Source organism: Bradyrhizobium sp. USDA3010, from assembly GCF_056429065.1.
Genome location: NZ_JBWJZD010000003.1, coordinates 1 through 224,850 on the forward strand (window position 1 = coordinate 1; position 224,850 = coordinate 224,850).

The following is a 224,850-nucleotide window of genomic DNA, read 5'->3' on the forward strand; positions in this document are numbered from 1 at the left end:
GCAGCCGCCCTCAGGCGGCTCGCTCAGCGCCTCAACGATACCCCACGCAAATGCCTGGACTTCAAGACACCCGCCGAGGCATTCTCCAAGCTCAAATCAATCGTTGCACTTCAAACGTGACTCCATCCCCCTGCTTTCGAAGGGACGACACACAGTCCACCATTGCGAGCAGGGCGCGTGAAGGTGGGCACGTCGCTGCATTCCTTCGCCCATCCTGCGGCGCTGAACGACAAATAGCCGTCACCAACTCCGCTGTCGTCCCTGCGAAAGCAGGGACCCATACGCCGCGGCTTCTGATGTGAACGGGACTCGTCGTTCCAGCATGGCTTGACAATCTGCATCGGTGGTTATGGGTCCCTGCTCCCGTGCGCAATTGCGCACCAGGCAGGGACGACACCGAGTTTGTTGCACGTCCTTCACGCCATTGTGACGGCGAGAATGTGTGCTCAGCGCAGGCTGGCGTTGATCTTGTCCAGCACGGCTGAGCCGGGGCACAGCGCCTGTTCGTCCAGCGTGTTGAGCGGCGTCTCGACGGTGTCGAGATGAGTGTGCAGGTCCTCGGCATCCGGATCGACGTAAAGGAGCCCGGTGACGATCTGGCCCTTGGCCGCGTGCTTCTGCAGGAAGGTCTGTGCGCCGAGCCGATCGTGCGGATCGTAGTCGGCGTCGAGCTTGCGCAGCGCGAGCCGCGTGCCGTCATGCTGCTCGACCACCTGCACGGTGCCGGGCGCATAGTCGACGCTGATAGGATCGCGGCCGACCAGCACGTCGAGACGATTCACCGCATCATTGTGCTCACGGACATAGTCGAAGCTCTTGGTCGAGCCGGCGTGGTTGTTGAAGGCGATGCAGGGGCTGATCACGTCGATGAAGGACGCCCCCTTGTGCCGGATCGCGGCGGCGATCAGCGGCACCAGCTGGGCCTTGTCGCCGGAGAAGCTGCGCGCCACGAAGGTGGCGCCGAGTTGCAGCGCGATCGCGACCAGGTCAATCGCATTGTCGGTGTTGGTGACGCCCTTCTTGGACTTCGAGCCGCGGTCGGCGGTCGCCGAGAACTGGCCCTTGGTCAGGCCGTACACGCCGTTGTTCTCGACGATGTAGGTCATGTTGACGGCGCGCCGGATCGAATGCGCGAACTGGCCGAAGCCGATCGAGGCGGAATCGCCGTCGCCGGAGACGCCGAGATAGATCAGGTCGCGGTTGGCGAGGTTGGCGCCGGTCAGCACCGACGGCATGCGGCCGTGCACCGAGTTGAAGCCGTGCGAATTGCCGAGGAAATAGTCCGGGGTCTTCGAGGAGCAGCCGATGCCGGAAATCTTCGCCACCCGGTGCGGCTCGATCGAGAGCTCGTAGCAGGCCTCGATGATCGAGGCGGTGATCGAATCGTGGCCGCAGCCGGCGCACAGGGTCGAGATCTTCCCCTCGTAGTCGCGATGGGTATAGCCCAGCTCGTTCTTCTTCAGGCCGGGATGATGAAACTTCGGCTTTGCAATGTAGGTCATGTCACGGCCTTGCGGAGAGGGGTCACCTTGAGATGATCCTGGTGGTCGCCGATCGCGTTGGCGATGAAGCGCGCGGTGATCGGCGTGCCGTCATAGTGCAGGATCGGCACCAGCCGCACCGGGTCGATGCCGTTCTCGTTGACGATCAGCTGACGGAGTTGCGCGTCGCGGTTCTGCTCGACCACATAGACGAAGTCGTGATCGGCGATGAAGCTCGCGACGCTGGAGTGGAACGGGAAGGCGCGGATGCGCATGCGGTCGAGCTGATGGCCGCGGGCCTCCAGGATTCCGATCGCCTCGTCCATCGCGGGCGAGGTCGAGCCGAAATAGAGCACGCCGTACTTGGTCGGCTTCGCCGCATTGGCCTGCAGCGGCCGCGGCACCATGTCCTGCGCGGTCTCGAACTTGCGCACCAGGCGCTGCATGTTGTCGGCGTAAACAGCGCCTTCCTCGGAATAGCGCGCGTAGCGGTCGCGCGAGGTGCCGCGGGTGAAGTAGGAGCCCTTGGTCGGATGCGTGCCGGGATAGGTGCGATAGGGGATGCCGTCGCCGTCGACGTCGAGATAGCGGCCGAAGTCGCGGCCTTCCTCCAGCATCTCCGCCGTCATCACCTTGCCGCGGTCGTATTGCTTGGCGTCGTCCCACTTCAGCGGGCGGCACAGCCGGTGGTTCATGCCGATGTCGAGATCGAGCATCAGGAAGATCGTGGTCTGCAGCCGCTCGGCGAGATCGAAGGCGGCGGCGGCGAATTCGAACGCCTCCGCCGGATCTTCCGGGAACAGCAGCACGTGTTTGGTGTCGCCGTGCGAGGCATAGGCGCAGGCGATCACGTCGCATTGCTGGGTGCGGGTCGGCATGCCCGTCGAGGGGCCGGCGCGCTGGATGTTCATGATCACGGCCGGGATCTCGGCGAAGTAGGACAGGCCGATGAACTCGGTCATCAGCGAGATGCCCGGACCCGAGGTCGCGGTGAAGGCCCGCGCGCCGTTCCAGGACGCGCCGATCACGATGCCGATCGAGGCGAGCTCGTCCTCGCCCTGCACGATGGCGTATTTCGCCTTGCCGGTCTCGGGATCGTGGCGGTACTTCTTGCAGTGGCTGGTGAAGGCTTCCGCCACCGACGACGACGGCGTGATCGGATACCAGGCGCACACGGTGGCGCCGCCATAGACGGCGCCGAGAGCGGCGGCGCTGTTGCCTTCGACGAAGATGCGGTCGCCGACCTTGTCCGACTTCTTCACCCGGAGCCCGATCGGGCATTTCAGGTTCTGCAGCGCCCAGTCGCGGCCGAGATGCAGCGCATGGACGTTGGAGGAGAGCAGCTTCTCCTTGCCCTTGTACTGCTCGCCGATCAGCTGTTCGACCAGCTTGGGATCGAGGTCGAGCAGCGCGCAGAGTGCGCCGAGATAGATGATGTTCTTGAACAGCTGGCGCTGCCTGGGATCGGTGTAGGTCGAGTTGGTGATCGCGGTCAGCGGCACGCCGATCACCGTGATGTCCTCGCGGAACTTCGACGTCGGCATCGGCTTGGTCGAATCGTAGAACAGGTAGCCGCCGGGCTCGATCGAGGCGACGTCCTTGTCCCATGTCTGCGGGTTCATCGCCACCATCATGTCGACGCCGCCGCGGGCGCCGAGATGGCCGTCCTCGGTGACGCGCACTTCATACCAGGTGGGCAGGCCCTGGATGTTGGAGGGGAAGATGTTGCGCGGCGACACCGGCACGCCGTGGCGCAGAATCGAGCGCGCGAACAGTTCGTTGGCGGAGGCCGAGCCCGAACCGTTGACGTTGGCGAAGCGGACGACGAAGTCGTTTACGCTGCTGATCGGGCTTTGGACTGACATGTTGATCCCGCTTGAACCATATCGATGAGGTACTTCTGCATGTCCCAGGCGCCGGTCGGACAGCGCTCGGCACACAGCCCGCAATGCAGGCAGACGTCTTCGTCTTTCACCATGACGCGACCGGTCTTCAGGTCGCCGGAGACGTAGAGCGCCTGGTCGTGATGCGGCGAGGGCGCTTTCAGGCGCTGCCGCAAGTCAGTCTCCTCACCGTTCTCGGTGAAGGTGATGCAGTCCATCGGGCAGATGTCGACGCAGGCGTCGCATTCGATGCAGAGCGGCGTGGAGAATACCGTCTGCACGTCGCAATTCAGGCAGCGCTGCGCCTCGCCGAGCGCGAGCTTGAGGTCGTAACCGAGCTCGACTTCGGCGCGGATGTCCTTCAGCGCGATCACCTTGTCGCGGTGCGGCACCTTGAAGCGCTTGTCGGCGGAGATGTCGTTGTCGTAGCTCCACTCGTGGATGCCCATCTTCTGCGAGGAGATCTGCACCTCGGGCAGCGGACGCTCGTTGATGTCCTCGCCGGACAGCATCCGGTGAATCGACAGCGCGGCATCATGCCCGTGCGCCACCGCCCAGATGATGTTCTTCGGCCCGAACGCCGCATCGCCGCCGAAGAACACCTTCGGATTGGTCGAGACGAACGTCTTGGGATCGACCTTCGGCATGTGCCACTTGTCGAATTCGATGCCGCAATCGGCTTCGATCCAGGGGAACGCATTCTCCTGGCCGACCGCAACGAGCACATCGTCGCAGGACACGGTCTCGTCCGGCTCGCCCGAGGGCACCAGATTGCGCCGGCCCTTGTCGTCGTATTCCGCCTTCACCTTCTGGAAGGTGACGCCAATCAGCTTGCCGGCCACATGCTTGAATGCCACCGGCACCATGTAGTTGAGGATCGGGATGTCCTCGTGAAGCGCGTCCTCCTTCTCCCACGGCGAGGCCTTCATTTCCTCGAAGCCGGAGCGGACGATCACCTTGACGCTCTCGCCGCCGAGGCGGCGCGCGGTGCGGCAGCAATCCATCGCGGTGTTGCCGCCGCCGAGCACGATGACGCGGCGGCCGATCTTTTCGACGTGGCCGAACGACACGTTGGCCAGCCACTCGATGCCGATATGGATGTTGGCGGCGGCCTCCTTGCGGCCGGGAATGTCGAGCTCGCGGCCGCGCGGCGCGCCGCTTCCGACAAAGATCGCGTCGTAATTCTCGGAGAGCAGCTGCTTCAGGCTGTCGACGCGCTGGCCGCCCTTGAACTCGACGCCGAGGTTGAGGATGTAGTCGGTCTCCTCGTCGATCACGTTGTCGGGCAGCCGGAATTTTGGAATCTGGCTGCGCATCATGCCGCCGGCCTTGGGATCGCCGTCGAACACGGTGCAGTGATAGCCGAGTGGGACGAGATCGCGCGCCACGGTCAGCGAGGCGGGGCCGCCGCCGACCAGCGCGATGCGCTTGCCGTTCTTCGGCCCCGGCTTCGGCAGCCGGTGCTTGATGTCGTCCTTGAAGTCGGCGGCGACGCGCTTCAGGCGGCAGATCGCGACCGGAGTGTCTTCGACCCGCCCGCGGCGGCACGCCGGCTCGCATGGACGGTCACAGGTGCGCCCGAGAATTCCGGGAAACACGTTGGATTTCCAATTGATCATGTAGGCGTCGCTGTAACGCCCCTCAGCAATCAACCGGATGTACTCGGGAACGGGGGTGTGTGCGGGGCAAGCCCATTGGCAATCGACTACTTTATGAAAGTAATCCGGCGCCGAGATATCAGTCGGTTTCATTCCTACCTTTGACCCGCGCGAAAATGCCTGACCGCGCGGCCTTATCGTTGACGACGAACGCTCACATGGCGTTGTTCTGGTTTTTGAATTGGATCATAGGCTTATCTTATTAGAGCCGTTCCAGAGAAGGCAAAGGCTAAATTGTCCGATCATCAGCTTTCGCGCGGCTGATGCGCGCCCAGCGTTAATCTCGTTTGCGTTATGTGGCGGTGCAGCATGATCTACATCGCGATCCACGCTTGTTCGAGCATGATCTCCGCGCAAGCGCTGCGCGTTGGTCGCGAGGCAAAACCGCTTCGCACTTTTTCGGACCACGCTTCAGTCGCGCGGAAGATCGCTCTTCGCGACATCCCACAACAGCCGGTAGACGCCGCTGGTGACCACCAGCGGCTTCAAGGCTGCATTGCCGGTGATGCCTGCCGCGGCTGCGGGGACCGCGCCGACATCTGTGGCGTCGATCAGCACGAACCAGTCGCCGGCACCGGGATCGGCTTTGTCGGCGTCCGGCGTCAGCGGCTTCGACAGGTCAGGGTCGTTCTCCAACAGGTGCATCGAGATGATGCCGTCGCGCGCGGCCGGATCGAGTTGCTCCCGCAATGCAGCGCGGAGTCTGTCTGCCCCTTCGGCCGGCGGGCGCAGGCGGATGATGCCGAGGGCTGCGCCTCGGCCGACGCCGCGGCTGACCGTGATGCGCGCGACCCCGCGGATCATGTTCCGGAAGCGCGCGATGTTGGCCTTCGACCAGTCGGTCTGGTTGGCGAGCGCCTTGCGGTAGGCGGGGCTCTCGAGCACCTCGAAGGTCGCGGTCGAGTAGAGGCTGAGATATTTCGGCCTGCCGTCATGGGCGACGTAGCGGCGGGCCTCCAGGAATCCGTCGATCGCGACCCGTTCTTCGAGATGCTCGCGGTCGTACCAGCGGTTGAATTCAGCTTCGTGTAAGCTGTCGATATCCATCGAGGTCAGCAGCATGCCTTGTCCGGCGATTGGCATCGAGTGCTCCTTTTTTGCCTGTTTTATCCGCGTAATATCGCCTGATCGCGCGCCCCCGGGAAGCCGATTCCGGGGTGCCCGCGACCGTGCAGACCAAGGATTGCCACAATTGCCGCAATCCTGTTCAGCGCGCATTCACGGAAGTAGCCTTTCCATCCGTAACGCCAACTCTCGAGAAGAAAAGGGACGACCACTATGACGCGCATTCTGTGGGCATTGATCGTCGGTCTGGTGTCGCTCTCGTCGCTTCCCGTCCATGCGCAGGATCAGGAGAAACGTCTCGCGCTCGTGGTCGGCAACGGCGCCTATCAGGCCGGCGCGTTGCAGACTGCCGCAAACGACGCTGGCCTGATCGCGCAGACATTGCAGGCCGCCGGCTTCGACGTGGTCGGAGCGCGCGATCTCGACGGCGAGACGCTGCGCAAGTCGTTCCGCGATTTCATCCAGAAGGTGCAGGACGCGGGGCCCAATGCCGTGGCCTTCGTCTATCTCGCCGGCTACGGCGTGCAGCTCACCGGCGAGAACTACTTCGTGCCGGTCGACGCCAAGATCGCCCGCGACACCGACATCCCGGTCGAGGCGATTCGCATCTCCGATTACAGCCATCAACTCTCGGCATTGCCGATCAAGGCCGGCGTCATCGTGCTCGATGCGGCGCGCAGCAATCCCTTCGCCAAGGACGGCCAGCCGCTGGCCGGCGGCCTTGCGCTGGTCGACCCCGATCCGAAGCTCTTGATCGCGTTCAATTCGGCGCCCGGCACCGTCGCTCCAGACGGTGCGCCGCCTTACGGGCCCTACGCGCAGGCGTTGGCGGAAATGATCCGCGCCGGCGGCCTGACCTTGCCCGAGGTATTCGACCGCGTTCGCCTGCGCGTCAACGAGATGACCAAGGGCGCCGAGATCCCGTGGAATGCCCAGAAGGTCGACGCGCCGTTCATGTTCTTCGAGCGCAAGCCGGATGCACCGCCGCAGCAGGTCGATTCCGGACTGCGCACCAAGCCGATCCGCGATTTCCCGGCGCACGACGCCTATGCCGCCGCGCTGGAGCGCGACACGCTGCAGGGCTACGAGGATTATCTGCAGGCCTATCCGACCGATCCACTGGCCAGGCGGGTGCGCGCGATCGTGGCGGCGCGGCGCGAAGCCATCACCTGGCGGCGCACTTACAACGCCGACACGCCCGATGCGTATTGGTCGTATCTGCGGCGTTATCCGCGCGGCCCGCATGCATATGACGCCCGGCGCCGGCTCGCCTATCTGTCGGCCGCGCTGGAGCCGCCGCCGCAGTTCACGGCGCTCGACTACGACGTGCCGCCGCCGCCGCCCGACGAGATCGTCTATGTCGACCGTCCGGTGCTCTACTACAGCGATCCGGTATTCGACTTCGCGCCGCCCCCGCCGCCGCCGGTGTTCTTCCTGCCGCCGCCGCCGCCCGACTTCGTCGTGCTGCCGCCGCCGCCGCCGCCGATCGGACTGTTCGTGCTGCCGACGCCGTTCTTCGTGGCGATGCCGGCCTATGTCGCCGCACCGGCCTATGTCGTGCCGCCGCAGAACAACATCGTGTTCAACAACATCCACAACACGACAGTGATCAACACGGTGATCAACAATCCCAACCCGACGCCGGCGCAGCTCCATGCGGCCGGGGTGACGGCGGCAATGGGCGGCGCACCGGTCACGGCGGCGCCGCAACTGCCGGCCGCGGCGATGCAGCGCGCCAATCTGACGAGGCCCGCCGCTCCGCAAGGCGCGACGCCAGCGCAGGGTGCGGCGATGGGAGCGCCGGGCGCTGCGCCGAATGCGGCCGCCGCGCCGAACGCCATGGGTGCGCCGGGTGCGCACACTTTGCCGGGCGCCAAGAATGGACCGCCGCTGCCGCAGTCGGCGACCGCGCCGGCCAACCCGACGCAGCAGCATGGCGCCGTGCAGCCGGGCACCGTTCAGCCGGGCGGCACGCAGCCTGGTGCCGCGCAGCCCGGGGCAAAGCCGAACGCGGTGACACCAGGCAAGCCCGCGACAGCCATGGCGCCTGCCAATGCGCAGCCGGCTCCGCCGACCAAGCCTGGCGCTGCCCCGGTGGCCAACGCGCCGGCCTCGCCCGCGACCGCCGGCAAGCCCGGGAGGCAGGAACCGCTGACGCATGCGGCGACCGCACCGACCGCAAACGTGAAGCCCGCAACGGCGCCGTCGCCGGCGAACCGCACGCCGCCAGCACGGCAGACGCCGGCGGCGCGTTCGGCGCCGGCACATGCCGCGGTGTCGCCGGCACCGGTCTCCCGGCCTGCACCGGCCCGGGCCGCAGCGCCGGCCCGCGCGGCTCCTCCGCCGCCGCGCGCCGCAGCCGTTGCGCCGCATCCGGCACCGGCTCCGCGTGCCGCGCCGCCGCCACCACGGCCGGCTGTGCAGGCGCAACGCGCAGCACCGCCGCCGCCGCGGTCGGCACCGCCGCCAAGGCCCGCAGCAGCACCCCGCGCCGCGCCGGCATGCCCTCCCGGCAAATGCAAACACTGAGGGCACGACACCATGAGCCGGGCAGGTCATCAGCCTTCATGAGCATCACGGCCACACTCGGAGCGCGGACAGCCGCGAAACTGATGATCGGGACGATCGCCGGGCTGGTGATGTGCCACCAGCCGGCGCGGGCGGCCGAACTCGCGGCGCAGGACATCGCGCTGCTCGACCGCCTGACCTGGGGCGTCAGCGCCTCGAGCGCGGCGCATCTGCGCGAGATCGGCACCGAACGCTGGCTGCAGGAGCAACTGCATCCGGCCAACGCCGCATTGCCGGCCGCCGTCCAGAAGCAGATCGAGGCGATGCCGGACGTGCATCGCTTCCCGTTCGACATTGCGGCCTCGTTCGACCAGCAGGGCAAATCCGCCAACCAGGTCGCCGATCCGGAGCAGCGCAAGGCGGCGCAACAGGTCTATCAGCAGGCCATGAACGACCGCGCCAGGCAGGCCGCGGCCCGCACCATCCTGCACGCGCTCTATGCGCCGGATCAATTGCGCGAGCGCCTGACCTGGTTCTGGTTCAACCACTTCAATGTCCACCAGTACAAGGCCAACATCCGCGTGCTGGTCGGCGACTACGAGGATCGCGCGATCCGCGCCAATGCGCTCGGCAAGTTCCGCAACCTGCTCTCGGCAACGCTGCATCATCCCGTGATGCTGCGCTATCTCGACAATGCCGACAACGCGGCCGGCCACCTCAACGAGAACTACGCCCGTGAGATCATGGAGCTGCACACCATGGGCGTCGGCTCCGGCTACACCCAGGCCGATGTCGAGGCGCTGGCGCGGATCCTCACCGGCGTCGGCATCGACTTCAAGTCCGAGGATCCGAAGCTGAAGCCCGAGCAGCAATCCCAGCTGGTCCGCGAGGGCGCCTTCGAGTTCAATCCGGCGCGCCACGATTTCGGCGACAAGACCTTCCTCGGCCATCAGATCAAGGGCCGCGGTCTCGCCGAGGTCGATGAAGCCCTCGATATCCTGTGCCGTCATCCCGCGACCGCGACGCACATCGCAAAGCAGCTTGCGACCTATTTCGTGTCGGACAATCCGCCGCCCGCGCTGGTGCAGCAGATGGCGCAGACCTTCCAGAAGACCGACGGCGATATCGCGGCCGTGATGTCGACGCTGGTTCACGCGCCGGAATTCGCCGCGAGCCTGAAGGGCGGCGCCAAGTTCAAGGACCCGATGCTCTACGTGACGTCGTCGGTGCGGCTCGCCTACGATACCAAGGTCGTCCTCAATACGCTGCCGATCCAGAGTTGGCTCAACCGCCTGTCCGAGGGCCTGTTCAATCACGAGACGCCCGACGGCTATTCGATGCTGTCGGCGGCCTGGAACGGTCCTGGGCAGATGATGCTGCGTTTCGAGATCGCGCGCGCGATCGGCTCGGGATCGGCCGGGCTGTTCAAGCCGAACGAGCCCAACGCCGTCGACCAGCCGGCGTTTCCGCTGGTCATGAACGGGCTCTATTTCAGCAACATCAAGCAGACGCTGAGCCCGACCACGCTCGCCGCGCTCGACCAGGCCGTCTCGCCGCAGGACTGGAACACGCTGTTTCTGTCGTCACCCGAGTTCATGCACTGAAAGGGAGGTTCGGCAATGAACCGCCGCGAACTGATCAAGGCCTTCGCCGCTTCCACGTCGCTCACCCTTGCCGGCCGGGTCTGGGCCGCGCCCGCGACCGACGCGCGCATGCTTGTGGTGTTTCTGCGCGGTGCCTACGACGCCGCCAATGTGGTCGTGCCCGTCGGCAGCGAATTCTACTACGCCTCGCGCCCGACGCTTGCGGTCGCCCGGCCCGACGCCGGCAATCCGAATGCGGCGCTGGCACTCGACGCCGGATGGGGGCTGCATCCGGCACTGCGCGATTCGATCTATCCGCTGTGGGCCAGGCGCGAGATCGCCTTCGTTCCCTTTGCCGGCACCAGCGACGACCTCTCGCGCAGCCATTTCGAGACCCAGGACACGATCGAGCTCGGGCAGGCGGTCGGCGGCAGCCGCGACTACCGCTCCGGCTTCATGAGCCGGCTGGCGAGCGAGCTGACGCGGGTGAAGCCGATCTCCTTCACCGACCAATTACCGCTGATCTTCCGCGGCCAGAGCCAGATCCCGAACATCGGCATCGCCAGCGTCAGCAAACCCGGCGTCGACGACCGGCAGGCGCGGCTGATCCGGGAGATGTACGCGAAAGGCGACCTCGCCAATTCGGTGTCGGAAGGCTTTCGGGTCCGCGACGACGTCTACAAATCGGTGTCCGAGGAGATGATGGCGGCCAACCGCGGCGCCGTGTCGCCGCGCGGCTTCGAGCTGTCGGCGCGGCGGATCGGCCGGCTGATGCGCGAGCAGTTCAACCTCGGCTTTGTCGATGTCGGCGGCTGGGACACCCACGTCAACCAGGGCGCGGCGACCGGCTATCTCGCCGACCGTCTCGGCGAACTGGGCAGCTCGCCGGCTTCTCCGAGGAAATCGGCCCAGCGATGTGGCGCGACACCGTCGTGGTCGTGATCTCCGAATTCGGCCGCACCTTCCGTGAGAACGGCGACCGCGGCACCGATCACGGCCATGGCAGCGTCTACTGGGTGATGGGCGGCGGCATCAACGGCGGACGCATGGCCGGCGAGCAGGTCCAGGTCGCGCAGGCGACGCTGTTCCAGAACCGCGACTATCCGGTTCTGACCGACTACAAGGCGTTCTTCGCCGGCCTGATCCAGCACGTCTACGGCCTGCAGCAGGCCAGCCTCGAACGTATCTTCACCGGCATCAAGCCGAAGGACCTGAACCTGGTTTGAAGGGGCACTGCCAAAATATCGAAAACAACCCCATGCAAAGGAGCCGGTTGCCGGTGTTCGGCACGGCAACTTGACGGGTCGCGGCAGTACTCGGTCGAGATAGCGCAAAGTCGCCTGTGTCGCGCGCATAAAGGCTGCGCGGCGCGTCATGCCCCACCAATTCCGACATCTGACGGCTCTCCCGGCAGGGCCGTTATTGAGTCGGCCCCGCCTGTGGACCACACGGCGATGTGAACGGTCCCACGCCCGCTGTCGAAACAAGCGACTTGACTTAGGAGCATATGCACCTATTGTTCTCCATATAAGAGCATATGCTCTTACATGAACAAGGAGGGTCGTCATGAGCGAAGCAACCATTCTGGTCAGCGGTGCGACCGGGCGGACCGGGGGTGCGGCCGTCGACGAACTGCTCAAAATGGGCAAGAGGGTGCGCGCCTATGTGCGCTCGGATGGTGAGCGCGCGGCAGCGTTGCGGCAGCGCGGCGTCGACATCTCCGTCGGCGATTTCACGGACATCGACGCTATTCGCACGGCCATGGAGGGCATCCAATCCGCCTATTTCCTCCATCCGATCGCACCCGGAATCATCAGCGCGGCCGCCTATTTCGCCCAGGCAGCGCGAGAGGCCGGCGTCAGCGCGATCGTCAACATGTCGCAGATTTCGGCGCGCCGGGAATCGACGAGCCATGCGGCGCAGGATCACTGGGTTTCTGAACGCGTGTTCGACTGGTCAGGCGTTGCGACCACGCATCTTCGCCCGACGTTCTTTGCCGATTGGCTGGTGTACCCGCATTTCGGAAAAGAGATCTGGGCGAAAAAGAAGATCGAATTTCCGTTTGAGAACGGCCGCCACGCGCCGATCGCCAGCGACGATCAGGGGCGTGTCATTGCCCACCTCCTGGCCAAGCCGCAAGGCCATGAAGGCAAGATCTATCCGCTGCACGGACCGGTGGAGATGGACCACACCGAAATCGCCGCCGAGATGAGCGAAGTGCTCGGCGCCCGGATCGACTACGCGCCGACCTCGATCGCGGTGTTCAAGGAGAAAATGGAGAAGCTCTACAAGTTTCCTCCGTTCCTGGTGCAGCACCTGGTCGAAGTCGCCCAGAATTATCGCGACGGCATTTTCTCGGGCACCAACGATGCCGTCGAGAAGATCACGGGAACGCCACCGCTCTCGGTCCGGCAATTTATCGCGCAGAACCGCGCGGTGTTCGCCTGAACATGATCAAAGCCAGCGTGAGTTTGAGAAATGTCCCATCCCCAAACCGAGCGCCATCCGTTTCTGGACGATCTGACCGCTGACGCGCAGCTGGTCAGCTCCGTCCTGCGCGGTCCCGTCACGGGACGCGACGCCATCCGATGCGTCGTCGATGCCGTCGGCACCTTCTACGCGTCGCAAACGCCGACCTTCGTGCAGGATGTCGGCTCGCGGCTCGTTCTCGAATACGAAGCCACGCTGACCAGTGGAGAGAAACTGAGCGCAGCCGTGATCGTCGAGCACAATCCCGACGGATCGGTACCGCGCGTCAGTGTGCGGATGAGTCCGCTTGGCGCAGTGCTGTCCCTTGCCGCGGGCCTGCGCGAGCGGCTGTCGGAGCGGCTGCCGGAAACCCTCTTTATCTGAACTTAAAACGAGCCAGCAGCGCGAACGGCCTCTGGCAAAATCGGAAAGGTAGACCGTCATGGATATCAAGAACGCAACCGTCTTCATCACAGGAGCCAATCGCGGCCTGGGCCTGGCCTTTGCACGCGAGGCACGTCGCCGCGGTGCCGCGAAAGTCTATGCGGGCATGCGCAAGACGGACGGCTTCAACGAGCCCGGCATTATCCCCGTCAAGATCGACGTCACCGATCCGACCTCGGTCTCGGCTGCCGCCAAATTGGCGGCCGATACGACGGTACTGATCAACAACGCGGGAATCGCTGCTCTGATCGACGGGCCGCTGTCGACCGACGTCGCGGCGCAATCCGCCCGCATGTTCGATACCAACTATTATGGCGTCGTGCGCGTCACGCAGGCCTTCGAACCGATCCTGTCGACGAAGCCGAACGCCGCCATCGTCAACGTGCTCTCAGACATCGTGTGGCTGCCGCGGCCGATCTTGACGCCCTATGCCGCGTCAAAGGCGGCGGCCTGGAGCTACACCAACCAGCTTCGCTTTCACCTGCGCGAACGCGGCGTTCAGGTTCTCGGCCTGCATGTCGGGTTCGTGGACACCGACCTGACCAACGGCATTGACGTGCCGAAGGCGAGCCCCGAGGACGTGGTGCGCCAGACCTACGACGCCCTCGCCGCCGGCAAGAGCGAGGTGATGGCCGACCGGGGAACGACGGTGCTGAAGGGAACGCTTGCGGCTGAGGAGCCCGGCTACATCACCCCGCCGCAAGGGGCTTGAGAAGGGTTTTGAGGATATCGCTGCGGCCGCGCCGCTGCTGTATTCGCGGCGCCGGCTGCGATAGAAGCGAGAACGAAAGGAGTGTTGCCGGTGAACAAGCCTCTGGGAATCGATCAATGCAACTGCTTCGCCATGAGGAAGGCCAACCGGCAAATCTCGCGTTTCTATGACGCTCATCTCGAACCGGTTGGCCTGCGCATCACGCAGTTCCTCACCCTGGCGGCGCTGAACGAACTCGGTAGCGCAGCCGTCAACGCGCTCGCCGAGCAGCTCGATATCGAGCGGACCGCCATGGGCAAGATGGTCGGCTTCCTGGAACGTGACGGCTTCGTTCTGATCCGGTCCTCGCCCACCGATGGACGAAGCCGCCTCATTGAGCTGACTGATGCCGGCCGCCGCCTTCACGACAAGGCCGCTCCGCTTTGGCAGCGTGCCCAGCGAGAGTTCGAGCAACTGAACGGGGCGAAAGATATCGCCGTGCTGCGAAGGGCCCTGCGCGACATGGTCGTCGGTAACATCAAGCCGAGCTCATCGGAGGATTGAGCGCCGCCATTCGAGCGAGAGCACGCGGCCGCGATGCGTGGCCGGCACGAGGAAGGCCATGCCGATTATTCGGCGGGCATCTTCACATCTTAATCCTGATTGGACAGACGAAGCGGCAAACGACCTGGTACGACAAATCTAAAAGACCCTGGACGGACAGGTTGAACTCCTGTCGTCTTCACTGTCCGATTAGTTCGCCTTGCGGGCGCTCCAGTTATGAGTACGCGCCCGGGTCATTGTCTTGCCGCCAAATCCGCGATCGCCTTCATCACGGCGTTGCGGATGCCGGGGTCGTAGAGGATGTGGCCGGCGCCGTCGATGATGCGGACCTCGCTGCCCGGCCAGCGCGCGGCGAGCGCGTGCGATGTCGCGGGCGGGCACAGCAGGTCGTAGCGGCCCTGCACCAGGATGCCGGGAATGCCGGAGAGCTTGCCGGCCTCACTCATCAGCTGGTTCGGCCGCATGAAGCAGCCATTGGCAAAGTAGTGCGCCTCCATGAACGGCGTCGAGGGCAGGGCGCCTGCTGTCTTTGTCAGGTCGAGCCGCGTCTGCTTCGGCGTGTGCTCCGACAGCGTGCGTTCGGTGTCGTGCCAGGCGCGCGCGGCCGGCGCATGCACGGCCATCTCAGGATCGAGGATGCGACGGTAATAGGCCGCAAGCGGCGCCGCACGTTCGTGCTCGGGCAGGAAGTTGAGGAAGTCCTCGGCGAGATCGGGATAGAAGCGCGGCAGGGCGCGCAGGAAAACGTCCTCCAGCTCTTCGCGGGTGCCGAGAAACGTCGCGCGCAGCGCCAGCCCGCTGACCCGCTCGGGATGCGCCTGCGCATAGGCCAGCGCCAGCGTCGCGCCCCAGGAGCCGCCGACCACCATCCAGCGCGAAAAGCCGAAGCGTTCGCGGATCTTCTCCATGTCGGCGATCAAATGCTGCGTCGTGTTGGTGTCGCGGCTGCCCTTTGGCCGGCTGCGGCCGCAACCGCGCTGGTCGAACAGCACGGCGTGAAAGCGCTCGGGATCGAATAGGCGGCGATGATCCGGCTGGCAGCCGCTGCCGGGGCCGCCATGCAGGTAGACCGCGGGGATGCCGCCTTCACGTCCGACGCTCTCGACATGGAGATCGTGGCCGTCGCCGACATCGAGCCATTCCGACGTCAGCGGAGCGAAGGGATCGGCGCGCCTTGCGGCCTTGCCGGCATCGGCGTCAGGCGCCATTGGCGTCGTCCGGGCGTTTGCCTTCGTCCGTCTCCAGCGTGCCGCCGGCGAAGTTGCGGTAGACGAAGCGGTTCTGCGCACCCGCGGATTCCTGCTCGGCCTGCTTGAAGATCTCCTCATGCCGCGGCGACAGCGCGCAGGCCGGGTCGGTGTTGCCGGCATCGCCGGTCAGCGCAAACGCTTGGCAGCGGCAGCCGCCGTAGTCGACCTCGCGGAACTCGCAAGATTTGCACGGCTCCGGCATCCAGCCCGTGCCGCGATAGCGGTTGAAGGCCTCCGAGTTCTGCCAGATCCAGGCGATCGAATGGTTCGAGCGCACCGACTCGAATTCGAGCCCCGTGATGCTCTCGGCGGCATGGCACGGCAGCACCTTGCCGGCCGGCGAGATGTTGAAGAACTGGCGGCCCCAGCCCCCCATGCATTTCTTCGGCCGCAGCGCGTAGTAGTCCGGCACCACGTAGTCGATCGCGAGCGTACCCTTCAGGCGCACTTGAGCTTCCTCGACGATGCGGCTGGTTTCCTCGATCTGCTCGATCGTCGGCATCAGCGCGGCGCGGTTCTTCAGCGCCCAGCCGTAATACTGCACGTTGGCGACCTCGAGCCGGTCGGCGTCGAGGTCGACCGCCATCTGGATGATGTCGGGCAGCTGATGCAGGTTCTGCCGATGCATCACGGCGTTCACCGTGAGCGGCATCTCGAGCTCGCGCGTCCATTTCGCGACTTCGAGCTTCTTCTTGTGCGCGTCCTTCAGGCCGGCAACGCGATCGGCAACCATGGGTTCGTTGCCCTGGAAGCTGATCTGCACATGGCTGAGGCCGGCATCGGCCAGCGCCGACAGTTTGTCTCTGGTCAGCAACACCGCCGAAGTGATCAGGTTGGAATAGAGCCCGACATCGGTCGCGTGCTGCACCAGCTCGACGATGTCCTTGCGTGCGGTCGGCTCGCCGCCGGAGAAATGAACCTGCAGCACGCCGAGCTCGGCAAGTTCGCCCAGCACCTTCTTCCATTCCTCTGACGTGAGCTCGGTCGAGCCGCGGTCGAGCTCGACCGGGTTGGAGCAGTACGGGCATTGCAGCGGGCAGCGGTGGGTGATCTCGAGCAGCACCGCGAGCGGGATGCCGTAGGTCTCCGCCGCCGAGCGCGCTTGCTCGAGCACCGCGAGCCCGTCGGCCGGGCCTGCTGTCGTTGTCTTGCTACCGGCGAGCGTGTCAGTCATGCCGTGCTCTCGCGCGCTTCGGTGAGAAAGCCCTTGTCGGCCAGATCCTGCAACATCGCGATCACGTCGGTCGCGATCGCCTCGCGTGGCGCGGCGTATTTTTCGGCGAGCTGGTCCACCATCTCGGCGACGCTGCGCACGCCGTCGCAGAGCTGCAGCACCTCGACCGCGATTTCATCCGGCGCCAGCACGCGCTCCGGCGCCAGGATCACCCAGACCTGCCGCGTCTCGTCGAATTTCAGCCTGGCATGGCGCGGCAGTTTCGGCCGGCTGGTCTCGCTGACGCTGATATTGCGGCTGCTGGCCATGATGTTGTCTCTAGCTCGTCTTCGGCACGAAGGCGCCGGGCGGAATCTGGCCCTCGACATAGGCGTGATAGAGCGCGTCGAGCTGCACCCACAGCACGTTGGTCTTGAAGATCAGCGCGTTGCAGACCGCCTCGCGCTCGGCCGGCGTCCTGGCATGCTGCTTGACGTAGTCCAGCGCAAAGCCGGCGTCGCGGGGCGCCTGGGTCAGGCGGCGGCTGAAATAGCTCATGATGTCGGGATTGACGAAGTCGTAGTGCTTCAGCATCCCGGAGATACGCTCCTCGTGCAGGTTCGGCGCGAACAATTCGGTGAGCGAGGAGGCGATCGCCTCCAGCGGCGTGCGGTCGCGGCAGAAATGCACATAGGCTTCCACGGCAAAGCGCGTCGCCGGCAGGATGCCTTCGGTGGACTCGACATAGGCGGTGTCGAGGCCGAGGCCTTCGGTGAGCTTCAGCCAGCGCTCGATGCCGCCTTCATTGCCGAGATCGCCGTCGTGATCCTCGATGCGATGGCGCCATTCGATCCTGGTGTTGCGGTCGCGGAAGCGCGAGATCACCATCGCATCCTTCAGCGGGATCGTGCTCTGGTAGTAATAGCGGTTCAGCGCCCAGGCCTGGACCTGGCCCTTGTTGAGCTTGCCGCCGTGTAGCAGGCGGTGGAACGGATGCAGGCTGTGATAGCGCGTCGCGCCGATCGTGCGCAGCGTTGCCTCCATCTCCTCGGCACTGTCGAGCGTGATGCCCTTGCCGATCGAGAGCGCGGTCATTCCATTCGTAGGCACGACATTCACAGCACGATCTCCGTTCCGTCGGAGGGAATCTGCCAGCCCGCCTGTTCGGCCGCCTTGCGTTCGGCCGAGGTCCCAAGCAGCGCCGGGTTGGAGTTGTTGATATGCAAAAACACTTTTCGTCCGATGTCGAGCCCGGCGAGGCTTGCGATCGCGCCCTGATCGCCCGACATGGCGATATGTCCCATGCCCTGGCCGGTCTTGTTGCCAAGGCCCGCCGCGATCAGCTCGTCGTCGCGCCACACCGTGCCGTCGAAGAACACCAAGGGCGCGCCCTTGAGCCGTGATTTCAGGTCGTCGGTCACCCGGGCGCAGGCGGCCAGGAAGTAGAAGTATTGGCCGCTACGCCTGTCCGCAATACGCAGGCCGAGCGTATCGCCGACGCCGTCGGCGCCCGCCGGGTGCGCCTTGCCCTCGAGATACCACGCGCCCTTGCCGGGAACCTCGAACGGCAGCACCTCGAGCCCCGACGGCGATCCGTCGGGCAGGGCCGGCTCGAACGCCTGATCGACCGCGATCGGCCGGCGCGCGACGTTTTTCTCGCTCAGCACGTTGAAGATGCTGTTCGCGCGCAGGATCGCCAGCACCCGTTCATGGGCGTAGATCGCAAATGGCGAGCCCTCGCGCATCGACAATAGCCCGGCGACCGCATCGATCTCGCCATTGGTGAGGATGACGCCGGCGATCGGGCTGTGGCGCAAGGCGCCGTGCTTCGGATGCAGTTGCGGCGTCGCGATCAACTGTTGACGGAGATCCGGAGACGCGTTGACCAGGAACCAGTGCGCGCCATCGCCGCTGACGGCGATCGAGGCTTGCGTGCTCTGCAATTCGGGATGGTCGCTTCGCGCCGTCCTGCAGACGGCACATCCGCAGTTCCACTGCGGAACGCCGCCACCCGCCGCGGCACCCAGGACGACGACACGAAGCATGATCCGTCCCCTGGAGACGTTTAACTCGGACCCAAATAATTCGGACCCAGAAACGTTACGAGGTGGACCCCGGCTTTGGAACACACCCCCATGCTCGGGAGCGCGTTACGCCCGGATGTCCACCTGCGCTAAAACGCTAAACGTGTATAGGGCGCTGCCGCTTACTTGCGGGTGGCGCACATATACATGTTGATTTCCATGCCGACCGACACTTCGACGATCTTCGGTGCTTTCCAGGCCATTAGGCTCTCCTTGTTGCAACCGGACGAACTTTCCGCCCTAGAGGTTAAACTACTGCGGTTCGAAAAGTTCGCCACTTAAATTTTTCGCAAGCGGCCCTGCGGAAGCGCATGCTGCACTGCGAGACACAAATCCGACCCACTCACAAATTTGTGCGCGCATTTCCGGTCAAAACCCGGTGGGATCAGACCTTTTTCCTGTTGTTCGCCACACGGTGAATGTTGATCTTGGACTAAGAAACAGGGACCACGCGATCCTCCGAAGGTCCTGATGACGATTCCGTGCTTCCCGGTGACGGGAAGCGACTAACCGAGCCGAGTTCAGCCGATGCCACGCTATTTCTTCAATACCCGTATCGGCGACGAGCTGATCTCCGACCCCGATGGTGAAATCCTGCGGGACCCGGATCGCGCGTGGGAAATGGCACGGGCGATGATTCGCGAACTGCTCAAGACCGAGGGGGCCGACGGCGCGCTGCTCGGCGCGGTGATCGAGGTCACCGACGACGAGGGCGAGATCGTGCTGGAGTTTCCATTCACGGAGGCGATTCTCGATCGCCCGGACCACTCGATGACACGGCACTGAGAGACACCGGCAACGTCGCGTGGCCACAACCATGCGTTGGCTGGTGTCGGCATGTTTCCGATTGCAATTGTCCGGACAAATTCGCAAGACTATGAACGGAAAGCCGAACCGCGCCGGCTGACGTCAATGGCGCAATCAACAACGGCTTCCACCCAGGGGAGATCATCATGAAAAAACACTCGTTCGCACCGCGCAGCCTGCTGCTCGCGGGGGCCATGCTGGGAGCGTTCACGCTCTCTGCTGCGGCGCAACAGCCGGCGGCCGCGCCCGCCGCAGGTGCCGCGCCCGCCGCCCAGCCGCTGCCGCCGGGCTCGCCCTTGATCGGGCGTCCGGACAATGAGGCCGCCGCCAAGCTCGCGCCGGTGGCACCCCCGCCGCTGCCGACCGCGCCCGACAAGCTGCCGCTCGCCAAGCTCAAGGTCCCGGCCGGCTTCAATGTCGAGGTCTATGCCGCGGGCATGGCCAATGCGCGCTCGCTGGCGCTCGGCGACAAGGGCACCGTGTTCGTCGGCAGCCGGCTCGTCGACAAGGTCTATGCAATCGTCAACAAGGACGGCAAACGTTCGGTCAAGGTGATCGCCTCCGGCCTCTACCGCCCGAACGGCGTCGCCTTCAAGGACGGCACGCTCTACATCGCCGAGCTGTCGAAGGTCTCCAAGATCGACAAGATCGAGGACAATCTGGACAATCCGCCGAAGCCGACCGTCATCTACGACAAGCTGCCGAAGGACGAGGCGCATGGCTGGAAGTTCATCGCCATCGGCCCCGACAACAAGCTCTATGTCCCGGTCGGCCAGCCCGGCAACAACGTGCTGCACGACGCCGATCACGGTCAGATCCGCCGCATGAATCTCGACGGCTCCGGCGCCGAGGTCTACGCGCTCGGCGTGCGCAACTCGGTCGGCTTCGACTGGAATCCCGAGACCAAGCAGATGTACTTCACCGACAACGGCCGCGACTGGCTGTCGGAGACGGTGCCGGAAGACGAGCTCAATCGCGTCACCAAGGCCGGCGAGGATTTCGGCGCGCCTTACTGCTACCAGGGCAACATCATCGACCAGGAGCTCGGCTGGGGCAAGAACTGCAAGGACTACACCGCGCCGGTCGGCCTGATGGGTCCGCATACCGCCTCGCTCGGCATGCGCTTCTACACCGGAAGCCAGTTCCCGAAGGCCTACAAGAACGCGATCTTCGTCGCGCGTCACGGCTCCTGGAACAAGTCGCAGAAGCAGGGCGGTGACGTCGTCGTCGTCAAGCTGAACAAGGACGGCACCGTGAAGTCGGTCGAGCCGTTCATGACCGGCTTCCTCGAGGACAACAAGTATGTCGGCCGCCCGGTCGACGTGATGCTGCTGAAGGATGGCTCGCTGCTCGTCTCCGACGACTGGAACGGCGCGGTCTATCGCATCAGCTACGGCAAGCCGAAGGTCGCCAATCAGTAAGCTGAAACCAGAGATCGGGGGCAGCGTCTGCTGCCCCCGATTTTCTTTTGAACTGCACGTAAGGATGGACCGATGCGTAAGCTCGCAATCGCCGCGGCGCTGGCCGCTCTCAGCTTCTCCGCAAATGCCGAGACCATCCAGGAGCGCGCGGCGGCGTGCTTTGCCTGCCATGGCGAGCACGGCACGTCGGAAACCGAGAACACGCCCTCGCTCGGCGGCCAGCAGGCGCCCTATGCGCTGATCCAGCTCTTCATGTTTCGCGAGAAGCTCAGGGTATTCGACCCGATGAACGAGATGGCGAAACCGATGACCGACGACGATTTACGCAGCTTCTCGGACTTCATCGCCACCTTGCCGAAGCCAACGCCGCCCGCGGATGTCGGCGATCCGGCGCGGATGGCGCGTGGCCAGGCTCTGGCGCAGCAGAACCGCTGCAACAGCTGCCACAACACCGATTTTTCGGGCAAGGACAACGTCCCCCGCATCGCCAACCAGCGCGAGGATTACCTCGCCAAGACGCTGGCCGAATACAAGGACAACAGCCGCCACGGCTACGACGCCACCATGGCGGACGTGATGCAGACGGTCACCAAGGAGCAGATCGGCGACCTTGCCTATTACATCGCGCATGTCCGCTGAAACATCAGGCGGCCGGCCGCTGGCCTTGCTCTTCGTGTGGGGCTAAAACGCCTGCGTCATACGGAGTAGCACATGCAGGATATTTGGCGTCTGTCGGCGGCTGAACTCGCCTCCCTCATCAAATCCAAGAAGGTGTCAGCGAAGGAGGCGGCCGAGGCTGGGCTCGCCCGGCTCGACGCGGTGAACCCGAAGATCAATGCGGTCGTCGATCACCGGCCGGACGACGTGCTGGCACAGGCCGCCAAGATCGATGCGGCAATTGCGCGCGGTGAGGCCGTCGGGCCGCTGGCCGGCGTGCCTGTTACCATCAAGGTCAATGTCGACCAGGAGGGCTACGCCACCACCAACGGGTTGAAGGCGCAGCGCGACTTGATCGCCAAGGTCGACAATCCGGTGGTCGCCAATCTGCGCAAGGCCGGCGCCGTGCTGCTCGGCCGCACCAATTGTCCGGCGGTCTCCTATCGCTGGTTCACCACCAATCTCATTCACGGCGACACCAAGAACCCGCGCGATCCCGGCATCACGCCGGGCGGCTCGTCGGGCGGCGCGGGCTCCGCGGTCGCGGCCGGCATCGGCCATATCGCGCACGGCACCGATATCGCAGGCTCGGTCCGCTATCCGGCCTATGCCTGCGGCGTGCACGGCCTGCGGCCGAGCATGGGCCGCATCCCCGCCTTCAACGCGGCATTGCCGGAGCGTCCGATCGGGCCGCAGATCAGCGCGGTCTCGGGCCCGCTGGCGCGCACGGTCAACGATCTGCGCATCTCGCTCGCGGCGATGTCGGCGCCGGATTATCGCGATCCCTGGTATGCGCCGGTGCCGCTCGAGGGACCGCCGCGCGAGAAGCGCGTTGCGATGTGCCTCAATCCCGATGGCCTCAACCCGGTGCCGGAAGTCGTCGCCGCGGTGGCCGATGCCGGCAGGCGATTGCGAGAGGCCGGCTGGATCGTCGAGGAGATCGCCGACACGCCGTCCCTGCGCGAGGCGGCCGAGATCCAGACCCGGCTCTGGCTCGGCGACGGCTACGAGGCCCAGCTTGCGTTTGCCGAACGCGAGGGCGATCCCGGCGCGCTGGCCTGCCTGCGCGGCGTCCGCGCCAGGGTGCATCCGTTCGACCTGTCGCAGGCGCTGACCCGCCGCGCGACCTTGACCCGCGAATGGTTTGCCTTCTTCGACAAATATCCGGTGCTGCTGATGCCGGTCTCCGGCGAGCTGCCGTTCCCCGATCATCTCGACCGCAAGGACGAGGCGTCGTTCGCGCGGGTGTGGCACGCGCAGCTGCCGCAGATCGCGATCCCCTTCATGGGTCTTCCCGGGCTTGTCGTCTCCACCGGCCTCGTCGGGCGGATTCCGGTCGGCGTGCAGCTGGTCGCCGGCCGCTACCGCGAGGACCTCTGCCTTGCCGCGGGTGAGGCGGTGGAAGCCGGCGGCACGCCGTCGTCGCCGATCGATCCGGTGGTTTGAGATGACTACCGTCTACGATTTCACCGCCAAGTCGCTCACAGGCGACGAGGTGCCGCTGCAGCGGTTCGAGGGCCAGGTGCTGCTGATCGTGAACACGGCGAGCGCCTGCGGGTTCACGCCGCAATACAAGGGCCTGCAGGAGCTGCATGCCGGCCTCTCGCCGCGCGGCTTTGCCGTGCTCGGCTTTCCCTGCAACCAGTTCGGCGCGCAGGAGCCGGGCGATGCGAAACAGATCGCGGCGTTCTGCGAGACCAACTACGCCGTGACGTTTCCGATGTTCGCCAAGATCGACGTCAATGGCTCAGGTGCGCATCCATTGTACGAGCATCTGAAACGTGAGAAATCGGGCCTGCTCGGGCCGGCGATCAAGTGGAACTTCACCAAGTTCCTGGTGGATCGTGCCGGCAAGGTCGTGGCGCGGCATGCGCCGACCGCCCGACCCGAAGGATTGAAGAAGGAAATCGAGGCGCTGCTATGAGCGACGACACCAACGACCAATTTCCCGACCGCCTCTCGGTCGACCCGAACAGCCCGTACTACAACGCGGAGATTCTTTCGCGTGATGTCGGCATCCGGTTCAAGGGTGCCGAGAAGACCAATGTCGAGGAGTACTGCATCAGCGAAGGCTGGGTGCGGGTCACCGCCGGCAACGCCAAGGACCGCTACGGCAATCCGCTGACCATCAAGGTGCACGGGCCGGTCGAGCCGTATTTCCGGGACAAGGCGAAGTCCTGAGGCGCTTCCTCCACCGTCATTGCGAGCGAAGCGAAGCAATCCATGCCTCCGCTCGTTGAGAAATGGATTGCTTCGTCGCTTCGCTCCTCGCAATGACGATGAGGAGAGGCGGCAAGCCTAACTTGAAGAGCTCACCATGTCCGTCCGCATCGTCGATCTCCGCGAGGTGACAAAGCCGATCTCCTCGCCGATCCGCAACGCCTATATCGATTTCACCAAGATGACCACGAGCCTGGTCGCCGTGGTCACCGATGTCGTGCGCGACGGCAAGCGGGTGGTCGGCTATGGCTTCAATTCCAACGGCCGCTACGGGCAGGGCGGTCTGATCCGCGAGCGCTTTGCGCCGCGTCTGCTCGAGGCCGATCCGAAATCGTTGCTCGATGCCGCCGGTGACAATCTCGATCCGGACAAGGTCTGGTCGACGCTGATGTCGAACGAGAAGCCGGGCGGCCATGGCGAGCGTTCGGTCGCGGTCGGCACCATCGACATGGCGGTGTGGGATGCGGTGGCGAAGATCGCGGGCAAGCCGCTGTTCCGGCTGCTCGCCGAGCGCCACGGGCTATCAGCCAATCCGCGCGTCTTCGTCTACGCCGCCGGTGGTTATTACTATCCGGGCAAGGACCTCGGCGCGTTGCGCAAGGAGATGCGCGGCTATCTCGACCGCGGCTACAACGTCGTGAAGATGAAGATCGGCGGCGCGCCGCTCGCCGAGGATCGCGAGCGCATCGAGGCGGTGCTGAAGGAAATCGGCAGCGCGGCACAACTCGCGGTCGACGCCAATGGCCGCTTCGATCTGGAGACCGCGATCGCCTACGCCAAGATGCTGCGGGAGTACCCGCTGTTCTGGTACGAGGAGGCCGGCGATCCGCTCGACTACGCGTTGCAGGCCGCGCTGGCGGAGTTCTATCCGGGTCCGATGGCGACCGGCGAGAACCTGTTCAGCCATCAAGATGCGCGCAACCTGATCCGCTACGGCGGCATGCGGCCGGACCGGGACTGGCTGCAATTCGACTGCGCGCTGTCCTACGGGCTCTGCGAATATCAGCGGACGCTCGCGGTGCTGAAGACCCACGGCTGGTCGCCGAGCCGCTGCATCCCGCATGGCGGCCACCAGATGTCACTCAACATCGCGGCCGGCCTCGGCCTCGGCGGCAATGAAAGCTACCCCGATCTGTTCCAGCCCTATGGCGGGTTCCCGGACGGCGTGCGCGTCGAGAATGGCCACATCCTCATGCCCGACCTTCCCGGCATCGGCTTCGAGGGCAAGTCGGATCTCTACAAGGAAATGAAGGCGCTGGCAGAATAGCGAGTAGCCATCCGGCTAGCCGGGCAGGCTTGAGTCCGCTTCCAAAATATCTTGAGCGTCGCTCAACAAAATATTGAACGTTGCTCACGTTCCGATATACTCATGCAGGAGAGACGCCTCTTTCCTTGTCATTGGGGGAGGAGCGGAACCGGCCATGAGGATAGTCGCATGCCATATTCAGCGAAGAATCTCCGGGACGCCGCCGATGCCGGGGTGATCAGCGCGGCTGACCTGGACCGGCTGCTTGCCTTCCTGGCGAGCCATGACGGGCAGGGCGCGGCGGGCGACGCAAGCCCGGCGGCCAGGTTCGATGCCGCCCATGTGCTCTGGTACGTCGGCGCGCTGATCGTGATCGGCGCCATGGGCCTGTTCTCGACCCTGGCGTTCACCCAGATGGGCGGCCGGGCGCTGACGGCGTGTGCGATCGCCTACGCCACCGCATTCGCGGTGGCCGGTCACCACCTCTGGTACGGCAGGGATCTGCGGGTTCCCGGCGGCCTGTTGATCGCGATCGCGGTCTCGATGGCGCCGCTTGCGGTCTATGGCATCCAGGACGAGCTCGGCTGGTGGGGCAAGTTCGGCAAGCCCGGAACCGTGCAGGACTTCTACATCTGGGTGAAGGGCAGCTGGATATTCATGGAGATCGCGACCGTTGCCGCCGGCATCGTCGCGCTGCGCTACTTCCGCTTCGCCTTCATCGTCGCGATCATCGCGTTTGCGCTGTGGTTCATGTCGATGGATCTGGCGCCATGGTTCAGCGGCCCGAATTATGCCGACTTCGAGACGCGGCGCCGTGTGTCGGTGTGGTTCGGATTGGCCGTGCTCGCGGTGGCCTGGATCGTCGACTATCGCAGCCGCAATGGTGACTTTGCGTTCTGGCTGCATCTGTTCGGCCTGATGGCGTTCTGGGGCGGCATCACCGCGTCCGAAGGGTCAACCGAACTCTCGAAAGCGGTCTATTGCCTGCTCAATGTCGGTCTGGTCGCGGTTGCGGTGATCCTGATGCGGCGCGCCTATGCGGTGTTCGGCGCGTTCGGCATCTGCATCTATCTCGGACATCTCGCCGACGTCGTCTTCAAGGACTCGCTGTGGTTTCCGTTCTCGCTGTCGCTGATCGGAATTGCCGTGATCGCCGCAGGCCTGCTCTACCATCGCAACGAGCTTGCGATCGCCGCCTGGCTCGCGGCGCATCTGCCGGCGGGGCTGCGTCCGCGGTCTGCCACCGCGTGACGCGGCCGCGCATCGAGAGATCGTTTTAGAACCGGTACAATCTGGAATCCCTACAAGAAGCGCGGCACGCGAGCGCCGCACTTCTTTTCCCGGTGCAAATCCGGAAGCCGACAGAAACCATTTGCATCCTTGACTTTTCCAACGATGCGCGCGCTCCGCGCAGCGCTTGCGCGCTTTCGTCGCGATTTTATTCCGTCGTCACCCAAAAATTTTCTGAAACCCATCGTCTGGACGCACCGCGCCTCACCTCTCTAGAGGACGGCGCATCGCCTTCACGCAAGGCGACAGTTGCTTGGGGACGACGTCATGACATCAGGATCCAACCGTCGCGGTGTTTTGCTCGCGAAGCTGTCGCTGCTCACGGTGAGTTATCTCGCACTGAGCGTTTCGCTCACGCCTTCCGCCGCACAGGCACAATCCTCGCAAGCCGGCGCCTCGACGCTGCCGCCGGTGACCGTCACCTCGCCGGCCGCGCAAGGCCGCCGCAGCGCGCCATCGACATCGCGGAGCACGACGGCCGCGCGGGGCCGCCGCACCCAGACCGCGCGGCGGATCGAGCCTGCGGCTGCGCCGAAACCGTTCGCGGAATCGCAGGATGCCCGCACCGGCACATCGGGCTATTTCGCCAACAGCACCTCGGTTGCGACCAGGACCAACACTGCCATCGTCAACATCCCGCAATCGCTCAACGTCGTGACGCGGGAGCAGATCCGCGACCAGAACTACCAGGGCGTCACCGACGTCACCCGCTATGTTCCGGGCGTCGCGGTGCACCAGGGCGAGGGCAATCGCGACGAGCTCGTGATCCGCGGCGTCGATTCCAGCGCCAACTTCTTCGTCAACGGCTTCCGCGACGACGTGCAGTATTTCCGCGACATGTACAATGCCCAGAGCATCGAGGTGCTGAAGGGCCCGAGCGCGCTGACCTTCGGCCGCGGCGCCGGCGGCGGGCTGCTCAACCGCACGCTCAAGGAGGCCGACGGCAACCGCGTCTACGAGGCGACGGCGCAGACCGGCTCGTGGGGCGATCGCCGCGTCACCCTCGATGCCGGACAGGCGATCAACGAGAACGTCGCAGCCAGGCTCAACGTGTTCTACGAGGGCGCCGACGCCTTCCGCGACTTCAACCATCTCGAGCGTTACGGCATCAATCCGACGGTGACGCTGAAGCCCGACGACAACACCAAGATCAAGCTGAGCTACGAGTATTTCCACGACGAGCGCACCGCCGACCGCGGCAATCCCTCGCAGGGGGTGCCCGGCGGCGCGACCCGCTTCAATCCGACGGCGCCGTTCGCGCCGAATGGCGACTTCTCGACCTTCTTCGGCAGCCCGAGCCTGAACACCGCGCAGGCGACGGTGCAGACCGGCATGGCCATCATCGAGCATGATTTCGAGAACGGGCTGACGGTGCGCAACGGCACCATCGCCGCCGACTACCAGAAGTTCTATCAGAATGTCTATCCGACCGGCGGCGCGCTAGCGGGCGCGGTCAACCCGGCGGATACCGCGGTCAATCTCGGCGCCTATCAGCACACGACCAACCGCGACAATGTCTTCAACCAGACCGATTTCACCTACAAGACCTGGACCGGTCCGCTGTTCCACACCGTCGGCTTCGGCACTGAATTCGGCCGCCAGACCGGCGTCGACATCCGCAACACCGGCGTGTTCCCGAACGGCACCAACACCATCGTGCAGAACCCGTTCGCGCCGACCTATTTCGGCGCGGTGACGTTCCTTCACCACTTCACCGGCACCAATACCGATGGCGTCACCACGCCGGACTCGAACAGCCGCTACGCGCTGAACATCCAATCCGGCTATGTCAGGGACACCATCGAGATTTCCCGCGCGGTGCAGATCATCGCCGGCGCGCGGTTCGACCGCTTCGACATGTCGGCCACCGATATGAACACCAACATCAATCGCGGCCGCGTCGACAATCTGGTGTCGCCGCAGGCCGCCCTGATCATCAAGCCGATCGGGCAGATGTCGGTCTATACCGCCTACAGCATCTCCTATCTGCCGGCCTCGGGCGACCAGTTCAGCTCGCTGACCGACGGCACGCTGATCCTGCAGCCGCAGCGCTTCGAGAACGTCGAGCTCGGCATGAAGTGGAACATCAATCCGAAGCTGTTGTTCTCGACCGCGGTCTACAATCTGAACCGCACCAACCAGCCGATCCCCGATGGCAACAATCCCGGCTTCTTCTTCCCCTCGGGCAGCACATTGACCCGCGGCGTCGAGGCAAGCCTGACCGGCCATGTCACCGAGCAGTGGCAGTCGTCGCTGGCCTATGCCTATACCGACGCCAAGATCACCGGCGCCACCTCGGCGACCGTGGTGCCCGGCAACCGCGTCCAGCTCGTGCCGTACAATCAGTTTGCCTGGTGGAACAAGTATCAGTTCACGCCGATGTGGGCGGCTGCGCTCGGCGTGATCTATTTCGGCGATTCCTTTGCCTCGTCCGACGACACCGTGCTGCTGCCGAGCTTCGTCCGCTTCGACGCGGCGGTCTATGCCAAGATCGACGAGACCTGGAGCGCCCAGCTCAATGTCGAGAACATCTTCGACAAGGGCTATTGGGCCTCCGCCGACGGCAACAACAACATCTCGCCGGGGCAGGGCCGCACGGTGCGGCTGACGGCGCGGGCGAGGTTTTAGGGGTGGAGGGCGGCGACTATCGTGCCGTCATTGCGAGCGAAGCGAAGCAATCCATTGTCCCTCAGCGGCGCTATGGATTGCTTCGTCGCTTGCGCTCCTGGCAATGACGGGGAGGGAGCGGCGTCCTACCCCAGCCGCATGTCCAGCAGCCGCCGGCCTTCGCCCTTCAAGAGCTTCTTCACCGCGCTCGAGGCGATCACCTCGCCATTGTTGGCATAGGCCTCGTGGTTCTTCTCGATGTCGTCGAGGCGGTAGAGGTAGTTGACCATGACGCCGGCGGATTCGCGCAGGCCCTTGGGCGAGAGGTCGCCGAGCCAGTTGATCCGCTCCAGCCGGGCACCATTGCCGAGATGGAAGCGCGCGACCGAATCGATCAGCCGTCCCTTCGGCGTGCGTGCCTTCAGGAAGTAATAGGCGGCGAGCGGTTCCAGCACGGCGCGCAGTTGCGTGGCGAGCTCGGCGTTCTCGAACCAGCCGGGCTTGCCGAGGCTTTCCAGCAGCTGACGGTCTTCATCGGTAAGCGGCACGTCATCGGCCTGCTTCACCCACTGCATGAAGCCGGGCACCGGCGACAGCGTCACGAAATTGTCGAGCTTCGGCAGTTCGCGGCGCAACTCCTCGACCACCTGCTTGATCAGGAAGCTGCCGAAGGAGATGCCGCCCAAACCGCGCTGGGTGTTGGAGATCGAATAGAACACCGCGGTGCGGGCCCGCTCGACCGGCACCGGCTCGCGCTCTTCCGCCAGCAGCGGCGCGATGGCGCCCGGGATGGCTTCGGTGAGCGCGACCTCGACGAAGATCAGCGGCTCGTCGGCCAGCGCCGGGTGGAAGAACGCGTAGCAGCGGCGATCCACCGGATCAATGCGGCGGCGCAGATCGTCCCAGTCGCGAATCTCGTGTACGGCCTCATAGCGGATGATCTTCTCCAGAATATTGGCCGGCGACGACCAGTCTATCCTGCGCAGCACGAGAAATCCCCTGTTGAACCAGGACGAGAGCAGATGCACCACGTCGCGATCGAGCGCGGCGAGGTCCTTGTTGCCCTTCATCAATGAAAGCAGATCCGATCGGATCGACACCAGCTCGCCGGTGCCGCCCGGCGCGCGGTTGAGCCGGCGAATCAATTCCTGGCGGCGCGGTTCGGAGGCGAAATGCAGGTCGCTGGCGTCGCCGCCATTGGCCTTGTCATCCGCCTTGGCGCGCCAGCTCTCGATCGCCTGCGCCAGCCTGGCATGATCGGGGCCGAAATCGCGCGCCAGCGTCTGGAAGAACGACAGGCGGCCGGCGGCATCGAGGTGGTGGTAGCGGTCGAGCACCTCGCGCGCCATAGCGGTGCCGGAGGCTTCGCCGCGGCCGGACAGCAGCGCCTCGCACAATTCCAGAAGCTCGGACGCATCCTGCTTGTCGTCGGGCGGGCTGGCGCGGCCGAGCAGGACGCGGCCGCGTTCGGAAATCGTCGAGAGCAGGTCGGAGAAGAAGGCGTTGGCCATTTGCGGGTCGTATCCAGCGGGTCGTATTCAGTGAAGCCGGACCTTACACGGGATTTAAGGTCGGGAGGACTGCAATCAAGCGCATGGATCGTACGGAAATATGTCGCAGCGCGACAACGGTATAATTCTTCATCACTGCGCCCGATGACAAACCCCGCTCACGTCCGTTCCGCGAACGTGGTCGGTGTCTTGCCGGTGACCTGGCGGAACGCATGGGAAAATGCCGGCACGCTGGCATAGCCGAGGTCGGAGGCGACCTGCTTGACCGAAATATTCGCGTTGGTCGACAGGCGTTCGATCGCGGCCGCGATGCGGGCGCGCTGGCACCAGCTCTTGAAGGACAGCTGCGTCTCCGCCGAGAACAGGCGCGACAGCGTCCGCGCCGAGGTGCCGACCGTGCGCGCCAGCGCATCGATCTCGTGGTCCTTGGTCGGATCGGCCAGCACGATGTCGGCGGCGCGGCGGCAGCGCGGCTCCTGCGGCAGCGGGATGAAGGTCGCGGAATCCTCGGCCTGGTGCAGTTCCAGCATCACGAGCCTGATGAGGAGGTCGGTGCGCTGGCGTCCGCATGAAGCGTCGAACAGCGCAAGGATCGCCTGGTGCACCAGCGGCGACACCCGCACCACGAATTCATGGCCGAGGCTGTCGCTGCGCGCTTCGCGCGCGAGCCAGGCCCGGTCGAAATAAAGCGTGCGCATCTCGATATCGGCGAGCACGTCGATCGCATGGGGGAGCAGAGCAGGGACCCACACCGCGCGGTCCGGCGGCACCAGCCAGCGGCCTTTCGGCGTCGTCACCTGCATGGTGCCGCTCGCGGCATAGACCAGTTGCGCCTCGCGGTGCATGTGCGGGTCGAGGCGGACGCCCTTCCGGTAGCTGCGCGCGACCATGTGCACCCCGTCGCCGGTGACACGCCGGTCCTTGTGGAGGGCTCTTATTGGCGGCTCAGCGATAGTCATTGGCGACATCCCGTCAGGACAAGGACCTATAACCTATTTTCGAGCAATTGAAGAATCGCGTGAGAGACGTGCCAGTGAAAGACCTGCCCATGAGCAGCCCAACCAACAGTCCAAGGAACAATCCAAGCCGGGTGATTAGCTTCGTCAACGCCGGCCATTTCATCGACCACTATGCGATGCTGATTTTTGCGGCCGCCGTCATCATCATGGGCCCGGCGCTCGGCATGGCCTATTCGGAACTGCTGCCCTATGCGACGCCGGGCTTCATCGCCTTCGGAGCCGGCTCGCTGATCACGGGCTGGCTCGGCGATCGCTGGAGCCGCCGCCACATGATGGTGATCTTCTTCGTCGGCATCGGCCTGTCGATGATCTCGGTCGGCTTCGTGCAGACGCCGCTGCAACTCGGCGCAGCACTGCTCGCCATCGGCATCTTCGCCTCGATCTACCATCCGGTCGGCACCGCGATGATCGTGTCCTATGCCGAGAAGCTCGGCGCCCAGATGGGCATCAACGGCGTCTGGGGCAATCTCGGCGTCGCCTCCTCGGCGCTGGTCACTGGCGTGATCGGCCAGTATCTCGGCTGGCGCTGGGCTTTCATCGTGCCCGGCACGGTCACCGTGCTGGTCGGCATCGCCTTTGCGATGACGGTGGTGCATGAGGACCGCAAGGGCTCCAGGCAGGCCGCAGCGCAGGTGCGGGTCGCCAAGGAAGACATGTGGCGGGTGGTGCTGTCGCTGCTGATCGTGGTGATCGCGATCTCGACCACCTTCAACGCGGTGACGGTGGCGCTGCCGAAGCTGTTCGCCGAACGGCTCGCCGATCTGACCAGGAGCCCGGCGCTGCTCGGCGTGATCGCGGCCGGAGTCTATGTGTTCGGCGCGATGACCCAGTACACGATCGGCAAGCTGCTCGACAGATATTCGCTGAAGACGGTGGCGCTGCCGCTGTCGTTCGTGCTGGCGCCGTTCCTCTATCTGGCGGCGAGCCTGTCCAATTTGCCGCTGATCGTGGTCTCGATCGGCATCGTGATGGGCGCGTTCGGCCAGGTCACGGTGAACGATGCCATGGTCGGCAAGTACACCACCGAGGAATGGCGCTCGCGCGCCTATGCGGTGCGCTATTTCGTCGGCTTCACCGCGGCGGGCGCTTCCGTCGGCCTGGTGGCCTGGCTGTACGACCAGGGCGGCTTCTCCATGATGCTGCGCGCGTTCGCGGCGCTGTGCCTGCTGGCGATTGCGGCCGCGATCATCCTGCCGCGCGAGATCCGGACGCCAGCCACACAGGCGGGGTGACGTGCTGGCGGTTTGCCGCACCATTTCAAGCTGAAACAAGCCCGCAGCGCCATCCGCCACCAGCGGATGGCGCTTTTTCGCGCACCGCACCATTGCGTCCGCAAACTTTGTCCGGACCCGGCGGTGTGATACGCTCCACACGGGCCTCAGGGCCCAAGGCGCCGGTTGCGCCGATCATCGCCATTTGTGGTTTGTGGAGCAGCCGAGGCCATGGGCGAAATTCGCGACTTCAAATCCGGCAAGCCGGGCAAGCCACCGCCCGGCGAAGCAATGCCGCGGCGCCTTGCCGCGATCGTTGCGGGCGATATCGCCGGCTACAGCCGCCTGATGCAGCTCGATGAAGAGGGCACCCACAACCGCGTCAAGCGGATCGAGCGCGATCTGGTCGAGCCCACCATTGCCGAGCACCATGGCAAGCTGGTCAAGACCACCGGCGACGGGTTCATCGCGATGTTCGACAGCCCGGTCGAGGCCGTCCGTTGCAGCATCGTGATCCAGCAGAACATGATCGGCCGCAACGCGGCGATCGCGAGAGATCACTGGATCGAGTACCGGATCGGCGTCAATCTCGGCGACGTCATCATCGAGGCCGACGATATCTTTGGCGACGGCGTCAATGTGGCCTCGCGCCTGGAAGGGATTGCAGCGCCCGGTGAAGTCTTCATTTCCGGCGGCATCTACGAGCAGATCAAGCACAAGATGGTCTGCGGGTATGAATCGCTCGGCGACAAGAAGGTCAAGAACATCACCGATCCGGTCCGGGTCTATCGCGTGCTGCCGGACGCTGCCGCGTACCAGAGGACGCGCCGGCGCCGTGAGTCCATCCTGCTTACGCTGCTCGGACTGGCGGTCGCAGTCATCGCTGGCGGCGTGCTTTGGTACATGCTGGCGCAACCGCGCAGCAAGCCGATCGACGTGGCGCAGGTGCCTCCGTCACCGGCCGCATCGCCGGCCGTTCAGCAGCCGGCACCGAGCCCGGCTCCGGCTCCAGGCCAAGCTGCAAGTCCGGTCCCAGGTGCCGCACCGGCGCAGCAAGCCTCGCCTCAAGCCGCGCCCTCTGCAACTCCCGCCGCGTCGGTGCCGGAGCCTGAAATGGTCTCGCTCCAGGGCGGCAGCTTCTCGATGGGAAGCAATGACGATCCTTCGGAGCGGCCGATCCGCAAGGTGACGGTCAAGCCGTTCGCGATGGGCAAATATCCGGTCACCGTGCGGGAATGGAATGCCTGCGCGGCGGCCAAGGCGTGCGGCTTCACAGCCAGTGGCCAAGACGACGTTCCCGTCACCAATGTGAGCTGGAGCGATGCGAAACAGTATGTAGCCTGGCTCGCCGAGGGGACGAAGAAGGCCTACCGGCTTCCGAGCGAGGCCGAATGGGAATACGCGGCGCGGGGTGGAACACAATCGAGATACTGGTGGGGCGACCAGATGCAATCGGGCAACGCCGGTTGCAAGGATTGCGGCGGTGGCGCCGGTGCCGCCGAACAGCCGGTCAAGGTCGGCAGCTTCAAGCCGAATCCGTTTGGTCTTTACGACATGGGCGGCAGTGTCGATCAGTGGGTCGAGGATTGCTGGCACAGGAACTACCAGGGCGCCCCGGCCGACGGTGCGGTGTGGCCCGGCGGTGATTGCGGCTCCCATGTCATTCGTTCCGGCTCCTGGAAGAATGACGCACGCTATGTCCGTCCGGCCAATCGCGACAATTACGACACCAATGTTCGCTACCCGACCCACGGTTTCCGGGTCGCGCTGTCTCCCTGAGAGAGCGTCTGCAATCGTCAGGTTTGGAGGGGTTATGAAAAGTGCAGGCCTGATCATGCTCGCTGCGGCACTGACATTGCTCGCAAGTCCGGCCACCGCGCAAAACAAACCGGCGGGGAAAGACACCAAGCTGTATTTCATCTGGCCGCACGACGGAGCCAGGGTCAAAAGCCCGTTCTGGTGCCGCTTTGGGCTGCGCAACATGGGCGTCACCCATGCCGGCGACGAATACCCGAACAGTGGCCATCACCACCTTCTGATCGATGTGGATGAGCCGTTGAATCCGAATGAGCCGATCCCGTCGGACAAGTCTCACCAGCACTTCGGTGCGGGCCAGACCGAGACGCAACTCGATCTGGCGCCCGGCAAGCACACCTTGCAGCTGGTGCTGGGCGACGCCAAGCACTATCCATTCAACCCGCCGGTCGTCTCCGAAAAAATCACCATCCGGGTCAAATAGGCCGATACGGATAGCTCCCTTGCGCGACCGCCGCTTGCGCAAAGCGGCCTCGTGCGGTTTGTTGCGCGCCGCCGGGCGCTAGACCCGGCTGGAGGGCGTCCGATGTTGTCGCCGCGACTGCTGCGTCTGGCTGGCCTCGTTCTGGGAGTGATTGTCATGGCCGTATCAGCCAATGCCGACGCCTTGAAGGATCAGATCGCGCCGACCGGAAAGCTCCGGGTCGCGATCGCGATCAGCCCGGCGGGCGGCGCGTTCTGGTCGACCCGGACCGAGAACGGCTATGCCGGCGTTCCCGTCGATCTCGGCAGCGAGATGGCGGCGCAGCTTGGCGTTCCCGTCGAGTATGTCGTGCACCAGAATTCCGGCCAGATCACCGATGCGGCGTCGAGCAACAGCTGGGACATCACCTTCCTGCCCAAGGATCCCGAGCGTGAGACCAGGATGACGTTCGGGCCGATCTACGAGGTTGCCGACGCCACCTATATCGTCAAGCCGGGCTCAACGATCACGAATTTCGCGTCATTGGACCAGGACGGCGTCAAGGTCGCTGCCGTCAACGCCACCACCACGATGCGCGGCGCGATCGCGCATCTCAAGCGCGCCAAGGTCACGGGCTATCAGACCTATGACGAGATCTTCAATCTGCTGAAGAGCGGCGAGATCGACGCATTCGCGTTGTCGCGCGATCAGCTCAATGCGATGGCCAAAAAGATTCCGGGCAGCCGCGTGCTGGACGAGACCTTCAAGCAGACCGTTACCGCGGTCGCGGTGCCGCTCAACCATCCGCTGGCTGCGGCGTTCGCCACCAGGTTCATGACGCAAGCGATCGCCAACGGCACGCTGCGCAAGGCCTATGACAATAACGGGCTGAAGGGCTCCCCGGTCCGTACCGAGGTGAAGTAGACCGGCGCGTACGACTCTATCCCGGTCATTCTCAACTATCCCCGTCACCCCCGCGCAAAAGCGAAGCCTTTGCGCGGGGGTGACGGGGATGGAGAGGCGCGCCCCCCTGGGTGACATCTGGGCATGCTGCATAATTCCGCGCCATCGCGCTGGGCAGTTCCTGCGTTACCGCTCTAACCTATTGGATTGACAAGGATTTAATGCCGTCCGCGAGCGTCTCCGGTTGGCATGTCCATTGCTTTTAGATGCATCAGTCAATGACGACTGCCGTCCTCCGGATTGCCGAAGCCAATGCAGGCCGAGGTGAGGGGATCAAGGCGCCCCGCCCGGGCGTCGCGAGCAATCGTTGCACCCCCCAAACTCACTCCCCGGACGGACGAGCAATTCAACCAACCCGCGTCGCTTCCGGCAGGCAACCGGCGCGGCCGAATTGCGCAAGGGGAATTTTACGAATGGCCTATCTCGCACCGTCCGAATTCGTCACCAAGATGGTGGACGCCGGCGAATCCAAGATCTTCATGTCGACGCGCGACACCGTGATCCGCGCCTACATGGCCGGTGCGATCCTCGCGCTGGCAGCCTGGTTTGCCGTGACGATCAACGTCAACACGGGTCAGCCGCTCGTCGGCGCATTGCTGTTTCCTGTCGGCTTCGTGATGCTCTATCTGCTGGGCTTCGACCTGCTGACGGGCGTGTTCGTTCTCTCGCCGCTCGCGCTGCTCGACAAGCGCCCCGGCGTCACGCTCAGCGGCGTGCTACGCAACTGGGGCCTCGTCTTCGTCGGCAACTTTGCCGGCGCGCTCACGGTGGCGTTCATGATGGCGTTCGTGACGACGTTCGGCTTCACGCAGGAGCCCGACAAGGTCGGCATGACCATCGGAAACGTCGGCGAGGCGCGAACGCTGGGCTACGCGGCGCATGGCGCGGCGGGCATGGCCACTCTCTTCATCCGCGGCATGCTCTGCAACTGGATGGTTTCCACCGGCGTCGTCGGCGCCATGATCTCGACGACGGTGCCCGGCAAGGTCATCGCGATGTGGATGCCGATCCTGGTGTTCTTCTACATGGTGTTCGAGCATTCGGTCGTGAACATGTTCCTGTTCCCGTCGGGATTGATGCTCCATGCCAAGTTCTCGATCATGGACTATTTGATCTGGAACGAAATCCCGACCGTGCTGGGCAACCTCGCCGGCGGCCTCGCCTTCACCGGGCTCACGCTTTACACGACGCATGTGAAGACGGCGCCGAAGCGCCAGCGCCTCGCGGCTTGATCCTGGCCGGCTTATGGGGCTCTCCTGTCACGGAGGGCCCCATTCGCATTGGGACGGTCGATGCCGCGCGCGCTGACAATATCGGTCGGGCAATTCTCTGATCAGGGCCGCAAGGACACCAATCAGGATTTCCACGGCGTACTGATTCCCGACGAGCCGCTGCTCGGCCTGAAGGGCATCGCCGTGGTGCTTGCCGACGGCATCTCCTCGAGCAGCGTCGGCCGCATCGCCGCCGAGTCCGCGGTCAAGAGCTTCCTGACCGATTACTACTGCACCTCGGAATCCTGGTCGGTGAAGACCTCGGCGCAGCGGGTGCTGGAGGCGACCAATTCCTGGCTGCACGCGCAGACCAGGCGCAGCCAGAACCCCTACGACAAGGACAAGGGTTACGTCTGCACGCTGAGCGCGCTGGTCATCCGGTCGACCACGGCGCATCTGTTCCATGTCGGCGACTCGAGGATCTACCGCGTCGCGGGCAACAGCCTCGAGCAATTGACCAACGACCACCGCGTCGTGCTGTCGTCGCAGCAGAGCTATCTCGGCCGCGCGCTCGGCGTGAACCCGCAGCTCGAGATCGACTACCAGAATCTCCGGCTGGAGCGCGGCGACACCTTTCTGCTGGTGACCGACGGCATCTACGAGCACGTTCCCGCGCGGCGGCTGGCGAAGACGATCAGGGATGGCGCGGCCGATCTCGATGCTGCCGCGAAGTCGATCGTCGAGCAGGCCTATGAGAACGGCAGCCCGGACAATCTCACCGCGCAGATCATCCGGATCGACGAATTGCCCGACGGCGATGCCAGCGAGGTGTTCGGCCAGCCCACCGAGCTGCCGCCGCCGCCGCTGCTCGATGCAAGGATGCTGTTCGACGGCTACCGCATCGTCCGCGATCTGCATGCATCGCACCGCAGCCACATCTATCTCGCGGTCGACGAGGAGAGCGGCACCACGGTCACGATCAAGATCCCCTCGATCGACCTGCGCGACGATGATGCCTATCTGAAGCGCTTCATGCTGGAGGAATGGGTCGCCCGGCGGATCGACAGCCCGCACGTGCTGAAGCCGTTTCTGCCGCAGCGCAAGCGCAACTTCTTCTATGTCGCGATGGAATATATCGACGGCCAGACCCTGACGCAGTGGATGATCGACAATCCTGCACCGGCGCTGGAGACGGTGCGCGACATCACCGAGCAAATTGCAAAAGGGCTGCGCGCCTTCCACCGCAAGGAGATGCTGCACCAGGACGTCAGGCCCGACAACATCATGATCGACAGGACCGGAACGGTGAAGATCATCGATTTCGGCTCGACGCGGATCTCGGGCGTTGCCGATGCGGCGCCGGCGGGGGGCGAGGACATTCTGGGCACCCAGCAATACACCGCGCCGGAGTATTTCCTGGGCGAGGGCGGCACCGCGCGCTCCGACCTGTTCTCGCTCGGTGTCGTCACCTATCAGATGCTGACCGGCCGCTTGCCCTATGGCGCGCAGATCGCGCGCGCCCGCACGCGGTCTGACTTCAACCGGCTGGTCTACCGTCCGGCTGCGCATGGCGGCCGCGACATCCCGGCCTGGGTCGACGGCACGCTGGAGCGCGCGGTGCACGCCAATCCGCTGAAACGCTACGACACCTTCTCGGAGTTCCTGTTCGACCTGCGCAATCCCAACGCAAGATATCTGACGACGTCATCGACCCCGCTGATCGAGCGCAACCCGGTGCTGTTCTGGAAGTCGACCACGCTGGTGCTGGCGCTTGTCGTGGTCGTGCTGCTCGCCTACGCCGCGCATCATTTGCGGTAGGGAAGGTTCAGTTGAATAGCGTGCCGGGAGGTCCATCCCCGTCACCCTGAGGAGCGCGCACTTGCGCGCGTCTCGAAGGGTCGACGGCCCCGGCCGGGCCGTGCATCCTTCGAGACGCGCTACGCGCTCCTCAGGATGACGGTGCAGGGTCAGCAGCGCCTCGCTAATGCGTCGCGCCGGCGGCAATCGGATCCAGCCCGCTCTTGACCAGCGCGTCGCGCGCATCTGATGAGGCGAGGAAGCTGATCAGCGCCTTGCCGGCGTCGGGCTCCTTCGCGGCGGTCGCGATCCCGGCGGAGAACACCGTGATCTTCTGCAACGGCTCCGGCAGGGGACCTATGATGTCGATGCCGGCAACCGGCTTCAGCTCGGAGATCTGCTGCAAGCCGATCTCGGCCTCGCCCTTCGCGACGATCTCGCCGACCGGGGTTGCCGGGATCATCCGCGCCTTGTCCTTCATCTGATCGGCGATGCCGAGCTTGCCGAACATCTCGGTCGAGACATAGACGCCGCTGGCGCTGTCGGAATAGGCGACCGATTTCGCCGCCAGCAGCGCCTGCTTGACGGTGTCGGCCGAGCCGATGTCCGGCCTCGGTGCGCCCGATTTGACCGCGATGCCGATCGGCGACTTCACGAGGTCGACCCGGCTGTCGGCCACCACCTTGCCCTGCTTGATGAGGTCACCCAGCGCATAGCCGACCATGATCAGCACGTCGGCCGGCTCGCCGCGCTCCAGCCGCACCGGAATGGCGTTGGTGGTGGTGCCCATCGACGGCCCGAAGGCGGTCACCACCTTGTGCCCGGTCTTGTGCTCGAATTCCGGCACCAGCGCCTTGTAGGCCGCCGTCAGTCCGCCCGAGATCATGACATGGACTTCGGCGGCGGATGCGGCCGACGTGAGGGCGAGGGCGCCGATGATGGCGAGCGTGAGGCTGCGGAAGGCGGCGCGCATGGAGTTTCTCCCTGGACGATTCTTGGGAAACAGGTCGTCGTGGCCGGGGAGACTACTGCTGGAGGGGATGCGTGACTAGCCGCCGCTCGTCATTGCGAGGAGCGCAGCGACGCGGATGGAGCAGTGTCGAGAGGCGAGATTTCGTAGCCCGGATGAAGCGCAGCGTAATCCGGGCTACGGGGAATCCCTCACGAATTCACATGAACGAAATCACGCAGCAGCGGGTAGATCTCGTTGTTCCAGCGCTTGCCGGAAAACACGCCGTAATGGCCGACCCCGGCCTGCATGTGGTGCACCTTGCGATAGGTGCGCACGCCGGTGCAGAGGTCCTGGGCGGCGAGCGTCTGCCCGATCGAGCAGATGTCGTCCTTCTCGCCTTCCACGGTCATCAGGCCCATGCGCCGGATCGCCGCCGGGTTCACCGGGCGGCCGCGATGCATCAGCATGCCCTGCGGCAGCAGATGCTCCTGAAACACGTCGCGCACCGTCTCGATATAGAATTCCGCCGGCAGATCCATCACGGCGAAGTACTCGTCGTAGAAGGTCTTGATCACTTCGGCCTTGGCGGTCTCGCCCTTGGCGAGATGGTCGGCGAGGTCGATGTGCTGCTTGATGTGACGTTCCAGGTTCATCGAGACGAATGCTGTCAGCTGCACGAAGCCGGGATAGACCTGACGCAGCGCGCCCTTGCACTGCATCGGCACGTAGTTGATCAGATTGTCCTCGAACCATTTGATCGGCTTGCTCTTGGCGAATTCGTTCACCTTGGTCGGCAGGATCCTTGTGTCGATCGGCCCGGCCATCAGGGTCAGCGATGCCGGCCGCGCCGGATGATTGTCTTCGGACATCACCGCGGCAGCCGCCAGCGCCGACACCGAGGGCTGGCAGATCGCCACCATATGCGCGCGCGGGCCGAGCTGGCCGAGGAAGTCGATCAGATGGTCGGTGTAGTCCTCGAGCCCGAAGCGGCCCTCTTGGCGCGGGATGTCGCGCGGATTGTGCCAATCGGTGATGTAGACGTCGTGGTCCTGCAGCAGCGTCTTCACGGTGCCGCGCAGCAGCGTGGCGAAATGGCCGGACATCGGCGCCACCAGCAAGAGCCGCGGCTGCTCCGGGCCATCCACCTTCCTGAAATGCAGCAGCGAGCCGAACGGCGTCGCATAGGCGACCTCCTCAGTCACCTGGTATTCCCGGTTGCCGGCGGACACACTGCCGATGGCGTAGTCGGGGCGGGCGTAGGTCAGGGTGGAGCGCGAGATCAGCTCAAGCGCCGCCGCGAGCCGGCCGTACACCCGGTCGGCGGCGCCCTGCGGCACCAGATTGAGGTATTTCAGCGCCGCTGCAGCCCCCGTTCGCCATGGCGCCGTGAGGTCCATGTGGTTCTGATAGGCCTGGTACATCATTGACATCATACGCATCCGCCCCTGGCCCGGCTGGCTATGCAATATCGACGCCAGAGAGGGGGCGGGCTGCCCGGCAAATTGGCACGTGGCTTGCTGCAAAAATGAACGGCTCCGGGGCGCGGCGGTCGGACCGGCGCGCGGTCACCGGGGAGCTAAGGACGCGTTCAGGCGTGAGGATCCGATATGGCGAAAGCAACACTCACCATCAGCAGCAAGAATTATTCGTCCTGGTCGCTGCGCGGCTGGCTGCTGGTGAAATTCGCCGGGCTGGAATTCGAGGAGGTGGTCACCGCGCCCGATGACGCCTCGGCGCGGGCCGAACTGCTGCTGCTGTCGTCATCGATCCTGGTGCCCTGCCTGCGCCACGAGGGCGCGACCGTCTGGGATACGCTGGCGATCGGCGAGTATCTCAACGAGGTCATGCCGCATGCCGGGCTGCTGCCGGAGGACCGGATCCAGCGCGCGCATTGCCGCTCGATCTCCGGCGAAATCCATTCCGGCTTCACCACGCTGCGCTCCTCGCTGCCGGTCAATCTCAAGGGGCATTTTCCCGGCTTCAAGATCTGGTCGCGGGCGCAGGCCGATATCGACCGCGTCTGCACCATCTGGCGCGATTGCCTCGGCAAGTCCGGCGGGCCGTTCCTGTTCGGCGAACGCCGCACCATGGCGGACGCGATGTATGCGCCGGTCGTGACCCGCTTCATGACCTATGACGTCAAGCTCGAACCGGCCCTTGCCGTGTATGCCAGCACCATCATGACCATGCCCGAGATGCAGGAATGGATCGAGGCGGCGAAGGCAGAGCCTGCCGACGTCGAGGAGCTCGAGGTCGAATATTAGGCAGCGTGCGCCCGGCCTGCCGGCGCAGGCGGCTCAAGCTCCGGGCAGGCCTTGCTCAATGGACGTGCCGTCGGCGCCAGGCATCGGCGCCGCGCGGCAATCGGGCGCAGCCCGCGCCGAACGCAAATTCAGGCTTTGCTCCAAGTGCTTCCGCTGCGACGGCGGCGCATGGCGGGACCGATCGCCGCAGCACAATCGGGCTGGCAAGGATTTCGCATAGCAACAAGCGAGCTGTGACCGCGACGATGCGACGCTGCCGAAAATTTGGACGCTGAGCCGGCGCCGCGATCTCGCGAGCACGAGAACCGTGGAGGCTTGAAATGAACCAGCACGCCGCCGTCAGCAAATTCTCCCACGTCAAACCCGGTGACACCGAGTTCAAGGGCGGAGGTCTGCGCGACTTCTTCCTGTATCGCGATCTCGGCATCGCCGATGCCACCGGCGGGCAGGTGATCTGCCATCTGGTCAAGGCCAATCCCGACCTGCCGCCGGAAGAGGGCACCGGCTGGCACAAGCATCTGTGCGATTTTCAGATCGTCATCATGACCAAGGGCTGGGCGCGCTTCATGTACGAGGACAAGGAGACGCTGGTCGAGGCCGGCGACGTGATCCATCAGCGGCCCGGCATCACCCACTATCTGTTCGATTACTCGAAGGACATGGAATACCTCGAGATCGTCAGCCCCGCCGATTTCAAGACCGTGGATGTGCCGCCCGCGACCGAGACCGTGCCGCCGGTGACGCCGTGGAAATGATCGCGAGGAGGGACCGCAAATGTCGTCCGCGGAGGAATTAACCTTTGTCGTCGGCCGCTGGCTGCGGCCGATCGTCATGCTTCTGTATGTGGTGCGTCGCCTCGGGCTGATGACCACATCTAGCCGTGAACAACGGAGTACGTTGCTCGATCAGTGATTCGGACGCGGTTCGTTCCATCCGCGTTCCAAATCTTAAAACGCCTCGCGTGCGCGTCGCGTTTTGAAACAGCGCGCGCCAAATGCGCCTCTCTCAGGCCATGCCCGCCTGCTTTACGCGCGGCATGCGCCAGGCGATGACGTTGACCTCCAGCGCGCCGCCGGTTGTGTCATTGCGCCACTGGCCGTCGATGAAACGGCAGGCGAACGGCAGCTGATACGTTCCGCTGTGATCCTCACAAAGCACTTCCACGCGTTGTTCCGGCGAAGGTTCGCCATTGCCGTCGAATTGCGCCAGCCGTTTTTCGCGCGTAGCCATACGATCTGTCTCCACTGCCCAAGGTCGAGCCAAAAGGGGTCGAACCAAACTAGTTCCGAAGGCCCCCGTCCCCACGAGTAGTCCCGGTAATGGGGCAAGCACACCGCTTGAATGCGGTATCAGTGTGGTATGTGTGCCTTGCTTTCAGCGTCGCGAGCACAAAACTGTGAATGACGCATGTGATTGGGGATGTCGATGATCGCGCGTTTCGTTGTTGCCTTGCTGGTGCCGCTTGCACTCGGCGTCGTCGGAACCGCGTATGCGCAGGACGTTCCCGGTATCGAGATCTGCACCGTCGAGAAGACGATGGAGCGGCGCACCAGCTGCCTGCAGAGCAATGTCGATTTCCTGCAGAAGACGATCGGCAAGCTCACGTCGGATCACCAGCAGAAGCTCGACGCCGCCAACCGGCAGATCGAAAGCCTGAAGGGTTCGGTCGCGACCTTGCAGAAGCTCGTCACCGATTTGCAGGCGGCGCAGGTCAAGCTGACAGAGGACTTGAAGAAGAAAGCCGACGCGCCGCCGGCGAAGGATGCGATGCCTGTGGCGAAGGACGGCACGAAATAGCAAATCGTCATTGCGAGCAAAGCGAAGCAATCCATCCCGCCGCGCATGCGGAGCGATGGATTGCTTCGTCGCTTCGCTCCTCGCAATGACGGATCGGGCGTAGTCGCGCCCTCTACGCCACCCGATACGTCTCCATCACATCGCGATCCGGTTCGTAGCCGAGCCCGGGGCCCTGCGGCACGGCGACATGGCCACGGGCGTCGACGTCGATGCGGTCGCCCCACAGGCAGGCGGGGCGCTTCATGAAGAACACTTCGATCTGGCCTTCGTCGCGGATCGCCATCAGATGCAGCGTGGCGAGAAAGCCCGGCCCGAAATAGGGCGAATGCGGAATCACCTGGACGCCGAACTCGTCGGCAAGCACCGCCACGCGCAGGAATTCGGTGACGCCGCCGACCTTGATCACCGATGGCTGCGCGTGACTGACCGCGCCCGCGGTCATCATCTGGCGGAATTGATGCACGGTGCAGGCGTTCTCGCCGGCGGCGATATCGAGCCGGCCTTCTCTCCGCACCTCCGCGAGCGTCGCAAAATCCTCCGGCGGCCAGACCGGCTCCTCCAGGAACATCGGCGCGGCCTGCTTGCAGTCGCGGGCGAACTGGATCGCCGCCGGTCCATCCAGTGGACAATTCATGTCGACCATCAGCGGCACGCCGGGGCCGATCGCTTCGCGCGCCGCAGCAACCGCCGGCACGGTGGTCTCGTGCAGCTTGATCGCGGCGTAACCGAGCTTGATCGCCTTCCTGCATTCGGCGGCGATGTGCGAGGGATTGCCGATCCGCATCAGGCTCGCATAGGCCGGAATCGTGCTGCGCTTGGCGCCGCCGATCAATTGATGCAGCGGCACGCCCTTCACCTTGCCGGCGAGATCCCACAGCGCGATGTCGAGCGCCGAGATCGCAAACATCGTGATGCCGTAGCGGCCGAACAGATGCAGGTTGCGCTGGATCTGCTCCATCGCAGCGGGAATGCTGGCGGCGTCGGGAACCTCGAGGCCGCGTGCCTGCGGCGCGATCATCTCGGCCACCGCCGTGCAACTCGTCTTCGGGCAGACATAGGCGAAGGCATCGCCCCAGCCGGTCAGGCCGGCATCGGTCGAAACCTCCACCAGCACCATGTCGAGCGCCGCGATCGCGGAAGCGCCCTGGCGGAAGCTCGCAGGGCCAGCGTCATAGGGAATGCGGATATGGTGGGCGCGGACGTCGGTGATTTTCATTGTTGTTGTCCTTCCGATCGCAGGATGTAGTTGGATGTCCCTGGAGCTCGTGAGGGCCGGACGCGGCAGCCTGGACGATGTTGCTTCGGCTCGCCTGGGTTCCAGCCATCGCAGCTCTTGCTTGTGGCAAGTCTTGTTTGTGGCAAGTGTTGCTCGTGACAAGTCTTGCTCGTGAATCGTGTCGAAGACGTGGATGCCCGGCGCGGCGCCGGGCATCACGAACTCCGAAGCTGTGGAGAAGGCTGCTACGAACTCTTCTCGCCGCTCATGATGGGGCCAAACCGTTCCCAGCTCTCGCCCTTGAAGCGCATCATCTGCAACTGCTCGATCGGTGCGTAGTCGTCCGGCCCGGTCTTGATCTTGGTGCCGGGCAGATAGATGCCGATCTCGAAATTGAGGCTGGCCGCCTGCTTCATCAGGTTCTCGCGGGTGAGGTTGTCGCCGCATTGCCGCAGCACCTGCTCGAGCCCCTTGGCGACGCCGTAGCCGAACACGGTCGAGGCGTCGTTCTGGTCGCCCTCGGGATACCACTTGGTCATGAACGCGCGCCACTCGTTCATGGCTGGATCGTTCTTCCACTCGTGATCCGCGGGATCCTTCAGATATTGGGTCGACAGGATGTCCTGGCTCGCCTCATAGCCGGCCGGCTTCATCACGCCGCCGATCGAGACGGAGACGTTGGTCAGGAACTGGACCGGATGCCAATCGAGCTCGGCGGCCTTCTTGATCGCCTGCGCCGCGAATTTCGGCGTCGCGATGTTGACGAAGATGTCGGGGTTGGCGCCCTTGATCTGCACGATCTGCGAATCCACGGTCGGCGACGTGGTCTCGTAGGAGGATTCGACGACGATCAGTTTCTTGGCCGCATCGCCGAGCCCCTCATGCAGGCCGATCAGATAGTCCTTGCCGAAATCGTCGTTCTGGTAGAGCACGCCGATGGTCTTGCCGGGATATTTCTGCAGGATGAATTTGGCATAGATGCGCGCCTCGACCTGGTAGCTCGGCTGCCAGCCCATGGTCCACGGAGAGTTCTTCGGATCGTTCCACTTGGCGGCGCCGGTGGAGACGAACAGCTGCGGCACCTTCTTGGCGTTCATGTATTTCTGGATCGCAGTGTTGCCCGGCGTACCCAGCGGGTTGAAGATCAACAGCACCTCGTCGCTCTCGACCAGCTTGCGGGCCTGCTCGACCATCTTCGGCGGGCTGTAGCCGTCGTCGTAGGAGACGAAGTTGATCTTGCGGCCGTTGATGCCGCCCTCGCTGTTGACCTTGTTGAAATAGGCCGCTTCCGTCTTGCCGATCGTGGCGTAGGCGGATGCCGGACCCGAATAGGGCATGATGTTGCCGACCTTGATCTCGGTGTCGGTCGCGCCCGGATCGTATTTCTTCTGGGCGTTGGCTGCGCTGGCGACGGCGATCGTCAAAAGCCCCGCAAGCGCCGCAGACTTGACGCAGTTGACATAGCTCAGGCGGTGGTGGTGCATCATTGTTCTCCCTGACATGCTGGCCGCGGCTCGTGCAGTCTTGATTTTCGGGCAGCTTGGTGAGCCGTCGGATCGATGCAACTGCGAGTATGCACGATTGCAGCGGTGTTGCCAGCGACGGCTTTGCAGTAATATTTCGCAGAGCGGAACCACAGTTTTTTCGCCGCCGCGCAGCAAGGATTGTCAAACGCCGCGCACCGCGGCCGCGCATGATGCCCGAGCTTTGCAGGAAGGCCGTCGTCCATGAATCCAGCCCAAAAGGCGCTCTGGTACATCGAAAGCCACCTGCGCACGTCGCTGACGCTCGATGATATCGCGGTCGTTGCCGGGGTCTCGCGCTTCCATCTGGTGCGGGCGTTCGCGGAGGCGACCGGGTTTTCGGTGATGCGCTATGTGCGGGCGCGGCGGTTGAGCGAGGCCGCGCGCGAGCTCGCGGCCGGTGCGCCCGACATTCTCACGCTGGCGCTGGATGCGGATTACGGCTCCCACGAGGCATTCACCCGTGCGTTTCGCGACCATTTCGGCGTCACGCCGGAGACGGTGCGCGCGACGACGTGTCTGACCAAGCTCAAGCTTCAGGAGCCGATCACCATGATCTCGACCGCTCTCGATCACATCGATCCGCCGCGCATCGCGACCGGCAAGGCCTTTCTCGTCGCCGGGGTCGGCGAGCGCTACAACCACGCCAATGACAGCACGGCCGGCATCCCGAACCAGTGGCATGGCTTCCACCAGCAATGCGCGCACATTCCCCGCCAGGTCGGTGACGTTGCCTATGGTGTCTGCTGCAACGGCGACGATGCCGGCAATTTCGACTACATCGCAGGTGTCGAGGTCGCCGATTTCTCCGACCTGCCGCGCGAGTTCGCGCGGGTCCGGATCCCCGCGCAGAAATACGTGGTCTTCACCCACGCCGACCACATCTCGACCATTCGCCGCACCGTCAACACGATCTGGAATCGCTGGCTGCCGCAATCCGGAATGAAGGTCGCGGACGCGCCGAACTTCGAGCGCTACGACGAGAAGTTCGACAAGAACAGCGGCAACGGCGGGCTCGAGATCTGGGTGCCGGTCGAGGAGTAGCGGCCGGTGTGGTGGTTGCGCGGGAGGCGAGACGTGCGGGAGACCCTTCAGATGAACATCGACAGATACGAAAGACCGGTTGCCATGAGCGATCCGGGGCGTCACGCCGCTTTATTCGATGGCCTGCCGCGGGGCGCCGGCGCGCTTGCGACGATGGTGCAGGGTCTGCTGATCCATCAGCACATCGCCCCGGCCTATGGGGTCACGCTCGGCGGCGAGCGGCAAGCGCAATCGCAGGTCCGCGCCGTCGAGACGATGCTGGATGAAATCGTGACGCGCGATGCGCGGCCGCTTGCCGTGGCGCGTGGCGTCAACGAGCGGCAGGTCGCTGTCTGCAGGCACTTCACGCTGCTTCATGTGGCGATGTTGCGCACGCAGGGCATTCCGGCGCGTGCCCGTTGCGGGTTCGGCGCCTATTTCGAAGCGGGAAGATACCTCGACCATTGGGTGACGGAATACTGGAACGAAGAACGGAAATGCTGGGTATTGTTCGATTCCCAGATCGACGATCGCCAGCGTGAGCTGTTCGGGATCGGGTTCGATGCGGCCGATGTGCCGCGAGACCAGTTCCTGGTCGCCGGCGATGCCTGGTCGCTCTGCCGCGCCGGGAGCCGTGATCCCTACGCCTTCGGCATCCTCGACATGCACGGACTTTGGTTCATTGCGGGCAATCTTGTCCGCGACATCTGCGCGCTGAACAATCGCGAGATGCTGCCGTGGGACGTTTGGGGCGCCATGCGCATGCAGGACAGCGAACTCGACCTCGCCTTCTTCGACCGGCTGGCAATCGTCAGTCGTGAGCCCGATGCTCACGTCGATGAACTCAAGGCGCTTGATCGCGATGAGCGGGTGCGTGTTCCCAGAGCCGTGTTCAACGCCGTGCTCGACTGCGTGCAGGACCTGTAGCTGAGGGTCGCGGGCGCGCTGGACTTCGAGCGCTACCGATGTGTGTGATTCACAGGCGACGCCACGAACTCGCCGTCGTCCCGGCGAAGGCCGGGACCCATAGCCACCAATGCTCATCGTTGAGCGACGCCGTGGCCACAACCTTCTTCAACAACTCAACCCTGTGGTTATGGGTCCCGGCCTGCGCCGGGACGACACTATGGGCGTGGCGAGCTCAATGCGACCGGGCGATCCAGTACGCCGCGGCCCCTCGGCTCAAGCACAGCCGTCTCTGGAATGCTGGATCACCCGCATGCGCATGCGCGGGTGATGACACCGAGCATGCTGTTTGACGGGTTGAATCGAGAGCCATCCTCAGCGTCGTCCTGGCGAAAGCCAGGACCCATTACCCCAAATGGCAATTGTTGCGCGACGCCGGGGCCACGATCTCCTTTACAATCAAATTCGGTGGCTATGGGTCCTGGCGTTCGCCAGGACGACACCGTCTTTGGTGCTCGAAAGTGCCTGGATCAATGCGATCTTGCGAGGCAGAACGCGACGACCTGTTCCAGCGCCGTCTTCATCGGCGAGGACGGGAACAGCGCCAGCGCGTCGACCGCCATTGCGCCGTAGTGCTGGGCGCGGCTGATGGTGTCCTCCAGCGCGCGGTGCTTGGTCATCAGCCCGATCGCGTGATCGAGATCGGCCGCGCCGATCTCGCCGCGCTCCAGTGCGCGAACCCAGAACTGGCGCTCGGTGTCGTTGCCGCGGCGGAAGGCGAGCACCACCGGCAGCGTGATCTTGCCCTCGCGGAAATCGTCGCCGACATTCTTGCCGAGTTTTGCGGATTTGCCGCCATAGTCGAGCACGTCGTCGACGAGCTGGAACGCGATGCCGAGATTCATGCCGACCGAGCGGCAGGCGGTCTGCTCGGCCTTCGGGCGGTTGGCGATCACGGGACCGACCTCGCAGGCCGCGGCGAACAGCTCCGCGGTCTTGCCGCGGATCACGGCGAGATACTCGTCCTCGGTCGTCGCGGTGTTCTTGGCGGCGGCGAGCTGCATCACCTCGCCTTCGGCGATGGTGGCGGCGGCCGCGGAGAGAATGTCGAGCGCGCGCAGCGAGCCGACCTCGACCATCATCCGGAACGCCTGGCCGAGCAGGAAGTCGCCGACCAGCACGCTGGCCTCGTTGCCCCACAGCATCCGCGCGGACAATTTGCCGCGGCGCAGCTCGCTCTCGTCGACCACGTCGTCGTGCAGCAGGGTCGCGGTGTGCATGAACTCGACCGCGGCGGCGAGCTTGATGTGGCCGTCGCCTGTGTAGTCGGCGAGCTGGGCCATCGCCAGGGTCAGCATCGGGCGCAGCCGCTTGCCGCCGGAGGAGATCAGATGATTGGCGACCTCGGGGATCATGGTGACCTCCGAGCCGGTCCGCGAAAGGATGGTCGCGTTGACGCGCTCCATGTCAGCGGCGACAAGTCCCACCAGCCCGTCGATCGAAGCATTGGACGGGCTTTCGAAGGGTACAATAACCGCCACGCTGGTCTCCAATTTTGCCGAATTCGCACTATCCTCAGCTATAACAATAGAAACTGCGCGGTGCAGCGGCAAGGCCACGAAGTTGTTGACATGTGACGCATTGGCCGCACAGCCGGGCGGAGAGGAGAGTGGATCTTGCGGGAATTGGTACGGACCAATGACGTGGTGCTGGTCTCCGCCGTCGGCGCGCTGCTCGACAGCGCTAACATTCATCATCTGGTGCTGGACCAGAACATGAGCATCATCGAGGGCTCGCTCGGCGTGCTGCCGCGGCGGATCCTGGTGCACGAGGACGACAACCACGAGGCCCGCCAGCTGCTGACCGATGCCGGCCTGGGCCACGAATTGCGGGCCGATGAGTAGAGCGTTTTCAAGCGAAACTGGCCCGGGTTCGCGTGAAGAAAACGCGTCAAAAAACCAGTCTCCGGCCGCTGAGATCACCGAAGACGGATTCCTCGGTGGGCAATTGCGGCTGCGGCAGCCGCGCAGCGGCCACCGCGCCGGCCATGACGCGATCCTGCTGGCCGCGGCGACGCCGGCCCGATCAGGCGACCGCGTCGTCGATCTCGGCTCCGGCGTCGGCGCCGCCGGGCTCGCGGTGGCGCGGCGGGTCAGCGGGATCGATCTGGTTCTGGTCGAAATCGACCCGGCATTGGCCGAGCTGGCCCGGAATAACGCCAGCGCCAACGCGATCATGGCCGAAGTGATCTTGCTCGATGTCGAGGCTGGCGCCTCCGCTTTCGATGATTTCGGCCTCTCGCCCGACAGCGCCGACGTCGTGCTGATGAACCCGCCGTTCAACGATCCCTCAAGGCACCGCGCCTCGCCGGACGGCGTGCGGCAGCGCGCCCATGTCGCGACCGCGACCACGCTGGCTAGCTGGGTTCACGTGGCGCGGCGGATCCTCAAGTCGAACGGGCAGCTTGCGCTGATCTGGCGGGCCGACGGAATTGCCGAGGTGCTGGCCGCGCTCGACCGCGGCTTTGGCAGCCTCGAGATCCTGCCGGTTCATGGCGAGGCGGCCTCGCCGGCGATCCGAATCCTGGTGCGGGCCACCAAGGGCGGCCGGGCGCCGACGCGGCTGCATGCCGCGCTGCTGCTCAATGAAGAGTCAGGTGTGCCCAATAAATGGGTGCTGGAGATCTTGGCTGGGAAAGGGGAATTGCCGCTGGCGCGGCGCTGACGGGCAGGGATTCTGCCCGCGTCGTACTGGCACTAAATCACTGCGGGGCCGTTTCCGACTGGCGTTCAGGCCTGGATGTGAAGTGGATCGCCGTGAGGAGCGTACCGATCAGCAAAATCAGCAGGTAGATCTTCATGGTTTCCTCTCCGCCCGCGCGTTGCAACCCCAATGACAAAATGCAAAACGCGTTCCACGAAATCCAATGACACTGGCGTGATAAAAAGTGGTTAATTCGAGGTAACGGCATGAGTGAACAAATTAGTGATCGCCAAGGGCATTCCGGAGCGCATTCTGGAGGACGTTCGGGATGGCTCGATCGCGCGCAGGGAATGCTCCCGGCGCGATTCAGGCGCGGCATGGCTGTCGTGCCGGTGGTGCGGCTGTCGGGCGTGATCGGCGCGGTGACGCCGCTGCGGCCCGGCATGACGCTCGCCGGCGTCGCCAAGATGCTAGAGCGCGCCTTTGGCACGCGGAATGCCAAGGCGGTAGCGCTGGTGATCAATTCGCCGGGCGGCTCGCCGGTGCAGTCGCGGCAGATCTATCTGCGCATCCGGCAACTGGCCGCCGAGAAGAAGCTGCCGGTGCTGGTGTTCGTCGAGGACGTCGCGGCTTCCGGCGGCTACATGATCGCCTGTTCGGGCGACGAGATCTATTGCGACCCGTCCTCGATCCTGGGTTCGATCGGCGTGGTCGGCGGCAGCTTCGGCCTCGAGGGGCTGATCAAGAAGATCGGGGTCGAGCGGCGGCTCTATACGGCGGGCGCGCACAAGGCGATGCTGGATCCGTTCCTTCCCGAGAACCCCGACGACGTCGCCCGGCTGAAAGCGATCCAGCGCGAGATCCATGCGATCTTCATCGCGCTGGTGAAGCAGAGCCGCGGCAGCCGCCTGAAGAGACCTGACGATGAGTTGTTCACCGGCGAATACTGGGCGGGCGAGACCGCGATCGGGCTCGGGCTTGCCGATGGCATCGGCGACCTGCGCGCGACGCTGCGGGCCCGCTATGGCGAGAAGGTGCTGACCCCGGTGATCGCGCCTGCGAGCGGCATGCTGTCCGGCCTGCTCGGCCGGCGGGCGCCGGGGGCGGGCTCGATGGCGGCGCTGGACGGGCTGGCAAGCTTGCCGGACGACCTGATCTCGGCGGTGGAAACCAGGGCGATTTGGGCCCGATTCGGGCTCTGAACACGGGGATTTGAGCGCGCCATTTAGCCCCAAAACCGCGATTGCGGCGCAGGCCGCCTTGCGCGAGAATACCTTCCATTGGGGGCCTGAAAGACGTGAACGACAAGGATCGACCGATGCCGCCGCTGATTGCATTCGCAGGCGTCCTGGGTGGCCTGGCCGTGGTCCGCTGGGCATACAAGACGGCCGTCCGGATCAACCAGGAACTGGAAGAGGCGCGATTGTCCCGCGTGGCCGAGGCCACGCGCGCGAGCGAAATCAAGACCCTGCGCCGCGACCCCGTGACCGGGGCCTACCGCCCGGGCTAGCAGGCTTTAAGTCCCGCAAATTGGCGGTGCCGGATTTCCGGCATCGCCTTGATTCCATTGGCTGCCGCCGATACGGTCCCGCGCGCTTCAAAACCCCCTCGCGAGACCTGTACTGACGATGGACGCCTTGCCTGACCACATGCGCCCGGAACGTTCGTTCCAGGGCTTCATCCTGGCTCTCCAGCGATTCTGGGCCGAGCAGGGGTGCGTCATCCTGCAGCCCTACGACATGGAAATGGGCGCCGGCACCTTCCATCCCGCGACCACGCTGCGCGCACTGGGGCCAAAGCCCTGGAACGCGGCCTATGTGCAGCCCTCGCGGCGGCCCAAGGACGGCCGCTACGGCGAAAACCCCAACCGCCTGCAGCACTACTACCAGTTCCAGGTGATCATGAAGCCGTCGCCGCCGAACCTTCAGGACCTGTACTTGAAGTCGCTGGCCGCGATCGGCATCGATGCCGCCGTCCACGACATCCGCTTCGTCGAGGACGATTGGGAGAGCCCGACGCTGGGCGCCTGGGGTCTCGGTTGGGAATGCTGGTGCGATGGCATGGAAGTCAGCCAGTTCACCTACTTTCAGCAGGTCGCCGGCGTCGAATGCGCGCCGGTCGCGGGCGAGCTCACCTACGGGCTTGAGCGGCTCGCGATGTATGTGCAGGGCGTCGACCGCGTCTACGATCTTAACTTCAACGGCCGCGAGGGCGCCGAGAAGGTCACCTATGGCGACGTCTTCCTGCAGGCCGAGCAGGAATATTCGCGGCACAATTTCGAGTACGCCGACACCGCGATGCTGTTCGAGCAGTTCAGGATGGCTGAAGAGGCCTGCCGCAAATACCTCGCCGCCGGCTGGCGCGAGGGAAGCAATTCGAAGGAACATCTGATGGCCTTGCCGGCCTACGACCAGTGCATCAAGGCGAGCCACGTGTTCAACCTGCTCGACGCCCGCGGCGTCATCTCGGTGACGGAGCGGCAAAGCTATATCGCGCGCGTGCGCGATCTGGCGAAGGCCTGCGGCGAGGCATGGATCCACACCGAAACGGGCAGGGCGGTCTGATGCCGGATCTCCTCCTCGAACTGTTCTCCGAAGAAATCCCCGCGCGCATGCAGGCCAAGGCGGCGGACGATCTGCGCCGCATGGTGACCGACAGACTGGTCGCCGAGGGCCTCGTCTATGAAGGCGCCAAGGCGTTCGCGACCCCGCGCCGCTTGGCACTCACCGTGCACGGCATTCCGGCGCGCCAGCCCGACCTGAAGACCGAACGCCGCGGCCCGAAGATCGGCGCCCCTGACGCGGCGGTGCAGGGTTTTCTGAAAGCGACCGGTCTCAAGTCGCTGGATGAAGCAAAGATCCAGAAAGATGCGAAGGGCGACTTCTACATCGCGCTGATCGAAAAGCCGGGCAGCGCTGCGATCGACGTGATCGCCGAAATCCTGCCGGTCATCATCCGCACCTTCCCCTGGCCGAAATCGATGCGCTGGGGCGCGCGCTCGGCCAAATCGGGTTCGCTGACCTGGGTGCGGCCGCTGCACGCCATCACCGCGACCTTCGGTCTGGAGACCGAGGAGCCCGATATCGTCAAGTTCGCGGTCGACGGCATCGACGCCGGACAGACCACCTATGGCCACCGCTTCATGGCGCCGGGCGCGATCAGCGTGCGCCGCTTCGAGGATTACGAGGCCAAGCTGAAGGCCGCCAAAGTCATCCTCGATCCGCAGGCCCGCAAGGACATCATCCTCGAGGACGCCAAGGAACTGGCGTTCGCGCAGGGCCTCGAATTGGTCGAGGACCAGGTGCTGCTCGACGAGGTCTCCGGCCTCGTCGAATGGCCGGTCGTGATGATGGGATCGTTCGAGAAGGAATTTTTGTCGATCCCGGACGAAGTGATCCGCGCCACCATCCGCAACAACCAGAAGTGCTTCGTGGTCAGGGATCCCAAGACCGGGAAATTGACCAACAAGTTCGTGCTGACCGCCAACATCGAGGCGCCCGACGGCGGCAAGACCATCGCCGCCGGCAATGAGCGCGTGATCCGGCCGCGGCTGTCGGACGCGAAGTTCTTCTACGAGACCGACCTGAAGACCAAGCTGGAAGACCGGCTGCCGAAGTTCGAGCAGATCGTGTTCCACGAGAAACTCGGGACACAGGCGGAGCGCATCAAACGGATCGAGCGGCTCGCCGCCGAGATCGCGCCGCTGGTCGGCGCCGATGTCGAGAAGACCAGGCGCGCCGCGCGCCTGGCGAAAGCGGATTTGCTGACTGAAGTCGTCGGCGAGTTTCCCGAGTTGCAGGGCCTGATGGGCAAGTATTACGCGCTGGCGCAGGGCGAGGATGCATCCGTCGCCGCCGCGAGCGAGGAACATTGGAAGCCGCAGGGACCGACGGATCGGGTGCCGACCGATCCGGTCAGCGTCGCGGTGGCGCTGGCGGACAAGCTGGACACGCTGGCGGGGTTCTGGGCGATCGATGAGAAGCCGACCGGATCGAAGGATCCCTACGCGCTGCGCCGCGCAGCGCTGGGCGCGATCAGGTTGATCGTCGAGAACACGTTGCGCCTGCCGATCCTGAAGGCGGCCAAATCCGCGTTGCTTGGGCTCTCGGTCAAGACTGATGCGGAAACACTGCCGAACGATCTGCTCGCCTTCTTCGCCGACCGCCTGAAGGTCCAGCTCCGCGATCAGGGCGCGCGTCACGATCTCGTCGATGCCGTGTTCTCGCTTGGCGGCCAGGACGATCTCCTGCTCGTCGTCCGCCGCGTCGAGGCGCTGGGCAAATTCCTCGACAGCGACGACGGCAAGAACCTGCTCGCCGGGACAAAACGCGCGAGCAACATCCTCGCGATCGAGGAAAAGCGGGACAAGCGCACTTTCGACGGCGCTCCCGATGCCGCGCTGTACAAGCTCGACGAAGAGAAGACGCTGGCCAAGGCGATCGACCAGGTGAAGGCCGAGGCCTCCGCCGCCGTCGCCAGGGAAGACTTCGCCGCCGCGATGAGCGCGATGGCCAAGTTGCGTCCGGCGGTCGACGCGTTCTTCGACAAGGTCAAGGTCAACGACGATGACCCTGATGTGCGCGAGAACCGCCTGAAGCTGCTCAACGAGATCCGCGCCGCGACGCGTGCGGTGGCGGATTTCTCCCGGATCGAGGGCTGACCGATGGACCGCGCGACGCTCGCCGCTTACGACAAGGATGCGGCGGCGTTTGCGCAGGACTGGCACGAGCAGCCGGCCCCGGTCGATCTGCAGGACATCGTCACGCGTTTCTTCATCAAGGGCGGCGTAACAGCCGATATCGGCTGCGGCAGCGGCCGCGAGGTGGCGTGGCTGAATGCCAATGGCTTCCCGGCCGAAGGCTTTGACGCCTCCGAGGGTCTGCTCACGGAAGCTCGTGCCCGCTACCCGACGCTGCGCTTCACCCGCGCCGAACTGCCCGAGCTATCCGGCATCGCCGCCAACAGCTTCGACAATGTGCTGTGCGAGACCGTGATCATGCATCTCGATCCCGCGCTGATCGCGCCGTCGGTGCGCCGCATGTTCGAACTCGTGAAGCCCGGCGGTATCTTCTATCTGAGCTGGCGCGTGACCGCCGGCGACGATGCGCGCGATGCGCATGGTCGGCTCTATGCAGCGTTTGATACCGCGCTGGTGCGGACCGAACTGGCGGCGGCCGAACTGCTGCTCGATGCGGAAGTCGTCAGCGCCTCATCCGGCAAGGTCATTCACCGCATCGTGGCGCGGAAGCGCAGCTGATCCCATTCTTGGAAATATTTAGACACAATTTGCTGTTTGTTAACCATGCCCTGCGAAGGTCCTGGCGAGTCAACGATTTCTTAAGAAATCGCCCCTCGCGCCAATGCAGGGACCTGCCCGATGACCTCGATCGGCACCACGCCCAATCCCTACGCCCAATACGGTTCGGCCTATGCGCGGGCCGCAGCGACGCCCTCGCTGGCGGCGACCTTGTCAGGCGACGGCAGCGCCGGCGACCTGTCGGCGTCCTCGGCATCGAGCGCTGCAACCAACCTCACGCTGTCGGACGCCGCCCGGGCGCAGCTCGCCAAGGCGCCGCTGCCGGATTTTGCGACCGTCACCAACGACGCGCGCGTCACGCTCGACCGGCTCTACACGGTCGCCGGGGTGAAGAAGCCGATCGTCGACGGCAAGACCACCATCGATCTCTCGACACTGGATCGCCGCTCGTTGTTTGCGATCTCGACCAACAATGGCGGCAAGTTCACGCCGGACGAGCAGGCGGTCGCCGCCACCGAACTGAAGCAGCGCTTCGATAAGGCCTTGGCGCCGTCGCTTGCGACCACCCGCCTGACCGGCGACTACAGCGTCAGCTACAAGTCGGCGCTCGATTATCTCGACGGCGCCAGCGACGAAGAGAAGGCGACCGCGACCTGGGCCAGCCAGCGCGCCGCGGTGCTGAAAGGCTACCAGGCGACGCAGCAGGATCCGAACAAGGCGCCCGCGGGAATTTCAGGCGACCCGATCGCGGCCGCGCTGGCGGGAACCACGTCTCCCGCGACGGGTAAGCCGCGCGATTTCGGCAGCGTGGCGAGCGATGCGCGCGCCTTCCTCGATCGGCAGAAGAGCGAGGCGGCGAAGAGCGGCAAGGAACTGGTTTACGATTCCCACCGCAAGACCGGGCAGCTCGCCGACCTGTCCTCGCTCGACAACCGCTCGCTGTCGGCGATCTCGCTGAACCAGGACAAGAAGTTTTCGGGCGAGGAGATCTTCGCGGCCAAGCAGGAACTCAACACGCGGACCCGTCTTGCCGTGCTCGATGCGCTGAAGCAGAGCCAGTCCGCCGGCGATCCGCGCCAGTTCAGCCTCGGCATCCTCAAGCAATATTCCTCGATGAGCGCGGAGGAACGCCAGGCGGCCAACTGGACGCAGGATTTCCAGGACGCTGCGATCAAGAGCTACAAGTCGACCTCGACGCTGCTCTCGATCCTGAAATCGTAATTCGGTGCGACTGAAGCGGGAAGAGTTTTGGTTGAATCGGCTTGCCGCGCTTTCGGTTCACCTCTCCCCGTCGGGGAGAGGTCGGATTGCTCTCGGCGATGCGAAGCATCGACCGGTGCAATCCGGGTGAGGGCTCTTGCTTCTCTCGACAGACCGTAACCCCTCACCCGATTTGCTGCGCAAATCGACCTCTCCCAAAGGGAGAGGTGAACTGTCGACGCCGCTCCAGGTCAACCCAATCTCATCATGCTTTTGAACAGAAGAGCCCCGCCCGGAGGGGAGGCCGGGCGGGGCTTTCTGGTCCGGTCGATCTGCGCGCACATCCGCTTGCGCGGCGCCCGGACTGTTCGTTCAGGCGATCGTGCTGACGTCGAGCTAGTCGACCACCTGAACGATCCGTCGCGAACGCGGCTCGACCAGCACGGTCTCGCCATTCACGACGGTGTACCGATAGGGCGTCGCGCCGAACCGTTGCGGCACGTCATAGTAGGTCACGCCGGCGTCCGGCAACACGGTGCCGACCACGACACGATCCGGAACGGTGTAGTTCGGCACGCGCTCGCGCACGATGTATTCGCGGAATGCAGGGCGCTGCTCGATCGCAATGCCCTCGTCATCCTCGACTGCAACCGGCGGGCCACCGCGGACAATGCCGACGGTCTGGGCCTGTGCGGCAACAGCCGGCACCGTGATCGCAGCAGCAACCGCTGCAACGGCAAGTATTCTGTTTCGCATGGCTCGCTCCATTCGTCTGACGCGCGCGCCGGCCTTCGCCGATGCGCACGGCGAGCCAATGCATCCGGTGTGCTGATGTTCCGGAAAAACCGCCGCCACATACGCGGCATTTTGGAGCAATTTTCGTGAGTTGCGGGAACTCTCAGGCGGTGACGGACGTCTTGATGTGGAAACCCCCGCAGCGGATAAACTGCCGCTCGATTCGCTCCTCCAAAAAACCGCCGGAGAAACTCTTCAATGGTCATCACCGCTGGGCATTTGCCGCACATTGTCGCCCTGATTGCAGGCATCCTGATCCTGATCATGCCGCGGCTGCTCAACTACATCGTCGCGATCTACCTGATCTTCGTCGGGCTCGTGGGGATGGGCCTGCTGCGCTGGCTGCACCTCTAGCGGGAAAGCGGGGTTTCGCGGCTTGCGCGGAACCCCCCAAAATGGTGTAAGGCGCGCATCTTCGACCCCTCTTTTCGGATTGTTGTCTGACATGGCCAAAGCCGTCGCGAAGTCCAAGAAAACTGCCGAGAAAACCGCAGCGAAATCAAAGTCCTCGGCACCGGCCCGGAAGGCCGCGCCGGCGCGCAAGGCGCTGAAGAAGAGCGCCCCGAAGCCGGCGCCGAAGCCCGCCGCCAAATCGACCGCGAAGCCGGCTGCAAAGCCCGCCAGCAAGGCGCCGGCGAAGGCCGTCACCGCTGCGAAAAAAGCGGCCCCGCCAGCGATCAAGGCCGGCAAGTGGGTCTATACGTTCGGTGACGGCAAGGCCGAGGGCCAAGCGACCTTGCGCGATCTGCTCGGCGGCAAGGGCGCCAATCTCGCGGAAATGGCCAATCTCGGCCTGCCGGTGCCTCCCGGCTTCACCATTCCGACCTCGGTCTGCACCTACTTCTACGACCACGACAAGACGTATCCGAGGGAATTGAAGGCACAGGTTGAGAAGGCGCTCGACTATGTCGGCAAGCTGACCGGCAAGACCTTCGGCGACGCCAAGAACCCGCTGCTGGTCTCGGTCCGCTCGGGTGCGCGCGCCTCGATGCCGGGCATGATGGACACCGTGCTCAATCTCGGCCTCAACGACCGCACGGTCGAAGCGCTTGCCGAACTCTCCGGCGACCGCCGCTTCGCCTATGACAGCTATCGACGCTTCATCACGATGTATTCGGACGTGGTGCTCGGCTTCGAGCATCATCACTTCGAGGACATCCTCGACACCTTCAAGGACGGCCAGGGCTATTCGCTCGACACCGACCTCACCGGCGACGACTGGGTCGAGCTGGTCGGCAAGTACAAGGAGGCGGTCGCCAAGGAGACCGGCCACGACTTCCCGCAGGATCCGCACGACCAGCTGTGGGGCGCGATCGGTGCCGTGTTCTCTTCCTGGATGAACGCGCGCGCGGTGACTTACCGCAAGCTGCACGACATCCCGGAATCCTGGGGCACCGCGGTCAACGTGCAGGCGATGGTGTTCGGCAACATGGGCGAGACCTCGGCGACCGGTGTCGCGTTCACGCGCAACCCCTCGACCGGCGAGAGCAAGCTGTACGGCGAGTTCCTGATCAACGCGCAGGGCGAGGACGTCGTCGCCGGCATCCGCACGCCGCAGGACATCACCGAGGAGGCGCGCCAGGAATCCGGCTCCGACAAGCTGTCGATGGAAGCCGCGATGCCGGCCGCGTTCAAGGAGCTGACGCGGATCTACACGCTGCTCGAGAAGCACTACCGCGACATGCAGGACATGGAGTTCACGGTCGAGCAGGGTAAGTTGTGGATGCTGCAGACCCGCGGCGGCAAGCGCACCGCGAAGGCGGCGCTGCGCATCGCGGTCGAGCTTGCCAATGAAGGCCTGATCTCGCGCAAGGACGCGGTGACGCGGATCGATCCGGCCTCGCTGGACCAGCTGCTGCACCCGACCATCGATCCCGCCGCCAAGCGCGACGTGATCGCGACCGGCCTGCCGGCGTCGCCTGGCGCTGCCTCCGGCGAGATCGTGTTCTCGTCGGATGAAGCGGCCAAGCTGCAGGCCGACGGACGTAAGGTGATTTTGGTCCGCATCGAGACCAGCCCGGAAGACATCCACGGCATGCACGCCGCGGAAGGCATCCTGACCACCCGCGGTGGCATGACGTCGCATGCTGCGGTGGTCGCGCGCGGCATGGGCAAGCCCTGCGTCTCCGGCTGCGGCACCATTCGTGTCGACTACGGCCGCGGCACCATGAGCATCGGCTCGCGCACCTTCAAGACCGGCGACGTCATCACCATCGATGGCTCGGTCGGGCAGGTGCTGGCCGGCCGCATGCCGATGATCGAGCCGGAGCTGTCCGGCGAGTTCGGCACGCTGATGGGCTGGGCCGACGAGGTCCGCAAGCTCGGCGTCCGCGTCAACGGCGACACCCCCGACGATGCGCGCACCGCGGTGAAGTTCGGCGCCGAAGGCATCGGCCTCTGCCGCACCGAGCACATGTTCTTCGAGGAGACCCGCATCCGCACCGTGCGCGAGATGATCCTCTCCGAGGACGAGCAGTCGCGCCGCGCCGCGCTGTCGAAGCTGCTGCCGATGCAGCGCGCCGACTTCGTCGAACTGTTCGAGATCATGAAGGGCCTGCCCGTCACGATCCGCCTGCTCGATCCGCCGCTGCACGAGTTCCTGCCGCACACCCAGGCCGAGATCGAGGAAGTGGCGCGCGCCATGAACACCGATCCGCGCAAGCTCGCCGACCGCGCCCGCGAACTGTCCGAGTTCAACCCGATGCTCGGCTTCCGCGGCTGCCGTCTCGCGATCGCCTATCCCGAGATCGCCGAGATGCAGGCGCGCGCGATCTTCGAGGCGGCCGTCGAAGCCGGCAAGCGCACCGGCAAGCCTGTTGGACTCGAGGTGATGGTGCCGCTGATCGCGACCAAGGCCGAGTTCGATCTGGTCAAGGCGCGGATCGATGCGACCGCCAACGCGGTGATGAAGGAAACCGGCGTCAAGCTGACCTACCAGGTCGGCACCATGATCGAGCTGCCGCGCGCCTGCCTGATGGCGGGCGAGATCGCACATACCGCGGAGTTCTTCTCCTTCGGCACCAACGACCTGACGCAGACGACCTACGGCATCAGCCGCGACGACGCCGCGAGCTTCCTCGGCACCTACGTCGCCAAGGGCATTCTCGAGATCGATCCGTTCATCTCGGTCGATCGCGATGGCGTCGGCGAGCTGGTCAGGATCGGCGTGACGCGGGGCCGCAAGACACGGCCGAACCTCAAGGTCGGCATTTGCGGCGAGCATGGCGGCGATCCCGCGTCGGTCGCGTTCTGCCACGAGGTCGGGCTCGATTACGTCTCCTGCTCGCCCTATCGCGTGCCGATCGCGCGCCTCGCAGCGGCGCAGGCCGCGCTCGGCAAGGAGATCGCCAGCCAGGCGTGAGCGATCAGTCGGCTCAGAGAGTGCAATGGCCGGGACCAAGTCCCGGCCATTTTGTTTGTCGCTGCACCTGGCAAGCACCGTCATTGCGAGGAGCGATAGCGACGAAGCAATCCATCGACCCGCATGTGCGGTGCGATGGATTGCTTCGCTTCGCTCGCAATGACGGTGCATTGGCGGTCACCGTCTGCAACACTTTGTTCACCATCCTCGTTGACCCGATGTTTACGACTTTCATGCGCCGCGCATTTACCAAGACGCGTGATGCAGCGCGCGTCGCACGTGCGATCGCTTGAGTGTAGCGCGCGTGCAACGCCGATTAACTCCGCGGCAACCTAAACAAGTTAGCAACGAGAAAGGTCGAATTGCGCGGATGTACCGCGTTCGATTGCACTCAGTAAGCGTTGCGTGAGCGTACGATGTTTGTGTCGCGTAACCAGCCGAAGGGCGCACGTCTTGCGCTCTTCGGTCTCGGTCTTGGCATCTTCGCACTGATGCCGACCGAGCTCGGATATCAGGATATTGCGTCGCTTTTGGCCCGGCAGCCCGGCGTCGCCGAGCGCTGGCAGAAGCGTGTCTTCGCCTCCGCGGTCGGCTCCATCCAGGTCGCGACCTACAGCTTCGGTCGTCCGATCGGAACATCGGCGCCACAGGATCCGCAAATCCTGCTCGCACGGCTGGACAGTCCGAGCGCCGACATCACCGGCGCGGTGACGCGCAATCCGATCGCGGCACCGCCGCCGCGCTACCAGGCATCCGACTTTCCCAAGGTCGATCGCACCCTGAAGGGCGATCGTCTCGTCGTCGGACGGCCTGACCAGGTCGATCCTGCACAGCCCGTGAACACGGCTCCGGCGAACGAGGATCCCGCGACATCGAATTCGTCGGTCAAGGGCATGAAGACCGCGACCGCGCCGGCCGACAACGCGCCGCTCGATCCCGAATTGCAGGAGGCGCTGCGTGCGCCGCCACTGCCGCAATATGTGAAGCCGTCGCCGCAGCAATACGACGTGTCGATGTCGCTCGAGGCCAGCCCGCTCGATGATCTGAAACCTGTGCCCGCAAAGCCTGCCGCTGCGCCGCCTGCCGACGCAACGCATGCGCGCGACCCGTTTGCATTCAAGACCGCCAGCCTGTTCTTCGGCTCGTCGCTCGGCACGCCCGAGAATCTCGAGCGCTGGCAGCCCGGCGAGGCGCCGGTCGTGGTTGCGCCGGCAGCGCAGCCCGATCCCGACCTGAAGGTAATGGCGTCACTGCCGGTCGATGCCGACGGCCCGGTCAAGGCCGGTGAGATGGGCGAGAGCATCGCGCCGAAAGGTGAGGTCAACGCCGACGACCAGCACACCAAGACGCCGGCGGAACGGCTCGGCCTGTTCGACGAGAAATCGCGCGCCAGGTCGGAGAAGTGCCTCGCCGAGGCGGTCTATTTCGAAGCGCGCGGCGAAGCGGTGCGGGGGCAAATCGCGGTCGCGCAGGTGGTGCTGAACCGCGCTTTCTCCGGCAAATATCCGGAGACGGTGTGCGGCGTGGTCTACCAGAACAAGAACCGCCACTACGCCTGTCAGTTCACCTTCGCCTGCGACAACATCCCAGACGTGGTCCGCGAGCCCGACATGTGGGACCGCGCCAAGAAGATCTCGAAGGCGATCCTCGACGGCAAATTGTGGCTGCCGGAAGTCGATCGCTCGACCCACTACCACGCCTATTGGGTGCGGCCGTCCTGGGTCAGTGAAATGAAGAAGACGTACAAGTTCGGCGTCCACACCTTCTATCGCCCGCGCGCCTGGGGCGACGGCAGCGACGCGCCGAGCTGGGGCAATCCGGCCGAGACCGCCAAGATCTCGGCGCAACTCGCCGAAGCCGCCCAGAGCTCGGCCGAGCAGGCCAGCGCCAAGCGATAGGCGCCAACCTAACCTCCCCTTGAAAAGGGGAGGTCGCTTTGCTCGTCAGAGCAACGCGGGTGGGGATCTGGTCTCTCCACGCGTAGCGGTGCGTGTGGCTGCCCCCCATCCCGACCTTCCCCCTTTCAGGGGGAAGGAGGTCCGCAGGGCCATGCCCCGGAATGACGCTCGTCATCCTCTCGGATTCTGCAGAGCTGCCTTGCGAGCGAATATTTTTCTCCGCCACCTCTTGGGGTTTTCATGCAGATGCATTAACTCCGCGTCATGTTTCGCGGGGCGGTTCCCCCGCAGCAGTTGCGGGGGAAGACAAGATGGCCGTTACCACCGGGGATCTTCGACCGACGTCCGGCACCTGGCGCACGCCGCTCGTCATCATCGTCTGCGGCTGTGCGATCGCGCTGCTGAGTTTCGGCCCGCGCTCCAGCCTCGGCTTTTTCGTGCAGCCGATGGGCCGCGAATTCGCCTGGGGCCGCGACGTGTTCGGCCTTGCCATCGCGCTGCAGAACCTGTTGTGGGGGCTCGGCCAGCCGATCGCAGGCGCCATTGCCGACCGTTTCGGCCTGCTGCGCGTCATGATCGTCGGCGCGTTGCTGTACGCCGCCGGCCTGCTGCTGATGCGTTACTCGACCACCTCATTGTCGCTCGACATCAGCGCCGGCGTGCTGATCGGTTTCGGCCTGTCGGGCTCATCGTTCAATCTGGTGCTGGCGGCGTTCAGCAAGCTGTTGCCGCCCGAGAAGCGCGGCATCGCGCTCGGTGCCGGCACCGCCGCCGGCTCGTTCGGCCAGTTCCTGTTCGCGCCGTTCGGCGTTGCGATGATCGACAATTTCGGCTGGCAGACCGCGCTCGTCGTGTTCAGCGCGCTGATGCTGTTGATCGTTCCGCTCTCGCTCGCGCTTGCGACGCCACCCGCCGCGACCGCCAACGAGCCGGCCGCCGACCAGCAGTCGTTCAAGACCGCGCTCGCCGAAGCTTTCGGCCATCGCTCCTATGTGCTGCTGGTGCTCGGTTTCTTCACCTGCGGCTTCCAGCTTGCCTTCATCACCATCCATCTGCCGGCCTATCTGGCCGACCGCGGCATTCCGGCGACCACCGGCGGCTGGGTGGTTGCGGCGATCGGCCTGTTCAACATCGTCGGCTCTCTCAGCGTCGGCTGGCTGCAGAACTTCTTTCCGAAGCGCTACCTCCTCTCGGTGATCTACTTTTCGCGCGCGCTGGCGACCGTCGCCTTCATCTCGTTCCCGGTGACGCCGTTCTCTGCGATTGCATTCGGCGCGGTCTCGGGGCTGCTGTGGCTGTCGAGCGTGCCGCCGACCTCGGCGCTGGTCGCACTGATGTTCGGCACCCGCTGGTTCTCCACCCTCTATGGCTTCGCCTTCGTCAGCCATCAGGTGGGCGGCTTCCTCGGGGTCTGGCTCGGCGGTGTCGTGTTCGAGCAATATGGTTCCTACACGCCGATCTGGTGGCTGTCGGTGCTGTTCGGCGTGCTGTCGGCGCTGATCAACCTGCCGATCGTCGAAAAGCCGGTCGTGCGCCCGGTTGCGCAGCCTGCCTGATGGGTTAAACACTCCCCGAAACCAGAATTACGGGGAGTGCTCATCGTGGCAACGTTCAAGGCAATCAGGATCGACAAGGCGGACAAGGGTACCACCGCCGCACTGACCCAATTCGACGACGCGGAATTGATGGACGGCGATGTCACCGTCCGCGTCGAATGGTCGACGCTGAACTACAAGGACGGCCTGGCGCTGACCGGCAAGGCGCCGGTGGTGCGCCGTTTCCCGATGATCGCCGGCATCGATTTCGCCGGTACCGTCGAACAATCCAGCCATCCTGACTGGAAGGCGGGCGACAAGGTCGTCTGCAACGGCTGGGGCATGGGCGAGACCCATCTCGGCGCCTATGCGGAAAAGGCCCGCGTCAAGGGCGACTGGCTGGTGCGGCTGCCGGACGGCATTTCGGCCCGTGACGCGATGGCGGTGGGCACCGCCGGCTATACCGCGATGCTCTCGGTGCTGGCGCTGGAGAAGCATGGTCTGACGCCGAAGAGCGGCCCGGTGGTGGTGACGGGCGCCGCCGGCGGCGTCGGCTCGGTCGCGATCGCCGTGCTCTCGAAGCTCGGCTACCACGTCATCGCCTCGACCGGGCGGATGTCGGAAGCCGACTATCTCAAAGGTCTCGGTGCCACCGAGGTGATCGACCGCGCCGAGCTGTCGGGTGCCCCCAAGGCGCTTGCCAAGGAGCGCTGGGCCGGCGGCGTCGACAGCGTCGGGTCGACCACGCTCGCCAATCTGCTTTCGATGACCAGGTATGGCGGTGCCATCGCGGCCTGCGGCCTGGCGGCCGGCATGGACCTGCCGTCGTCAGTCGCGCCCTTCATTTTGCGGGGTGTGTGCCTTCTCGGCATCGATTCCGTGATGTGCCCGATCGAGCTCCGCAGGACTGCTTGGCGCCGCCTTGCCAGCGATCTGGATAAGGCAAAACTCACTGAAATCACTCATGAAATCGCCTTGGACGAGGTCATGGGGTATGGTGCGAAAATTCTCGGCGGCCAGGTCCGCGGCCGCATCGTGGTAAAAATAGTCTGAGGACGTTCAGACTTTACCAACCAAGCTGCTCCAATGTTGCCACGGTTGGTATGGTAAGCAGCGGGTAAAGAGACTTGCGGCATGATCCCGGGGGGCCGGGTTTCCTCGCGCAGACGTCGAGAAGCGTCGGTCGCGGGGATCATGCTCAACAAGGAGCGGGTGCCCGCGCTCGTAAGTGGAGTAGCTCATGCTTGCGCGTTTGGTGTTGGGGGCCGTCACGGCCGGAGCGATGGTCGTGCCGGCATTCGCGGGCGCGATGAACGCCGATGAGGCCCGCAAATTCGTCGCCGGCAAGGTGTTCGCCTTCACCTGTTTCGACGGCACCCGCGGCGCCGGCCGTATCCTCGATGATCTGGGCGCCACAGGCTCGATCCAGTTCTCCGGCTCCGGACCTATCCGCCACGTGCGCCTGCCCGGCAATACGCTGCAAATCCGCGGTCAGAGCGTGTGCGCGTCGCTGAAGGGCATTCCGTTCGAACCTTGCTTCAATCTCGACAAGCAGGACGACCGCACGTTCCGCGGCTCGGTCTCCGGCATGGGCTTCGCCTACTGCGATTTCCATCACCAGGGCGGCCAGCAAATGCTGATGGCACGCGCGGTGGCGCGTCCGCGCTCGCTGCACCCGCGCACCCGATCAGCGGATGCCTCGCCGACCGAAGTGTCGCGCGTCGAGACACCGCAGGTCGGAAGCGCGAAGCTCGAGCCGGTCAAGGCCGAGCCCACCAAGGTCGAGAGCGCGCCGGAATTGCGCCGTTCCACCGACTAACGTCGCATCTGCGCGCTAGCGGGAATAACGCCAAGCCGTAGTCATACGGATGGCGGTCGCCGTGCGTTGATAGCTACTCAATACCTTAGCGTTCGCCGACAGGCGGGATGACGAGGGCACCGATTTGAGTAGTCATATGGCGCAATATTTTTTCCGTATCAGTGATGGCGATTACGCTGGTGCGTCCGACCACGCGACGGAGTTCGAGAGCCGTGACGTGGCCTGGGCCGAGATGACCAAGGTCTGCGGTAATTTCCTTGGCAGCATTTCGCGCAACATGAAGCAAGACAGCGAATGGCACATGGAGCTGCTCGACGAGAGCCGCAAGCCCGTGTTCAGGATTCGGCTGGTCGCCGAATCCGTCGACTGAGGCTTTTCGCCGTTCAGGACAACAAACTTCAAGCCTCAGCCTGCGGGACCGGCGGTGCGGCCCGCCTGCGGAACAGGATCCGCTGATACAGCCAGCCGATCGCGACCAGCACGATGCCAAGGCACATGAACGACAGCGCGCGGTAAACTCCCGTGAGCGTCGACATGTCGACCAGGAACGCTTTCAGGATCGTCAGCCCGATCACGGCAGCGGAGGCGAGCCGCGCACGCTGCGAGTTGACGACGATGCCGATGCCGAGCAGCACGACGCCGAACATCAGCCAGGCGATCGAATAGGTGTATTGCTCCGCACCCGTGGTCTCACCGCGCGTCAGCACCGGTCCATGATAGAGCCTGCGGATTTCGAACGTGACGTAAGCGAGCGCAAGCACCAGCGCGCCGGCGGCGATCGTGTTGGCGTAGCTTGCGGGACGATGCCCAGCCACCGCGTAGGACAGCAGCAGCGCCAGCGCGGCCGGCAATGCATAGCCGAGCAGCAGCAGATTGATGAAGCTGCCGCCGACATCCTGCCACCACAGCATCGGGTTCTCCAGCCCCAGCAGCCCGAACAGGCTGGCAAGACCGGCGAACGCGGTCAGCAGCACCGCGCCGACATTGTGGACGATGCTGCCGCTGCGCAGCCGCAGCCGCTCCAGCCCGATCGCCATCGCGAGCGTCACGCCGACCTGCAACGCGACCTCGGTCAGTCCGGCGCTGTCGCGATAGACGTCGCCGCTATTGACCGCATGACGGATCTCCATGAAGGCGAGCAGCACCGTGAACAGGATCGCGGCGGATTCGACCATGCGCAGCGGGACGTCGTCGCCAGTGCGGCGCAGGAAACGGCTTCCGGCCCAGAAGGACAGCGCCGGGACGCCATAGCCCCACAGCAGCCAGTTGAAGATCGGCGTGGTGCCGACGGCATCGCCCGCGATCCGCGGCTCGTAGCCGATGCGCAGCACCACGATGCCGGCCAGGATCGCGGCGAGCCAGCGCAGGAACGGAATCGGCCGCTGCACCGACAGCCACGCCGTGCCCATCGACACCAGCGCCAGCGCGATGGTGAGCCAGCCCTTGTCGAGCGCGAAGGTCAGCGCCAGTGCCAGCGAGGCGAGGGCGCCGGTGGCCGACAGCGCGATCGAGGGCGACAGCTCCGGCCGATCGCCGCGCCGGCTCAGTGCTTCGGTCGCGGCCGCGTAGGCGGCTGCGAGCAGCACGGCGAGGATCGCGAGCGGGATCGAGCGATCGAGATGCGCGATACGTGCATAGAGTGCGACCAGCAGCGCGACCGGCGTGAACACAGCTGCCGCGGCCCAGGTCACCGTGATCCTCGTGGTGGCAAAACGGAATTGCGCGAGGAAGCCGGCGATGCCGAAGGCGGCTGCGAACAGCGCGGCGGTGACGAGATGCAGCGAGACCGAGCCGTCGGTCGCGGACGGGCCGATGCCCGGGATCGCACCGCCCGGCAGCACCAGCATGTCGACGTTGCGGCGGACGGCCCACTCGCCGAACACGACGAAGACGAATGCGGACGCGGCGGCGATCGCGCCGGCAGCGGCGGGGGCGCGCCAGGCCACGACGAGGCTCGCGGCCGTCAGCAGCGCGAAGCCGATCATCGCGCTGTCGGCATGCGCGCTGTTGAGCACGATCAGCATCGCGCCGAACAGATAGGCCGCGAGCGAGCCGGACGAGATCGGCTCGATCTCCTCGCCATCGCCGTCGGGGCCGAACAAGAAGCCGCAGACCACCAGCAGCGCCGCCAGCACGAAGCCCGCGATGACGTGGAAGACGTGCGGCGCGATCATCTCCGGCCCGCATTGCAGGCAGGGGAAGGTCCACAACAGCGCGAAGGCGATCGTCGTGACCGCAAGCCAGCGCCACAGCCGGATCCGCGCGAGGCCGAACGCCGCTGCGGTGACGATCGCAAGATAAATGTAGAGCGACCAGAAGTCCGGCTTGTCGGATGAGACCAGGATCGGAGTGACGAAGGCGCCGACGATGCCGAGCCCGGCCAGCGCAGGCCCGTGCAGCAGCGCGGCCGCGAGCGTGCCGAGCGCGACCATGCCGAGCAGGATGAAGGCGGTTGCCGGCGCGAGGAAGTCGTACAGCGCGTAGGCGGCGTAGACGGTGGCGAACGCCACTGCGGTGCCGGCGGCGGTGAGGATCGCCGGAATGTTGGCGACCGGCAGTGCCGCGATGCTGGAGATGCTTTCCTTGCGCCGCGTCCACTCACCGGCGCCGAGCAGCGCCAATGCAAACAATCCGCCGAGCATCGTGCGCACGCCGGGGCCGAGCAGCCCGGCCTCGATCGAATAGCGCACCATGAAGAAGCCGCCGAGCGCGAGCGTCAGGCCGCCGATCCACACCACCCAGCGCGTGCCGAGCGTCTCCTCGAAGCCGGGCGCCGGGGGCGGCGGGGCGGGCGGTTCTGGCAACGGCGGCGGGGCGGCGCTTGTCGCGTCCGCGGCTGCCTCTGTATGCGCATCCGGCCCGCTCGCCGCTGCCTCTGGGAGCGGAGGCGGCGCGATGGGAGGCGCCGCCGGCAGGGTCTGTTCGAACGCCTCGAGCGGCGTCAGCGGCGGCGGCACGGCCGTCCGCGCGGCGGCCACGCCTGCGGCCTCGATCGCGTCCAGCCGGCGCTGCAGCACCGCAATCTGGCCCAGCGCCTTGCGCGTGAAAATGATCGCGACGACGGCGATGACGAGCGTCAGGAAATCGAACGGCGAATCGAACATCGGGCCTCCGGCGGGACGCGCCGGACCATCGGCCAGCCGGCCGCCCGTCGCAACCTAAAGCATGATCCGGAAAAGTGTGTGCGGTTTTCCGAAAGGATCATGCTCAAATCAAAGAACTAGAGCGGGATGACGATTCGAAGAAAAGTCATCCCGCTCTAGTAGTGCAGTTGAACGGACTGGAAGTTCAAGCGGCGGGGCGTGGCAGGCCGCGCTAATCCAGATCGATGTGGAAGGGCCGGCCTTCGACGCTCATGCTGCCGGGGCCCATCGCATCGAGCGCGCGCAGCATCCGGCCCTCGCGGCCCAGCGCCTTGTCGGCGAGGCTGACGATCAGCCGGTTGGGCGCCGCGATCGGCGAGGCTTCGCGGATCAGCCGGGCGATGGACATTTCGTCGCGGTGCGGATTGAGCGCGCAGACGGTGGCAAAGGCGCTCGCGGTCGAACGGCTGATGCCGGCGTAGCAATGCACCACCATCGGCGCGCGGCGATCCCAGCCGCGCACGAAGGCCAGCACGCGCTCGATATGCGTCTCGTTCGGTGCAACGAACCCGTCCATCTGTTCGATGATGTCGTCCATCGACACTTTCAGATGGTTGGCCGGAAGCACGGAGGGCGGCCGCTGCACCTGGTCGACGTTGGCCATCACGGTCAGCACATGGCTGGCGCCGGTGGCACGAACCGTGTCGGGGAGCGCGGCAAGCGAGCAGACGTGAAGCATGATGGTCCTTGGCTATCGGTGCGCCCGACTATAACCGCTGCTCCCGGGTGGGCAAAGGCGGGCCGCGATGTCAGCTCTTCGTTTTGCGGCGCAACCGGCTGCACGCTTCGCGGTGCCGCGCCTACGATGCGTGCAATGCCTTGAAGCGTTCGAGGAACTGCTTCTCAGCCCTCGCAGCGGTCCATGGCGTCAGATAGTCGCGCTCGGTGGTTTCGGGCAATTCCGGATCGCGGCCGAACAGCCGCCTGGCTTCGGCCTGCGAAAATCCCGCCAGATGCGTCGCCTCGAGATAGGCGGCGCCGCGGTCGGCGGCCTTGATCTGCTGCGTGATCTCATCCGCCAGCACCGCTGGCAGGCCGAAGCGGATATGGATCGCTGACAGCAGCCGCTTCTCCACCGCCTTGTATTCGCCTGATAGCACCGCCTTGAACGGCGAGATCATGTCGCCGATGACATATTCGGGTGCGTCATGCAGCAGTGCGGCGAGACGATGGCGGATATCGACGCGCGGCGTCTGCTGGCGCATCACGGCCTCGACCAGCAGCGTGTGCTGCGCCACCGAGAAGATGTGCGCGCCACTGGTCTGGCCATTCCAGCGCGCGACCCGCGCCAGTCCGTGCGCGATGTCGACGATCTCGATATCGAGCGGCGACGGATCGAGCAGGTCCAGCCGGCGCCCCGACAACATCCGCTGCCAGGCGCGAGTGGTTTCGGTCGATTGACGCGCAGTCATTTCTTCTTGAGCCGCGGTGTGCGCAGCTTGCCGCTGCAAGCTTCGTGGCAGAAGCAGGTCACGAGGTGATCGTTGACCATGCCGGTCGCCTGCATGAAGGCATAGACGATGGTGGGGCCGACGAACTTGAAGCCGCGCGCGCCGAGCTCCTTGGAGACCTTGATCGAGACCGGCGTCGAGGCCGGCACGCTCGCGGTGGTCTTGAACTGATTGACCTTCGGCTTGCCGTCGACGAAGTCCCACAGGAATTTCGAGAAGCCGGGGCCCTTCTCCATGATCTCGAGATACGACTTGGCGCTTGCCACCGTGCCTTCGATCTTGGCGCGGTTGCGGACGATGCCGGCGTCGTTCATCAGCGCATGCACCTTCTTGTCGGTGTAGCGCGCGATCTTCTCGGGCTGGAAATCGTCGAAGGCTTTGCGGAAATTCTCGCGCTTGCGCAGGATCGTGATCCAGGACAGGCCGGCCTGGAAGCCGTCGAGGATCAGCTTTTCAAAGAGCGCGCGGTCGTCATATTCCGGCACGCCCCATTCATTGTCGTGATAGGCGATGTAGAACGCATCCTCGCCCGGCCACGGGCAGCGCGTCTTGCCATCGGGATGCAGTTGCGCGGTGCGGCTCATGCGACGGTCTTCTTGGGTGTGGTGCGGACAGCGTCCGGCTCGGCGAGATGAAGCGCGAGCCCGCCCGCGGTCAGCGGCAGGCCGGCGTCGAGCGCATCGGCGACGCGGTCGATGCGCACCAGCGCGAGGCCTTTCTCGCCGGCGGTTGAGCCGATGGTGCCGACCTGCTTGTCGCCAGCCTGGATCGTCGCGCCAGTCTCCGGGGCGGGGCCGTCGAGAATGATCTTCACCGTGCGGGTGCGCGCGGTGCCGCGATGCTGCATGCGCGACACCACCTCCTGGCCGACATAGCAGCCCTTGTCGAAATCGACGCCGTTGAGGCGGTCCATATTGGTCTCGTGCGGGAACGCGTCGCCATACATGAAGTCGAGCCCGCCGCGCGGCACGCCGGCCGCGATGCGATGCGCGTCATAGGCGCTGGAGTCGACGAGATCGGCGCCGATCAGGTCGGCGAGCTTCTGCTTCAGATCTTCCGGGATCAGGATGCGCCAGCCGAGCGCCGCATTGCGCGGGTCGGCGAAGGCAAGATCAGGGATCGCCGCCGGCTCACCGTCCCAGGCTGCCAGCACACCGAGGCTGTCGGAGAGATTCTCGACCACGACCTTGGCGCGCAGCTTGTAGAAACCGAGCTTGTCGGCAAGCCCCTTGGCGAGCGCGCGCGGCGCGTCGATCAGGAAGCCGCCGCCGTGGCCTGCTGGTATCTCGGTGATCAGGAAGTCGACGATGATCTTGCCCTGCGGCGTCAGCAGTGCGCCAAACCGGGCCTGTCCCGGGGACAGCTGCTCGACATCGGTCGTGATGAGGCCGTTGAGGAAGTTGCGGGCGTCCTCGCCAGAGACTTTGACCACGCCGCGATCTGGAAGAAACGCTGCTTTCATTCGCAAAATTGGCTCTTTTTCCAAGTTCCTTGGGAAACGCTGTCCTCGCGGATATCCCCTGTCAAGCTAAGGCGCTAGAGTGCGCCGAACAAGGCCCGCGCGACAGCCGAAAGCGGGCGCCGAGGACCGATGAATCAGCATTTCGACACCATTCTAAAATCCGGCACCGTGGTCAATCAGGACGGCGAGGGCGTGCGCGATATCGGCGTCACCAATGGCCGCATCGCCGCGATCGGCGCGCTCGGCCAGGCCTCGGCCGGCGAGGTGATCGACTGCAAGGGCCTGCATATCCTGCCCGGCGTGATGGACACCCAGGTGCATTTCCGCGAGCCCGGGCTGACGCAGAAGGAAGATCTCGAGACCGGCTCGCGCAGCGCCGTGATGGGCGGCGTCACTGCCGTGTTCGAGATGCCGAACACCAACCCGCTGACCGTCACGGAAGCGGCGTTCACCGACAAGATCAAGCGCGGCCACCATCGCATGCATTGCGACTTCGCGTTCTTCATCGGCGGCACCCGCGAAAACGTGCAGGACCTGCCGGAGCTCGAGCGCGCCCCGGGCTGCGCCGGCGTCAAGGTGTTCATCGGCTCATCCACCGGCGCGCTGCTGGTCGAGGACGACGAGAGCTTGCGGCGGATCTTCCAGGTGATCCGGCGCCGCGCCGCGTTCCACGCCGAGGACGAGTATCGTCTGAACGAGCGCAAGCCGCTGCGGATCGAGGGCGATCCGCGCTCGCATCCGGTGTGGCGCGACGAGACCGCGGCGCTGATGGCGACAGAGCGTCTGGTCAATCTCGCGCGCGAGACCGGCAAGCGCATCCACGTGCTGCACATCTCGACCAAGGAAGAGATTTTGTATCTGCGCGACCACAAGGACGTCGCGTCCTGCGAGGCGACGCCGCACCACCTCACGATGGCCGCGCCGGAGTGCTATGAGCGGCTCGGCACGCTGGCGCAGATGAACCCGCCGGTGCGCTCGGCCGATCACCGCGCCGGCATCTGGTACGGCATCGAGCAGGGCATCATCGACGTGCTCGGGTCCGACCACGCGCCGCATACGCTGGAGGAGAAGGCCAAGGCCTATCCGGCCTCGCCGTCAGGCATGACCGGCGTGCAGACGCTGGTGCCGTTGATGCTCGATCACGTCAATGCCGGGCAGCTGTCGCTGGCTCGGTTCGTCGATCTCACCAGCGCGGGTCCGGCGCGCCTGTTCAATATCGCCTGCAAGGGCCGGATTGCGGCGGGCTACGATGCCGACTTCACCGTCGTCGATCTGAAGCGCAGCGAGACCATCACCAACAAATGGATCGCCTCGCGCGCGGCCTGGACGCCCTATGACGGCGTGCGGGTGCAGGGCTGGCCGGTCGGCACCTTCGTGCGCGGCAAGCGGGTGATGTGGCAGGGCGAAGTCACGACGCCGTCGACGGGCGAGCCGGTCCGCTTCCTCGAGACGCTGAAGCCGTAGCGTTTGGTCTGTTACTGTCTGGCGAGCGCCAGCGAGAACTCGCCGTTGCGCACGCGCGCGGCGAGACCCTCGGCGAACTTCGCCACCGCGTCCTCGCCATAGGTGCCGACGAGCTCCGCGAGCGCCGCAAACAGGCTCGCCTGCGCCAGGCAGTCGCCATCGACGCCGTCGTGACGCGCCTCCGCCCAGGCCTCGTTCAGGTAGCCCAGCGCGGCCTGCTTCTGCTCGTGATCGGGACGGGGGTCTTGGTGATGGGGAAAGGACGCTGGATGGCGCATGAAACTCTGCAAAATGAATGCGCGCGGTCCGAGGAGCGAACCACTGCGACGCGCGAGATTTATCACGCATGCGGGTACCGCCTAGCCCACATCTTTCGAAAAGGTTAACGCCCGCCACGGCATTTAAAGGGGAATTCCGGATAGCGCCGCCGCGATCAGCCAAACGAGCTGTGGATATGGTCCAGCACTGCGCGCGGCGAGGCGCACAGATGGCTGGCGCCGGCCCCGACCAGCTCCTCCGGCGTGCCGTAACCATAGGTGACGCCGATGGCGCGGATGCCGTTGCGATTCGCTCCGACAACGTCGTGACTGCGGTCGCCGATCATCAGGGCCTTGCCCGGGTCGGCCCCGGTCTGCGCCAGCGCATAGGCCAGCAGGTCGACCTTGTTGACCCGGGTTCCGTCAAGCTCGGAGCCGAACACGTGGTCGAAAAAGCCGCTGAGGCCGAAATGCGCGACGATCCGCGTCGCGAACACATGCGGCTTCGAGGTCGCAACGTAGATGCGCCCCGGCGCTTGCCGCAGTTCCGCCAGCACGTCCGCGATATCGGGATAGACGCTGTTCTCGAACAGCCCGACATCGCCGAACCGCTCGCGGTAGAGCTCGACGGCGCGGTCAGCGAGCTCCTCACCGCCGAGCAGCATTACAAAGCTCGCCCGCAGCGGCGGCCCGATGCACCAGGTCAGTTCGTCCTGCGACGGAACCGGGCGGCCGAGCTTGCCCAGCGCATACTGGATCGAGCCGGTGATGCCGGGCTTCGGGTCGGTCAGGGTGCCGTCGAGGTCGAAGAAGATCGCGCGGTCAGTTGGCATAGCGGGCCGTCAGGTCGCGCGATATCTTCGAGCCTTCCTCGATGTAGCGGCGGATCGCCACGGAGGCCGCTGGGGTGCAGGTCCGGTAGGTCTGCTGGAAGCCGTTGTAGCCGCGGTTGAAGCCCGCAACCATGCGGGCGCGGCGGTCGCCGGAGGGGGTCTCGGCGTCGATCAGCGCCTGCATCTCGTTGCGCCATTTGGCGCCCTCGTTGGAGCCGCAGATGCCGCGCAGATAGTGCAGGGCACCGAGGATCTCGGCCAGCCGCTGCAGGTCGCCGTCGAACGGCGCAGCCGCGTCCTGCGCGCGGGCGGGCGTCGCGAGGCAGGCCGACATCAGGATCACAACGGCGAGAAAGGCTCTGATCATCAGGGGTTCCGGAATCGCCGTGGTATGCCCCCTCAATGCGCCCGAGGCAAGGCAGCAGAGCGCTCCAAGGCGCCCCCAGACAGGCTCAAACCAGCCGCCGGGCGGCCGCAATGACCTCATGGAGACCGCCGGTGACCTTGAGGTCGCCGATCTCCTCCGGCGCCAGCCATTTGAAATCGTCGTGCTCGTCGTTCAGCACCGGCTCGCGGGAGGCCCAGCGCGCCGCGAACGTCATGATCATATAGTGCCCGGTGCCGGGACCGGTCGGCAGCACCTCGCGCCAGCCGGCCAAGCCCAGGATATCGACCCGCAGGCCGGTCTCCTCGTCGATCTCCCGGTGCAGGGCGGTATGCAGCGTTTCGCCGAATTCGACCCGGCCGCCGGGCAGCGAATAGAAGCCCTTGCCCGGCGAGCGGGCACGGCGGACCAGCAGCACCTTGCCGTCGCGGAAAATCACGCCGGAGACGGCGAGCTGCGGACGAATCGGAGGTTCGGGAGAGCTCAAGACGACAACCAGTTTTGACGACCATCATGCCCGATAAATCAGGCGCCCGCCATGATGCCGTCGACATCGGCCTCTGCGGCACCGTTGATGACACCGGCGGTCTGCATCACCAGCGGCTTGACCCAGACGATCGCCTGCTCGGCGAGCGCGACCCGGCTCTTGTCCTGATGCAACTGCCGCATCGCGGCGCCGACCTCGGTCAGGATACTGGTCATGCTGGCGGTGAGCTGGTCGAATTCGGCCCGGATTCGGGCGTCCGCGGTCTCATAGGCCTCGATCGCGAGGTCGCGCGCCTTGAAGTTGGACGCGGTGAAATGCTCGGCATAGGACAGGGGTTGCCATTCGAGGAAATCGCTGGCGCATTCCGGCAGGTCCGGCACCATCTCCAGCAGCATGATGGCTTCGTTGAAGTGATTGAGGTAGTCGGTCGCAAGCCCGGTGCGGGGATTGATGTTGGCGGCGCGCAACAGCGCCGCCCGCGCCTCGTCGGGGTACGTCGGTCGCGGGGAAGAGCCCGCTATGGCGGCCGTTGAGGTCATTGGTCGCAGTCTTTAACGGTCCAAGTTAAGGCTGAATAAACGGATACCACCCTGGACAGGATATGTGCGGACGCTTTGTCATTACCTCGCCGCCAGCGGCCTTGCGAGAGATGTTCGGCTACATCGAGCAGCCGAATTTTCCGCCGCGGTATAATGTTGCGCCGACCCAGCCGATCCCGGTCGTGCTGCTGCAGAATGGCGGCCGGCATTTTCAATTGATGCGCTGGGGCCTGATCCCGTCCTGGGTCAAGGATCCCCGCACGTTCTCGCTGCTCATCAACGCCCGCTCCGAGACGGTGCGGGAGAAGCCGGCGTTCAAGAACGCGATCAAGCGGCGCCGCGCGCTGATTCCGGCCGACGGCTACTACGAATGGCAGGATGCCGGCGGCCGCAAGCGGCCGTTCTTCATCCATCGCCGCGACGGCCATCCGCTCGCCTTCGCCGCGCTCGCCGAGACCTGGATGGGACCGAACGGCGAGGAGCAGGACACCGTCGCGATCGTCACTGCGCCTGCGAGCCCCGACCTTGCGCAACTGCATCACCGCGTGCCCGTCACGATCCGGCCCGAGCAATTCGCGCGCTGGCTCGACTGCCTGCCCAACGATGTCGACGACGTGATGCCGATGCTGAAGGGACCCGATGTCGGCGAGTTCGCCTGGCACCAAGTGACGATGCGCGTGAATGCCGTCGCCAACGACGATGCGCAATTGCTGCTGCCGATGAGCGCGGAAGAGATCGCCGCGGAGGACGCGCCGGCCCCGAAGAAGGTGGCTGCGCGCAAGGCGCCGGTGCGCGAGGACGACGGGCAGGGGTCGTTGTTTTGAGGGCTCACTGAAGAAGCGTGATGCAGCGTGGATTTGCGCCCAGCTCTCTCCACATCGTCGTCCCGGCGAAAGCCGGGACCCATAACCACCGCAGTTGATCGTGAACGGGAACGCGGCCCCAGCGTCGCGCAACAATCGAGATCTGGGGTAATGGGTCCTGGCTTTCGCCAGGACGACGGCGAGTGTGTTGCACGGCCTGGATTCCAAAACTCGCAACCCCGCGTTCTCGCGACGCGTTTTGTCCGAGCTTTCGCGATGTGCCAACTTCGTAGGGCGGGTTAGCGAAGCGTAACCCGCCGCCTTCCTTGCCGCAGCATCGGTGGGTTACGCCTTCGGCTAACCCACCCTACGGTCGCGGCTTCACCCCTTCACGGACGCCACGCCCTCGATCTCGATCAGCATCTTCGGATTGGGCAGCGCCACCACGACGCAGGTGGTGCGCGCGGGGTAGGGTGCAGGGCCGAACGCGCCGGCATACAGAACGTTCATCGTCGCGACGTCGCTGGCGCGGGTCAGCAGCACGTTGACCTTGACGAGATCGCGCATCGTGGCGCCGGCCTCGGTCAGCACGCGCCGGAAATTGGTGACGACGTTGGCGAACTGCGCCTCGAAGCCGTCGGGCAGCTCGCGGTTGGCGTCGAAGCCGGGAATGCCCGAGATGAACAAGAGATCGCCGACGCGGGCGCCGAACGAGAGCGGTGGCGCCGTGACGCCGGGCGGAGGAGGGAAGTGCTTGATTGCTGTGTTTTCTGTCACTGGGGTCACCCGTCTGCGCGAGAGGGAAGGGAAGCGGTTTCGACGCCGCGCGGCGCCATTGTGCGCGGGCGCCAGAGATTCCTGCCGAAGAGATTCTGGCCGATCATGCCGGCCAGCATTGCGACGACGAACACCACGATCGGCAGCGAAAGCCCGGCAAGATTGACCAGCGCGGGCCCGGGGCAGATGCCGGCGAGGCCCCAGCCGATGCCGAACAGCACGGCGCCACCAACCAGCGGCGCGTCGATGTCGTTGCGGTCGGGCCAGAGGAAGCGCGCCGAGAAGGCAGGCGCGGTGCGCCGCCGCGCGATCGCAAAGCCGGTTGCCGCGACCGCGACCGCACCCGCCATCACGAAGGCAAGCGTCGCATCCCATGCGCCGAACAGGTCGAGGAAGCCGAGCACCTTCTGCGGATCGGTCATGCCCGAGATCAGAAGGCCCGCGCCGAAGATCAGGCCGCACACGAAGCTTGCGAGAAGGGGCATCGCTAGCCTCCGATCCCGTGCCTGACGATGGCAACCGTGACGATCGCCGCCGTCATGAAGATGAACGTGGCCACGATCGAGCGGCCGGACAGCCGCGCGAAGCCGCAGACGCCGTGGCCCGAGGTGCAGCCATTGCCCATCCTTGTGCCGAACCCGACCAGAAGGCCCGCGATCGCGATCACCACAAGGCTCGCATTCATCGCCGGCCGCGGCAGCGGCGCGCCGAATAGTGCCGCAATCAGGGGCGCCGCGATCAACCCTGCAATAAACGCGATGCGCCAGGCGCGGTCGGCGGTATCGGGCTGGAGCAGGCCGCCGACGATGCCGGTGACGCCGGCGATTCGCCCGGTCAGCAGCATCAGCAGCGCCGCGGCGAGGCCGATCAGCGCGCCGCCGAGAAGGCCGGAAACTGGGGTGAAATCGTGCATCGGTGCGGGTCCCTGTTGCGCAAACTCCTCAGCGATGGCGCAAAGCGGTGGCAGCGCATGCGCCAATGGTCGCGCGACTACATGGGCGATGATAGACTCCGCAATAACAGGAACAAGCGCAATCCCGCGTGTTTTGCCGGCATTTCGACGTGCTGCCGCCCGATTGGATTGCCGCGATTCGCTTCACTTCGTCCGGAGAACTCCCCATGAGATTGTCATCCGCCGCCCGCGCCGTGCTGTTCGCGCTGGCGCTGCTCACCGGCTCGTCCGCCGCACTGGCCGACGAGGGCGCGGTGACGCTCGTCATCTTCAAGGGCGGCTGGATCTTCGGCGGCTCCGCCGGCAAGGGCGTCCTGACCTTCCGCGGCCAGACCTACGGGCTGACCGCCGGCGGGCTGGACTACGGCCTCGTGTTCGGCGGCTCGCAGACCACGTTGCAGGGGCGAGTGCGCAACATCCGCCGCGCCCAGGATATCGCCGGCGTCTACGCCGCGGCAGGCATGGGCGTTGCACTCGGCGCCGGCGTGCGCGGCATCCTCTTGACCAACCAGAACGGCGCGGTGCTCGAACTGAGCGGCAAGCAGATCGGGCTGATGGCCAATGTCGACCTCAGCGGGCTTGCGATCACGCTGAAGGAGTAACGGGCGCGGTGCGTAGGGTGGGTTAGCCGAAGGCGTAACCCACCGACTTATATCCGCGATTGAAGCTGGCGGGTTACGCTGCGCTAACCCGCCCTACGGTTCTGCAATCCACTCGGCCAGCTCACGCCACGGCTGCAAGGTCCAGTGCCCCGACGCCGCACCCGATGGCGACGGCAGCACGAACACCTCTGGAAAACCGCTCACGGGCGGCTGCCGCCCGAGCGCAAGCGCGCTGGTCGGCTTGTCGTAAAACAGGCTCGCCGCCTTCCTGCTGGTGAAAGCGATGGTCTTCGGCCGAACCATCTCGATCTTGATCCTGAAGCCCGCGACATCGAACGAGCCCCGCGCGATCTCATGATCCATCCCGGCGCCGGTCTTGGAGAGATCGGTGAAGCCGATGCCGAGTTCGAGCAGGGCGGTGAACTCATCCGGCCGATAACGCCGCGGCGTGATGCCGGCCTCGTGCAACGCGCGCCAGAAGCGGTTGCCGGGATGCGCGTAGTAATGCCCGACGGCGGCCGAGCGCGTGCTGGCCGCGGTGCCGACGAACACCAGCCGCAGATTGGCGCGGAGCTGGTCGGGGAGGCGGTGGGGATTGCGATCGGGCATCTGACAGGAGACCGAGGAGAGCATACACGCGTTGCAGTGTGAAGCGATCAGGTCGAATAGCGACCGCGCTGCGCTCCCTCTCCCGCTTGCGGGGAAATGGGATCACAGCAGCGCCGAGCCGCTCGCCACGGACGCGCGGGACCAAAACAGCGAAAACAACCCCATGCAAAGGAGCCGGCGGCTGCCGCCGTCCGATGGCATCTTGACACGTCGGGCAACTCAGGGGCATATTTCCAATATTCCGAAATCGTGTAGCATCCCTTCGCCCGCCAGGCTTGCGCATTATGGCGTGCCAATGCGCGCTACCGCACCGGCTCCTTGACCTCGTCCTCAGTCGTCACCGCCTGCGCCGGCCCCGTCGAGCGCACCATCAAGAACCGTCCCGAGAACGCCGTGCCGCGGATGCTCCAGCGGCCGTCGATCTCCGTCGCGTCGGCATTGACAGCGCCTTCATAGTGGACGGTGTCATAGCCGTAGCCCGATGGTTCGTAGCGCTTGACGAACGTCACCGCGCTGCCTGATCGGTGACCCGCAAGCGAGGCATTGTGGGTGCTGATCGGGCAGCCCGGCGCGACGCAGGGTTCGGTCACGCTGCCGCCGAGCGCGCCGCCGGCGTCGATCAACGTCGCCAGGAACGTGACCATGCCGCTCGGCTGGACGTAGCTGCCGTCCCAGACGCCGGTGAGATTGTCGTCCATGTCGCTGGTCCGGATTTCCGCGCGTTGAAATGCTGAGATCGATGTGGTGCAGGCAGCGCCTCAACGCAAGTCGCGCGCGCCGCCGCGCGGTTGCCTGATCCGGCAAAACGGTCTGTAATCCAGCCCAACAGATCAAGAAGACTATTGGAGCTGACAATGACGGGAGAGGCGAAAACCCATTACGAGGTGATCGTGGTCGGCGCCGGCGTCGCCGGCATCTACCAGATCAAGCGGCTCGCCGATCTCGGCATCGACGCCATTGTGCTCGAAGCCGCGCCCGATCTCGGCGGCACCTGGTACTGGAACCGCTATCCGGGCTGCCGCTTCGATTCCGAGAGCTATACCTACGGCTTCTCGTTCTCGCGCGAGCTGCTCGACGAGTGGCACTGGAAGGAGCGCTTCTCCGGCCAGCCCGAGAATCTGCGCTACCTGAACTACGTCGCCGACAAGTTCGACCTGCGCAGGCACATGCAGTTCAACTGCAAGGTCGAGGCGATGCAGTTCGACGCGGCGCGCGACCTCTGGCAGCTCAGGGTCAGTGACGGCCGCGCGCTGACCTGCCGCTTCGTGGTGCTGGGGATCGGCCTGCTCTCGGCGCCGACCATGCCGCGCGTGCCTGGCATCTCCGACTTCAAGGGCCGCTCGTTCCACACCTATTACTGGCCGCACGAGCCGGTCGACCTCGCGGGCAAGAAGGTCGCGGTGATCGGCGCCGGCGCGACCGGCATTCAGGTGATCGGCGAGATCGCCGACAAGGTCGGCGAGCTCACGGTGTTTCAGCGCCGGCCGAACTGGAGCGCGCCGCTCAACAACAGCGCGATCTCAGACGCGGAGATGGCCGACATCCGCGCGCGCTATGACGAGATCTTTGCCGCCTGCGCGCTGACGCCGGGCAGCTTCGTGCACGGCCCTGACAAGCGCGGCTTCTACGAGGTGAGCCGCGAGGAGCGGCTGGCGCTCTGGGACAAGCTCTACGACGAGCCCGGCTTCGGCATCTGGCTGGCGAACTTCCGCGAGATCTTCATGGATGAGGCCGCCAATGCGGAGCTGTCCGGATATATCGCCGATCGCATCCGCCGCCGCGTCAACGATCCCAAGGTCGCCGAAAAGCTGATCCCCAGAGATCACGGTTTTGGCGTACAGCGCCTGCCGCTGGAGACCAACTATTTCGAGGCCTACAACCGCGACAATGTGCATCTCGTCGATCTCAGCGAGACGCCGCTGGTGCGCGTCACCGAGACTGGCCTGCGCACCACGGCGCGCGACTACGAATTCGACATCGTCGTCTACGCCACCGGCTTCGATGCCATCACCGGCGCCTATGACCTGATCGACATCACCGGCATCGGCGGGGAGAGGCTCGCCGACAAATGGAAGCATGCACCGTCGACCTTCCTCGGCATGATGGTCCACGGCTTCCCGAACCTGTTGATGCCGACCGGCCCGCAAAGCGCCTCCGCCTCGACAAACTTTCCGCGCGGCATCGAGAACGGCGTCAACTGGTGCACCAACCTCCTGCAATACATGTGGGACCGCGGCCTCACCCGCGCAGACGCCACGCTCGAAGCACAACAGCGCTGGACCGCGCATGTCGTCAAAATGTACGAGATCATGCTGATGCGCAAAGCCAAGTCGTGGTTCACCGGCTACAACTCCAACGTCCCCGGGCACGAGGAGGGGACGGTGCGGTACTTCGTGTACAATGGTGGTACACCGAAGTTTTTGGGGATCATCAATCGGGTGGCGGAGAAGGGGTATCAGGAGATTGAGTTTGGGGCGGGCTCGCGAGGTAACGCGCGAGCGCCAAATGCAGGCATGTCGGTGTAGCGCCGCACCGTAGCGTAATCCGCCACTTCTCGTCGATCTAATCCTTCGCCACGGTACCGCCGGGCATAATGGGCGCTTGTGTCAGAAGCGAGGACGCAGGCCTTTAGCTGGGGATAGCAATTCTGTTTCTATTTTGTTCTTTCACCACCATGAGTAGTATGTGCGTGGCTTGCTAAAGTTGGTTGGGTAAGCTCTCGGGAGGGAATTGGTGGCGAAGAAGCAAAAGGCACGGCCTGCTGGCCGAAGTTCGAGCGATGGTGAAGCGAAGTTTGCGTATACGACGAAGCCCGCGTCCCTTCGCCGGCTCCTGAAGGAGATCCCTAAGAAGCCGAAGCCGTTGAAGTTTGACAGAGATCTCCTTCGCTCATGGGGGTTCGAGAAGCTGAGTCGGAGTCGCGCACTTGCTCCAGCTCGAACCGTGGCGCAAGCCATATCGGTCGAGTCCGTGCTGTCTGCTCTCAATTCATTTACCGAAGTGGTTCGCTACTTGAACACCAGGCGACGCAGCGGCGCCATTCTCGATCTCTCGAATGAAGGATCAGTGCAGGACGCTTTGTATTTGATGCTTCGTCCGTGGATACTCGATCTGGTCCCGGAGAGTCCAACGGATATCCGTTGCTTGCAGCAGGTTTCTTAGGGCTCTGGAATGAGAAGGCTCGTTGGCGAAACGAGAAGTTTGACTTCGTTCCTGCGAATGTGAGCGCTCGCCTTCCGATCGCGGAACTTAATGCGATTGTGAAGGTGGAGAGTGTTGTTGCCGTCAAGCTCCAGAATGGAGCGCATCGAATCGTTTACCCGTACTTTAGTGAGCAGCCCGCACTCCCTGCCGAAGGGGCCAGATTGGGCTTTTGGGCTGTCAGGGAAGCGCTTCCAAACTTCGCGATCGAAGATATGCGAATTATTGATTTATTGCGCAGCGCATACTTTCGCGGCTCCGAGGTCCCACTTCAAGGTGATGAACGAGCGACCTTTATTCAGATGTACGGAGTTCTGCTGAAAGAGTGGGGCAAACTCAAGGACGAATTCTTGCCAAGATGAGCGGCCGCTCTTTGGCGACCGCTCATTCCCAGTCTTCACAGCACCCGATTGCTCTCCTTCACCTTGTCCGCATCGAGATACAGGTTCTCGCCCATCTCCTTGAACTTGGCGCTCATCTGCGCCATGCCGTCCTCGATGGTGCCTGAGATCGACGCCCCGACGCCGGTCGGATCGTTCAGCGTCGCCGCGTAATCCCGCACGTCCTGGGTGATCTTCATCGAGCAGAATTTCGGGCCGCACATCGAGCAGAAATGCGCGACCTTGTGGGCTTCCTTGGGCAGGGTCTCGTCGTGGAAGTTCTTCGCGGTCTCGGGGTCGAGGCCGAGGTTGAACTGGTCCTGCCAGCGGAAGTCGAAGCGGGCACGGCTGAGCGCATCATCGCGGAGCTGCGCGGCGGGGTGGCCCTTGGCGAGGTCAGACGCGTGAGCGGCGATCTTGTAGGTGATGACGCCGACCTTGACGTCGTTGCGGTCGGGCAGGCCGAGATGCTCCTTCGGCGTGACGTAGCACAGCATGGCGCAGCCGAACCAGCCGATCATCGCCGCGCCAATGCCCGAGGTGATGTGGTCGTAGCCCGGCGCGATGTCGGTGGTCAGCGGCCCCAGGGTGTAGAACGGCGCCTCGCCGCATTCCTTGAGCTGCTTGTCCATGTTGATCTTGATCTTGTGCATCGGCACGTGGCCGGGGCCCTCGATCATGACCTGGCAGCCCTTGTCCCACGCGATCTTGGTCAATTCGCCGAGCGTCTCCAGTTCGGCAAATTGCGCGCGGTCGTTGGCGTCGGCGATCGAGCCCGGGCGCAGGCCGTCGCCCAGCGAGAACGAGACGTCATACTTGCGCATGAGGTCGCAGATCTCGTCGAAATGGGTGTAGAGGAAGCTCTCCTTGTGATGCGCGAGGCACCACTTCGCCATGATCGAGCCGCCGCGCGACACGATGCCGGTGACGCGGTTGGCGGTGAGGTGGATGTAGGGCAGCCGCACGCCGGCGTGGATCGTGAAATAGTCGACGCCCTGCTCGCACTGCTCGATCAGCGTGTCCTTGTAGAGCTCCCAGGTCAGCTTGACCGGATCGCCGTCGCACTTCTCCAGCGCCTGGTAGATCGGCACCGTGCCGATCGGCACCGGCGAGTTGCGCAGGATCCATTCGCGGGTGGTGTGGATGTTGCGCCCCGTCGAGAGATCCATCACGGTGTCGGCGCCCCAGCGGATCGCCCACACCATCTTGTCGACCTCTTCCTCGACCGACGAGGTCACCGCCGAGTTGCCGATATTGGCGTTGATCTTGGTGAGGAAGTTGCGGCCGATGATCATCGGCTCGAGCTCGGCATGGTTGATGTTGGAGGGGATGATGGCCCGTCCCCGCGCGATCTCGCTGCGGACGAATTCCGGCGTGATGAAGGCCGGCACCGCAGCGCCGAAGCTCTCGCCGTCGGCAAGGGCGGCCTCGGCACGTTCGAGCTGCTGCTTGCGGCCGAGATTCTCGCGCTCGGCGACGTAGATCATCTCCTTGGTGATGATGCCGGCGCGGGCGAATTCGAGCTGGGTGATCTTGTGGCCGTCGAGCCCGCGCAGCGGCCGGTGGTGCGCGGTAAAGGCCTTGGCGGCATGCGATGCGCCGACATTGCCGTTGTCCTCCGGCTTGATGGTGCGGCCCTGATATTCCTCGACGCCGCCGCGCTCCTTGACCCAGGCGAGGCGATTGCGCGGCAGGCCGCTGTTGACGTCGATCGTCACGGCCGGATCGGTGTAGGGGCCCGAGGTGTCATAGACCGGCAGGTTCGGCTCGCCGGCGCCTTCCGACAGGATGATCTCGCGCAGCGGCACGCGGAGATCGGGCGCGGCCTCCGGCGTCGCAAAGATCTTGCGCGATGAGGGGAGCGGGCCGGTGGTGACGGCGGGGAGCGTGGTGTCGGGGTTGGAGCGGATGTTCATGGGATCCTCCTTTTAGTTCGTTGGCAGCGCTGCGCGCGAGTTGAGTGCCGCTGTCATCCCCGCGAAGGCGGGGATCCAGTATTCCAGAGGCCGCGGGGGGATACGGAGACGCCGCGGCGTACTGGATCGCCCGGTCAAGCCGGGCGATGACGGCAGAGGGTGTGGGGCGTGGGTCGTGTGCATCACGCGGCCTCCGCGTTGAGGCCGAGCCATTGCCGCACCCTCGCGTCGGGGTCGGCGTTCTGGGTGACGTCGGAGACGACGGCGATCGAGTCGGCGCCGGCGGCGAAGATCTCGGCGGCGTGCTCGAACTTGATGCCGCCGATCGCGACCAGCGGGATCGCGCCGATGCGTTTCTTCCACTCGGCGATCTTCGGTATGCCCTGCGGCGCGAACCGCATCGACTTCAGCGTGGTGAAGAAGATCGGGCCGAGCGCGACATAGTCGGGCTTCGCCGCGAGCGCGATGGCGAGCTCGGCGTCGTCATGGGTGGAGACGCCGAGTGTCAGCTTGGCTTTGCGGATCTCGGCAAGGTCAGCGTCAGCGAGGTCTTCCTGGCCGAGATGCAGATGCTCCGCGCCCGCGACGATCGCCGCGCGCCAGTAGTCGTTGACGACGAGTTTGGTGCCCGTGCCCCTGGTCACAGCCAGCGCGTCGGTGACGATCTGCAGCGCCTCGGCATCGTCGAGCTCCTTGGCGCGCAGCTGGATTGTGCCAACGCCGAGCTTGGTCAGTCGTTCGACCCACTCGATGCTGTCGACGACGGGATAGAACGGATCAGGATACGGCATGCCAGAACGGGGTCCCAACGACAGGGGTGGAGGGGGAGGCGAAGTCGCGGGCTTCCATCAGCCCGGCTTCATAGGCGGTGCGGCCGGCCTCGACGCCGAGGCGGAAGGCGTTGGCCATCGCAACCGGATCGGCGGCTTTCGCCACCGCGGTGTTGAGCAGCACGGCGTCGTAGCCGAGCTCGAGCGCTTCGGCGGCATGCGACGGCGCACCCAAGCCGGCGTCGACCACCAGCGTGATGTCGGGCAGGCGGTCGCGCAGCAGTTTCAGCGCGTCGCGGTTGGTGATGCCCTTGGCGCTGCCGATCGGCGCGGCCCACGGCATCACCACCTTGCAGCCGGCCTCGACCAGCCGCGAGGCGACCGAGAAATCCTCGGTGCAATAGGGGAACACCTCAAAACCGTCCTTGATCAGGATGGTGGCGGCCTCGACCAGGCCGACCACGTCGGGCTGCAGCGTGTCGTTGTCGGCGATCACCTCGAGCTTGATCCAGGGCGTGCCGAACAATTCGCGCGCGAGCTTTGCGGTGGTCACCGCCTCGCGCACGCTGCGGCAGCCGGCGGTGTTCGGCAGCACGGTGACGCCGAGCTCGCGGATCAGCGCCCAGAACGCATCGCCGGTCTTGCCGCCCGCGGCCTCACGGCGGAGCGATACGGTGACGATGCTGGCGCCCGAGGCGCGGATCGCGCCCTGCATGATCGCAGGCGACGGATACAGCGCCGTGCCGATCAAGAGGCGGGACGGGAAGGATTTGCCGTAGAAGGTGACCATGTGTCTCCTCACACTATGCCGTCGTCCCGGCGAAAGCCGGGACCCATACGCCGCGGCCCTTCAAAGGGGCACACGGGGCGACGTTCTTTCCGACAATGACCGGTCGTGGTTATGGGTCCCGGCTCCGTGCGCAAGCGCGCACTCGGCCGGGACGACGAGAGGAGGGAGTATGCGTTAGCCATCATCACCCTCCCTGCCGCGGCGTGATGATCTCGATCTCGTCGCCGGCCTTGAGCGCGGTCTCGGCCCAGCGGCTCTTCGGCACCACGTCGTAGTTCAGCGCGATCGCGAAATGGGTGCCCTCGTAGTCGAGCTCGGCGAGCAGCGCGTCGACGCTGGAAGCCGCGATCTCCCGCTGCTCGCCGTTGACGATCACGCGCATTGCATCACCTCATTGTCGATTTCGCCGCGCGCGAGATAGGCGAGCGTCAGCTCGGCCAGCGCCGGCGCGAGCAGGAAGCCGTGACGGTAGAGTCCGTTCACCGTGATGCGTTCCTGCTCGATGCTGATCTTGGGCAGATTGTCGGGAAACGCCGGGCGCAGGCCGGCGCCGAATTCGACGATGCGCGCCTCGCCGAAGGCCGGATGCACCACATAGGCGGCCCCTAACAGTTCCAGCGCCGAGCGCACGCTGACGCCGTTGTCCTCGGCCTCGATCGAGGTCGCCCCCAGCATGAAGCGGCCGTCGCCGCGCGGGATCACGTAAAGCGGCCAGCGCGGATGGATCAGCCGCACCGGGCGCAACAATTCGACTTCCGCGGTTTCGATGACGATCATCTCGCCCTTGACGCCGCGCAGGCTCGGCTCGCGGTCGCGTGCGGCAAGGCCGCGGCAGTCGATCACGAGGCCGTCGAGATCGTCAGCTTCGGCGTCGCTGCCGAACTTGATGGCGCCGCCGGCCTTGGCGATCGCGGCATGCAGCCGCGGCAGCACGCGGCGCGGCTCGACATGGCCCTCGTCGGGATAGAACAGGCCGTCACGGAAGCGGCCCTCGAGCGACGGTTCGAGTTCGCGGACGCCCTCGGCATCGAGCCGGCGATAACCTGACGTGAGGCGGGCAAAGCGCTCGAAATCGGCGCGGTCGCGCGGATGCGCTACCACCAGCGAGCCGTTGAACGCCGTTTCCGGAAAATGCTGCCGCCACAGGTCGAGCGAGCGGATGCCGAGCCGCGAGATCACGGGTTCGGAGGCCTCGGCCTCGCACCAGGGCGCCAGCATGCCGCCGGCCCAGTGGCTTGTGGATTGCGTCATCGCAGCGTCACCGCGCTCATGCAGGGTGACGGCACGTCCGGCCTCTGCGAGCAACAACGCATGCCAGGCGCCGGTTATGCCTGCGCCGATGATGGAGACGGGGGAATCCCCCCGCAGTCGTGACGTTTGGTACATCCCTGTCCCTTCGCCGGCATGACCCGGATCAGGTTCAAAGGGTCACCGCGGTCCCGAACTGATCGCCGTGATGGCGAAGTCCAAGCTTGCGGTATCTCAGCTCCTCCTTCGGAGCACCCCTCGGAACGCCCCTAATGTAGGCTGATGGGCGGATGTGTCAACTTGTATGCCAGGAGCGGCGCCGCGGCGTGCGCAGAGCGCGCGTGCCCCGGACGCAGCACAGCGCGACAGCGGTGCGTTGCCGAGCCGGGGCGCATTCTTTCGAAACGGAGGTCACGGCTCTGCGGAGCAAGGCTTGCGCGTTGCACCGCGTTCGGGACACGCAAGCAGCTATTTGGGAGCCTGTTCCGGCTTCGGCTCGGCGGTATCGGCCGACATTTGCTCTTGCTTGGCGAGTTCCCTCGGTGGCGCACCCACGCCGCCATGCATCGCCTCCTTGAGGTGACCGCCGCGCTGCCGCTTTGCGACGTAGTAATAGCCGCCCGCGAAATAACGCACGGCTCGGTCGAAATCCCCATTGGCGGCGCGATAGGCGCCCGCGAGGTATTTGACGCCGTATTTGAGGTTGGTCGCGGCGTCGCGCAGCCCTTCGGCGGTACCGGTGTAGCCGACCCCGCGGGCGGTCGCGAGCTTGATCTGCATCATCCCGATCGCGCCGCCGCGCCCGATCAGCTGCGGATGGTACTTGCTCTCGCGCACGATGACGCGATGCACCAGCTCTTCCGGCACCAGGTTGGCCTGGGCCTCCGCCGCCACCATCGCTTCATATTGCGCCCGCGATTGTGCACGCGCGCCGGCGCAGGACGCCAGCACGGCGATTGCGGCGGCAAAGTAGCCAAGGGTCTGAAGGGTCTTCATCTCGGGTCGCCCGGGTGATCAAACGCGCGTCGGTTCTGCGGTCTCATTGGTACGGCGAGCGGGCAGGAATGTGGCAAAACCTTCGCATCAGCGAACGTTCTGCGTCCGCGATCGTCCGGGTGCGGCTGAAGCGGACGATGCGCTTGCGAAGACAGATGCTTCAAATTGTTTGCTTCAATCGTCTCAGCCGAAAATTGTTTTTGCGTCCGATTTTCTTCTGCAGTTTTCTCGGCCGCCTTTTGCCGCACACTATCCACAGCGGATTGTCGTGCAAACGACTCGATGAAGGTCTACACTCGTCAGTGACAGCGCGCGTGTTGAGTCAGCACGTCTGTCCATTCAAAAGCACGCAAGAAACAACATTCGGGAGATGCGCCATGGTCCGACAGGACACCGGCTACATGCCTCGCGAAAATCCCTGCGCGCAATGCGGCAAGCCGATTGCCCGGCCCGATTGGGTGGAGCACAGCGAAGGGCGCACGTCGTTCCTGTGGAATTGCCGCGCCTGCAATTACCGCTTCGAGGCGATCGCGATCTACGACACAGCGCAGCTCAGGCCGCTCGCCGCCTGATCCCTTGATTGTTGGTCAGTTTCGTCGCCGATCAGATCAGCCTGATCAGGCCGCGGATTTGCGCGGCGATTGCAGCAGCTGCTGCCGCGCCGGCAGTTCGATCCGAACCACCAGGCCATGCGGCTTGCGATCGTGCAGCGACAGCGCGCCGCCATGCGCGAGCACGATGGCGTTGGCGATCGACAGGCCAAGGCCAAAGCCTTCGGCCTCGTCCATGTTGCGCGCCTGGTCGCCGCGCACGAACGGCTCCAGCACGCTTGCCTTGTGCGCGTCCGAAATGCCGGGGCCGTCATCCTCGATGTCGATGACGAGGCGATCCGGCTTGACGTCGAGGCGAATGGCGACCTCGCCGCCGAAGCGCACGGCATTGTCGACCAGATTGGTGATGCTGCGATGCAGGTCGGCCGGCCGCGCGGTCGCCATCGCGTGCTGCGGACCCTCGTAGCTGACCTTGTGTCCCATGTCGGCGAACTGGTCGGTGACGAGGTGCAGCGTGCTCGCGATGTCGACCAGCGTCATCTCCTCGAGCTTGCGGTCGTTGCGCAGGAACGACAGCACCGATTCCAGCATCGAGCGCATCTGGTCGAGGTCGCGCAGCATGCGGTGGCGATGGGTCTCGTCCTCGATGAATTCGGCGCGCAGCCGCATCCGCGTGATCGGCGTGCGCAGGTCGTGGCTGATCGCGGCCAGCATCTTGGTGCGGTCGTCAATCAATGCCGTGATGCGCTCGCGCATCCGGTTCAGCGCCTTGGCCAGCGAGCGGATCTCCTCGGGGCCGCGTTCGGGCAGCGGCGCGGCAGCGCCGTTCAGGCTGAAGGTCTCCGCGGCCTTGACGAAGGATGATAGCGGCGCCGTCAGCGCCCATGCCGCCCACAGGCCGAGCAGGGTGACGCTGATGACGGCGAACAACACCGTCATCATCCACGGCCCGCCCCAGAACGGCCGCATGTGCTGGTCCGGCATCAGGTTCGCGGCGAACATGGTGCCGTCGGGCAGGCGGATCGCGACGCGGCGGATCTCGCCGTCACGCGGCGTGGTGCCCGCCTCGCGCGGCAGAGAGTAGACGTGATAGCCGGCGCCGAGCCGGCGCAGCGCGTGCAGGCTCGGCGAGTCGGTCTCGGTGAGCGTGCCGGTATCGGCCGGCAGGTCGCCGATCGCAAGCTGCGGGAAGGCCCTAATGACGTCGGCCTGGAGCCGCGGCCGCTCCGATGCCGGGGCGTGCCCGAGCAGTTGCGCGGCGGCGGCGAGCTGGGTGTGCCACCGGTCGGACGGCTCCAGCCGGTCCGGGCGATGGATCAGGAAGGTGGCGGTGATGATCAGGTGCAGCGTGACGATCGAGACGACGACCAGCGCCGCCATCTGGGCGCCGATCCCCCGCAGACTCAGCACGCGCAGCAGCTTCATGGTCAGTTGCTCGTGGCGGCAACCGCCTCCACCCTCGGAGTGAACACATAGCCGCCGGACCGCACCGTCTTGATCATGGTGGCTTCCTGCGGATCGGGCTCGATCTTGCGTCGGATACGGCTGACCAAGACGTCGATCGAACGCTCGAACGAGCCGGCGCTGCGGCCTTGCGTCAGGTCGAGCAGGCTGTCGCGCGACAGCACGCGGCCGGGCCGTTCGCAGAAGGTGCGCAGCAGGTCGAACTCGGCGCTGGTCATGGCGACGCGCGCGCCTTCGGGGTTGCGCAGCTCGCGCAGGCGAATGTCGATGCGCCAGCCGAGGAAGGTCAGCGTGGTCGCGCCCTCGATCGCGCTGGCGTTGCGCGCGGCGGCCTGCCGGCGCAGCACCGCGTTGATGCGCGCCAGCAGTTCGCGCGGATTGAACGGCTTGGCCAGGTAATCGTCGGCGCCCATCTCGAGGCCGAGGATGCGGTCGACGTCCTCGCCGCGCGCGGTCAGCATGATGATCGGCGTCTGCGACTCCGCGCGCACCTTGCGGCACAGGCTGAGGCCGTCCTCGCCCGGCAGCATGACGTCGAGCACCAGCAGATCCACGCGGTGATCGGTCATGGCCTTGGCCATCTCGCGGCCGTCGGAGGCGGTCGTGACATGGCAGGAATTGGTGCGGAGATATTTGGCGATGAGAGACCGCGTTTCGCGGTCGTCCTCGACGACGAGGATATTGGGCGCAGCCTGGGTCATACCGACTCTTTTGTCCGTGATTCGGGGGAAGCGGCTCAGGAATTTTGTTTCAGTGCATTTCTGGAATCTTGCCCAGCCGATCGAGTTAAACAGGTCACCGGCAGGGAGAAAAGTTAGCGTTCTGTCATCAAGCTAATGCTTTGAAATTCGGGCCGAACTTCTCCGGCCGAGGCCGGCGCGAGCGGGGTTGCCGGAAAAGGGAAGGGTGGCTGTCATACCCGATGCGGAACCGGTTTCCCGGGCGACGCGTTATTTCCCTTTCAGGCCAGGAGGGAGAGATGGCTGTCGACGCCGGGACCAGACCGCATCAGCTCATTGCCAGCGATCGCATCGAAGGGACAGCGGTGCGCCGGGCCAACGGGGACATGATCGGCCACATCGAGCGGCTGATGATCGACAAGATCTCAGGCCAGGTATCATACGCAGTACTGAGTTTCGGTGGCTTCCTCGGTATCGGAACCAATCTGATCCCGCTGCCGTGGGGGCGGCTGCACTACAACCCGAAGTTCGAGGCCTACGAACTCGACATCGAGGATGACGAATTGAAGCGCGCGCCGTCGTTCCGCGCCGACAAGGACTTCGATTGGGGCGACCGCTCGCAGGAAGTCGAGCTGCATCGCTTCTACGGCGTGCCGCCTTATTGGGGCGGCTTCTGATCGCGCGGTGATCAGCGCGCATGATCGACGCGCGTCGATCGATGATGCGGCTGCGGGGCGAGCGCCGGCTTGTGCAGCGCGGTTCGCCGGGACGACTTAGTGAGCCAAACATCGTCACATCAGGGACTGCGCGTCCGGCGCAGTCGTGAGGCTCAACCGCAGCTTAATTGAGAGTTGACGACCGCTCCCGTCAAGGCCGGCGCGCCCCATGCGTTGGAAAGTCCACACGCTCAGCTTTGCTGCATCGCTTCCATGGCGTTTCTCCGTACCGGAGCGGCCTTTGAGCGCATGTTCCGTTAGGAACGGTTGCGGTGATGACGAGTTCTCCATGTATCGATTTTTGCAAGAGGAGAGCCAACAATGTTGGTCAGATCCATCATCGCCGGCGTCGCCGGCACCGCGCTGCTTGCAACCGTCGCCTTTGCGCAGACGCCTACTGAAAAGAGCGACAAGTCCGAAATGGCACCGCCAGCGGCGAGCACGTCATCGACCTCTTATCAGGGCAATTGGCGCGCCTCCAAGGTCGTCGGCCTCAGCGTGTACAACGACAAGAACGAGAGCGTCGGGTCGATCAATGATCTCTTGATGGACAAGAGCGGTGCCATCAAGGCGGTCGTGATCGGCGTCGGCGGCTTCCTCGGCGTCGGCGAGCATCTGGTCGCCGTGCCGCTCGACAAGGTGAAGTTCTCAAGCGAGCCGATCGCCTACACCGGCGCTGCCGGCGCCCCCAACACCGGCAGCACGAACAAGACGACGACCACCGGCGCGGCGCCGGCTGCGGCGGCACCGAAGCCGAATCCCTGGTATCCGGATCACGCGGTCTTCAACGCGGCCAAGGACGAGCTGAAGGCGATGCCCGAGTTCAAGTACGCGACCGAGTAACGCGGATCGCCGTGTGAGAGACAAGCGCGCCCGGTATTGCCGGGCGCGTTTGCTTTGTAACAGAGGCTGCCCCTATGGTTGCGCCGCTCGATATTCGGCTCGCGTAACCAGCCAGTCGGCGGCCGCCTTGAGATTAGGCTCCGCTCCCAGGCCCGGTCCGTCCGGCAGCGGGAATATCCCTTGCTGGACGCGAGGGAAGGGCTGCGCGAGCGCTTCGCGCAATGGGTTTTCCATGACGTCGTGCTCGAGCAACCCCGGGCCTCCGACTGCCGCGAGCACCTGGGCCGCGGCGATCAGACCGACGCCGCTACCGAGCCAATGCGGGCAATAGGACCGCCCTGTCTGGACGGCGCGTCGGCCGACTGCATAGGCACCAGTGACACCGCCCCATTTCAACATGTCGGGCTGAACCACGCCGTGATGGCCATTGGCAATCAATGTCATGAACGCATCATATCCCATGACGTTCTCGCCGCCCGCCAAGGGGACGGGAGACAGCATCGCAAGCTCCGCCCATTCGGCGGCGGGCCGGTCGGCCGTAAGCGGCTCCTCGATCCAGCCAAGACCAAAAGCGCCGAGTCGCGGTACGGCGCGGCGGGCTTCGACGAGATCCCAACCCTGGTTCGCATCCACCATCAGGCGTTCGCCCGATTGCAAGTCGCCTGTGATGCGCGAGACCACGGCCGTGTCGGTCGCGGTACCGAACGCGACCTTGACTTTGAAGGCGCGAAATCCTGCCTCACGGCAGCGCGCTACCGTCTCTGGCGCCGTGTCCGGATTGAGGCCGCTGGCATAGGCAGGCACCGCGTCGCGCGCCGCAGCCCCGCTGAGCATGACGCGCAGCGATTTTCCGGCGCGCCGTGCGACGAGATCCCAGAGCGCAAGGTCGAGCCCGCCAAGGCATGCCGCGAACGGACCGGGCTCCGCACCCTGCAGCGCCCAGCGATGGGTGCGCCCAGTCAAGGTGTGCCAGGCGTCTCCAGGATCGAGATACGTTCCGGTCAGCGCCGCCGGACAGATGACGGTTTCGAGCAGCCGCATCTTGTTGTCGGCACTATAGGGCGGAAAGTTGCACCATATCTCTCCCCACCCATACGCGCCGTCGGAATCCTCGACACGAAGAAGCAGAACGCTACGCCGCGGAATGCTGCCGAAGGACGTCTTGACGGGCTCGCTCACTTCAGCACGAAACAGGAACGCCTCGATGCGCGCGATGTTGATGGTCATTGTTGCTGCTCCTTCCTAGCGATGCGCATGCGTGACACTCAGGCCCTCTTCAATGCAGCCGGCGCAGTCGCTGTGCCGATGAAGCGGCTGCTCACGATGATCGGCGCCAGCACCGCCGCAACGAAGGTGAGCGCTGCGAGAAAGTAGAGGCCAGCCTCGTAGCTGTGCGTGGTTTCCCTGATCCAGCCGATCACATAGGGCCCGACGAATCCGCCGAGATTTCCGATCGCGTTGATCAGCGCGATGCCGGCAGCCGCTGCGTTGCCGGAGAGGAAGGTTGATGGCAGAGGCCAGAATGGCGGCTTGGCGCCGTAGATGCCGATCGCGGCAACCGCCATGACGGCCACTGCGAGCAGCGATCCGGACATCATGCCGGCGGCCGTCAGTCCGAACGCCGTGAGTGCGAGCGCTGCGCAAAGCGTCCACCGGCGTTCACCGTAGCGATCGGAGATGAAGCCGAATGCGAGGATGCCGAGTGTTCCGAAGATGTAGGGGACCGAGGTCATGATCCCCGTCTGCATGTCGGTTAAACCCAGGCCTTTGAGGATCTGAGGCAGGAAGAATGCGAGACCGAGATTGGCCGTCGTATTCGCGAACCAGATGAATGCGAGCGCCAGCACGCGTGCATCCGCCAGCGACCGCAGTACGCTCAAGCCGTGGATCGCAATCGCGCGCTCCTCATCGTCGATCGCATTCTGCAGCTGGGTGCGCTCCTCGGTGCTGAGCCATTGGGCTTCGCCCGGCCGGTCGGGCATCACCTTCAGGAAGACGATGCCGGTCAGCGTCGTCGGCAACCCTTCGAGGATGAACAGCCATTGCCACCCCTTCAGGCCGGCCCATCCATCCATCTGGAGGATTGCCGTCGAGATCGGCCCGCCGAGCGCGAGCGAAACCGGCACCGCCACGATGAATGCGGCGATCATGCGCGCCCGGTACTGCTGCGGAAACCAGTAGGTCAGATACAGGATCACGCCGGGAAAGAAACCGGCTTCGGCGGCGCCCAGCAGAAAGCGCGCCACGATGAAGCTGACTGGTCCCTGCACGCGCGCCATCGCCACTGCGATCAAGCCCCAGGAAATCATGATGCGCGAGATCCAGCGCCGAGCGCCGACCTTTGCCATCACGAGGTTGCTCGGGATCTCGCAGATAAAATAGCCGAGGAAAAAGACGCCTGCACCAAGCCCGTAGACATAGGGCGAGATGCCGATATCCGCGTTCATCCTCAGCGCGGCAAATCCGACATTGACCCGATCGATGTAGGCAAGAATGTAGGAAACGAACAACACCGGCATCAGCCGAACGAAGGCCTTCCTGATCGCCCTGTCAGCAACCGCGTCGGACATTCTCGCTCCCATGTCGTCGTTTGATCGGCGCATGGCCTCTCGTTCGCCGCCCGGACCGTTCGCGCGTTCCTTCAGCGGCGAGCAGCGCGCTGGACCAGGATGGACGAGAGGCCTTACCCGTCAGCGCGGATCAGGAAAAATAGTTTGTTGAGATGGCTCCATCTGAAAAGGAGATGCCTCGGGCTCCGGCGCAGTTGATCGCGCAAGACACGGTGCCCGCACGTCACCGCCCCGACGGCGTTTGCCGTTGGACGCCGATTCGAAGCTCCGAAAAGCGCGACGTGCGAGCGAGTTAGTCGTGTGCGATGTAGAATCCGGGGGGCGCCGTCACCAGCCGAGTTCACGCAGATAGGCCGCGCGGGCGGCACGCCGGTGTGCGTGAAATCGGTGAACACCCCATCCACGCCGAGGCGGAAGAACTTCAGATATTCCAGGCCAGGGTCGCCGCGATAGTCGGCAGCCAGATATTTCTTCTCGTTGCGGAACGTGAAGACATGCACGAACAGGCCGAGCTTGTGCGCGTCGGCAATGACGCTGGTTGCCTCCTGCGTCGAGGCATCCGCCGTCGATCCCTTGTAGGGCGTGCCGTCGGCGTTGTTGTCCTTCCACGGTGAGATCTTGTAGGGGACGATATAGGCCTTCCACGGACCGATGCCGTCGGCATAGGTCTTGATCTCCGCGAGGCCCTCGGGCGTCAGCATCGCATCGAAGGTGCGGCCGTCACCCGCGACCGTCCAGTCGTACGGACGGGAATTGGCGATGTTGTTGAGCAGCACCTTGCCGGTCTTGAAGTCGACGCCGTTGCCGTCGATCAGCTGGACCTGCCGCGTCTCCAGCCCGTGGCTGCGCATATATTTCAGGCTGCCGGGCTCGAAGCTCTGAACGATGATCGGCGCGTCCTTCGCGTTGAGGCCGTTATCCCTGATGATCTTGATCAGGGCGTCCTCGAGCGGGTGGCTGCCGGGCGCGCCGCAGCCATTGGCGATCGCCTGGGCATTGTTCCAGGTCGGATTCTTGGTTTCCGGATAGACCGCGATCGGACGTCCCGTCGCCTTGCTCTTGGCCTTGGCGATGTCGATGATGTCCTGGAAGCTGATGATCGGAAACTTGCCGTTGAACAGTTTCGGCCGTTCGTTGGCCGCATCATAGGTGGTGCCGGCGATCCAGCTCTTCAGCTCGTCCATGGTGAAGTCGGTGATCGACCAATCATTGGTGTGATCGTCGCCGTCGACGATCAGCGCCTTCAGCACCGATTTGGGATCGGCCGGATCGATCAGGTCGGTGGGATATTCGGCCGGCCCGCTGGTCGGCGTTTGCGCCCATTTCACCTTGACGGCAACGCCCGGCGCGGTGCGCTTGCGTTTCGCGACGTCCGCATTGGTCTTCGCCACTTCGGCGACATTGGTGTTGTCGCCCAGCCATGGATTGTGGCGTGCCACCAGCACGCAATCCTTGGTCAGATGCAGGTCCTCTTCGAGCGCGTCGGTGCCGAGGTCGGCGGCCAGCTCATACGATGCCTCGGTCTCCTCGGGCACCAGGCCCGGCACGCCACGATGCCCGATCACGAGCGGCTGCTTGCCGTCGACGGTCAGGAACGGCTTGGCGCCGGCCGGCGCCGAGGCGGTTTGCGCTGAAGCCATCGACGGCAGCAGGACCGCCAAAGCCGCCGCACCGAGCAGCATCGCGCCAACATGCACCTTCCGTCGCGAACGAATCTGCCTCACGGCCAAATCTCCATCTTTTGCGTGGCATCGGGGCGATGCCATAAAGGCCGAGCCGATCAGGCTGACGCCGTTGTCTTCTTGTCGCAATCTTCTGACAGTCCGATGACTGTTCGGCGAGGCGGGCCGACACAAGCTTCCGCGATGCGCCGGAGGGCGACAGCACGCACCTCATTGCGAGTTCGATCGCGGCGCGTTGTCAACGTGCGATCCGGACGCTCATGCCGGGTTCGAGACCTTCCGCGGCGCCTGCGGGGTCGAGACGCAGACGCAGCGTGTTGCGGTCGTGATCGCCGATCACGCGCTCGGCCTGCCAGGTGGCGAACACCCCAAGCGGCCGCAATTCGGTGATGGCGGCCTTGGCGGCGGCGCCGGAAACGTTCGGTATCACGCTCACCGTCTTGCCCATCGCAAGACCGTCGAGATGGTCCTCGCGCACGTTGAACGACAGCCATTGCTTGCCGGCAGCCGCGATCATCAGGATCGGCTGGCCCGCACGAACGTTCTCGCCCACTTCCGCGGCGATCACGCTGACCACGCCGTCGACCGGCGCGCGCAGCACCATCTTGTCGAGACGGCGCTCGAGCACCGCGACGGCGGCCGCGGCCGCCTGCACCTGTGCGTCGGCGATGGCGCGCTCCTCCTTGGTCGGCCCTGCGACGGCGGCATCGTAGTTCGCCTGTGCCGCCGCCACGCCGGCGCGCCCTGCGGCAACGTCGTTCTCGGCCTGGTCGAGCGCCTGCTGGGTTTCAAAGCTCTGGCTCGCCAGCGTGGTGATCCGCTTGAGCTGGGTCTGCACATAGTCGAGCCGCGAATTGGCCTTGGAGATCGCGGCTTTCAGCGAGTCGATCTGTTCGCGGCGGACGCCGGCATAGACGTTGTTGCGGCTCGCCACCGCGGCGGCATGCGCGGCCCGCGCCTGGTCCGCCTGTGCGCTCAACTCGACGGCGGAGAGCCGCGCTAGGACGTCGCCCGCGTGCACCTGCGCGCCTTTCTCGACCGCGATCGACACCAGCTGGCCGTTCACTTCCGGCTCGATCCTGACCTCGGTCGAGCGGACCACGCCGACGATTGCAGGGGCCGGCGTCGCGCGGCCCTCGGCGTAGATCAGCGCACCCGCGACGAGCGCAAGCGGGATCGCGACAATGGCGATGCGCCTAGCGTTGGGCATGTTGCTGTCCTCTCTTGAACACCAGCGCGGAGATCACGGCCAGCACGAAATAGCCCAGGGCCAGGCACCACAACCTGATCCAGTCATGCGAGACCTCCCAGATGCTGGCGCCGAGCTGGTTGATGCGCACGAGGCCGTCGATCGCCGAGTCGGCCGGGAACAGCCGGCCGAGTGCCGTCGCCGCAGGAGGGATGGCCTCGCGCGGCCATGCGAAGCCGGCGGTGAAGAACTGCGGCAGGCTGGTCGCCAGCAGCAAAATGGTGGCGTTCTCCGGTCGCGTGAACCAGGCGCCGATCGCCTGTCCCATGAAGCTCGTCGCCAGCAGGAAGACGGTCGCCAGCGCGAAGATCTGCGGCAAATGCCCGAGCGTCGAGAAACCATAGATCCGAGGCAGCACGATCAGATAGAGCGCGAGCGCCGGCAGGTAGATGGTCAGATGGGCCACGCCGCGCCCGAACACGCCCGCGACCGTGTTGCGGGAATTCGCCAGCGCCGCGCCGGTCAGCATCGCCGCGCCGATCAGCAGCGTCTGTTGCAGGATCAGGATGAACGCCGCCGGCACGATGTAACTCGCATAGCCGCCGACCGGGTTGAAGATCGGTTGCAGCAGGACGTTGGCCGGGCTGAGGCTCGCGAGCTTCGCTTTGACCAGACCTCCGTCTGCGCGGGCGCCCCGCGACACCAGGTCGGATGTCAGCGTGCCGATCGCGGTGGCGACGGCGCCTGCGGTCGATCGGAAGATGAACAGGTAGGTGGCGTCGGCGTAGACCGGGATGTGCGCGGTGAGGCCCTTGAGCACATCGCGTTCGGTGCCGGGCGGGATCTGCACGGCGGCAAATGCGTAGCCGCGGTCGATCGCGGTGCTTGCCTCCGCAAGGGTGCGGGCGCGAACCGTGACGCTCAATGTGCCGCTGGCATCGAGCGTCTCGACGATCTGGCGTGAGAGATCGCTGAGATCATTGTCGACGACCGCGATCGGCAGCTTGCGCAGGATCTGGTTCAGATAAGGCTGCGGATAATAGATGCCGTAGACCAGCGGCGCGAGGAACAGCAGGCTGAAGGCGCTGCGCGTTCCGAGCACGCGCCGCCACTCCGCCGCGAAGGCGCCGCCGACGCCCGATGGCGCCGGCTCGCTGACCGGCGGTTCGGCCGGCCGCGCCGTTGTAAACCAGCCCCGGCGCGTCAAGCTCGCCATGCGCAGCAAGGCGAGCGCGGCAAACAGCAGCGTGAGGCCCGCGAGCGCCGCGAAGGGAATTGCCGATTCCGAGGCCGGCAATCCGCGCGCCGCCTGTCCCATCAACACCGCCATGTACCAGCGCAGCGGCAGGATCGCGCTCCAGACCTGCGCAAACGTATTCATGCCGATGGTGGGAAAGCCGACGCCCGCGTAGCCAAAGGCAGGGGAGGCGATCAGGCCGGCAAGGCCGAGTCCGGTCGCGAGGTCGCCCACTAAGAGCTGCAACAGGGCGCCGAGCGACAAATAGGCGATGATCAGAAGCAAGCCCGCGGCGATCATCAGCAGCACGTCGCCCTTGAAGGGAATCTGCAGCACGCCCTCGAGGATCAGCGGCTGGGCCAGCATGATCAGGATGAAGATCACGAACAGCGGCGCGAGCTTGCCGGCGAGTGCGGCGATCGGATCGCCACCGGCGCTTTCGAGCCACTCGCGCGCGTTGCGGCGGCGGAATTCGGAGCCGACCGAATAGCCCGCGGCGAGCGTGATCACGACGTGGATGATCGTCGGCAGCAGCGCACGCAGCAGGAATTGCGCGTAGTTCTTCTGCGGATTGACCAGCGCGATGGTCTCCGCGGAGAGCGTTCCCATCGATGCCGGGGCGGGGGCGGCGCGGTTGGCGGGAGCGGCCGCGCTCGCGGCGGCGGACAGCACATCGTTCAGGCCCGACGACGCGATGCCGGCCGCGGTCAGGAATTGCTGGTTGTAGAAGCCGACGACTTGCGGACGGCGATCCGCCTTCAGGTCGCGTTCGAAATTCGGCGGGATGAAGATCGCCGAAATCGCCTTGCCGGACCGGATGTCCTGTACGGCTGACGACAGCGAGCCGGAATCGTCGACGATCCTGAGACTCGGCGAGGCCGCGACCTGCTGCGTCAGCGCGCGCGAAGTATCCGACTTGTCGGTGTCGACGATCGTGACGCCAAGGCCGCGGATCACCGGTTGGCTGAACACGGCCGTGAGCACCACGAAGGCGAACAGCGGCACGCCGAGGATCAGCAGCAATGCCACGCGGTCGCGCAACAGCCACCGGCATTCGCGCTGTGCGACCCGCCAGAATCCGGGCTTTGAGGCCAGCCTCATTGGCGTGACCGCCAGTCGAGATAGGCGCTCATTCCGGGCCGCAACTCGGGCACCGGCTGCACCGGGTAGGCGCGGATCGAGAATGTCCGCAAGTCGAAATCGCCGGTGGCGCGGGTCGCCCGCCAGCTCGCATATTCTCCCTTGGTGGCGATCAGCTTGACCTCGACCGTGACATGACGGTCGTCGAGCGCCGGAATGCGGACGTCGAACTTGTCGCCGACCTTCAGGCCCTTGACGAGATCCTCGCGCAGATCGAAATGGATCCAGAGATCGCCGAGATTGATCAGCGTCACCAGCGGCACGCCCGGCGAGACGAACTCGCCCGGCTCGACGTTGCGCTGATAGACTTGCGCTGCGACCGGCGCGTAGACCGCGAGCTGATCGATCACCGACTGGACGCTCTGAATGTCGGCTTCGGCCTTCTCGACATTGGCCTTCGCGATCGCGCGTTCTTCCTTGGTGTAGCCGTTGACCGCCTGCTCATGGGCTGATTTCGCCTGATCGAGCCCGCGCTCGGCTTCGTGCAGCGCATCGGTGGTCTGGTCGAGACGGGCCTGCGGCGCGTTGCCTTGCTCGGTCAGTGTCTTGGCGCGATCAAAGGTCTTCTGCGCCAGCACCTGCGCGGCCTCCGCGCGCTCCATTTCCGCCTTCCGCGCGGCAATGGTTTCCACCCGCGTTCCAACCATGACATTGGCGAGCTGCGCATCCGCAACGGCCTTGGCGGCGCGCATCTGGTCTTGCTTTGCAAGCGTTTCCGGGTTGTCGATGCGCACCAGGACGGCGCCCGCCGCCACGTTCTGGCCGCGCTCGACCGGGATGTCCTTGACCCGTCCGTCGACGCGCGCGGCGATATCGAGCCGCGTCGCATCGACCTCGCCCTGCACGAGCAGCGGCTCGGGTCGCAGCAGATAATAGATCGACAGCGCAACGATGATCGCGGCAACGACGCCGACGATGATGGCCGGCATGCGCGTTGCTGCGTGCGCATTGTCCTGGCGCGCTGCTTGTGGTGGCTCCGACGTGCTTCGGCTCTCGTTACCAGAAGGTGACACGTCCATAGCTGACCCCACATTGGCTCACGACCAGGATAGTCATTCACTATGGCGTGGATGTTAAATCCTGCCAACCTCGCCAGCCTGTCCGATCCGGCTCGAATTTGACCGGAGCAACCGTGTCCGGTGCCGCCGACGCGGGCGCGTGGCGCACGGGATGGCGTCCATCTCAGATGGAGATAGCGGGCGCATCGAACTCTCCAGCGCGCCCGCCACCACGATCATCCCGAGATTTTGGAACTGCAGAGGAACATCGAGCCGTTCCGTCGCGTTCCGGGTATGGGAATTATACTTTACGATAGTAAAGTTTTATGCCATGGTGTGCTCGACCGGCCGGGCAGGGTGCCTCCATCGCCACGGGCCATCGACCGAAAATGGTCGCGAACACCGGGATGAAACGATGATCGAGGAACGCGACATCAGCGTCGCCATGAGGGACGGGACCCGCCTTGCGGTCGACGTCTACCGTCCGGACGCAGCCGGCCGATACCCCGTGCTGTACGCCTCGGCGCTGCACAACAAGGACATCCAGGGCCCCGACATCGCGGACGTCTTGCCGCCGCAGCCGGCTCACGCGCCGTTATGGTTCGGTCCGATCGAGGCGGGCGATACGCGTCGCTTCATCGCCAATGGCTACGTCCACGTGATCGCGCAGCCGCGCGGTTCAGCCAAGTCGGAAGGGCATTACGGCCACGAGGACACCGACCATTACGACCTGATCGAATGGATCACGCAGCAACCATGGTCCGACGGCAAGGTCGGGATGGTCGGAATCTCGGGATTTGCCGGCGAGCAATGGCGCGCGGCCGCGCAGGGGCATCCCGCGCTGAAGGCCATCTTCCCCTATGACGCGTGCAGCGCCTACGGCGGCATGTTCGGATTCCGCGACTTCAATCCCGGCGGCGTGCTGCACAGCTTTCCCTATCTGCTCGACGTTTTCAGCACCGTCCATGAATCGCGCGACCGCCCGGCCGAGCTGCCGCCCGCCGAGGAAGAACTCTGGCGCCGCGCCATGCGTAACCCGGACTTCAAGCAGTACATCAACCTCTACAACATCCTGACCCAGAAGGGACAACGCACCTTCATCATGTATCTCATGATGACGCATCCCTGGGAGCTCGACGGCACCGTCGAGCGTGCGGAGGAGGTCTTCAAGAAGATCAAGATTCCGTTCTACACGGGCTCGGGTGCATATGCGTATACCTACAAGCTGCATTGGCTCGGTGCGCAGCACTATTTCCAGAACGTCGATGCGCCGAAGAAGCTGCTGTTCACCGGGCCGGCGCATCTCGAGCGGCCGTTCCATCAGCACCACGATGAAATCATCCGCTGGTACGATCACTGGCTGAAGGGGCACGGCACCGGCATCATGGACGAGCCGCCGGTGCGCTATTGGCTGATGGGCGCCAACGAGTGGCGGACCGGCATGAATTGGCCGCTACCGGAAACGCAGTGGACCAAATACTATCTCTCGCATTGGGAGACACTGTCGACCGAGCCGCCGCGACCGGCCGCGGAGGTCGGCGCTTCGGCGCGCGAGCCCGATGTCTTCACGCAAATGCCGGTGACGCGGACGACCAAGGTCGAGCGGCTGCGCTACATGACGGAGCCCTTGCCGCACGACGTCACCGTCGCCGGCCCGATCACGCTGACGCTGTACGCCGCGATCGACCAGGACGACACCAACTGGATCATCGTGCTCAAGGACGTCGGGCCCGACGTGTCGGTGCGCACCGCGCGCGAGGGTGAGCGCGACGTTCCGTCGACATTGCCGGAGCGCGAGCTGACGCGGGGTTGGTTGAAGGCGTCCTATCGCGCGCTCGATGCGCAGCGCTCGAAACCCTGGGAGCCATTCCACAGATTGACACAGGATGCGATCGCGCCTGTGACGCCGGGAGACGTGGTCGAATACCAGATCCAGATCCTCGCCACCGCGAACCAGTTCAAGGCGGGCCATCGCATCTGTCTCGATATCACGTCGATGGATGTCCCGACCGGCACGGGAGCCATGACCAACGTCGAGTACATCCCGTACCACGTCTGCAGCAGCAAGACCGTCACCCACAAGATCTATCGCGATGCGGAGCGGCCGTCGCATCTGCTGCTGCCGATCATTCCCTCGTCCGCTGACCGGCGTCCGGCCTGACATCTCATAGAAGGAAGCGTGACCATGAAGACGATTCGATTTGAAAGAGATGGCGCCGTCGGCAACATTGTCCTCGCCAATCCGCCATTCAACCGCCTCGACGCACGTTTCGCGGAGAACCTGCGCGCGACGGTGCGTGAGGCGAGTCAAAGCGACATTCGTGTGCTGGTGGTACGCGCCGAAGGACCGCATTTCAGCTTCGGTGGCGAGGTGCGGGAATGGCCGGGCAAGGACGTCAACTGGTTCAGGACGTTCGTTGCCGACGTGAACATCGCCTATCGCGCCATCGAGATGCTGAAGATCCCGACGGTCGCGGTGGTGCAGGGGATAGCCTTCGGCGGCGGCTTCGAGCTCGCATTGGCGTGCGATTTCCTCGTTGCAGCCGATAACGCGACCCTCCGTTGTGTCGAGGTCACGACGGCGATGCTGCCGATCGCCGGCGCGTTGCAGCGCATCGCCGAGCGCGCCGGGCGGGCGCGTGCATCGCGATTTGCGATGCTCGGCGAGCCGATCTCCGGAGCTGAAGCGGGCACGCTCGGAATTGCCACCCATGTGGTGCCCGAAAGTGCGTTGACGGCGACGGCGACTGCATTGGCGGGGCAGCTCGCGACGGGGCCGACCAGGTCATATGCTGCGACGCGCACCCTGCTCAAGGCGTGGTCAAGCGGCGGCGTCGCCGCCGCGGATCTCGTGATGCTCGATGTCGCGATGGAGCTCTACGACGGCCCCGACGCCCAGCGCGGCTTTGTCAACACGGCCGCGGCCTTCGACAAGGACATCGAGCCGCCGCCGCTGGTGTTCGAAGGCAAATAGACCGACTGCGCGCCATGGACGGCACGGCTGCTGGCGATGGGCTCGAGGACACGTCGGGTGACGTCGGGCCGGAAACCATGTTAGGCCAAGGCCCCATGACGAAGAAAGCGAGCCCGGCGGCTGCGCGTCGCGGCCGCCCGCGGCAGCGAGCCGAACAACAACGTTCGATCGAGACCCGAGCCTCGATCCTCGATGCAGCCATCGCCGAATTCGCTGAACGCGGGTTCGAAGCCGCAAGCATTCGTGCCATCGCCGATCGGCTCGGCCTGCAGCATCCGCTGATCACCTATCATTATCGCAGCAAGGACATCCTGTGGCGGGCGGCAGCGGAGCACGCCTTCGCCCAGATTCGCGCCGGTTGGGATATTTCTGCGCCCGAAACATCCGATTTGTCACCGCTGCAGCGGCTCCGTCAGGAATACACGACACTGTTCCGGTACACGGTCGCATTCCCTGAATTTCACCGCTTCATGCGGCAGGAGACGCTGACAAACAATCCGCGGCTGAAATGGGTGGCGGAAGCGATCCTGGCTCCGCTGCTGGAGCGCTTGCTGCCGCAGATCATCGCGGTTCAGAAGCAGGGTTTGCTCCCCGCTGTCGACCCCATGCTGTTTCACTACATGATGGTCAGCCTGACCGCGACGCTTTCCGAGTTCGGGCCGGAAATGCAGGTGACCGGCGGACTGTCCTCCGCCGACCCGAAGGTCGTCGAGGCGTATTGGCGCCTCGTTGACGAGACGGTGTTCGGGACGATGCCCAAGGAACGCGGCTGAAGCACTTGCGCGCGTGGCCGACGCTGCAGCCGTGCCGCGCGATCAGACCTGTCCTGCAAGCCGCGCAAGATCACCCGGTTCACACGGATATTTGAAGCCACGCGTCCGAATAAATCGCATCCGATTAAATCGGGATACTTGAAGCCCAGTCGTGCCATGCCTTTATCAGGCGCGAGCGAATTAATCGTATGCGATGTAAATCGCGGGAGCGTTACCATGACGACCAGGATTTCCCACGTCGCCAGGACGTTCAGAACCACGACGTTCAGAGCCATCGCGATGGCGGCAGCACTGTCGGCCATCACGGCGACGGCGGCCTCGGCCCAGGCCGCGATCTCCGAGCCGGCCGCTTATCAGGCGCTGTATCCGTACCGCGACGTGCTCAACAACGGCGCGCCGACGCCGGCGGCCAGGCTGGTGCTGCTGCCGCCCGCGGTGCTGCAGGCGCTGCAGGCGCAGGAGAGCGGCATCGGCGTCGTTCATGTGCCGCGGCACATTTCGCATCGTGCCAGGCGCTGAGGCCCAGCAACGAGGATGTGCGTCGATCGACCCGCATCCTCAAGCCGGATCAGGCCAACTCTCGCGACTGTGATTGAATGATAACGATCATTCTATTGATCGCCGGTGCGGCTCGACTACGTCGAAATACAGTAGCTTCCCCTTATGACGGAGACGTTCCATGTCCAAGCAGATCGACGACCTCTCAAGGTACTATCGCTATGAGTTCGTGCACGGCGACCATGCCGATTTCATCGCCTATCAACGCAATCAGGGCGACGGCGTCTGGCAGACGTATTCGACCTGGATGATCCCGCGCGCGAATGGCGAATAGCGCCGGCTGACGCGGGCGATTACCGGGACCTGCCGCGGAAAGAAACGCGGAAGGAAAAATGCGCCCGGTGCCGGCCGGGCGCATTTCTTGTTGGCCGTCATCACGCACATCCGGCCCGCCGCAGCGTGCTCGTCAGTTCGACTTCACCAGCGGGCAGCCGCCCTTGTCGAGCGGGCGGAACGCTTCGTCGCCGGGCACGGTGGCGATCAGCTTGTAGAGATCCCACTCGCCCTTGGATTCCTCGGGCTTCTTGGTTTCGAACAGATACATGTCGTGCACCATCCGGCCGTCGATCCGGATATGGCCGTTCTTGGCGAAGAAGTCGTTGACCGGCGTCTTGCGCATCTGCTCCATCACCTTCGGCGCCTCGTCGGTGCCGATGGCTTCGATCGCCTTCAGGTAATGCATCGTCGCCGAGTAGAGGCCGGCCTGGATCATGGTCGGCATGTGGCCGACCTTCTCGTTGAAGCGCTTCGAGAAGGCACGGGTCTCGTCGTTCATGTCCCAGTAGAAGGCGTCGGTGACGATCAGGCCCTGTGTCGCCTTCAGGCCCAGCGCATGGGTGTCGGTGATTTCCATCAGCAGCGCGATCAACTTCTGGCCGCCCTGGGCGAGGCCGAACTCGGCGGCCTGCTTCAGCGCGGTGGTGGTGTCGCCGCCGGCATTCGCCAGCGCCACGACCTTGGCCTTGGAAGCCTGCGCCTGCAGCAGGAAGGATGAGAAGTCCGACGAGTTGAGGGGATGGCGCACGTCGCCCAAGACCTTGCCGCCGGTCTCCTTGACGACGTTGGCGGCGTCGCGCTCCAGCGCCATGCCGAAGGCGTAGTCGGCGGTGACGAAGAACCAGGTGTCCTCGCCGCGCTTGACCATCGCCTTACCGGCGACGTTCGACAGCGCGTAGGTGTCGTAGGTCCAGTGCACGGTGTTGGGCGAGCAGGCGGTGCCGGTGATATCGGAGGAGCCGCCGCCGGAGTTGATGTGGATCTTGTTCTTCTCGCGCGTCAGCGCCGAGATCGGCAGCGCGACCGACGAGGTCGGCACGTCGAGAACCGCATCGACCTTGTCGTTGTCGTACCAGTTGCGCGCGATGCTGACGCCGACGTCGGGCTTGTTTTGATGATCGGCCACGACGACCTGGATCGGCTTGCCCTTCACCTTGCCGCCGTAATCTGCGACCGCCATCTCGACCGCGGCGACCGAGCCCTTGCCGGTGGCGTCCGCATAGAGGCTCGACATGTCGGTGAGCACGCCGAGCTTGACGACGTCGTCGGAGATCTGGGCGTTCGCCGCGGTGCCGGAGACCGCAAGCGCGAGGCCGGCCGCTGCCGCGGCCAAGAGCGATTTCATCGTGTTTCTCTCCCTGACTTTTCGTTCGAGGTTGCTTCCACGAGGCACCTTCTATCCGGTGCGGCAACCTGTCGCAAAGACGACTTTTTGGGCATGCGGCGGACCGAATCTTCTCCCTCTCCCCGCAAGCGGGGCGAGGTATAAGAGCGATCCGCTCGAGCAGCGCCCTACAGCGCCGGCAGCGCGGTGACGGCGGCCTTGATGGTGCCGTCGGTCTCCACGATCACCCGGAGCGTCTTCGAATCGAACGCGATGCCGGCGAGGCGGATGCTGTTGACGTCGGCGTCGACGCGGATGCCTTCCTCGTTCTTCTGCAGGTCGGCGATGGCCGCGGTGATCTTCCGCTGCGCGTTGGTCGCGAATGGCTTCAGGTCAACGACCAGCCGGTCGGCGAGCGCCTGCTGCATATGCGGGATCGCCGCGCGCGCGGCGGCGCCGAGCAGGCCGAACGCGGCTTCGGACTCGACCGCCAGCTCGACGTCGGCGAGCCGCAACGTCTGCGCCGCCTGGTCGAGCCGTGGCCGGCCCCAGATGTGCACGGTCGCCTCGGCGCCGAAGCCGAAGAAGCTCTTCTTCTCCTTGGCGTGCACCAGCAGCGAGATCAAAAGCCGGTCGCCGGAGGCGGCGATGCTCGCACTCTTGACGGTCACGTCGACCGGGCCGGAGCCGTCCTCGGGGAACGTCTTGCCCTTCAACTGCGCCTCGACGAGCTGCGTCAGCGTGGTGAAGGACATGTCGACCGGCAGGCCGACCGAGACCTGGCTCGGCATCGGCGGCACGATCGAGAGCTTGTGGGGGAACGGGCAGTTCGGCGTGGTCTGCGTCTCCGTGATCCGCGTCTCGGCCTCGATCCCCATGGTCAGGATCAGCGAGGACGCATCGACCTTCGGCTGCGCCGCGATCGCGCGGGTCGGCCGCAGCTCGAGCCACATCGGCGGCATCGACGCGGTGCCGCCGGTGCCCTGCAGCGGGATCGAGCGGCAGGCCTTGACCCATTGCGTGCGGGCGGCGTTCTGGAACACCGGATTGTTCTGCAACCGCGCCTCGACCACGGAAATCTGGTCGGCGACCGCCTTGTCGATGACAGGCTTGACCTGGGCCGGCACGCTGATGCGGACGCCGGCGGCCGACAGGCTGGTGTCGCCGAGATTGACCTGCGCCTGCAGGTTCGGCTCGATCCGCCAGGACGCGCCGAGCTTCGGCCGCGCGGTCAGCGTGACGCTGCCCTTGATGTCGGCATTGGCGTTGATGTTCTTGATGTTCACGGCGCCGATCTGCTTGGCGACATTGCCGCCGAGCAGGCTGCCGAGCGCGTCGCTGACCGCACCCGTCGCCTTCGCGGACAGTGAGCCGGTGACCTTGAGCGTGCCGTTGATCGGGGTCGTCAGCGTCAGCACGTCCTGCGCGCCGGTGGCTGCGATCGGCCCGCGCGAGGCGGTCCAGCCGATGTCGGCATTTTGCAGGATTTGCTGGACCGGATTGTCGGCCTTGCCGCCGAAGGTCTTCGGCGCACCGCGTTCGGCGGCATCGCGGATCGCCGACAGCGCAACCGAGACCTGCGCCACGACCGTCGAGGAGCGCGGCGCCTGCGGCAGCGGTGGCAGCTGCACGAGCGGCGGCGTCTGCACCGTGACGCTCGGCGCGAGCCAGTCCATGGCCTTGAGGCTGATCGCGAACGAGACCAGCACCACCGTGAGCCCGAGCGCGATTGTTCTTGGATGCATCGGTAGACGCATCATTCCCCCGGATGAAATCAACTTGACGGGTTGTACAGGCCCGCCGACGAGGGCGCCAGTGTGGCGGGATCAGGCTGCTTCGGGGGCAACCGCCCGAGATCACTTGGACGTTAACGATCTGGACGTTAACGACCCGGACGTTAACGATGATGAACGCGACAACGGCCCCGGCATGATGCCGGAGCCGTCGTCAATGTCTGGTCGTCAATGTCTGAATGTGTCGGGCCTAGCGGACGGCCGAGCCGAGGTCGGCGCGGCGGTCGGTCATCGGCAGCACGATCACCTTGGTGCCGACGTTGACCCGCGAATAGAGGTCGGTGACGTCCTCATTGGTGAGGCGCAGGCAGCCCGAGGAGACGTGGGTGCCGATCGTCTCCGGCGCGTTGGTGCCATGGATGCGGTACACGGTGCCGCCGAGATACATGGCGCGGGCGCCGAGCGGGTTGCCGGGGCCGCCGGCCATGTGGCGCGGCAGATAGGGCTGGCGGGCGATCATTTCCGGCGGCGGGGTCCAATCCGGCCACTCCGCCTTCTTGGTGATGGTCTGGGTACCTGACCAGGTGAAGCCGTCACGGCCGACGCCGATGCCGTAGCGCATGGCCTGGCCGTTCCCGAGCACGAGATAGAGGTAGGTGTGCGGAGTATCGATGATGACGGTGCCGGGGGCCTCGCGGGTCGGATAGGCGACGACCTGGCGACGCAGCCGGGCGGGCAATTCGACGGAACGGTCTTCCTGCTGCGCCTGCGGCATCGACTGCACCGGCGGCTGCACCGCCTCGGTCGGCGGCGTCAGGATGAAGGGAAACAGCGGCAGCGGAGCGGCCGCGGCGAAGCCCGAGAAAGCGACGGTGCCGATCGCCAGCGCACCGAAGGCGGCGGCAGCGAGACGTGCGTTCAGCTTGATGGAATTGAACATTGTCGACCCCTGTTGTTTGCGCCCTGCGCGCCAGTTCCGGCGCGTCGTTGGGTCAAACCAGTACAGGTGAGGCGTTTCAGGACGTTTGCACGAAATCGCCAAAATGGTTTCGTGCCGTTAGGGATTTGTTTCGTCGGTGTTTCGTCGCACGGTTAAGGGAGCGTTGCCGGGTAGGTTGTACCGCATCAGGACATCTATCCTGGCACGAGGCTTGCTGTCCGAAGGCGTGGTTTGGAATGGAGTGGAAGTCATGCCAGCGCCTTCGATCGGGAGCATGCTGGATCAGCAGAAGGGCTTTGGTCCCGGGTTCGATTTTCTCCGTGTTGCGCTCGCCATTTCCGTCGTCGCAGGACATACGTCCTATGTTGCCACCGGTCGCGGCGACGCCGATTTGACGGGGATCCTCTGGTTTGCGCAATTTGCCATCCTCGTGATGTTCTTCGCATTGAGCGGATTCCTGATCGCCGCAAGCGGGCTGCGGCTCAGCCTGAAGGAATTCCTGATCAATCGCGGCATGCGGATCATTCCAGCGCTCGCGGTCGAGATCGTGCTGTCGGCGTTGATCCTCGGGCCGATCTTCACCACGCTGCCGCTCTGGGACTATTTCACCAGCGCCGGCACCTGGAAATATTTCACGAATGTCGTCGGCTTCGTGAACTACACCCTGCCGGGCGTTTTCACCGGCAATCCCGCACCGGAGGTCAACAGTTCGCTGTGGACCGTGCCGTTCGAATACGGCTGCTACGCGGTGATGGCGGTCATCATGACCCTGGGGCTGCTGCGCAGGCCGGCGCTGATCGTGCTCGGCGTTGTCGTCCTGGTCGGCATCGGCTTTGCCGTGCAGATCACCGGGCATGCCGCAACGCCGTCGCAACTGCCTCCGGGCGTCGCCGGCTCGCTGTATGACAAGGTCTTCAGCACGGCGCTGTTCCTCGGGCGCGGTGCGAAACTGCCGGTTGCCTGCCTGCTCGGGATCGCGATCTACCTTTACCGCGACCGCATTCCCTATGACGGGCGCATTCTCGCCGTCTGCTGCGCGCTCTGCCTCGGAGCAGCACTGCTCGGACCGGCCGCCTGGATCACCCAGCCCGTCCTCAATGCCGTCATTGCTCCGGCGCTGGTCTATATCACCGTGTTCCTCGGTGTCTCGAAGCTGCCGCGGCTGCCGCTGTTTTCAAGGGGCGACTATTCCTACGGGATCTATCTGTACGGCTTTCCGATGCAGCAGGTGGTGAAGGTGTGGCTGCCGAACGCGTCGCTGATTGTCCAGTTCGCCGTCGCGCTGGTGCTGATCACGGCGTTCGCGGCGTTCTCCTGGCACTGGATCGAGAAGCCGGTCCTGAAGCTGCGCCGCCATTTCTCGTTCGTGGCGCGCAGGCGGCTCGAGCCGGAGGATATGGTCGAGATGCCTGAGGGGATCGGGCCGCTTGCCATCAGCGTCAGCGGCAGCAAGCGATCTTCCTGACGAGCAGCAACAACGTCGCCTGCGCTCAGAGCCGGATGTATCCGGCCAGTCCGTCCCACAGCAGCTTGGCCGCGGTGATGACGAGAATGGCGTAGCAGGCGCGGTACAGCGCCCGCTGGTCGAGGCGTTCGTGCAGCCGCCAACCGGCCCAGACGCCGACCGGCACGGCCGGCACGCAAAGCGCCATCAGCATCCACAGGCTTCGCGACGGCGTGGCGAGCACGAGCCACGGACCGGCCTTCAGGAGGTTGCCGACCGTGAAGAACAGGCTGGTGGTGCCGGCGTAGAGCGCCTTCGACATGCCGAGCGGCAGCAGGTACATCGCAAGCGGTGGTCCGCCCGAATGGGCAACCATCGTTGTGACGCCGGAAGAGAACCCGGCGAGCGTCGCCTTGATCGTGGAGCGCGGCCGCGGCTTGATCTCGCCGCCGCCGATGAACCACAGCGCGGCGAACGCCAGCGTCACCAGGCCCATCACGATCTCGACGGCATGCCGGTCGAGGTCGCGCAGCGCGAAATAGCCGAGAACGATCCCGACCACGAGCGCCGGCAGCAGCATCGCGAGGTCGACGCGCGACCAGGTGCTCGGGCGCCAGAAACGCAGCGCCGTAAGGTCCATGACGATGAACAACGGCGCGAGCAGCGCGCCGGCCGCAATCGGGTCCATCGCGAGCGAGAGCAGCGGGATGCCGACGATGGCAAAGCCGCCGCCGAACGCGCCCTTCATGAAGGAGATCAGGAACACGCCGGCCAGTGCGACCGCGAGCACGAACGGCGCGGGCAGGTCGGCGATGAGGGATGCGATCATGGTGTGGCGCAGCATGGGGGCGTACGCATGCAGGCGCAATCCAAACATTGCTCTCGGTGCAATTGGTGCGCCCGAGCAGGCTAGCTTGCGCGTATCCGCGGCAGGCCCGGCCGGTCGCCGTTGATCACCGCGCGGCGGTCGGAGACGGCGTGATGGAATTGCTCGAGCGTCAGTCCGATCGCCGAGAGATCGCCGTCCTCGATCGCGCCGTCGTCGTAGCAATCGAGCGCCTCCCGTAGCAGCGCGTCGGCATCGCTCTGCATTGCCGCGAGCTCCTCCGGCGTCTCGGCGCCGCGCACCCGCGAGATCAGCGTCAGCAGACCGTCGCGATGGGTGATGTAGCGCTCGCGCTCGTCGCGCTTCACGTAGTGGCGCAACCAGGCGCCCGCCGTGCCGAGGCCGGAGACCAGCAGGATGCCGCCCCAGATGTAGTCGGAGTATTTTTCGAGGAAGGTGCGCTCCGTGCCGTCGATGTAGGCGGCCGCGCCCTGATGCGCCGGCAGCGCGGCATCCTTGTCGGTGTCCGGCTTCTCGATCTTGGCCGCCGCCGGCACGTCGCGCGCGACCTGGAGCCGCTGCGTGAACAACTGCCGATCGAGTGCGCCGACGGTTGCCTCGTGCAGCGCATGTTGCGCGATGATGAGGTGATTGACGCCGACGGTCTCGATCTTGTCCTCGGGCCGGGCCGGCGAAGACGAGAAGATGCTGCCGGCGATCTCCTCGGACTCATAGAGCGGATGCTTCTGCGCGATCGCTTCCGAGACATCGACGGGGAGGAATTTCGGTTCGCCGCGCGCCGCCGCCGTCGCCGCGATCGCCTCCGCCGTGATCTTGCTGTCGAGCGGCCCGACGGTCATGTAGGCGTCGAGCGAGGGATCGCGCGCGAGATCGGCGGCCTTGTTGACGGCGAACTGGCTGATCGCAACCTTGTCGGGGTTGATGCCGGACTCGGTCAGGATCACGCGCAGCAGCGTGACGTTGGCCGGGGTGCTGCCGATGACACCGACCTTGTGGCCGGGGAGATCGTCGATGCTCTTGATCTTCGCAGACCGCGGCTTGCCTTTCCCGCCCGACGGTGCCCACAGCACGACGACATTCTTGCGCAGGACCGCAACCGCCTCGGCGCTCGCCGGCAGACTGAGATCGCCGCGCACGACCGCGAGGTCGACCTTGTTCGCGGTGAACAGCGCGATGCTTTCGGCGGCCCCCTGTGTCGTGACCGGCTTCAGCCGCACCGAATTGCCGTCACGCGCGAAGGCCTGCGCGAACGCCTGGATGAGCTTGACGTCGTCACTGCCGGTCGGGCCGACCGCGATCTTCAGCGTCACCGGACGCAGCCCGTAGAACAGCAGGCCTGCGGCGACGGCAAACACGAAGATGCCGGCCGCCAGGATCAGGAGCGACGAGTTTCGCCGTTTGAGCCTGCGGCGCGTGGTGCCCGGATGTTCACTCTGCTGCTCTGACATCTGGCTGTCATGTTACACGAAAAACCGGCAGTTCGCCGTGAAAAACAACCTAACATTTCGATGACGTCATACGTTTGAAACATCCATGTCAGAACGTCGTGCGAGCAGAATCAAGATTAACGATTTGGGTCTCCTGCGATGCGCATACTCGTTGCGACCGATGCCTGGCATCCGCAAGTCAACGGCGTGGTCCGGACGCTGACGTCGCTTGCGCGCAGCGCAGCGACCCTCGGCGCCGAGATCGAATTCCTCACCCCCGACGGCTTCCGTTCGGTCGGCGTGCCGACCTATCCGGGCCTGCGCATGGCGCTGCCGAACCGCCGCGAGATCGCGCGCCGGATCGAGGAGGCCGCGCCCGAGGCGATCCACATCGCGACCGAAGGACCGATCGGCTGGGCGGTGCGCGGCTATTGCCAGCGCAACAAGCTCGCCTTCACCACATCCTATACAACGCGCTTCCCGGAATATGTTTCGGTGCGCACCGGAATTCCCGACGGCGTCGGCTATGCCGTGCTGCGCCACTTCCACGCGGCGGGATCGATGACGATGGTCGCGACCGACTCGCTGCGCACAGAGCTTGCCGAGCGCGGCTTCCGCAAGCTCGGTTTCTGGACCCGCGGCGTCGACACCAAAATCTTCAATCCCGACCAACCGGCGCTGCTCGACCTGCCGCGGCCGATCTTCATGACCATGGGCCGCGTCGCGGTGGAGAAGAATCTCGACGCCTTCCTGTCGCTGGATCTGCCGGGCTCCAAGGTCGTGGTCGGCGACGGCCCGCAACGGGCGGCGCTGCAACAGAAATATCCCGACGCGATTTTCCTCGGCGAGAAGAAGGGCCAGGATCTGACCTCGCACCTCGCCGCCGCCGACGTCTTCGTGTTCCCGAGCCTGACCGACACCTTCGGCGTCGTGCAGCTCGAGGCGCTGGCCTGCGGCACGCCGGTCGCGGCGTTCCCGGTCACCGGCCCGAAGGACGTCATCGCGGATCATCCGATCGGCGCGATCGACAACGATCTGCGCAGCGCCTGCCTGCGCGCGCTGAACATGTCGCGCGCCGACTGCCGCAATTTTGCGTTGGAGCGTTCCTGGGAAAACAGTGCGCGTCAGTTCATCGGCAATCTGGCCACGTTGCAGCCGAGCCGCGCGCCGCGGCCCGCCCGCCGCGTTGCCGGCCGCAGTGCGGTTCCGAATTAACAGCTCAAACGAACGAAAGACGAGAGACTTATCTATGGCTGAAATCATCAAGCTGGGCGCCGACCGTTCCATGGACTTCGACCGCGAAACGGTCGAGCAGGCCTATGACCGCTGGGCGCCGATCTACGACCTCGTGTTCGGCGGCGTGTTCAGCAAGGGCCGGCAGGCTGCGATCCAGGCCACCAACAAGATCGGTGGCCGTGTGCTCGAGGTCGGCGTCGGCACCGGCATCTCGCTGCCGCTCTACAGCCAGAATGTGCGCATCTTCGGCACCGATATCTCCGAGGCGATGCTCGAGAAGGCCAAGAAGCGGGTTGCCGAGCAGGGCCTGAAGAATGTCGAGGGCCTCGCGGTGATGGACGCCGAGAAGCTCGAATTTCCCGACGATTCGTTCGACGTGGTGATGGCGCAGTACGTGCTGTCCGCGGTGCCGAACCCGGAAGCCGCGCTCGACGAGTTCGCCCGCGTGGTGCGTCCGGGCGGCGAGCTGATCATCCTGACCCGCGTCAGCGCCGATGCCGGCGTCCGCCGCTTCATCGAGCAGAAGCTGCAGCCGGTGGTGCGCCCGCTCGGGTTCCGGACCGCCGAATTCGCCTGGTCGCGCTACACCAAGTGGCTGGCCGGCGCGCGCGGCATGGAGCTCGCGGAGCGCCGCCTGATCCCGCCGCTCGGCCATTTCTCGCTGGTCCGCTTCCGCAAGGCGGACGTCGCCAAAGCCGCCTGAGGCGGTTGGCCAGGCGGCTCAGCCCGCCGGTCCTCCGGGTGAGGTGGCGCACAGCGCGCCCTGGCCAGGAGGCTACGATCTTCTTCGCCTCATCCCCGCAAACCTCGCCGGGATGAGGCAAGACCCTTCTCCGGTTGCGTCAAGGCGTCACTCCGCATTGTCATATGTCATTATGATGATGTCACACGCGATACATCGAATCCCTGTAAATCCTGTCCCGAAGATGTTGGGGGAACCAATGATCAAGAATTTTCTGCAAGAGCTCCGTACCCAGCGCTGGGATGACCATCGCTTCTACCATCACAGCCGGATCAACCAGAGCCTGCACTTCGTCAGCGCGCTGAGCTTCCTGTTCGCCTATGTGATGCTGTTCTTCGATCCGGTCGTGTCGGCATTGGTCGGCTGGCTGGTCTCGATGACCTCGCGCCAGGCCGGTCACTTCTTCTTCGAGCCGAAGGGGTATGACCACGTCAACCAGGCGACCCACGAGCACAAGGAAGACATCAAGGTCGGTTACAACCTGCAGCGCAAGGTCGTGCTGATGGCGATCTGGGCGCTGTCGCCGATGGTGCTGTACTTCGATCCGACCCTGTTCGGCCTGTTCAAGCCCTGGGTCACGATGGGCGACTTCACCCGTCAGGTGGCCAAGGTCTGGCTCGTGGTCGGCATCGGCGGTCTCCTGTTCCGTACCATCCACCTGTTCTTCATTCGCGACATCGAGACCGGCCTCGTCTGGATGACCAAGATCGTCACCGACCCCTTCAACGACCTCAAGCTCTACCACAAGGCGCCGTTGTTCCTGATGAAGGGCGAGCTGATCGATCCGGGTCTCGAGAAGCACGTCAAGCACGCCTGATCGTTGCTCCAATATCTTTCCGATATGCGTCATGCCCGGGCTTGTCCCGGGCATCTACGTCTTGGGACGTCGCAACAACAAGGTCTCGTCTTGAAGCTTCTCGTCCGTGCACTCTCTTCACCTCGCCCCGCGTGCGGGGAGAGGTCGGATTGCATCGCCAGATGCAATCCGGGTGAGGTGGGCTCACCGCGAGTCCGTCTGTTACCGATTTTGTGGATGCAGCCCCTCACCCCAACCCTCTCCCCGCAAGGGCGGGGCGAGGGAGCGAGAGGGCGGTACCGGGGTTTAGCGCCCGAACCTCACGGCGACCATCTCTTTCAGGATCTGCCGCTTGATGTTCTTGTTGGCGAGGCCTTCCTTGTGCCACCACCAGCCGTCGCGCTTCATCTTCTCGGCTGCCGCGACGAAGCGGTCGGCGACCTCGGCGAAGTCGGCGTCGGTGTAGTTCAGGCTGAAGATCAGCCGGCCGGTGCCGACCCAGCTCAGCGCCAGTCCCTCGGCCCGCAGATAGTATTGCAGCATCCAGTTGTAGCGGGACGGCTCGGTGTAGGAGACCGTCCAGATCGACGAGATGTTGCCGACCCGAACCGGCAGGCCTTGTGCTTCGAGGCGGTCGTTGAGCGCTTTGGCGCGGCCGTTCCAGGTCTCGTCGAGCCCGTTGTAGATCGAGCGGAAATTCGGGCTGGCGAGCCGGCTCAAAAACTCGTCCATCGCCGTCATCACGTAGGGATGCGAGTTGAAGGTGCCGCGCGCGAAGCAGATGTCGGCCGGCCGGTCGTCGCGGAAGCGGCGCATCAGATCCTTGCGCCCGCACACCACGCCGACCGGAAGTCCGCCGGCCAGGCTCTTGCCGTAGGTCGCCATGTCGGCCTTGACGCCGAAATATTCCTGGGCGCCGCCGGCGGCGAGGCGGAATCCGACGAACACCTCGTCGAAGATCAGCACGATGCCGCGCTCGGTGCAGACCTCGCGCAGCTGCTTCAGCCATTCGGTGTAGGCGGCGCGGTCGTACCTCGAGGAGCGCGACGAATCGACCAGCGCGGAATCGCCGGGCGCGTTGCCGTTCGGATGCAGCGCCTGCAGCGGATTGACCAGCACGCAAGCGATGTCCTTGCGGGTGCGCAGCACGTGCAGCGTCTTCTCCGACATGTCGGCGAGCGTGAAGGTCTCGTGCGGCGACACCGGATTGCCGACCCCGGGCTGCACCTCGCCCCACCAGCCGTGATAGGCGCCGGCGAAACGGACCAGGTGCGTCCGCTTGGTGTGGTAGCGCGCGAGCCGCACCGCCTGCATCACGGCCTCGGTGCCGGACATGTGGAACGAGACCTCGTCGAGGCCCGAGATCTCGCAGAGCCGTTTGACGTTGTCGGCAATGATCGGGTGGTAGGGGCCGAGCACCGGGCCGAGCGCGTGGGCACGCTTCTCACCTTCGGCGATGCACTCCTTGTAGAAGTCGTTGCCGAAGATGTTGACGCCGTAGGAGCCGGTCAGGTCGTAGAACACATTGCCGTCGAGGTCGGTGACGGTGACGCCGCTGGAGGCCTCGACGAAGGCCGAGGTGCCGAGATGCTCGCGCACCAGGCGGCTGTACTGGAACGGCACGCGGTAGGTTTCGGTGAACCGCAGGTCGGAGATCCGCTCCGTCACCTCGGCGGTCAGCGCGCGGCCCTTGGGGTAGCGATCCGCGTAGAGGCCGGCGAGGCGGAAGAAGCCGTCCTGCCGCTGCATGGCGACATCCTTCGGCGCACCGTCGGAGCGGAAGAACTCGTCGATGTCGAATTCGTAGTGCGGCACCATGCGCGCCACCATCTTGGACATCTTGGAGTGTCCGGTCAGCGAGCGGTGCTTGGCCCGCGACAGCGCGAGGCGGGCCTGAATTTTGGGGAAAGCTGCGGCGGCGCCGGCGAGCGCGGCGGCGGACAGCGAGAGAATCGGAAGGGATGTTTCCATGACAGAAGCGCTAGCCTCGGCACCTAACAAATTCATGACAGTCAAGGCCCTGATCTCGGCATTCACCCAGCAGGAAGACCTCAATTTCCTGCTAACCAACCGGATTCCGCGGGCGGCGATCACCCGTTTCATGGGCTGGTTCTCCAAGGTCGAGAACCCCCTGGTGCGCGATGCCTCGATCGCCTGCTGGAAGCTGTTCTCCGACCTCGATCTGTCCGAGGCGAAGAAGACCGAGTTCAAGAGTTTGCACGATTGCTTTACCCGCGAGCTCAAGCCCGGCCTGCGCCCGGCGGTGCCCGACCCCGCCATCATCGCGAGCCCGTCGGATGCGATCATCGGCGCGCATGGGCGGATCGAGGATGGGCAGTTGTTCCAGGTCAAGGGCGCGCCCTATTCGCTGCTCGATCTGGTCGGCGATCCCGCGCTGGTGGAGCAGCACAGCAACGGCCGCTTCGTCACGCTGCGGCTGACCTCGAGCATGTATCACCGCTTCCACGCGCCCTATGATCTTGCGATCGACAAGGTCACGTTCATTCATGGCGATGTCTGGAACGTCAATCCGATCGCGCTGAAGCGGGTCGAGCGGCTGTTCTGCAAGAACGAGCGCGCGGTGCTGCGTGCGAAGCTTCCAACCGGCGAGGCGCTGACGCTGGTTCCGGTCGCCGCCATCCTGGTGGCGAGCCTCCGCCTGCATTTCCTCGACGTCACGCTGAACGCGCAGTCGCGGGGCCCGGTGGATTTCCCCTGTAACGCGGATGTGAAGAAGGGCGACGAACTCGGCTGGTTCGAGCACGGCTCGACCATCATCGTGCTGGCGCCCGGCAATTTCGAATTCTGCGACAATGTCGCGGAGGGAGCACGGATCAAATGCGGCGAACCGTTGTTGCGGAAGCCCTCATAGCGCTTTCGAGCGAAGTGGGCACCGGTTCGCGTGAAGAAAGCGCGTCAAAATATGAACTCTGATCTCGCTGTTTCCTGCGCGTCATTCTTTGAGCATGATCTGCCTGGAAAACCGGTTTCCACTTTTCCGGATCATGCTTTAAGGTATGCGGGATCGTCGCGCGACGATCCTAAATCGCAAACCTGATGGACACGAGATGGCGCGGACGCCTGTTCTGGCGGCGGGAGGCATTGTGCTGCGGCGGGACGCACCGCAGCGCTTCGCCGTCGTGCGCCTGCGCAAGCGCAATGAGTGGGTGCTGCCCAAGGGCAAGCTCGACGATGGCGAGACGCCGCGCGCCGCCGCCGAGCGCGAGGTACTGGAGGAAACCGGCCACGACGTCGAGGTGCACGAATTCCTCGGCACGCTGGTCTATGATTCAGGCGGCCGTTCCAAGGTGGTGCATTACTGGCGCATGGATGCCGGCGGCAGGCCGGTGCGCGCGTTGATGAGCGACATCAGGGAAGTCGACTGGCTGTCGCTCGATGAAGCGCTCGATCGCCTGTCGCGCGGCTATGAACGTGCGTTCCTGGAAAATGTCGGCCCGATCGCGCTGCAGGCCGCGGCGAACGCGATGCGCGAGCGGCGCGCGCGGTTGCGGGTTGCGGCCGCGGAGCGACGGCGCTCGCGCGTTGTCGAAGAGGAGCCGGGCGTCGATACGCCTGCACACCCTGAAGCTCCCACTGTCGCCGAGATCCCGGCAGTCGCTGAAGCGTCCGTCGACGCCAAGACGCCGGTCGCCGTTGACACGCCGGCGCGTGCTGAGGTCCCGGTCATGGCGGAGACGTCCGATGTTGCGGGGGCGCCGGCCACGGATGCATCCGAGGAATCGCCGTCATCCGCGCGCGAGATCGAATCCGTTGCTACGGCCGTCCGGCCGATCCCGCGCAGAAATCTGATCGAGCGCGTGCGCGACTGGCTGCGTCGCGCGGCCTGATCACCCGCACATTTGACGTCGTGCGGCTGGCTGCCAGGCGTCAATGTCGCGCTGCAAGGCAACGCAGTCGGCAACGCGCTTGGGCGAACCCAGTTCATTTGCCAGAAGCTGTGCCGCGTGAACTTCCGCCATGGCGCCGCGAACGTCCCCGCGCTGCAGCTGGAGCCTGGAAATCTGCAGCCTCAGCCGCACGATCTGGACCCGCCCTTCGATGCTGGACCACAGCTGGCGGGCGAGATGGAGATGCCGCATGGCTGCTTCATGGTCCTGCCGGGAGAGCGCGAGGATCGCCTGCGCTTCGTTGGTGAGCGCGCGGATCGAGGGCATCGGCCAGCGATCAGGACTTCCAGAAAGTTCGCAGATCAAGGCCTTGGCCTGACCGGTCCGATGCGTGTGTGCCGCAACCAGCGCCAGATGCGCGAGCAGGATTCCCCGCCGCTGCAGGGTCCACCAGGTCTTGCCGATCAAGCTCCGTTCGAGGCTCGCATGGGCGGCTTCCGCTTCGCCTCTTGCGAGCAGCAACATCGCGCGGCCCGGCTCCGGGCACCAACCCATCGTGTAAGCCCTGTCATAGGCTTCGAGCGCTGCGTCGTCATTGCCGATCGCAGCCAGGATATCGCCCAGCACCCGGTTGGCATCGCCCATCGACCATGGCGCATCGCTGGTCAGGCGCGCGAGCGCGTCCTGAATCCGAGCCAGTGCTTCGTCGAGCGAGCCCCTGATGCCGAGCACCTCGGAGCGATGCAGCTGGCATGAACCTGTCAGTTCCATACCGCTGCTCGAACAGAAATTCTGATAGCTCCGCGTCCACTGGTCGGCCCGCGCCCAATCTCCGAACATCCGGGCTGCCCAGAGAATGTTGCAGAAGAGGCTGCCGCCCATGATCGGGTCCAGATTGTTGCTTGACAGTGCGACCGCGGCGGCATGATCCTGATCGGCCAGCCCGCCATGCGTGTCGCCGAGGCATAGCCGATAGAAGCCGCGATAGGCCAGGCTCAAAGCTTCGATGTTGAGCGCATCCTTGTATCTGACTGCCGTGTAGGCCGCGTCGGCCAACGCGAGTGCCTGTTCCGGCTCGCCATCGAAGGCAGCCAGTTTCGACTTCATCCATAACAGCAGGGCAGTCGTCGGAGGATCGTCGAGCCTCGAGGCCCAATCTTCCGCGCGCGCGAGCCAGCCCTTTCCGATCGCGGCCTGGCCGCTCTCGAAATGCAGGCCCGAGAGCGCGATGGCGTCGACCGCCGCTCCGGCAGCGTCGCCGGCCTCGCTGCGCGCGGCGACCGCGCGAACCAGAATCGGAATGGCTGCCGCTGTCCTGCCGAGGCATTGCAGGGCAAGCGCCCATTGGTGCAAGTCTTCAGCGTTGAGCCGGCCGTCTTCATCCGCGCTCGCGAACAGGGTGGCTGCCTGCAGCCACAATTGTGCGGCCGCCGCGCGTCGGGCGAGGCCGATTGCACCGACGGCGTCATCGACTTGCTTGTGGTCAACGCGTTCCGGCGGCCTGATCTCGGAATCAACGAAGAACCGATATCCCTTGCCCGGCAGATTCCGGATCGCTCCCTCCATGCCACCCTTGCGCAGCGCGGCGCGCAGCGAACTCACCGCCCGCTGCAGCGAGTTGTCGGTGACCGTGACATCCGGCCAGACGGCCTCGAGCAGCTCGTTCTTGGAGACGACCCGCTCGCGGTGGTGGACAAGGTAGACCAGCAGATCGAACACACGCGGCTGCAAAGCGACTTCCTGCCGCGCGCACAGCAGCACGCGTCCAGCTTCATCAAGCTCGAACAGTCCAAATGAGATTGCCATGTGTATGGGTCCGGCGTCGCCGGAAAAGGTTCAGGCAAAGATCAGACAATGATCAGCCCGCGGTAAGGACAGTTGGCGTTGGCGACGCCTATAGCTGAGCATGGCCGCGATCACCGCAGCCTGCCGTTCAACCGTCGCAACCGAGGAGATTTCGATGGAACTCTATGTCATTCGCCGTCCAAGCGCCTGGGCAAACATGGCCGAGCTGGAGCTTGCCGGCGCAACCTCCGCCAGGATCGGCGACGAGCAGATGCCGGATCGCGTCCGCTGGATCCGCAGCTACGTGGTGCATGAGGCAGATGGTCGCATTGGCACTTTCTGCATCTACGAGGCGCGTGACGGTGACTCGATCCGGGATCATGCGCGCTGCGTCGGCATGCCGGGCGAGGAATTCTACAAGGTCGCGACCACAGTGGTGGTGCGTGGCGATCCCATCCAACCGCCCATTGCAGCCGAATGACGCCCGCGAGGCGTCGCATGGCGTATCCCGGCCAACCATTATCCGGGGCGCCATCACACTTCGATCAAGGAAACGATAATGTCGATTTCATTCATGGAGTCCTTTTCCAATCCGGTGCGAAGGCATTTTTCCATTCTGCTTTTGCGCATCCGCCGGATCGTCAATCAGTCGGTCGCTGGGATGCTCGCACGCCGCGAGCGGCAGGCAAATTGCCTGATGTCGCGCGATCTCGGCGGCCGACGGTCGAGGGGTGCCGGCAACCGCGGCCCTCGGCCGATCATTCGAAGCGCGCTGCTCGGGCTGATGATCGCGGGTCTGTCGTCGCCCGTGTTCACGAGAGCCGAGGAGCCTGCCGTTCGGGAGCATGGTGCAGCTCAGGCGCAGCAGGCGGTTTGGCCTCAGCGCAGCGGGCACGGCTGCAGGCATCATTCGGATTGGAACATTGTTGCCGCATCCACCATCCCGGTTGTGCTCGAGCGTCGGAGCTAGCTCGCAGCACATTGAAGTCATTGCACGACGCCTTTTTGGCGCAACTCGCGGACTTCAGGCGAAGCCAGCGGCTTCGCCGCCAGCCGCACGACACGTTTTCAAAAGGAGATACACATGAACGTTCAGACCGAAATGCCCACCGTCGACCTCGCTGCCGTCAAGGCACGCCAGCAAGCCACCTGGAGCTCGGGCGACTACGCGATCGTCGGCACCACGCTTCAAATCGTCGGCGAAACGCTCTGCGAGGCAGTCGACCTGCGCAGCAATCAAATGGTGCTCGACGTCGCCGCCGGCAACGGCAACGCGACGCTGGCCGCGGCGCGGCGTTTTGCCGACGTGGTCTCGACCGATTACGTCGGAGCGTTGCTCGAGCGCGGCCGCGAGCGTGCGGCCGCGGAGCGGCTGCCGGTCACGTTCCAGGAGGCGGACGCGGAGAAGCTGCCGTTTGCCGACGCAAGCTTCGACGTCGTGCTGTCGACATTCGGTGTGATGTTCACCGCCGACCAGCAGCAGGCGGCAAACGAATTGCGCCGTGTCTGCCGCATTGGCGGGAAGATCGGCCTTGCGAGCTGGACGCCGGAGGGTTTCATCGGCCAGGTGTTCAAGACCATCGGAAAATATGTGCCGCCGGCGTCGGGCGTGAAGTCTCCTGCGCTATGGGGCACTGAAGCCCATCTCAGTGCCCTGTTCGGGCCTCAGGCCACGGTCGATGCCAAACGCCGGCACTTCAATTTCCGTTACAGGTCGCGCGAGCATTTCCTCGAGATCTTCCGCACCTATTACGGCCCGGTGTTGAAAGCCTTCGGGGCGATCGATGCCGTCAAGCAGCAACTGCTCGCCGCCGACCTGTTCGGCCTGATGGACCAGTTCAATGTCGCCAGGGATGGAACGCTGGTCATCCCCAGCGAATATCTGGAGGCCGTGATCACCAGGCGGGGCTGATCTGCCGCTCGCAATTCGTCGATTGGAGTGTGGCGCCGGCGTTCTCGCCGGTGCCACGCTCGCGCGTCGGATCGCAGAAGCTCGTCAGAGACGCTCCAGCGAGCACGACATTGCTGCGATCGATCAATAGTGACGCTTGTCCTTTGGCTGCGGCCTCGCCGCGCGCGGCGGCGGTGCACGCCGTTGCTGGAAGACGGGGCGTGCCTGCACTGCGGGCCGTTGTAAGCCCGGACGCGGACCCGGTGCAGCTTGCTGAGTGCCGGGCCGCGCCTGGCCCGGGGCCTGCGGCGCAGGCTGGGCCGCGCCCTGTCGCGGCACGCCCGGCTGAGCTGGCTGTCCCGGCTGGCGCACGCCGCCCGGCACCGGCGTGCGTCCGGGTTGCAGGCCGCCTTGACGTGCAGGCGATTGTTGTCCGCCCGGTGGTGTCGCGCCGCCCTGACGCGCGGGTTCTTGGTGCGCGGGCTGTTGCCCCGCTGGCCGTTGTCCGGCTGGCGTCTGGACGCCGGGCGCGTGCGGCAGCGTCGTGCCGCCGGGTTGGCCGGGCAGCGCGTGTTGTGCGCCGCCTTGCTGCTGCGTGCCCGGCTGCTGCGAGCCCTGCCGGCCAGGTGTGCCCGGTTGCGTGCCCGGTTGCTGCGGCTGGCCTGGACGGTTCGGCTGGCCGGGCTGCTGCAACTGGCCCGGACGGTTTTGCTGACCCGGTTGCTGCGGCGCGTTGCGGTTCTGGCCCGGCAGGCCGTTCTGCCGCTGCGGGTTCGGCTGCACCGGCTGGCCGCGATTCGGATAGGGCGCGGCCGGATTGGCCCTGCGGAAGTCGGGATTGGCGCGGCGGAAGTCACGCTGCTCGGTCACGACCTGGCGGCCCAACGTCTGCGCGGAATGCACCGCGCGCACGAAGCCCTGGTCGCGCGTCATCTGTTGCGGCGAGATCGTCAGCGGCACCGCGGCGAAGCGCGCGCCGCCGGTGCCGGGGCGAATCGCAAACCCGCTCGCCCCGCGCGTCAGCACGCCGAGCGAGGCGCCGCTGCGGTCGTTGACCTCGATGCGGCCGACATGTCCGTCGGCGTCGGGATAGAGCTTGATGCCGACATTGTTGCTGGTCGCGGTCGCGCCTTCCGGCACTTCGACAAGGCCGGTGGTGCCGCGGATGCCGAGGGTTGCGGTCGGCGTCGAGATCTTCATGTCGCCGGTCTTGGCCACCGCGGCGGCGACGAACGCCGCCGTGCCCTTGGCGACGTTGAACAGCGCGCTGTTCTGCTGGCCGCCGTCCTCGTAGACATAGTTGTCGATCGTGATCCTGGCGTTGGCCCGCAGGTTGAAGGTGGTGCCGTCGTTGAAGGTGATGCCGAGCGAGGAGGTCGCCGACGTGGCGACGTCGTCATTGGCAAAGATGTCGTCGCGGATCTGCAATGGCGTCGCGGTGTTGTTGCGCGTGACGGTGGCGGTGCCGGTCAATGTCGCGACGTTGCCGATCGGCTCGGGCGCTGTGGCCTGCGGCGCGGCAGCCGGAGCGGGGGCAGGCGTGGCAGGCGCTGACGGTGTCGCATTCGGCGCCGGGGCGGCCGAAGGCGCCGGTGCAGGCTGCGCTTGCGCGAGCTGCGTCAGGTCCGGCGCGGCATTGGCCGTTGCATGCCAACCGATCGTGACGCCGGCACCAAGCAGGAGCGCGTAAAGGAAGGCGCGGCGCATCACCATCGATTCCCGGGAGGCATTGGGGATCGGCAATTGAGCCGCGTCAGGCTGAATGCCGAATGAACGGTCCTGCCTTGTTGTCATGGCGGCCCCGAACGATCAAGCACCGCACTCCCGGAAGGAAGCGCGGTGCCCGCTCGCTGTTGGGGGTTTGCTTAGCCGCGCTTGTGAGGCGTGATGTTGAGTGGCTTCGCCGGCCTGGCCGCGGGCGCATAGCTTGCGGGCTGCGCAGCGGTCGCCGGCGGCACGTAGTGGAACACGGCCTTGCAGCCGTCGCTGAGCAGCGCGCGCTGCCGGACCATGCAGGCGGTGACGCGATCGACATCGGGGATTTCCGAGCTGCACAGCCGCATCGCGTCGCCGGTGCACATCTGCTGCTGCTCGTCGGTGTAGGCATAGGACGCCGAGGTCAAGAGACCGAGCGTGAACGCGGTTGCCGCCAGCAGTTTGCCGTGACGAAGCGTGGAAGCGGTGAAAGCCATGATGTCCCCCTTGTGGTGAGCGCGCCGTTGCAGCGCGTCGTCGAGGCCATCAGTAGGGAGGCTTGGTTTCGGCACTTCTTCGTGCGCACGGCAAAATGGTTTCGTCGCACGCCGGTTTGTTTCGTTAACCACACGCCGCCGGGTAACGTCAGCGCCTACGGTGTCGCCGCCGCCGGAGCCCCCTCGAGCGCGAGCACGGCCTCGCGCTGGGATTCGGGCATGGCGCGGATGCGGCGCCTCGCGGTGAGCCGAAGCGCGGCAAAGCCGCCGAGGAACACCACGATCTTGCTCACGATGCCGAAGATCGGCATCACGACAGCCCATGTCGTGATCTCGCAGGTCAGCGCGACGAAGGCGTTCACGGCGGCGGAGGTGAACATCAGGGCTGCCCAGGCGTAGCCGACCATCACGGCGACATCGGGCACGACCGTCTGCGCGATCTCGGGCAGATAGCGGTTGAGCCAGCCTCGCTTCAGCATCACGACGCCGACGATTGCGTAGATCACGCTCGGCTTGAACAGCACGAAGCGCGGGTCATTCGTAAGCAATGTCGCAGTGCCGGCGGTAACCACCAGGAACAGGCTCAGCCATTCCATGGTGTCGATCCGCCTCCGGCGCACGATCTGGATGCCGATCTGCGTGACGCCGAACGCGATGCCGATACCGACCGAGAGCGCGGTGTTGTGGGTCAGCAGGAACAGAACAAGAAAGACGAGGGTCGACGCCAGGTCGAGGGCCAGCAGCTTTGCCGCGGTGAAAAAGTGCTTCATCGGCTGTCGAACTCCGCTTGCCAGGTCACGTTGCCAGGTCACGTTGTCATGTCACGCCTTGGCGCGATCCGCGCCCGTGTCGGAACAGCTAGGCAGATTGTCGGGCCGCAAGCCTATCGATTTCTGAAATCGAGGAGTGAATTCTCACTCCGACCGAGCGATTTCCGCAGCGTCCGTGGTTTGCGCGGCCGTCGCCCGGCGCCGAAACTCGGTCGGCGTCAGCCCGGTGTCCGCCTTGAAGGCGCGGTTGAACGGGGCCAGCGACTGGAACCCGGCATCGAGCGCAATCGTCAGCACCGGCACCTCGGCCTGGCCGGCATCGGCGAGCGCCGCCTTGGCTTCGTCGAGCCGGTAGCGGTTGAGGAAGGCGTTGAAGTTGCGGTGGCCGAGCCCGTCATTGATCAGCGTCCGCAGCCGGTATTCCGGCATGCCGAGCTTGACCGCCAAGACGCCGATGGTCAGCCCCTCCTGCCGGTAGGTCCGCTCGGTCGCCATCAGGTGCTTGAGGTGATTGAGCGCGGCCTGGCCGGAGGCAGGCGGCCCGCCTTTGGCGAGCGAACGCGCGACCGGTGCGGCCTGGCCAGTTCCGGCGCCGGCAACCGCCGGCTGGCTCTCGGGCGGATCGAACAGCATCATCCAGATCGCGATCAGCGCGAATGCGCCAAGCGCGAGCGCGGCGCTGAGGCTGATCGATCGGGTCGGAATCGCGGCGAGCCCGGCCGCCGCGGCGAACAACATCTGAAGGCCGATGCCGATCAGCAGCGCGATCAGGATCCGGCCGCGTGCCGTGGTCACGGCGGTGCGCCATCCCTTCGGAATTTGCGCGATCCCGAGCACGGCGAAGGCGATCGTCGCCAGCGCCAGGGCGCGGCCGCACGGCCCGGCGAGATCGGGCCAGATCGTCCAGCAATTGTGGCTCACAACACCAAGGCCGGCGAGCAGCGTCCACACCGCCGCGTGCCAGGGCCGCAGGGTAAACCGCTCGTCGAACATCGCGCGCGCCCACAGCCAGAAGATCACCGGCGAGCCCATCGCGAAGGCGATGAACGGAGAGCTCCAGCCGAATGTCGATGCGGGAAAGAACGGCGCAGTGGTGATCGCGTAGGCCGCGCCGGCCACGCCCATCGCGGCACCGAGATGCGCGGCGCGATGCACCGCCGCGTAGCGCAGCAGCAGCACAGCGCAAACCACCAGGAACAGCGCGACCACCGCGCCCCGCAGACCGAGTTCAAGAGCCGTCATCGCCATCGCAAGCCGCCCGCAGGTTCGATTCAACCTCGACACGGCGACGCTTATAGCGCGTCCGGCCATCGACATGAAGCGACCGCCGGACTGGCAGAAAACCTGATGCCGCTCGCCGTTTGCGCGGCAGCGGACATCAGAACGATCCGGAGATGTCAGGCCTTAGCTGACCCGCTTCCAGGTCTGGCCGCCGCAGAACATGCCGCCGAAGGCGCAGCCCTTCACGCGCATCGCATTCGGGCCCTTCATCGCGATCGTCGAGTCGTAGTTGCGGCCGGAGTCGGGATCGTGGATGCGGCCGCTCCACTTGCTGCCGTCGGGCTTCATGTTGATCAGGATGCGCTCGTTGCTCTTCATCGAATAGCCGCAGAGATTGGCGCCGCAGGCTTCGACGCGGACATTGCCCTTGTTTTCCTCGGTGGCCCAGACGCCGATCGGTCCGGTTGGCGCCGCCGCCGGTGCTGGCGCAATCGGAGCGGCTTGCGGCTGCGGCGCAGGCTGCGCGGCGACCGGGGCCGGCGCAGCGGACGCGGCGTCAACCGGCGCGGGGGCCGTGGTGGCAACCGTTGCCGGCGGCGCAGGGGGCGGCGGAGGCGGCGGGACCGCGGCAGCGGCCGGCGCGGCCGGCTGCGGCGCGGCGGCCTGAACCGGCGCAAGTGAAGGTGCAGGTGCGGGCGCGGCCGGCGGCGCGGGTGACGGCGACTTCGTCGAGGCGACATCGTCATCGTCTTCGGACTTCGAGCCGAGGTTCTTGCTGATGCCGCCGATCGTGCCGTTGTAGCCCGGCGCCGAGATGCGGATGCAGGACAGCGCACTGCAATTGCGCGGCGCCTCGACATGGATGCGCTGGCCGTCGATCTGGAAGGTGATGCCGGTGCCGCCGGCATGCGCTGATGTGGTGGCCATCAGCAGCGCGGCGATCGCAACGAGCTTCTTCATCTTAAGTCTCCGTGGCGTTGAGCGGGGGGCGGCGATTGGTCCGGACGCTACGCGCCGCCGGCTCCGGATTCTGTGATGCGCATCACGTTGCCGGGCTGGCTGGCACGGTGATGGAGATCACTGCACCGCGAGCACGGCGACCTTAAGCATCATCGGATGTTTTGGAGGTTTCGATGAAGCGCTTCTGCCTGCTCGTCGCGCTGATGCTGTTCACGCCATTCGCCCATGCCGGTGAGGGCATCTCGTTCTCGATTGGCGGCCATCGCGTCCAAGTGGATTCGACGCGCTGCCGCTCGCTGACCTGCGTTTCGGTGTCAGGTGCATCCAGGCGCGATGACGGCGGTGACAATGGCCGCATGCTGAAGCCGGTGCCCGCGCCGGCAGCGACGGCAGCGATCCCTGCCACGCCGGCCGCGAGCGCGCTGCCCGCGCCCGTGCAGGCAGCATCTCCCGCGCCGCGGCCGGTGACTGTTGACAAGCCCGCTCCGGTTGCCCCCGCGGCTGCGCCGCCACCGCCAGCACCGCCGCCGCGCGTGATGACGCTCCAGCCAGCGCCGGTCGTCGCGGCTCCGCCTTCGTCGCCGGCCGCGGTGCCCGCAGCGCCTGCGCGTCCGGCGCCGCCGGTGATACGTGTCTCGCGCGAGGCCGACGAACCTGACGACGGTCCGATCGGCGACTGGCAGACCGAAGCCAACAATCTGGTGCGCATCCGTCTCTGCGGCACGGCGTTATGCGGCTATGCGCTCGACAGGACCACCCGCGATCTCGGTGAAGCGGTGTTGATCAACATGAAGCCGAAGAACGGCGCACGCTGGAATGGCGGCGTCTACAGCCGGGACAGCGGCAACATCCGTTACGGCACGATCGAATTGAAGAGCGCCGACAGGCTGCGGGTCTCGTCCTGCGCGCTCGGCCGCGTCTATTGCACCGGCGCCGACTGGGTCCGCGTCTCGCACGCTCGGCAGCGCGTGATCACGCAGGGGCAGCCTAGGGGTGAGCCGCGCACCTGAGCGCAGCTGTCCAATTTGTAACCGGATGAGACGCGCGCGATGCGCGCTCCTCGGGGTGACGGAATAAGCTATCGCAAAAAGCAAAGCGCCCGGCGGGGCGGCCGCCGGGCGCTGAACTCAGGGCCTGGTCGAATGCTTTAGAACACGCCGAGAATGATGGCGCCGACGAAGGCGAACGCGATGTACGCGGCCACAATGCTCAGCTTGCTCAGCAGAGGACTCGCGAAATCCATTGGGAAGCTCCCTTGGCTCACAACGCTGCCCGCATTAACGCAAAAGCTAGCAAGCATTAACGCAAAAGCTAGCAAGAGGTTCCTGGCCGAAAAAGTCAGCCTTGCTGCCAAGCTCGATGTTCCCATGCGATGCCGCATTGCGATGCGTGGCTCAAACAGGCGGCGAATCAAGACGTTGAAGCGCACGCAAATAAATTCCGCGGCGTTGCGGGTTGCGGTCAGGCTGCCGGTCCCCGATACCGTCTGTCAGGTCTCAGCATGATTGTAGTGTATGAAAATACAATCAAAAGGTGAATGACGATGCCGGGCACAGGATGTCGAGCCTCCATGCCTTCTCGATCACAACAATGCGGTGGCGTTGCTCTGTTGCGACGTGATGCGGAGCATTCGCCACAGTTGATGACACAACGAGATCGATGCGGTCGCGAATTGCCCTGCCGGGTTCCGCCGCATAGTTAAAGACACCTGAAATCAAACAGTCGAAATGCGTTGAAGAGTCTTTAATCAAATTCGCAGAACCTCCGCGCCATGACGCGTGGAGTTCGTTTGTATCTCGTCGGCTCCCTTGTCCTTGTGTCGCTTGCTGGTTGCGGCCGCGGTCTGTTTCAGACTGCCGAGCGCGAACCGTGGCGGGCCGAGGCCGAGGCCGCTTGCCTGAAATCAGGCGCGGTCAAGGAAGGCCCGGACCTCGTCCGCATCGATCCGATTTCCGGCCCCGGCGTCTGCGGCGCCGAGTTTCCGCTCAAGGTCGCCGCGCTCGGCGAAGCCAGTTCGGCTTACGGATTTGCCGACGACAGCCTGCGTCCACCGGCGTCCGTCGGCAACCAGCCGCGTTGGCCGATCAATCGTCAGCCGGGCCCGCCGCCCGCGCAGGCGCCGTACTCCGAACAGGCCGTCGGCCAACCGAACTATCGCAGCCAACCGAACGGACCGGTGTCGCTGTCGGCGCCCGGCGTCCCGCCGCAGCAGGGCGAGATCGACCTGCCGCCGGATGGCTCGCCCGATGCCAGCGGCGAGCGACCTTATTATCCGGGCCTGCCCGGAAATCCGCAGCGCGAGGGCGCGGCCGCGCCTTACTCACCTGCGCCTTATTCCCAGCAGCCATCCGGCGCGGCGCCGCCGCCGCGGCTCGGCCCGTCCGGCGGCAATCCGGTGATGACGGTCGGCCCAGTTGCAGTGAAGCCTGCCGCAACGCTGGCGTGCCCGATCGTCTCGGTGCTGGAGCGCTGGCTCGCCGAGTCCGTGCAGCCGGCGGCGCAGCGCTGGTTCGGCGCGCGCGTCGTCGAGATCAAGCAGATCTCGGCCTATTCCTGCCGCGGCATGAACGGCAATTCGCACGCGCATATTTCCGAGCATGCCTTTGGCAATGCGCTCGATATCGCAGCCTTCACGCTCTCCGATGGCCGACGCATCTCGGTGAAGGATGGCTGGAAGGGCCTGCCGGAGGAGCAGGGTTTTCTGCGCGATGTCCAGGCCGCCGCCTGCCAGCAATTCACCACGGTGCTGGCGCCGGGTTCCAACGTCTATCACTACGACCACATCCATGTGGATCTGATGCGCCGGGCCAGCCGGCGCGTGATCTGCCAGCCCGCTGCCGTCTCCGGCGAAGAGGTCGCGGCACGCGCCGGCGGCCGTAGCCCCTATGCAGCGCGCGAACCTTATGTCACAGGATCGCTTGGCGGCAGAAAGCCGGCCCCGCGGGGTAAGGCGGGGGTCAACGAAGAAGACGAATTCGCGGACGAATAGGACGCGTCTGATACCCGTATTTTTACTGGGGATGCCGTGCCAACGGTAGCCACTATTTGCTGCATATGCTCGCTGAACCGGGCGCACCCGGCTGATTTCTGGGGGATAGCTTTGCAAGACGTGCCGATCATTCTCGTCATCGAAGACGATCGTGATCTTCAGATGATGGTGGAGGACGCCCTGAGGGACGGCGGCTATGAGCCGGCGATCGCAGGCTCGGGTGAGGAAGCCCTGACGCTGCTGAAGGCGTTCCGTACCAAATACAGTGCACTGGTTACCGACATCCGCCTGCTCGGCCGGCTCGATGGCTGGCGTGTGGCGCGCGGCGCCCGCGAGATCGATCCGTCATTCCCGGTGCTCTACATCACCGGCGGCGGCGGCGACGAGTGGCCGACCCGGGGCGTGCCGGACAGCGTGCTTCTCAACAAGCCGTTCTCGCCCGACGAATTGGTCGCGGCCGTGACGAAGCTGCTCAAGAACGGCGCGCCGGCCTGACGGCGGTCTTGAGCGGCCTGGCGGGCGTGGTGGGTTGTTCGCGGCAGGCGCCTATTCCGCCTTTATAAGATCTCGTCGCGGCTCTTCTCGAATTCATATGTCCTCGCGCTCATCTTCGCCGCAACAGCCGGAGAACGAAGATGACGACCTATCGCGCCTATATCGTCGGACCGCACAGCCGATCCATCGGCGTGGTCAACATGGATTGTAGCGATGACGATCAGGCCGTCACATCGGCGAGCCGTCTTGTCGACCGCCATGATGTCGAACTGTGGCAGATGGATCGGCCGGTCGCCAGGTTCGACGCCTGTTCGAAGCAGGTGTTTCGCAAGTAGTGCGACGCCGCGCACCAGACCAGCGCAGACTCATAAGCGGGCGGCTAGTCTCGATGCGCCGAAGCAGTCATTCAACTGAACGTCTCAGCCGCGAGCACGCGAGCTGTTGCCGGAAGTGACGATCGCTCGCACAATTAGCGCGATGCGCTCGTTGCGCGCGCTGGGCCGAATTCTGCCTGAACGTTCGAGTGTGGCGACCCCATGAAGGGCTGCCCAAAAAGTCTCGGTCACATCAGCTACCTCGACGCAAAACGGCGCGATGACGGCCGCGAGTGCTTCGAAACCGGCCCGCAGTTCGGGTCTGGTGCCAGATTCGGCGAACCGCAAATCCGTTGGCAGGACAAACATGGCGTCGTAAAGCGCGACACGATCCAGCGCAAAGGCGAGATAGGCCAGGGCGACATTCTTGAGGGCGTTTCGTCCTGTCGATCCGCTCGCTGCTTCGCGAAGTGCGACCGTGAGTTCCTTGAAGCCCTCGACTGCAACTGCCGCAACAATCGCATCCCGGTTCTTGAAATGTGAGTAGAGGACGGGCTGGCTATATTCGATCTCGTCGGCGAGACGGCGGACCGTAACGGCATCCCATCCTTCGCGCTCTGCGATCGCCCGCGCTGCCGCGACAATGCGATGCTCGCGCGCAGCTCGGTCCCTGCCTTTCCGCTCAGCGGTACCCAATCCTCGATCTCCCGCACCTGGAAGGCCCAAGTATATCAAGCATCATACCGATGCTTGACATTCTAGCAATGGTATTTATCTAGCAGTGCTAGATATTGTTCTTGAGCTGGATGAGGACGTGTGATGCATTGGCTTGCGCTCGGAACGGGATTGCTCCTGGCCCTGGGAATTATCGCGATCGGCACCCTCTATGTCGCGAGCCCGACAACCGCGACACGCAGTTTCGGCCTGCCGCTTCCTGAAAATGGCACCAACATCGCTTGGTGGCTTCGCCTCAAGGGGGTGCGCGACATTGTCGCGGGACTGGCCGTCTTGGCGTTCATGGTGTTCGGCGCGCCGCGCGAGGTCGGCATCATCCTGCTGGTTGAAGCCATCATCCCCATCGGGGACATGCTGCTCATTCTCGCAGCGAAAGGCTCCACCAAAAGCGCCTTCGGCATTCACGGTCTCACGGCGGTGATCATGGTCCTTGCGGCGATGCCACGGATCATTGGAGTGCCCTGAGATGACGCATGCTCTTTCAACCTGGCTGCTCGCTGCCGGCTTCTTTGGCGCAGGCCTCTTCAACGCGATCAGCACGTCAGCGACCCAAAGCGATTTCGCTCGGTGGGGCTACCCGCGCTGGTGGGGCATTTTGACCGGCGGACTGGAGATGATAAGCGCTGTTCTGATTGCAATTCCCGTCAGTCGGGTTGCCGGCCTGGTGCTTGGGGCGGCCATCATTGCGGCCGCGGTTTCCACCGTTCTGCGCCACCGTGATTTTTCTCATCTTGTGCCACTTGGCGTCTTTGTCGTCTTGATCGCTCTTGCCGCGGCCTCGTCCTGAGCGCCACCCCGGGTGTCGCGCTGCCCGATCCCTGATGATAGACCTTGCTTCAACTTCGTCATCAAACGGGATCTCGGTCATGACAGCAGAGAAGGTCGCACTCGTCACCGCAGGCGGCAGCGGCATGGGAGCGGCGGCGGCGCGGCGGCTTGCCGCAGATGGATTTCGCGTTGCGATTCTGTCGTCGTCGGGCAAGGGCGAGGCGCTGGCCGGCGAGCTCGGCGGCATCGGCTTCACCGGCTCGAACCGTTCGAACGATGATCTGAGGCGCGCCGTCGATGGCGTAATGGCGCGCTGGGGCCGCATCGATGCGCTGGTCAACAGCGCCGGCCACGGCCCGCGTGCGGGCGTGCTGGAATTGACCGACGAGCAGTGGCACACCGGTCTCGACGTCTATCTGATGAACGTGATCCGCCCGACACGTCTCGTCGCACCTCACATGCAGGCGCAGAAGTCGGGCGCGATCGTCAACATTTCCACCGCCTGGGCATTCGAGCCGAGCGCGATGTTTCCGACCTCTGCGGTGTTCCGCGCCGGGCTCGCCGCGTTCACAAAACTGTTCACCGACAGCTACGCGGCTGACAACGTCCGCATGAACAATGTACTGCCGGGCTGGATCGACAGCCTGCCGGCAACCGACGCGCGCCGCGACAGCGTGCCGATGAAGCGCTACGGCAAGGCGGAGGAGATCGCCGCGACGATCGCGTTCCTCGTCTCGGACGGCGCGGGCTACATCACCGGCCAGAACATCCGCGTCGATGGCGGCTTGATGCGGTCGGTTTGATCAACTGGTGGACCCGTCGTCCTGAGGTGCGAGCGCAGCGAGCCTCGAAGGATGCGCGGCCCGATCGGCGGCCGTGCATCCTTCGAGACGCACGCAAGCGCGTGCTCCTCAGGATGACGGGTCTACCGCCACGCGTCGGCTTTCGCCGATGTGAATGCCGCACGCGCCGCAAGACACTTGCGTCCACACGCTGCGCATCCTGCTCCAGCCTGCAAGCGCCACAATTGCGGCGACCTCAGATTGCGTATGTCGTGATGACAAACTGAAAGCGCAGGGCTAGCCTTCCGGCAAATCAAAACATACGGGAGGAATGGCATGCCAGACGCAGCAGTTGCAGCACGCGCTTCGGACTCCACGCACAGCGGAACTACGCAGCAGGTCGACGTCGCAGTCGTCGGCGCCGGTTTCGCCGGTCTCTATCTGTTGCATCGGTTGCGCAAGGCGGGCTTCTCGGCGGTTGCGCTCGAAGAGGGCGCCGATGTCGGCGGCACCTGGTACTGGAACCGGTATCCCGGCGCGCGCTGCGACATCCAGACCATCGATTACAGCTACACCTTCGATCCCGAGCTCGATCAGGCGTGGACCTGGTCGGAGAAGTACGCGACCCAGCCGGAAATCCTGCGCTATCTCGGCTTCGTCGCCGACCGCTACGATCTGCGCCGCGATATCAGGTTCGGCACCAAGGTCACGCAGGCGACCTGGGACGACGCGATCGCGCGCTGGCGGATTGCGACCAACAACGGCGCCAACGTCTCGTGCCGCTACTACATCATGGCGACCGGCTGCCTGTCGTCGCCGAAGCCGCCGGAAATCGACGGCGTCAAGGACTTCAAGGGCGAGATCTATTTTACCGGCCGCTGGCCACATCAGGGCGTCGACCTGAAGGGCAAGCGCGCCGCCGTGATCGGCACCGGATCGTCGGGCATTCAGTCGATCCCGTTGATCGCCGAACAGGCCGCGCAACTCACCGTGTTCCAGCGCACGCCGAATTTCGCATTGCCGGCCGGCAACGGTCCGGCGCCGGAAGATCGCAAGAGCTTCTTCGAGAGCGACCGCGCAGCCTATCGCGAGCAGGCGCGCTGGTCGATGGCCGGCGTGCCGTATCCGCAGCAGACCGTGGTGAGCTGGCAATTGAGCGACGCCGAACGCCGCGAGCGGTTCGAGAAGGCGTGGGCGGTGGGCGACCTCGTCCACATCCTGACCCAGCTCTGGGCCGACCAGGCGGTCGATGTCGACGGCAACCGGCTGGTCGCCGATCTGATCCGCGAGAAGATCGGTGCCGTGGTCAAGGATCCGGAGACGGCCGCGGCGCTCACCCCGCACGATCATCCGTTCGGCGCCAAGCGTCCCTGCCTCGATACCAATTACTACGCGACCTACAACCGTCCGAACGTGACGCTGGTCAATCTGCGGCAGGAGCCGATCAAGGCGATCACCGCCGGTGGCATCTCGACCGACAAGCGCAGCTTCGATGTCGACGTCATCGTGTTCGCCACCGGCTTCGACGCGATGACCGGCGCGATCATGGCGGTGCATCCGATCTCCGGCCGCGGCGGCAAGTCGCTGTCGGATGTCTGGGCGCGCGGACCGCAGACCTATCTCGGCGTCACCGTCGCGGGCTTCCCCAATCTGTTCATGATCACCGGTCCCGGCAGCCCGTCGGTGCTGTCGAACATGGCGGTGTCGATCGAGCAGCATGTCGACTGGGTGGTGGACCGCATCGTCGCGTTGCGCGACGCCGGTTTCACCACGATGGAAGCAACCGAGACTGCGCAGGCCGGCTGGGAACGCCACATGGCCGATTGCGCGACACTGACGCTGCACCGGCTTGCCAACACCTGGTACACGGGCGCCAACGTGCCCGGCAAGCCGCAGGGCGTGATGCCCTATACCGGCGGCGTCGGTCCGTATCGCAGCATCTGCAACGAGGTGGTCGGGCGCGGCATGCTCGGCTTCAAGCTCTCGGGTCCCGGCGTTGCCGAGCAGTGCAATGACGGCGAGGTGGTGCGTTTGCAGCCGGATGTGCGGCTGGTGCTCAACATGCTCGGCGAGATGAACCTGCCGCCGATCGAGACGATGGGCGCGCAGGGCGCCCGCGACTTCCTCAACGAGTTCAACAAGGGCCGTCCTGCCGGCCGCCCGGTCGGCGAGGTCGGCACCGGCATGCTGCAAGGCGCCGATGGTCCGCTGCCGTACAAGCTGTATCGTCCGGCGACGCCGGGGCCGCATCCGATCGTGGTGTATTTCCACGGCGGCGGCTGGGTGCTCGGCGACGAGCTGTCGGATGATCCGTTCTGCCGCGATCTGTGCCGGCGCACCGGCATGATCATCGTCAGCGTCGGCTATCGCCACGCGCCCGAGCATCGCTTCCCGGCTGCGGCGGAGGACGGCTATGCGGCGACACGGTGGATCGCCGCCCACACCGCCGAGCTCGGCGGCAGGGCAGGGCCGGTGCTGGTCGCAGGCTGGAGCGCCGGCGGCAACATCGCGGCCATCACCTGCCAGCTCGCGCGCGACCGCGGCGGGCCCGAGATCGCAGGCCAGCTCTTGATCTGCCCGGTCACCGACTCCTCGTTCGACCGGCAGTCCTATGTCGACAACGCGGCCGGCTACTTCCTGACGCGCGGGCTGATGTTCTGGTTCTGGGACCTGTACTGCTCGCCGGCCGACCGCACCGATCCGCGCGTCGCGCCGTTGCGCGGCAAGCTCGAAGGCCTGCCGCCGGCGTTCATTGCGACTGCGGAGTTCGATCCGCTGCGCGACGAGGGCAATGCCTATGGCGACGCGCTCGCGAAGGCCGGCGTCAAGGTCGAGCAGCTCAAGGCGCAGGGCCACTTCCACTCGTCGTTCGTGATGGTCGACGTCATCATCACCGGCGTCGCCGGGCGCGTGAAGATGGCGAAGGCGCTGCGACGCTTCGCCGGACTGCCCGAGGAGTTGGAGCAGGACAACGTCGCCGTGCCGCGGGTCAACGCCGCGGCGAACTAGAGCATGATCCGAAAAAGTACGAAGCGGTTTTCCGAAGAGATCATGTTTAAACAATGAGCTAATGCGCGATGAAGATTCAACCTGATCTCATCGCGCTTTAGGGGCGCAAATCCCCGCGGCTTGCCCGCGGAGATTTCGCATGACTCCGCAGCTCCAGTTCTGATTCAATCAGAACCGGAAGCTCTAGAGGAAGGCGAGGTGCTCGACCTTGTTCACGACGTCGTCGAGCGTCTGCTTGGTGGCCGCGGTATCGCCGCCGGCCATGAACACCTGCCAGAACTGTCGATCGACATTGTGCAGATGCAGGATGGACACGCGGACGCCGTTCTTGTTGCCGGCAACCTCTGACTGGGTATTGACGACATCGGTGAAGCCGTTCTGCTTCAGCGTGTTGGCGACGACGCCCTTGAGCTCGCCGACATTGGCGAGTGCCTCGCTAAGGCCCATGCTGCGGAAATTGAAAAACAGGAACGCCATGCGACACCTCCTTCTGTTGCGGACGAGCGCAGCGCGCGGAAGTGCGCCGAACTGGCTCTCTCGCTCAACCAGAGGTGTATTTCCCTATTGAATAATCGCGTTATGAGCCGCTTCACAGGAACCGCGTTCGCGAGCGTGCGTCATTTGAACGCACGGGCTTTCCTAGCCGAGCTCGAACGTCGTGACGCCGAACACGCGATCGATCCGCAATGGCGGGATCGCGCCGGTGTACATCCGGGCGGTCTCGAACACCGGCGACAGCCCGAGGCCTTGCGCCAGCGCCACGGCATCGCGGTTGACCGCGGGGACATCGAGGAAGATGTCGCCGCCGCCTGCGCTCGCGAGCAATGCGGACAGGATGGTCTCGGCGCCGGCGCGGTCATCGGCGACGAGCGGACCGATCTTGTGGCCGGTGCGGCACGGACGGATCACGCCCCAGCCGGCCAGCCTGCCGTCACGCATCAGCGCGCGCCCGACATGTCCTGACGTATTGATCCAGGTGCGCAGGAAGGCCGGACGCGGTGCGGGAAACACCGTGGCGTCATCGGCCTCGACCAGCGCCATCGGCAGATCGGCCAGCGCGATGATGCCGGCGTTCGGCGCGGACGGTGCGGTGACCGTGCCGCCGTAGCGCACATTGGCGTAAGCGAGCGCGAAGCCGGACTTTTGGTAGTTCGCCTGCTGCGCCACCACGCCGTCGAGCCCGATCACGCGCGGATGCGCATGCGCGATGGCCGCATTCCAGATCTTCAGACCGTAGCCGCGGCCGCGCAGATCCGGGCGCACGATATAGAAGCCGAGGAAAGAGAAATGCGCGCCGTAGTTGACGCAGGAGATCACCGCGGCAGGCCGGCCGTCGAGCTCGCCGATGAAGAAGCCCTGCGGATCTTCGGCGGCAAAGCAGGACGCATCGGCGAGACCGGGATTCCATCCCTCCGCCGCGGCCCAGTTGATCGCGAGCGCGATCTCGTCCGATCGCATCTGCCGGATGGTCAGGTCGTTCATGGCGGATGATCACCTCGAATTAGCGGCGCAACAGCCATGGTAGCGCGATAATGGCTCTCCGTCATTGCCAGCGGAGCGAAGCAATCCATCGGGGCAAGAAGGGTGGATTGCTTCGCTTCGCTCGCAATGACGAAAGATCAGTTCGCCTGCTTCGGCCGGTATGGTGCGGCGCCATGCTCAGGCGATCCGTAGGACGAGGTTGACCAGTTCGGGCTGGCGGTGCGTGCCGGTTTTGGCGAAGGCCGACTTCAACTGGTTGCGTGCCGTGTCGCGAACGATCCCGAGCCGTTCGGCAGCGTCGGCGATCGAGAGGCCGCCCGCGAGCAGCGCCACCAGCCGCGCTTCTGCCGGCGTGAGGCCGAATGCCTGCGCGATCATGCCGGGCTCGGGCATCGCGCGTGGCGTCAAATTGACGAAGACCAGCATCGCCCGCGCGCCGAGGAAGACGTTGCGTGCCGCACCGTCGATCGGCAACACGCGCAACACCACCGGCCCCTTGTGCGTACGGCGGATCAGGATCGGCTCGATCGGCAGCGCCGCGCGCTCGGGTGCGGCGCGGATCAGATCGACGACTTGATCAAGCCGCGCCTGTGCCGCTTTGTCGCGCACGATCAGCCGGCGATCCCTGATCCTGATGTCCGCATCGAAGCCGGCATCGGCGGCTTCGTTGCGATCGATCACGAGGCCTGCGCGGTCGAGTGCGACGGCCGGCTGCCGCACCCGGTCGAGAATGCCGGTCATGGAGGCGAGCGCGATGCGGCCGACCGCAGTCGACAGCGTCGCTGTCTCCGTCAGGCGCGGCCCCAGCTGAGCCAGCAGCCGCGTCTCCCGTGTATCGAAATGTCCTTCCTCCCCGGTGCGCTGCAACGTCAGCACCCACGGTGCGCTGTCGGCCCAGAAGCCGATGCCGGCGAACCATTTGAAGCCGAACGGATACAGCACCTCATTGTACATCGGATCCGACCGGATCTGCTCGGGCGTCAACAAGTCCTGATCGGTGATCACTTCGCCGGCCATTGCTCGCGAAACGCCTGGAGCGCGCGAATCCTGCTCATGCCAGTTGTGTGCGAAGTAGAGCTGCACCATCTCTTCGGTCGACGCGGTGCGCGGCACGTCCGGGGTCCGCACGTCGCTTTGCAGCAGCACGGCGCCGGTTGCGCCCGCCGCTTCGCAGATCGACGTCATGATGTCGGTCCGCGCCGTCGGGTCGACCACTGCGTCCCCCAGCCGCGCCATCACGCTGGACATTCGATCTGGGTCGATATCCCCGTTCATGCAGGGAATTGTCGCGCGAGGTGGCGTCGCGCGACAAGCACCAAGTTGCGGTCCTTCCAAAGGGAATAGTCGTATTGGGTCGTCACTCGCCTGTCTTGCGACGGCGGGGGTTCAATCCGTCTGCTTTGGCCGGTATGCGGCGAAGAACACGCGCGTGGCGCTGTCGACGACGGTTGCGATCCGCTCCGGCGAGGGCGACGGATTGGCCTGGAAGATGAACGCCTGGAACAGCGTCGCCTGGCACATCTGCATGAACTGCCAGGCCGCGAGCTGATAGTCGTCGATCTCGAGCTCGCCGAGCGCGGCACGCGCCTCGAGATAGGCGGCGAAGCGGTCGACGGTGTGGGCGATCACATGGGTGTAGAACCGGCTGCCGAGCTCGGGCATCCGCTCGGCGATCGCCATCACGGTGCGGATCGCGGAGCCGCCGCCGGGCCGGCACAGCACCGCGACATAGGCACGGCCGAATTCGGGGAGGGTGGTGTCGACGTCGCGTGCCGGATCGAAGTTGAAGGCGACCTTGCCCTGCTCGCGCTTTTCCTCCTCGACGATCGCCGCGAACAGCCCGGCCTTGTCGGGGAAATACACGTACAGGGTGCCCTTGGAGACCCCCGCGGCGCGGGCGATCTCGCCCATGCTGGCGCCGTCGAAGCCGAGCTCCAGGAATACCTTGCGGGCGCCGTCCAGGATCTGGCGGCGCTTCGAGGACTCCTCGTCACCGACGACGAGGTGGAGGGGGTTTGGGGGCGCTGCAACCATTGGTTTAGCTTCTCGCGAAAGAACTCAACCCAGAATCAGTCCGGGAAGAATCGAAGCCTTATAATCCGCTGGGCGGGAATGTAGATTGACCGAACCGTTCGGTCAATGGTATTAGTGGGAGTGACGATGCGCCGCACGGCCCTTCTTCCGCCATTGCGCGCGTCAGGATTTTTGGTGGGGAGCCTCGGTTATGGCCGCAGCACGGGATCAGGCTGCACGCATTGTTCGTTCCGGGCCTGAGACCGCCGCGGACGCGATGGCGCGCGACGCGTCCGCCGATCTCGGCGAGCAGGCCAGAACTGACGAAGCCAAAAGGGCCGACGAAGCCAAGAGTCCCGGCGACAAGAGTCCCGCCGAGGCGCCGCCCGCTTCTGCGCCCGAACAGCCGGCGGCGTCGCCCGCTGCCGCAGCGCCGAAATCCGGCAAGCGCCGATTCGTGATGATGGGCCTGCTCGGGCTGCTCGCGCTCGCCGGCGCGAGCTATGCCGCCTATTACCTGTTGATCGGGCGCTTCTACATCTCGACCGACGACGCCTATGTCCGCGCCAACAACACCATGCTCGGCGCGCGCGTCGCGGGCCATATCGCGGCGATCCTGCCCGGCGACAACACGCTGGTGCGTGCAGGCGATGTGATCTTCCGGATCGATGACGGCGACTATCGTATCGCGGTTGATGCCGCGCGCACGCGGATCGCGACCCAGCAGGCGACGATCGAGCGCATCGGTCGCCAGGTCGCGGCGGCCGAAAGCTCGGTCGAGCAGGCGCATGCGCAGCTCGTCTCCGCCGAAGCCGGCCTGAAGCGCGCCGATCTCGATTTCGATCGCCAGCAGGCGCTGAGCACCAAGGGCTTTGCCTCGCGCGCCACCTTCGAAGTTTCCGAAGCTGGCCGGGATCAGGGCGCGGCCGCAGTGCGGTCGGCGCAGGCTGCCTACGACGCCGCAAAGAGCAACGTCGATGTCACCAAGGCGCAGCAGGCCGAGGCCCGCGCCCAGCTCGCCGAATTGCAGACCCAGCTCGCCAAGGCCGAGCGCGATCTCGATTTCACCCAGGTGCGCGCGCCGGTCGACGGCACCTTCTCCAACCGTCTCGTCAACACCGGCGACTACATCAATGTCGGCCAGCGGCTCGGCAATGTGGTGCCGCTCGACGGCGTCTTCATCGACGCCAACTACAAAGAGACCCAGCTCAAGCGCATCCGCACCGGACAGCGGGTGACGATCAAGGTCGACGCCTATGGTTTCCGCAAGTTCACCGGCATCGTCGACAGCATCTCGCCGGCCGCGGGCTCGGTGTTCACGCTGCTGCCGCCCGACAACGCCACCGGCAACTTCACCAAGATCGTGCAGCGTCTGCCGGTCCGCATCCGGGTGCCGAACAGCGTTGCGAAGCAGGGCATGCTGCGCGCCGGCATGTCGGTCTACACCACCGTCGACACGCGAGAGGGCGCGGCCGACGCCGACGCCGATACCGACCTCGACGCGCCGATGATGATCCATCCGCAGTGATGCCTTGAAGCTTCGAACCGCGGGTTCGAAGCGCGGAGCCTGATGAGCCCATGGCCGACGCGACCACTGCCTCTCCCTCGATGATGACCGGCGCCTCGGAGTCCGAGCGGCTCCAGCCCAAGCGGGTGGTCGCCTTCATCATCATGGTGTTCGGCATGTTCATGTCGATCCTGGACATCCAGATCGTCTCGGCCTCGCTCACCGAGATCCAGGCCGGCCTGTCGGCGTCGTCGACCGAAGTGTCGTGGGTGCAGACCGCCTATCTGATCGCCGAGGTGATCGCGATCCCGCTGTCCGGCTTCCTGTCGCGCGCGCTCGGCACCCGGCTGTTGTTTGCGATCTCGGCGTTCGGCTTCACGGTGTCGAGCCTCTTGTGCGGCTTCGCCTCCTCGATCGAGCAGATGATCCTGTGGCGCGCGCTGCAGGGCTTCCTCGGTGCCGGCATGATCCCGACGGTGTTCGCCTCGGCCTACACCATCTTCCCGCGCTCCAAGTTCTACATCGTGGCGCCGATCATCGGGCTGGTCGCGACGCTGGCGCCGACCGTTGGGCCGACCGTCGGCGGCTACATCACCGATCTGATGTCGTGGCACTGGCTGTTCTTCATCAACATCGTGCCCGGCGTCATCATCACCATCGGCGTGCTGGCGCTGGTCGATTTCGACCAGCCGAACTTCGCGCTGCTCGATCGCTTCGACTGGTGGGGCCTGATCTTCATGGGCGGCTTCCTCGGCTCGCTGGAATATGTGCTCGAGGAAGGCCCGCAATATGAATGGCTGCAGGACACCTCGGTCGCGGTCTGCGCCGCGATCTGCTTCGTTTCGGCGATTGCCTTCTTCTGGCGGGTGCTGACCGCGGAGGAGCCGATCGTCGATCTCTATGCCTTCAGCAACCGCAATTTCGCGGTCGGCTGCGTGCTGCAATTCTGCATCGGCATCGGGCTCTACGGCCTGACCTACGTCTATCCGCGCTATCTCGCCGAGATCCGCGGCTACAGCGCGCTGATGATCGGCGAGACCATGTTCGTCTCCGGCGTCACCATGTTCTTCATGGCCCCGGTCGTCGGCCGGCTGATGCAGAAGGTCGATTTGCGCTACATCATCGCCTTCGGCCTCGTCACCTTCGCGCTCGGCTCCTGGCAGATGACCTGGATCACGCGCGAGTACGATTTCTACGAGCTGCTGGTGCCGCAGATCCTGCGCGGCATCGGCATGATGTGCGCGATGGTGCCGACCAACAACATCGCGCTCGCCACACTGCCGCAGGACCGCGTCAAGAATGCTTCCGGCCTGTTCAACCTGATGCGCAATCTCGGCGGCGCGGTCGGGCTCGCCGTGATCAACGAGGTGCTCAACGATCGCACCGACCTGCACATCTCGCGGCTGCACGACCGCGTGACCTGGGGCAACGCCACCGCGGTCGAGACCCTCAATATGTTCACCCAGCGCATGCAGGGCATGGGCGATTCCGCCATCATGGCGATGAAGCAGCTCTCGCAGATCGTGCACCGCCAGGCCGCGGTGATGGGCTATGGCGACGCCTTCTTCATGCTGTCGCTGTTCTATGTCGGCCTCAGCCTGCTGGTGCTGTTCGTCAACAAGCCGCCGTCGATGACCGCGGGCGGTGGCGACGCGCATTGAGCGCATCGGCTTTGCGCGCGGTGTGCGCCCGGTCGCGGGCAGAGCGTTGCATCGCCGACACATTGACGCACTCACGCGCTTGTCATCTTGCCAATCGCGGGTGATGCATTTATAAGCAGCGCCATCGTTTCACGAACCGGGGAGATGCACATGATGTCGTTTGTTTCGCAGACCGTGCGCCCGCGTTCGTTGCTGCTGGGCGCTCTCGCGCATTAGGTCCCAGCGCTGATCGGGCATGATGCCCGATCATCCAAACTTCCCAACACCTTACCGATTGTTTTCAGCGACGCTTGCGGCCGGATTCCGTCCGCGCGTTGCCTCAGATGGAGCCGGCCGGCGCAGCACATGCGTGGCCGGAATGTGCCATGACCTCTCTGACGACCAAGCGACCGGCCGCGATCCGGATCGTCCTGCCATTCGTGTTCCGCCACTGGCTGGAGCAGCCGCTGCGCGCTTTCGCCGTGACGGCGGGCTTCCTCGGTGCGACCGCGGCCGACCTGTTCATGCCGGTGTTCTCCGGCCATCTGGTCGACGCGCTGACCGCGGGCGCCACCGATGCCGCCGCGCGCCATGCGGCGATGCTGGCGTTCGGCGCCATCGTCGGCCTCGGCGCGCTGTCGCTGCTGCTGCGGCTGGTCGGTATCCAGACTATCGTGCCGTTCACGCTGAAGACGATGTCCGATGTCGGGCAGCAGGCCTTCATGCGCGTGCAACGCTTCTCGACCGACTGGCACGCCAACTCGTTCGCGGGCTCCACCGTGCGCAAGATCACGCGCGGCATGTGGGCGCTCGACCTGTTGAACGACACCATCCTGATGGCGCTGTTGCCGTCGCTCGTCGTGCTGCTCGGCTCGATGATCCTGCTCGGGCTGCACTGGCCATCGCTCGGCGCGGTGATTGCCGTGGGCTCGGTGATCTATGTCGCGATGACCATGGTGTTCCAGGTGCGCTACGTCGCGCCTGCCGCGCGCGTCTCCAATGCGTGGGACACCAAGGTCGGCGGCACGCTGGCCGACGCCTTGACCTGCAACGCGGTGGTGAAGTCGTTCGGCGCCGAGACGCGCGAGGATATGCGGCTGGACGGCGTCATCAGCCGCTGGCGCCGGCGGGTGCGGCGGACCTGGCTGCGCTACAACCACACCTCGACGGCGCAGCTCCTGGTGCTGTTGTGCTTCCGCGCCTCGGTGATCGGCGGCGCGATCCTGCTGTGGGCGGCCGGCCACGCCACGCCGGGCGACGTCACCTATGTGCTGACCAGCTACTACATCATCCACGCCTATCTGCGGGATGTCGGCATGCACATCAACAACCTGCAGCGTTCGGTGAACGACATGGAGGAGCTGGTGCAGATCCATGGCGAGCCGCTCGGCATTGTCGACGCTGACGATGCCGGGACGATCGACATCCAGGGCGGCCGCATCATGTTCGACGACGTCACGTTCCATTATGGCGGCCATCGCTTGCCGCTCTATGACGGGCTGTCGGTCGACATCGATGCCGGCGAGCGCGTCGGCCTGGTCGGGCGCTCCGGCTCCGGCAAGACGACCTTCGTCAAGCTGGTGCAGCGGCTCTACGACGTCTCCGGCGGCAAGATCCTGATCGACGGTCAGGATATCGCCAGGGCGACGCAGCAATCGCTGCGCAGCCAGATCGCGATCGTGCAGCAGGAGCCGATCCTGTTTCACCGCACGCTGGCGGAGAACATCGCCTATGGCCGGCCGGGCGCCAGCATGGAGGCGATCGAGCAGGCGGCGCGGCTTGCCAACGCGCACGACTTCATCATGCGGCTGCCGAAGGATTACGGCACGCTGGTGGGCGAGCGCGGCGTCAAGCTGTCGGGCGGCGAACGGCAGCGCGTGGCGCTGGCACGCGCCTTCCTGGCGGATGCGCCCATTCTGATCCTGGACGAGGCGACCTCGAGCCTCGATTCGGAATCCGAGGCGCTGATCCAGCAGGCAATGGAGCGGCTGATGAAGGGCCGCACCTCGATCGTGATCGCGCACCGGCTGTCGACCGTGCGCAGCATGGATCGCATCCTGGTGTTCGATCGCGGCGAGATCGTCGAGCAGGGCACGCACGAGGCACTTGCGGCCCGGCAGGGCGGCATCTACCGCGGCCTGTTCGAGCGGCAGGCGACCGGGTTCGGCCAGGCTGCGGCGGAGTAAGTCAGTGGCGCGCGGCTGATGGACCGATGTCCGCCAGCCGCGCGCTGTCGGCTATTTCGGCGCCAGCCCGTTCCACACCAGCGCCACGCCGGACAGGAGCAGCAGCACCAGCACGACGTCGGAAAAATTGCGGTCGCTGAGTGCGTGATACAGCCGGGCGCCGAGCCAGGCGCCGAGCAGCGTCCCCGGAAACGCGCAAGCCACGAGCCAGATCAGTTCGGGCTTCACCAGGCCGCTCGCGATCTGGACCAGAAGCGCGGCCGCCAGGATCGTGAAGTTGAAGATCTGAAACACGCCGCGCCGCTGCTGCTTGCCCCAGCCGCGCAGGCTCGCCCACAGGATCGGAAGCGGACCGGACAATCCGGCGAGGCCGCCGAGGATGCCGCCGGCAAATCCGATCGCGCCGTCGGCCCATTTGCCGCCGAAGGCGATCGACATCGGCTTGCGCTGCAGGAACAGCAGGGTCGGGAACACCAGCAGGAAGACGCCGATCGTCAGCTTGAAGACCTCGGGGTCGGCGCGGGCGATCAGCAGAATGCCGATCGGCACGCCGGCGAGGCCCGCGATGACGAACGGCCAAACCAGGCGGAAATCGATGCTCTTCCAGATCGACGGCAGCGTCGACACCTGTGCGATCACCGAGCAGACCAGCACCAGCGGCACCGCAAGCGTCGGCGGCAGCACATAGAGCCAGATGCCGAGCGCCATCAGCGCGGTGCCGAAGCCGGCAAGACCGGAAACGAAACCGCCGGCAAGCGCGCCGAAGAACAGGACCGCGTAGCTTGCCGGGTTCATCCTCGTCTCGGTGTTTTGTTCATTGCCGCGACGTTTACACGACGCGGGTGGCGGGTACACTTCAAAATCGCGGCTCATCAACGATAATCGAAGTGGAAGCATCCCATGACTGCGAGTGTGTCGACTGCGCGTTCGTCCAAAACCTTTCTGGTCTGTCACGGCGCCTGGTCGGCCGGATGGGCGTGGAAGAAAATGCATCCCCTGATGCAGGCCGGCGGGCACCGGCTCGTCACGCCGAGCTACACCGGGCTCGGCGAGCGCGCGCACCTTGCGCATCAAGGGCTCGACCTCGAGGCGCATATCCAGGACGTGCTCGGCGTCATCTCCTACGAAGATCTGCACGACATCGTGCTGGTCGGCCATTCCTATGGCGGCATGGTCGCGACCGGCGTCGCCGATCGGGTGCGCGAGCGCATCTCGCAGCTGATCTATATCGACGCCTTCGTGCCGCGCGACGGCCAGTCCCTATTCGACCTCAACGCGCCAGCCATCGAGACCATGCGCGAGCTCGCGAGCGACGGCGACGGCTGGCGCATCCCGCCGATGCCGACGCCGCCGGATACGTCTCCCGCAGATGTCGAATGGCTCACCGCGCGCCGCGTCGACATGCCGATCAAATGCTTCGAGCAGAAGCTGAAGCTGCAATATGGCGAGACGAATTTGCCGCGCAGCTACATCTACGCCACGCGCACCACCCAAGCCGATACGTTCGGCCAGTTCGCCAGGCGCATCAAGAATGAAGCCGGCTGGCGCTATTTCGAGATCGACGCCAGCCACTCGCCGAACGTCACGGCGCCCGAGGCGCTGATGGCGCTGCTGCAGGAGATCGTGGCCTAGTGTCCGAAGTCGACGGCTTCTACTTTTCTGAGTCGCTATCCTTGAGTTGAATGCCCTCGGTCCGCAGAGCCGCGAATAGCGCTGCGATATCGTCGGGCTCCATGCTGTTCGGGCACAGGCCGTTGAGCTGTTCGGTCGTGATCGTGCCGGTGGTCCTGGCGATATCTCGCGCCTTCGCCATGATCTTCTGAAGGTCCATCTGCGATCCTCCGCGGGGGCATTCTAGCAAATGGGATGCACGCGCGGCGGCCAAAAATGGCGAAGGGCCCGGCGTGTTGCGCCGAGCCCCTCATACTCCAAAAATATCAGCCGGCCTGTAAGCCGGGTTCTGTAGGGCACCATTCTCGCGAATGGTACGCGACGGCCATTCCTCTGGGGCAAGGTTTGCACCTTGCCTCGAGCAACCTACCCGGACAGCGGGCCTGACATCGCCCTGCGGTGTTATCGCGCGTGCGCGAACTAACCGCGTTGCCGTCCCTATTCGGTTTTGCTCCCGGTGTGGTTTGCCATGCCGTCTCCGTTGCCGGAAACGCGGTGCGCTCTTACCGCACCTTTTCACCCTTGCTTCCTCCGAGGAGGGAGCGGTTCGTTCTCTGTGGCACTTTCCCTGGGGTCGCCCCCGCCGGACGTTATCCGGCACCGCATGTCGATGGAGCCCGGACTTTCCTCCCCCGCGGCCTTTCGGCACCAGCGGGAGCGGCCGTCCGGCCGACTGACCCGCACGGCATGGGCGTTTCCGCCCGATCCGTCAAGCGGATAACGGCGGCCAGGGCGGCCAAAATAATTTATCCTGAAGATGTCGTTTGACCTGCCGCCGGTTCGACTGGGTGTCGGCGATCCAGCCGATCAAGAGGAGAGACGAGATGCAATATTTGCTGCTGATCTACCGGAGCGACGCGCAATACGCCCACATGACCGCTGAGGACCGCAAGGCCCTGACGGCGGAGTACGGCGCCTACACCCAGTCCATCATCCAGAGCGGGCACTTCAAGGCCGGCGACGGGCTGCAGCCGGTGTCGACGGCCACCACCGTGCGGGTTCGTGACGGCAAGACGCTGACGACCGATGGGCCGTTCGCGGAAACCCGCGAGCAGCTCGGCGGCTACTATCTGGTCGAGGCCAAGGATCTCGACACCGCGCTCGGCCTTGCGGCGCGGATTCCCGGCGCCAAGACCGGCTCGATCGAGGTCAGGCCGGTGATGATCTACGACAACCCGTGATGACGCCGTTGTCGCAACATGAATGCAGCGGCCGCGTCACCTGGCGCGGCCGCTGAACGACGATTGATGGCCATGACCCCCAGCCAGATCGAGAAAATCTTCCGCGACGAGGCGGGCCGGGCGCTCGCAACGCTGATCCGTCTCGTCGGCGATTTCGATCTCGCCGAGGATTCCCTGCAGGATGCCTTCGCGGTCGCGCTGCAACGCTGGCCGATCGGCGAATTCCCCGCCAATCCGCGCGCCTGGCTGGTCAATGTCGGCCGCAACAAGGCGATCGACCGCGTCCGCCGCGCGGTTTCGTTCCGCGGCAAGCAGCAGGAATTGACGCATCACTTGTTGCTGGATGCGGAGGCGTCGGCCGAGCCGGCCGATGCGACGCTCGACGACGACATGCTGAGGCTGATCTTCACCTGCTGCCATCCGTCCTTTGCCGCCGAGGTCCAGGTTGCGCTGACCTTGCGCACGGTGTGCGGCCTGACCACGGCGCAGGTCGCGCGCGCCTTCCTGGCGAGCGAGGACGCGATGGCGCAGCGGCTGTTGCGGGCCAAGCAGAAGATCAAGCTCGCCGGCATTCCCTATGAGGTGCCGGAGCGCGAGGCGCTGGAGCCGCGCCTCACGGGCGTGCTTGCCGTGATCTATCTCGTCTTCACCGAGGGCTATGCCGCGACCGCCGGCGAGGACCTGATGCGGCCCGATCTTGCGCGCGAGGCGATCCGGCTGGCGCGGCTGCTCGATCGGCTGATTCCGGCGCGCGGCGAGATCAAGGGCCTGCTGGCATTGATGCTGCTGCACGATGCGCGCCGCGCCGGCCGCCAGACCGCAGGCGGCGACATCGTGCTGCTCGAGGAGCAGGACCGTTCGTTGTGGGATTTTCAGCAGATCGCCGAAGGTGTGAGGCTGGTCGAGGAGGCACTGCAGATGCCCGGCCGGCCGCAATCCTACGCGGTGCAGGCCGCGATCGCCGCGCTGCATGCGCGAGCGCCGAGCTACAAGGATACCGACTGGCCGCAGATCGCCGGTCTCTATGAGGTGCTGCTCCGCATCAACCCGTCACCGGTGATCGAGCTCAATCATGCCGCCGCGGTGTCGATGGTCGACGGCCCGGCGCGTGCGCTCGATCTGATCGACGCGCTGGACGCGCGCGGCAGCCTGAGGGGATACGACCAGCTGCCCGCGGTGCGCGCCGATCTGCTGCGCCGCCTCGGCCGCAAGGACGAAGCGCGGCAGGCCTATCTTGCCGCCACCGCGGCGACGCAGCTTGAGCCGCTGCGACGGCTCTACGCACGCCGGATCGCCGAGATGGGCTGACATCGCCTCATCTCGTGCGTGGTCCGTGAGGGTGCGCCGTTCACGTCAACGATCGTCAGCGCGCTGCGCGGCGTCGAACGTGCTCAGTACCCTGTCTTGGCCTTGGCGCCGGTCGATTGCCCGGTCGTCGTTCCACTCGACATGCCGGTCGTGGTGCCGGGCGCCATCATCTTCTTCTGCGCATGATGGACCTTGTGGGTCTTGTGATGGGTCGACATGGACTTGTCCTGGGTCGACATCGCACCTGCGGCAACTGGAGCCGCGATGAGGCCGATGGCGACAGCTCCGCTGATGAGTGCTTTGAACATGGACGAATCTCCACTCAGACCGCCCCAACTAAGAAGCCGGCATATGGCGAAAAGTTCCATTTTTACGCATGCACTTGGCCGGAAAAGCAACGCGCAGCAGGCCGATCTTGCCGCCACCGCCGCGACGTCGCGCGAGCCGCAGTGTCGGCTCCATGCGCGGCGGCTCGCGGCGATGGGGTGATCTTGCCGCCGCAGCATCAGCACAAATCGGGCTCCACAACGCTCCAGCCATGCCCCGGGACGGTGATCTCGGTCCCGCGTCCTCTTTGTGATGCGACGCCGTCGCCAGCGATACAATGAGCCCTTGCATCGAGCACTCGCATGATGGGCTCGTCTGCCAAATTCAGCACGACCCAGAGCCGTCTCTCGGCGTGCGACAGCTCGAGCAAGAGGTTGGTGTTTTGGACCCCGAGAATGCGGCTTCGCGCGCGATGAAGCCAGCGATGATGTCGCCTCAATCCGATCAGCGCCTGATGCAGGCGATAGGTACGCCAGCCGTATGGTGCCAGGTCGGACGGCGTCGCGGGAAACGGCGGACGAATGGCGTCATCGCCACCCGCCCGGTGCTCCTTGACGCCGCGGAACGCCTGCTCGTCACCGGAGTAGATCGAGGGCGTGCCGCCTGAGGTCAGCAGGATGACGAGTGCATGGGCGAGATGTCGCTCGTCGTGGAGCTGTGTAGCGATGCGCGTGACATCGTGGTTTCCGATGAACGTCTGCGGCACGAAATGATCGAGCATCGCGTCGTGGCGCTTCAAGGCCCAGGACAGTTCAAAAAGATTGCGGTCGTTCAGCGAACTCCAGATCGCCTTCCAAAGCTCGTATTGCGTGACCGCATCGATGCCCGTCTCGTGCACGAATGTCGCATAGTCGCCGTGGATCACCTCGCCGAAGATGTAGGCGGCAGGATGCTTGGATCGCACGTCTTGCAGTACCTGTCTCCAAAACGTGCGTGGCACCGCGTAGGCCGCATCGAGGCGCCATCCGTCGATGCCGCGAGAGAGCCAATGGTTCATCACCCTTGTCACGTGGTCGATCACCACGGGTTCATCATGGTTCAGCGTGACCAGATGGCTATGGCCCTCAAAGGTGGCGTAGCCCGGCAGTTCATCCGTGCGGCCATCTGCTGGCCACGCGAAGCGGAACCAGCGGGCGTCCGGCGATGCCGGTCCACCCCGAAGCGCGCGTTCGAAGGCCGGGAAGCTGCGGCCGACATGATTGAACACGCCGTCGAGGACGACCCGCAGGCCGCGTCGGTCGGCTGCGGCTATGAAGGCATCGAAATCCGCATCGTCTCCGAGCCGCGGGTCGATGCGGAAGTGATCGACGGTGTCGTAGCCGTGAGTGGAGGACGCGAAGATCGGCCCCAGCAGGATGCCGGAGGCGCCAAGCTCGACCGCATAATCGAGCCAGGCCGTCAAGCGGTCCAGGCGCTGCGCGACGCTGCCGTCCGCCCGCGCGTCGCGCTCGGCGCCGACGAAGCCGAGCGGATAGACGTGCCACCACACGGCGGTTTGAATCCAGTCTTGCATCGGCGGACTGCCTACGCCACCGCCGGCTTCGCAGCATCCGGCGGCAGGCTCTCGAGCAGCGCGTGCAGCGTCGCCATGGTGGAGAGGTCGGCGATTCCATCGACGCGCTCGGGGCGGAAGTGACGCTGGAAGGCGGTGACGACCTCCATGGTCGGGCCGTCGAACTTGCCGTTGGTCGGGATGTTGTAGCCGTAGCGCCGGAACGCGGCCTGCATGTTGGAGACGCTGTCGCTGATCGCACCGAGCTGCAGCGCGTCGCCGCGGACGATCGGCGCCGGTTGCACCCAATGCCCGACGCCGGAATTGGCCAGCGAGTGCCAGGGGAACTTCTCGCCGGGATCCTTCTTGCGCCCAGGCGCCACGTCGGAATGGCCGAGCACGCGATGCGAGACCACCTTGCGGCGAAGCATGATGCCGCGGCACAGCGCGATGACGGCCGCGATCTGCCGCAGCGGGAAGTCGGGATAGCCCCAATCGTGGCCGCGATTGACGATCTCGACGCCGATCGAGCAGGAATTGATGTCGTCCTCGCCGGCCCAGGCGGAGACGCCGGCGTGCCAGGCGCGCTTGCTCTCCGGCACGCATTGCACGATGCGGCCGTCCTCGAGCACGATGTAATGCGCCGAGACCTCGGTGCCGGCGGTGCAGAGCTGGGTGATCGCGCCCTCGACATCGGGCATGCCGGTGTAGTGCAGCACGATCATGTCGGGCTGCCGGTTGTTGGCGCGATCGCCGAAATTCACCGACGGGATCACGTCGGAGGCGATCGAGGAATCCGGCGTGAACGTCTCCACGTCGGCCACGCCCTTCGGAACAGGAAGGACGCGCTGACGCTTCGAATCAGCGTTGCCGGACGAGGACGAACCAGAAGCCATACGAATCACTCAAAATCCGAACCAGGAGAAGGCATTTTGACATATGGATAAACAAATAGGCGTTTACTATTCCTTTACCGTGTGGGCCGCGCAATCGGCCCTGCCGGTTCCAAGCTCGGCATGATGCGCCGCGCAAAATAGCGCGAGCGGGGGCCGAGGGTATCATTCGAATGCGGGTCAAAGTCGCGCAATTCCGCTAACCGATCATCAACGTTTTCTTAACGTTAAGTGCCGTTACTGAGAGGTGAAGTGCCGAACCGGTTTCGGGGGACGGCCAAGGTCCGCTGTTGCGCGAAATCCCATGGAAACCCTCCCAATTCCGGTCGGATATCAGGATTTGCGGCCGAGGACGGGAGTTGGCGCTGGGATCACGCAGCGGCCTTTTTGCCGGAACAGCCAGCGCGAGGATTCGAGACGCTATGAGTCGGCGCGCAGCCAGCTTGCATGCCAGTTTCGCGGCCCTGCCCGGGGGCGGCATATGAGCGAGCGTGCTCCCCGTCACATTTCCGTGCTGGGTCGCGAGGCGGTCGCCTATCTCGAGCCGCAGGCCGGCGGCGTCTATGTCGACGCGACCTTCGGCGCAGGCGGCTACAGCCGGATGATCCTCGACGTCGCCGATACGCGTGTCATCGGCATCGACCGCGATCGCACCGCGATAACCGGCGGCTTCGACCTGGTCGATGGCGCCGGCGGCCGGCTGACGCTGGTCGAAGACCGTTTCTCTGATCTCGCCGAGGTCTGCGCCGCGCAGGGAGTGGACCAGGTCGACGGCGTCGTAATGGATGTCGGCGTTTCCTCGATGCAGCTCGACCAGGCCGAGCGTGGCTTCTCGTTCCGCTTGGGCGGTCCGCTCGACATGCGGATGGCGCAGAGCGGCCCGACCGCGGCCGATGTGGTCGCAACCGCGTCCGAGAAGCAACTCGCCGACATCATCTATATCTTCGGCGAGGAGCGACACTCGCGCGGCGTCGCCCGCGCCATCGTCGCCGCGCGCAAGGACGCACCGATCACCACGACCGAGGCGCTCGCCGACATCGTCGGGAAAGTCGTGCGCGCCAAGCCGAACGAGATTCATCCGGCGACGCGGACCTTCCAGGCGCTGCGCATCTTCGTCAATGAAGAGCTCGATGAGCTGCATCGCGCGCTCGCTGCGGCCGAGCGGGTGCTGAAGCCGGGCGGGCGACTTGCCGTGGTCTCGTTCCATTCGCTGGAAGACCGCATCGTCAAGAATTTCCTGAGCGAGCGCGGCAAGGTTTCCGGCGGCTCGCGGCATCGGCCTGAAGTGGCGCAATCCGCGCCGAGCTTTCATATCCTGACCAAGCGCCCGGTGACACCAGGCGAGGCGGAGATAGCAGCCAATCCGCGCGCGCGATCGGCCAAGCTGCGCGCGGCCGAGCGCACTGCGGCGCCGGCGCATGCGGACGACGACCTGCCATCGTGGCCGCGGCTGTCAGACCTGAAGCGGGGAGGCTGACGATGCGCCTCCTCCATCTCCTCGTCATCGGCATGCTGATCTTCGCGGCATCCTACGTCTACCGCATCAAGATGGAATCGACCGCGCGCGTCGAACGCGTGCTGCAGCTCAACGCCGAGATCCGCGAGCAGCGCAATGCGATTGCCACCTTGCGCGCCGAATGGGCCAAGCTCGACGCGCCGCTGCGGCTGCAGGGGCTTGCCGAACGCCATCTGCCGCTGAAGCCGGTCAACGCCAACCAGTACGATTCCCTGAAGAATCTGCCGGAGCGGCCGCCGAGCTTCACGCGGCCCGGTTCGCGAGATCCGATCGGCGCGATGATCGACACCATCGAGGCCGCCGCCGCGCCCGACAGCGCGACCGGATCGATCGAGAAGCCGGCGACCGACCAGCCGGCCGCCGACCAGTCCGCGCCCGCAGAAGATTCCGAGCAGGGCGGGGGAGATCAGCAATGACGGGACCTGCCATGACCGATCCGGCACCCGCCAGCAAGCCGGCCGCAAAATCCGCTGAACCCTGGCGCACGCGGCTGATCCGCACGCTGCTGTACGGAAGCAATGTCGACCGCGCCGCGAAGGCGCGCGCGCGCGTCGGTCTTGCGATCCTCGCCTTTGCCGCGGTCTATTGCGTGCTGGCCGGACGGCTGGTGCTGTTCGCCGTCGGCGCCGACAGCCATGGCGCGCGGCGCACCGCCTCGCAGGACGCGATCGCAACCGCCCGGCCCGACATCACCGACCGCAACGGCGAAATTCTCGCCACCGACGTCAAGGCGCCGAGCCTGTTCGCCGAGCCGCGCCGCCTGATCGACAAGGACGAGGCGATCGAGCTCTTGACCGCGGCCTTGCCCGACCTCGACACCAGCGAAGTGCGCGACCGTCTGTCGTCGCGCAAGGGCTTCGTCTGGCTGAAGCGCGAGATCACGCCGAAGCAGCAGCTCGACATCCATCGCCTCGGCCTTCCCGGCGTCGGCTTCCTGCGCGAGAACAAGCGCGTCTATCCGACCGGCAACGAGGTCGCCCACCTGATCGGCCTCGTCAACATCGACAACCAGGGCATCGCCGGCATGGAGAAGTGGTTGGACAATAACGGTCTGGCCGATCTGCATCGCGCGGGCTTCGCCACCGACCGGCTGCAGAAGCCGGTGGAATTGTCGGTCGATCTGCGCGTCGAGCACGCGCTGCGCGACGAGCTGATCAAGGCGAAGGAGAAGTTCAAGGCCAAGGCCGCCTCCGGCCTCGTCTCCAACGTGCGCACCGGCGAGATCGTGGCGATGGTGTCGCTGCCGGATTTCGATCCGAACAATCCGAAGGAAGCGCACGATCCTGATCGCATCAACCGCCTGACCACCGGCGTCTACGAGATGGGCTCGACCTTCAAGGCGTTCACGCTGGCGATGGCGCTGGATAGCGGCAGGTTCGACCTCAACTCGATGTGGGATGCGCGCGGCCCGCTGCACTACGGCAAGTTCGCGATCCATGACGATCACAACCTGGGCCGCATGATCAACATGAAGGAGGTGTTCTATTATTCCTCCAACATCGGCGCCGGGCGCATTGCGCTGGCGATGGGCGTCGACGCGCACAAGGCCTTCCTGCGCAAGATGGGGCAGCTCGAGCGGCTGCGCACCGAATTGCCGGAGAGCGCCTCGCCGATCGTCCCGAAGAAGTGGGGCGAATTGAACACCGTCACCATCTCGTTCGGTCACGGCATCGCGGTGGCGCCGCTGCAGGCGGTGATGGGCATCGACGCGCTCGTCAATGGCGGCTATCTGATCCCGCCGACCTTCCTGAAGCGCACCGAGCAGGAGGCGATGGCGCTGGCCAAGCGCGTCATCAAGCCCGAGACCTCGGACAAGATGCGCTATTTGATGCGGCTCAACGCCGAGATCGGCACCGCGAAGAAGGCCGACGTCAAGGGCTACTATATCGGCGGCAAGACCGGCACCGCGGAGAAGGTCATCAACGGCCGCTACGCCAAGAAGCGCGTGCTGAACGCCTTCACCGCGATCCTGCCCGCCGACAATCCGAAATATCAGCTCCTGATCATGCTCGACGAGCCGCAGCCCCTGAAGGAGACCTACGGTTTCATCACCTCGGGCTGGAATGCGGTGCCGACCGGCGGCAACGTGATCGCCCGAATTGCGCCGCTTTTGGGCGTTGAACCGCGATTCGACCTGCCGCCGTCCGACCGCCTTATTCTTGCGGCATCCAGAACAACCCAGTAAGGCGTATCATCACGCGGCGCCAGAACGGCGCCGGCCAGACTGGAAGATCATGAGACTTCGCGACCTCTTCAGCGCCGATGCCACGATCGATCCGAGTGCCGACGCGATCGTTGTCGGAGGGCTTGCGGTCGACAGCCGTGCGGTGAAGCCGGGCGACCTGTTCTTCGCGCTGGCCGGCAGCAGGACCGACGGCGCACGCTTCGTCGATGCGGCAATTGCCGCGGGCGCGGCCGCGGTCGCCAGCGACCATCTGCCGCAAGGTCACGGACGCGTTCCGTTTGTCATCACGCCCAATCCGCGCCGTGCGCTGGCGCTCGCCGCCGCCACGTTCTATCCGCGTCAGCCCGCGACGATCGCGGCGGTGACCGGCACCAGCGGCAAGACCTCGGTCGCGGCGTTCACGCGCCAGATCTGGCAGCGGCTCGGTCACTCCTCGGCGAGCATCGGCACCATCGGTCTCGTCTCGGACAAGCGCACCGTCTACGGCTCGCTGACCACGCCCGATCCGATCGCGCTGCATCGCCAGCTCGACGAGATCGCGAGCGACGGCGTCACCCATCTCGCCTTCGAGGCCTCCTCGCACGGCCTCGACCAGTATCGGCTCGACGGCGTACGCATCGCCGCCGGTGGCTTCACCAACCTGTCGCGCGACCACATGGATTATCATCCCGATGTCGCGCATTACCTGAACGCAAAGCTCCGGCTGTTCCGCGATCTCGTCGCGGCCGGCGGCGCTGCCGTGATCTCGGCCGATCACGACTGCTCGCGAGAGGTGATCGATGCAGCACGGGCGCGCGGCCTGCGCATCGTCACGGTCGGCCGCAATGCCGATGCCGGCGAGGGCATCAAGCTCACCGATGCCGCGATCGAAGGCTTTGCCCAGCAGCTCGCGATCGAGCACCGCGGCCGCAAGCACGCGATCCGGCTGCCGCTGGTCGGCGAATTCCAGATCGAGAATGCGCTGGTCGCGGCTGGGCTCGCGATCGGCACCGGCAGCGCCGCCGATGACGTGTTCGGCGCGCTCGAGCATCTCGAAGGCGCCAAGGGCCGGCTGGAATTGGTCGGCGAGCACAATGGCGCGCCGATCTTCGTCGACTACGCCCACAAGCCCGATGCGCTCGCCAAGGCGCTGCAGGCGCTGCGGCCCTACGCAAAGCGCAGGCTGGTCGTGATCTTCGGCGCCGGCGGCGACCGCGATGCCGGCAAGCGTCCGATCATGGGCGCGATCGCCGCCGAGAATGCCGATCAGATCATTGTCACCGACGACAATCCACGCAGCGAGAAGCCCGAGGCGATCCGCGCCGCGATCATGGCGACGGCGAAGGGCGCGCGCGAGATCGGCGACCGCGCCGCCGCGATCCGCGCCGGGATCGCCGGCCTCGAGCCTGGCGATGCGCTGGTCGTGGCCGGCAAGGGCCACGAGGTCGGACAGATCGTCGGCAATACGACGCTGCCGTTCAGCGATCATGAAGCGGTTGCAAATGCATTGGCCGAGGAGGGCGCATGAGCACGATGTTGTGGACCTCGGATGCGATGGTGCAAGCGATGCGTGCCGCCACGCAAGGTACGCTGCCGGACGGGGTAACCGGTCTCTCGATCGACAGCCGCACCATTGCGCCGGGCGATGCGTATTTCGCCATCAAGGGCGACGTCCATGACGGCCATGCCTTCGTCGAGGCGGCGCTGAAGGCCGGCGCCGGGCTCGCTGTGGTCGAAACAGCGCAACGCGACAAATTTCCGGCCGACGCGCCGCTGCTCGTCGTCGACGACGTGCTCGCCGGCCTCGTCGAGCTCGCCCACGCCTCGCGTGCGCGGCTTACCGCGCAGATCATCGCGGTGACAGGTTCGGTCGGCAAGACCTCGACGAAAGAGGCGCTGCGCCGCGTGCTGTCGGCGCAGGGCAAGACCCATGCCTCGGTCGCATCCTTCAACAATCACTGGGGCGTGCCGCTGTCGCTGGCGCGCTGCCCGGCGAGCGCGCGCTTTGCGGTGTTCGAGATCGGCATGAACCATGCCGGCGAGATCACGCCGCTGGTCAAGATGGTGCGGCCGCACGTCGCCGTCATCACCACGATCGAGCCGGTGCATCTGGAATTCTTCGCCGGCATCGAGGCGATCGCCGACGCCAAGGCGGAGATCTTCGCAGGGCTGGAGCCCAATGGCGCGGTCGTGCTCAACCGCGACAACGGGCAATTCGCGCAGCTGCAGAAGCAGGCGAAGAAGGCCGGCATTTCGCGCATCGTCTCGTTCGGCACCGACAAGCGCGCCGAGGCGCGGCTGATCGACCTCTCGCTGCACGCGACCTGCTCGGCGGTGCACGCCGATATCCTGGACCATGACATTACCTACAAGATCGGCATGCCGGGCCGGCACATGGCGATGAACTCGCTCGCGGTGCTCGCGGGCGCCTCGCTGCTCGGCGCCGATATCGCGCGCGCGGCGCTGTCGCTGTCGCAGCTCGAGGCACCGACCGGCCGCGGTCTTCGCCGCACGCTCGAGGTCGGCCATGGCGAGGCGACGCTGATCGACGAGAGCTACAACGCCAACCCGGCCTCGATGGGCGCCGCGCTCAACGTGCTCGGCCAGGCCCCGACCGGACCGCATGGCCGCCGCATCGCCGTGCTCGGCGACATGCTCGAGCTCGGGCCGACCGGACCAGACCTGCACCGCGGCCTCAACGAGGCCGTGACCGCCAACCGCATCGACCTCGTATATTGTTGTGGTCCGCTGATGCGGAATCTGTGGGATGCCCTTTCCACAGGCAAGCGGGGAGGCTATGCCGAGAGTTCGGCGGCGCTCGAAGCGCAGGCGGTCGCCGCGGTCCGTGCCGGTGACGTGATCATGGTGAAGGGCTCGCTGGGATCGAAGATGAAGCTCATTGTCAGCGCGCTGGAAAAACGCTTCCCTGACAAGGCCGCGCACGAAGAAGCGGTATAGGACTTTTTGAATGTTCTACTGGTTGATCGAACTGTCCAACACCGTTCCGGGGTTTGGGGCATTCCGCAGCGCTCTGAACGTGTTCCGCTACATCACCTTCCGCACCGGCGGCGCGATGGTGACCGGCGCGCTGTTCGTGTTCCTGTTCGGGCCCTGGATCATCGATCATCTGCGGCTGCGGCAGGGCAAGGGGCAGCCGATCCGGACCGATGGTCCGCAGTCACACCTGATCTCCAAGAAGGGCACGCCCACCATGGGCGGGCTGATGATCCTGTCCGGGCTCGTGGTCTCGACGCTGCTCTGGGCCAACCCGCTCAATCCCTATGTCTGGATCGTGCTGGCGGTCACGCTCGGCTTCGGCTTCGTCGGCTTCTATGACGATTATCTGAAGGTCACAAAGCAGTCGCACAGCGGCTTCGCCGGCAAGCTCAGGCTCCTGATCGAGGCGGCGATCGGGCTCGCGGCCACCTACGCGCTGGTCCGGCTCGGGCGCGACGTGTCGTCGACCTCGCTCGTGATTCCGTTCTTCAAGGACCTCGTGATCAATTTCGGCTGGTTCTTCGTGATCTTCGGCGCCTTCGTGATGGTCGGCGCCGGCAATGCGGTGAACCTCACCGACGGCCTCGACGGTCTTGCCATCGTGCCGGTCATGATCGCGGCCGCGAGCTTCGGCATGATCTCGTATCTGACCGGCAATGCGGTGTTCTCGGACTACCTGCAGATCAATTACGTCGCCGGCACCGGCGAACTGGCGGTGCTATGCGGCGCGGTGTTGGGCGCAGGCCTCGGCTTCCTCTGGTTCAACGCGCCGCCGGCCTCGATCTTCATGGGCGACACCGGCTCGCTCGCGCTCGGCGGCATGTTGGGGGCCACCGCGGTTGCGGTGAAGCACGAGATCGTGCTCGCGGTGATCGGCGGCCTGTTCGTGCTGGAGGCGGTCTCGGTCATCGTGCAGGTCACCTCGTTCAAGCTCACGGGAAAACGCGTGTTCCGGATGGCGCCGCTGCACCATCATTTCGAGCAGAAGGGCTGGACCGAGCCGCAGATCGTGATCCGGTTCTGGATCATCTCGGTGATGCTGGCGCTTGCCGGCCTCTCCACCCTCAAGCTGCGCTGAGCGTCGCCATGATCCCGGTCACCTCCTTCTCGGGCAAGACGGTCGCGGTGTTCGGGCTCGGCGGCTCCGGGCTCGCGAGCTGCCAGGCGCTGAAGGCCGGCGGCGCGGAAGTGATCGCGGGCGACGACAGTGCCGACAACGTCGCCAGGGCGGCGCAGGCCGGATTCACCACCGCTGATCTGCGCACCGTGTCATGCGCGAATTTCGCCGCGCTGATCCTGACCCCCGGCGCGCCGCTGACCCATCCGGCGCCGCACTGGAGCGTGCTGAAGGCGCGCGAGGCCGGTGTCGAGGTGATCGGCGACGTCGAATTGTTCTGCCGCGAGCGGCGCCGTCACGCGCCGAACGCGCCGTTCGTCGCCATCACCGGCACCAACGGCAAGTCGACCACGACAGCGCTGATCGCGCATCTGATGAAGGTCGCCGGATACGACACCCAGATGGGCGGCAATATCGGCACCGCGATCCTGTCGCTGGAGCCGCCGCGGATGGGCCGCGTCCATGTGATCGAGATGTCGTCCTACCAGATCGACCTCGCGCCGTCGCTCGATCCCTCGGTCGGCATCCTGATCAATATCAGCGAGGACCACATCGATCGCCACGGCACGCTGGCGCATTACGCCGCGGTCAAGGAGCGGCTGGTCGCCGGCGTGCAGCAGGAGGGCACCGCCATCGTCGGCGTCGACGACGGCTGGTGCCGCGACATCGCCGACCGGCTCGATCGCGCCGGCAAGCGCGTGGTGCGCATCTCGGTGAAGAACCCGCTGCCGGACGGTCTTTATGTGGAACACGAGACCATCGTGCGCGCATCGGGCGCGGCGCGCAGCGAGGTGGCGCGGCTCGGCGGCATCGGTTCGCTGCGCGGCCTGCACAATGCGCAGAACGCCGCTTGCGCCTCGGCCTGTGCGCTGGCGATGGGGATCGCCACCGACGTGTTGCAGAACGCCCTGCGCAGCTTCCCAGGCCTCGCCCATCGCATGGAGCAGGTCGGCCGCCGCGGCAACGTGCTGTTCGTCAACGACTCCAAGGGCACCAACGCGGATGCCGCTGCGCATGCGCTGTCGTCGTTTGCCGACATCTACTGGATCGCCGGTGGCAAGCCGAAGGCCGGCGGCATCACGGGCCTCACCGGATATTTTCCGCGCATCCGCAAGGCCTATCTGATCGGCGAGGCGGCAGCGGAGTTTTCCGGCACGCTCGGTGACCGCGTGCCGCACGAGATCTCCGGCACGCTCGATGTCGCGATCGCCAGCGCCGCACGCGATGCGGAAGCGTCGGGACTTAGCGAAGCCGTCGTGCTGCTGTCTCCGGCCTGTGCCTCGTTCGACCAGTACCGCAATTTCGAAATCCGCGGCACCGCCTTCCGCGACATCGTCCAGGCACTGCCGGGTGTGAAGCCGGTGGTGTGACGACTGATTGTAGAATCGTAGGTTGGGTAGAGCGCAGCGAAACCCATCAGATCGCGCCAGGCATTCGCCGTCGTCCCGGCGAAGGCCGGGACCCATAACCACAAAATGATATTGTTGGGCGTCGCTGGAACCACGAGTCCCATTCACTACACTTGCTGCGGCGTATGGGTCCTGGCCTTCGCCAGGACGACAGCTGAGCGTGGGCTCGCAGCAGTGAGCGAGCCTCTCTGCACCTCCCTCAAAAGTTACCCATCCCGTTAACCCCTTGGAAACCATCCTGCGCCACGAATGGACGTTATCTCTGCCATCTGGGGACGCCCATGCTCGCCCGTGACCAACGCACCCCGTTCTCGGACTGGTGGTGGACCGTCGACAAGCTGCTGCTTGTCGCGATCGCCGCGTTGATGCTGGCTGGCGTCATCCTGTCGCTGGCCGCAAGCCCGCCGGTCGCGACCCGGATCGGGCTCGATCCGTTCCACTTCTTCAACCGCCACGTCATGTTCCTGGTGCCGTCGCTGATCGTGCTGATCGGGGTGTCGTTCATGACGCCGCGGCAGATCCGGCGCACCGCGCTGATCGTGTTCGCGGTCTCGATCGTGCTGATTGTGCTGACGTTGCTGATCGGGCCCGAGGTCAAGGGCTCGCGGCGCTGGATTACGCTGCTCGGCGTCAACATCCAGGCCTCCGAAGCCGCAAAGCCCGCCTTCGTCATCGTCGCGGCCTGGCTGTTTGCGGAATCGACCAAGCGGCCGGAGATGCCGGCGACCTCGATGGCGCTGGTGCTCCTGATGACGCTGGTCACGCTGCTGGTGATGGAGCCCGACTTCGGCCAGACCATGCTGATCCTCACGGTGTGGGGCGCGCTGTTCTTCATCGCGGGCATGCGGATGATCTGGGTGTTCGGGCTCGCCGGCGCCGCCGGCGCCGGCCTGTTCGGCGCCTATCTCCTGGTGCCGCACGTTGCGGGCCGCATCAAGCGCTTCATGAATCCGGCCTCCGGCGACACCTTCCAGGTCGACACCGCGATGGAAGCATTCTGGAACGGCGGCTGGTTCGGGCTCGGGCCGGGCGAGGGCATCGCCAAGCGCAGCCTGCCGGACAGCCACACCGACTTCGTGTTTGCGGTCGCGGCGGAAGAATTCGGCATCATCCTCTGCCTGATGCTGGTGGCGCTGTTCGGCTTCATCGTGATCCGCACGCTGACCCGCGCCTATGCTACCGAGGACATGTTCTCGCGCTTTGCAGCCTCGGGGCTTGCGATCCTGTTCGGCGTGCAGGCGACGATCAACATGGCGGTCAATCTGCAACTGATCCCGGCCAAGGGCATGACGCTGCCGTTCATCTCCTATGGCGGCTCCTCGTTCGTCTCGCTCGCCTATGGCGTCGGCATGATGCTGGCGCTGACGCGGCAGCGGCCGCGCACCGAGATCGAATCGATGGAAGGCGCCAGCGCCCGGCGCGCCTACGCATGAGGCTACCCATCGTCATTGCGGGGAGCGCCATGGATTGCTTCCGCCTTCGCCAAGGCTTCGGCGGACAAGTCGCTTCGCTCGCAATGACGGTGTAAATTGTTGCCATGGCTGAGTCCCCCCTGATTCTGCTGGCAGCCGGTGGCACCGGCGGCCATCTCTTCCCGGCCGAAGCGCTCGCCGTGGAATTGATCAGGCGTGGCCTGCGGGTGCGGCTGGCGACCGACGGCCGCGCGCTGCGCTACTCCGGCCTGTTCGGCAGGGAGAGCATCGAGGTCGTGCCGAGCGCCACCGTGCGCAGCCGCAACCCGATCTCGCTGGCGCGGACCGTGCTGATGCTCGGCTACGGCACGCTGGTCGCCGCCAATGTGGTGCGCCGGCTGAAGCCATCGGCCGTCGTCGGCTTCGGCGGTTACCCGACCTTGCCGCCGCTGATCGCGGCGCGGATGCTCGGCGTTCCCGGCATCATCCACGACGCCAATGCGGTGCTCGGCCGCGCCAACCGTTTCCTCTCCGGCCGCGTCAACGCGATCGCGACCTCGCTGCCCGGCGTGCTCGATCGCGATCCCGCGCTCGCCGGCAAGGCCACCACCGTCGGCACGCCGATGCGGCCGGCGATCCTCGCGGCGGCCGCGGTTAAATACACCCCGCCCGAGGTGAACGGGCCGCTGCGCCTGCTGGTCGTCGGCGGCAGTCAGGGCGCGCGGGTGATGAGCGACATCGTGCCGCCGGCGATCGAGAAGCTCGCGCCGGCATTATGGAGCCGGCTGATCATCACCCAGCAGGTGCGCGAGGAGGACATGGCGCGGGTGCGGGCGGTCTATGACCGGCTCAAGATCGATGCCGAGCTCGCGCCGTTCTTCGCCGATTTGCCGGCACGGCTGGCCTCGAGCCAGCTCGTGATCTCGCGTTCCGGCGCCGGCACCGTCGCCGAACTCGCCGCCATCGGCCGGCCCTCGATCCTGGTGCCGCTGCCGGGCGCGATCGATCAGGACCAGTTCGCCAATGCCGGCGTGCTGTCGCAGGCGAATGGCGCGCTGCGCATCACGCAGAGCGACTTCACGCCCGAAAGACTCGCGGCCGAGATATCGGCCTTCGCCGCGGAGCCCGAGAGACTGACCGCGATGGCGGATGCGGCGCGCAGCGTCGGCCGGCTCGACGCCGCCGAGCGGCTGGCCGATCTGGTTGCCAAGGTGGCCGGGATTTGATGCGCCAATCCGGCAGGAGGCCGGGGGAGACTTGATCATGACGGATCTTTTGATCCACTCCGTCTCGGAATTCTCGGACCTGATCCTCGAAGCGCTGCGCCTGTCGGATGCGCAAGACATCGTCGAGATCGGTGCGGAGTACGGCGGCATGTCGGCGCTGCTCGCCGATCACTGCCGGGCGCGCGGCGGCCGGCTCACCAGCGTCGATCCGGCGCCGAAGCGCGAATTCCTCGGCTGGGTGAGCGCCAATCCGGATGTGCGTCACGTCGCGAAGACCAGCCTCGATGCGTTCGGCGAACTTGACGCCGCCGACGCCTGGATCGTCGACGGCGATCATAACTGGTACACAGTTTATCACGAGCTCCGCGAGATCGAGGCGATCAGCCGCCGCGCCGCCAAGCCCGTGCTGGTCTTCCTCCACGATGTCGGCTGGCCCTGCGGGCGGCGCGACGCATATTATGCGCCCTCGCAAATTCCCGTCGAGCATCGCCATCCGCACAGTTACGACGCTGGCGCCACGCTGGATCGCGAAAGCCTGGTGGAAGGTCGTGGATTTCGCGGCATGGGCCAGTTCGCGTTTGCTACTCATGCCGGTGGTGCGCGCAATGGCGTGATGACCGCAATCGATGACTTCCTGGCGGAGGAGCTGGCGCAGGGCAGGGAGTTTGGCTTCGCCGAAATCCCCGCCGTGTTCGGCTTAGGGGTGCTGTTCGACATGAACGCTGCCTGGAGTGCACAGCTTGCCGAGCTCGTGCTGCCCTATCACCAGAACAAGCTGCTGCGCGCGCTCGAGACCAACCGGCTGCGCAATTATCTTCGCGTCATCGAGATGCAGGATGAGTTCGCCGCGCGCGCCGTGCGGCCGGGAGCGGCGTAGCCGCCGGGCCGAGATGGAGATGTCCGTGACGCCTGATCACCAGCACCCGCCGGTAGCTGACAACAGCGACATTTCCGCGGCTGCGGGGTGGAAAAAGCCCTTGTCACGCATGGGAAAAGCGGGGCATCCAGTACTCAGCGCGACCGATGTAGGCGCGCACGGACGATGATATCAGGAACCGGATCATGAGACTGCCGCGCGAGATCGGACCCATTCACTTCGTCGGGATCGGCGGCATCGGCATGAGCGGCATCGCCGAGGTGCTGATCAATCTCGGCTACACCGTGCAGGGCTCCGATGCGTCGGACAATTACAACCTCGACCGGCTGCGCAAGAAGGGCGCCAAGATCTCGGTCGGCCACGCCGCCGAGAACGTCGATGGCGCCGATGTCGTCGTGGTCTCGACTGCCATCAAGCGCGACAATCCCGAGCTGATGGCGGCCCGTGCGCGGCGCATTCCGGTGGTGCGGCGCGCCGAGATGCTGGCGGAGTTGATGTGGTTGAAGAGCTGCGTCGCGATCGCCGGCACCCATGGCAAGACCACCACGACGACGATGGTGGCGACGTTGCTCGACGCCGGCGGGCTCGATCCGACCGTGATCAATGGCGGCATCATCAATGCCTATGGCTCCAATGCGCGGCTCGGGGCAGGCGATTGGATGGTGGTCGAGGCCGACGAGAGCGACGGCACCTTCCTGAAGCTGCCGTCCGATGTCGTCATCGTCACCAATATCGACCCTGAACATCTCGATCACTTCAAGACCTTCGAGGCGATCCAGGATGCGTTCCGCAATTTCGTCGAGAACGTGCCGTTCTACGGCTTTGCCGTGATGTGCACCGATCATCCGGTGGTGCAAACCCTGGTCGGCCAGATCGAGGACCGCCGCGTCATCACCTACGGGCAGAATCCGCAGGCCGACGCGCAGCTGCTCGATCTGACGCCGATGGGCGGCGGCTCGAAATTCAAGGTCGCGATCCGCGATCGCAAGTCGGGCGCGACGCACGAAATCGCTGACATCGTGCTGCCGATGCCGGGGCGCCACAACGCGTCGAACGCGACGGCGGCGATCGCGGTCGCGCATCAGCTCGGCGTGTCCGATGACGTGATCCGCCAGGCCATGGCCGGCTTCGGTGGCGTCAAGCGGCGCTTCACCAAGACCGGCGAGACGAACGGCATCACCGTGATCGACGACTACGGCCATCATCCGGTCGAGATCGCGGCCGTGCTGAAGGCGGCGCGGGAATCCACCAACGGCAAGATCGTCGCCGTGGTGCAGCCGCATCGCTACACCCGCCTGCAATCCTTGTTCGAGGAATTCTGCACCTGCTTCAACGATGCCGATGCGGTCGTGGTCGCCGAGGTCTATCCGGCCGGCGAAGCACCGATCGCAGGCATCGACCGCGACCATTTCGCCGCCGGCCTGCGCGCCCACGGCCATCGCAACGTTGTCCCGCTGCCGAACGCCGGCGAGCTCGCGAAGATCGTTCACGGCATTGCCAAGTCCGGCGACCTCGTCGTCTGCCTCGGCGCCGGCAACATCACGCAATGGGCCTACGCACTGCCCGACGAATTGAAGGCGCTGGGGTGATCGTGACCTTCCCCGACATCACGCCCGACCTGAAAGCCGCGATGCCGGAGCTGCGCGGGCGGCTGCTGGCGAACCAATCGCTGGCGGAATTGACCTGGTTTCGCGTCGGCGGTCCTGCGCAGGTGCTGTTCACGCCGGCCGACGAAGACGATCTCGCCTACTTCCTGAAGCATCTGCCGCAGGAGCTGCCGGTCTATGTGGTCGGCGTCGGCTCCAACCTGATCGTGCGCGACGGCGGCATGCCCGGGGTCGTGATCCGGCTGGCGCCGCGTGCCTTTGGCGAAACCAGCGCAGCCGGTGATGTCGTCACCGCCGGCGCCGCGGCGCTCGACAAGCGCGTCGCCGAGATGGCAGCAGCGGCAAACATCGGCGGCATGGAATTCTTCTTCGGCATTCCCGGCACAGTCGGGGGCGCACTGCGCATGAATGCCGGCGCCAACGGCGGCGAGACCAAGGACGTGCTGGTGGAGGCGACCGGCATCGGCCGCGACGGCACCAAGCATACCTTCAGCAATGCCGACATGAGGTTCGTCTATCGCAACTCTGGCGTCGATCCGTCGATCGTCTTCACCTCGGCGCGCTTTCGCGGCAGGATCACCGATGCGGACGCGATCCGCGCCCGCATGAACGAGGTGCAGGCCCATCGCGAGACCGCGCAGCCGATCCGCGAGAAGACCGGCGGCTCGACCTTCAAGAATCCGCCCGGCAACAGCGCCTGGAAGCTGATCGACGCCGCCGGTTGTCGCGGCCTCAAGGTCGGCGGCGCGCAGGTGTCGGAGATGCACTGCAATTTCCTGATCAACACCGGCAACGCCACCGGGCATGACATCGAGACCCTCGGCGAGACAGTGCGCGAACGAGTCAAGCAGACCAGCGGAATTGAGCTGCACTGGGAAATCAAGCGAATCGGGAAAAGCTGATGCAGGTGACCATTCTGTTCGGCGGCACCAACAAGGAGCGGCTGGTCTCGGTGGCGAGCGCGCAGGCGCTGCACCGCGCGCTGCCCGACGCTGACCTCTGGTTCTGGGACGTTGACGACACCGTGCATGCGGTGACGTCCGAACAGCTGCTCGGCCACACGCGGCCCTTCGAGGTCGACTTCAAGCCCGATGGTCGCGGCATTGCGCTCGACCAGGCACTCGACAAAGCAAGCGCCGAGCAGCGCGTGCTGGTGCTCGGCTTGCACGGTGGCCGCGCCGAGAACGGCGAATTGCAGGCGATGTGCGAGATGCGCGGCGTCGCATTCACCGGCTCCGGCTCGGCGTCGTCGCATTTGGCGTTCGACAAGCCATCGGCGAAGCGCTTCGCCGCGATCGCGGGCCTCAACGCGCCGCAGGGCATGTCGGTCGCACAGCTCGATGAGGCGTTCGCCCAGCACGGCAGACTGATCGCAAAGCCCGCCAAGGACGGATCGAGCTACGGGCTGATCTTCGTCAACGCACAGCAGGACCTCGTCGCGGTCCGCAATGCCGCGAAGCATGAGGACTATCTGATCGAGCCGTTCGTGTCGGGCGTGGAGGCGACCTGCGGCGTGCTCGAGCAATCCGACGGCACGGTGTTCGCGTTGCCGCCGATCGAGATCGTGCCGGCGGAGGGGGGCTTCGACTACACAGCCAAATACCTTCTGAAGTCGACCCAGGAGATCTGTCCCGGCCGCTTCGTGCCCGAGGTCAGCGCCGCGATCATGGACCATGCGTTGCGGGCGCATCGTGCATTGTCGTGCACCGGATATTCGCGCAGCGATTTCATCGTGTCGGCCAATGGCCCGGTCTACCTCGAGACCAACACGCTGCCCGGCCTCACCGCGGCATCGCTGTACCCTAAGGCCTTGAAAGCGCAGGGCATCGCCTTTGCCGACTTCCTTCGTGACCAGATCGAGCTCGGCCGCCGCCGCGCCAGGAGTTAAGGCCAACCGGGCGGAACCCGCCCGACTCGGCCGGATGGAACCCGGGCGCTGTTGCTAAAATGCTAACGGGTTCGCGGCAAAGTATTCAGAGCGTTGATCAAAATACACTCCAGGCTGAACTCCTTTACCATTTGTTTACCAGGAAGCCCGAAGGTTAACGCTGGCGGCGCATGTAGCGCTTGGCTGCCGGGGCGTGAGCTGTCGCGGATTACCGCTTCGAGGATCGCAACCAGGGAACAGGGGGCCTCTCTAATCCCACCGGTCTAGCCGAGACGTGATTTGTGCCGGGACCCCGCAGGGTTTGCGGGCGCAACATGTGACGAGCTCGTGCAATGGATGGTGCAGGACGCCTCACCCGATCGCTGCGATCGCTGGGGCCTCAAGCTGACCTGAAAGCAGCCGCTATTGGAGCGGCAGTGCTGCTGCGCGAGTATGTCGGCGCCCATCTCGCGCGTCGCCGCCGGCGTCCCGCCAGGCGGCCGCAGATGATCGATCGCGAGCCGCCGAACCGCTACATCCTGCTGCTCGAACGCTATCTGCCGCGCCGTATCGGCCTGGTCGCGACGCTCGCGATCCTGTTCGGCAGCCTGGGCTTCGGCATCGTCAGGGGTGGCCATCTCGAGGAGTTCACCACCGCGCTCAGCGACACCCGCAACGCGCTGGCCAATTCCGCGGGCTTCCGCATCACCACCGTCGGCATCAACGGCCGCAAGCAGCTGAGCCAGGACGAGGTGCTTGCGATCGGCGGCGTCAACGGCCGCTCCTCGCTGCTGTTCCTCGACGCTGATACGGTGCGCGCCAAGCTGAAGGCCAATCCCTGGATCGCCGACGCCACGATCCTCAAGCTTTATCCGGGCCGGCTGCAGATCGACATCGTCGAGCGCACCGCCTTCGCGCTGTGGCAGCAGAACGGCCGCCTGTCGGTGATCGCCTCCGATGGTGCGGTGCTCGAGCCCTATGTGTCGCGCCGCTTCCTCAATCTGCCGCTGGTGGTGGGCAAGGGCGCGGACACCCGCGCCCAGGACTTCCTGGCGCTGCTCGACCGTTATCCGCAGGTGCGCTCGGTGACCAAGGCCGCGATCTTCGTCGGCGAGCGGCGCTGGAACCTGCGCCTCAAGGACGGCCTCGACGTCCGCTTGCCGGAGAACGACGTCGGCAACGCTTTGGCCGCGCTCTCCAAGCTCGACAAGGACGAGAAGCTGTTCTCGCGCGACATTGTCGCCGTCGACATGCGCCTGCCCGATCGGCTGATCGTGCAATTGTCCGAGGAAGCCGGCAAGGCGCGCGACGAGCTGTTCAAGGACAAGAAGTCCAAGAAGAAGGCCGGTGACTCCGCATGACCGGCCTCGATCGCAATTTGACCCCGAAGACCCGCCCGATGCAGAAGCGCACCGCGATGGTGGCTTCGCTCGACGTCGGCTCCAGCAAGATCGCCTGCATGATCGCGCGGCTCAGGCCGTCGCCGCCGAACGAGGCGCTGCGCGGCCGCACCCATGCGGTCGAATTGATCGGCTACAGCCAGATCCAGTCGCGCGGCGTCAAGGCCGGCTCCGTCGTCGATCTCGCCGAATGCGAGAAGGCGGTCCGCCATGCCGTGGCGTTGGCCGAGCGCATGGCCAAGGTCCGTGTCGAATCCGTCCTGCTGTCGGTTTCCGGCGGCCGGCTGCATGGCCAATTGGTTGAAGCCGCGGCCGATATCCACGGCGGCTCGGTGACCGCGGACGATATCAGCCGCGTCACCTCGGCCGGCATGCGCCACGCCGCCGGCGCCGGCCGCACCGTGTTGCACGCGCTGCCGGTCGGCTACGCGCTCGACGGCGTCAAGGGCATCCGCGATCCCAGAGGGATGGTGGCGCGCCAGTTCGGCGTCGACATGAATGTGGTGACGTCGGACGCGACGGTTGCCAAGAACCTGATGCTGGTGGTCGAGCGCTGCCATCTCAACGTCGAAGCCATGGCGTCGAGCCCCTATGTCGCGGGCCTGTCGGTGCTGACCGATGACGAGGCCGATCTCGGCGCTGCCGTCGTCGAGATGGGCGCGGGCTCGACGACGATCGCGACTTACTCCGGCGGCCGCCTCGTGCACGCATCCGGATTTGCGCTCGGCGGGCAACACATCACGATGGATCTTGCGCGCGGCATCGGCGCGTGCATTGCGGATGCCGAGCGAATCAAGACTTTATACGGCACGGTGCTGACCGGCGGTTCGGACTCGCGCGAGCTGATGTCCGTTCCCACTGCAGGCGATGATCGGGAGACTCCGCAAATCGTGTCCCGCGCCACGATCGCGAACATTGTCCGGCATCGCGCCGAGGAGATTTTCGAAATGGTCCGTGACCGGCTCGCGGATTCTCCCTTTGCGGCAGAGCCGAGGGCGCGCGTCGTGCTGAGCGGCGGCGCGTCGCAGCTCACCGGCACCGTCGAGCTCGCCACCCGTATCCTGAACCGTCAGGTCCGTATCGGCCGCCCGCTCGGCTTCGGCCGGCTGCCGAACGAGGCGAAGGGCGCCTCGTTCTCGGTGCCGACGGGCCTCCTGGTCTACCCGCAATACGCACATCTTGAACATGTCGAACCGCGGCGTACGCGGCAGCTCAGGACAGGGACAGACGGTTACTTCGGAAAGGTCGGACGATGGCTTCGCGAGGGCTTCTGATGACCACACCCCGGCTCATTGCATTTTCACCAGCTCCTGCGGCCAGCGGCCGGGACGAACCAACGCGCGCATAATCGAGAGAGGCAACCATGGCACTCAATCTGACACCCCCTGACATCAGCGAGCTGAAACCGCGGATCACCGTCTTCGGCGTCGGCGGCGCGGGTGGTAATGCCGTCAACAACATGATCACCGCCGGGTTGCAGGGCGTCGACTTCGTCGTCGCCAACACCGACGCGCAGGCGCTGACCATGTCGAAGGCGCAGCGCATCATCCAGATGGGCACCCAGGTCACCCAGGGCCTCGGCGCCGGATCGCAGCCCGATGTCGGCGCTGCGGCCGCGCAGGAGGTCATGGACGAGCTGCGCGATCACCTGACCGGCGCCAACATGGTGTTCGTCACCGCCGGCATGGGCGGCGGCACCGGTACCGGTGCTGCGCCCGTGATCGCCAAGGCCGCCCGCGAGATGGGAATCCTCACCGTCGGCGTGGTGACGAAGCCGTTCCACTTCGAGGGTCAGCGCCGGATGCGCACCGCCGAGCACGGTATCTCCGAGCTCCACAAGGTGGTCGACACGCTGCTGATCATCCCGAACCAGAACCTGTTCCGGGTCGCCAACGAGAAGACCACCTTCGCCGACGCGTTCGCGATGGCCGACCAGGTGCTGTATTCGGGCGTCGCCTGCATCACCGACCTGATGGTCAAGGAAGGCCTGATCAACCTCGACTTCGCCGACGTCCGCGCCGTGATGCGGGAAATGGGCAAGGCGATGATGGGCACCGGCGAGGCCACCGGCGAGAAGCGTGCGCTGACCGCAGCCGAAGCTGCGATCGCGAACCCGCTGATCGACGATAGCTCGATGAAGGGCGCTCGCGGCCTGCTGATCTCGATCACAGGCGGCAAGGACCTCACTCTGTTCGAGGTCGACGAAGCCGCAACCCGCATCCGCGAAGAAGTCGATGCCGACGCCAACATCATCGTCGGCGCCACCTTCGACGAATCGCTCGACGGCGTCATTCGTGTCTCGGTGGTCGCAACCGGTATCGAGCAGGCCGCGATCGCTTCCCGTGCGCAGGCTCCCGCGCAGCAGCCGGGCGGCTCGCCCGAGAGCCGGCTGGCCGATCTGACCGCTCGCCTGCGTGCCGACAATCAGCGCATGGCCGAGCGCGCCCAGAAGCTGGAACCGCCGACGGGCGTGACGGTTGCTCCGATTGCAGCTGCCGCCGCACCCCAGCAGCGTCCGGCCGTCGAGCGCGCCGCGCTCGCGGCAATCGCTGCCGCGGTTGCGCCCGACAGCGCACCGGCTCAGGCGCCGATGCAGCCAGGGTCCTACGGTGACGTTACCGTGCGGCCGATCGCCCAGAAGCCGACGTTGTTCCCGGACCACGAGGCGGCCCGCGCCGAACAGCACGAGCCGATGCCGCCCGAGACCTTCATCCCGCAGGCGGCGGAGCGGTCGCCGGTCCGTGCCCCGCGGATGCCGAAGTTCGAGGATCTGCCGATGCCGGCCCAGGCCGAGATCCGCCAGGCCAGCGGTGACGGCGAGGCGGAGCACCCGCAGAAGACCCGGCTGTCGCTGCTGCAGCGGCTGGCCAATGTCGGCCTCGGTCGCCGCGACGAAGAGACCGAGCCGCCGATCGCGGCCCGTGCCTCGGGTCCTGCGATGCCGACGATGCCACCACTGCCCGACCGCAAGCCGGCCCGCAGCGTCGCCCAGCAGATCTCGGCGAACGAATTGCCGGTATCAGAATATGCGAAGCGCCCGGCACCGCAGGGATTGGACGCCCATGGGCGTCAGGCCCCTGTTGCCCCGGCGCCACAGGGTGACGACCATCTTGATATCCCGGCCTTCCTGCGCCGGCAGGCAAACTGAAGTTTGTTACAACCTTGGCGACGAAGAAGGCCTCGGCGGGGAACCGCCGGGGCCTTCTCCTTTTGGCGAGCAGGCGGTTGCATCGGGTAAACAAGCAACTGATTTTAAATGATTAATTATCATTTCGGTGGTCAGATGGCCACTCGCCGAGGGCCGTTTTCGCTGCCGCAATTGGCTTAACCTTGGGCGCGAATGCGGCGGAGATGGGGTAACAATCCGTAAAGAAGCGTGAGTTGGCGCGCTTTAGGGCTGTGACTATGGTCTGCCGGGACTTGGGGAGCTCATGCGAGTCGGCCTTGGGGAAGTTTGGCCGCTTGATGTTGAGCGAAGTCGGGTAGTGGGCATTATCGAATGAAGTTCAGCCGTCAGACAACGCTTCGGTCGCAAGCCACCGTGACTGGCGTAGGCGTTCATTCCGGTCTTCCTGTCAGTCTCACGCTGGGACCTGCACCTGTCGATGCGGGTTTTATTTTTGTCCGCACCGGTCTCGACGGTGCCGACCGCGAAGTTACCGCCACCGCCGACGCTGTGATCGCAACCGAGTTCGCGACGGTGCTGGGTGACCGCGAAGGGCCGCTGGTTTCGACCGCGGAGCATGTCCTCGCCGCGCTGCGCGGCATGGGCGTCGACAACGCCACGATCGAAGTCGACGCTGCTGAAGTTCCGATCATGGACGGCAGCGCTGCGGCGTTTGTCGCGGCCATCGATCAGGCTGGCATTGTGACCCAGCCCGGCGTCCGCCGCTTCATCCAGGTGCTGAAGCCGGTGCAGGTCAGGATCGGCGATGCGATGGGCGAGCTGCGTCCGTTCGCCGGCGGGTTCCGCGCCGAAGTCGAAATCAATTTCGCGAACAAGGTGATCGGTCACCAGACCTACTCCTTCGATCTGTCGCCGGAAGGCTTCCGCCGCGAAGTCGCGCGGGCCCGCACCTTCGGCTGCATGAATGACGTGGCGCGGCTTTGGGGCGCTGGCTTCGCGCTCGGTGCCTCCTTCGACAACACCGTGGTGTTCGACGAGGCTCGCCTGCTCAACGCCGAGGGCCTGCGCTACGCCAACGAGTGCGCCCGCCACAAGGTGCTCGACGTGATCGGCGATCTGGCGCTGGCCGGCCTGCCGCTGCTCGGCAGCTACCGTTCGGTCCGCGGCGGCCACAAGCTCAACAACGCAGTGCTGAAGGCGCTGCTCGCCGACCGCAGCGCCTGGCGCGTGGTCGAATCGGAGACCGCCCGGCGGCCGGTCCGCGGCCATGTCGAAGCCGGTGCAAGCGCAGTGGGCGGCCTCGTCGCCCCGGCCTACGGTCCGGACGTGTCCTGATCGCCGCAGGCGGTCTGGCCCAATTTCCGTAATAACCACAGCAGGCTGTGAGTGTCGCCGGGTCGCCTTATTCCCGGCGGATTGGCTCCCTATTCGGTTGGTCGACGGTCATTTTTCGGTTAAGCAGGCCCGCGGCTGCCTTGATCCGGCGCCAACGGCACGAGAGATATTGCATCCGTGATCGCGGTTCATGGGTGGAGTGGGGTCGCCGTTAACCGCATCAAAGGCGTCAGGTTTTACAATTCATGTCGGCAATGCGTATGGCGCTCGAACAACGCAATTCTTCTGACGTCTCCGGCCTGACCAAGGCCGCGCGCACGCTGCGCTTTGCGGCGGGCCTGATCGTGCTGGCATTGCCGCTCTCAGGCTGCGGCACTGGCGCGCTGTGGGACAAGTTCATGGCCAAGGACGACACGTTCGTCGATGAGCCCGCGGACAAGCTCTACAATGAGGGCTTGTACATGATGAACGAGAAGAAGGACCTGAAGGCCGCTTCGAAGAAGTTCGAGGAAGTCGACCGTCAGCATCCCTATTCGGACTGGGCGCGCAAGTCGCTCCTGATGTCGGCCTATTCGTACTATCAGGCAGGCGACTACGACAGCTGCATCGGCTCCGCCACCCGCTACGTGACGCTGCATCCCGGCAGCCCGGACGCGTCCTACGCCCAGTACCTGATCGCGGCATCGCATTTCGACCAGATCCCGGACATCTCGCGCGACCAGAGCCGCACCGAGAAGGCGATCGCGGCACTCGAAGAGGTGGTGCGCAAATATCCGACCTCCGAATACGCCACCCAGGCCAAGAACAAGATCCAGGCCGCGCGCGACCAGCTCGCCGGCAAGGAGATGGCGGTCGGCCGCTACTACGTCGAGAAGCGCGACTACACCGCCGCGATCAACCGCTTCAAGACCGTCGTCACCCAGTACCAGACCACGCGCCACGTCGAAGAGGCGCTCTACCGGCTGACCGAGGCCTATATGGCGATCGGCATCGTGGGCGAGGCGCAGACCGCCGCCGCGGTGCTCGGCCACAATTTTCCGGACAGCCGCTGGTACAAGGACGCGTATAATCTAGTAAAGTCCGGTGGTCTCGAGCCGAGCGAGAATCAGGGATCCTGGATCAGCAGGACCTTCAAGAAGATAGGTCTCGGCTAGGAATTGTCCTCGCATGCTGGCCCGTCTGTCGATCCGTGACATCGTCCTGATCGAACGGCTTGATATCGAATTTTCCCGTGGCCTGGCGGTGCTGACCGGCGAAACCGGCGCCGGCAAATCCATCCTGCTTGATGCCTTTGCGCTGGCGCTCGGCGGGCGCGGCGACGCCGGACTGGTGCGCCATGGCGCCGAGCAGGGCCAGGTCACCGCCACGTTCGATGTCCCTAAGGGGCATCCTGCCGCCGGGATCCTTGCCGAGAACGGCCTCGATGACACCGGCGAGATGATCCTGCGCCGCGTGCAGCTCGCCGACGGCCGCACCCGCGCCTTCATCAACGACCAGGCGATCAGCGTGCAGACCCTGAGGGCGGTCGGCGCGGCTCTGGTCGAGATCCACGGCCAGCACGACGAGCGCGCTTTGGTCGACGCCTCCACCCACCGCCAGCTGCTCGACGCCTTCGCCGGCCAAGAGAAGGACGTCGCCGCGCTGGAAGCGCTGTGGGAAATCAGGCGGACCGCCAACGCCGATCTCGACGGGCATCGCGCCGGCATGGAGCGCGCCGCGCGCGAGGCCGACTATCTGCGCCACGCCTCCCAGGAGCTGAAGACGCTGGCGCCGAAGGAGGGCGAGGAGACCGAGCTCGCCAACCGCCGCACCACCATGATGCAGGGCGAGAAGGTCGCGACCGATCTGCGCGAGGCGCAGGAGGCGATCGGCGGCTCGCATTCGCCGGTGTCGGCCCTGTCCGCGGCAGTACGGCGGCTGGAGCGGCGTGCTGCCAATGCGCCCAGCCTGATCGAGCCGGCGGTCAGGGCGATCGATATCGCGATCAACGCGCTGGAAGAGGCCGACCAGCATCTCCACGCGGCACTGGCGGCGACCGATTTCGATCCGGCCGAGCTCGAGCGCATCGAGGAACGGCTGTTCGCGCTGCGCGCAGCCTCGCGCAAATATTCGACGCCGGTCGATCTGCTGGCGGCGCTGGCGGCGCAATACGCTGATGACGTCGCGCTGATCGATGCCGGCGCCGATCAGCTGAAGAAGCTGGAAGCGGCCGCCGCTGAGGCCGACAAGCGCTATGCCGCTGCGGCGGCAAAGCTGTCGGCGGCGCGCACCAAGGCGGCCGAGAAGCTCAACAAGGCCGTCAATGCCGAGCTCGCGCCGCTCAAGCTCGAGCGTGCGAAATTCATGACCCAGGTCGAGGCCAATGCCGCCGCGCCGGGGCCGCAGGGCATCGACCGCGTCGAGTTCTGGGTGCAGACCAATCCGGGCACCAAGCCGGGGCCGATGATGAAGGTCGCCTCCGGCGGCGAGCTGTCGCGCTTCCTGCTGGCGCTGAAGGTCGTGCTGGCCGATCGCGGCTCGGCGCCGACTTTGGTGTTCGACGAAATCGACACCGGCGTCGGCGGCGCGGTGGCGGATGCGATCGGCTCGCGGCTGGCACGCCTCGCCGGCAAGGTGCAGGTGATGGCGGTGACGCATGCGCCGCAGGTCGCAGCCCGCGCAAGTCAGCATCTGTTGATCTCCAAGGATGCGCTCGACAAGGGCAAGCGGGTCGCCACCCGCGTCAACGCGCTCGCCGCCGACCACCGCCGCGAGGAGATCGCGCGCATGCTGGCCGGCGCCGAGATCACCGCGGAGGCGAGGGCTGCGGCGGAACGGCTGCTCAGGGCGGCGAGCTAGTCTGCCCATGGCCGCCAAGGCGACGAAAGCGCTGGTCGACGTCGACAAGCTCACCAAGGCCCAGGCCAAGGTCGAGCACATGCGGCTTGCGCTCGAGCTCGAAGGCCACGACAAGCGCTATTATCAGGACGACGCGCCCAGCGTCACCGATGCCGAATACGACGCGCTGCGGCAGCGTTACAACGCGATCGAGAAACGCTTCCCTGAATTCGTCACCGCGGAATCGCCCTCGCAGAAGGTCGGTGCCGCGCCGTCGGGGCGCTTCAAGAAGGTCCGCTATTCCGTCCCGATGCTGTCGCTCGACAACGCGTTTGCGGAAGCTGACGTGGTCGATTTCGTCGGACGCATCACACGCTTCCTGAAGCTGCCGGACGACAAGATCGATTTCTCGGCCGAGCCGAAGATCGACGGGCTCTCGATGTCGCTGCGCTACGAGGGCGGCGAACTCGTCACTGCGGCGACGCGCGGCGACGGCGCCGAAGGCGAGGACGTGACCGCGAACATCCGCACGCTGGAGGATGTGCCGCAGAAGCTCAAGGGCCGCAACGTGCCCGAGATCTGCGAGGTGCGCGGCGAGGTCTATATGACGAAGAAGGCGTTCCTGGCACTGAACGAGCGGCAGAAAGCCGAAGGCGGCACCATCTTCGCCAATCCGCGCAATTCCGCGGCCGGCTCGCTGCGGCAGAAGGATCCTGGTATCACCGCCTCGCGGCCGCTCGGTTTCTTCGCCTACGCCTGGGGCGAGATGAGTGCGATGCCGGAAGAGACCCAGACCGGCATGATCCACTGGTTCGAGCGCTGCGGCTTCAAGACCAACCCCTTGACCAAATTGTGCCACTCGGTCGACGAGCTGATCGCCTTCCATCGCAAGATCGAGGAGCAGCGCGCCGAGCTCGACTACGACATCGATGGCGTCGTCTACAAGGTCGATCGCATCGACTGGCAGGAGCGGCTCGGCTTCGTCTCGCGCACGCCGCGCTGGGCGATCGCGCACAAATTCCCGGCCGAGCGCGCCATGACCGTGCTGCGCGACATCGAGATCCAGGTCGGGCGTACCGGCTCGTTCACGCCGGTCGGTAAGCTCGAGCCGGTCGGTGTCGGCGGCGTGATTGTGCAGAACGTCACGCTGCACAATGAGGATTACATCAAGGGCATCGGCAACAAGGGCGAGGTGCTACGCGAGGGCCGCGACATCAGGATCGGCGACACGGTGGTGATCCAGCGCGCCGGCGACGTGATCCCGCAGGTCGTCGATGTCGTGATCGACAAGCGGCCGAAGAGCGCGAAGGAGTTCCACTTTCCGAAGAAGTGCCCGTGCCCGCTGCACACCGACGTTGTGCGCGAGGAGACCGCGACCGGCGAGGAGGGCTCGCGGCTGCGCTGCAGCGGCGAGTTTGCTTGTCCGTTCCAGAAGATCGAGCACCTCATTCTGTTCGTGTCGCGACGGGCGTTCGACATCGACGGCCTCGGCGTGAAGCAGCTGCAATATTTCTTCGACGAGGGCTGGGTCAAGGAGCCCGCCGACATCTTCACGCTGCCGAAGCGCAACGCGAAGCTGAAGCTCGAGGACATCGAGGGCTATGGCGAGACTTCGGTGCGCAATCTGTTCGCCGCGATCGACAGCCGCCGCCGGATCGGGCTGGAGCGCTTCATCTATGCACTCGGCATGCGCCATGTCGGCGAGACCACCGCGCTGGCGCTTGCGCGCGGCTACGGCTCATGGGATGCGTTCCACGATGCCTGCCTCAAGGTCGCCAAGGGCGACGAGGAGGCCATCGCCGAGATGGATGCGCTCGACCAGATCGGCGACACCGTGATCAAGAGCATCGCGGACTATTTCGGCGAGAGCCATAATCGCGGCATCGTCGAACGGCTGACCAAGGAGCTCGACGAGATCATCGACGCCGAGAAGCCGAAGAGCAATTCGGCGATCTCTGGGAAAACCGTGGTTTTCAGTGGGACGCTGGAAAAGATGACGCGTGACGAGGCCAAAGCTAACGCCGAGAGGCTCGGCGCGAAGGCCGCCAGCTCTGTGTCTAAGAAGACAGATTACCTAATTGCGGGACCCGGTGCGGGCTCGAAATTGACGGATGCCCAGAAACACGGCGTCACCGTGCTGACAGAAGACGAGTGGCTCAAGCTGATCGGAGAGTAAGGCGCGGCGCCGCCGCACTTGCCGCTGTCGTCCTCCGCGAAAGCGGGGGACCCAGTATTCCAGAGACAGTTATTGTTGAGCGGACAGGCCGCGGCGTACTGGATCCCCGCAGGCGCGGGGATGACGATGAGAGAATGGGGGCGCGTGTTGCGCGCGCCTCACATCATTCCCTGCTCATCCTCCTCGGCCTGCGCGATCAGCTCCTCGCTTACCACCACGTTCCGCCGCGGCACGACGAAGATCATGGTGCAGGCGCAGGCGAGCGAGATCGCGAAGAGCGCCGATGTCAGCGGCAGCGTCGTGGTGGAGTGGCCGCCGAGATAGGCGCCGAACTGCGAGATCAGCGAACCGATGCCCTGCTGCAGGAAGCCCATGGCGCCGGAGGCGGTGCCGGCGGCCTCGGGGCGGATGCTGATAGCGCCGGCGGCGGAGTTCGCCATCACGAAGGCATTGGCGACCATCGCGATCATCTGGGTGCCGAACAGCCAGAGCGGCGCCTGGTTCAGCCCGGCGAAACTCCAGATCAGGTTCAGCAGGCTGCCGCCGACCTGCAGTGCGAGGCCGAACCAGATCAGCTTCTCCAGCGAGTGCCGCGGCGCGAAGCGCACGCACAGCAGATTGCCGATGAAGTAGCCGAACCCCGTCATCGCGAACCACGCGCCGTATTCGGCGCTGCTGCGGCCCATCTGGGTCACCACGATATAGGGACCGCCGCCGGCGAAGGCGAAGATGATCTGCGAGGCCAGCACCTGGCACAGCAGATAGCCGACGAAGGCGCGGCTTCGCATCAGCCTGCCAAGATCGCCGCGGAAGCTGGAGCTGTCGGCGCGGTCGCGGCGGGTTTCGGGCAGCGCCAGCGCGATGAAGATCGTGGTGATCAGCGATGCCGCGGTGATGAGATAGAGGATCGCGCGCCAGCCGAATGTGGTCTCCAGCAAACCGCCGGTCAGCGGGCTCACCATCTGCGCGATCATCAGCGCGGCGACGACGAGGCTGATCATGGCGCCGACCCGCTCGCGCGGATAGAGATCGCGGATGATGGCGCGGCTGATCACCATGCCGCTGGCGCCGCCGAGCGCCTGGAAGAAGCGCGCCGCGATCAGTTGCGGCAAGGTCTCGGCGAAGTCAGAGCCGATGCCGGCCACCACCATCAGGCCGAGGCCCGCGAGCAGCACCGGGCGGCGGCCGAACTTGTCGGACAGCGGTCCCATGATCAGCTGCGAGAGCGCGATGCCGACCATGTAGAGCGACACGGTCATCTGCGCGATTCCGATGTCGCGGCCGAATGTGGTCGCCAGCACCGGCAGCGCCGGAACCAGCATATAGAGCGAGATCGGCGCGACGCCCGTCATCACGACGAGCATCAGCAGCATGACCTTCGATGTCGCGATGTCGTTGTCTTTGATGTTGTCTTGGGCCGCGCCGGGCGGCTTGCCCATCACGCCGTGCATTCAGGTCCGATCCAGCATTGTGGAAAGACTGTAGCGTGCCCGTTCGCGCGGAATACGTGTGTTTCGGCATACGCCCATGCATTTCGGGAGGCGAAGGCGGTGGAGTTTCGTCTCGCGCAACATCTACACTGTCGTCCCGGCTTTCGCCGGGACGACGTCGAGTGTGTGGAACGATGCTTGCGCTGCTACTTCAGCGCCGCCGTCGCCTCGTCCAGCCACAGCTTGGTGGCGTTGTCGTCGAGATGCGGACGCACCACACGCGCGACGCGGGCATGGTAGTCGTTGAGCCAGCTCAACTCGCCTTCGCTCAGCATGCGCACCTCGATCAGGCGGCGATCGATCGGCGCCAGCGTCAGCGTCTCGAATGCGTTGACCGGCTTCTCGGCGCCGGCAATGTCGGTGCCGATCACCAGTTCGAGGTTCTCGATCCTGATGCCGTAGGCGTCGGTCTTGTAGTAGCCGGGCTCGTTGGACAGGATCATGCCGCGCTTCAGCGGCGTAGTGCCGAGCTTGGAAATCCGCGCCGGCCCTTCATGGACGCTGAGATAGCTGCCGACGCCGTGGCCGGTGCCGTGCTCGAAATCGATCCCGGCCTGCCAGAGATGTTGCCGCGCGAAGCTGTCGAGCTGCGCGCCGGTGGTGCCGTCGGGGAAGATCGCGCGGGCGATCGCGATATGGCCGCGCAGCACGCGGGTGAAGCGGTCACGCATCTCGTCGGTCGGCTGGCCGATCGCGATGGTGCGGGTGACGTCGGTGGTGCCGTCCTCATATTGCGCGCCGGAATCGATCAGCAGCAGATCGCCGGGCGCGATGCGGCGATTGCTCTTGCGCGTCACGCGATAATGCACGATGGCGCCGTTCGGCCCGGTGCCGGCGATGGTCGGGAACGAGACGTCCTTCAGCGCGCCGGTCTGGCGGCGGAAGGTTTCCAGCGCCTCGACGGTGTCGATCTCGGTGAGGTGACCCGATGGCGCCTCGCGGTCGATCCAGGCGAGGAAGCGCACGAGCGCCACCGCGTCGCGCTGGTGCGCGGTGCGCGTGCCGTCGATCTCGGTGAGGTTCTTGACCGCCTTCAGCAGGCTGACCGGATCGCTGCCGCGCACCGGCTTGCCGCCGGCGCCGGCGATCAGGCGGCTCAACGCGTCTGCCGCGGTCGCGCTGTCGAGTGCGATCGATGCGCCGCGCTTGGCGAACTCGGTCAGTTTTAGCGTCAGCGCCGCCGGCTCCTCGACATTGGCGGATTGCTCGAGATGGTCGCGGGTCGCGTTGGACAGCTTGCGGTGATCGATGAACACCAGCGGCCGGCCTTCCTTCGGCACCAACGCGTAGGACAGCGGCAGCGGCGTATGCGAGACGTCGGCGCCGCGGATGTTGAAGGTCCAGGCCACCGCGTGGCTGTCGGAGAGCACCAGCGCATCGACACCGAGCTTGTCGATCTCGAGCCGGATGCGCTTCAGCTTCTCGGCCTCGATCTCGCCGGAAAACTGCGCGCCGTGGATCGCGACCGGGCCGAGCGGCGGCGCCGGCCGTTCGTGCCAGACCGTATCGACCGGGTTGCCGTCGACGGCGACCAGCTCGGCGCCGGCCTTGGCGCAGGCGGCCGCCAGCCGTTCGGCTGCCGCAGAAGTGTGCAGCCATGGGTCAAATCCTAGGCGGTCGCCGGCTGCCAGATGCCGGGTCAGCCAATGCTCCGGCGGCGGATCGACCAGCGGCTCGACCTGCCAGGCCTTGCGATCGACCTGCTTGCCGGCCTGTAGTGTGTAGCGCCCGTCGACGAACAGGGCGGCTTCCTTGCTCAGCACGACCGCGAGCCCAGCCGATCCGGTGAAGCCGGTCAGCCAGGCAAGCCGCTCCTCGGACGCCGCAACATACTCATTCTGCTGCTGATCGGCGCGCGGAACCAAAAACCCGGTCAGCTTGCGCCGCGCCAATTCCTCGCGCAGTGCACTTAAGCGCGCGGTCAGCGCCACGCCGCCTTCGGGCTCTTCGAACGTCTGGAAATGGGCTTCGAACATCGCCTTTGCACTCTCTTCGGATGCAGCATGATCTTCGCGCCGACGCGCTGAGGCATGACCACATTTTTGGCATTACTTATGCTTGAATCATGGCATAGTTGAAGTGACTGGACGATGTCCACCGTCGCCGGTCAAGTGTACGGGGGGTGTCCAGGAGTGTCTCAACTCAACGGTGAGGAGATGCACGATGCCTGCATTCACGTTTGAGAAGATCTCGCCGCCGGTCCGTCGCGGGCCGATTGCGCCGATCGAGCAGAAGCAACGTGGCGTTATCGTGCAGATGCTTGACCGTTTGGTCGCGGCGCGCGCCAGGCGCGCAGCCGGTCAGGACAAGGCCGAGACGGCCGGCCGCGATTCCGCAGCACCCGAATAGCTAATCCAAGGATCGCGCTAACCGTGCGAGGTCGGACGCCTTCTCCACGGTTACATTGACGACCCTGGTGCCCTCGAGTTCGCGCACGATCCGCTCATCGAGGCCGACGACACCCAGATCGAATTCGCGCTCCGGCGTCAGCAGCGTCATGCGCTGACCGACGATCACGACGACGGTCATGTCGAGCGGCTCGCCGGATATCGCCCATTCCCTGAGCTCGTTGCGAAACGGCTCCCTGCGCCAGGCATCCGGGAAGCCCGGATCGCATCTGACCTCGAGGCCGTCGTCGGACGTGGTCAGGACAAGCTTCGATCGGGAAGGCTTCCAGTGCTCCTCCAGCAGCTCGTTGACCAGCCAGACGCAGCTGAACGCGCGGCACTCCGCCGGCCGGCTTGGGTAGATCCGGCAGCCGCGCCCCGGCCTGCAATGCGCACACCATGCGTTGGCCGGCTTCGCAAGTTCCTCGATCGCCATCACCTTGCAGCAGAGCGTGCAGTCGCCGCACTGTCTGCCGGTCGCGGTCATTTCACCTGACTGAGCGCAGCAGCAGGCTGCTCCAGCCCTCGATCTTCAGATGCCGCAGCGGCACCAGCCCGCGGGCGCGATAGGCGGCAATGACCGCCGGCGCCTGATGCGTCAGCAAGCCCGACAGGATGACTTGCGCGGACGATGCGAGGTGCCGGGTCATCGGCCCCGCCAGCTGGCGCAGCGGATTGGCGAGGATGTTGGCGAGCACCAGATCGAACGGCCCGTCCTCGGCAAACCGCGGCGACGCAAAGCCGGTGGCACGGATCACATCCACCAGATGCCCTGCCCCGTTCAGCCGGGCGTTCTCCTCGGCGACCTTGACAGACGGCGGGTCGATGTCGCTCGCCAACACCCTGCGATGCTGGGCCTTGGCGGCGGCGATCCCCAGCACGCCGGTCCCGGTGCCGAGATCGAGCACCCGGCGGGGCTGATGGGCCTTCAGCACGTGGTCGAGCAGCAGCAGGCAGCCGCGGGTGGTGCCGTGATGGCCGGTGCCGAAGGCGAGCGCTGCTTCGATCTCGATCCCGAGCTTGTTTGGCGGTATCTTGTGCCGGTCATGCTGGCCGTGGACGATGAACCGGCCGGCCGCGACCGGGACCAAATCTTCCAGGCTGGCCTTGACCCAGTCCTTCGCCTCGACGGTGTCAAATACCAAAAAAGTCGATGCGACATCCTGCCGCGTTACCACCTGGCCGACCAGCTCGCGCAGCAAGGCCTGGTCCGGCGCCTCGGCAAAGTGGACCGTGACGTCCCAACGGGCGTCGGGCCGTTCGAAGGCCGCAAAAGCCGCCTGATCCTCGAAAAACATCTCGGAAAGCGCGTCGACCACGCGTTTTGCGGACTGTTCGTCTGAAAGGGTGATGCTGGCGCGGTGTGTGGACGGGGTCATCGGAGGCCGGTAGCGCGGTTTTCGTTAAAGTTTCAAGCCGGATTCAATCGAATATCGCGAGAATTGATAGGTTCCCGATTCAGACAACCTTAGATGTTGCCGTACTACTACGGAGGCGGAACTCGGGAATACCCTTCGTTCCAAGGCATCACAACCCAGGGCAGGGCTGCAATGAAGACTCTTTTCGTTAGGTTCTTGAAGAATGAATCCGGTGCGACCGCCATCGAGTACGGACTGATTGCGACCGGCATCGCCATCGCCATCATCGCCGCGGTGAATGGCGTCGGCACGAACTTGAGCGGGACGTTCAACACGGTCGCCAGTTCGCTCAAGTAACTTCGCAGACGGCGTTCTCGAGCAAGCACCGGGCACAACGAGGCCCGGTGTTTTCTTTTTGACAGGTTGTCCACAGAGCCGCACGTACCCTGTCTACAAGGCGTCCAGCGCGTTGTTCCGGGGTTGTCGGCTTTCCGTTCCACAGGCCGTCCACCGGGATGCTCACCGATTGTCCCGCCAAGGCACACCACCTCTGACCACGGTCGACCCACAGCTTCTCAACAGGCCTGTCCACAGCTTGGCCAAGCCCTGACCGCGGCGCGCGATGCGCCCTCTGCTCTATGCGAACAGCGCGCGATGGTCGGCGAGGACGGCCCGCGCGGCGTTGTGGCCGGGGGCGCCGGTGACCCCGCCGCCGGGATGGGCGCCGGAACCGCAATGGTAGAGACCGCGCAGCGGTCCGCGGTAATCGGCATGGCCGAGCATGGGACGCGCCGAGAACAGCTGGTTCAGCGTCAGCGCGCCGTGGAAGATGTCGCCGCCGAGCAGGCCGAACTGCCGCTCGAGGTCGAGCGGCGACAGGATCTGGCGGCCGATCACACTGCCCGCGAAGCCGGGGGCGTAGTCATCGACGGTTGCGATCATGAGGTCGGCGACCTCTTCGCGATGGTCGTCCCATGATTTGCCATCGGGCAATTGCGGCGCGACGTGCTGGCAGAACAGGCTCGCGACATGCTGACCCGGCGGGCTCAAACTGTCGTCGAGCGTCGAGGGGATCAGCACCTCGACGACGGGCGCGCGGCTCCAGCCGAATTCGCGCGCATCGCGCCAGGCGCGATCCATGTAGCCGAGACCAGGCGCGATGATGATCCCCGCGGTGAGGTGATCGCCCGGGCCGGGCAGCGCGGTGAACGAGGGCAGGGTATCAAGCGCCACGTTCATCCTGAACGTCCCGGAGCCGTTCTGCCATCGCCCGATGCGCGTGCGGAATTCGGTTGCCAGCGCGCCCTCCGGCACCAGCCGCGTGTAGAGCAGCTTCGGGTTGACGTTGGAGACGACATATCTGGCGCGCACCGTCTCGCCATTGTCGAGGATGACGCCGGTAGCGCGATCCATCTCGACGATCACCTCGCGGACACCAGCATCGGTTTCGATCTCGACACCATGGCTGCGCGCGGCGCTTGCCATCGCCTGGGTGATCGCGCCCATGCCGCCGATCGCGTGGCCCCAGACACCCTTCTTGCCGTTCACTTCGCCGAACGCATGGTGCAGCATCACATAGGCCGAGCCGGCCGCGTAGGGGCTGGCATAGTTGCCGACGATGGCATCGAAGCCGAACAGCGCCTTGACGAGGTCGTTCTCGAAACGCTCGTCGAGCATCTCGCCGGCCGAGCGCGTGAACAGGTCGAGCAGATTGCGCTGCTGCTCGAGCGACAGCCGGCGCAGGATATTGGCGGCACCGAGCGCGTTGAAGGCCTCACCCATTGCGCCGAGGCCGAAGCCCTCGACGAGGTTCGGCGGCGCGCGCAGCACGAACTGGCGCAGCACGTCGGCGATGGCTTCGAGTTCCCCCGAGAACACGCCGATCGTTGCCGCATCCCGCTGGCTCAGTCTCTCGACCGACTGCTGGGTGCGGCCTTCGCCGGTCAGCAGATAACTGCCGTCGGGTGCGGGCAGGAAGTTCTGCGCGCGGCGTTCGACGACCTTGAGGCCGTGATCGGCAAGTTTCAGGTCGGAGATGATCTGCGGGTTGAGCAAGCTCACGGTGTAGGCGGCGACCGAATTGCGGAAGCCCGGACAAAACTCTTCGGTGACGGCGGCGCCGCCGACCACCTTGCGGCGCTCGACGACCCTGACCTTGAGCCCCGCCATCGCGAGATAGGCCGCGCAGGTGAGGCCGTTGTGCCCCGCACCGATGATGACGACGTCTGTTTCGTTCATGTCCGCTTCAACAAGGAGTGATTAGAGCATGATCCGGGAAAGTCGAAACCGGGTTATCCAACGATCGCGCTCTTAAATCCGGTAGATCCAACGTGCTGTGGCGCCGCAGCGCGGTGCCGTCAAGTCCGCGTGACCGCGATTTCTTGTTCGTGATACTGCCGTATGCTCAGTTCAAATCCTCCGGTGCGGTGCGCCGGACCGTCCGCCTCCGGCGCCCGCCGGGGTCCATGCCGGAGCTTTCATGACATCTGAGCCGTCCGCCTCGCGAAACCGGCTGGTGCTGGTTGTCTACACTGCCGCGATCTTCGTCAGCGCGCTGTTGCTGTTCTCGGTGCAGCCGCTGTTCACCAAGATGGTGCTGCCGCGGCTCGGCGGCTCGCCGGCGGTGTGGTCGGTGGCGATGGTGTTCTTCCAGTCGCTGCTGCTCGGCGGATATGCCTATGCGCATCTGCTGATGAAGCTGAACAGCCGCATCATTCCGATCGCGGTGCATCTCGTGCTGCTCGTCGTCGCGCTGCTGACATTGCCGCTCTCGATCAAAAGCGGCTGGGGCGAGCCGCCGACCTCGGGCTATGCGGTCTGGCTGCTCGGCCTGTTCGCGGTCTCGATCGGCCTGCCGTTCTTCGCGCTCGCCGCCAACAATCCGCTGCTGCAGGCCTGGTTCGTGCGCACCGGCCACCCCAACGGTCCCGACCCGTATTTTCTCTATGCGTCCTCGAACATCGGCAGCTTCCTGGCGCTGCTGTCATATCCGGTGCTGCTCGAGCCGATGTTCACGTTGCGCACCCAGAACCTGATCTGGACCGGCGGCTATGGCCTGCTGATCGTTCTGATCGCAAGCTGCGGCGTGCTGCTGTTGCGATCGCCGGCCTATGCCGCCGCGCTCGATATGCAAGCCGATGATGCCAATGCGCCGGCGCCGTCCTGGTCGCGGCGGGCGCGCTGGATCTTCCTGGCTGCCGTGCCGTCCGGCCTGCTGATCGCGGTGACCGCGCATATCTCGACCGACGTCGCGGCCGCTCCCTTGCTCTGGGTGCTGCCGCTGTCGCTGTATCTGTTGACCTGGGTGCTGGTGTTCCAGTCGCGGCCGCTGCTGCCGCACAAATGGATGCTGCTGGCGCAGCCGCTGGCGATTGCCGGCGTGGTTATTCTTCTCGCGGTCGGCGGCGAGCAGAACCTGCTGCTCACGCTCGGCGGCCATCAGCTCTGCTTCTTCATCATCGCGATGGCCTGCCATGGCGAGCTTGCGCGCACCCGCCCGGCGGCGAAATATCTCACCGGCTTCTATGTCGCGCTGTCGTTCGGCGGCATGGTCGGCGGCCTGTTCGCGGGGCTGATCGCGCCGTTCACCTTCTCGTGGATCGCCGAGTATCCGATCCTGCTGGCGCTCGCGGCGCTGTGCCGTCCGCCCGGCGGCGCGGAGCGCCTGCCGCGCTGGAGCGCCTGGTACTGGCCGTTCCTTGCGGTGCTGGCGGTGGCGCTGATCGCGCCGAGCTATTCGGCCGGCGACATCTTCAACTGGTTCGACGACCACCGGGTGTGGGTGATCGGCGCGGTCGGCGTGCTCTCGGCGCTGCTCGCGCTCGCACTGAATGCCAATCGCTGGAAGATCTTCGCCACCGTCGCGGTCGCGCTGGTGGTGCTGCGCGCCTATCCATCGGACGACGGCCGCGTCGAAACCGTGCGCAGCTTCTTCGGCGTGCACAAGATCGTGGTGACGCCGAACGGGCAATATCACGTGCTGATGCACGGCACCACGATCCACGGCGCCGAGAAGTTCAAGAACGACGACGGCACGCCGGTCACCGGAAAGCCGGAGCCGATCAGCTACTATCACAAGGATGGCGGCATCGGGCAGGCCATCACCGCAATGCGCGAGCGCAAGGGCGCGCCGCTGAAAGTGGCTGTCATCGGCCTCGGCTCGGGGACGCTGACCTGCGCCTCGGCCCCCGGCGAGGACTGGCGGTTCTTCGAGATCGACCAGTCGATGGTCGATACCGCGCGCGACCCGAAATACTTCACCTACATCCAGAGCTGCGAGCCGAACCTGAAGCCTGTGATCGGCGACGCGCGGCTGACCTTCGCCAGGGAGCCGGACGGCGTCTACGATCTCATCATCGTCGACGCCTATTCGTCGGACGCGATCCCGATCCATCTGGCGACCGAGGAGGCGATGGCGATCTACAAGGAGAAGCTGGCGCCGCAGGGCGCGGTCGTGATGCACGTCTCCAACCGGCATCTCGAACTTGCCAGCGTCGTGGTCGGCATCGCCGATGCCAACGACATGAAAAGCTGGGTCTACAGCGAGGATTCCGGGCGCGACAACGAATACATCTTCTCGACCTCGGTCGTGGTCTCCGCGCGCGAGGACGCCGATGTCGGCAAGCTCGCATCGTCGGATGTCTGGACCGAGACCGACGCCAACGAGAAGCAGCGGGTCTGGACCGACGACTATTCGAACGTGCTGGGCGCAGTCTACCGGCGCCTGCGCGACGGTGAGCAGTAGGCTCTAGCGGTCCAGCAGCTTCGCGATCTGGGAGCTGACGATCGCGGTGAACAGTTCGGGGGCGTTGAAAGCCCGCGCAGAAAGCATCGCTCCGTGAACCGACGCCATCAGCGTCTGGGCCTCATCTTCCGGCTGCTTGTCCAATCGGAACAGGCGCTGCTCTGCGCCAGCCTGCAGCACCGACGTAAGCCATCCCGCGAGATGATCGAAATGGGCGCGGACGCGCGATGCGACCTCGTCAGGCAACATCGGCATCTCGCCGGCAAGCATCGCGCAGACGCAGAACGGCAGCGAGGCGTCTTGAATGCATCCCTGCCAGAAGTTCACATAGGACTGCAGTTGGTCGGCAGGGTCGGCGGACTCCTCCCGAAGGGACCTCAGGCCCAGCTCCGTCTCCTGCCGGTAGCGATCGACCAGCGCCGAAACCAGTTCGGCCTTGGTCGGGAAGTGGTGGTGGATGCTCGCCTTCCTGATGCCGATCGCATCCGAGATGTCGGCATAGCTGAACCCGTTATAGCCGCCAGCCACGATGAGAGACTGCGCGACGTCGAGAATCCGCTCGGAGGTCGAAATCATTGAGCTCATAGCGGCGCCTACCTTCCGGTAGGTAAGTTGTCAAGGCGGGGCAGCGCGCCTGTTCGACACAACAACGTGTCCCGGCGCCCGATTGACCTGAGCTGTGTATCTACCTACTAGTAGATAGATAAACATAGGAGTCAATCAATGCAAAGCCGAGTTTCGGCTCAATCCAGCTGGCTGCAATCCTACTACTTCGGGCGCGCGATCTTCTCGAGCGCCTGGGTCGCCGCCGCCGTGCTTTTCAGCGGACAAGCGGGCCCTGCCGCGTTCCTGCTGGTGATCTACCCGGCATGGGACGCCATCGCCAATCTGGCTGACGGGCGGGTCAACGGCGGGCTGAAGGCCAACCCATCCCAGGTATTGAATGTCGTGGTCAGCACCGTCACGGCGCTCGCCGTGATCGTGGCGGTCAGCCGCGACACCTATGCCGTTCTGGCGGTGTTCGGGGTTTGGGCGATCCTCGCCGGAGTGCTGCAACTGTCCACCGGCGTCAGGCGCTGGCGTGACGTTGGCGCGCAATGGGCGATGATCCTAAGTGGTGCGCAGTCGGCACTGGCCGGCGGCTACATGATCAGCCGATCGATCGGCACCGTCGCGCCGACGATTCTGGACGTCGCTCCCTATGCGGGATTCGGCGCGTTCTATTTCCTGCTTTCGGCGATCTGGCTCGTTGCCAGGGCCCACCGCAGCGCGCGTGCGTAAGCACTGCCCGGCAGCATCGGAGAGCGCCAGCCAACGTCACCGCGAGGGCTATTTTTTCTCCGGTGCTGTTGTCGCGGAGGCGGGTGTCGAAGCGGCGAGCAGCGGCATCGTCGGCGTGGTCTCGCCGGCGTCCTCGTCGAGGAATTGCTCCACGCCCGCCTGGATCGACGATTTCGCGCTGTCGGGGCCGCGGTCGCTGAGGTCGTTGTGCTGGAATTCGGTTCTGACCACCTTGATGCCGAGTCTGGCGCAGGTCTCATCGTCAGGCACGACGCCCGGGTCGGCCTTGAACACCGGGTCCCTGGAGCGGAACGACAGGATCTTGATCTTGCGGTCGGTGATGAAGGGGACGCGCAGATTGTCCAGCGTCACGACCTTCTTGACCAGGTCGGGATGCTGCCTGGCGAAGAACATCGAGATGTCGCCGCCGTTGGAGTGGCCGATCAAGGTCAGCGCGCGATAGTTTGCGTTCGGATAGAGCTTCTTCAGCTCGTCGATCGCATACATGATGTTGAAGACGCCGCGATTATATTGCATGCGGCGGCCGACATATTCCTCGCCGACCTTGGTCACCATCGGCGCGTCGGTGTCCAGATCGTGCTGAATGCTGACCACGAGGTAGCCGCGTGACGCGAACACATTGGTGAGGAATGAGTACTCGGTGTTCCTGACGGTGTTGCCGTGGCTCAGGATCGCGACCGGCAGCTCGATCATCTCGGCCATCGCCTGCATTTCGCGGTCGCGCCGCACCGCGACCTCGACCGTGACGTCGCGATCGTCGCGCAGGACGTCGTGGAACGTCAGCGTCGTGTGACGGATGGCCCATTTGTCTGTCGTGAAATAGCCGGCCATCGCCACGATGCACAGGCAAAGGACAATGATGCCCCGTTTCATGTCGACCTCTGATATTGCCTACGCGACCCGCGCTTCTCGCCCTGGTTTCATGGGGCATTCCGCGTGAATCGGCCTCCAGGGGCCGGGCGGGCGCTCTTGCCGCCGAATATCGGGCTAATCTTACAATCAGATGACGGCGCGACGACGGGCCACGGCGCAGGGCGGCGCGGGCCTTTTGCGACGGTCACAAGCGGGTGAGGAGAGCGTGAACCGACGGCGCGCTCGCTGCGGCGCCGTCGGCGGATCAGGAGAGCTACTCAGTCCTGATAGTTGTTGCCGTAAAAGCTGCGCTGCTGCTGGTAGTACGGCCGCGGCTGATAGGTGCCCTGCGGCGCCGCCGCGTAGCCCTGGTTGCCGTAGTATTGCTGCTGGCCATAGGCCTGCGCGTCGTAGACGCGACGGCTTGACGGCGGCGCCGGGTAGCGCTGCGCGGTCGAGCTGCCGTCGGCCGGATAGATGTAGCCGTCGTCGGCGCGGGCCTGCGCCGGATATTCGCGCGGCTGCGGTGTCAGGACGACCGGGTCGCCGGCGGCGGCGGTGCCGTACTGCTCTTCCTGCGGCGCGCGGCGGGCGACGGCGGTGCCGTTGCGCCCGCGCGGATTGCGCGCCAGCGCGACCTGCGCCGAGCCGGTCAGCGTCACCGTGGTGTTGAGCACGCCTTCCTTCTGGACCAGGGCGTAGAGCGTCGATGCGTTGTCGCGCGACAGCCGCACGCAGCCATGCGAGGCCGGTGTGCCGAGGCGGTTCACCGAGTCGGTACCGTGGATCGCGTGTCCGATCTTGGTGAAGAAGATCGAGTGCGGCATCGGCGCGTCGTCGAATTCCTTGGAGTAGTGATCCTCTTCCATCCGGAAGGCGCGGAAGGTGCCGTTCGGCGTTTCGCGCGAGGGGATGCCGCTCGAGACCGGCCAGTGATAGCGCGCGACGCCGTCGACCGCGACGGTCATTTGCTGATTGTCCTTGTCGATGGTGATATCGACCTTGGCCTGGGCGGCGCCGGCGGTGAAAAGCATCACGGAAGTGAACGCAATGAGGAACGAACGCATTTTACCTTTGGCCTCCAGGCCTGACCACAAAGCCGCGGCTCTCCGTCCCCGCAACCAATATGCACGGAATCCGAACTTGGTTCCAGTCGCGGACCTGATGCATCGTTAATCCCGCGCGCGGCGCAAACAAGGCCGAAGCCGGGCTGGCCTGTCACGGCGGACTGACATTTTCGCGAGCAGGCTGCGACATCGGCCCCAACTGGCCGGGGCAATAGATCATGCTTTGGCGCAACCATCTGGCCGCATGGGCGTTTCACAATCCCGCCCAGTGACGCATTCGCGCCGCGCATCAAGGAATCCAGATGAACAACACCAAGGTTAAGATTGCGGACGTCGTCCCCGCCGGCCTCTCCGCGCGGCCCTTGCTTGCGGCCGCAGCCCTCGCTTTGGCGCTGGTCGCAGGCCCCCAAGCCGGCCATGCCCAGGGCATCGTCCGCGGCGCTCACGAGGGCGCCCATGAGGGGAACCGGATCGGCGGCCCAGTGGGCGGCGTGGTTGGCGGCGCCGTCGGCGCCGGTGTCGGTGGCGCCATGGGCGCGGTCAAGGGTGTGTTCGGCATCCCGGATCGCGGCTATCGCCGCGGCCACCGCTGCCGCGGCTATTACCGCCACGGCCACTTCCACTGCTACTGAGGCGGTGGCTGTCATTCCGGAGGCGCGCGAGCGCCCCGGAACGGTTGCCTTCGCGAGTCAGTTCTTCAGCCGGTAGCCGGTCCGGAAGATCCAGGCCACGATCACCATGCAGGCGATCAGGAAGCCCGCGGTCATGCCGAGGCTGAGCCCGACGCTGACATCGGCGATCTCGTAGAAGCTCCAGCGGAAGCCGGAGATCAGATAGACCACGGGATTGAGCAGCGTGATGGTGCGCCAGCCCGACGGCAGCATGTTCACGGAATAGAAGCTGCCGCCGAGGAAGGTCAGCGGCGTCACCACCAGCATCGGGATCATCTGCAGCTTCTCGAAGCCGTCGGCCCAGATGCCGATGATGAAGCCGAACAGGCTGAAGGTGACGGCGGTCAGCACCAGGAAGGTCAGCATCCACACCGGATGCTGGATATGCAGAGGTACGAAAAGTCCGGCGGTGGCCAGGATGATCAGGCCGAGGACGATCGACTTGGTGGCGGCGGCGCCGACATAACCGATGACGATCTCGAAATAGGAAATCGGCGCCGACAGGATCTCGTAGATCGTGCCGACGAATTTCGGGAAGTAGATGCCGAACGAGGCGTTCGAGATGCTCTGGGTCAGCACCGACAGCATCACGAGCCCCGGCACGATGAAGGTGCCGTAGCTGACGCCCTCGACCTCGGTGATGCGCGAGCCGATCGCGGCGCCGAACACCACGAAATACAGCGAGGTCGAGACCACGGGCGAGACGATGCTCTGCAGCAGCGTGCGCCAGGTGCGCGCCATTTCGAACAGGTAGATCGCCCGGATCGCGCGGTAGTTCATGGCGCCCTCACGAGGCTGACGAAGATGTCCTCCAGCGAGGATTGCTTGGTATCGAGATCGGAGATCCGAACGCCGGCATTGCGCAGATCGTTGAGCAGGCTGGTGATGCCGGTGCGATCGCCCTTGGTGTCGTAGTCGTAGGTCACCGCGTGGCCGTCGTCGGAGAGTTCGAGATTGTAGCTGGCGAGCGCCTGCGGAACGGCGTCGAGCTTGCTCTGCAGCTGCAGCGTCAGCTGCTTTTTGCCGAGCTTCTGCATCAAGGTCGCCTTGTCCTCGATCAGGATGATCTCGCCCTTGTTGATGACGCCGATGCGGTCGGCCATCTCCTCGGCTTCTTCGATGTAATGCGTGGTCAGGATGATGGTGACGCCGGCCGCCTGCAGCGTGCGGACCACTTCCCACATCCCCTTGCGCAATTCGACGTCGACGCCGGCGGTGGGCTCGTCGAGGAACAGGATCTGCGGCTCATGCGACAGCGCCTTGGCGATCATCACACGGCGCTTCATGCCGCCGGACAGCTCGATGATCTTGCTGTCCTTCTTGTCCCACAGCGACAGGTCTTTGAGCACCTTCTCGATATGGTCGGGATTCTTCGGCTTGCCGAACAGGCCGCGACTGAAGCTGACCGTCGCCCAGACCGACTCGAAGGCGTCGGTGTGCAGTTCCTGCGGAACCAGCCCGATCATCGACCGCGCCGCGCGATAATCGGCGATGATGTCGTGTCCGCCGATCGAAATGCGGCCCTCGCTCGGATTGGCGATGCCGCAGATGATGCTGATCAGCGTGGTCTTGCCGGCGCCGTTCGGCCCGAGCAGCGCGAAGATCTCGCCTTTGACGATATCGAGATTGATGCCCTTCAGCGCCTTGAAGCCGGAGCCATAGGTCTTTGACAGATTGGATACGGAGATGATCGGCGACATGGAGGATCGGATGCGTGAGGGGAGGGCGCGCGCGGATTGGGGCCCGGGCTGGGCGTGATGCGGGTTCAGCCCAGATAGGGACGCACATTCCATTCTGCAATCACCCGCCGGGGCAGAAATTTATTCCGCGGCGTGCGCTCTGACGGGCAGTTCGACCAATGCGACCATGTAGGACTTCAGGTCGTCGGCGACCTCCGGGTCGGCCTTCAGTTCGGTCAATGTCCTGGGACGAGGCAATTGATGTCCGTCGTGCCTCAAGCCTTCGGCGTAAAGCTCCAGCGCCTCGGGAGCATTGCGCAGCGCCTCGTCGATATCATCCCCAGCCGACGTGCAGCCGGGCAGATCCGGAAACCAGACGCCCACGGCGTAATCCGGTCCGGCATCCTCAATGATGGCGATGTAGTGGGTCAAGTGCGCCTCAATCGGGTTTCCAGCCCGCTCCCTTATAGATGGCACGCACCAAGCCTTTTCCCAAGTCCTTCTTTGGGTGCGGAACGACCAGCGTTTCCCCGGAGGCGGGGTTCTTGAATACGTGATGGGAGCCGGCAACCCGTATAAGGCTCCATCCCTCACGCTCCAGGCGTCGGATAATGTCGCGGCTGTTGGTCAACATGGGACGAGTTCCGAGAACCAAGGGCCGGACAGTCTGGCCCGGGTCGAGCCGCGTTAAGTGAGCAGGCTCATGATTCCTTAATGCCGCTTCGCCGGTTTCGCCGGCTTCTTGGCGGCTGCCGCCGGGGCGGGGTGCGCGGGCGGCGCGATATCGGCGACCTTGGCGACCAGCATGATCTGCACCTGGTTGTTGACCGGCGCGTTGGGGCGGGCGGGGTCGAGCAATTGCTCTTCGCCGAGCCCGACCGACTGCAGGCGCTTCGCCGTGATCTTGAAGGTGTTGACCAGGATGTCGCGGATCGCGTCGGCGCGCCGCTGGCTCAGCAGCACGTTGTTCTCGCGCCGTCCGGTCGATTCGATGTGACCGACGATCAGGAACGTGTACGGCAGCAGCGAGGCGTGCGTCAGCGCATCGGCGATGCGCCCGACGGACTGGTACGAGTCGGGCAGCACGATCGGCGTGTCGACGTCGAACTGGATATCGGCATTGAATGTCGGCAGGTTGGTCAGGTCGGGGGCGATCGGCGGGCGCTTTTGCGGCGGCGGCTCGTTCTTCGATCGCGACCGCGATCGTTCGAGCACCTGCTGGCGCAATGCGGCGACGTCGATCGTTGCGTCCGTCTCGTAGTGATTGAGCTTGGCGATGACGTCGTCGCGCGTGATGGCGGTCTGCGCCTGTGCAGGGGCAAACGGCATCGCCAGCAAGACCAGCGTTCCGAGCACGGCCAAAAGGTCAAGTTCGCGCAAGCCTCGCGTCTTCAGGCGCATCATTGATACCCCGCGTCATTGATCGCCTGGGCGCAATTGCGGCTGAGGCCTTTGGCACCGACGAGGCAGGGCACCGATTTGCTGGTCTCCTTGGTCGAGCCGCCGCAGACCTTGACGATCTCGCGGGTGCATACGTTGGCAACGGTCACGCGCGCCGCGATCCGCTTCTGGATCGCATCGAGGGTGGAGAAGTAGCTCTCCTTGCACTGCGGCGAGATCACGTCGCGGTTGCGCGACAGGCACTCCTTGAGGCGGTTGGAGTCGAGATTGACGCCGCGGCAATTGGCGGTGATGTCGGCGCCGCAGGCCTTGGCGAGCTGCGCTGCGGAATCGCCAAAGCTGATCGTCTCCGCGACCGCCAGCGACGGCGCAGTGAGCGCGATGACAAAAAGGAAAAACCCACCCCGGACCATGGGGCCATCTCAACCCGTGAAATCAGTGATGGTCAAGGGCTACGAACAGAGAAGGCCGCCAAGGAAGGTCGCCAAGGAAGGCCGCTATCTCACGCCCGTTCCACAAAGCTGTCGACCACCTTCTTCTCGCCGGCCTTTTCGAAGGCGATGGTCAGCTTGTTGCCGTCGACTTTCACCACATGGCCGTAGCCGAATTTCTGGTGAAACACCCGGTCGTCAAGCGAAAATTCCGACGTCGTGCCCGTGGACTTCGCCACCAGCTCGCCCTCGATCACCATGGGGCCGCGCTTGGTGCGGCTGAAGCTGTCGGAGGAAAAGGACGACTGCCGCTCCTCGAAGCCGCCGCCGCTGCGTCCCCCGCCGCCGCGATTGCGGTTGGCCTGGGCGCGCTGCCAGCCTGGGGTCGAATAGCTCGAGCCGAATGATTCGAGGTTGTCGAAGCGCGAGGCGCCGTAGCCGCCGCTGCCGCCCCAGCCCGATCCGCCCTTGGATTCGGTGATCTCGACATTGTGCGCCGGCAGCTCGTCGAGGAAGCGCGACGGGATCGTGGTCGACCAGGTGCCATGGATGCGGCGGTTGGTCGCGAAATAGATTTTGGCGCGGCGGCGGGCGCGGGTCAGCCCGACATGGGCGAGGCGGCGCTCCTCCTCGAGCCCGGCGCGGCCCTGTTCGTCCAGCGTGCGCTGGCTCGGGAATAGGCCTTCCTCCCAGCCCGGCAGGAACACGTTATCGAATTCGAGGCCCTTGGCCGAATGCAGCGTCATCAGCGACACGGCCTCGTCGCCGGCCTCGCCGTCGCGGTCCATCACCAGCGAAATATGTTCGAGAAACCCTTGCAGGTTCTCGAATTCCTCCATCGAACGCACCAGCTCCTTGAGGTTGTCCAGCCGGCCCGCGGCGTCCGCCGAGCGGTCCTTCTGCCACATCTCGGTATAGCCGCTCTCGTCGAGCACGATCTCGGCGAGCTCGGTATGCGAGGTGACCTCGCGCTGGGCGCGCCAGCGGTCGAACTGCATCACGAGATCGCGCAGCGACCCGCGCGCCTTCGGCTTCAGCTCGTCGGTCTCGACCACGGCGCGCGCCGCCTCGAACAGCGGAATGCGGCGCTTGCGGGCATGGTCGTGCAGCAGCTGCACGGTGGCATCGCCGAGCCCCCGTTTCGGCACGTTGACGATGCGCTCGAAGGCGAGATCGTCGGCCGGCGAATTGATGGTGCGCAAGTACGCCAGCGCATCGCGGATTTCGGCGCGCTCATAGAATCTGGGGCCGCCGATCACGCGGTAGGGCAGGCCGAGCGTGACGAAGCGGTCTTCGAACTCGCGCATCTGGAATGAGGCACGGACCAAAATTGCGACGTCGTTGAGGTTTTCGCCTGAGCGCTGCAGCTCCTCGAGCTCCTCGCCGATCGCGCGCGCCTCCTCTTCCGAATCCCAGGAGCCGGTGACGGTGACCTTCTCGCCGTCGACATCCTCGGTGCGCAGCGTTTTGCCGAGCCGGCCCTCATTGTGTGCGATCAGATGCGAGGCCGCGGCCAGGATGTGGCCGGTGGAGCGGTAGTTGCGCTCGAGGCGGATCACCTTGGCGCCGGGGAAATCGTGGTCGAAGCGCAGGATGTTGTCGACCTCGGCGCCGCGCCAGCCATAGATCGACTGGTCGTCGTCGCCGACGCAGCAGATGTTTTTCAGTGGCGCCGCATTCTCCGTCATTCCGGGATGCGCTGAAAGCGCAGACTCGGAATCTCGAGATGCGTCCTCATGACCTCTGGATTCCGGGTTCGACTCTTCGATGCGCCCCGGAATGACGGGAGAGGTGATCTCTCCCGGAATGACATCAGCGAGTGATCGCCCCGGCCGCGACGGCGCCTGCGACAACAGCCGCAGCCACAGATACTGCGCGACGTTGGTGTCTTGGTATTCGTCGACCAGGATGAACTTGAAGCGGTTCTGATACTGCCGCAGCACGTCCGGATTCTCGCGGAACAGCCTGATGTTCTCGAGCAGGAGGTCGCCGAAATCGGCCGCGTTGAGGATCTTCAGCCGCTCCTGATAGGTCGCGTAGATCTTGCCGCCCTTGCCGTTGCCGAACGAGGCGGCCTCGCCCGCGGGCACCTGCGACGGCGACAGCCCGCGATTCTTCCAGCTGTCGATCAGCCCGGCCAGCATCCGCGCCGGCCAGCGCTTGTCGTCGATGTTCTCGGCCTGCAGCAACTGCTTCAACAGCCGCACCTGGTCGTCGACGTCGAGCACCGTGAAGTTGGATTTGAGCTGCACCAGCTCGGCATGGATGCGCAGGATGCGGCCGCCGATCGAGTGGAAGGTGCCGAGCCACGGCATGCCCTCGACCGCCTGGCCGAGCATCTGGCCGAGCCGCAGCTTCATCTCGCGCGCTGCCTTGTTGGTGAAGGTCACCGACAGGATCTCTTGCGGCCGCGCGCGGCCCTGGCTCAGGATATGCGCGATGCGCGTGGTCAGCACGCGCGTCTTGCCGGTGCCGGCGCCGGCCAGCACCAGCACGGGACCGTCGAGCGTCTCGACCGCCTCGCGCTGCTCCGGATTGAGGCCGTTGAGATATTGCGGAACGCCCGCCGCCGCCCGCGCACGCGCGGCGATGCCGCCAGCCACCGGCTGGTGCTCGGGAACGCCGTGATGGGGCAGTTTGCTCGGCTCGGTCATTGGCGAATCGTCTCGGCCCCACGATGGCACCGTGGGACGGTGAAGGGGAGCCTTCTTAACAGGGATTGAAGGCCATATAGGGCCTGATCGGCCGTTTTGACAGGTTTTATCGGGGCCGCTTGGAACGGTTTTGGCAGCAGTGCACAATCGGCCTGGTTCCTGAAATCGGCGAAAATTTCCCGGTTTCGCGGTCAGGAACCAGCGTTTCCGCGCAGGATTGTTTCAACAGATGCGGCGCCGGCTAAACGCCCGCGTCAGGAATCGAACAAGGAAACGAAGCGAGAGGTTTGATCATGTTGAGCTGGGTCGTCACATTCTTGGTCATCGCCCTGATCGCGGGCATTCTGGGCTTCGGCGGCATCGCCGGCGCCTCGATCGAAATCGCCAAGGCGATCTTCTTCATCGCCATCATCCTGTTCCTGGTGTCGGCGGTGGTCGGATTGGCGCGCGGCCGCACGAGGGTATAGCGGAAGGCTGGGTCTAGCGAAGGGCTGGTTATTTCTTCGAGGGCATCGCCACGTTGCGGCCGATGCCCTCGGGACGCGGCACACCCGCATAGCTATCCACGATCTTCTGAATGCGGGTGCGGATGTCAGGTGGAAACGGCGCCACCTTGCGCGCCTCCATGTCGATATGCAGCGTGAGATTTTCCGAGGTCGCGGAAAGCCAGCCCTCGGTGGCGTGGCGCAGCTCCTCGAACGTGTGCAGCCGCTTCTCGTCGGCGCCGAGCAGGAAGACCTGGACCTGCACGGGATCGCCGAGATGAATTTCCCGCAAGTATCGGACGTGGCACTCGGCGGTGAAGGTCGAGCAGTGCCGCTCCTTCATGTAGGCCGGCCCGATGCCGAGCTGCAGCCACATCTCGTCGATGGCGCGGTCGAACATCACATTGTAGTAGGCCATGTTGAGATGGCCGTTATAGTCGATCCATTGCGGCTCGATCTGCATCACGGAAGATTTGAACGGGGCGGCCGGTAGTGGCATCTCGCTCGTGGCAGTCGCTGAAGTCATTCTCTATCCTCGGTTCGTTGGCGTTCGAGCATGAACTTTTCTGTGACTCCGGCGTCCACTTTTTCAAGTCAGGCTCTCTTGACCCCTTATACAAGCTTTGCCACGGTCGGCTAAAGCCGGGAGGAAATTCGACGTGGCGACAACGATTTCGAGCAATCTGACGCGACCTGAGCCGCAGGCCCTGAAGCGCGCGATCGACGCGCTGGCGGCCCGGTTCGGCAACCGGCTCGTGACGTCTTTAGCCGTGCGCGAGCAGCACGCCCATACCACCACATGGCTGCCGACCCAGCCGCCCGACGCGGTGGTGATGGCGCAGGAAACCGCCGACATCCAGGACGTGGTGCGGATCTGCGCCGCCAATCGCGTGCCTGTCATCGCCTTCGGTACCGGAACCTCGCTCGAGGGCCAGGTCAACGCGCCGGCGGGCGGCGTCTGCATCGACCTGCGCGACATGAACAAGGTGCTCGAGGTGCATGCCGAGGACCTCGACTGCGTGATCCAGCCCGGTGTGACGCGGAAGGCGCTGAACGAGCATCTGCGCGACCAGGGCCTGTTCTTCCCGATCGATCCCGGCGCCGATGCCTCGCTCGGCGGCATGACCTCGACCCGCGCCTCCGGCACCAACGCGGTGCGCTACGGCACCATCCGCGAGAACGTGCTGGCGCTGAAGGTGGTGCGCGGCGACGGCGAGATCATCACGACCGGCACGCGGGCCAAGAAGTCGTCGGCCGGTTACGACCTGACGCATCTGTTCATCGGCGCCGAGGGTACGCTCGGCATCATCTCCGAACTGACCATCCGCCTCCGCGGTATCCCCGACACGATCGCGGCCGCCGCCTGCTCGTTCGAGACGGTGCGTGGCGCCTGCCAAGCCACGATCCTCGCGATCCAGACCGGGATTCCGGTTGCGCGGATCGAGCTGCTCAATGCCGAGCAGGTGAAGGCCTGCAACAACTATTCGAAGCTGTCGCTGCCGGAAACGCCGCTGCTGCTGCTGGAATTCCACGGCAGCGAGGTCGAGGTCGCCGAGCAGTCGAAGAATTTCCGCGACATCGCCGCCGAGTGCGGCGGCGGTGACTTCACCTGGACCACCAAGCCGGAGGACCGCACCAAACTGTGGCAGGCCCGGCATGACGCCTACTGGTCCGTCAAGGCGCTGCGCCCCGGCGACAGCATCGGCGTTGTCGCAACCGACGTCTGCGTGCCGATCTCGCGGCTTGCCGATTGCGTCACCGAGACCGAGGACGATCTGAAGCGGCTCAATCTGCTGTCGCCGATCGTCGGCCATGTCGGCGACGGCAATTTCCACTGCTCGCTGGTCTGCGACGTTGACAACAAGGAGGAGATGGCGCGCGGCGAGGAGTTCATGCATCGGCTCGTCGAACGGGCGCAGGCGATGGGCGGCACCTGCACCGGTGAGCACGGCATCGGCCAGGGCAAGCAGAAATATCTGAAGGCCGAGCTCGGCCCGGAGGCGCTCGACGCGATGCGGGCGCTGAAGCAGGCGCTCGATCCGCAGAACATTTTCAATCCCGGCAAGATCGTTCCTGCGGCTTAACCGATCGGATATTCCGGCCACAGGACGTTGCGATGTCGTGGTTCAGCAAGGCTGAGCGGAAGGATATCTGGGACGATCCCGTGGCGCAGCCGCTCGGCGACATCGAGGCTGCGCAGCGGATCCGTGCGATCTGCCGCGATGCGGCCGGCTGCGCCGAGGCGGTCTCTTCGCCCGACAAGCGCTCACCGAGCAAGCAGCAGATCGAGCGCGATCGCTACGAGCGCGCCGCCAAGGTCGCGATGGAGACCGCGATGAAGATCTCCGACGAGCTGGTGCGGGATTCCGCGGTGCGCGAGATCGTCGACCTCTGCATGAAGGCCAACAACATCAAGACGGGCCGGGCGCTGTTCCGCGCCATCAACGCGGGCTCGATCAAGGCCGAGGTGCTGAAGGAGCATCCGACGCTGGAGGGTGAACAGGTTTGGGTTGGAGGGAAGTCCCCGTAGCCCGGATGGAGCGAAGCGAAATTCGGGACGGTTCTTCAACGTGCGAGAGAATCCCGGATTGCGCTTCGCTCCATCCGGGCTACGCGGCTCCTGATCCCATCGATCTCTGGTTCTGACTCTGTAGCCCGCATGAGCGAAGCGATATGCGGGAGCGGCTTCCCGGGTATCGCTGCGCTCACCCGGGCTACGGACCAAATCTACGTCGGTCCGCCCAGCGTGCGGACCGCTTCATCGACGCTGTGGAAGACGTGGTCCCTCTGCAGCACGCCGTAGAGATCGAAGCGCTCGAACGCCTCCTGCGCGCGGGTGGATTCGAGCCGCGCCACCGCCACCGTCATGCCGTCATCGCGGCATTCGCGAAACAGGTCGCGCAGCGCCTGTGCCGCCGTGAAGTCGATCTCGACCATGCCGCTGGCCTCGATCACCAGCAGTCGCGGCTTGGGTGTCGCTCTGCCGATGGCCTTGAGCACGCCGCTTTGGAATCCTTCCGCGTTGAGGAACGACAACGGCGCCTGCAGGCCGACCACGGCAATGCCGGGCTTGCGCTCGCCGGTGACGTGCGGCCCCGTCGGCCACCAGATCGTGGTGCCGGGCACATGGACGAATTCCACCAGCTGGCCGCGCGTCGTGGTCCAGATGCCGTGCAGCAGCGACAGCGCGATGCCGACCGCGACGCCTTGCTCGATCGGCAGCACGATAATCGCGGCTGCCGTCGCCACCACCAGCAGAAATTCATAGAACGACTGGCGGAAGATCGCGACGATCTGCTTGACGCGAATGATGCGCAGCGCCACGAACAGCAGGACGCCGCCGAGCGCCGCGTCAGGCACGTGCCGCAGCAGCGTCGCACCGAACGCCAGCAGCGCGAGCACGATGGCGGCGGCGAACAGGCCGGCGAGCTGCGTGCGGCCGCCGGTCTCCGAGACGATGCCGGTGCGCGGCGGGCTGGCGTTGACGGGGAAGGCGCCGAACAGGCCGGCGAGCAGGCTGCCGGCGCCGGCGCCGAGGAAGTCGCGGTCGACGTCGGCCGGCTTGTCCGGATCGGATAGAAACGAGCGCGTCGTCGCCGCGGTCTGCACCATGACGACGATGGCGATCAGGATCGCCAGCGACAACAATTTGATCCATCGCTCCGGCGCGATGTCCGGAAGCGATGGCGTCGGCAGCGACCCGGGCACGGTGCCGACCACCTTGACGCCCTTGCTTTCGAGATGGCCGGCGATCACAGCGATGGTGGCCACGACAAGGCCGATCAGTGCGCCCGGAATCCGCGCGCTGATCTTCTCCGATCCGGCAACCAGCGCCAGCACGCCGAGGCCGATCGCCAGCGTGTAAAAATTGGTCTGGCCGATCTTCTCGGCGAGGACCCCGAGCTTGTAGAGCGTCGGCCCGTCCGGCGTGGTCAGGCCGAGCACGCCCGGCAATTGCGAGACCAGGATGTGGACGGAAATGCCGGCGAGGAAGCCGACCGTTACCGGCGTCGACAGCAGATTGGCGATCCAGCCGAGCTTGAACAGGCCGCCGGCGATCATGATCGCGCCGACCATCAGCGCCAGCGCCATCGCCAGCGACTGATAGTCGGGTGTACCGGCGGTCGCCATCAGCGCCAGGCCGGCCGCGAAGATCGGCGTGATCGTGGAGTCGGCGCCGCAGGACAGGAAGCGGTTGGCGCCGAACATCGCAAAGCCGAGCGAGCCGGCCATGAAGGCGAAGAAGCCGATCTGCGGCGAGAAGCCGCCGAGCCGCGCGGTGGCCATCTGCTCGGGGATCGCGATCGCGGCGAGCGTCAGCCCGGCGATCAAGTCGCCCGGCAAGTCGCCTGGCCGGAACGCGCTGAGCGAACGGAGGATCGGCCAGCTGGCGCCTGTCTGATGAACGTCGGCCATCGGTCTCCCGTGAGGATTGCGGCGATTCGCCAATAGTCCGACATCGCGCCGGCAAAATCCAGCGCAGTTGGGCTGTGTGCAGCCGCAAGGCGGTTCGCTATCCCGCGCGCGCCTCGGTGATTGCCTTGCGGATATCGGCCAGCGGCGCGCTGTCGTCGAATTCGACGCTCTCGCCCTGCAGCCTGACGCCGAGATCGCGCCACAGCGCGGCGAGATCGGGCGTCACGGGCTTCGATCCCCATTCGCCGTGCAGCCGCGTCAGCACGTCGACGCCGACGGCCTTGTCGGCGGTCGAGAGCACGCGCGCGATCGGCCAGTCCTTCTCATGGTTGCCGCCGGCGGCGAGCACGCCGCGCATGGCATCCTGCAGGCCGAATTTGTTGCCGGTGCGCTTGCGGATTTCGACATCGGCAAACAGGCAGAACATGGCGCCGCCCCAGTATTTCCGGCCCCAGGTGTCGGTATTGTCGAGACCCTCATCGCCGGCCTGCGGCAGGCCCTTGGGCATGTCGCGCAGCATCGCCAGCCAGATCTCCCGCGCGGTGAGGTCGCCGGCCTGCACCCGCGCGACCGGCTCGACATAAACCGCGAGCCCCTCCGACAGCCAGGCGTAGCGGTCGTCGAGATCGGGCAGGGCGGTGTGCACCATCTCGTGCACGATCACCCAATCGCGCTTGAGATCGTCCACGCCCGCGTCGCGGCCGATCGGCAGCCGGATCGCGGCGCCGCGATAGCCCCATGTGGTGCCGCCGCGCACACGCGAACCGTCGACCGGCACGATCAAGAGCCGCAACGAGCTGACGGGAAACCGGCCGTAATAGATCGAGACCGCGCGGGCGGACGCCTTGATCCAGTCGAATATTTTCTCCTTCGGCAGCGCCATCTCGCCCGGTGCGAACCCGACATGGATGGTGGCGCCGGCGACCTCGAGGTCGGTCTTGGGCAGTCGGTCGAAGGCGTCGTAGGGCATGCCCTCGCCGCGCATGAACTCGGACTGCGCCTCGACGTGACACGACGCGATGCCGATGAGGATTGCCACGACCAGCATCGCGCCAGCGATCACGCGATATGTCGGGATGCTCTTCATCGCGGCGTGCCGCGCCGCTGTGGCTTGGCGTTCTCGCCAAGGGCCGCAGTCACCTGATCGCCGAGATCGTCGAGAATCGCCGCGAGCAGTGCCTCGCCCTTGGCTGATGTCGCGAGCGTCGGATCGCCGTAACTGCCGGAGCGGCTGTAGTTCGGCGAAGTGCTGTCCGACGGCGTCAGGCGGCCGGGCGCCTCGTGCCGCAGGACGGGGCTCGGTTCGGCGCGTGCCGGATCGACCACGTCCGGTGCCAGCGCCAGCATCAGGGATGTCTCCAGCTCGTCGGCATGGCTGCCATGGCGTTGCTCGGAGATCTGCTCGGCGGTGCGGCGGAAGCGCGGGCCCTGGTAGAGCCGCAGATGCCTCACCCGGGCCGGCTCGAAGCCCGCCAGCGCGCGCTCGACCGGAGCCAGCGTGCTGATCCCCGTGTTGAGCACGAACAATCTGCTGACGCCGCCGTCGAGGATGCCGGCGGCGATCTCATGCACCATGGCTTCGAACGTCGCTGCCGACAGGCTGGCGCTGCCGGCATATGCGACGAAAGCGGGGTAGTGACCGTAGGTGACGGTCGGCCAGATCAGCGCATCGAAGCGTTCGGCGAGATGCGCTGCAAACCATTCGGCCTGCAGGCGGTCGGTGTTGAGCGGCAAATGGAAGCCGTGTTGCTTGGCGGCGGCGCCGATCGGCAGGATCGCCGGCCGCTCAGCCGCAATTCGCCGCGCGACCTCGTCCCAGGTGAGGCGTTCGATGAAATGGCTGACGATGTCGGCGCCCATGCCGCGGGCCCTCTATTTGCGGATGGAAGCCGCCATCAGAAGTCCCGCCGTGATCCAGCCATGCAGATAGCCGGCGCCGCGCGCTGCGGCATTGTCGGGATCGTCGTAGGTCGCGAGCATCTCGCAGAGCACGCCGAACGGAACGCCGTCAGAGGCTTCATCCCACATCATCGCTTCCTCCGTCGGCAGCTCGCGGAACATCGGCGTGGTGTCCTGGCGCCAGATCAGCAGGCGGGCGGGTTCGGCGAGCGTCTCCGCCTCGGGCGGCGTCTCGTCGTTCTTCAGTGCCATCCAGACCGCTGCGGCATTGGTCGACAGGTCGACCCTCGCAGCGCTCGGATGCGGCTCGAACACGAGATCGTTCCAGACTTCGGGCGCGAAACCGGCCATCGCCTCCAGCGCCAGCACGGCGCCTTCACTCGCGTCGAAGGCGTCGTTCAATGCCTTCTCCAGTGCGGCGAGGTCGGCGAGCACGGGATGGTTGCTGTAGGGGGCGGCGGCCTTCAGGAAATCCGGCAATCCCTGCGAGAACCAGCGCAGGTTCGGATGCTCGGACGGCCGTGCCTTGACGTAGGCGTGGCCCATCTCGTCGAACATCTCGTCGCCGAGATAATGGTGCAGCAGCTCGTGGTCGTTACGCATCGCCTCGACCAGCCGCGAGCCGTAGGCATGGCGATAGACGCCGAACAGCGTCGCGCGCGTCTCCCTGGGGCTGTCGAGGATTTCGGTCAGGATGCCGTCGCCGCCGCTGAGGATGGCGTGCTGGAAGTCGCTCTGCTGGCGCGCGAAGTCGCTCATGCCGCCGGCGCGCCCACAGGCAGCACCTGCTCGGCGATCTCGCGGGTGCGCTCGACCTCGCGCAGCAATTCGTCGAGCGGCGGGATGTTGTCGTCGCGCTCGATCATGGTCGAGACCCGTCCGAACCGCTTCAAGGCCGCGACATAGAGGTCCCAGACATCCTCGCACACCGGATGGTCGTGCGTGTCGATGATGTGCGTGCCCATATGGCTGTGGCCCGCCATGTGGAATTGCACCACGCGATCGGGCGGAATGCCGTTGAGAAAGGCCATCGGATCGTAGCCGTGGTTGAAGGCGCTGACATAGACATTGTTGATGTCGAACAGCAGCCAGCAGCCGGAGCGGCGCGACAGCTCGGAGAGGAATTCCCACTCCGTCATCTCTGAATTGTTGAACTGCACATAGGTCGAGACATTCTCGAGCACGATGGCGCGGCCGAGGAAATCCTGCACCAGCTGCACGCGGCTCACGACGTGATCGAGCGCCTCCTGCGTGTAGGGGATCGGCAGCAGATCGTGCAGGTTCTTGCCGTGCACGCCGGTCCAGCACAGATGGTCCGACACCCATTTCGGCTGCACGCGCGTTGCGAGGTCCTTCAGGCCTTGCAGATAGTCGAAGTTCGGCGGCGCGGTGGAGGCGATCGACAGCGAGACGCCGTGCATCACCACGGGATAGCGCGCGCAGATCCGGTCGAGGATGCGCAGCGGCTGGCCACCCGGCAGCATGTAGTTCTCGCTGATCACCTCGAACCAGTCGATCGGCGGATTTCCGTTCAGGATCTCGTCGTAGTGTTGGGCACGCAGGCCGAGGCCGAAGCCGAGGAACGGCGGCTTGGCCGATTGCAGCGGGCGCTCTGCGAGCACCGACTTGTCCGGTGATCGGCTCGCAACGTTCATGGCGGCTCCGCGCTTCTGGCGCCAGGATCGCGGCGCCCAACTTCAAAACTATCATGGAAACGAGGCCCGGCCTACACCGGGCCCCGCTTGGTCCGATCCGTTCACCCGGCCTTGAACTTGCCCTTCGCCGCGGTGCAGTCGGCCTTCGTCATCTCCGCAAAGCCCTGGCCCTTGCAGGCATTCTGACCTTTGCAGGCGTGATTGCCGCCCTTGCAGGCGCTCTGGCCCTTGCAGGCATTGGCGCCAACGCATTTGCCTTCGCTCGCAGCGTAGGACTGCGTCGACACCACGGCTCCGGCCAGGAAAAGCGTGGCGGCGGCGGCGGCGAGTGTGGCACCGGACTTGGTTGTAAGCTTCATGAGCGTCTCCTTGTGCAAGATCGTTGAAGGTGCGCTGCCCGCAAGCCGCGTGAGTTGGCCGAAGGCTGCACCCAAAGATAGCTACGGATATGGTCCCGCTTTGGTTACTCATGCCGGGATCATTTATCCGCGCCGTGGCGTGAGAAGGCCCGGCGCCGTCGCCGGGCCTTCCTGGGACGATGCGATCAGCCCTTGACGAACTTGCCGCCCATCGCGCTGCACTGCTTTTCCGAGCTCAGCGAGAAGCCGGTGCCCTTGCAGGCGTTCAGGCCCTTGCACGAGTTCGCGCCGCCCTTGCAGGCGCTCTGACCCTTGCAGGCATTGCCGGCCATGCACTTGCCCGTGGCGGCATTCGCGGACGTCGAGGTGGTCGAAACCACGGAGCCGGCGAGGAACAGGGTGGCCGCAGCGACGGCGAGCGTTGCGCCGGACTTCGAACTCATCTTCATGACGATCTCCTCGGTGATTGCTTGAAAGAAAAAAACATGGCGCCGTGAGCATCCGACGATCGTTCGATGGCGGACCGCACAACGGATGGACATTCGGAGAACAATCAGATCGCAGGGGCGTCCGCGGCGCGGTGCTTCCCGCGATTTGAGTGCTCGTCCAAGATCAGCTACGGGGTATCAGGCGATTTGGTTACAGCGTTTCAAAAGAAAATTTTGTTTGGTCCGGGTCTGACGCCCCCTCCATGTCAAACACCATGGGCCAAATAGTATTTCATTGCGCCGGGCCGACCGGTTTGCTGCGTTGCACAGTCTGCATTTTAATCAGTTTTGCGCGGCGCGCGCCGGCTTCAGCTTCGCCATCTGCGCCACGTTGGCCTGCAACTCCGCGGCGCTGAACGCCGGGAACGAACAGATGCGGTTGCTGCAGGCAAAGGCCGCGGGCTCGCCGAGATCGGGATAGTCGACGTCCGGGTTGGGCAATCTGCCCTCACGCAGGTCGAGCCATTCGAGCCGCTTGTAGCGGGCGGGCAGGGCGCGGGCGATCGCATGCAGGCGTTGCGCGCGCGTGTCGTCCTTGTGTCCGACGATCGTGACATGCGTCGGCTCGGTGGCGAGTTCCTCATCGGCGAGCAGTACGCCGGGCATCGGCCGCGGCATCTCGGCCGAAGCTGCACCGAGGTAGCGCATCGCATGCGCCGCCAGTTCACGGGTGCCGTCGCTGCCGGTATAGCGGTTGAGCATGTTCATCAAGCGCGCGACCTGGATCTGGTCGTCGATCAGCTTGGCGGGCCTGGCGAACACGCCGGCTTGTCCTTCCGGCGTCTTCGAGGTGAGGAAGCCGCCGGCGTCGTCGCGGAACGTCGCGGCGAAGTCGCCGGCTCGCACCGCCGACGTCAGCCAGTCGCGATTGCCGGTCGCGGCGTAGAGATCGAGCAAAGCCTGTCCCATCGCAACGGTGTCGCCGAGAAAGGGGCCGCCGCGATCAAAATCCGTCAGGTAACGCTCGACGTTGCGCGCGGCCGCGAGATATTTCGCCTCGTTCCACCGCGCATAGGCCTGGCTGTACTGCCGCAGATATTGCGACTGGAACGAGATGATCTTCTCGAAATGCGGATGGCTCCAGGAGCCGGCCTCGGAATACTGGAACACGCCGCCCCACACCGGATCGATCAGCGCGACCGCGGCATCGAGCGTCTGCCTTGCGCGCCGTGTTGCGGTCGTGTCGCCGGCTTCGGCCCGGCTGATCGCAAGGTCGAGGCTGTCGGCGTCGATATATTTCTGGTTCTCGCCCCAGCCGCCGAGCTTGTCGTCGTAGGATTCGTCGAACGTCCTGGTCAGCTTGGTGCGTTGCGCCTTGCCGAGAAAGGCCGAAATGGCGGGCTTGATCTCGAACGCCTCGCCGACCGACGGGCCCTGCGAGGGATCGTCGATGATGGCCTTGAGCAGCGCCTGCATCCGCTCGGGCTCGATGTAACCCCTGATCTTGGCGATCTCGCTGCCGTCGGGCGCGAACACGATGGTCGCAGGCCAGCCCCAGTCGCCGTAGCGGCTCGAGAGGTCCGGATTGGCGTCCTGGTCGACGCGGACCGGGAGATATTTCGCCGCAAGCAGCTCCTGCACCCTGGGGTCGGCGTAGGTCGTTTTCTCCATCACGTGGCACCAGTGGCACCACACCGCCTCGAGATCGAGGATGACGAAGCGCTGCTCGGTCGTGGCGCGCGCGAACAAATCGTGGCTCCAGCCGGTCCATGCCGGGGCGTCCGCCGCAAGCGAGGGCGACGCGCTCAACGCCATGAGAACTGCGATGCTGCGGACAAGTCTCATGGCGCGCTCCCGAGGGCGAGGGTCGTCTGAGCTACGGGGCCGCCGGGATCGGGGCTCGCAAGCTCACGGGATTGTGAGCGTGCCTCCCGGGTTGTTCTCAGGTCGGCGCCTTCCGGCCCTCGGCCGCGTTGACCATCAGGCGGTCCAGCGACGCGGCGCCGGGACCTGCGATCGCAAGCCACATGAAGGCGGCGAAGTAGGTCGCCTCCTCGAACCCGAGCAAGGTCTCCAGCGAGTCGACGTCGCCCCATTTCGCCGACCTGATCGCGACGATCATCACCACCGCGAGCATCGCGGCGGGGATGCGGGTGAACAGGCCGAGGATCAGCATCGCGCCGCCGAAGCATTCGACGCCGGACACGAAGGGGGTGAGGATGGTCGGGAACGGAATGCCCCAGCCGACGAAGTTCTCGGTGACCTGGGCGAGGTTGGTGAGCTTGCCCCAGCCGGCCAGCATGAAGGTGTAGCCGACGATGATCCGCATGATCAGCGGCCCGGCCCAGGAAAAATGCGAGGCGATCCGCGCCGGCAGCAGAATCAGCAGGTTGACGATGAAGTTCATGCGAAACCCTCCCAATATTCCGCCACGCAGCCGGCGCCGGCGCTCGGTGCGAACGCACGTCAACCGGCACGAGCCAAAAGCTACGGCCGCGTCATGGTGGGAGTTTCGCCTGACATGGCGGCTTGTTACGGGCCCTAGCCGATATTTTGCAGCGCCGGGAAGGTTTCCAGCAGCCAGACGCTGACGCCCGACACCGCGCCGGTCAGGAAGCCGATGCCGGTGACCACCATCAGCACGCCCATCACGCGCTCGACGGTGTCGAGATGGCGCTTCATCCGCGCGAACACCGAGGAGAACTGCTTGACCATGAAGGCGGCGAGCAGGAAGGGGATGCCGAGCCCGGCGGAATACACCGCGAGCAGGCCGGCGCCTTTGGTCACCGTGGCCTCCGCGGCCGCAATCGAGAGGATCGCGGCCAGGATCGGCCCGATGCAGGGCGTCCAGCCGAAAGCGAACGCCAGCCCCATGACATAGGCGCCCCACAGCCCGACCGGCTTGGGCGCGGTCAGCCGCCCCTCGCGCATCAACAGGCCGATTCGGGTGATGCCGAGGAAGTGCAGGCCCATGATGATGATGACGATGCCGGCCAGGATCGAGAGCTCGGCCGACCAGGCGCGCACCAGCCCGCCGACGATCGACGCGCTGGCGCCGAGCGCCACGAACACGGTCGAGAAGCCGAGCACGAACATGACCGCCGAGATCATCACCGCGCGCTTGGAGGCTGCGGTGGCGCCGTCCTGGTTGACCTGCTCGATGGTCGCGCCAGTCAGGTAGATCAGATAGGGCGGCACCAGCGGCAGCACGCAGGGCGACAGGAAGCTGACTAGACCGGCGATCAAGGCGGCCGGGATCGTGACGTCGTGCATCAAGGAACCTTCGAAGATAGCTGGCCTGTCTTGGCGTGTACGCAGCCAACAATCCAGAAGTTTCGTCACTGAGGCCTTCAACTATGGTCACAGGCCCGTGTCCGGGGCTGTGTTGCGTCCCGGGCTGGTGAAACAATCGCGGATATGTTCCGTAATGCGGTAAAGCAACCGCTGATCCGGACCTCATCGATGCGCATCGGCATCCGCAGTGCCATCTCCGCCCTCGTCCTGACCTCGATCGTGGTCAGCGCCGTCGGCGTGCATCTGCTGTGGTGGCGCACCGCACAACGGGTGAGCCAGACGCTGGCCGACACCATCAACGACCAGATCGTCTCCGCGGTCGGCGACGAGCTGCAGTCGATCACGACCGAAGCGCGTTCGTCGATGACGGCGGTGCGGACGCTGTTGACCGAGAAGGTGCTGGACGCCCGCGACGCGCGCAAGCGGCAGTTCGTGTTCCTGTCGCAGCTGCAGTCGCAACCGACCATTTCATGGGTCGCGTTCGGCTGGCCGGACGGCACGTTTTTTGGCGCCCACAAGCTCGGCGACGCCGGCGTCGAGATGCTGACCATCTCGCCCGACCGCAAGCTGCGGGCCGATCGATACGACTATGCCGGTATCGACATCAAGCTCAGGGACAGCACTGTCGAGGATGGCAAATACCTGGTCACGGAGCAGCCCTGGTTTCGCGATGCGATCGCAGCCCGCGACCAGCAATGGTCGACGCTGACGACGCTGCCCCGCGGCGAGCGGCTGGCCGCGATGCTGGCGGTGCCGATCGATGTCGACGGCGAGCGCACCGGCGTGCTCGCCATCATCATCGAGCTGACCCGGGTGTCGAACTTCCTCTCGCAGCTGACGGTCGGCAAGTCGGCGGGCGCCTTCCTGCTCGATCGCGACGCCAGCGTGATCGCGTCTCCCGATGCTGACGCCGACGAGCTGAATGCGCTGAAGACCGACCACCCGCTGCTGCCGGTTGCGGTCGCCGCGGTCAGGCAGGCCGGCAAGGCCTACGATCCCGGCGATGGCGAGGCGTACCGCTCCCAGGTGACGCGGGACGGGCAGGCCTATCAGGCGGTGCTGACGCCGATCTCGTTCCCGGGCTGGTCGCTGGTGACGGTGGTGCCGGAATCCGAATTCCTCGGCCCGGTGCGGATGACGATCCGCAACCTGCTGATCGGACTCGCGGTGCTGATCGCGGCCGCCGGGCTGTTGTCGGCCTGGCTGGCGCAGCGCCTGATCGCGGCGCCCCTGATCAAGGTGGTCGGCGAGATCAGGCATGTCGAGCGTTTCGACCTCGACAAGGTCGAGCGGCATCCGTCGCGCCTTGCCGAGATCGAAAACCTCTCGGGTGCGATCGGCGACATGGCGCAGGGGCTCGCCGCGTTCCGCAAGTACATTCCGGCCGATCTGGTGCGGCGGCTGGTCAGCGACGGCAATGGTGCGCGGCTCGGTGGCGCGGTGCGGCCGATGAGCGTGATGTTCGTCGACCTTGCCGGTTTCACCGGCATGTCGGAACGGCTGGGCGATCGCATCATCCCCTTGCTGTCGCACTACTTCGACATCGTCTCCGCGGCGATCCAGCAGGAGAGCGGCACCATCGACAAGTTCATCGGCGACGCCGTCATGGCGTTCTGGGGCGCGCCGGCGGCCAATCCGGATCATGCCGCCGATTGCTGCCGGGCGGCGCTCGCCTGCCAGCACGCGGTCGCGCAGGCCGGCCTCGCCGACGACAAGGGAGAGCCGGTCAGGATCCGGATCGGCATCAATTCCGGCGACATGCTGGTCGGCAATATCGGCTCGGAGGTGCGGCTCAACTACACCGTGATCGGCGATGCCGTGAACATCGCGAGCCGTCTCGAGGGCACCAACAAGGTCTATGGATCGACCATCATCATCGGTCCGGAGACGCGGCGTCTGGCCGGTGACCGCATCGTCGTCCGCGAGCTCGACCGGCTCGCCGTCTACGGCCGCGCCGGCGGGCTCGAAATTTACGAATTGATCGCAATGGCCGACGAGGGCGCGATCGCGCGCGACTGGATCGCGTCCTACGAGGCCGGGCTTGCGGCCTGGCGCGCCGGCGATTTCACCGCAGCGATCGCGGCGTTCGAGAGGTCCTCGCAACTCCGCGGCACCGATGCGGCCGCAACGCTAATGATCGCGCGATGCAGGCATCAGCTCGCCAATCCCAGCGATGAGGATTGGGACGGCACCACGGTCGCGCGGTCGAAATAGCGGGAGCTGCGCGGCGGCATGTGCAAGCCGCAGTGAGGTGCGGCAACGCCGCGAGCTTGGCTGTTTGATAGCTTGAATCGAGAGCCATTCTCATCGTCGTCCCGGCGAAGGCCGGGGGGATGCATAACCCCAAATGCAAACTATTGCGCGATGCTCGAACGACCAGTCCCACCGACAACATCCGCAGCGGCGTATGGGTCCCGGCCTTCGCCGGGACGACGGTGGGGAGAGAGTTGCTCGCTCGTTATCGCTTGCGCGCGCCTTTGCCCGGCGCTGTCTCGAACTCCCGTCCGCGAATCCGTACCAGATCGTCGGCGGAATGCGCCAGCAGCACCACCGTCGCCTCGCGTGCAGCCTCGGCATCTCCGGCGGCAATCGCGTCCAGCACCGCGCGGTGCTCGATCAGCGCGCGCGGGCGGTGCGAGCCGGGGGCTGCGATCGTAAAGCTCTGGCGCAGGGTGATCTCGAACATCTGCGCGATCGGCCAGAAGAACTCGTTGCGGGTCGCGAAATAGATCGCCTGATGGAACATGATGTCGGCGGCGACGAAGTCCTCATTGGTTCTTGCCGCGTCCATGCCGTCGCATCCGGCGCGGATACGGGCGATGTCACCTTCCTCCGCATGGGTCGCGGCCAACGCTGCGGCGGCGGGCTCGACCGCCGAGCGCAGCTGAAACAGCTTGGCCAGATAGCGATCGATTTCCGCGGTCTCGAGGTGCCAGCGCAGCACGTCGGGATCGAGCTGATTCCACTGCTCGGGCGGCCGCACCCGCGTGCCGCTCTTCGGCCGCGACTCGATCAACCCCTTGCCGGTCAGCGTCCGCATCGCCTCGCGCACCACGGTGCGGCTGACATCCATCATCTCGCAGATCTGCATCTCCGGCGGCAACGTCTCGCCGACGCCGATCTCGCCGCGCACGATGCTACTGCCGACCCGGTCGGCGACCTGGCTGTGCACGCTCCGGCGCAACGCGTTGGAGGTCTGGAACATCGGAAGCCTCGCTGCAGTTGGTTGCCTGCACCGCCGCCGCGGCGCTCTTGCACAACCGAATGCGTTTTGTCATACATTATGACAAAAGCGCTGCCAAGCTCGCGCCGGGCCGCGGGCGGCCACGAGAACGCCAAGACAAAGCGAAGACAAAAGCGATCCGTTCCTGGGGAGGAGCATCATCATGATCTCGAAGCATGTGAACCGCCGCATCGTGTTGCGGTCGTCGGCCGCTGCTGCGGCGTGGCTCGCCGCCGCGCCCGCGATCATCGGCCGCGCGCAGGCCGCGACCATGAAGATGCGATGCTCGTCGTCGCTCCCGAACGATCCCAAATATGCCAACGGCCGCGTCTACTACGACAACCTCGTCAAGAGCCTGAAGGCGAACGGGCTCGGCGAGCAGATCGAGGTCACCTTCTTCCCCGACAACCAGCTCGGCCAGGAGATCGACGTCATCAACTCGGTGAAGCTCGGGGTGATCGACCTGATGGTCTCGGGCTCGTCGATCTCGGCGAACCTCGTGCCGCTGGTCGGGACTTTCGATCTCGGCTACCTCTTCACCAGCTACGAGCAGCAGACCAAGGCGTTCGATGCCGGCGCGGCGAGGCCGATCGAGGATGCGCTGCTCAAGGGCGGCAGCATCCACATCATCGCCTGGGCCTACAATTTCGGCGCCCGCAGCGTGCTGGCGAAGAAGCCGGTGAACACGCCGGAAGACCTCGCCGGCCTGAAGATCCGCACGCTGCCCAACCCGATCATCACCGAATGCCTGCGCTTGATGGGGGCCGCGGCGACGCCGCTGGCGTTCGGCGAGATCTATACGGCGCTGCAGGCCGGCGTGCTCGACGGCCTCGAGCACGATCCGCCGACCATCCTGGCGAGCAAGTTCTATGAGACGGCGAAGCACTACGCGCTGACCCAGCACATCTTCTCGCCGCTCGCGGTCTATTTCAGCGACACCACCTTCAATCGCATGGCCCCCAAGCTGCGCGAAGGCTTCCTCGACGCGGCGAAGCAGGCCGCGACCGACACCCGCGCGCATGGGCTCGCGGTGGAGAAGGAGGCACTGGCGGCCCTGGTGGAGAAGGGCGTCACGGTCGTTGAATGCGACAAGGAGGCGTTCCGCAAGCGCGTGCTGCCGCAGACCGACAATTTCATCAAGGCGCGGCCCGAGGCGAAGGCGGTCGTCGATCTGATCCGCGCCACCCAGGCCTGAGGTCGGCGCATGTCAGTCGCCGCAGTCGCGACGAGCCGCAGCGCCGACCGGACCACGGCGCCGCTGCTCGCCGTCAGTGACGCGATCGCCGCGATCCTGCTCGCCGCCGATCTCGTGGTGGTGTGCGTCTCGGTGCTGGCCCGCTTCCTGTTCAATGCGCCGGTCGAATGGTCCGACGACGTCGCCCGCGGCCTGATGGTCGGGTCGAGCTTCTTCGGTGCGGCGAGCGCGCTGGCACGCAGCGAGAATCTCGGTGTCGCCTTCTTCGTCGACATGCTGCCGCCGGGCGTACGACGGGTCGTCGACGCGGTCGGTGCGCTGCTCGTCACCATCGTCGCAGGCTATGTCGCGTTCAACGCCGTCAAGATGGGCTGGCTCACCACCGGCCAGACCTCCGGCTCCGGCCTGCCGCTGGAATGGACGTTCTACCCGATGGGCGTCGGTGCGGCGTTCATGACGATCTTCGCGTTCGAGACGTTCTGCGGCCGGCCGGTGCGCGACATGGCGGCCGGCATCGTCGCGACCGCCGCCATCGCGGGTCTCTACCTGGCCTGGGATGCGCTTGCACCGTCGTCGGTGCCGCCGTCGCAGGCGTTGATGCTGATCGGCTTCTTCCTCACGCTGTTCGGCGGATTGCCAATCGGCTTTGCGCTGGCGCTGGCGGCGCTGATCTTCATCTGGGTGGAAGGCACGCTGCCCGGCGTGATCTTCGCCCAGCAGATGGCGCGCGGCATCGACAATTTCGTGCTGCTGGCGATCCCGTTCTTCATCCTGGTCGGCTACCTCATGGAAGCCAACGGCATGTCGGTCCGGCTGATCGAGCTGTTGCAGCGCGCAGTCGGGCGGATGCGCGGCGGCCTCAACGTCGTGATGGTGATGTCGATGGTGCTGTTCTCCGGCATCTCCGGCTCCAAGATGGCCGACGTCGCCGCCGTCGGTTCGGTGCTGATCCCGGCGGCGCGCCGCTCGCGGCAGAATCCCGGTGGGGCCGTGGCGCTGCTGGCGGCCTCCGCCGTGATGGCGGAAACCATTCCGCCCTGCATCAACCTCATCATCCTCGGCTTCGTCGCCAATCTGTCGATCGGCGGATTGTTCGTCGCCGGCATGCTGCCCGCCGCGTTGATGGCGCTGGCGTTGATCGCGGTGTCGATCATCTTCGGCAAGCGTCCCGCCGCGACTGACGAAGCCGAGCCGCGTGCCGCAGTCTCGGGGCTATGGACCGGCGCGATCGCCTCGTTCGGGCTGATCTTCATGATCTTCTTTGGCTTCAAGAGCGGCTTTGCCACCGCAACCGAGATCTCGGCGTTTGCCGCGGTCTACGCCATCGCCGTCGGCAGCCTGCTGTTCCGCGAGCTCGGTGCGAAAAGCCTCGCGCACTGCTTTGTGCAATCGGCGACGCGGTCGGGCCTGGTGCTGTTCATCGTCGCGGCGGCGCAATCGCTTGCCTTCATCCTGACGCTGCAGCAGGTGCCGCACGCGGTCGGGGACCTCATGCTGGCGATCTCGGGCAGCCATGGCGTCTGGCTGTTCATGCTGTTGTCGATCCTGGTGCTGGTGGTGATGGGCTCGGTGCTGGAAGGCGCCGCGGCGCTGATCATCTTCGGGCCGCTGCTGCTGCCGGTTGCCGTCAAGCTCGGCATCGATCCCCTGCATTTCGGCGTCGTGCTTGTCATCGCGATGGGGCTCGGGCTCTTTGCGCCACCACTTGGTCTTGGCCTCTACGGCGCCTGCCTGATCGGCAATGTGCCGATCGAGCAGACCATCAAGCCGATCTCGGGCTATCTTGGCCTGCTGCTGCTGTGCCTGCTGGTGATCGCCTTCGTGCCCGCTATCAGCACGGCCTTGCCGCATGCGCTCGGTTACTAGGGGAAGCGAAACGTGAAGGTCCTTCTCGCCCATACGCCGCAGATGCGCCGCGACTATTACGGCGAGCGCAGCCTGAACGGTCTGCGCGCGGTCGCCGACGTCTCGCTGCACGAGGGTGACGCGGCGCTCGACGCGGCGGCACTGGTCGAGGCCGCAGCCGATGTCGACATCATCGTCGCCGATCGCATGACGCCGGGGCCAGGGGAGATCTTTCCGCTGCTGCCGAAGCTACGCGCCTTCGTGCGCTGCGCGGTCGATATTCGCAATATCGACGTGGCGGCCGCGTCCGCCGTCGGCGTGCTGGTGACGCAGGCGAGCGCGGGCTTTGTCCAGTCGGTCGCCGAGCTCGCGCTCGGCTTCATGATCGATCTGTCGCGCGGCGTCTCGCGCGCCACCGCCGACTATCATGCGGGCAGGGCGCCCGAGGTCGTGATGGGCCGCCAGCTCGCGGGAAGCACGATCGGCATCATCGGCTATGGCAGCATCGGGCGCTATCTTGCCGGGATCGCCAAGGTGCTCGGCATGAATGTGCTGGTCGCAGATCCCTTCGTGACGCCAGACGATGCCGCGATCCGGCATGTGCCGCTCGACGATCTGCTGGCGCGCGCCGATTACGTCGTCTGCCTCGCGATCGCCAATGCGGAGACCGAGAACCTGATCGGGCAGACCGCGCTGGCGCGGATGCAGACGCACGCCTTCTTCATCAACCTGTCGCGCGGCAACCTCGTCGATGAGACGGCGCTGGCGGCCGCGTTGCGCGAGGGCCGCATCGCGGGCGCCGCGATGGATGTCGGCCGCGCGCCCGACCAGATGCCGGCGCCGGAGCTCGCGAAGCTCGGCAATGTAATCGCAACCCCGCATGTCGGCGGCCTGACGCCGCAAGCCATCGAGCATCAATCGTCGGAGACCGTGCGTCAGGTCGCAAAGATCGTCGCCGGCGAGATACCCGTCGGCGCTGTCAATGCCGAGCACTGGATGCGGCGGCCGAGGCCATGAAAGTTCGGCTGATCCCAATGCCGTCCGCGGGACTGGACAACACCTTCGCATCCGGCCCAAACTTGAGGCTGTCAAACCGCGGCCCAGAGCGCGCGGACAATCAATCAACGGACGTCCCGCAACAAACGACGGGCGCCGAGAGGGAAACAGGGAGTGCATCACATGGCCATTTCACGCCGTGACGTTTTATTGGGCAGTGCCGGTGCACTCGGCGCCGCATCGTTCTCCTTCCCGGCTCCTGCCATCGCACAATCGGAACCGATCAAGATCGGCTGTCTCGCGGCGATCACCGGGCCGAGCTCGGCGCCGACCGTCGGGTTCAACCGCGGCGTCAACTTCGCGGTCGATGCCATCAACGGCGCGGGCGGGGTGAAGGGCCGCAAGATCGAGCTCGTGATGCGCGACACCCAGGGCGATCCGACCAAGGCGGTGAACGCCACGCAGGAGCTGATCAGCCAGGCCAAGGTGCACGCGATCTGGGGGCCGCTGAATTCGGGCGAGGCGCTGGCGACGACGCCGATCATGGCGCGCGCCAAGATGCCGGACTTGCACCCCTGCGTCGTCGAGACCCTGATCGATCCGGTCAAGTTCCCCAATGCATTCCGCATCGCGCCGTCGAACAATCAATGGGATGACGCCGTGCGCAATTATTGCCTCAAGATCCTCAAGGTGAAGAAGGTCGCCGTGATCGGCGACACCACCGGCTATGGCGTTACCGCGGTCGGCGCCTCCGTCGCGGCGTTCAAGAAGGACGGTGCCGAGGTGGTCTATCAGGCCAATATCGACGCCACGCAACCCGACATGACGCCCGACATGCTGCGCGCCAAGAATGCCGGCGCCGAGGCGATTGTGGTGTGGAGCGTCTCGACCGGCATGGAGGCGCGCATGTTCAATACCCGCGCCGCGATGAGCTGGGATGTTCCCTTCGTCGGACATCCCTCGCTGGCGTCTGGTGAACTTGCAAGCCTGGTTGCCAAGCCCGAGAACTGGAAGAAGGTCTATGCGATCGGCTACAAGAGCTGCAGCTATGACAGTGCCGGCAAGCTGCCGCCGAAAAGCGCGGACCTGGTCGCACGGTTGACCAAGGCCAACATCGCGCTGAACGACACGCTGTTGTGGTGGATCGCGGGCGGCATCGATTGCATCGAGCTGATCGCCAAGGCGGTCGCGGAAAGCGGCTCGACCGACAGCGCCGGCATCGTCAACTACTGGAATTCGCTGTCGACCTATCCCGGCTATTTCGGCAACTACCGCTTCTCGCCGACCCAGCATAACGGCTATTTGACCGAAGAGATCGTGATGTCGGAAGCCTCGACCGCCAAGGACGGCACCTTCGCGCTGGCGCCGGGATACACATAGTAGGGCGAGGGCGCAGCCGATGCTGGCCTCGATCCTTGCATCCGGTCTCGCGGCGGGCGCGATCTACGCGCTGGTCGGCGTCACCTACAACACGATGTTCTCGACCTCGCGGGTGATGAGCTTCACCGCCGGCCAGCTCGCGATGCTGGGCGGCGTGTTCGGCTCGATGTTCACGCTGAAGCTCGGCCTGCCGGTTGCGGTCGGCTTCGTGCTGACGCTGCTCTGCTGCGCGGTGATCGGGGTCATCACCGAATTCGTCGCGGTGCGGCCGGTCCTCAAGAGCCTCGACCAGCATCTCTACGTGCTCTCGACGCTCGCGGTCGCGCTGATGATCCAGCAGGTCACCGCGATCAAATGGGGCACCGAGCCGCAGCCGTTCCCGCGCATCGCAGGATTCGGCGAGGGCGTTTGGGACGAGAAATTCTGGCTGCCGGTCGCCGCCTGCGCCGTCACCATCGTCGGCCTCGAATATCTCTATCGCCGCACGCTGGTCGGCCGCGCGTTCCTCGCCATCGCCGAGGACAATTTCGCGGCGCGGGCGCTCGGCCTGCCCGAGCGCAATCTGCGCGTCGCGAGCTACGCGCTCGCCGGCATGGTGGGCGGCATCGCCGGATTCTCCGGCGGGCAGTTGCTCCTCGCCTTCTTCGCCAATGGTGCGCTGCTCAATT

General features: G+C 65.3%; 210 protein-coding genes, 1 other RNA gene, 3 pseudogenes and 1 riboswitch (1 of these 215 only partly in view). Of the genes and pseudogenes, 114 read left to right on the forward strand and 100 right to left on the reverse strand.

From position 1 onward, the window contains the following. Positions 1-120 (forward strand): annotated as a pseudogene (locus AC066Y_RS05515) (IS30 family transposase); the annotation flags it as partial. A 326-nt stretch (positions 121-446) separates the two neighbouring features. On the opposite strand, the gene AC066Y_RS05520 reads toward AC066Y_RS05515, so the two are convergent. From AC066Y_RS05520 to AC066Y_RS05535, 4 genes are all read right to left on the reverse strand, one after another. Continuing rightward, positions 447-1,502: a 2-oxoacid:ferredoxin oxidoreductase subunit beta gene (locus AC066Y_RS05520; RefSeq protein ID WP_478272993.1), complete on the reverse strand. Its 1,056-nt coding sequence runs from the start codon at positions 1,500-1,502 to the stop codon at positions 447-449. Beyond that, positions 1,499-3,346, reverse strand: a complete 1,848-nt coding sequence (locus AC066Y_RS05525) for a 2-oxoacid:acceptor oxidoreductase subunit alpha (RefSeq protein ID WP_478272994.1) — start codon at positions 3,344-3,346, stop codon at positions 1,499-1,501. The genes AC066Y_RS05520 and AC066Y_RS05525 overlap by 4 nt, the downstream gene beginning before the upstream one ends. After that, positions 3,316-5,115, reverse strand: coding sequence for an FAD-dependent oxidoreductase (locus tag AC066Y_RS05530; RefSeq protein WP_478272995.1), 1,800 nt, complete (start codon positions 5,113-5,115; stop codon positions 3,316-3,318). Before AC066Y_RS05530 ends, AC066Y_RS05525 begins: the two co-directional genes overlap by 31 nt. Positions 5,116-5,433: 318 nt before the next feature. Further along, entirely contained in the window at positions 5,434-6,105 is a 672-nt protein-coding gene (locus AC066Y_RS05535; protein WP_478272996.1) for a hypothetical protein, read from the reverse strand. A gap of 195 nt (positions 6,106-6,300) precedes the next feature. On the opposite strand from AC066Y_RS05535, the gene AC066Y_RS05540 reads away from it, so the two are divergent. From AC066Y_RS05540 to AC066Y_RS05570, 7 genes and pseudogenes are all read left to right on the forward strand, one after another. Continuing rightward, positions 6,301-8,616, forward strand: a complete 2,316-nt coding sequence (locus tag AC066Y_RS05540) for a caspase family protein (protein ID WP_478272997.1) — start codon at positions 6,301-6,303, stop codon at positions 8,614-8,616. A gap of 38 nt (positions 8,617-8,654) precedes the next feature. Beyond that, entirely contained in the window at positions 8,655-10,199 is a 1,545-nt protein-coding gene (locus AC066Y_RS05545) for a DUF1800 domain-containing protein (RefSeq protein WP_478272998.1), read from the forward strand. A 15-nt stretch (positions 10,200-10,214) separates the two neighbouring features. Beyond that, a pseudogene (locus AC066Y_RS05550) lies at positions 10,215-11,404 on the forward strand (DUF1501 domain-containing protein). A 340-nt stretch (positions 11,405-11,744) separates the two neighbouring features. Continuing rightward, positions 11,745-12,626 carry an NmrA family NAD(P)-binding protein gene (locus AC066Y_RS05555; RefSeq protein ID WP_478272999.1) on the forward strand — a complete coding sequence of 294 codons (882 nt, stop codon included), beginning with the start codon at positions 11,745-11,747 and terminating at the stop codon, positions 12,624-12,626. 30 nt (positions 12,627-12,656) lie between these two features. Next, the gene (locus tag AC066Y_RS05560) at positions 12,657-13,031 is read left to right on the forward strand and encodes a hypothetical protein (protein WP_478273000.1); all 375 of its coding nucleotides are present in this window, start codon (positions 12,657-12,659) and stop codon (positions 13,029-13,031) included. A 58-nt stretch (positions 13,032-13,089) separates the two neighbouring features. After that, complete coding sequence (locus AC066Y_RS05565; protein ID WP_478273001.1) at positions 13,090-13,803, forward strand: SDR family oxidoreductase; 714 nt, start codon at positions 13,090-13,092, stop codon at positions 13,801-13,803. An 81-nt stretch (positions 13,804-13,884) separates the two neighbouring features. After that, positions 13,885-14,346 carry a MarR family winged helix-turn-helix transcriptional regulator gene (locus AC066Y_RS05570; protein ID WP_478273002.1) on the forward strand — a complete coding sequence of 154 codons (462 nt, stop codon included), beginning with the start codon at positions 13,885-13,887 and terminating at the stop codon, positions 14,344-14,346. Between the two features lie 233 nt (positions 14,347-14,579). Here AC066Y_RS05570 and pip read toward each other — a convergent pair whose 3' ends face one another. From pip to pqqA, 6 genes are all read right to left on the reverse strand, one after another. Then, positions 14,580-15,554, reverse strand: a complete 975-nt coding sequence (gene pip, locus AC066Y_RS05575) for a prolyl aminopeptidase (RefSeq protein WP_478273003.1) — start codon at positions 15,552-15,554, stop codon at positions 14,580-14,582. Further along, a complete protein-coding gene (gene pqqE / locus AC066Y_RS05580) occupies positions 15,544-16,770 on the reverse strand; it encodes a pyrroloquinoline quinone biosynthesis protein PqqE (protein ID WP_478273004.1) in 1,227 nt (408 codons plus the stop codon). Before pqqE ends, pip begins: the two co-directional genes overlap by 11 nt. After that, the gene (gene pqqD, locus AC066Y_RS05585; protein ID WP_478273005.1) at positions 16,767-17,078 is read right to left on the reverse strand and encodes a pyrroloquinoline quinone biosynthesis peptide chaperone PqqD; all 312 of its coding nucleotides are present in this window, start codon (positions 17,076-17,078) and stop codon (positions 16,767-16,769) included. The genes pqqE and pqqD overlap by 4 nt, the downstream gene beginning before the upstream one ends. A 10-nt stretch (positions 17,079-17,088) precedes the next feature. Next, on the reverse strand, positions 17,089-17,844 hold the full coding sequence (gene pqqC / locus AC066Y_RS05590; protein ID WP_478273377.1) for a pyrroloquinoline-quinone synthase PqqC: 756 nt from the start codon (positions 17,842-17,844) through the stop codon (positions 17,089-17,091). A 20-nt stretch (positions 17,845-17,864) separates the two neighbouring features. After that, the gene (pqqB, locus tag AC066Y_RS05595) at positions 17,865-18,794 is read right to left on the reverse strand and encodes a pyrroloquinoline quinone biosynthesis protein PqqB (RefSeq protein ID WP_478273006.1); all 930 of its coding nucleotides are present in this window, start codon (positions 18,792-18,794) and stop codon (positions 17,865-17,867) included. A 161-nt stretch (positions 18,795-18,955) separates the two neighbouring features. After that, positions 18,956-19,036 carry a pyrroloquinoline quinone precursor peptide PqqA gene (gene pqqA, locus AC066Y_RS05600; protein WP_035635412.1) on the reverse strand — a complete coding sequence of 27 codons (81 nt, stop codon included), beginning with the start codon at positions 19,034-19,036 and terminating at the stop codon, positions 18,956-18,958. A gap of 325 nt (positions 19,037-19,361) precedes the next feature. Between pqqA and AC066Y_RS05605 the strand changes: the two genes are divergently transcribed. From AC066Y_RS05605 to AC066Y_RS05645, 9 genes are all read left to right on the forward strand, one after another. Further along, entirely contained in the window at positions 19,362-19,619 is a 258-nt protein-coding gene (locus AC066Y_RS05605; RefSeq protein WP_478273007.1) for a DUF6894 family protein, read from the forward strand. 167 nt (positions 19,620-19,786) lie between these two features. Further along, a complete protein-coding gene (locus AC066Y_RS05610; RefSeq protein WP_478273008.1) occupies positions 19,787-21,061 on the forward strand; it encodes a PQQ-dependent sugar dehydrogenase in 1,275 nt (424 codons plus the stop codon). Positions 21,062-21,133: 72 nt separating this feature from the next. Beyond that, entirely contained in the window at positions 21,134-21,700 is a 567-nt protein-coding gene (locus AC066Y_RS05615; RefSeq protein WP_478273009.1) for a c-type cytochrome, read from the forward strand. A gap of 72 nt (positions 21,701-21,772) precedes the next feature. Next, a complete protein-coding gene (locus AC066Y_RS05620) occupies positions 21,773-23,164 on the forward strand; it encodes an amidase family protein (RefSeq protein WP_478273010.1) in 1,392 nt (463 codons plus the stop codon). Position 23,165: 1 nt separating this feature from the next. Then, positions 23,166-23,642 (forward strand): glutathione peroxidase, encoded by a 477-nt coding sequence (locus AC066Y_RS05625; protein ID WP_478273011.1) that lies wholly within the window; start codon positions 23,166-23,168, stop codon positions 23,640-23,642. Further along, complete coding sequence (locus AC066Y_RS05630) at positions 23,639-23,899, forward strand: DUF3297 family protein (protein ID WP_092116110.1); 261 nt, start codon at positions 23,639-23,641, stop codon at positions 23,897-23,899. Before AC066Y_RS05625 ends, AC066Y_RS05630 begins: the two co-directional genes overlap by 4 nt. Before the next feature lie 136 nt (positions 23,900-24,035). Further along, positions 24,036-25,205, forward strand: a complete 1,170-nt coding sequence (locus AC066Y_RS05635) for a mandelate racemase/muconate lactonizing enzyme family protein (protein ID WP_478273012.1) — start codon at positions 24,036-24,038, stop codon at positions 25,203-25,205. A 168-nt stretch (positions 25,206-25,373) separates the two neighbouring features. After that, positions 25,374-26,435 carry a hypothetical protein gene (locus tag AC066Y_RS05640; RefSeq protein WP_478273013.1) on the forward strand — a complete coding sequence of 354 codons (1,062 nt, stop codon included), beginning with the start codon at positions 25,374-25,376 and terminating at the stop codon, positions 26,433-26,435. Between the two features lie 306 nt (positions 26,436-26,741). Continuing rightward, the gene (locus AC066Y_RS05645) at positions 26,742-29,102 is read left to right on the forward strand and encodes a TonB-dependent receptor (protein WP_478273014.1); all 2,361 of its coding nucleotides are present in this window, start codon (positions 26,742-26,744) and stop codon (positions 29,100-29,102) included. A 125-nt stretch (positions 29,103-29,227) separates the two neighbouring features. Here the strand turns inward: AC066Y_RS05645 and AC066Y_RS05650 are convergent, their stop codons facing one another. After that, positions 29,228-30,592, reverse strand: coding sequence for a malonyl-CoA decarboxylase (locus tag AC066Y_RS05650; RefSeq protein WP_478273015.1), 1,365 nt, complete (start codon positions 30,590-30,592; stop codon positions 29,228-29,230). 158 nt (positions 30,593-30,750) lie between these two features. Further along, positions 30,751-31,551: an AraC family transcriptional regulator gene (locus tag AC066Y_RS05655; protein ID WP_478273016.1), complete on the reverse strand. Its 801-nt coding sequence runs from the start codon at positions 31,549-31,551 to the stop codon at positions 30,751-30,753. Between the two features lie 89 nt (positions 31,552-31,640). On the opposite strand from AC066Y_RS05655, the gene AC066Y_RS05660 reads away from it, so the two are divergent. The 6 genes from AC066Y_RS05660 (at position 31,641) to AC066Y_RS05685 (ending at position 39,032) form a co-directional block, all read left to right on the forward strand. After that, positions 31,641-32,843 carry an MFS transporter gene (locus AC066Y_RS05660; protein ID WP_478273017.1) on the forward strand — a complete coding sequence of 401 codons (1,203 nt, stop codon included), beginning with the start codon at positions 31,641-31,643 and terminating at the stop codon, positions 32,841-32,843. Positions 32,844-33,053: 210 nt separating this feature from the next. Continuing rightward, positions 33,054-34,601, forward strand: coding sequence for an SUMF1/EgtB/PvdO family nonheme iron enzyme (locus AC066Y_RS05665; protein ID WP_478273018.1), 1,548 nt, complete (start codon positions 33,054-33,056; stop codon positions 34,599-34,601). Between the two features lie 34 nt (positions 34,602-34,635). Then, positions 34,636-35,061, forward strand: a complete 426-nt coding sequence (locus tag AC066Y_RS05670) for a DUF4399 domain-containing protein (RefSeq protein ID WP_478273019.1) — start codon at positions 34,636-34,638, stop codon at positions 35,059-35,061. A gap of 156 nt (positions 35,062-35,217) precedes the next feature. Continuing rightward, on the forward strand, positions 35,218-35,964 hold the full coding sequence (locus AC066Y_RS05675; protein WP_478273020.1) for a transporter substrate-binding domain-containing protein: 747 nt from the start codon (positions 35,218-35,220) through the stop codon (positions 35,962-35,964). Positions 35,965-36,416: 452 nt separating this feature from the next. Next, complete coding sequence (locus AC066Y_RS05680; protein ID WP_478273021.1) at positions 36,417-37,235, forward strand: formate/nitrite transporter family protein; 819 nt, start codon at positions 36,417-36,419, stop codon at positions 37,233-37,235. Between the two features lie 60 nt (positions 37,236-37,295). Then, positions 37,296-39,032: a bifunctional protein-serine/threonine kinase/phosphatase gene (locus AC066Y_RS05685; protein WP_478273022.1), complete on the forward strand. Its 1,737-nt coding sequence runs from the start codon at positions 37,296-37,298 to the stop codon at positions 39,030-39,032. 163 nt (positions 39,033-39,195) lie between these two features. Here AC066Y_RS05685 and AC066Y_RS05690 read toward each other — a convergent pair whose 3' ends face one another. Continuing rightward, positions 39,196-39,984 carry a substrate-binding domain-containing protein gene (locus tag AC066Y_RS05690; RefSeq protein ID WP_478273023.1) on the reverse strand — a complete coding sequence of 263 codons (789 nt, stop codon included), beginning with the start codon at positions 39,982-39,984 and terminating at the stop codon, positions 39,196-39,198. A gap of 188 nt (positions 39,985-40,172) precedes the next feature. Next, on the reverse strand, positions 40,173-41,396 hold the full coding sequence (locus tag AC066Y_RS05695; RefSeq protein ID WP_212310802.1) for a polyhydroxyalkanoate depolymerase: 1,224 nt from the start codon (positions 41,394-41,396) through the stop codon (positions 40,173-40,175). 174 nt (positions 41,397-41,570) lie between these two features. Here AC066Y_RS05695 and AC066Y_RS05700 point away from each other — a divergent pair, with 174 nt between their 5' ends. Beyond that, complete coding sequence (locus AC066Y_RS05700) at positions 41,571-42,227, forward strand: glutathione S-transferase (protein WP_207831968.1); 657 nt, start codon at positions 41,571-41,573, stop codon at positions 42,225-42,227. Between the two features lie 320 nt (positions 42,228-42,547). Further along, positions 42,548-42,982 (forward strand): cupin domain-containing protein, encoded by a 435-nt coding sequence (locus tag AC066Y_RS05705; RefSeq protein WP_212310646.1) that lies wholly within the window; start codon positions 42,548-42,550, stop codon positions 42,980-42,982. A 250-nt stretch (positions 42,983-43,232) separates the two neighbouring features. On the opposite strand, the gene AC066Y_RS05710 is transcribed toward AC066Y_RS05705, so the two are convergent. Then, on the reverse strand, positions 43,233-43,457 hold the full coding sequence (locus tag AC066Y_RS05710; RefSeq protein WP_029079022.1) for a hypothetical protein: 225 nt from the start codon (positions 43,455-43,457) through the stop codon (positions 43,233-43,235). Positions 43,458-43,652: 195 nt separating this feature from the next. Here AC066Y_RS05710 and AC066Y_RS05715 point away from each other — a divergent pair, with 195 nt between their 5' ends. Continuing rightward, positions 43,653-44,024, forward strand: a complete 372-nt coding sequence (locus tag AC066Y_RS05715; RefSeq protein WP_478273024.1) for a hypothetical protein — start codon at positions 43,653-43,655, stop codon at positions 44,022-44,024. Positions 44,025-44,136: 112 nt separating this feature from the next. On the opposite strand, the gene AC066Y_RS05720 is transcribed toward AC066Y_RS05715, so the two are convergent. Both AC066Y_RS05720 and AC066Y_RS05725 read right to left on the reverse strand, forming a co-directional pair. Beyond that, positions 44,137-45,240, reverse strand: a complete 1,104-nt coding sequence (locus AC066Y_RS05720) for a mandelate racemase/muconate lactonizing enzyme family protein (RefSeq protein WP_478273025.1) — start codon at positions 45,238-45,240, stop codon at positions 44,137-44,139. Between the two features lie 245 nt (positions 45,241-45,485). Next, positions 45,486-46,727 (reverse strand): ABC transporter substrate-binding protein, encoded by a 1,242-nt coding sequence (locus AC066Y_RS05725; RefSeq protein ID WP_478273026.1) that lies wholly within the window; start codon positions 46,725-46,727, stop codon positions 45,486-45,488. 240 nt (positions 46,728-46,967) lie between these two features. Here AC066Y_RS05725 and AC066Y_RS05730 point away from each other — a divergent pair, with 240 nt between their 5' ends. Beyond that, positions 46,968-47,807, forward strand: coding sequence for an AraC family transcriptional regulator (locus AC066Y_RS05730; protein ID WP_342712491.1), 840 nt, complete (start codon positions 46,968-46,970; stop codon positions 47,805-47,807). A gap of 51 nt (positions 47,808-47,858) precedes the next feature. Continuing rightward, positions 47,859-48,713 carry a transglutaminase-like domain-containing protein gene (locus AC066Y_RS05735; protein WP_478273027.1) on the forward strand — a complete coding sequence of 285 codons (855 nt, stop codon included), beginning with the start codon at positions 47,859-47,861 and terminating at the stop codon, positions 48,711-48,713. Between the two features lie 509 nt (positions 48,714-49,222). Here AC066Y_RS05735 and AC066Y_RS05740 read toward each other — a convergent pair. After that, a complete protein-coding gene (locus AC066Y_RS05740; RefSeq protein ID WP_092125951.1) occupies positions 49,223-50,233 on the reverse strand; it encodes a polyprenyl synthetase family protein in 1,011 nt (336 codons plus the stop codon). Positions 50,234-50,368: 135 nt separating this feature from the next. On the opposite strand from AC066Y_RS05740, the gene AC066Y_RS05745 reads away from it, so the two are divergent. From AC066Y_RS05745 to AC066Y_RS05780, 8 genes are all read left to right on the forward strand, one after another. After that, positions 50,369-50,596: a putative signal transducing protein gene (locus AC066Y_RS05745; protein ID WP_173638095.1), complete on the forward strand. Its 228-nt coding sequence runs from the start codon at positions 50,369-50,371 to the stop codon at positions 50,594-50,596. Between the two features lie 103 nt (positions 50,597-50,699). Beyond that, the gene (locus AC066Y_RS05750) at positions 50,700-51,416 is read left to right on the forward strand and encodes a tRNA1(Val) (adenine(37)-N6)-methyltransferase (RefSeq protein ID WP_478273028.1); all 717 of its coding nucleotides are present in this window, start codon (positions 50,700-50,702) and stop codon (positions 51,414-51,416) included. 245 nt (positions 51,417-51,661) lie between these two features. Next, positions 51,662-52,597 carry a S49 family peptidase gene (locus AC066Y_RS05755; RefSeq protein ID WP_478273029.1) on the forward strand — a complete coding sequence of 312 codons (936 nt, stop codon included), beginning with the start codon at positions 51,662-51,664 and terminating at the stop codon, positions 52,595-52,597. A gap of 116 nt (positions 52,598-52,713) precedes the next feature. Further along, positions 52,714-52,905, forward strand: coding sequence for a hypothetical protein (locus AC066Y_RS05760; protein WP_420971832.1), 192 nt, complete (start codon positions 52,714-52,716; stop codon positions 52,903-52,905). 118 nt (positions 52,906-53,023) lie between these two features. Continuing rightward, a complete protein-coding gene (locus tag AC066Y_RS05765; protein WP_173638094.1) occupies positions 53,024-53,959 on the forward strand; it encodes a glycine--tRNA ligase subunit alpha in 936 nt (311 codons plus the stop codon). After that, entirely contained in the window at positions 53,959-56,055 is a 2,097-nt protein-coding gene (glyS, locus tag AC066Y_RS05770; protein WP_478273030.1) for a glycine--tRNA ligase subunit beta, read from the forward strand. Before AC066Y_RS05765 ends, glyS begins: the two co-directional genes overlap by 1 nt. A gap of 3 nt (positions 56,056-56,058) precedes the next feature. Then, on the forward strand, positions 56,059-56,652 hold the full coding sequence (locus AC066Y_RS05775) for a class I SAM-dependent methyltransferase (protein WP_478273031.1): 594 nt from the start codon (positions 56,059-56,061) through the stop codon (positions 56,650-56,652). Between the two features lie 120 nt (positions 56,653-56,772). Beyond that, positions 56,773-57,873 carry a hypothetical protein gene (locus tag AC066Y_RS05780; RefSeq protein ID WP_478273032.1) on the forward strand — a complete coding sequence of 367 codons (1,101 nt, stop codon included), beginning with the start codon at positions 56,773-56,775 and terminating at the stop codon, positions 57,871-57,873. A gap of 375 nt (positions 57,874-58,248) precedes the next feature. Here AC066Y_RS05780 and AC066Y_RS05785 read toward each other — a convergent pair whose 3' ends face one another. Beyond that, a complete protein-coding gene (locus AC066Y_RS05785) occupies positions 58,249-58,608 on the reverse strand; it encodes a DUF1236 domain-containing protein (RefSeq protein ID WP_456761581.1) in 360 nt (119 codons plus the stop codon). Positions 58,609-58,845: 237 nt separating this feature from the next. Between AC066Y_RS05785 and AC066Y_RS05790 the strand changes: the two genes are divergently transcribed. The 7 genes from AC066Y_RS05790 (at position 58,846) to AC066Y_RS05820 (ending at position 67,630) form a co-directional block, all read left to right on the forward strand. Beyond that, a complete protein-coding gene (locus AC066Y_RS05790) occupies positions 58,846-59,001 on the forward strand; it encodes a DUF3096 domain-containing protein (RefSeq protein WP_084518327.1) in 156 nt (51 codons plus the stop codon). A gap of 91 nt (positions 59,002-59,092) precedes the next feature. Continuing rightward, positions 59,093-62,008 carry a pyruvate, phosphate dikinase gene (gene ppdK / locus AC066Y_RS05795; protein WP_478273033.1) on the forward strand — a complete coding sequence of 972 codons (2,916 nt, stop codon included), beginning with the start codon at positions 59,093-59,095 and terminating at the stop codon, positions 62,006-62,008. Positions 62,009-62,424: 416 nt separating this feature from the next. After that, positions 62,425-63,906 (forward strand): cell wall hydrolase, encoded by a 1,482-nt coding sequence (locus tag AC066Y_RS05800; RefSeq protein WP_478273034.1) that lies wholly within the window; start codon positions 62,425-62,427, stop codon positions 63,904-63,906. 311 nt (positions 63,907-64,217) lie between these two features. Next, complete coding sequence (locus tag AC066Y_RS05805) at positions 64,218-65,462, forward strand: MFS transporter (protein WP_478273035.1); 1,245 nt, start codon at positions 64,218-64,220, stop codon at positions 65,460-65,462. 45 nt (positions 65,463-65,507) lie between these two features. Beyond that, the gene (gene acuI / locus AC066Y_RS05810) at positions 65,508-66,494 is read left to right on the forward strand and encodes an acrylyl-CoA reductase (NADPH) (protein ID WP_478273036.1); all 987 of its coding nucleotides are present in this window, start codon (positions 65,508-65,510) and stop codon (positions 66,492-66,494) included. A 187-nt stretch (positions 66,495-66,681) separates the two neighbouring features. Next, the gene (locus AC066Y_RS05815; protein ID WP_478273037.1) at positions 66,682-67,260 is read left to right on the forward strand and encodes a hypothetical protein; all 579 of its coding nucleotides are present in this window, start codon (positions 66,682-66,684) and stop codon (positions 67,258-67,260) included. A gap of 136 nt (positions 67,261-67,396) precedes the next feature. Beyond that, a complete protein-coding gene (locus tag AC066Y_RS05820) occupies positions 67,397-67,630 on the forward strand; it encodes a DUF6894 family protein (RefSeq protein ID WP_050403167.1) in 234 nt (77 codons plus the stop codon). Between the two features lie 28 nt (positions 67,631-67,658). On the opposite strand, the gene AC066Y_RS05825 is transcribed toward AC066Y_RS05820, so the two are convergent. From AC066Y_RS05825 to ygfZ, 5 genes are all read right to left on the reverse strand, one after another. After that, positions 67,659-70,364, reverse strand: a complete 2,706-nt coding sequence (locus AC066Y_RS05825; protein WP_478273038.1) for a DUF2339 domain-containing protein — start codon at positions 70,362-70,364, stop codon at positions 67,659-67,661. A gap of 211 nt (positions 70,365-70,575) precedes the next feature. After that, positions 70,576-71,082, reverse strand: coding sequence for a tyrosine phosphatase family protein (locus tag AC066Y_RS05830; protein WP_092116044.1), 507 nt, complete (start codon positions 71,080-71,082; stop codon positions 70,576-70,578). A gap of 121 nt (positions 71,083-71,203) precedes the next feature. After that, the gene (locus AC066Y_RS05835; protein ID WP_478273039.1) at positions 71,204-71,815 is read right to left on the reverse strand and encodes a YfbR-like 5'-deoxynucleotidase; all 612 of its coding nucleotides are present in this window, start codon (positions 71,813-71,815) and stop codon (positions 71,204-71,206) included. Further along, positions 71,812-72,438, reverse strand: coding sequence for a DNA-3-methyladenine glycosylase I (locus AC066Y_RS05840; RefSeq protein ID WP_478273040.1), 627 nt, complete (start codon positions 72,436-72,438; stop codon positions 71,812-71,814). The genes AC066Y_RS05835 and AC066Y_RS05840 overlap by 4 nt, the downstream gene beginning before the upstream one ends. After that, on the reverse strand, positions 72,435-73,316 hold the full coding sequence (gene ygfZ, locus AC066Y_RS05845) for a CAF17-like 4Fe-4S cluster assembly/insertion protein YgfZ (RefSeq protein WP_478273041.1): 882 nt from the start codon (positions 73,314-73,316) through the stop codon (positions 72,435-72,437). The genes AC066Y_RS05840 and ygfZ overlap by 4 nt, the downstream gene beginning before the upstream one ends. Positions 73,317-73,445: 129 nt before the next feature. Here ygfZ and AC066Y_RS05850 point away from each other — a divergent pair, with 129 nt between their 5' ends. Beyond that, complete coding sequence (locus AC066Y_RS05850) at positions 73,446-74,780, forward strand: dihydroorotase (RefSeq protein WP_478273042.1); 1,335 nt, start codon at positions 73,446-73,448, stop codon at positions 74,778-74,780. An 11-nt stretch (positions 74,781-74,791) separates the two neighbouring features. Here AC066Y_RS05850 and AC066Y_RS05855 read toward each other — a convergent pair whose 3' ends face one another. From AC066Y_RS05855 to AC066Y_RS05875, 5 genes are all read right to left on the reverse strand, one after another. Next, a complete protein-coding gene (locus tag AC066Y_RS05855; protein WP_028332620.1) occupies positions 74,792-75,058 on the reverse strand; it encodes a hypothetical protein in 267 nt (88 codons plus the stop codon). Between the two features lie 155 nt (positions 75,059-75,213). Continuing rightward, a complete protein-coding gene (locus AC066Y_RS05860) occupies positions 75,214-75,870 on the reverse strand; it encodes an HAD family hydrolase (protein WP_478273043.1) in 657 nt (218 codons plus the stop codon). Continuing rightward, positions 75,860-76,237, reverse strand: a complete 378-nt coding sequence (locus AC066Y_RS05865) for a TIGR02301 family protein (RefSeq protein ID WP_050424352.1) — start codon at positions 76,235-76,237, stop codon at positions 75,860-75,862. The genes AC066Y_RS05860 and AC066Y_RS05865 overlap by 11 nt, the downstream gene beginning before the upstream one ends. 85 nt (positions 76,238-76,322) lie before the next feature. Then, entirely contained in the window at positions 76,323-76,742 is a 420-nt protein-coding gene (locus AC066Y_RS05870; RefSeq protein ID WP_478273044.1) for an NUDIX hydrolase, read from the reverse strand. A gap of 38 nt (positions 76,743-76,780) precedes the next feature. Continuing rightward, positions 76,781-77,281 (reverse strand): hypothetical protein, encoded by a 501-nt coding sequence (locus AC066Y_RS05875; RefSeq protein WP_478273045.1) that lies wholly within the window; start codon positions 77,279-77,281, stop codon positions 76,781-76,783. Positions 77,282-77,343: 62 nt separating this feature from the next. Here AC066Y_RS05875 and AC066Y_RS05880 point away from each other — a divergent pair, with 62 nt between their 5' ends. Beyond that, positions 77,344-78,105 (forward strand): SOS response-associated peptidase, encoded by a 762-nt coding sequence (locus tag AC066Y_RS05880; protein WP_478273046.1) that lies wholly within the window; start codon positions 77,344-77,346, stop codon positions 78,103-78,105. A gap of 360 nt (positions 78,106-78,465) precedes the next feature. On the opposite strand, the gene AC066Y_RS05885 is transcribed toward AC066Y_RS05880, so the two are convergent. The 3 genes from AC066Y_RS05885 to AC066Y_RS05895 are packed head-to-tail and all read right to left on the reverse strand — an operon-like array spanning position 78,466 to position 79,774. Beyond that, positions 78,466-78,861 (reverse strand): RidA family protein, encoded by a 396-nt coding sequence (locus tag AC066Y_RS05885; protein WP_212310618.1) that lies wholly within the window; start codon positions 78,859-78,861, stop codon positions 78,466-78,468. A 5-nt stretch (positions 78,862-78,866) separates the two neighbouring features. Then, on the reverse strand, positions 78,867-79,346 hold the full coding sequence (locus AC066Y_RS05890) for a DUF6691 family protein (protein ID WP_478273047.1): 480 nt from the start codon (positions 79,344-79,346) through the stop codon (positions 78,867-78,869). Positions 79,347-79,348: 2 nt separating this feature from the next. Next, positions 79,349-79,774: a YeeE/YedE family protein gene (locus AC066Y_RS05895; RefSeq protein WP_478273048.1), complete on the reverse strand. Its 426-nt coding sequence runs from the start codon at positions 79,772-79,774 to the stop codon at positions 79,349-79,351. Positions 79,775-79,980: 206 nt separating this feature from the next. On the opposite strand from AC066Y_RS05895, the gene AC066Y_RS05900 reads away from it, so the two are divergent. Further along, entirely contained in the window at positions 79,981-80,415 is a 435-nt protein-coding gene (locus tag AC066Y_RS05900; RefSeq protein WP_478273049.1) for a hypothetical protein, read from the forward strand. 93 nt (positions 80,416-80,508) lie between these two features. Here AC066Y_RS05900 and AC066Y_RS05905 read toward each other — a convergent pair whose 3' ends face one another. Next, positions 80,509-81,024 (reverse strand): mismatch-specific DNA-glycosylase, encoded by a 516-nt coding sequence (locus AC066Y_RS05905; protein WP_478273050.1) that lies wholly within the window; start codon positions 81,022-81,024, stop codon positions 80,509-80,511. A 302-nt stretch (positions 81,025-81,326) separates the two neighbouring features. After that, complete coding sequence (locus tag AC066Y_RS05910; RefSeq protein ID WP_478273051.1) at positions 81,327-81,722, reverse strand: hypothetical protein; 396 nt, start codon at positions 81,720-81,722, stop codon at positions 81,327-81,329. Between the two features lie 156 nt (positions 81,723-81,878). Between AC066Y_RS05910 and AC066Y_RS05915 the strand changes: the two genes are divergently transcribed. Together AC066Y_RS05915 and AC066Y_RS05920 are read left to right on the forward strand one after the other, a co-directional pair. Then, complete coding sequence (locus AC066Y_RS05915) at positions 81,879-83,549, forward strand: flavin-containing monooxygenase (protein ID WP_478273052.1); 1,671 nt, start codon at positions 81,879-81,881, stop codon at positions 83,547-83,549. A gap of 615 nt (positions 83,550-84,164) precedes the next feature. Next, positions 84,165-84,587, forward strand: a complete 423-nt coding sequence (locus AC066Y_RS05920; protein ID WP_478273053.1) for a hypothetical protein — start codon at positions 84,165-84,167, stop codon at positions 84,585-84,587. A gap of 35 nt (positions 84,588-84,622) precedes the next feature. Here AC066Y_RS05920 and thiC read toward each other — a convergent pair whose 3' ends face one another. The 6 genes from thiC to AC066Y_RS05950 all read right to left on the reverse strand — a co-directional run bounded on the left by thiC (position 84,623) and on the right by AC066Y_RS05950 (position 90,325). Beyond that, complete coding sequence (gene thiC, locus AC066Y_RS05925) at positions 84,623-86,521, reverse strand: phosphomethylpyrimidine synthase ThiC (protein WP_478273054.1); 1,899 nt, start codon at positions 86,519-86,521, stop codon at positions 84,623-84,625. A 182-nt stretch (positions 86,522-86,703) separates the two neighbouring features. Continuing rightward, positions 86,704-87,312 carry a thiamine phosphate synthase gene (locus AC066Y_RS05930; protein WP_478273055.1) on the reverse strand — a complete coding sequence of 203 codons (609 nt, stop codon included), beginning with the start codon at positions 87,310-87,312 and terminating at the stop codon, positions 86,704-86,706. Next, a complete protein-coding gene (locus AC066Y_RS05935) occupies positions 87,299-88,081 on the reverse strand; it encodes a thiazole synthase (protein ID WP_478273056.1) in 783 nt (260 codons plus the stop codon). The genes AC066Y_RS05930 and AC066Y_RS05935 overlap by 14 nt, the downstream gene beginning before the upstream one ends. A gap of 184 nt (positions 88,082-88,265) precedes the next feature. After that, complete coding sequence (thiS, locus tag AC066Y_RS05940; protein WP_028332603.1) at positions 88,266-88,463, reverse strand: sulfur carrier protein ThiS; 198 nt, start codon at positions 88,461-88,463, stop codon at positions 88,266-88,268. Beyond that, positions 88,454-89,467 (reverse strand): FAD-dependent oxidoreductase, encoded by a 1,014-nt coding sequence (locus tag AC066Y_RS05945; protein ID WP_478273057.1) that lies wholly within the window; start codon positions 89,465-89,467, stop codon positions 88,454-88,456. The genes thiS and AC066Y_RS05945 overlap by 10 nt, the downstream gene beginning before the upstream one ends. Then, positions 89,455-89,598: riboswitch (TPP riboswitch) on the reverse strand. (Overlaps the previous gene by 13 nt.) Positions 89,599-89,797: 199 nt before the next feature. Beyond that, positions 89,798-90,325, reverse strand: coding sequence for a transglycosylase SLT domain-containing protein (locus AC066Y_RS05950; protein ID WP_478273058.1), 528 nt, complete (start codon positions 90,323-90,325; stop codon positions 89,798-89,800). Between the two features lie 377 nt (positions 90,326-90,702). On the opposite strand from AC066Y_RS05950, the gene AC066Y_RS05955 reads away from it, so the two are divergent. Continuing rightward, positions 90,703-90,897 (forward strand): hypothetical protein, encoded by a 195-nt coding sequence (locus tag AC066Y_RS05955; RefSeq protein WP_092116000.1) that lies wholly within the window; start codon positions 90,703-90,705, stop codon positions 90,895-90,897. Positions 90,898-90,942: 45 nt separating this feature from the next. On the opposite strand, the gene AC066Y_RS05960 is transcribed toward AC066Y_RS05955, so the two are convergent. Together AC066Y_RS05960 and AC066Y_RS05965 are read right to left on the reverse strand one after the other, a co-directional pair. Next, complete coding sequence (locus tag AC066Y_RS05960; RefSeq protein ID WP_478273059.1) at positions 90,943-92,301, reverse strand: ATP-binding protein; 1,359 nt, start codon at positions 92,299-92,301, stop codon at positions 90,943-90,945. 2 nt (positions 92,302-92,303) lie between these two features. Continuing rightward, entirely contained in the window at positions 92,304-93,041 is a 738-nt protein-coding gene (locus AC066Y_RS05965) for a response regulator (protein ID WP_021079973.1), read from the reverse strand. Between the two features lie 278 nt (positions 93,042-93,319). Here AC066Y_RS05965 and AC066Y_RS05970 point away from each other — a divergent pair, with 278 nt between their 5' ends. Together AC066Y_RS05970 and AC066Y_RS05975 are read left to right on the forward strand one after the other, a co-directional pair. Beyond that, a complete protein-coding gene (locus AC066Y_RS05970; RefSeq protein WP_478273060.1) occupies positions 93,320-93,697 on the forward strand; it encodes a PRC-barrel domain-containing protein in 378 nt (125 codons plus the stop codon). A gap of 360 nt (positions 93,698-94,057) precedes the next feature. Next, positions 94,058-94,579: a PRC-barrel domain-containing protein gene (locus tag AC066Y_RS05975; protein WP_478273061.1), complete on the forward strand. Its 522-nt coding sequence runs from the start codon at positions 94,058-94,060 to the stop codon at positions 94,577-94,579. Positions 94,580-94,651: 72 nt separating this feature from the next. Here AC066Y_RS05975 and AC066Y_RS05980 read toward each other — a convergent pair whose 3' ends face one another. From AC066Y_RS05980 to AC066Y_RS06005, 6 genes are all read right to left on the reverse strand, one after another. Beyond that, entirely contained in the window at positions 94,652-95,806 is a 1,155-nt protein-coding gene (locus AC066Y_RS05980; RefSeq protein ID WP_478273062.1) for a mandelate racemase/muconate lactonizing enzyme family protein, read from the reverse strand. A 38-nt stretch (positions 95,807-95,844) separates the two neighbouring features. Continuing rightward, complete coding sequence (locus AC066Y_RS05985; protein ID WP_478273063.1) at positions 95,845-97,149, reverse strand: MFS transporter; 1,305 nt, start codon at positions 97,147-97,149, stop codon at positions 95,845-95,847. A gap of 113 nt (positions 97,150-97,262) precedes the next feature. Beyond that, a complete protein-coding gene (locus AC066Y_RS05990) occupies positions 97,263-98,873 on the reverse strand; it encodes a glycerophosphodiester phosphodiesterase family protein (RefSeq protein WP_478273064.1) in 1,611 nt (536 codons plus the stop codon). Positions 98,874-99,069: 196 nt separating this feature from the next. After that, positions 99,070-100,041 (reverse strand): HlyD family secretion protein, encoded by a 972-nt coding sequence (locus AC066Y_RS05995; RefSeq protein WP_478273065.1) that lies wholly within the window; start codon positions 100,039-100,041, stop codon positions 99,070-99,072. Continuing rightward, positions 100,028-102,358: an ABC transporter permease gene (locus AC066Y_RS06000; protein WP_478273066.1), complete on the reverse strand. Its 2,331-nt coding sequence runs from the start codon at positions 102,356-102,358 to the stop codon at positions 100,028-100,030. The genes AC066Y_RS05995 and AC066Y_RS06000 overlap by 14 nt, the downstream gene beginning before the upstream one ends. Continuing rightward, entirely contained in the window at positions 102,355-103,326 is a 972-nt protein-coding gene (locus AC066Y_RS06005) for an HlyD family secretion protein (RefSeq protein ID WP_478273067.1), read from the reverse strand. Before AC066Y_RS06005 ends, AC066Y_RS06000 begins: the two co-directional genes overlap by 4 nt. A 484-nt stretch (positions 103,327-103,810) precedes the next feature. Between AC066Y_RS06005 and AC066Y_RS06010 the strand changes: the two genes are divergently transcribed. The 5 genes from AC066Y_RS06010 to AC066Y_RS06030 all read left to right on the forward strand — a co-directional run bounded on the left by AC066Y_RS06010 (position 103,811) and on the right by AC066Y_RS06030 (position 107,974). After that, the gene (locus tag AC066Y_RS06010; protein WP_478273068.1) at positions 103,811-105,556 is read left to right on the forward strand and encodes a CocE/NonD family hydrolase; all 1,746 of its coding nucleotides are present in this window, start codon (positions 103,811-103,813) and stop codon (positions 105,554-105,556) included. 24 nt (positions 105,557-105,580) lie between these two features. Continuing rightward, positions 105,581-106,369, forward strand: coding sequence for an enoyl-CoA hydratase/isomerase family protein (locus AC066Y_RS06015; RefSeq protein ID WP_478273069.1), 789 nt, complete (start codon positions 105,581-105,583; stop codon positions 106,367-106,369). A gap of 14 nt (positions 106,370-106,383) precedes the next feature. Continuing rightward, entirely contained in the window at positions 106,384-107,142 is a 759-nt protein-coding gene (locus AC066Y_RS06020; protein WP_478273070.1) for a TetR/AcrR family transcriptional regulator, read from the forward strand. Positions 107,143-107,358: 216 nt separating this feature from the next. After that, positions 107,359-107,661 carry a hypothetical protein gene (locus tag AC066Y_RS06025; protein WP_478273071.1) on the forward strand — a complete coding sequence of 101 codons (303 nt, stop codon included), beginning with the start codon at positions 107,359-107,361 and terminating at the stop codon, positions 107,659-107,661. 160 nt (positions 107,662-107,821) lie between these two features. Continuing rightward, on the forward strand, positions 107,822-107,974 hold the full coding sequence (locus tag AC066Y_RS06030) for a hypothetical protein (protein ID WP_478273072.1): 153 nt from the start codon (positions 107,822-107,824) through the stop codon (positions 107,972-107,974). Positions 107,975-108,106: 132 nt separating this feature from the next. Here AC066Y_RS06030 and AC066Y_RS06035 read toward each other — a convergent pair whose 3' ends face one another. From AC066Y_RS06035 to AC066Y_RS06045, 3 genes are all read right to left on the reverse strand, one after another. After that, a complete protein-coding gene (locus AC066Y_RS06035) occupies positions 108,107-109,321 on the reverse strand; it encodes an ABC transporter substrate-binding protein (RefSeq protein WP_478273073.1) in 1,215 nt (404 codons plus the stop codon). Between the two features lie 167 nt (positions 109,322-109,488). Beyond that, positions 109,489-111,057, reverse strand: coding sequence for a DUF4403 family protein (locus AC066Y_RS06040; protein ID WP_478273074.1), 1,569 nt, complete (start codon positions 111,055-111,057; stop codon positions 109,489-109,491). A gap of 226 nt (positions 111,058-111,283) precedes the next feature. Continuing rightward, positions 111,284-111,973, reverse strand: a complete 690-nt coding sequence (locus AC066Y_RS06045) for a L,D-transpeptidase (protein ID WP_478273075.1) — start codon at positions 111,971-111,973, stop codon at positions 111,284-111,286. 250 nt (positions 111,974-112,223) lie between these two features. Here AC066Y_RS06045 and AC066Y_RS06050 point away from each other — a divergent pair, with 250 nt between their 5' ends. Beyond that, on the forward strand, positions 112,224-113,438 hold the full coding sequence (locus AC066Y_RS06050; RefSeq protein WP_478273076.1) for an acyltransferase family protein: 1,215 nt from the start codon (positions 112,224-112,226) through the stop codon (positions 113,436-113,438). Positions 113,439-113,463: 25 nt separating this feature from the next. Here AC066Y_RS06050 and AC066Y_RS06055 read toward each other — a convergent pair whose 3' ends face one another. After that, complete coding sequence (locus AC066Y_RS06055; protein WP_478273077.1) at positions 113,464-114,246, reverse strand: sulfite exporter TauE/SafE family protein; 783 nt, start codon at positions 114,244-114,246, stop codon at positions 113,464-113,466. An 80-nt stretch (positions 114,247-114,326) separates the two neighbouring features. Beyond that, the gene (locus AC066Y_RS06060) at positions 114,327-115,712 is read right to left on the reverse strand and encodes a TAXI family TRAP transporter solute-binding subunit (protein WP_478273078.1); all 1,386 of its coding nucleotides are present in this window, start codon (positions 115,710-115,712) and stop codon (positions 114,327-114,329) included. 138 nt (positions 115,713-115,850) lie between these two features. Between AC066Y_RS06060 and AC066Y_RS06065 the strand changes: the two genes are divergently transcribed. The 3 genes from AC066Y_RS06065 to AC066Y_RS06075 all read left to right on the forward strand — a co-directional run bounded on the left by AC066Y_RS06065 (position 115,851) and on the right by AC066Y_RS06075 (position 118,486). Beyond that, a complete protein-coding gene (locus tag AC066Y_RS06065; protein WP_478273079.1) occupies positions 115,851-116,906 on the forward strand; it encodes a glycosyltransferase family 4 protein in 1,056 nt (351 codons plus the stop codon). A gap of 34 nt (positions 116,907-116,940) precedes the next feature. Then, positions 116,941-117,630: a class I SAM-dependent methyltransferase gene (locus AC066Y_RS06070; protein WP_092115972.1), complete on the forward strand. Its 690-nt coding sequence runs from the start codon at positions 116,941-116,943 to the stop codon at positions 117,628-117,630. A 238-nt stretch (positions 117,631-117,868) separates the two neighbouring features. After that, entirely contained in the window at positions 117,869-118,486 is a 618-nt protein-coding gene (locus AC066Y_RS06075; protein ID WP_176529785.1) for a hypothetical protein, read from the forward strand. A 285-nt stretch (positions 118,487-118,771) separates the two neighbouring features. Here the strand turns inward: AC066Y_RS06075 and AC066Y_RS06080 are convergent, their stop codons facing one another. Further along, the gene (locus AC066Y_RS06080; protein ID WP_478273080.1) at positions 118,772-120,436 is read right to left on the reverse strand and encodes an aminotransferase class III-fold pyridoxal phosphate-dependent enzyme; all 1,665 of its coding nucleotides are present in this window, start codon (positions 120,434-120,436) and stop codon (positions 118,772-118,774) included. Between the two features lie 34 nt (positions 120,437-120,470). Here AC066Y_RS06080 and asd point away from each other — a divergent pair, with 34 nt between their 5' ends. Both asd and AC066Y_RS06090 read left to right on the forward strand, forming a co-directional pair. Then, complete coding sequence (asd, locus tag AC066Y_RS06085; protein ID WP_478273081.1) at positions 120,471-121,337, forward strand: archaetidylserine decarboxylase; 867 nt, start codon at positions 120,471-120,473, stop codon at positions 121,335-121,337. Positions 121,338-121,533: 196 nt separating this feature from the next. After that, complete coding sequence (locus tag AC066Y_RS06090) at positions 121,534-122,313, forward strand: NUDIX hydrolase (protein WP_478273082.1); 780 nt, start codon at positions 121,534-121,536, stop codon at positions 122,311-122,313. Here the strand turns inward: AC066Y_RS06090 and AC066Y_RS06095 are convergent, their stop codons facing one another. Further along, positions 122,314-124,119, reverse strand: a complete 1,806-nt coding sequence (locus AC066Y_RS06095) for a winged helix-turn-helix domain-containing protein (protein ID WP_478273083.1) — start codon at positions 124,117-124,119, stop codon at positions 122,314-122,316. 100 nt (positions 124,120-124,219) lie between these two features. Here AC066Y_RS06095 and AC066Y_RS06100 point away from each other — a divergent pair, with 100 nt between their 5' ends. Continuing rightward, positions 124,220-124,579: a nickel-binding protein gene (locus AC066Y_RS06100; RefSeq protein ID WP_478273084.1), complete on the forward strand. Its 360-nt coding sequence runs from the start codon at positions 124,220-124,222 to the stop codon at positions 124,577-124,579. 603 nt (positions 124,580-125,182) lie between these two features. Continuing rightward, the gene (locus AC066Y_RS06105) at positions 125,183-126,010 is read left to right on the forward strand and encodes a class I SAM-dependent methyltransferase (RefSeq protein ID WP_478273085.1); all 828 of its coding nucleotides are present in this window, start codon (positions 125,183-125,185) and stop codon (positions 126,008-126,010) included. Positions 126,011-126,133: 123 nt separating this feature from the next. On the opposite strand, the gene AC066Y_RS06110 is transcribed toward AC066Y_RS06105, so the two are convergent. From AC066Y_RS06110 to AC066Y_RS06130, 5 genes are all read right to left on the reverse strand, one after another. Continuing rightward, positions 126,134-127,783 carry a FecR family protein gene (locus AC066Y_RS06110; RefSeq protein ID WP_478273086.1) on the reverse strand — a complete coding sequence of 550 codons (1,650 nt, stop codon included), beginning with the start codon at positions 127,781-127,783 and terminating at the stop codon, positions 126,134-126,136. 71 nt (positions 127,784-127,854) lie between these two features. After that, positions 127,855-128,181, reverse strand: coding sequence for a hypothetical protein (locus AC066Y_RS06115; protein ID WP_229172423.1), 327 nt, complete (start codon positions 128,179-128,181; stop codon positions 127,855-127,857). 155 nt (positions 128,182-128,336) lie between these two features. Next, positions 128,337-128,951, reverse strand: a complete 615-nt coding sequence (locus AC066Y_RS06120; RefSeq protein WP_478273087.1) for an inner membrane-spanning protein YciB — start codon at positions 128,949-128,951, stop codon at positions 128,337-128,339. A gap of 144 nt (positions 128,952-129,095) precedes the next feature. Further along, entirely contained in the window at positions 129,096-130,199 is a 1,104-nt protein-coding gene (locus AC066Y_RS06125) for a helix-turn-helix domain-containing protein (protein WP_478273088.1), read from the reverse strand. 156 nt (positions 130,200-130,355) lie between these two features. Continuing rightward, complete coding sequence (locus AC066Y_RS06130) at positions 130,356-131,132, reverse strand: DUF2147 domain-containing protein (RefSeq protein WP_478273089.1); 777 nt, start codon at positions 131,130-131,132, stop codon at positions 130,356-130,358. Positions 131,133-131,305: 173 nt separating this feature from the next. Between AC066Y_RS06130 and AC066Y_RS06135 the strand changes: the two genes are divergently transcribed. Beyond that, positions 131,306-132,142 carry a DUF2147 domain-containing protein gene (locus AC066Y_RS06135; protein ID WP_478273090.1) on the forward strand — a complete coding sequence of 279 codons (837 nt, stop codon included), beginning with the start codon at positions 131,306-131,308 and terminating at the stop codon, positions 132,140-132,142. 137 nt (positions 132,143-132,279) lie between these two features. Here the strand turns inward: AC066Y_RS06135 and AC066Y_RS06140 are convergent, their stop codons facing one another. Beyond that, the gene (locus AC066Y_RS06140; protein ID WP_478273091.1) at positions 132,280-132,561 is read right to left on the reverse strand and encodes a hypothetical protein; all 282 of its coding nucleotides are present in this window, start codon (positions 132,559-132,561) and stop codon (positions 132,280-132,282) included. 97 nt (positions 132,562-132,658) lie between these two features. Next, on the reverse strand, positions 132,659-132,883 hold the full coding sequence (locus AC066Y_RS06145) for a hypothetical protein (RefSeq protein WP_478273092.1): 225 nt from the start codon (positions 132,881-132,883) through the stop codon (positions 132,659-132,661). A 20-nt stretch (positions 132,884-132,903) separates the two neighbouring features. On the opposite strand from AC066Y_RS06145, the gene AC066Y_RS06150 reads away from it, so the two are divergent. From AC066Y_RS06150 to AC066Y_RS06160, 3 genes are all read left to right on the forward strand, one after another. Next, positions 132,904-134,121 (forward strand): extensin-like domain-containing protein, encoded by a 1,218-nt coding sequence (locus AC066Y_RS06150; RefSeq protein ID WP_478273093.1) that lies wholly within the window; start codon positions 132,904-132,906, stop codon positions 134,119-134,121. 111 nt (positions 134,122-134,232) lie between these two features. Next, the gene (locus tag AC066Y_RS06155) at positions 134,233-134,616 is read left to right on the forward strand and encodes a response regulator (protein WP_050403215.1); all 384 of its coding nucleotides are present in this window, start codon (positions 134,233-134,235) and stop codon (positions 134,614-134,616) included. Between the two features lie 140 nt (positions 134,617-134,756). Next, complete coding sequence (locus tag AC066Y_RS06160) at positions 134,757-134,951, forward strand: hypothetical protein (protein ID WP_420965681.1); 195 nt, start codon at positions 134,757-134,759, stop codon at positions 134,949-134,951. Between the two features lie 84 nt (positions 134,952-135,035). Here AC066Y_RS06160 and AC066Y_RS06165 read toward each other — a convergent pair whose 3' ends face one another. Next, positions 135,036-135,626 (reverse strand): TetR/AcrR family transcriptional regulator, encoded by a 591-nt coding sequence (locus AC066Y_RS06165; protein ID WP_478273094.1) that lies wholly within the window; start codon positions 135,624-135,626, stop codon positions 135,036-135,038. 123 nt (positions 135,627-135,749) lie between these two features. Between AC066Y_RS06165 and AC066Y_RS06170 the strand changes: the two genes are divergently transcribed. From AC066Y_RS06170 to AC066Y_RS06185, 4 genes are all read left to right on the forward strand, one after another. Next, complete coding sequence (locus AC066Y_RS06170; protein WP_478273095.1) at positions 135,750-136,130, forward strand: DUF4267 domain-containing protein; 381 nt, start codon at positions 135,750-135,752, stop codon at positions 136,128-136,130. Between the two features lies 1 nt (position 136,131). Next, positions 136,132-136,452, forward strand: a complete 321-nt coding sequence (locus AC066Y_RS06175) for a DoxX family protein (protein WP_478273096.1) — start codon at positions 136,132-136,134, stop codon at positions 136,450-136,452. 79 nt (positions 136,453-136,531) lie between these two features. Then, positions 136,532-137,236, forward strand: a complete 705-nt coding sequence (locus AC066Y_RS06180) for an SDR family oxidoreductase (RefSeq protein WP_478273097.1) — start codon at positions 136,532-136,534, stop codon at positions 137,234-137,236. Positions 137,237-137,551: 315 nt separating this feature from the next. Next, complete coding sequence (locus AC066Y_RS06185; RefSeq protein ID WP_478273098.1) at positions 137,552-140,224, forward strand: flavin-containing monooxygenase; 2,673 nt, start codon at positions 137,552-137,554, stop codon at positions 140,222-140,224. Between the two features lie 183 nt (positions 140,225-140,407). Here the strand turns inward: AC066Y_RS06185 and AC066Y_RS06190 are convergent, their stop codons facing one another. The 4 genes from AC066Y_RS06190 to AC066Y_RS06205 form a co-directional block, all read right to left on the reverse strand. Continuing rightward, positions 140,408-140,701: a hypothetical protein gene (locus AC066Y_RS06190; RefSeq protein WP_092115942.1), complete on the reverse strand. Its 294-nt coding sequence runs from the start codon at positions 140,699-140,701 to the stop codon at positions 140,408-140,410. Between the two features lie 162 nt (positions 140,702-140,863). Further along, complete coding sequence (locus AC066Y_RS06195) at positions 140,864-141,706, reverse strand: GNAT family N-acetyltransferase (protein ID WP_478273099.1); 843 nt, start codon at positions 141,704-141,706, stop codon at positions 140,864-140,866. A 177-nt stretch (positions 141,707-141,883) separates the two neighbouring features. Continuing rightward, positions 141,884-142,954, reverse strand: a complete 1,071-nt coding sequence (locus AC066Y_RS06200) for a helix-turn-helix transcriptional regulator (RefSeq protein WP_478273100.1) — start codon at positions 142,952-142,954, stop codon at positions 141,884-141,886. Between the two features lie 138 nt (positions 142,955-143,092). Further along, entirely contained in the window at positions 143,093-143,740 is a 648-nt protein-coding gene (locus AC066Y_RS06205) for a TetR/AcrR family transcriptional regulator (RefSeq protein WP_478273101.1), read from the reverse strand. Between the two features lie 190 nt (positions 143,741-143,930). On the opposite strand from AC066Y_RS06205, the gene AC066Y_RS06210 reads away from it, so the two are divergent. From AC066Y_RS06210 to AC066Y_RS06220, 3 genes are all read left to right on the forward strand, one after another. Then, entirely contained in the window at positions 143,931-145,247 is a 1,317-nt protein-coding gene (locus tag AC066Y_RS06210) for an HlyD family secretion protein (protein WP_478273102.1), read from the forward strand. A 50-nt stretch (positions 145,248-145,297) separates the two neighbouring features. Further along, entirely contained in the window at positions 145,298-146,887 is a 1,590-nt protein-coding gene (locus tag AC066Y_RS06215; RefSeq protein ID WP_478273103.1) for a DHA2 family efflux MFS transporter permease subunit, read from the forward strand. 365 nt (positions 146,888-147,252) lie between these two features. Then, entirely contained in the window at positions 147,253-149,052 is a 1,800-nt protein-coding gene (locus AC066Y_RS06220) for an ABC transporter ATP-binding protein (RefSeq protein ID WP_478273104.1), read from the forward strand. 51 nt (positions 149,053-149,103) lie between these two features. Here the strand turns inward: AC066Y_RS06220 and AC066Y_RS06225 are convergent, their stop codons facing one another. After that, on the reverse strand, positions 149,104-149,847 hold the full coding sequence (locus tag AC066Y_RS06225; protein WP_478273105.1) for a sulfite exporter TauE/SafE family protein: 744 nt from the start codon (positions 149,845-149,847) through the stop codon (positions 149,104-149,106). A gap of 105 nt (positions 149,848-149,952) precedes the next feature. Here AC066Y_RS06225 and AC066Y_RS06230 point away from each other — a divergent pair, with 105 nt between their 5' ends. Continuing rightward, positions 149,953-150,684, forward strand: a complete 732-nt coding sequence (locus tag AC066Y_RS06230; protein ID WP_478273106.1) for an alpha/beta fold hydrolase — start codon at positions 149,953-149,955, stop codon at positions 150,682-150,684. Positions 150,685-150,703: 19 nt separating this feature from the next. Here AC066Y_RS06230 and AC066Y_RS06235 read toward each other — a convergent pair whose 3' ends face one another. Then, positions 150,704-150,883, reverse strand: a complete 180-nt coding sequence (locus AC066Y_RS06235) for a hypothetical protein (RefSeq protein ID WP_176529816.1) — start codon at positions 150,881-150,883, stop codon at positions 150,704-150,706. A 102-nt stretch (positions 150,884-150,985) separates the two neighbouring features. Beyond that, an RNA gene (gene rnpB, locus AC066Y_RS06240) (RNase P RNA component class A) lies at positions 150,986-151,400 on the reverse strand. Positions 151,401-151,547: 147 nt separating this feature from the next. Here rnpB and AC066Y_RS06245 point away from each other — a divergent pair. Both AC066Y_RS06245 and AC066Y_RS06250 read left to right on the forward strand, forming a co-directional pair. Continuing rightward, positions 151,548-151,904, forward strand: coding sequence for a YciI family protein (locus AC066Y_RS06245; RefSeq protein WP_478273107.1), 357 nt, complete (start codon positions 151,548-151,550; stop codon positions 151,902-151,904). Positions 151,905-151,976: 72 nt separating this feature from the next. After that, positions 151,977-153,212, forward strand: a complete 1,236-nt coding sequence (locus AC066Y_RS06250; protein ID WP_478273378.1) for an RNA polymerase sigma factor — start codon at positions 151,977-151,979, stop codon at positions 153,210-153,212. Between the two features lie 83 nt (positions 153,213-153,295). Here the strand turns inward: AC066Y_RS06250 and AC066Y_RS06255 are convergent, their stop codons facing one another. Beyond that, positions 153,296-153,520 (reverse strand): hypothetical protein, encoded by a 225-nt coding sequence (locus AC066Y_RS06255; protein ID WP_092115929.1) that lies wholly within the window; start codon positions 153,518-153,520, stop codon positions 153,296-153,298. 43 nt (positions 153,521-153,563) lie between these two features. Between AC066Y_RS06255 and AC066Y_RS06260 the strand changes: the two genes are divergently transcribed. Then, positions 153,564-153,701, forward strand: coding sequence for a hypothetical protein (locus AC066Y_RS06260; protein ID WP_478273108.1), 138 nt, complete (start codon positions 153,564-153,566; stop codon positions 153,699-153,701). Positions 153,702-153,717: 16 nt separating this feature from the next. Here AC066Y_RS06260 and AC066Y_RS06265 read toward each other — a convergent pair whose 3' ends face one another. Together AC066Y_RS06265 and AC066Y_RS06270 are read right to left on the reverse strand one after the other, a co-directional pair. Continuing rightward, positions 153,718-155,052, reverse strand: coding sequence for an alpha-amylase family protein (locus AC066Y_RS06265; RefSeq protein WP_478273109.1), 1,335 nt, complete (start codon positions 155,050-155,052; stop codon positions 153,718-153,720). Positions 155,053-155,063: 11 nt separating this feature from the next. After that, a complete protein-coding gene (locus AC066Y_RS06270) occupies positions 155,064-155,927 on the reverse strand; it encodes an N-acetylmuramoyl-L-alanine amidase (protein ID WP_478273110.1) in 864 nt (287 codons plus the stop codon). A gap of 478 nt (positions 155,928-156,405) precedes the next feature. Here AC066Y_RS06270 and rsmH point away from each other — a divergent pair, with 478 nt between their 5' ends. The 21 genes and pseudogenes from rsmH to ligA all read left to right on the forward strand — a co-directional run bounded on the left by rsmH (position 156,406) and on the right by ligA (position 182,971). Beyond that, entirely contained in the window at positions 156,406-157,401 is a 996-nt protein-coding gene (gene rsmH, locus AC066Y_RS06275) for a 16S rRNA (cytosine(1402)-N(4))-methyltransferase RsmH (protein WP_478273111.1), read from the forward strand. Between the two features lie 2 nt (positions 157,402-157,403). Continuing rightward, the gene (gene ftsL / locus AC066Y_RS06280; protein ID WP_478273112.1) at positions 157,404-157,856 is read left to right on the forward strand and encodes a cell division protein FtsL; all 453 of its coding nucleotides are present in this window, start codon (positions 157,404-157,406) and stop codon (positions 157,854-157,856) included. Further along, positions 157,853-159,625 (forward strand): peptidoglycan D,D-transpeptidase FtsI family protein, encoded by a 1,773-nt coding sequence (locus AC066Y_RS06285; RefSeq protein WP_478273113.1) that lies wholly within the window; start codon positions 157,853-157,855, stop codon positions 159,623-159,625. Before ftsL ends, AC066Y_RS06285 begins: the two co-directional genes overlap by 4 nt. 49 nt (positions 159,626-159,674) lie before the next feature. Further along, entirely contained in the window at positions 159,675-161,132 is a 1,458-nt protein-coding gene (locus AC066Y_RS06290) for a UDP-N-acetylmuramoyl-L-alanyl-D-glutamate--2,6-diaminopimelate ligase (protein ID WP_478273114.1), read from the forward strand. Next, complete coding sequence (locus AC066Y_RS06295; RefSeq protein ID WP_478273115.1) at positions 161,129-162,562, forward strand: UDP-N-acetylmuramoylalanyl-D-glutamyl-2,6-diaminopimelate--D-alanyl-D-alanine ligase; 1,434 nt, start codon at positions 161,129-161,131, stop codon at positions 162,560-162,562. The genes AC066Y_RS06290 and AC066Y_RS06295 overlap by 4 nt, the downstream gene beginning before the upstream one ends. Positions 162,563-162,572: 10 nt before the next feature. Further along, the gene (gene mraY / locus AC066Y_RS06300; RefSeq protein WP_016846578.1) at positions 162,573-163,679 is read left to right on the forward strand and encodes a phospho-N-acetylmuramoyl-pentapeptide-transferase; all 1,107 of its coding nucleotides are present in this window, start codon (positions 162,573-162,575) and stop codon (positions 163,677-163,679) included. Between the two features lie 8 nt (positions 163,680-163,687). Beyond that, positions 163,688-165,088, forward strand: coding sequence for a UDP-N-acetylmuramoyl-L-alanine--D-glutamate ligase (murD, locus tag AC066Y_RS06305; protein WP_478273116.1), 1,401 nt, complete (start codon positions 163,688-163,690; stop codon positions 165,086-165,088). Between the two features lie 320 nt (positions 165,089-165,408). Continuing rightward, positions 165,409-166,560 (forward strand): putative lipid II flippase FtsW, encoded by a 1,152-nt coding sequence (ftsW, locus tag AC066Y_RS06310; RefSeq protein WP_176529825.1) that lies wholly within the window; start codon positions 165,409-165,411, stop codon positions 166,558-166,560. A gap of 104 nt (positions 166,561-166,664) precedes the next feature. Next, complete coding sequence (gene murG / locus AC066Y_RS06315; RefSeq protein WP_478273117.1) at positions 166,665-167,765, forward strand: undecaprenyldiphospho-muramoylpentapeptide beta-N-acetylglucosaminyltransferase; 1,101 nt, start codon at positions 166,665-166,667, stop codon at positions 167,763-167,765. 37 nt (positions 167,766-167,802) lie between these two features. After that, entirely contained in the window at positions 167,803-168,642 is an 840-nt protein-coding gene (locus tag AC066Y_RS06320; RefSeq protein ID WP_478273118.1) for a class I SAM-dependent methyltransferase, read from the forward strand. 185 nt (positions 168,643-168,827) lie between these two features. Further along, positions 168,828-170,231 carry a UDP-N-acetylmuramate--L-alanine ligase gene (murC, locus tag AC066Y_RS06325; RefSeq protein WP_478273119.1) on the forward strand — a complete coding sequence of 468 codons (1,404 nt, stop codon included), beginning with the start codon at positions 168,828-168,830 and terminating at the stop codon, positions 170,229-170,231. Positions 170,232-170,233: 2 nt separating this feature from the next. Then, on the forward strand, positions 170,234-171,151 hold the full coding sequence (gene murB, locus AC066Y_RS06330) for a UDP-N-acetylmuramate dehydrogenase (RefSeq protein WP_478273379.1): 918 nt from the start codon (positions 170,234-170,236) through the stop codon (positions 171,149-171,151). Beyond that, positions 171,151-172,137, forward strand: a complete 987-nt coding sequence (locus tag AC066Y_RS06335; protein WP_478273120.1) for a D-alanine--D-alanine ligase family protein — start codon at positions 171,151-171,153, stop codon at positions 172,135-172,137. Before murB ends, AC066Y_RS06335 begins: the two co-directional genes overlap by 1 nt. 124 nt (positions 172,138-172,261) lie before the next feature. After that, a pseudogene (locus AC066Y_RS06340) lies at positions 172,262-172,530 on the forward strand (hypothetical protein); the annotation flags it as partial. After that, positions 172,470-173,477, forward strand: coding sequence for a cell division protein FtsQ/DivIB (locus tag AC066Y_RS06345; protein WP_478273121.1), 1,008 nt, complete (start codon positions 172,470-172,472; stop codon positions 173,475-173,477). The pseudogene AC066Y_RS06340 and the gene AC066Y_RS06345, both read left to right, overlap by 61 nt. Then, a complete protein-coding gene (gene ftsA, locus AC066Y_RS06350; RefSeq protein WP_092115917.1) occupies positions 173,474-174,790 on the forward strand; it encodes a cell division protein FtsA in 1,317 nt (438 codons plus the stop codon). The genes AC066Y_RS06345 and ftsA overlap by 4 nt, the downstream gene beginning before the upstream one ends. Before the next feature lie 89 nt (positions 174,791-174,879). After that, the gene (gene ftsZ, locus AC066Y_RS06355; RefSeq protein ID WP_478273122.1) at positions 174,880-176,664 is read left to right on the forward strand and encodes a cell division protein FtsZ; all 1,785 of its coding nucleotides are present in this window, start codon (positions 174,880-174,882) and stop codon (positions 176,662-176,664) included. Positions 176,665-177,015: 351 nt separating this feature from the next. Then, a complete protein-coding gene (gene lpxC, locus AC066Y_RS06360; RefSeq protein WP_478273123.1) occupies positions 177,016-177,978 on the forward strand; it encodes a UDP-3-O-acyl-N-acetylglucosamine deacetylase in 963 nt (320 codons plus the stop codon). A gap of 245 nt (positions 177,979-178,223) precedes the next feature. Then, positions 178,224-179,132: an outer membrane protein assembly factor BamD gene (locus AC066Y_RS06365; protein ID WP_371821762.1), complete on the forward strand. Its 909-nt coding sequence runs from the start codon at positions 178,224-178,226 to the stop codon at positions 179,130-179,132. 13 nt (positions 179,133-179,145) lie between these two features. Next, entirely contained in the window at positions 179,146-180,816 is a 1,671-nt protein-coding gene (recN, locus tag AC066Y_RS06370; RefSeq protein ID WP_478273124.1) for a DNA repair protein RecN, read from the forward strand. Positions 180,817-180,823: 7 nt separating this feature from the next. Further along, entirely contained in the window at positions 180,824-182,971 is a 2,148-nt protein-coding gene (gene ligA / locus AC066Y_RS06375; protein WP_478273125.1) for an NAD-dependent DNA ligase LigA, read from the forward strand. Between the two features lie 158 nt (positions 182,972-183,129). On the opposite strand, the gene AC066Y_RS06380 is transcribed toward ligA, so the two are convergent. Both AC066Y_RS06380 and AC066Y_RS06385 read right to left on the reverse strand, forming a co-directional pair. Beyond that, complete coding sequence (locus AC066Y_RS06380) at positions 183,130-184,422, reverse strand: multidrug effflux MFS transporter (protein ID WP_478273126.1); 1,293 nt, start codon at positions 184,420-184,422, stop codon at positions 183,130-183,132. A 185-nt stretch (positions 184,423-184,607) separates the two neighbouring features. After that, entirely contained in the window at positions 184,608-186,437 is a 1,830-nt protein-coding gene (locus AC066Y_RS06385; RefSeq protein WP_478273127.1) for an aminopeptidase P family protein, read from the reverse strand. Positions 186,438-186,624: 187 nt separating this feature from the next. Between AC066Y_RS06385 and AC066Y_RS06390 the strand changes: the two genes are divergently transcribed. Next, entirely contained in the window at positions 186,625-186,810 is a 186-nt protein-coding gene (locus AC066Y_RS06390) for a hypothetical protein (RefSeq protein ID WP_375788285.1), read from the forward strand. Here AC066Y_RS06390 and AC066Y_RS06395 read toward each other — a convergent pair whose 3' ends face one another. Together AC066Y_RS06395 and AC066Y_RS06400 are read right to left on the reverse strand one after the other, a co-directional pair. Next, a complete protein-coding gene (locus tag AC066Y_RS06395) occupies positions 186,811-187,335 on the reverse strand; it encodes a hypothetical protein (protein WP_478273128.1) in 525 nt (174 codons plus the stop codon). 1 nt (position 187,336) lies between these two features. Next, on the reverse strand, positions 187,337-188,227 hold the full coding sequence (locus tag AC066Y_RS06400; protein ID WP_478273129.1) for a 50S ribosomal protein L11 methyltransferase: 891 nt from the start codon (positions 188,225-188,227) through the stop codon (positions 187,337-187,339). Between the two features lie 171 nt (positions 188,228-188,398). Here AC066Y_RS06400 and AC066Y_RS06405 point away from each other — a divergent pair, with 171 nt between their 5' ends. Further along, positions 188,399-188,563: a Flp family type IVb pilin gene (locus AC066Y_RS06405; RefSeq protein ID WP_342727636.1), complete on the forward strand. Its 165-nt coding sequence runs from the start codon at positions 188,399-188,401 to the stop codon at positions 188,561-188,563. 279 nt (positions 188,564-188,842) lie between these two features. Here AC066Y_RS06405 and AC066Y_RS06410 read toward each other — a convergent pair whose 3' ends face one another. After that, positions 188,843-190,444 (reverse strand): phytoene desaturase family protein, encoded by a 1,602-nt coding sequence (locus tag AC066Y_RS06410; protein WP_478273130.1) that lies wholly within the window; start codon positions 190,442-190,444, stop codon positions 188,843-188,845. A 241-nt stretch (positions 190,445-190,685) separates the two neighbouring features. Between AC066Y_RS06410 and AC066Y_RS06415 the strand changes: the two genes are divergently transcribed. Next, positions 190,686-192,950, forward strand: a complete 2,265-nt coding sequence (locus AC066Y_RS06415; RefSeq protein ID WP_478273131.1) for a spermidine synthase — start codon at positions 190,686-190,688, stop codon at positions 192,948-192,950. Positions 192,951-192,953: 3 nt separating this feature from the next. On the opposite strand, the gene AC066Y_RS06420 is transcribed toward AC066Y_RS06415, so the two are convergent. Continuing rightward, positions 192,954-193,535 (reverse strand): TetR/AcrR family transcriptional regulator, encoded by a 582-nt coding sequence (locus AC066Y_RS06420; RefSeq protein ID WP_478273132.1) that lies wholly within the window; start codon positions 193,533-193,535, stop codon positions 192,954-192,956. Between the two features lie 138 nt (positions 193,536-193,673). Between AC066Y_RS06420 and AC066Y_RS06425 the strand changes: the two genes are divergently transcribed. Further along, complete coding sequence (locus AC066Y_RS06425) at positions 193,674-194,231, forward strand: DUF308 domain-containing protein (RefSeq protein WP_478273133.1); 558 nt, start codon at positions 193,674-193,676, stop codon at positions 194,229-194,231. A 48-nt stretch (positions 194,232-194,279) separates the two neighbouring features. On the opposite strand, the gene AC066Y_RS06430 is transcribed toward AC066Y_RS06425, so the two are convergent. Together AC066Y_RS06430 and AC066Y_RS06435 are read right to left on the reverse strand one after the other, a co-directional pair. Continuing rightward, on the reverse strand, positions 194,280-195,125 hold the full coding sequence (locus AC066Y_RS06430) for an alpha/beta hydrolase (RefSeq protein ID WP_478273134.1): 846 nt from the start codon (positions 195,123-195,125) through the stop codon (positions 194,280-194,282). Positions 195,126-195,382: 257 nt separating this feature from the next. Next, a complete protein-coding gene (locus AC066Y_RS06435; RefSeq protein ID WP_478273135.1) occupies positions 195,383-196,171 on the reverse strand; it encodes a L,D-transpeptidase in 789 nt (262 codons plus the stop codon). A 302-nt stretch (positions 196,172-196,473) separates the two neighbouring features. Between AC066Y_RS06435 and AC066Y_RS06440 the strand changes: the two genes are divergently transcribed. After that, complete coding sequence (locus tag AC066Y_RS06440) at positions 196,474-196,803, forward strand: hypothetical protein (protein WP_478273136.1); 330 nt, start codon at positions 196,474-196,476, stop codon at positions 196,801-196,803. A 57-nt stretch (positions 196,804-196,860) separates the two neighbouring features. Here AC066Y_RS06440 and AC066Y_RS06445 read toward each other — a convergent pair whose 3' ends face one another. The 7 genes from AC066Y_RS06445 to AC066Y_RS06475 form a co-directional block, all read right to left on the reverse strand. Next, positions 196,861-197,622 (reverse strand): ABC transporter permease, encoded by a 762-nt coding sequence (locus AC066Y_RS06445; protein WP_092115897.1) that lies wholly within the window; start codon positions 197,620-197,622, stop codon positions 196,861-196,863. After that, on the reverse strand, positions 197,619-198,542 hold the full coding sequence (locus tag AC066Y_RS06450; RefSeq protein WP_478273137.1) for an ABC transporter ATP-binding protein: 924 nt from the start codon (positions 198,540-198,542) through the stop codon (positions 197,619-197,621). Before AC066Y_RS06450 ends, AC066Y_RS06445 begins: the two co-directional genes overlap by 4 nt. A 120-nt stretch (positions 198,543-198,662) precedes the next feature. Further along, a complete protein-coding gene (locus AC066Y_RS06455; protein ID WP_478273138.1) occupies positions 198,663-198,953 on the reverse strand; it encodes a type II toxin-antitoxin system HicB family antitoxin in 291 nt (96 codons plus the stop codon). Between the two features lie 7 nt (positions 198,954-198,960). After that, the gene (locus tag AC066Y_RS06460; RefSeq protein ID WP_478273139.1) at positions 198,961-199,155 is read right to left on the reverse strand and encodes a type II toxin-antitoxin system HicA family toxin; all 195 of its coding nucleotides are present in this window, start codon (positions 199,153-199,155) and stop codon (positions 198,961-198,963) included. Positions 199,156-199,232: 77 nt separating this feature from the next. Then, positions 199,233-199,925 (reverse strand): OmpA family protein, encoded by a 693-nt coding sequence (locus AC066Y_RS06465; protein ID WP_478273140.1) that lies wholly within the window; start codon positions 199,923-199,925, stop codon positions 199,233-199,235. Then, on the reverse strand, positions 199,922-200,335 hold the full coding sequence (locus AC066Y_RS06470) for a hypothetical protein (RefSeq protein WP_229166772.1): 414 nt from the start codon (positions 200,333-200,335) through the stop codon (positions 199,922-199,924). The genes AC066Y_RS06465 and AC066Y_RS06470 overlap by 4 nt, the downstream gene beginning before the upstream one ends. Before the next feature lie 89 nt (positions 200,336-200,424). Further along, a complete protein-coding gene (locus AC066Y_RS06475; RefSeq protein ID WP_478273141.1) occupies positions 200,425-203,007 on the reverse strand; it encodes an ATP-dependent helicase in 2,583 nt (860 codons plus the stop codon). 293 nt (positions 203,008-203,300) lie between these two features. On the opposite strand from AC066Y_RS06475, the gene AC066Y_RS06480 reads away from it, so the two are divergent. After that, the gene (locus AC066Y_RS06480; RefSeq protein ID WP_021077209.1) at positions 203,301-203,474 is read left to right on the forward strand and encodes a DUF1328 domain-containing protein; all 174 of its coding nucleotides are present in this window, start codon (positions 203,301-203,303) and stop codon (positions 203,472-203,474) included. A 28-nt stretch (positions 203,475-203,502) separates the two neighbouring features. Here AC066Y_RS06480 and AC066Y_RS06485 read toward each other — a convergent pair whose 3' ends face one another. After that, on the reverse strand, positions 203,503-203,991 hold the full coding sequence (locus AC066Y_RS06485; protein ID WP_478273380.1) for a thioesterase family protein: 489 nt from the start codon (positions 203,989-203,991) through the stop codon (positions 203,503-203,505). 160 nt (positions 203,992-204,151) lie between these two features. Here AC066Y_RS06485 and AC066Y_RS06490 point away from each other — a divergent pair, with 160 nt between their 5' ends. Together AC066Y_RS06490 and AC066Y_RS06495 are read left to right on the forward strand one after the other, a co-directional pair. After that, positions 204,152-205,576 carry an FAD-binding oxidoreductase gene (locus AC066Y_RS06490; RefSeq protein WP_478273142.1) on the forward strand — a complete coding sequence of 475 codons (1,425 nt, stop codon included), beginning with the start codon at positions 204,152-204,154 and terminating at the stop codon, positions 205,574-205,576. Positions 205,577-205,608: 32 nt separating this feature from the next. After that, positions 205,609-206,022, forward strand: coding sequence for a hypothetical protein (locus AC066Y_RS06495; RefSeq protein ID WP_478273143.1), 414 nt, complete (start codon positions 205,609-205,611; stop codon positions 206,020-206,022). Between the two features lie 197 nt (positions 206,023-206,219). Here AC066Y_RS06495 and AC066Y_RS06500 read toward each other — a convergent pair whose 3' ends face one another. The 10 genes from AC066Y_RS06500 to AC066Y_RS06545 form a co-directional block, all read right to left on the reverse strand. After that, positions 206,220-207,908 carry a SulP family inorganic anion transporter gene (locus AC066Y_RS06500; RefSeq protein WP_478273144.1) on the reverse strand — a complete coding sequence of 563 codons (1,689 nt, stop codon included), beginning with the start codon at positions 207,906-207,908 and terminating at the stop codon, positions 206,220-206,222. A 97-nt stretch (positions 207,909-208,005) separates the two neighbouring features. Further along, entirely contained in the window at positions 208,006-208,995 is a 990-nt protein-coding gene (locus AC066Y_RS06505; protein WP_478273145.1) for a hypothetical protein, read from the reverse strand. Further along, positions 208,992-209,768 (reverse strand): creatininase family protein, encoded by a 777-nt coding sequence (locus AC066Y_RS06510; protein ID WP_478273146.1) that lies wholly within the window; start codon positions 209,766-209,768, stop codon positions 208,992-208,994. The genes AC066Y_RS06505 and AC066Y_RS06510 overlap by 4 nt, the downstream gene beginning before the upstream one ends. A gap of 12 nt (positions 209,769-209,780) precedes the next feature. After that, complete coding sequence (locus tag AC066Y_RS06515; RefSeq protein WP_478273147.1) at positions 209,781-210,566, reverse strand: HvfC/BufC family peptide modification chaperone; 786 nt, start codon at positions 210,564-210,566, stop codon at positions 209,781-209,783. After that, a complete protein-coding gene (gene bufB, locus AC066Y_RS06520) occupies positions 210,563-211,462 on the reverse strand; it encodes an MNIO family bufferin maturase (RefSeq protein WP_478273148.1) in 900 nt (299 codons plus the stop codon). Before bufB ends, AC066Y_RS06515 begins: the two co-directional genes overlap by 4 nt. Positions 211,463-211,563: 101 nt before the next feature. Beyond that, positions 211,564-211,821: a BufA2 family periplasmic bufferin-type metallophore gene (gene bufA2 / locus AC066Y_RS06525; protein WP_021077200.1), complete on the reverse strand. Its 258-nt coding sequence runs from the start codon at positions 211,819-211,821 to the stop codon at positions 211,564-211,566. A gap of 185 nt (positions 211,822-212,006) precedes the next feature. Next, positions 212,007-212,270, reverse strand: a complete 264-nt coding sequence (bufA2, locus tag AC066Y_RS06530; RefSeq protein WP_478273149.1) for a BufA2 family periplasmic bufferin-type metallophore — start codon at positions 212,268-212,270, stop codon at positions 212,007-212,009. Between the two features lie 321 nt (positions 212,271-212,591). Continuing rightward, positions 212,592-214,094, reverse strand: a complete 1,503-nt coding sequence (locus AC066Y_RS06535; protein ID WP_478273150.1) for a DUF255 domain-containing protein — start codon at positions 214,092-214,094, stop codon at positions 212,592-212,594. Positions 214,095-214,191: 97 nt separating this feature from the next. Continuing rightward, entirely contained in the window at positions 214,192-214,656 is a 465-nt protein-coding gene (locus AC066Y_RS06540; protein WP_478273151.1) for a DoxX family protein, read from the reverse strand. A gap of 134 nt (positions 214,657-214,790) precedes the next feature. Further along, the gene (locus AC066Y_RS06545) at positions 214,791-215,522 is read right to left on the reverse strand and encodes a cytochrome c biogenesis CcdA family protein (RefSeq protein WP_478273152.1); all 732 of its coding nucleotides are present in this window, start codon (positions 215,520-215,522) and stop codon (positions 214,791-214,793) included. Positions 215,523-215,711: 189 nt separating this feature from the next. On the opposite strand from AC066Y_RS06545, the gene AC066Y_RS06550 reads away from it, so the two are divergent. Further along, a complete protein-coding gene (locus AC066Y_RS06550; RefSeq protein ID WP_478273153.1) occupies positions 215,712-217,757 on the forward strand; it encodes an adenylate/guanylate cyclase domain-containing protein in 2,046 nt (681 codons plus the stop codon). A 244-nt stretch (positions 217,758-218,001) separates the two neighbouring features. On the opposite strand, the gene AC066Y_RS06555 is transcribed toward AC066Y_RS06550, so the two are convergent. Then, positions 218,002-218,748 carry a FadR/GntR family transcriptional regulator gene (locus AC066Y_RS06555; RefSeq protein WP_478273154.1) on the reverse strand — a complete coding sequence of 249 codons (747 nt, stop codon included), beginning with the start codon at positions 218,746-218,748 and terminating at the stop codon, positions 218,002-218,004. A 181-nt stretch (positions 218,749-218,929) separates the two neighbouring features. On the opposite strand from AC066Y_RS06555, the gene AC066Y_RS06560 reads away from it, so the two are divergent. The 5 genes from AC066Y_RS06560 to AC066Y_RS06580 form a co-directional block, all read left to right on the forward strand. Next, positions 218,930-219,961 carry a TRAP transporter substrate-binding protein gene (locus tag AC066Y_RS06560; protein ID WP_478273155.1) on the forward strand — a complete coding sequence of 344 codons (1,032 nt, stop codon included), beginning with the start codon at positions 218,930-218,932 and terminating at the stop codon, positions 219,959-219,961. A gap of 9 nt (positions 219,962-219,970) precedes the next feature. Then, positions 219,971-221,827 carry a TRAP transporter large permease gene (locus tag AC066Y_RS06565; protein WP_478273156.1) on the forward strand — a complete coding sequence of 619 codons (1,857 nt, stop codon included), beginning with the start codon at positions 219,971-219,973 and terminating at the stop codon, positions 221,825-221,827. 12 nt (positions 221,828-221,839) lie between these two features. After that, on the forward strand, positions 221,840-222,823 hold the full coding sequence (locus tag AC066Y_RS06570) for an NAD(P)-dependent oxidoreductase (protein ID WP_478273157.1): 984 nt from the start codon (positions 221,840-221,842) through the stop codon (positions 222,821-222,823). Positions 222,824-222,985: 162 nt separating this feature from the next. Next, complete coding sequence (locus AC066Y_RS06575; RefSeq protein WP_224943442.1) at positions 222,986-224,182, forward strand: ABC transporter substrate-binding protein; 1,197 nt, start codon at positions 222,986-222,988, stop codon at positions 224,180-224,182. A gap of 19 nt (positions 224,183-224,201) precedes the next feature. After that, positions 224,202-224,850, forward strand: the 5' portion of a protein-coding gene (locus tag AC066Y_RS06580) for a branched-chain amino acid ABC transporter permease (protein WP_478273158.1). 209 nt of this gene lie beyond the right edge of the window; the window shows 649 of its 858 coding nt (coding positions 1-649); the start codon lies at positions 224,202-224,204; its stop codon lies off the right edge, out of view.

What these genes read in the sequence shown, in the direction of transcription:
- AC066Y_RS05520 (WP_478272993.1), bottom strand. Translation starts at nt 1,502, where the DNA reads ATGACCTACATTGCAAAGCCGAAGTTTCATCATCCCGGCCTGAAGAAG.
- AC066Y_RS05525 (WP_478272994.1), bottom strand. Translation starts at nt 3,346, where the DNA reads ATGTCAGTCCAAAGCCCGATCAGCAGCGTAAACGACTTCGTCGTCCGC.
- AC066Y_RS05530 (WP_478272995.1), bottom strand. Translation starts at nt 5,115, where the DNA reads ATGAAACCGACTGATATCTCGGCGCCGGATTACTTTCATAAAGTAGTC.
- AC066Y_RS05535 (WP_478272996.1), bottom strand. Translation starts at nt 6,105, where the DNA reads ATGCCAATCGCCGGACAAGGCATGCTGCTGACCTCGATGGATATCGAC.
- AC066Y_RS05540 (WP_478272997.1), top strand. Translation starts at nt 6,301, where the DNA reads ATGACGCGCATTCTGTGGGCATTGATCGTCGGTCTGGTGTCGCTCTCG.
- AC066Y_RS05545 (WP_478272998.1), top strand. Translation starts at nt 8,655, where the DNA reads ATGAGCATCACGGCCACACTCGGAGCGCGGACAGCCGCGAAACTGATG.
- AC066Y_RS05555 (WP_478272999.1), top strand. Translation starts at nt 11,745, where the DNA reads ATGAGCGAAGCAACCATTCTGGTCAGCGGTGCGACCGGGCGGACCGGG.
- AC066Y_RS05560 (WP_478273000.1), top strand. Translation starts at nt 12,657, where the DNA reads ATGTCCCATCCCCAAACCGAGCGCCATCCGTTTCTGGACGATCTGACC.
- AC066Y_RS05565 (WP_478273001.1), top strand. Translation starts at nt 13,090, where the DNA reads ATGGATATCAAGAACGCAACCGTCTTCATCACAGGAGCCAATCGCGGC.
- pip (WP_478273003.1), bottom strand. Translation starts at nt 15,554, where the DNA reads ATGGCGCCTGACGCCGATGCCGGCAAGGCCGCAAGGCGCGCCGATCCC.
- pqqE (WP_478273004.1), bottom strand. Translation starts at nt 16,770, where the DNA reads ATGACTGACACGCTCGCCGGTAGCAAGACAACGACAGCAGGCCCGGCC.
- pqqD (WP_478273005.1), bottom strand. Translation starts at nt 17,078, where the DNA reads ATGGCCAGCAGCCGCAATATCAGCGTCAGCGAGACCAGCCGGCCGAAA.
- pqqC (WP_478273377.1), bottom strand. Translation starts at nt 17,844, where the DNA reads ATGACCGCGCTCTCGATCGGCAAGGGCATCACGCTCGACAGTGCCGAG.
- pqqB (WP_478273006.1), bottom strand. Translation starts at nt 18,794, where the DNA reads ATGCTTCGTGTCGTCGTCCTGGGTGCCGCGGCGGGTGGCGGCGTTCCG.
- pqqA (WP_035635412.1), bottom strand. Translation starts at nt 19,036, where the DNA reads ATGGCCTGGAAAGCACCGAAGATCGTCGAAGTGTCGGTCGGCATGGAA.
- AC066Y_RS05605 (WP_478273007.1), top strand. Translation starts at nt 19,362, where the DNA reads ATGCCACGCTATTTCTTCAATACCCGTATCGGCGACGAGCTGATCTCC.
- AC066Y_RS05610 (WP_478273008.1), top strand. Translation starts at nt 19,787, where the DNA reads ATGAAAAAACACTCGTTCGCACCGCGCAGCCTGCTGCTCGCGGGGGCC.
- AC066Y_RS05615 (WP_478273009.1), top strand. Translation starts at nt 21,134, where the DNA reads ATGCGTAAGCTCGCAATCGCCGCGGCGCTGGCCGCTCTCAGCTTCTCC.
- AC066Y_RS05620 (WP_478273010.1), top strand. Translation starts at nt 21,773, where the DNA reads ATGCAGGATATTTGGCGTCTGTCGGCGGCTGAACTCGCCTCCCTCATC.
- AC066Y_RS05625 (WP_478273011.1), top strand. Translation starts at nt 23,166, where the DNA reads ATGACTACCGTCTACGATTTCACCGCCAAGTCGCTCACAGGCGACGAG.
- AC066Y_RS05630 (WP_092116110.1), top strand. Translation starts at nt 23,639, where the DNA reads ATGAGCGACGACACCAACGACCAATTTCCCGACCGCCTCTCGGTCGAC.
- AC066Y_RS05635 (WP_478273012.1), top strand. Translation starts at nt 24,036, where the DNA reads ATGTCCGTCCGCATCGTCGATCTCCGCGAGGTGACAAAGCCGATCTCC.
- AC066Y_RS05640 (WP_478273013.1), top strand. Translation starts at nt 25,374, where the DNA reads ATGCCATATTCAGCGAAGAATCTCCGGGACGCCGCCGATGCCGGGGTG.
- AC066Y_RS05645 (WP_478273014.1), top strand. Translation starts at nt 26,742, where the DNA reads ATGACATCAGGATCCAACCGTCGCGGTGTTTTGCTCGCGAAGCTGTCG.
- AC066Y_RS05650 (WP_478273015.1), bottom strand. Translation starts at nt 30,592, where the DNA reads ATGGCCAACGCCTTCTTCTCCGACCTGCTCTCGACGATTTCCGAACGC.
- AC066Y_RS05655 (WP_478273016.1), bottom strand. Translation starts at nt 31,551, where the DNA reads ATGACTATCGCTGAGCCGCCAATAAGAGCCCTCCACAAGGACCGGCGT.
- AC066Y_RS05660 (WP_478273017.1), top strand. Translation starts at nt 31,641, where the DNA reads ATGAGCAGCCCAACCAACAGTCCAAGGAACAATCCAAGCCGGGTGATT.
- AC066Y_RS05665 (WP_478273018.1), top strand. Translation starts at nt 33,054, where the DNA reads ATGGGCGAAATTCGCGACTTCAAATCCGGCAAGCCGGGCAAGCCACCG.
- AC066Y_RS05670 (WP_478273019.1), top strand. Translation starts at nt 34,636, where the DNA reads ATGAAAAGTGCAGGCCTGATCATGCTCGCTGCGGCACTGACATTGCTC.
- AC066Y_RS05675 (WP_478273020.1), top strand. Translation starts at nt 35,218, where the DNA reads ATGGCCGTATCAGCCAATGCCGACGCCTTGAAGGATCAGATCGCGCCG.
- AC066Y_RS05680 (WP_478273021.1), top strand. Translation starts at nt 36,417, where the DNA reads ATGGCCTATCTCGCACCGTCCGAATTCGTCACCAAGATGGTGGACGCC.
- AC066Y_RS05685 (WP_478273022.1), top strand. Translation starts at nt 37,296, where the DNA reads ATGCCGCGCGCGCTGACAATATCGGTCGGGCAATTCTCTGATCAGGGC.
- AC066Y_RS05690 (WP_478273023.1), bottom strand. Translation starts at nt 39,984, where the DNA reads ATGCGCGCCGCCTTCCGCAGCCTCACGCTCGCCATCATCGGCGCCCTC.
- AC066Y_RS05695 (WP_212310802.1), bottom strand. Translation starts at nt 41,396, where the DNA reads ATGATGTCAATGATGTACCAGGCCTATCAGAACCACATGGACCTCACG.
- AC066Y_RS05700 (WP_207831968.1), top strand. Translation starts at nt 41,571, where the DNA reads ATGGCGAAAGCAACACTCACCATCAGCAGCAAGAATTATTCGTCCTGG.
- AC066Y_RS05705 (WP_212310646.1), top strand. Translation starts at nt 42,548, where the DNA reads ATGAACCAGCACGCCGCCGTCAGCAAATTCTCCCACGTCAAACCCGGT.
- AC066Y_RS05710 (WP_029079022.1), bottom strand. Translation starts at nt 43,457, where the DNA reads ATGGCTACGCGCGAAAAACGGCTGGCGCAATTCGACGGCAATGGCGAA.
- AC066Y_RS05715 (WP_478273024.1), top strand. Translation starts at nt 43,653, where the DNA reads ATGATCGCGCGTTTCGTTGTTGCCTTGCTGGTGCCGCTTGCACTCGGC.
- AC066Y_RS05720 (WP_478273025.1), bottom strand. Translation starts at nt 45,240, where the DNA reads ATGAAAATCACCGACGTCCGCGCCCACCATATCCGCATTCCCTATGAC.
- AC066Y_RS05725 (WP_478273026.1), bottom strand. Translation starts at nt 46,727, where the DNA reads ATGATGCACCACCACCGCCTGAGCTATGTCAACTGCGTCAAGTCTGCG.
- AC066Y_RS05730 (WP_342712491.1), top strand. Translation starts at nt 46,968, where the DNA reads ATGAATCCAGCCCAAAAGGCGCTCTGGTACATCGAAAGCCACCTGCGC.
- AC066Y_RS05735 (WP_478273027.1), top strand. Translation starts at nt 47,859, where the DNA reads ATGAACATCGACAGATACGAAAGACCGGTTGCCATGAGCGATCCGGGG.
- AC066Y_RS05755 (WP_478273029.1), top strand. Translation starts at nt 51,662, where the DNA reads ATGAGTGAACAAATTAGTGATCGCCAAGGGCATTCCGGAGCGCATTCT.
- AC066Y_RS05760 (WP_420971832.1), top strand. Translation starts at nt 52,714, where the DNA reads ATGCCGCCGCTGATTGCATTCGCAGGCGTCCTGGGTGGCCTGGCCGTG.
- AC066Y_RS05765 (WP_173638094.1), top strand. Translation starts at nt 53,024, where the DNA reads ATGGACGCCTTGCCTGACCACATGCGCCCGGAACGTTCGTTCCAGGGC.
- glyS (WP_478273030.1), top strand. Translation starts at nt 53,959, where the DNA reads ATGCCGGATCTCCTCCTCGAACTGTTCTCCGAAGAAATCCCCGCGCGC.
- AC066Y_RS05775 (WP_478273031.1), top strand. Translation starts at nt 56,059, where the DNA reads ATGGACCGCGCGACGCTCGCCGCTTACGACAAGGATGCGGCGGCGTTT.
- AC066Y_RS05780 (WP_478273032.1), top strand. Translation starts at nt 56,773, where the DNA reads ATGACCTCGATCGGCACCACGCCCAATCCCTACGCCCAATACGGTTCG.
- AC066Y_RS05785 (WP_456761581.1), bottom strand. Translation starts at nt 58,608, where the DNA reads ATGCGAAACAGAATACTTGCCGTTGCAGCGGTTGCTGCTGCGATCACG.
- AC066Y_RS05790 (WP_084518327.1), top strand. Translation starts at nt 58,846, where the DNA reads ATGGTCATCACCGCTGGGCATTTGCCGCACATTGTCGCCCTGATTGCA.
- ppdK (WP_478273033.1), top strand. Translation starts at nt 59,093, where the DNA reads ATGGCCAAAGCCGTCGCGAAGTCCAAGAAAACTGCCGAGAAAACCGCA.
- AC066Y_RS05800 (WP_478273034.1), top strand. Translation starts at nt 62,425, where the DNA reads ATGTTTGTGTCGCGTAACCAGCCGAAGGGCGCACGTCTTGCGCTCTTC.
- AC066Y_RS05805 (WP_478273035.1), top strand. Translation starts at nt 64,218, where the DNA reads ATGGCCGTTACCACCGGGGATCTTCGACCGACGTCCGGCACCTGGCGC.
- AC066Y_RS05815 (WP_478273037.1), top strand. Translation starts at nt 66,682, where the DNA reads ATGCTTGCGCGTTTGGTGTTGGGGGCCGTCACGGCCGGAGCGATGGTC.
- AC066Y_RS05820 (WP_050403167.1), top strand. Translation starts at nt 67,397, where the DNA reads ATGGCGCAATATTTTTTCCGTATCAGTGATGGCGATTACGCTGGTGCG.
- AC066Y_RS05825 (WP_478273038.1), bottom strand. Translation starts at nt 70,364, where the DNA reads ATGTTCGATTCGCCGTTCGATTTCCTGACGCTCGTCATCGCCGTCGTC.
- AC066Y_RS05830 (WP_092116044.1), bottom strand. Translation starts at nt 71,082, where the DNA reads ATGCTTCACGTCTGCTCGCTTGCCGCGCTCCCCGACACGGTTCGTGCC.
- AC066Y_RS05835 (WP_478273039.1), bottom strand. Translation starts at nt 71,815, where the DNA reads ATGACTGCGCGTCAATCGACCGAAACCACTCGCGCCTGGCAGCGGATG.
- AC066Y_RS05840 (WP_478273040.1), bottom strand. Translation starts at nt 72,438, where the DNA reads ATGAGCCGCACCGCGCAACTGCATCCCGATGGCAAGACGCGCTGCCCG.
- ygfZ (WP_478273041.1), bottom strand. Translation starts at nt 73,316, where the DNA reads ATGAAAGCAGCGTTTCTTCCAGATCGCGGCGTGGTCAAAGTCTCTGGC.
- AC066Y_RS05850 (WP_478273042.1), top strand. Translation starts at nt 73,446, where the DNA reads ATGAATCAGCATTTCGACACCATTCTAAAATCCGGCACCGTGGTCAAT.
- AC066Y_RS05855 (WP_028332620.1), bottom strand. Translation starts at nt 75,058, where the DNA reads ATGCGCCATCCAGCGTCCTTTCCCCATCACCAAGACCCCCGTCCCGAT.
- AC066Y_RS05860 (WP_478273043.1), bottom strand. Translation starts at nt 75,870, where the DNA reads ATGCCAACTGACCGCGCGATCTTCTTCGACCTCGACGGCACCCTGACC.
- AC066Y_RS05865 (WP_050424352.1), bottom strand. Translation starts at nt 76,237, where the DNA reads ATGATCAGAGCCTTTCTCGCCGTTGTGATCCTGATGTCGGCCTGCCTC.
- AC066Y_RS05875 (WP_478273045.1), bottom strand. Translation starts at nt 77,281, where the DNA reads ATGACCTCAACGGCCGCCATAGCGGGCTCTTCCCCGCGACCGACGTAC.
- AC066Y_RS05880 (WP_478273046.1), top strand. Translation starts at nt 77,344, where the DNA reads ATGTGCGGACGCTTTGTCATTACCTCGCCGCCAGCGGCCTTGCGAGAG.
- AC066Y_RS05890 (WP_478273047.1), bottom strand. Translation starts at nt 79,346, where the DNA reads ATGCCCCTTCTCGCAAGCTTCGTGTGCGGCCTGATCTTCGGCGCGGGC.
- AC066Y_RS05895 (WP_478273048.1), bottom strand. Translation starts at nt 79,774, where the DNA reads ATGCACGATTTCACCCCAGTTTCCGGCCTTCTCGGCGGCGCGCTGATC.
- AC066Y_RS05900 (WP_478273049.1), top strand. Translation starts at nt 79,981, where the DNA reads ATGAGATTGTCATCCGCCGCCCGCGCCGTGCTGTTCGCGCTGGCGCTG.
- AC066Y_RS05905 (WP_478273050.1), bottom strand. Translation starts at nt 81,024, where the DNA reads ATGCCCGATCGCAATCCCCACCGCCTCCCCGACCAGCTCCGCGCCAAT.
- AC066Y_RS05910 (WP_478273051.1), bottom strand. Translation starts at nt 81,722, where the DNA reads ATGGACGACAATCTCACCGGCGTCTGGGACGGCAGCTACGTCCAGCCG.
- AC066Y_RS05915 (WP_478273052.1), top strand. Translation starts at nt 81,879, where the DNA reads ATGACGGGAGAGGCGAAAACCCATTACGAGGTGATCGTGGTCGGCGCC.
- thiC (WP_478273054.1), bottom strand. Translation starts at nt 86,521, where the DNA reads ATGAACATCCGCTCCAACCCCGACACCACGCTCCCCGCCGTCACCACC.
- AC066Y_RS05930 (WP_478273055.1), bottom strand. Translation starts at nt 87,312, where the DNA reads ATGCCGTATCCTGATCCGTTCTATCCCGTCGTCGACAGCATCGAGTGG.
- AC066Y_RS05935 (WP_478273056.1), bottom strand. Translation starts at nt 88,081, where the DNA reads ATGGTCACCTTCTACGGCAAATCCTTCCCGTCCCGCCTCTTGATCGGC.
- thiS (WP_028332603.1), bottom strand. Translation starts at nt 88,463, where the DNA reads ATGCGCGTGATCGTCAACGGCGAGCAGCGGGAGATCGCGGCTTCCAGC.
- AC066Y_RS05945 (WP_478273057.1), bottom strand. Translation starts at nt 89,467, where the DNA reads ATGTACCAAACGTCACGACTGCGGGGGGATTCCCCCGTCTCCATCATC.
- AC066Y_RS05950 (WP_478273058.1), bottom strand. Translation starts at nt 90,325, where the DNA reads ATGAAGACCCTTCAGACCCTTGGCTACTTTGCCGCCGCAATCGCCGTG.
- AC066Y_RS05955 (WP_092116000.1), top strand. Translation starts at nt 90,703, where the DNA reads ATGGTCCGACAGGACACCGGCTACATGCCTCGCGAAAATCCCTGCGCG.
- AC066Y_RS05960 (WP_478273059.1), bottom strand. Translation starts at nt 92,301, where the DNA reads ATGAAGCTGCTGCGCGTGCTGAGTCTGCGGGGGATCGGCGCCCAGATG.
- AC066Y_RS05965 (WP_021079973.1), bottom strand. Translation starts at nt 93,041, where the DNA reads ATGACCCAGGCTGCGCCCAATATCCTCGTCGTCGAGGACGACCGCGAA.
- AC066Y_RS05970 (WP_478273060.1), top strand. Translation starts at nt 93,320, where the DNA reads ATGGCTGTCGACGCCGGGACCAGACCGCATCAGCTCATTGCCAGCGAT.
- AC066Y_RS05975 (WP_478273061.1), top strand. Translation starts at nt 94,058, where the DNA reads ATGTTGGTCAGATCCATCATCGCCGGCGTCGCCGGCACCGCGCTGCTT.
- AC066Y_RS05980 (WP_478273062.1), bottom strand. Translation starts at nt 95,806, where the DNA reads ATGACCATCAACATCGCGCGCATCGAGGCGTTCCTGTTTCGTGCTGAA.
- AC066Y_RS05985 (WP_478273063.1), bottom strand. Translation starts at nt 97,149, where the DNA reads ATGTCCGACGCGGTTGCTGACAGGGCGATCAGGAAGGCCTTCGTTCGG.
- AC066Y_RS05995 (WP_478273065.1), bottom strand. Translation starts at nt 100,041, where the DNA reads ATGCCCAACGCTAGGCGCATCGCCATTGTCGCGATCCCGCTTGCGCTC.
- AC066Y_RS06000 (WP_478273066.1), bottom strand. Translation starts at nt 102,358, where the DNA reads ATGAGGCTGGCCTCAAAGCCCGGATTCTGGCGGGTCGCACAGCGCGAA.
- AC066Y_RS06005 (WP_478273067.1), bottom strand. Translation starts at nt 103,326, where the DNA reads ATGCCGGCCATCATCGTCGGCGTCGTTGCCGCGATCATCGTTGCGCTG.
- AC066Y_RS06010 (WP_478273068.1), top strand. Translation starts at nt 103,811, where the DNA reads ATGATCGAGGAACGCGACATCAGCGTCGCCATGAGGGACGGGACCCGC.
- AC066Y_RS06015 (WP_478273069.1), top strand. Translation starts at nt 105,581, where the DNA reads ATGAAGACGATTCGATTTGAAAGAGATGGCGCCGTCGGCAACATTGTC.
- AC066Y_RS06020 (WP_478273070.1), top strand. Translation starts at nt 106,384, where the DNA reads ATGGACGGCACGGCTGCTGGCGATGGGCTCGAGGACACGTCGGGTGAC.
- AC066Y_RS06025 (WP_478273071.1), top strand. Translation starts at nt 107,359, where the DNA reads ATGACGACCAGGATTTCCCACGTCGCCAGGACGTTCAGAACCACGACG.
- AC066Y_RS06030 (WP_478273072.1), top strand. Translation starts at nt 107,822, where the DNA reads ATGTCCAAGCAGATCGACGACCTCTCAAGGTACTATCGCTATGAGTTC.
- AC066Y_RS06035 (WP_478273073.1), bottom strand. Translation starts at nt 109,321, where the DNA reads ATGAAATCGCTCTTGGCCGCGGCAGCGGCCGGCCTCGCGCTTGCGGTC.
- AC066Y_RS06040 (WP_478273074.1), bottom strand. Translation starts at nt 111,057, where the DNA reads ATGCGTCTACCGATGCATCCAAGAACAATCGCGCTCGGGCTCACGGTG.
- AC066Y_RS06045 (WP_478273075.1), bottom strand. Translation starts at nt 111,973, where the DNA reads ATGTTCAATTCCATCAAGCTGAACGCACGTCTCGCTGCCGCCGCCTTC.
- AC066Y_RS06050 (WP_478273076.1), top strand. Translation starts at nt 112,224, where the DNA reads ATGCCAGCGCCTTCGATCGGGAGCATGCTGGATCAGCAGAAGGGCTTT.
- AC066Y_RS06055 (WP_478273077.1), bottom strand. Translation starts at nt 114,246, where the DNA reads ATGATCGCATCCCTCATCGCCGACCTGCCCGCGCCGTTCGTGCTCGCG.
- AC066Y_RS06060 (WP_478273078.1), bottom strand. Translation starts at nt 115,712, where the DNA reads ATGTCAGAGCAGCAGAGTGAACATCCGGGCACCACGCGCCGCAGGCTC.
- AC066Y_RS06065 (WP_478273079.1), top strand. Translation starts at nt 115,851, where the DNA reads ATGCGCATACTCGTTGCGACCGATGCCTGGCATCCGCAAGTCAACGGC.
- AC066Y_RS06070 (WP_092115972.1), top strand. Translation starts at nt 116,941, where the DNA reads ATGGCTGAAATCATCAAGCTGGGCGCCGACCGTTCCATGGACTTCGAC.
- AC066Y_RS06075 (WP_176529785.1), top strand. Translation starts at nt 117,869, where the DNA reads ATGATCAAGAATTTTCTGCAAGAGCTCCGTACCCAGCGCTGGGATGAC.
- AC066Y_RS06080 (WP_478273080.1), bottom strand. Translation starts at nt 120,436, where the DNA reads ATGGAAACATCCCTTCCGATTCTCTCGCTGTCCGCCGCCGCGCTCGCC.
- asd (WP_478273081.1), top strand. Translation starts at nt 120,471, where the DNA reads ATGACAGTCAAGGCCCTGATCTCGGCATTCACCCAGCAGGAAGACCTC.
- AC066Y_RS06090 (WP_478273082.1), top strand. Translation starts at nt 121,534, where the DNA reads ATGGCGCGGACGCCTGTTCTGGCGGCGGGAGGCATTGTGCTGCGGCGG.
- AC066Y_RS06095 (WP_478273083.1), bottom strand. Translation starts at nt 124,119, where the DNA reads ATGGCAATCTCATTTGGACTGTTCGAGCTTGATGAAGCTGGACGCGTG.
- AC066Y_RS06100 (WP_478273084.1), top strand. Translation starts at nt 124,220, where the DNA reads ATGGCCGCGATCACCGCAGCCTGCCGTTCAACCGTCGCAACCGAGGAG.
- AC066Y_RS06105 (WP_478273085.1), top strand. Translation starts at nt 125,183, where the DNA reads ATGAACGTTCAGACCGAAATGCCCACCGTCGACCTCGCTGCCGTCAAG.
- AC066Y_RS06110 (WP_478273086.1), bottom strand. Translation starts at nt 127,783, where the DNA reads ATGACAACAAGGCAGGACCGTTCATTCGGCATTCAGCCTGACGCGGCT.
- AC066Y_RS06115 (WP_229172423.1), bottom strand. Translation starts at nt 128,181, where the DNA reads ATGGCTTTCACCGCTTCCACGCTTCGTCACGGCAAACTGCTGGCGGCA.
- AC066Y_RS06120 (WP_478273087.1), bottom strand. Translation starts at nt 128,951, where the DNA reads ATGAAGCACTTTTTCACCGCGGCAAAGCTGCTGGCCCTCGACCTGGCG.
- AC066Y_RS06125 (WP_478273088.1), bottom strand. Translation starts at nt 130,199, where the DNA reads ATGGCGATGACGGCTCTTGAACTCGGTCTGCGGGGCGCGGTGGTCGCG.
- AC066Y_RS06130 (WP_478273089.1), bottom strand. Translation starts at nt 131,132, where the DNA reads ATGAAGAAGCTCGTTGCGATCGCCGCGCTGCTGATGGCCACCACATCA.
- AC066Y_RS06135 (WP_478273090.1), top strand. Translation starts at nt 131,306, where the DNA reads ATGAAGCGCTTCTGCCTGCTCGTCGCGCTGATGCTGTTCACGCCATTC.
- AC066Y_RS06150 (WP_478273093.1), top strand. Translation starts at nt 132,904, where the DNA reads ATGACGCGTGGAGTTCGTTTGTATCTCGTCGGCTCCCTTGTCCTTGTG.
- AC066Y_RS06160 (WP_420965681.1), top strand. Translation starts at nt 134,757, where the DNA reads ATGACGACCTATCGCGCCTATATCGTCGGACCGCACAGCCGATCCATC.
- AC066Y_RS06170 (WP_478273095.1), top strand. Translation starts at nt 135,750, where the DNA reads ATGCATTGGCTTGCGCTCGGAACGGGATTGCTCCTGGCCCTGGGAATT.
- AC066Y_RS06175 (WP_478273096.1), top strand. Translation starts at nt 136,132, where the DNA reads ATGACGCATGCTCTTTCAACCTGGCTGCTCGCTGCCGGCTTCTTTGGC.
- AC066Y_RS06180 (WP_478273097.1), top strand. Translation starts at nt 136,532, where the DNA reads ATGACAGCAGAGAAGGTCGCACTCGTCACCGCAGGCGGCAGCGGCATG.
- AC066Y_RS06185 (WP_478273098.1), top strand. Translation starts at nt 137,552, where the DNA reads ATGCCAGACGCAGCAGTTGCAGCACGCGCTTCGGACTCCACGCACAGC.
- AC066Y_RS06190 (WP_092115942.1), bottom strand. Translation starts at nt 140,701, where the DNA reads ATGGCGTTCCTGTTTTTCAATTTCCGCAGCATGGGCCTTAGCGAGGCA.
- AC066Y_RS06195 (WP_478273099.1), bottom strand. Translation starts at nt 141,706, where the DNA reads ATGAACGACCTGACCATCCGGCAGATGCGATCGGACGAGATCGCGCTC.
- AC066Y_RS06200 (WP_478273100.1), bottom strand. Translation starts at nt 142,954, where the DNA reads ATGTCCAGCGTGATGGCGCGGCTGGGGGACGCAGTGGTCGACCCGACG.
- AC066Y_RS06205 (WP_478273101.1), bottom strand. Translation starts at nt 143,740, where the DNA reads ATGGTTGCAGCGCCCCCAAACCCCCTCCACCTCGTCGTCGGTGACGAG.
- AC066Y_RS06210 (WP_478273102.1), top strand. Translation starts at nt 143,931, where the DNA reads ATGGCCGCAGCACGGGATCAGGCTGCACGCATTGTTCGTTCCGGGCCT.
- AC066Y_RS06215 (WP_478273103.1), top strand. Translation starts at nt 145,298, where the DNA reads ATGGCCGACGCGACCACTGCCTCTCCCTCGATGATGACCGGCGCCTCG.
- AC066Y_RS06220 (WP_478273104.1), top strand. Translation starts at nt 147,253, where the DNA reads ATGACCTCTCTGACGACCAAGCGACCGGCCGCGATCCGGATCGTCCTG.
- AC066Y_RS06225 (WP_478273105.1), bottom strand. Translation starts at nt 149,847, where the DNA reads ATGAACCCGGCAAGCTACGCGGTCCTGTTCTTCGGCGCGCTTGCCGGC.
- AC066Y_RS06230 (WP_478273106.1), top strand. Translation starts at nt 149,953, where the DNA reads ATGACTGCGAGTGTGTCGACTGCGCGTTCGTCCAAAACCTTTCTGGTC.
- AC066Y_RS06235 (WP_176529816.1), bottom strand. Translation starts at nt 150,883, where the DNA reads ATGGACCTTCAGAAGATCATGGCGAAGGCGCGAGATATCGCCAGGACC.
- AC066Y_RS06245 (WP_478273107.1), top strand. Translation starts at nt 151,548, where the DNA reads ATGCAATATTTGCTGCTGATCTACCGGAGCGACGCGCAATACGCCCAC.
- AC066Y_RS06250 (WP_478273378.1), top strand. Translation starts at nt 151,977, where the DNA reads ATGACCCCCAGCCAGATCGAGAAAATCTTCCGCGACGAGGCGGGCCGG.
- AC066Y_RS06255 (WP_092115929.1), bottom strand. Translation starts at nt 153,520, where the DNA reads ATGTTCAAAGCACTCATCAGCGGAGCTGTCGCCATCGGCCTCATCGCG.
- AC066Y_RS06260 (WP_478273108.1), top strand. Translation starts at nt 153,564, where the DNA reads ATGGCGAAAAGTTCCATTTTTACGCATGCACTTGGCCGGAAAAGCAAC.
- AC066Y_RS06265 (WP_478273109.1), bottom strand. Translation starts at nt 155,052, where the DNA reads ATGCAAGACTGGATTCAAACCGCCGTGTGGTGGCACGTCTATCCGCTC.
- AC066Y_RS06270 (WP_478273110.1), bottom strand. Translation starts at nt 155,927, where the DNA reads ATGGCTTCTGGTTCGTCCTCGTCCGGCAACGCTGATTCGAAGCGTCAG.
- rsmH (WP_478273111.1), top strand. Translation starts at nt 156,406, where the DNA reads ATGAGCGAGCGTGCTCCCCGTCACATTTCCGTGCTGGGTCGCGAGGCG.
- ftsL (WP_478273112.1), top strand. Translation starts at nt 157,404, where the DNA reads ATGCGCCTCCTCCATCTCCTCGTCATCGGCATGCTGATCTTCGCGGCA.
- AC066Y_RS06285 (WP_478273113.1), top strand. Translation starts at nt 157,853, where the DNA reads ATGACGGGACCTGCCATGACCGATCCGGCACCCGCCAGCAAGCCGGCC.
- AC066Y_RS06290 (WP_478273114.1), top strand. Translation starts at nt 159,675, where the DNA reads ATGAGACTTCGCGACCTCTTCAGCGCCGATGCCACGATCGATCCGAGT.
- AC066Y_RS06295 (WP_478273115.1), top strand. Translation starts at nt 161,129, where the DNA reads ATGAGCACGATGTTGTGGACCTCGGATGCGATGGTGCAAGCGATGCGT.
- mraY (WP_016846578.1), top strand. Translation starts at nt 162,573, where the DNA reads ATGTTCTACTGGTTGATCGAACTGTCCAACACCGTTCCGGGGTTTGGG.
- murD (WP_478273116.1), top strand. Translation starts at nt 163,688, where the DNA reads ATGATCCCGGTCACCTCCTTCTCGGGCAAGACGGTCGCGGTGTTCGGG.
- ftsW (WP_176529825.1), top strand. Translation starts at nt 165,409, where the DNA reads ATGCTCGCCCGTGACCAACGCACCCCGTTCTCGGACTGGTGGTGGACC.
- murG (WP_478273117.1), top strand. Translation starts at nt 166,665, where the DNA reads ATGGCTGAGTCCCCCCTGATTCTGCTGGCAGCCGGTGGCACCGGCGGC.
- AC066Y_RS06320 (WP_478273118.1), top strand. Translation starts at nt 167,803, where the DNA reads ATGACGGATCTTTTGATCCACTCCGTCTCGGAATTCTCGGACCTGATC.
- murC (WP_478273119.1), top strand. Translation starts at nt 168,828, where the DNA reads ATGAGACTGCCGCGCGAGATCGGACCCATTCACTTCGTCGGGATCGGC.
- AC066Y_RS06335 (WP_478273120.1), top strand. Translation starts at nt 171,151, where the DNA reads ATGCAGGTGACCATTCTGTTCGGCGGCACCAACAAGGAGCGGCTGGTC.
- AC066Y_RS06345 (WP_478273121.1), top strand. Translation starts at nt 172,470, where the DNA reads ATGGATGGTGCAGGACGCCTCACCCGATCGCTGCGATCGCTGGGGCCT.
- ftsA (WP_092115917.1), top strand. Translation starts at nt 173,474, where the DNA reads ATGACCGGCCTCGATCGCAATTTGACCCCGAAGACCCGCCCGATGCAG.
- ftsZ (WP_478273122.1), top strand. Translation starts at nt 174,880, where the DNA reads ATGGCACTCAATCTGACACCCCCTGACATCAGCGAGCTGAAACCGCGG.
- lpxC (WP_478273123.1), top strand. Translation starts at nt 177,016, where the DNA reads ATGAAGTTCAGCCGTCAGACAACGCTTCGGTCGCAAGCCACCGTGACT.
- AC066Y_RS06365 (WP_371821762.1), top strand. Translation starts at nt 178,224, where the DNA reads ATGTCGGCAATGCGTATGGCGCTCGAACAACGCAATTCTTCTGACGTC.
- recN (WP_478273124.1), top strand. Translation starts at nt 179,146, where the DNA reads ATGCTGGCCCGTCTGTCGATCCGTGACATCGTCCTGATCGAACGGCTT.
- ligA (WP_478273125.1), top strand. Translation starts at nt 180,824, where the DNA reads ATGGCCGCCAAGGCGACGAAAGCGCTGGTCGACGTCGACAAGCTCACC.
- AC066Y_RS06380 (WP_478273126.1), bottom strand. Translation starts at nt 184,422, where the DNA reads ATGCACGGCGTGATGGGCAAGCCGCCCGGCGCGGCCCAAGACAACATC.
- AC066Y_RS06385 (WP_478273127.1), bottom strand. Translation starts at nt 186,437, where the DNA reads ATGTTCGAAGCCCATTTCCAGACGTTCGAAGAGCCCGAAGGCGGCGTG.
- AC066Y_RS06390 (WP_375788285.1), top strand. Translation starts at nt 186,625, where the DNA reads ATGCCTGCATTCACGTTTGAGAAGATCTCGCCGCCGGTCCGTCGCGGG.
- AC066Y_RS06395 (WP_478273128.1), bottom strand. Translation starts at nt 187,335, where the DNA reads ATGACCGCGACCGGCAGACAGTGCGGCGACTGCACGCTCTGCTGCAAG.
- AC066Y_RS06400 (WP_478273129.1), bottom strand. Translation starts at nt 188,227, where the DNA reads ATGACCCCGTCCACACACCGCGCCAGCATCACCCTTTCAGACGAACAG.
- AC066Y_RS06405 (WP_342727636.1), top strand. Translation starts at nt 188,399, where the DNA reads ATGAAGACTCTTTTCGTTAGGTTCTTGAAGAATGAATCCGGTGCGACC.
- AC066Y_RS06410 (WP_478273130.1), bottom strand. Translation starts at nt 190,444, where the DNA reads ATGAACGAAACAGACGTCGTCATCATCGGTGCGGGGCACAACGGCCTC.
- AC066Y_RS06415 (WP_478273131.1), top strand. Translation starts at nt 190,686, where the DNA reads ATGACATCTGAGCCGTCCGCCTCGCGAAACCGGCTGGTGCTGGTTGTC.
- AC066Y_RS06420 (WP_478273132.1), bottom strand. Translation starts at nt 193,535, where the DNA reads ATGAGCTCAATGATTTCGACCTCCGAGCGGATTCTCGACGTCGCGCAG.
- AC066Y_RS06425 (WP_478273133.1), top strand. Translation starts at nt 193,674, where the DNA reads ATGCAAAGCCGAGTTTCGGCTCAATCCAGCTGGCTGCAATCCTACTAC.
- AC066Y_RS06430 (WP_478273134.1), bottom strand. Translation starts at nt 195,125, where the DNA reads ATGAAACGGGGCATCATTGTCCTTTGCCTGTGCATCGTGGCGATGGCC.
- AC066Y_RS06435 (WP_478273135.1), bottom strand. Translation starts at nt 196,171, where the DNA reads ATGCGTTCGTTCCTCATTGCGTTCACTTCCGTGATGCTTTTCACCGCC.
- AC066Y_RS06440 (WP_478273136.1), top strand. Translation starts at nt 196,474, where the DNA reads ATGAACAACACCAAGGTTAAGATTGCGGACGTCGTCCCCGCCGGCCTC.
- AC066Y_RS06445 (WP_092115897.1), bottom strand. Translation starts at nt 197,622, where the DNA reads ATGAACTACCGCGCGATCCGGGCGATCTACCTGTTCGAAATGGCGCGC.
- AC066Y_RS06450 (WP_478273137.1), bottom strand. Translation starts at nt 198,542, where the DNA reads ATGTCGCCGATCATCTCCGTATCCAATCTGTCAAAGACCTATGGCTCC.
- AC066Y_RS06460 (WP_478273139.1), bottom strand. Translation starts at nt 199,155, where the DNA reads ATGTTGACCAACAGCCGCGACATTATCCGACGCCTGGAGCGTGAGGGA.
- AC066Y_RS06465 (WP_478273140.1), bottom strand. Translation starts at nt 199,925, where the DNA reads ATGATGCGCCTGAAGACGCGAGGCTTGCGCGAACTTGACCTTTTGGCC.
- AC066Y_RS06470 (WP_229166772.1), bottom strand. Translation starts at nt 200,335, where the DNA reads ATGGTCCGGGGTGGGTTTTTCCTTTTTGTCATCGCGCTCACTGCGCCG.
- AC066Y_RS06475 (WP_478273141.1), bottom strand. Translation starts at nt 203,007, where the DNA reads ATGACCGAGCCGAGCAAACTGCCCCATCACGGCGTTCCCGAGCACCAG.
- AC066Y_RS06480 (WP_021077209.1), top strand. Translation starts at nt 203,301, where the DNA reads ATGTTGAGCTGGGTCGTCACATTCTTGGTCATCGCCCTGATCGCGGGC.
- AC066Y_RS06485 (WP_478273380.1), bottom strand. Translation starts at nt 203,991, where the DNA reads ATGCCACTACCGGCCGCCCCGTTCAAATCTTCCGTGATGCAGATCGAG.
- AC066Y_RS06495 (WP_478273143.1), top strand. Translation starts at nt 205,609, where the DNA reads ATGTCGTGGTTCAGCAAGGCTGAGCGGAAGGATATCTGGGACGATCCC.
- AC066Y_RS06500 (WP_478273144.1), bottom strand. Translation starts at nt 207,908, where the DNA reads ATGGCCGACGTTCATCAGACAGGCGCCAGCTGGCCGATCCTCCGTTCG.
- AC066Y_RS06505 (WP_478273145.1), bottom strand. Translation starts at nt 208,995, where the DNA reads ATGAAGAGCATCCCGACATATCGCGTGATCGCTGGCGCGATGCTGGTC.
- AC066Y_RS06510 (WP_478273146.1), bottom strand. Translation starts at nt 209,768, where the DNA reads ATGGGCGCCGACATCGTCAGCCATTTCATCGAACGCCTCACCTGGGAC.
- AC066Y_RS06515 (WP_478273147.1), bottom strand. Translation starts at nt 210,566, where the DNA reads ATGAGCGACTTCGCGCGCCAGCAGAGCGACTTCCAGCACGCCATCCTC.
- bufB (WP_478273148.1), bottom strand. Translation starts at nt 211,462, where the DNA reads ATGAACGTTGCGAGCCGATCACCGGACAAGTCGGTGCTCGCAGAGCGC.
- bufA2 (WP_021077200.1), bottom strand. Translation starts at nt 211,821, where the DNA reads ATGAAGCTTACAACCAAGTCCGGTGCCACACTCGCCGCCGCCGCCGCC.
- bufA2 (WP_478273149.1), bottom strand. Translation starts at nt 212,270, where the DNA reads ATGAAGATGAGTTCGAAGTCCGGCGCAACGCTCGCCGTCGCTGCGGCC.
- AC066Y_RS06535 (WP_478273150.1), bottom strand. Translation starts at nt 214,094, where the DNA reads ATGAGACTTGTCCGCAGCATCGCAGTTCTCATGGCGTTGAGCGCGTCG.
- AC066Y_RS06540 (WP_478273151.1), bottom strand. Translation starts at nt 214,656, where the DNA reads ATGAACTTCATCGTCAACCTGCTGATTCTGCTGCCGGCGCGGATCGCC.
- AC066Y_RS06545 (WP_478273152.1), bottom strand. Translation starts at nt 215,522, where the DNA reads ATGCACGACGTCACGATCCCGGCCGCCTTGATCGCCGGTCTAGTCAGC.
- AC066Y_RS06550 (WP_478273153.1), top strand. Translation starts at nt 215,712, where the DNA reads ATGCGCATCGGCATCCGCAGTGCCATCTCCGCCCTCGTCCTGACCTCG.
- AC066Y_RS06555 (WP_478273154.1), bottom strand. Translation starts at nt 218,748, where the DNA reads ATGTTCCAGACCTCCAACGCGTTGCGCCGGAGCGTGCACAGCCAGGTC.
- AC066Y_RS06560 (WP_478273155.1), top strand. Translation starts at nt 218,930, where the DNA reads ATGATCTCGAAGCATGTGAACCGCCGCATCGTGTTGCGGTCGTCGGCC.
- AC066Y_RS06565 (WP_478273156.1), top strand. Translation starts at nt 219,971, where the DNA reads ATGTCAGTCGCCGCAGTCGCGACGAGCCGCAGCGCCGACCGGACCACG.
- AC066Y_RS06575 (WP_224943442.1), top strand. Translation starts at nt 222,986, where the DNA reads ATGGCCATTTCACGCCGTGACGTTTTATTGGGCAGTGCCGGTGCACTC.